Origin of the sequence: Cellvibrio sp. PSBB006 (assembly GCF_002162135.1) — a bacterium.
Taxonomy (GTDB): domain Bacteria; phylum Pseudomonadota; class Gammaproteobacteria; order Pseudomonadales; family Cellvibrionaceae; genus Cellvibrio.
Genome location: NZ_CP021382.1, coordinates 4477256 through 4707941, shown reverse-complemented (window position 1 = coordinate 4707941; position 230686 = coordinate 4477256). Strand labels below are relative to the sequence as shown.

Below are 230686 nucleotides of genomic sequence, written 5' to 3'. Positions count from 1 at the left end.
AATCTCCCGCACACATTAACAACTTTTGAGATTGTAGAAATTCTAAAAATCCTCGGTGACTGGTCAGGGTTTGAACCGCAGCACCAGGACACAGCTATCATTATCAAGCTTAACCCCCTGGCCAGGGATCAATCTCAACCACCACAGAATACGTATATTACCGCTGAGAGTGTCTTAAAACTTCAACAGCTCTCGAATGAACTGGCAGTCTATGAGGATATAAGCAGTGTTGAAGAAGAACCAGTCTACAATCATTTCGAGAATAAAAATATTACCGACGATGAGCTTAAGGTTTCCATTCTCAACAGTTTCTTTTTGCGTGATTTGGAACGCGCCCGTGATCTGGTTCAACAAGATAAGTTAGACGTATCTTCACCACTTCTTACGTATTTATCTAGTACTGATAAGCGGAACCCTGACCTTCTCAGCCCAGAGGGTGAAAAAATTATTCGCAGTAATGTTTTGTTGCCCAATACACCACTAGGACGTTGGCCATCTGATTCAGCGAACTCAATGAGTCTGATGCAGCAGTTTGCTATCAATACCATTGATCAAGACTTGAATGACCAAGGGTTATATTCGGTTAATGGGCCTCCCGGTACGGGGAAAACAACCATGCTGAGAGATCTGGTAGCAAATAATATCGTCAATCGTGCACGGATCATATCTGGCCTGGATCATCCACATTCAGCATTTCTTGGTGATATCACGGTTAAAGTTGGCGGCAATGTCCGGAGGGGCGTGAAGCGACTTATACCAGAGTTAGCTGGATACGAGATGGTGGTGGTTTCCAACAATAATTCGGCTGTTGAAAATATATCCAAAGAGTTACCTCAAAGTAGAGCCGTAGGTAAAGAGTTTGGCAATTTGAATTATCTAAAGCCCGTCGCACAAAAGCTTGCAGCCCAGCACGATGATAAAAACAACATACATCCACTGGCAGAAGATGATGATTGTTGGGGGCTGGTATCAGCAGCACTTGGGAACTCGGATAATCGCAAGGCGTTCGGAGCCAAGATTCAGTTTTCTAAAATTGAGTCGCTTAATCATATTGATGAATCATCCAAAAACTACAGCACACTGGTTCCGGCAATCAAGGCGCTGATTAAATCATGCGGTGATGTGCATATTAACTTTAAGGCTGTACAGAAAGAATTTTTACAAGCGGAGAAAAATGTCAAATACTGTATTTCTGAAATTTCCTGCCTGGAGGCAATTGTCAAGGCTGAGAAGGAAAGAGATAGGATCGCTTCTGAAATTAGCCAACTTAAAGAACGGATACTAGCCACAAAATTTTTCTTGTCAAAAATGGAAATGAAGAAAACTTCCATTGTTCGAACCAAAAAATGGTGCCGCAGAATAACATTGATTAAAGCCTTCAGGCTTAGGGTCGAACATAAGAAATTAGAAATAGAAAGGCTTGAGACAAAATGGTTTCGATTAAATGCTTCAATTCTACAAGATAAAGAAAAGAACAAAGCGCTTTACGAAAAGCACGATGGTATAACCTTCGGTTGTAACCTGGATAACCTTGAATGCAAGGAAACACAGCGGAGCACATTTGGTCATAGTAGAGCACTAAATAAAGCACGATCAGAATTAACTATTAAAGCGTTCAACCTTCACCAAGCATGGCTAGTGGCGAGTTATGAAGGCTGTTTTTCAAGCAACGTAAACATCTTTAATGATCTGGTGACAGGAAATATTAAGGATTACGAGCACGCCAAAATAGTCTGGCAAAGCTTCTTTATGGTAATTCCTGTAGTGTCTTCTGCTTTCGCCTCGGTTGCAAACCAGTTTTCCAAGTTACATGGGGGAGATATTGGCTGGCTATTTATTGATGAAGCTGGTCAAGCTACACCTCAGCAAGCCGTTGGCGCTGTAATGAGAAGTCGTCGAGTGGTTGTTGTCGGCGATCCGCTCCAGGTTGAACCTGTATTTACAACACCACCAGAATTCGTTGAGTATTTTGGGAAAAAGTTGTTAGGGGAAGATTGGGATTATTGGTCTCCAACTATCGCTTCAGTTCAAACCGTTGCCGACGAAGTTAATCCCTATGGTACTCGCCTAATCTCACAAGAATTTTGGCTGGGAAGTCCGCTCAGGGTTCATCGGCGGTGTAAAGATCCCATGTTTACCATTGCCAATGAGATCGCCTATAACAATAAGATGATTCATGGATCTGACGATGTCGTTGAGCGCGGTGAATTCATTTGGGGAAATAGTTGCTGGTTTGATGTGTATGGCGAGGTAACCGGAAAACACTACGTGGCAGAACAAGGGGTATTTGTACTTCAGCTGCTCTACCGCTACCATCAACACAATGGCCAGCTGCCAGATTGCTACATCATCTCGCCATTTAAAGATGTAACAACCCAATTGCTATCTTTCTTAAAGCGGAATTTCCATCAGCCCACTGTAGATAAGGACCAATTTAGCAACTGGTTGAGAGGGCGAGTCGGTACCGTACATACCTTTCAAGGCAAGGAAGAAAAAGTGGTCCTTCTCGTTTTAGGCGCATCATTTGAAACGAAAGGGGCAGCAACGTGGGCCTCAAGCAAACCAAATTTACTTAATGTAGCCGTCACACGTGCAAAGGACCGCATATTTCTGATAGGAAGCGAGCAGGTATGGGGTTCACTGAGCCATTTTTCATTCGCCAACTCACAGCTTCCTACGCGAACAATCAATGAGAACGCGGAAACGTTATATGCATAATGAGGCTGGCGAAAAACTAGCACGTCTTTTAAAATTGTTGAATTAGATTATGCCGGCGTAAGCTCAGCAATGGCAAAAAGCTCCTTTTTTCATCTCCTCCCTGAGATGAACACAATACTAACTACTCACCACAACCAACCGTCGTAATGTCGGCGCTGGCAACAAACTCAGCGCCGCCAACTATCGTGCCTTGCAAATCAATTGTTGTGTCACCGCAAGCAAGGCCGGTTTCGTTGATGTTAAATCTCATCACCAGATCGTGGATGCCATCTTCATTAAGGTCTATTCGAGTATATTTGAAAGGCGTGGCGCCAGCTGAGCCTAATCGAAGTGTGCTGCGGTTAACATCCCAAATAGGTTCGAATGGATTAGTAGAATCGGCACGCGACAACATGACCAAAATCATGGTGCTCGTTGAGCCGGGTTGGATACCTGTTTGATTGTCAGTTAGTAGCAGCTGAAGCCCTACCGGAGGCGTTTCAACAGTGGAGTCGACCGCACCTATATCGCAACCGGTTCTGGCATTGCCATGCTGATCAATCAGGATTGGAAAACCCTCAAAATCCGTGCAGACGTTTTCTTCGTTATCAATCGCCGGGCTGCTTGGCAGTAATGCGTAACCTGGAGTGGAGCCGCCATAGTCGCCCAAGGGGCCGATAACTTCGGTGAAGGTTGTCGCCTCAGGCACGACGATATCGGATGCCGAGGGCGCATAACAATTCGATTCTTCGGTGATGAGGTTATTTTCCACCAGGAATAATTTCGGTAAATCGTTGGGACCGAAATCATAACAGGGCACCGGGTTCGGATGTCCAACAATCAACGTGCTCTTCATGTAGATGTACGCCGAGCCCTCGTAGTCGGATGTTGCCGCGATAGCAGCCCCCCAACCTTGTGATGTATTTGAAGCAATCGTCACATTCGCCAAATTGACCGTGCCACCATAGTTATAAACACCACCCCCTATTCCATTACCTTCAACTTTTCCGCGTGCGTGATTATGGCTAATCGTCGTGTTAATAACGTTCGAGGTCGCATCTTCAGCGCTATAAATCCCACCGCCTTTAATGGCTCGATTGCGGATGATGGCGCTCTCGCGCAGGGTCATCTCGCCGCCGTTATAAATGCCACCGCCTTCCGCCGAATCGCCATCGCGTATGGTGGTGCGTTCGACTACCAAGGTGGCGTGATTATGGATTCCAGTACCATCACCATCTTCGATAACGGAGTCTGATATAAGCAAAGAAGCTCCGGTGGAAAAACCCGGCACGCCATTCGCAATAGTGGCACCGTAGCCGCCCTCACCACCGTTTTCATTAAAACGGCTTCGCGTGACCGTCATTACGCCCTCATTGAGAATAGCGGCGCCTCCGTAGTTATGTGGTCCGACCCGGTTGTCATGAAACCCTACATCATCCAGATTCGCTGTGGCACCTGGCGCGTTGTAGATAGCACCGCCACCCGATAAAAAAACATCGTTCTCAACAATGTCATTGCTTGTAAAGTTACTTCGCTCAATATGAAGAAGCCCTTCGTTATAAACAGCTGCTCCACGTTGCACCATACCTGGATTACCTCTGCGCCCATTCTGTTGCCCACCGGCAATCTGAATATCTCGCAAGGTGAGTGAGCTTCCAGCAGGGATATGAAAAAAGGCGCAGGTCCTTAACCCAAACAGGTATGTAGCAAAGCGGCCAGCACCAATGATGGTTATATCGCCCACAATAGATGGCGCACAGCCCAAAGTATGAGGCATGTCAGAGTCATGAACCCCCTTGGAAAAACGAATAATATCCGGCTCACTGGTTTGATTGGCCGCTGCCACGGCGTCATAAAGGCAATTACGCTGGCGAACCTCACACGTGAACTCCGCCGCGCCAACATGAAGAGAAATGGCAACCGTCATGCAACCCACTAAACCGCATAAACGTTTAATAAAAATTTTCATAGAAATATCCCTGCCTGTGTCCATTAATAAAGAGCGATATGTGTCAATAACATCCTCATATTGATTCGCTCCTCCGGTAAGACGCGGCGGATTTTTCCTCCGCGCCGATTCAAGCTCAGCCTTGTTAGCAAAACACAGAGCAAGCTAACATGTTGCTGATCTCACGAACCGTAACTTTTACTCATTGCGTAGCGATAAGTTCCGGTTCGTCTCGGCTGGAAATATTTTTTAAATTAAATTATGAGATTGACGACATTGTTGGCGCGGGACATTACTTGTCATTACTATGAGAAATCACGACTCGCCGTTCTTTTTTACTGTCGTCTGAAGTTCACCAACGACGGCATCAATATTTTCAAAGTCCGTAACGCGCTTCACTATTTTCCCGTCTTTTATCCAAACCAGCGTGGGGATATCCCTGACCTTAAAACTATTAAACAAGACACCGAATGTGTCGATGCTAAAGCCAATGCGCATATTATATTTTTGGGTAAACTCCTTTAATGCCTGCTCATCTGTCCATAAATGGTTGACAACCCCGTGCCAGGGCATATCGGGTAAACGCTTGTACAAAGTGTTTACATCCGATTGGACTGATTTACATTGTTGTGCCATTTCTGGCCGAGTATCAGCCAAATACCAGTCACACCAGGTTGCGGTAAAAAATATCAGATGCTCACCTTGCGCCCAGGGCTCCAGGAGTTTCTTTTTTTGCTCAAGAGTCACGGGCTCGGCAGTGACTCCACTTTCGCCGGATTTTCCTTCCGCGAGCATTGCAAGACGCACATCCAGCGCGGCATCGGATTCGTGAGTTGTATACAACACCTTGCCTTCCGGATTAATAAGAACGCTGTAAGGCGTTCCGATTAAACCAAGCGCAACACCCAAGGCTCCTTCATTGTCCAGCCAGACAGGCATGTGCAAATCAAAGCGTTTGATCACTTCTTCAATGCGCGCTGCCTCTTCATTCATGTTGATATTAACCGCGATAATATTTAATTCATCACGGTATTTTTGATAGGTTTTCTCGAAGTGCGGCATTTGCTCCATGCAGGGCTTGCACCAGCTCGCCCAGAATTTCAAGTAGGTCGGTTTCTTGTTGTCTATCGATGAAAGGGTTCGAGGCTGGAGTTCTGGAAATTGTTTGAGCTTAATGTCCTGATAAGGTTGATGTTGCGCTGCTGTTGCCATCGATAACAATATCAGTGCGCCGGCTACCCATTGACGGATGTACATAAAGTCTCCTCATGATGTAATTGATAAATTTTTTGGCTTTCTGCAATGAGCTGGCGTAAACACCACTTTGATGCACAAGCCCATTAACGTGCCATTCGCCGTTATCGCGCACTATAGCATTTCACCTGAGCGTATAGCGGCTGGAGCGCTTTACCCTACATTGGATGATAAGAAAATAAGGGGGGGATCGAGGGGGAGCCATCAGGCCCATGAAGATTCCAGGGGTCTATCGGCAGCGGTTAACGTCGATAACTCACCAGGCGGTGCAGGCTGATCAAACTTTTCAAACCACGCCAGAATACTCAGCTGCTCTTCCACCTTCGCATTGTAGAACGCGTACAAGGTGTCAAAGCTCGCCGAGCTACGGCACAAGCCTTGAATCCGGCTATTGAGCATTCGTAAATTCGACAAAACCTTTCTCTTCGCCGCCTTTACTTCGATAGCGTCCTTTCCAATTATTAACTTTGTCACGGTTCGTCCCAGAGATGATTTAAAGGGGCATATTAGAGGATAATGCTTTAAGCGCCAATGGCAAAAAGCGATGCTTTTTGTAGGAAATCTCCTACAAAAGCGTAACTCCGGTGGTAACAATCGGCCGTTGTCTCGGCTGTGGGCTGACTACTGCAAACGTTAAAGGCACCGCCAAAAGCGATCATGACAACAGAATTCCGCCAGTATTTATTGCTGAGGCCCCGCGAACTCTTCCATCAATTGGTTAATCTCTATCTGTAAGTAGTTTGAGGTAAGAGACGGGATAAGATCGGAATAATTGGTATGGACAAAACTATCTATTGCCCAACCGGTAAATCTCGCTGCCTGTTTATCAGCAAAAAACTGTCGGAGACCTATCCGATTTATAATCTGTAATGACATTTCGAATTCGCTGATTGACATTAAACTGTATGGATGCCGCGTAATGATTTCTGGATTGATGCCGAGATGAACCAATTTTTCGAGAAGGAAATTTTCAAGCTTCATCTGCATTTCAGGCATCCACATATAGCACTCCATCAACGAAACGACGATGGGTCTCAGTGTACGCTCACCGCAATCCCAATTTGTCTGCTTGTTGAGAATATCCAGTAGGTTCTTGTAACACTGAACAATAGACTTCGCTAGTACTTGAAGATCAGCATTCAACGCTGACTCTTTTCCCTGATACCTGGAGCTAAGCTTTAAACGCTTGGCCTTGCATTCTATTAACAACGCATAGGTATCATCGTAAAGGTAAAGATCAAATCCATGCTTTAGATTCTTTCCGACATAATACTCTGATTCACTAATTACCGTAAGCGATGGATCGTTAATCAGTTCATCAGTGACCCATGTTACGTACGCTTCATACGCTTTGCCGTATGCTTCCTCACTGCCTTTTCTTTTCTTGAAAATATCGAAAACCAGCCCCTCACCTATTCTGCTGTTGAAGTACGACCTTATCGGGCAAATCGCCATCCCAGAATCATGCGGATCTATAACGAGAGGTGAAGTAAGTAGCGGATTGAAAGTATATGACCAGTTTTCATTGTACTCCTGGACCGCTTTTGTCTTATCTCTCAATATTCCCAAATCGACAACAACTCTTTGGAAGAATGCATCGCGCTCCTTATCGCTAATACCAAAATCCTTGAAGCTTTGACGAATACTATATCGAGGATTGCTCATGAGGCTTCCAGAAACACTTAGCCCCAAGAAAAGGAACTTGCCGACCGTCAAACCGGTGACGTCGAAAAAAATTTTTTCCAGTGCCGGGTCCCGGAATATCTTAAAGAACCGATATAGCTTCTTTTGGTCTGTCTGAAATGGGAACTGTTGCTGACCAACCCGGTGAACTTCATGTTGGATAGTCGAATCATTTACGAACAATTTGCTTTGAGCTTCTGTGGTCTTCTTAAGGAGATTAATTATGCTTGCAAAATCTCTGTATCTCAGGAGACTGGCATCCCCTCTGTTGCCGCCATTAAGTATCACCTCTCTTGCCAGGAGTGCCAAATCCCACTCATAGACATGTTTCCGGATGGAAGCATCGGGCAGATGGTGAAAGTCGGTCGGTAGCCCGCCCTCACCTTTGATATTCTTAATCAATGCCCAAATTTGCATTAACGCCACTCTCGTTTCCAATCTTCGCATTTTATTTCTGAGCGGCTTGTACATGTCGTATAAGTTGTCTGTAATTCCCATGGCGTTAGCCTATCTCCATGTAAAGTGGTAACCCATCAAATTAATGCTCATAAAACAGCCATTAAAGAATACAATTTCCGGCTAGTGATCACTAGATTTTCTATTAAGCGAAAACGTATATGAGTGAACCCGCTGGGGAAAATAAGTTACCACTCCTGTTTCCGGATCAATAGCAGCGCAATTTCTTGAGCCACATCCAAGATAAAGCAAGCGTTTAACCTCTCCATCAATATTAACTTCAATAAAATCTGAAGACTTATATTCTCCATTTTCAAGTTTGGCAATAACTATCTTGGCATCTTTCACGCCGAGCCTTTCGATATGAACCAGCAGAATTAACGCTGCTACAAGGACTAACATACAAACACCAATAGAGTTGGTGTAGCGCTTTGCGCGTTTTTCAATGAGCGTATCTTTTCGTTTTCCCAAAATAAAGCGGCGAATCCTTATATATCGGCGCTTGGCTCTGATTCTGCCTCGTAGCGCGTCAATGATGCCGGGCAAAATCAGGTGTGAGCACAAAAAGAAAGCAACAAGAAGGATCGCGAGAACAAAAAGTGTTGGAGCAAAAGCGGTGAGAAAACCTGAATACAAAATCTGGTGGAAATTTCGGTCCAGCATGTTTACATCCAACTTGAGCGTCGATGTATAACCGCCAAACTTGGCGGTACCAGATGCGTATAAAAAGGCGGTTACTACGGCGAGCGCGATTGCACTATCAATCAATCGCTCATTGGAAGCAGACATTATGAATCTCCTTATTAATTTAACTATGAATCGGTAAAACTATAACCAGCCGCTACAAATCAAGGGATCTGTAACAGCTGGTACAGATGGGCTTCGATAGCAGGCCAAAGCGCTACATTTTTACATGCAACTCCTGCAACCAATTATCAAATTGCTGGGATTTATCTCGAAGTGCTTGAGCAAAACGCTCCAATCCATGGGCGCTCACTTTATCCATTGGCTTGCCGCTCAGGGCGTGGAGGCTTACGGATTCGCAGAAGAAGGCGCAGTAGTTGTTGAATGCTGAAAACTCGTCGCACAGGTTTACAAATTCGCTTTTTATGGAAAGCGGTTCATCGTCTGGATTTGGCGGATTATTTATATCCAACATGGCCTGCTCCCTAGCTGTTGGTGGATTTAAGGTCCATGTGAAGATTTATCGGCGGCTTTCCACTAGGGGCAAACGGTTTAAGCAAGGAACAGGAGAACAGAAGGGAAGGAAAGAAATGATTGAGCATAATGACGTCCTGTATGTTTTAAGTTTGATATCGGTCCAGTTAGTAGTTGGAAGCCGGGTGTCAACTAGAGCACATACAGTAGCTCCGGGCATATTCCCCTTTCGGGTATTGTATTACGCCTCTCCACCCGGCCATAGAAATGACGGACAGCGCCTTATCGCGGACACAAAAAAACCGCAAGGCTAACGGGTGCGGAAACCGCTGTATGCTTTCTAGTACTGCGAACCTTACTGGGTGCTTTACGCGCTGTCAATCATAGGCATGATGATGGCAGCTATTGATCAAATATGACGCAGGCGATTTGTACGACATCTCTTACAACTTATTCCGTCTTTTGCTACTAGTCGCTCTATGCAGCTTTAGGAATGATGCACTCATCTGCTCAGCGCTTCCGATCCTGGCAGGTACATCAAAGCCGAGCCTCTTAAGGATGAGAAATCGGCTTTTTCTTTGTCCTCACCTACTCCCGCAGGTTCTTTAATTCAGCCACTATCGCATCGGTTAACCGGTGAACATCGGCCATTTCTGTTTGGGCATCATTGCCGGCTCCCATTGTTGCAGCGGTTTTGAGATTGCTGAGAAATCCTTTGTTGGTTGTCAGCCCCGATTTGGTGATGCGCCCTATTTCCTCATCGTCCTCCAGAATCGCGATGCTGTAGCCCACTATCGGGTTGGTTACCGATTTAGAAGGAAATGGCGTCTCCTCACCGGCAAAGCGACGCTGGTAATTGATAACAATTGAGACCGGCACGGCATTCGCTTCATGAGCCGCCATCATGTCATCGTTTTCCAGGGCTTCTGCGATGCCTTCATAGACTAGCTGAGACAGTTCGTTCTGGATTGGATAGTCTTCGACCTGCCTTTTCTGGCTTAAATTGAATGCGAAATCCTTGACCAGGAATTTTGCGTCGGCAGCGACTTTGGGGGCGGTTACTTTTGGAGCGGATGAACAACCTATAAACATCAAAGACAAAATAAAAACCGAAATAACTTTATTGAACATATGTACCACCTTGTATAAGAATGCTAACCATAATTGAAAATAATTTCTTTTATGATTTTTAAATCATCCGAATCAATTTCAGAGCCATTTTTTCTTATCTCATGCAATATACCTTTTGCCCCGTGAAAATCTTCTCTATTAATTTCTTCTACCAATAAAACCTTATAGCTATCGTCTTGAATATATTTGTTTATCAGGTATTCAAGGCCTAAAATTAGTTTCTTATCGTTCATGATTCAATACAAAAATTAAGACATAAAAGTTTGATTTGCATACATTAAAACCTTCTCAGAGTGCAAACTATCACCCTCATTTTTAATGATTGAAACAACGTCCAATAATTGAACGCTACGTGTTTTTTGAGCAACAAAAATAACCTCTAGTTTTTGCTTTTCGGAAAGCTCTCTGAGTTGAACTATTAGAGAGTTTTTAAGATCCATTAAACCTTCACTGGACAGTCTCCCTATCCATTCCGATGCAGCCATAACACCATTTAACATAAGAGCATGCGGAGGATCAGAGCAGTCCAAATTTTCAAAGAAATTATTAAACCTTTTAATGTTCACAATAATTTACCTAGCCACTCAAAATTATCGATCATAATTTTGAAATTACCATCCAAAAATTATGATTACTAACTGTTAATTTTTCTCTTTGAGTACTTATTTAGTTTTTCAAGAAGACCTAACCATTCCTTCCAAGAAACAGATTTAACATCTAAATCTCCTAGAGCTTTCACGTTACACATACCATTTATTTCTTTTGATACAGCGTCTCTTACATTCACATCATCTGACTGAAGCCGAGGAACAGCCTCCTCCATTTGACGGGTCAAATGGCTAGGAGCTTCTTTGCGCATTATTTCTAGCACTTGATCTGCAATAGATTTTTCCATCAACTATCAGTCACAACCAATATTTATATTAATCAGCTTAACTTCAAAGAAGTTATCTTACCTGCAATCCCGCCTCCTCAAAGACGCCTTCAGAGATAATATATTTTAGATAGTACTCCTGTGAGTTTCCCTGGGGAATAACAACAAACTTAAACGAATCTTCATTACCTGCAACAAGACCACCTATGCTAAATTCGCCATGATTGCTACCGGGATTTGGAATTATAGAAATCATATTTCCTGCAATATCAACTATTTTCCCTATTTTTTCTTCGCGCCCAACCCACCCGTTAAATAGCTTCACAACAAACTTTCTAGATTTATGCAAGTAATATTCATAAGCATCTTCCTTTTCCATCATCAAAGAAGGCTCTTCTCCCTCGATAGACACGAAAGAATTCTTATCTTTGTCAAAATCAATCAATAAATATTCCATAAAAATCACTCTATTACTTTTGGCTTATCAACAGGCGTCAGGATATCAGACGTTCTTTGCCCCGGCTGCCGTAGTATTTGTATCTGATTCCCTCCTCCCTCATAGACAACTCCATCAGCACCAACTTGTCTTCCAACAACACTTTCCTGAACACGAGTACCAGGCAGAATTTCATACTCCTGCATATGGGTAATATTTTCTTTAAATTCAAATTTAACAGCCAAATCGTCTCTTACCTGCTGCACAGAGATAATATTATTTCTCGTAGTAAAAGCACCCGGATTCTGGGAATTCCCTGTAACAGGGTTTATTTGATAACTTTCATCCAGTGCCATAAACACTCGGAGTCCTTGTGGGGCTGGATAAGTTTCTATCATATGGCCTGGGTGCTCTGGTGCTAAATAATACGGATCAATTTCTCCAGTTCTAGGATTTTTTGCTGGGTTTGCCAATAATCGACCAGGATCAGTAATGATTGTCGGTGAATCCACCTGCGTAGACAGCGTGATATTCTCGACATAATTTTCCGATTTTATGATTGTTGTTTGTCGTCCTTGGGACAGCAAATCAAAAACTTCATTATTAATTGTGGCAGGCGCAGCATCATCCAAATGCCTTAACGCACCCACTCGCCCCGCAGGCACCGCACCCAACACTTCCAAGCCCAAGGATAAATCACTGGCCGTTGTTTGACGTGCGGCGTTGTAGTAGTCGCCTTGGTATTGATCCAGTATGGCATTGGTCCGGGTTTGTTGGCGCTCATCATAGATTTCGCCGACATATCCCACGGGATCAAACAACATCCGCTGTGTGCCAAGGGATATAGCTTCCGCACCTTCCAGCGGGTTTTGTAGCAAGTAGGATATACCACCCGCTAAACCTGCCCCAACGTCCATCACACCCGCCATTTCACCGCCGAATTGGTCGACATTGTCTTTAAGGGTCATTGTCTGGCGGAAGTTCTGGTCGTAGAACTGCCCTTGCAACGAGAAAGTATTATTTAGATCGTCGCCGTTCAGCGTCCGGTTTTCGTAATGATAGCTGTGACTGTTTTGGTAGTCAGTCAAATAACCTTTTATGTCTTCCGCCGTGTAGTTGGAGGGCGGCATATCTTCCGGCAGCACGGGAATGTCAGACGTATAAGGATTCGGGCGGTATTCATCGCCCAGGCCGACCAACGCTTCAGCGAGGTAATCCAGTGCAACGGCGTCTTCCTCCCTGCCCGCTTGTGTCTGGGTGCGGTTCCAACTGGCGTCCACACGCCCGGCGAGTTCTTCTGCCATGCGGCGCTCGGCTTCTTCGGGCGTAATGCCTTCACGCTCTGCCATCACCGGCGCCATATCGCGGATGGCCGTCATTTCCTGTGTCATCAACTGGCGGTGTTCAACCTGCGCGCCACCAACCGTGTTAGCTCGTTGTGTTCCCTGTTGCACTGCATTGCTGTTAAGCAAGCTGTGATTGAAATTGCTGCCGCCGGTGCTGTCGAGATTACCACCTGCCGCTTGATCAACGCGGTCAGCAAATTGATTGCCGAAGGCATTGGCTTGCGCTTCTTGCACTGCGTTGTTCTGGCCACCGTTTTGCAAGGCTTGGGTTTCAATCACTTCATGGCCCAGCGTGTTCACCATGCTGGTTTTGCTGGCGTCACTGGCATCAATAAAAATATTGCCGTATTCGTTGTGACCCTGCTGGATCACCGTGCCGCCTTTGATATCGGTCAGGATGGTGTCTTGCAGCGATGTGCTGGTGGTATTGCCGGCATCGTAAAGGCTGATATCGCTGAGGCTTAAACCGAATTTGTTTTGTGCGAGGTGGCCGAGTTCGCTCATGGCTTGCGCGTATTGATCGCCTTCGCCACTCTTTAGCCCTTCCAGGATATGGGCGTTGTCCGGGTTGCGCAGCAGATCATTTTTAAGCTGCGTGGCTTGCGCGTTGTTGTGCAGGGTTTCCCAGAAATTCAGCAAGCCCAGTGCCTGATCATTGGAGAGTGTTTCCGATGCGCGGTAGATGTCTTCGCCGAATTCGTAGCTGTCGACAAAGTTATTTTTAATTTCTTTGCGACCTTCCTCACTCAACAACCGATGATCAATCGCCAGATCCACATTGCCTTCCTGACGCTCAACGCTCCACAAGTCTTTGGTGGTGTTGGTGGTATCGCGGTTCAGTGCAGTCAGTGGGGAATCGTTTGCTTTGCCTGCATCGGTCAATTCACCGTCTTGTTCCACCTGCACACCACCCACGGTGATATTGCCCGTGCCCAAGGTCGCCAGCGCTTTGCTCGCGTCGTATTGCGAGTTGTTGCTGTAGGTAATGTTGCTGGTGTTGGGGTCGAGTTCGCGGCCCTGGCTGTCGGTGGCGAGTTGTTGGTTTTGCGAAGCCTCGGTGGCAGTGGTGCCGCCCACATTCAGGCTGGTGCTGATGCCGCCGCTGGTCTGGTTGCTTTGGTGGGTATCGCGCAGATCAGTAAAACTGAGGCTGCCGGTATTGAGGTTCAGGTTGCCCAGGTCGTTGCCGTCGGCATCAACGGTGGCGATGGTGGCGGCGGTAATTTGGGTGTTGCCCGCAACGGTAATATCCGCCGTGCCGCCAGAGGTTAATGAGCTGCGCACAGTTTCGCGGGTGGTGCTCATGCCATTGCTGGCATTCATGCCGCCGTTAACGCCGGTTACGTCGCCACCGCTTGCGCTGAAGCCACCGCTGATACCCGCCGCATTATTCTTGGTACGGCTGCGGTTTTGCAGGGATTCCACATTCAGGTCGCCGCCGATGTCGGTGACCAGGGTGGAATCCGCATGGACGTTCCCGCCGCGAATGTTGGTGTCGCCGGTGGTGGTGAGCTGGATGTTGTCCGCCGTGAGCGAGCTGTTGTTGATGGTGGTGTGGGTTTCGCTGTTTTTGCTGCGGCTGAAATCCGCGTTCACGCTCACACCACCAGCCGCCGCGCCATAAGCGGTCATCTGCGCGCTGATATGACCCTGCTCGGTGTTGCTGTCAATTTCCTGCGTGTTTTTACTCGCGGTGATATTCAGTTCGCCGGTGTTGATGGCGAGCGTATCCTTCGCTTGTAAATGGCTGCCGCCGATGTTGGTGCTGGTGCCTTCTGCGCTCTCCTTGCCCACGCCAGTGTGAATGTTGATGTTGTTGCCGCTCACCGTGGACGCCACCGCCGTGGTTTCCTTGATGCTGGTGGTGGTTTTGCTGGCATCGATATCCAGTTGCACACCCGCATTGAAACCGTAAGTGGCCGTGCTTTGTGCAGCGGCGGCGGTTTGTTGTACCAGCGCGGTGGTTTTGGATGTGAGATTAACGGCGGCGAGCGCAATACCGGCAACGTACCATTCTTTATCGCCTTTCACGTCGTCCACCAGCTCGCGCAACTCCAGCACGTCTTCATAACTGACGCCGGGGGTTTTGTTGGCGTAGTCAGCTTCCAATGCGTTGAGGGTGTTTTGCAGGTTATCGAGATCTTTTTCGTATTTTTTGTAATCTTTTTTCGCTTGCTCAAGCTGGTCTTTGGCTTCATCCACGGCGATTAATGCCTTGGCAACTTCCACGGCCTGGTGCTGCACCACCACGCTCAGTTCCGCTTTGCCGTGAATTTCCTTGGTGTCGGAATCATAGGTGTCGGTGGCTTCCTTGATGGTGACGTTATTGCCTGCCGCCAGCGTCACATCGCCCTGCCCGACGTCGTTCACGTCGGCGGCAATGTGGGAACCTTCAATTAACATGTTTTCGGTTGAAGCCAGGTCGACGTTGCCGCCGCTGGTCACGCTGGAGCCGCGATGATCCACCGTTTGTGTTTTGGTATCGACTTCGTCGTAGGTGGCGTCGGCCAGTTTAATGGTTGCACGGCCATCCTCATTTTTGACGAGTTGGTCCGGGCGTGACAGCCCTTCTGCCAGATCACCAAAGCCGATGCTCATGTCTTTTTCGTAGCTGTAGCTTTCCGTGGTGGTGCGTGCGGCCAATACCTCCAGGTCACCGATATCGGTATTAATGTCCACGCCGGTTTCGCCGTGGATATCGGAACCGATGACTTTGGCACTGCCCGCGCTGATGTTCACATTACCACCAGCCGTGACGGTGCTGGCCTGTGCACCGGTTACGGATTCACCCGCGTTGCGTTCAGTAGAGGAATAAAAATCGCCGCCGCTGAAGAAGCCGGATTTTTTGCTCCAGCTTTCGCTTTGGCTGACAACTTCGCCGGCATTAATTAATAACTGGTCAACCGCTTCCAGATTAACATCGCCATCGGCAACCACATCGGCACCGACCAGTGACAAATTATTACCGGAGATCATCGTGGCATCGCCACCTTGTGCGGCGATCATGGCGGCGGCGAGTTTGGTGTCCTCCTGCACTTGCCCCGCTTCTTTGCCGGTTAAACCACCGAAGCCGGATTTGCTTTTGCTGTAGAAATCCAGTTCGTTGTAGGTCGCGCCGGTCACATTGATATCGTCATCCGCCGCGATAACGACATCATTACCAGCACGCACCACGCCGCCGACGATGTTTACGTTGCCGCTGGTTTCAGTGATTAAAGTATCGCCGGATTTGCGCGCATTAATTAATACATCGCCGCCCGCATCAATCACGCCGCCGACCACATTTTCTTTTAAGGTTTCGGTCACGGTGGTGGTGCTACGCCCAAACGATTTTTTCTTTTTCTCGTATTCGTAGTGGTATTCCGAATCATTCACCGCGACCAGATTGGTATCGCGTTCTGCATGGAGTGACACATCACCTTGTGCGGTGAGCGTGCTGCCGATCATGTTGATGTCTTGCCCGGCATTCATGCTCGCATCACCACCGGCAGCCAACGTGGTTTGAACGTGGGTAACGGTGTTCTTGATGCTGTCGTGGCGTTTGCGGTGGAACTCGCTGTCGAAGGTATCGGCCACGGCTTCGAGGTTGATGTCGCGTTCGGCGGTGAGGCCGATGTTGCCTTGCGCGGTTACGTCTGTGCCGAGCAGGTTCACATCGCGCCCGGCGTTCATGGTCATATCGCCGCCGGCGTCCAGGCTGCTGCCGACGTGTTCAACGCGGCTGCTCTGGTTGACTTTGCCGTTGTAATCCTTACCCACAAAGTGGCTTTCGTTCGCGGCGTTTTCCACCTGGATATCGCGCGCAGCATTCAGGGTCATGTCGTTGCCGCTGCGCAGGTTGCTCGCGGTGAGCAACACATCGCGGCCGGAGTCCAGCGTCATATCGCCACCGGCATTGATGCGCGGTGCGGTGCCGACGGTGACGCGGGTGGTGTGGCCGTAGGGGTTATCGGTGGTGATGGCGGCGCGGTTGCTGATGTCGCCTTCGCGGGTAATTAAGGACAGGTCGCGACCGGATTCAATACTGCCGACTCGCTCGCCGGTTTTTTCAGTCACAACGGTGTTGATGATGTCGCGTTGTGCAATGGCGACCAGATCGCGGTTCGCGCTTAATGAGCCGCTGTTGGTGAGGCTGCCGGTGTCGGACTTCAAAAACAAATCGCCGCCGTTGATGCGGCTGTCGTTGTTGATATCGCCGCGTGAAATCAATTGCACGGTACCGGCACGGCCCGAGGCGATGTTGCCGCTGTTACCGACCTTGTCGCGAGTGTTGGTGATGCTGCCCGCTTCCAGTAACACAAAATTGTCGGCGCTGATGGTGCCGGTATTTTGCAGCGCTTGTTGGGTGCGCAGGGTTAAATCGTGCTGGCCAATCAGTCGCCCGGTGTTCGTCACGCCATTGTCCGCCGAGAGCGACACATTCTGGCCGGTCATCAGCGCGCCTTTGTTATCCAGGTCACCGGCGCGTGCGGCGCTGGCGTAATACACCGGCGCGAGCACTTTTTCACCGTTCACGTCCTGCTCAACCAGCCACACAATATCGTGGGTAAGTTGTGCCACCTGTTCCGCACTTAACGCGATGCCGACGCTGAGTTCCAGCGCTTCATTCGCGGCGATGGCGTTGTCCATTAAATACTGGAATTGTTCAGTGTCGCTGGTAAAGGCGAGGCCGGTGTTTTGATCGGTGAGGTAACGTTGGCCGAATAAATTAAACAAGCCTTCGCGCAGCAAACGGGTTTCGTAAAACGCATCGCCTAAACGGCGTTGCAATTCCGCCGGGTCGTAACCCAGGCGATCCAGTAAATAATCGGTGCCGATAAAGTTTAAGTAATCGGTGAGAATCGGATTGGTTTCCACCAAGTATTGGCTTTGCGGTGTGGTGTTCACCACGAACATGCCGTTGTTGGTGGGCAGTTGCAGATTTTGTGTCGGGTTGTAGGAAATCACGTCCGGCACGGTGGTGCCGTTGCCGTTATTGACGGGCGGTGTTATCGGGTTAACCACCGGTTGCGCATCCGGGTCGAGCGGATCGGTGCCGGGGTTTTGCGTGTCCACCGGTGTTGCGCCGTTGTTGTCGACTACTGCAACAGGCGGTGCATCGGTGTTGTTGTTTTCCAATGCAACCGGCGTGTTGTTGCTGGTGGCGTTTTCTACTGTCGTATTGCCGCCGCTGACATTGGTGCCGCCGGTTTGGCTGGTGACATTGTCAACGCCGACGCGGGTGCCGTCGATTTGTGCGGTAGTGGTATTGCTGTTGACTTGTTCTACCGTATTCAGTGAACGATCAACAGTGTTGGCTCCTGTGTTGCTGTTGATATCTCTTTCGGTGCTGGTGCCGAATTGTTGGGTTGTGGCGTTAACATTTATGGCTTCGCCGACATTGACAGTGCGTTGATCGATAGTGGTAAGGCTGCTGCCGCTGGCGTTGGTGCTGGTGTTTTGTAAGGTGTTGTTGGCGGCGTTGTTGATGTTGCTGTGGTCGGCTAATACGAACTGATTTCGTGTTTCCGACACAGCGCCGTCAATTGCACGGTGCAAGTTGACGTTCTCCAAGGTACCGGAGAAATTACCCGTCAGATTACCGCCAGCCTGGATGGTTGATGGAATAGTGTCAAAACTGTCAAGCCAGATTTCATCGGGGAAAAAGAAGCCCAAATCCACAAAATAAGGCATCAAGTTGTCGGGCGGAATCCAGGTGCTATCATTTGGGTTAGGTAGCTGATTAGGATGCTGGACCCAGTTACAAACATCGTAATATTCCCCACACTCAGATCCACCTAGAGGACCTCTTATGTAGCTGTTAAATGCTTGCTCATAGGTGGGATCACCAATCAGCGGGTCATTAAGAAGTATTTTCTCTCCCTCTTTAAATAAAAATTGATTCCCATCGTAATATAGTAAATCAAGAAAATGATCCGGTGATGAAGCAACATCAGAACGTTGATAAGAGTTGTATTCGATAATTGCATACAACATTCCTTCAAGGAACTCTCCACTAAAACTCCTCACATTACAGTAGCCAGAGTCGTAACAATAAATGTAGCTCCCACCTAATAATTCGTAATACTCTTCACGCGTTTCATTTCCATAGACATATGCAATATTTTCAAGACTTCCGCCCTCCATATCCACGTCACCATCTGCCGCAATCAAACTGATGTGATTGCGAATCAGATTAGCATTCAATGTCATATTGCCACCGGCGAGAATCGACGCCACACCCGAGTCTGTCAGCATATTGCCATTAGCATCTACCGTGTATTCCGCGCGGCGGTTTTCGAGCAGGTTGGTGTAGATACCGACATTGCCCCCATAGGATTCAATGATGCCGGATTCATTTAGCACCTGCGTGTTTCTGGCCAGTGCGGCATTGCGTGCGATGGTGATGTTGTTCAGCGCAAAAATATTGGCTTGGGTGTAGTTGTTCACTTGCCCGGTGACATACAAACTCAAATCGTTCGCGGCAAACAACAAGCTATTGTTATTCAGGTTGCCGCCGATTGTCGCGGTGAAATTATTGCCTGCTGCAATAGCCCCGCTGTTGTTATTGAGTGTTTGTGCAACAAGATTAAGATTCTGACCAGACGATAACCGCCCGGCGTTGGTCACGGTGCCGGTGAAATTTAAGTCCAGTAAATTACCAGCGCTGATGATGGCATTCGCTTGGTTGGTGAGGTTAATACCGCTTAAGCCCAGGTTGCCCAAGGTGGATAAGGTTCCCTGATTGGTGATACTGCCGTTGGTGTTCAGGGTGAGGTCGCCGTTGGTGATTAACTGGTTGCCTACACCATTCACTAAATTGCCCTGGGTGTTAATTACCAGCGAGCCGGCGGCATTCAACAATCCACCGTCTAATGTAAAGCTGGGCAGGTTCAGTGTCAGGATTTGTTGGGATTGTATGCTGCCGCCGGTGTTGGCGAGTGTGTCGGTGTCAATCGTGACATTACCTTCGCTGAACATATCACCGTTATTGTTGGTGAGGCTGTCGGCGGTAACTTCCAGGCTGTTGGTGCCGCTGGCGTAAATGGTTCCACCCGTGTTGTTGATGGTGCTGCCGTCGAGCGTGATGTGCGGTGCGTTAATATTGCCGACAACACCGTTGAACATATTGTTGAGCAGTTGGGTAAAGTTATTTACTAGCAGACGATCTTCGCCCACCAGATTGCCACCGCTGTTATCGATGGTGGTCGCACTAACGGTTAATTCGCCGTCGCCGACGTGGGCAATCGTACCGGCGCGATTGTCAATCTGATTACCCGCGCTGACAGTGCTGCTGCCGGTTAGCGCGATCTCACCAGTTTGATTGTTGATCGTGCCACTGGCATTGACGGTGGACGTGCCGCTGTTACTGATGATTTTTGCTGCATTACTGTTAACAATATTGCCCGCAGCGACATTGATATTGATTGCTTGTGTCGCGCCGATCTGGCTGGCGTTATTGGTGATGCCGGTTTGGGCATTGAGTGTCAGTGTATTTTCTGCAACCAGTGCGGCGGTGTTGCTGTTAGCGAGGCTGTTCACTTGCACATCCAGAGAACCCAGGCTGACGATTTGTCCGGCGTTATTGGTTAATCCGCCGCTGGTGTCTATGCGCAACACGCCCAGGCCCGCGTGCGTAATAGCCTTGGTATTGTTAATGCTTTGCGCGTTGATGGTCGCATTAAGCGCATTGGTTTGAATAATGCCGCTGTTGGTCAGGGTGCCGGTAGTGTCGATCGATAAACTGTCTGCAGCATTACCCAATGCAGACAAAATTCCGCGCTCGCTGCCGTTGGATTGTTGGTTGGTAATTTGTGCTAATTGCAACGCAAGCGTATTGGCTTCAATGATGCCGTCGGTATTGTCCAGGTTGCCGCCGTTAAGGGTGATAGTGTCGGCATAGATATCGCCTTGCGCGTTATTGATGACCGGGCTATCCAGCGCGATAGTCGCTACACTTTCCAGCAACCCGTTCTCGTTATTGATTTCGTCGGCGGCGTTAATAGTGAATGTGCCATTGCCTGCGTGGGTGATGCGACCGTTCTGGTTGGTTAAACTGCCCAGCGTAAACACCATATTCTGCGCATTGGTTTCAATAATGCCGTCGGTATTGTTCAGGGAGTTAATGACCGTCCAGGTCATGTTGTCGGTACCGGCGCTGACGACGTAACCATCGGCATTGGTAAAGCGGTTCGCTTGCAGATTAATGGCAGCACTGGAGTCGAGCGTACCTTGATTGTTGTTAAACGTATTTTGAGTATTGATAACGAGTGCATCAACCGCAGCGATGACACCGCTGTTAGTAACGCCGCTGGCGGTAAGATTGATTTGGCCGCTGGATTCCAGAAGGTTGCTGTTAATCACATCAGTCACGTCGAGGCGCAACACGCCAAGACCTACGTGATTAATCGCGTTGCTGTTCGTCAGTTGCCCGGCGCCGATGTAGGCGGATTCTGCGCGGGTCTGAATCACACCGGCGTTATTCAGATTACCGGCAACGTTTAGCCACAAATCATCTGCATTTGTGCCTAATGCGGTGATTAATCCCACCAAATTATTGGTAGTGCCAAGGTTATTGGTCAGGTCGCCGCTGAGTTGCATGCGCAGACGATCTGCGTCGATGGTGCCGCCGCTGTTGTCGACGGATTGGCCGGTAACCTCAATCTGTTGCGCGGCAATAGTAGCTTCGCGGTTGTCCAAGACGTTCGCGTTAATCACGAGTTCGCTATTGCTGGTGATGCTGGCGCTGTTGTTGGTGACTTCCGTGGTATTAATGTCCAACTGGCCGGTACCTGCATGTTTGATCGCGGCGGCATTGGTGTTTTGCAGTTGGTCGGCGGTAATGGAAAAGTTATTGGCATTGGTTTGAATAACGCCGCCGTTATTGTTGAGCGTGCCACTCAGGTTGATGAGGTTATCGGTTGTGCCTGCGCCGGTGATGTAGCCGGTATTGGTTAATGTGGTACCGGACAGATTAAATGCACCCGCTGCATCCAGGTCGCCGCTATTGGTCAGCGCCTGTATGAAATCAATATCCAGATTTCCGGCAGCAGTGATGATGCCGGTATTATTGATATTGCCAGCGAATAATGCTTGCGAGCCGTTGCTGTCGATGCGTTGCTGGTTAATCAAATCGTTTTGTACATCGAGACGCAGCACGCCAAAACCGGCGTGAAGCAAGCGGCCGGTGTTGGTGAAATTACCGAGGGTCAAAGTAGCGCTGTCGGCATTGGTTTGCAGGGTGCCACTGTTTTGCAGCGTGCCGTCAACATTAATGATCAAGCTATCGGCGGCGGTGCCCAAGGCGCTGATGCTGGCCGTTGCGGTATCGGAAATATTATCCAGATTGCCGCTTAACTGAATTTGCAATTGATCGGCATCAATCGTTCCATCGCGGTTATTCAAATCTGCACCGGAGATATCCACGGTAGCAGCGCTAATGTTGCCCACACGGTTAACCGTTTGTTGTGCGGCCAGAACAAGTTGATTATTGCTGACAAGGGAACCGGTGGTGTTATCAACTGAGGTTGCGGTGATATCCAGCGCGTTTGCTCCGGCATGCAAAATTTGCCCGCCGTTGTTGTTGAGTTGACCGGCAGCAATGATGAATTGATCTGCATTGGCTTGAATAATGCCGTCGGTATTTTCCAAGGTGTCGGTAATGTCGATACGGCTGTTGGCCGTTCCAGCGGCGGTAATAGTGCCGTTGCTGTTATCCAGATTCGTGGCGGTGAGATTGATGGCAGCGCCGCTGTCCAGCGTGTTGCTGTTGGTGATGGTTGTTGCGGTGACATCGAGCGTGTCGCTGGTGGCAATCAGGTTAGTGTTTGTCAGCGCGCCCGTGGTAGCGAGCAGGTTGCCGTTGCTTTCCATTACGCCGTTATTTAACCAATTTTGTTGTACATCCAACCGCAAAACACCAAAACCGGCATGAAGCACCTGACCGCTGTTGGTGAAGTTGCCTGCGTTAATGGTGGCTTGTTGGGCGTTGGTGCCGATGTAGCCGCCGTTATCCAGCAAACCGCCAACTGTTAACAGCAACGCATTATTGTCGGTGCCCAGTGCAATAAGTTGGCCGTTGTTGTTATTCAATACATCGCCGGTCACATTGATTGTCAACTGGTCGGCGTCGATAACACCGCTGCTATTATCGAGTTGGTCGCCGGTGAGTGTAATGGCTTGCGCACCCAGGTTTCCGGATTGATTATTAATGTCCGCCACGTTGACAGCCAGTGTATTGTTACTGGCGATTTGCCCGCTGTTGTTGGCCAGGTTTGTTGCGGTGATTTGTAAGGTGTTATTGCCCGCGTGCAACAGTTTTCCGTTATCGTTGTTGCGCAGCTCCTCAGCGGTAATGGAAAGATTGTTCGCATTGGTTTGCAGCGTGCCGCCGGTGTTGTCCAATATGTTAGTGACGTTGATGTTGCTATCTGTGATGCCGGTTGCGAGGACCAGTCCAGCACGGTTATCCAGATCTGCTGCGGTTATTTGAACACGCCCTTGGCTGTCCAGCGTACCGCTGCGGTTATCCAGCAATCCGGTAACGCCGATATCCAGATCACCGCTGCTGGCCAACAAATAGTGGTTGCGCACACTGTCAGCGCGCAGCACCAGATTGCCGTTACTTTCAATACGGTTTTCATTGACTAATGCTTGTTGCACATCCAGACGTAACACGCCGCTGCCTGCATGAACAACGCGACCGGTATTGGTAAGGTTTTGTGCGGTGATTTGTGCGGAAACCGCGTTGGTGCCGAGCGTACCGGCGTTGCGCAGCAGGCCGTTAATGGCTAGTGCGAGACTGTTGTTTGCTGTGCTTTGTGCAACCAGATAGGCGTTGCCATCGTTGAGTAAATTACCGGTGAGTCTAATGTCTACTGTCTCACCATCAATGACACCGTCGTCGTTGTCCAGGCTGGTACCGTCGATGGCGATGGTGTTTGCGGATAAAGTACCGGCACGATTATTGATGGTTGCATCGTTGATGGCGAGATTGGCGTTGCTGATTATCTCGCCGGTTTGGTTTGTCAGATCAGCGGCGGTAATTTGTAAAGCGTTCGCACCCGCGTGCAGGATTTTTCCGTCGGTATTATCAATATCAGTGGCGTTTATGTTGAGTGTGTTGGCATTGGTTTGAATGGTGCCGCTGTTGTTATCCAATGTGGTGGTTTGGATAGTGGTGTCATCACTACCGGAACTCAGCACAATACCTTGTTGGTTTGTTAATACCTCGGCGGTCATTTGTAAACCTGCGGCACTTTCGATACGCCCGCTGGTGTTGTTCACGGTCCCGGTGACCGTTAAGAACAAACCATTCAGACTGCTGATTAAACCGCTGTTGTTTGTAAGCTGGTCTGCCGTTACCGCCAACACACCATTACCGATAAGTTTTCCTTCGGTATTGTTAAATGCTGCGCTGAATAATTCAAAACGGCCGGTGCCGAGATGTTGAATGCGGCCCTGAGTGTTGTTCAGGTTGGCCAGCGCCAGGCTGTTATTGGTTGCAGCGGACTGAATTAAACCGCCGGTGTTATCCAGTTCGCCGGTTACCGCTAATGCGAGGCTGTTGTCCTGATTGCCCGTTGCTAATAATTGCCCTGCGTTGCCCTCGCTGCCGATGCGATTACTGAGTTCGCCTTCCACGGTTAAGGTCAGTTGATTCGCTTCCAGCGTGCCGCCGTTGTTGTTAATGTTTGTAGCATTGGCATTCAGGGTTTGGGTATAAATATCCCCGCGCTGGTTGTCGATGTGATCAGCGGTGATGTCAATGCGATTGTTGCTGATGATTTGCCCGTCTTGATTTGCCAGTGTGTCCGTGGTGGTGATGGCTAGTGTGTCATTGCCGAAGTGTGCGATAACACCTGATGCGTTATTGACAGACTCTGCGGTGAGCGTGGTGTTATTGGCATTGGATTTGATGGAGCCTTCGGTATTGTCCAGCGTTTCTGTTACGGCAATCTCGCTGTCCGCTGTTCCGGTTATGCGAATATCGCCTTGCTGGTTATCGAGTGTTTGTGCTTGCAGTTGCAGGTTCTCTGTTTGCAATAATCCGTCGCGGTTATTGAACAGACCGGTCGCTGTCACCGTCAGGTCCGCTGCAAATATTTCACCAGCATTGTTATTCAGCGTATTGCTGGTAATCGCCATAACGGCATCGCTGGAGAGCTGGCCGCGCAGGTTGGTGATGCTGTTGGTGATCGCCAGATCCAGGCGATCTTTGCCGTATAGAATACCGTCGTCATTGAACAGGTTATCGGCGGTAACAAATAAACTGCCTTCACTACCGAATTGGCCTGCACGGTTGTCGAAATCGCCGGTAATATTTAATTCAAATACACCGGTGCCGCTGTGAAATAAATAACCGTTACGGTTATCCAGGCCGCCGAGGTTTAACACCAGATCCGCATCGTCACGGATATAAGAGCCGTTCTGGTTATTGAAGATGCCTTGCAAATTGAGCGACGCATCGGATGAATTGATGCTGCCACCAGCATTGGTCAATGTGCCCTCGCCTTCAATCAACACACCGCCGCCGGCACTGATATTGCCGCTGGCGTTATTCAGTTCTTGCGCAATCGCAACATGAATATCTGCACCGGCGGAGAGCAATCCGGCGGTGTTATTGAATTGGCCAAAATCGCCGGTAAGATTTTGTGAACCGGAAAACAGCGCGCCGTTGGTGTTATCAAAATACCCCGATGCTGTCACGGTGAGATCCCCACCCGCCGCGATGATGGCGTTCTGGTTGGTGACGGTAACCGCGCGTAACAATAAATCCTTGTCCGCCTGAATTAATGCATCCGGTTTATTCAGCAAACGGTTAACCACAATATTAGCGTCGCCGGTGGATAAGACTTCACCGCTATTAATCCAACTGTTTTGCGCAATGGCGAGCAGCAAACCGTCTTTCAGGTAATTGCCGTTATTGTCGAAGCCGGTGAGCAATTGCGCATCGGTCACGATATCCAGTGCACGTAAATCAATTTCGCTGGTGCCGGCAAGGATATCGCCGCTGATGCTCAAGGTTTTGCCCGCAGTGGCATCAATGATATTGGCGTGGACATTACCTTGCAGCGTTACATCGCCGTTAAAACTGGAAATCGCAATGCGCTCTTTGGCGGTGGCTTTGTTGATGACGATATTGCCGTCGGCAGTTAGTACCATGTCGCCGGTCGCGGCGGCCATATCACCTGCAACACGCACCCCCACACCGCTTTCGGTTCCCATCATGGTGATGGCATTGACATACATACCGCCCAAGGCTGCCACATCCAGTGCAAACTCTGGTGAATCGCTACCGTCATTCTCCAACGCCGTCGGGCGGCTCGTCGCATAATCCACGCGGTTTTTACCGAGCGCCATCATCATTTTTTGCGCGTGCAATTGCGCATTGATGTGTGCAGAGCGCGCGATGATATCCAGGTGTTTTACATTAACTGCATTGAGGCCCATGCCTTGCACAATAAAATTGCCGTTATCGACATTGATGGAACGCAGCTGGCCGTTGGCCATCTCTGGCTTACCGGCGGCGAGGGTTACGCGGGGAATATTGATAAAGCCGCAGCCATCGCAGGTAATGCCGTAGGGGTTGGCGAGCACATAATCGGCGGTTTGCCCGGCAATTTCGGTATAACCCAACAATTGCGAGCGGTTCGCGCCGGTGACTTCATTTAAAATTAATCGCGCACTGGCATCGGTAAGGTTAGCGTTACCGGCAATGTGGCCACCGAGTTGAGTATTGGTGATAGTGCGGCTGTTGTTAAGGATCACGCCGTCTTTGCTGACATTAAACTCAGAAAACAAATTGTGCGAAACGCCTTTGTCGTTAGGCCGCGCGATATTGACGATGTCGACACCGTTGGCTGCCCTGTCCAGAGTCGGGCGCTGGCTTACGGAAACGGTTTTATCGACCGCGATGGTATCCGCTACGCTGATCAGTGGTTGAAAGGTCAACAAACCAGCGCAGCAATAGGCGGTTAATGTCTGCCACAATTTTTTTGTCTCACGTCCCATGTTGTCCATCTCTTTAACTGTCGTTGCCGTTTGCTTGAAAGTGCTGTGTGGTGATGGTGTTTTCTGTTTCATCGTTATCACCAACTCTTTGAAAAGGTTAACGAGAAATCGAGGATATTTTTGTCCGACACCAGGTAATCCGGGTGATCAATCGGCTCTGCGTAATTCACCTGCGCGGAGACATTGGCGCCGGACAAACGCAAGCCAATGGCCCAACCGGTCAGGGATTCATTGCGCAAGCCGTTGTCGATCACGCCGGTATCGATACCGATATAAGGTTCTGTGCGGAAACGCGGCGCGCGCGGGAAGGGATAGGCAGGTAATGAGATTTCATTGCGCCAGTAAATGCCGGTATCGCCGGACAAGCCGTCTTCTTTAAAACCGCGCACGGTGTATTGGCTGCCGATGGAAAAGGATTCGCTGGAAAATAATAAATCGTCGCTGTATTGGCCGTGCAATTCGGTTCGCCATTGCCACACGTTGCCCAAGGCTTGCACAGCGCCGAGCAGGGTTACATCGAGTAAATATTTTTCAAAATCTTCCGGTGGTGCGTCCGGCGCATCTTGTGCGGCTTCGCTGTGGAATTCGGCTTTTAATCCGCGCGCGTAACCGGCGGACATAATCAGAGTGGTATTGCCGGGCAAATACATTTCACGACTGAGGTCCAGCCCCAGCACTGTGTCGTCGCGGCTGCTGGTGAGTAGCAACACATCGTCAATATAGTTTTCGCCGGCTTGTTCTTTGATGTGTAGCGACGCGATGGTTTTGCTGGTCTGGTTGCGGTTCAGCAAGCGGTCGATGGAGATTTGTAATACGTCACTGGTGCCGCGTGTTTCAAAGGTGGTGGCACTGCCGGTAACCAGGTTCGCGTATTCAAATTGACTGGCATCTATCGCAAAGTTCCAATAACCGAACGGCAATGAATAATGCAGCGAGGTGCTTTCACTTTTTTTACCCTCGCCTTCATCGCGCGCGTTAGTGGAATGGTTCAGGTAAATAAAGTCGTTGATGCCAAGCGGGTTGTCCCAACCACCGCCAGCGCTGACTTTATAAACACCGGTGGATTCCTGGCCGCTGTTGTTGTAGCCGATATTGATACTGACTGGTTCGGATTTGCGATATTGGATAACCACTTCACTGGCGCCCAGCTCCGAGCCCGGTACAAATTGAATGGTGGCATTGGCCGAGCGCAGGCGGTTAAGTTGATCCAGCCCTTGTTCGATTTCACGCAGGTTAAGCGGTTTGCCGATCAATCCCGGAAACGCGGTGGCCAACAAACGCTTGGGTCCGCCTTCCAGGCGAATCGATTCAATGTAGCCTTCCACCACGCTGATGCGCAGATCGCCGCTGGCGAGGTTTTGTTGGGGAATATAAGCGCGGCTGGTGACGTAACCGGCGTCAATGTATTGCTGCGTAATGCGGCTGACGATGTTATTGATCTGCGCAATGCCGATGCATTGGCCGAGTTGATCTTTGTAGGTGTTGTTCAGTGTTTTGTCCGACAACAGGCTGGCGCCGTCGATAATGACCTTGTTGATGGTAAAACAGGGGCCGTCGTCCGCGCTGATGTCTTGCTGCGGGGCTTCTTCCGTTTCCAGTTGGGTGTGGGTGCGTTGGGATTCCTGTAAGCGGCGGCGCTCGTCGGCACGGCGCTGCTCTTCCAACTCAATCGCCCGCCGGATTTCGGCAAGGGCTTCCTGATTGGTTTGCGCCTGGGCGACGGTCGCCAGGCTGAGTGCGGTGATAACAAGACAAAAGAATACAACGTATTGAACAAACAAGCGTACCTGCATGGGTCGAGTCCCTGGTAGAGCGTGGTGGTGAAATTGCCCGATAAGTCCGGGCTAAATAAAGGCGCCAGTGTAATGGCGCACAAATGATCAAACAATAACCAGCCGGATGGGTTTTTGTGATGTACATCACACAAGGATTAAAGGTTATAAAGCATGACAAAATTGTGGAAATTGGTTGTTGAAGGGGCTTTACACGGGCTGACAGGTGTGGGAGAAATTTTGCGTATCGAAGGATTAAAGACGTCCAAAACGTAGGTCGGATTAGCGAAGCGTAATCCGACAAACATCCAGATCATTTACGACAATATTTGGGCCTGGTGTCGGATTACGCTGCGCTAATCCGACCTACGGGTTTAGCTTCGCCGGTTACGATAGTTTAGGGTTTCAAAAACCCGTTCACATCGAGCCAGTGCATAAACGCATCAAACCATTTGTTGCTGGTGCGATCGGGGTTGCCCAAACCGAAGCCGTGGCCGCCGTTTTGATACAGGTGAAATTCCACCGGGATCTTTGCGTCGTACCAGGATTTTATTAATCCGAATTCACCGTGAAACAGGAAGTCGTCGACGGCGATAGCGGCAAACATTGGTGGCGCATCTTTGGGAACATCAACAGCGTTCATGCCGCCATAAATCGGGGCGATAAACGCCAGGTCTACTTTTTTCGATTGCAGTGTTGTTGCCATGGTCAGTCCTGCTCCCGCAGAGAAACCCATCATACCGATTTTTTTCATATCCACATTCCATTCATCGGCGCGGCTTTTTATTAATGCGTAGGCTGCTTCCACATCGGCAAGTTGGTCACTCAAATCGCCGCCAGGTCTTCTTGGGCGCTCGGCTTTCTTATCGCTCGACATGTTTTCTGCTTCGGCAAAGCGTTGCTTCATTTGTGTTTCAAACGCGTCAAGTGTTCCGGCTGTCGGTTGAAGTCGGTACTTCAACACGAATGCATTAATGCCGCGCGCTGCGAGTGCCTCTGCAACTTCCCAACCTTCGTTGCCCATTGAAAGCCACATAAACCCGCCACCCGGTGCGACGATCACACTGGTGCCGTTTGCTTTTTTGGGGTCAGCGAGAAATGGCGTAAGCGTTGCTTTGGATATATTTCTCGCCATGGGGTCGCCCCACTGACGAAACCAGGATTCCTCTGCGGGTTGATCTTTCACACCACCAGTGCCCAGCGGTATAGCCCCTTTTTCTTCAGGCGCCTCTATGGGATACATTTTTCCGTCTTGCGCAAAACTTGCCGTGCTGTTTAGCCAAATAAAACTTAACACCAATAGTTTTAAAACAATGCTTAACTGCCGTTGCATAACCTTATCTCCTAATAATATTTAACGGTTTTGTTACCAAAACCTTGCGGGGTGTTGCTGATGGAAAAATTCAGGTGCTGGAAATTTATTTGGCTATTTATACGTCAGTCATCCTGGAAAACTGACTTAATTAATTTATGGATAATTTTCTTTTCTTATATGAAAAATTGCTTGCCAAAAAACGAGGCTTTTTAGCTTTTTATGTAAAGCGGGAAGCCGAGCAGAGAAGGTATATTATATTACAAGTATAAATCAAGACTGAAAAAGCGAAGGGGCAGCACTCATTACGCAGAAGCAGTCGGGGTGCCGGAGTGGAGGTAAACGCTTGTCGGATTACGCTGCGCTAATCCGACCTACGGATACGGGATTGAAAACGGGTCAGGACAGTTTGGATGTCGTCGAAGCTGGTGGGTTTGGTGAGGTGTTCGGCGAAGCCAGCGGCCGCCGTTTTTTCGCGATCTTCCTTGCCGCCCCAACCGGTGAGCGCGATCAAGTGAACGTCATGTAATTCGGGGATGCCTTGCAAGGTTTCCGCGAGTTGGTAACCATCCATACCCGGCAATCCGAGGTCGAGAAATGCAATGTGCGGTAAAAATTCGCGCGCTTTGTTAACCGCTTCAAGTCCTTCATGGGCTATACGGGTGTCGTGCCCGATTAATGTCAGCAGTGATGACAGTGATTCTGCCGCGTCGGTATTGTCATCCACCAACAGGATGCGCAATTGTTGCGGAACTGGCGCTGCTTTTTCATCGACAACATCCTGTGGTGCATCCAGGGAATTGGTCGGAGCCAATGGCAGGCGAATTAAAAACGTGCTGCCCAGTCCGGGGCCGGCGCTTTGAGCGGAAACCTGTCCGCCGTGCAATTCAATAATTTGCCGCACCAGGGATAACCCAATGCCCAATCCACCGTGAGATTGCGTCAGGCTGCGCCCCACTTGGGAAAACATTTCAAATACCGATGCAATAGCGTCTTCACTTAAGCCGATGCCGTTGTCTTTTACGGCGATAAATAAATCCAGACCATCGTCCCAGGATGACAAACGAATATCGCCGCCGGGCGGTGTGTATTTCGCCGCGTTGTTTAATAAATTACTGAGCACTTGTGCGAGACGTGCGGCATCCGCGTTGAGCAGAATTGCCTCGTTGTGAATTTCCAGCGTAAATTGATGATTGCATGCGTCGATTAATGGTGTGCAGGTTTCTACCGCGCTGATCACAACTGCACCCAGGCTAAGGCATTCCGTTTTCAATTCAATCTTGCCGCTGTTTATGCGGGCTATGTCGAGCAGGTCATCCACCAGGCGTACCATTTGATTAAGCTGGCGCTCCATCATGCTGCGCACTTTAGTGATGGTTTCCGGTTTGTCGTTGGATAATTTTAGTAACTGCACACCATTTTTTAATGGGGCAAGCGGGTTGCGCAATTCGTGAGCCAGGGTGGCGAGGAATTCTGATTTGCGGCGGTTCGATTCCATTAAATGATTAGCGTGATTACGCAAGGCCTCTTCAGCGAGTTTGCGCGCCGTGATATCGGAAAAAATCAATGACACACGATTGCTTTCACGACCGCCCTGTCGACTGGCGTAAACATCAAAGGTACGGCCCATGGCCTGGGAGTGCATTTGAAAACGCAGGGGCGCGCCGGTTTGCGCAACGCGGGCGTAGGTTTCAATCCAGCTGGTTTCGAGATCCGGCACCATGGCGCGCGCCGTCTTGCCGATGGGATTAACCAGGCCCGTTTGTTTCTCAAAAGCTTGATTCACCTCAATGAAACGATAGTCGTGCGCGCGATGATTCTGGTCGTACAAAATTTCCAATAAACAAAAACCTTCATCCATCAACTCAATCAACGCGCTGTAACGTTGATTGCTGAGCTCCAATTCACTTTCAGCCTGCGCCTGACTGGTAATGTCCACCACGACACCGGGGAAGGCCACGGCGAGGCCATTGCTGTCGTACTGCGCGCGACCGCGGGCAATGACCGTGCGATAGTTGCCGTCGGTCATACGCACACGATAACGCGCCTCAAATAAATGGCCCTCGGCGATGGCTTTTTTGCTGAGCGCTTTTACACGATCAATATCATCGGGATGGATAGACGCGTAATACTCCGCCAGGGTAGCGCTGTCCGCTTTTTCAGTGGGGATGGAAAACAATTGCACCAGGTTGCGGTCGGCAATGATCTGGTTGGTTTCCGCATCCCAGGTCCAGGTCGCGACCTCGGCGGCGGTTAACATGGATTCCAGGCGGGTGCGCATATCGCTGAAGGCGGCATCAAGACGACGGCGCTCGGTGATATCAATACCGACGATGGCAATAAAAATGGTGTGCCCATGATCATCGGTAACCGGGGTGATAGAGAGGTCGATAAAACGCTCGTTCTCCGGGTCCTGCGAATATTTTAATTCGCGTTTGAAACGCGTACCGGCCGCCGCTGCGAGGATTGCCTGTTTCACCACTTCCATGACCGGTGGCAAATGATCCCACAATCCCCAATCCCAAAATTTCCTGCCAATTATTTCACGATGCTCCAGCCCTGTTGCCTGCACGCTGTAGCGATTGGTTTCTATCACAGTGCCATCGAGCGTCGTCAACCAGGCGAACTGTGAACCCTGCTCAAAAAAAGCGCGAAACTTGGCGTTGGCATTAGCCGCCGTGCGCGCTTCCATCGCGCTACGCTCGGCGACGGCTTCGCGTTTAAAGGTGGTGATGTCTTTGAAACAAATGGTCAGGCCGCCGCCGTCCCTGGGGAAGCTGTTGACTTCAACCCACAGACTTTGCTGGACAAAATACGCGGAAAATTTGATAGCACTGTTGTTTTGCCCCGGCTTCGGGGTGTCCAACAAGGTACCGCGCAAATCGCGGAATACCTGCCAGAAATTATGGTTGATGACATGTTCGCGGGACATGGCCGTCAGTTTTTCAACGGCTGGATTCGCGTAAATAACGCTCCAGTCAGCGTCTGTCACCACAACGCCTTCGCTGATGTGCTCAAGGACGACGTGTAGGGTGTTGTCTACAGATTCAGGGGTAAGGCGAGAGGTCTGTGCATCCATTGGTTCGAGGCATCACGGGCAGAAAAAAGGCGCTGGCCAACCGTGGCAAGCGGTCATGGCGATAGCCTAGCAATGAATCGGGCAATTCGCCATGGCGTTGTTGGCAAAACTGCCGTGCGTTTGAGTGGGGTAAGTGAGATGTCGGATTACGCTGCGCTAATCCGACCTACGTTGGGTGTGTTGGGTTAAGGCTTGGTCCATGTCGGCGGAGAGCTCTGCTAATAATTGACTATAAGCCTGGGCCAGGGCGCGAGCACCGGAAGCGACCGGGATACGGCGAATAAAATGCCGGCGCAGCAGGCTGTTTCTTTCATTGACATCCACTAATTCCCAGGTGGCATTGATGTAGGCGTCGCTGCCGGTACGATGGAGACTGTGCAAGGCGAGGCGCAAACTGTAATCGGGTTTACTGTCGCGCCGCCAGGGAAAATTAACCATGCCACGATGAGGATCGCGCGCCGTCAGATTCAAACCGATGATGCGCGGAATGCCCTCGCGCAGCGGTTCAGCCCAGTAATCGTTGTCGGCAAGGACCAGACTGCCATCACTGGCTTCGTAAACCATGTGCAGGCGATTCAGGTATTCCGCTACCTCCACTGGACCGATACCGATCAACGTCGTGATCTCCGCTGTCTGCTCGCTTTGTTCAACCGGCGTTGCATTGAGCAAGTAAAAATTTTTGCGCGGTGAACTCTGGCACGCACCGAGCAGGCTGCAAATAAGTAACAGAATGAATGAATACCGCATAATCTATTCTTCCTCCGGCATGATGGATCGGCCGCGCAATAATGCCTCGGGTTGTTGTTCCAGTGTTTCACTCAAACTGCGAAAGGCTTGCGACGAACGGCTCATATCTTCAAGGGTTCTGGTCAGTTGATTAAGCAGGGGCGCATCTTCAGAAAACGCATGTTCAATGTTGGCCGCCGCCTGATCAAAACTTTGCATACTTTTATTCAATTCTTCCAGGCTGCCTTTAAGTGAAGCCAGCATGTCGGGCGTTTGGGTATTCAGTTCTTTAATCAACGCATTGAGTTCGGTCAGTGTCGTGTCCATCTTGTCACTCAGACGCGCCAGCTCTTTATCTGCGTTACCGGAGGTTTGTTCCAGGGAGGTCGCCAGCCGGTTAAAACTGCTGAGGGTTTCCGCCACCTGGCCATTAGCCACCATGTTGCTTACCTGTTCGGTCAGGTTATTCAGGTTGTGCACCAGCCCTTTTAAGTCCAGCTCTTGAAAGGTGCGAGAAATTTCCTCAAAGCTGGTACCGATGGTCGGTATTTCCTGATGCTCTTTCTGAATACCATAAAGCGTCAATTCACTATCGGGATAAAAATCCAGTTCGACATACAAAAGCCCGGTCAAAAAACTCTGGAAATTTAATTGCGCGCGCAGGCCGGACTGGATCGCCTCTTTCAGAAAATTTTCCTCCACATTGGCGCCGTCGGTGTTGATGCGTTTCATCACCAGGTCGGCAGTCACAGCGGTGTATACCGTTTTATTATCCCGCTCAAAATTGATACTGATATCGATAATTTCACCCAACACGACGCCTTTTAATTTAACCGGCGCACCCACCTGCAACCCTTGCACTGACCCTTCAAAGTACATCACCACGCGTTTTTTATCGGCAAAGAAGCGGCCACCGGAAAAAAATAACAGTGCGACAAATACCAACAAAATGGCACCGACAATAAACGCGCCTATGGCGAGAGAGCGGTTCTTTTTATGGCTCATGCGTTTTCCTCTGTCTGACTTTCCGCACGGTTCAGAAACTGGCGGACTTTATCCTGTTTGCTGTGTTCCGCCAGCTGTTTTGGGTCACCGCTGTCGAGCATGGTTTTGGCTTGTGCATCGAGAAAGACACAATTTGTGCCGATAGATAAAATACTGGGCAACTCATGTGAGACGATAACGACCGTGGAATCCAGAGCCTGGCATACCTGCACAATCAATTGATCGAGACGCAGGGAACTGATCGGGTCCAACCCCGCCGATGGTTCGTCAAAAAATAATAATTGCGGATCAAGGGCAATGGCACGGGCAAGTCCGGCGCGCTTGTGCATGCCACCGCTGATTTCCGCCGGATAAAAATCTTCAAAACCACCGAGCCCCACCAGCGCCAGTTTATAGGCGACGGCTTCGGCAATTTGCTTTTCCGTTAAATCCGTATAGAGCTGCATGGGCAGCGCCACATTTTCTTCCAGCGTCATACTGGAAAACAGCGCGCCGGTTTGAAATGTAATGCCCCAGTTTTTCAGTAACTCCAACTGGGTTTCCTCGTCGGAACGGTAAAAATTAACGCCTTGGTATAGCACTTCACCATGAGAGGGTTCGATCAAACCGATCATGTGTTTGAGCAGTGTCGTCTTGCCACACCCGCTGCCACCGATGATAAAAAAGATATCGTTCTTGCGCACTTCAAACTGTAAATGTTCCTGCACAACCCGGCGGCCGTAACCGATGGTGAGATCGCGCACTTCTATAAAGGCTTGCTGCGCCATGGATCAGATTCCGAGTTTGTCATACAGGATATTGAAGGCGGCATCCGCTACCACCAGATACACAATTGCCTTCACCACCGCGTTGGTGGCCGCCATGCCGACCGCATCCGAATTGCGGCCGCAATTCAAGCCCGCCTGACAGCCGGCTATCGCAATTAAAATACCGAAGACAATACTTTTGACGATGCCGGTGGAGATGTCGAGCCAATCCACCGCATCACGGGTTTGGGAAATATATTGGATGATGCTGACATCCATGCTGGTCGCAATAACTGCACCGCCGACCATACCGATAATATCGGAATAAATGCACAACAGCGGCATGACAAACACCAGCGCCAACAAACGCGGCAACACCAGAAATTCCATACTGGAAATACCCATGATGCGCAGCGCATCAATCTCTTCATTCACTTGCATGGTGCCGAGTTGTGCAGCATAGGCAGCGCCGGTACGACCAGCCATAATCACGGCGGTCATCAACGCGCCCATTTCGCGCACCATACCGATCGCCACCAAATCCGCCACATAAACCTGGGCACCCAACTGGCGCAATTGCACGGAGCCCAGGTAGGCGAGGATCATCCCCACCAGCACGCTGATAAGCGTCACAATAGCGAGGGCGCGGGGGCCGGCCTGATCAATAAAAAAGAAAATATCGACCCGGCGTGTTTTTGCCCGGCCTTGCAACCAATGCCCTAACGCGACGCAGGCATCGCCCACGAAGATGAGCGTATCGCGCAGTTCATGCCATTGTTGTTTAACCGCATTGCGCAAAATAGTAATCGCATTGCCGGATTTCTCTGCGGCTTCCGTCTGATAAACCGGCACGCCTGTCGCAAGGTTCAACAACTGTTGTAAGCCTTGAGGCACTGCGTCGGTGTTAAGCGAAATTTTCTGGCTGTCGCACCAGCGCGCCAGTTGCAAGAGTGCGATGGCAAGACTGGAATCCCAGCTTTCCAACTGCTCGGTAATCAAATCCAGATGCTGACAGTCAGGCGGGACCACGGCTTGGAGAGCGTCGCCATCCGGCGCATCCCCCAATTGCCAGCGCCCGCCAAGATATAGCGCACACTGGTCACCCTGGCTATCGGTATGGAAGCTGGCAGCTGTCATTGCAATCCTTATCAAGGGGGTCAGGCTGTTCCTGATTGAAACTCAATTTGTTCCGTGGGCGCAAGGTTTGCCGGATATTCTTTTAAGCCTTTGTCATCTGGCGCACATTTCCATAATTAGCCGCGCTTCCGCTGTCATGACTTGTAATATGCGATAGCGGACTTCTTTGAAATACTACCGACGTGATCTGATTGTTGCTTGTCAATCAACATCCTGAAAAGCGCGGTAAACATCCGGCGTCTCACAAGACATTCAGGGTTGAAACATCCATAAAAGAACAAGGATTTTTAGTATGAAATGGCAACCTGGTTTCTCCTGTTTTACACGTGGTGCGACATGTCTCGCGTCTCTGCTGTTGTTACATGCTTGCTCGCAAGAGCAACAGGAAACGCCCGCGGCAAAACTGACCTCAACACCACCGACCAGTTCATCCACACCCGGTGACACATTACCCACATTAAGCTCGGCCATTCCCCTGGAGATTACGGCCAACCCGCCGTTTAATCTGGAATCCCTGCAACACGATTTCGATGTCTTTTCCTGGCAATCGTTTGTTGCACTCAACTGGCCGGCCAATCCCGATGGAACGCCCAATAATAATCTGGTGATCGGCCAACAACCCGGCGGCCCGGTGGTGTGGCAAAGCTGGAAAGAAAGCCGCGATATTTTTCTGCCCGATGGCGCGCAACCGCCAGCCTGGAACCAACCCAACCCTGTGCCCGAGGTGTGCAAAGATATCGGCAAGATTCCTGACGGTGCTATTCATTTAACCCAGGTGGGTAAAACACCCAATGTGCTGGATGAAAGTGGCGAGCCGTTTCAAACCGGGCCACTGATCGATCAGAACGGCCAGTATACGCGCTACGAAATTCTCACCAATGAGGCCATGTTTAATTACATCCTCGACAATAATCTCTACAGCAAAGCCGGTCAGACCGCCTTCGCTAAAGATGCAGATTTTCCATCGAGCAATACCGAGAGCGCTCAGATTGGTGCCATCATGCTGAAAGCTGCCTGGGTGAAGATGGGTGGCAAATTTGATCCTACCCGTTATCACACCACCTTTGCGTTGGTGTACAACAATCCCGAAGAACAACACGGCGTAGAGCCAGCCTGTTCGCTGGAGCAAGTGGGCCTGGTTGGTTTCCACATTGCACACAAGACCGAAGATGAACCGCAGTGGATCTGGTCGACCTTCGAGCACATTGCCAACGCACCGACCAAAGGCGAAAAGCCGGATTTAAGCGCGTACAATTTCTTTGATGCGACATGTAAGGATTGTCCTGTCAATGAGCCACCACCGCGCCCCTGGAACCCCGCCAATCCGCACACACAACCTACACAGGTTGAGCGGGTAATTCCGATTACCGAGGACACGAAAAAATTAAACGCGCTCTATCACGCCGCGTTGGAAAAAGCGGTGCCCGGCTCAGTGTGGTTAAATTACGAATTGGTCAGCACCCAGTGGCCCACTAACGCCACCAGCCCTACCGACCCTACCGGTGTGCCCGCGCCTTCATTCCTGGCCAACACCACTCTCGAAACCTACATTCAAGGTGAAGTCAAACAAACCTCCAGCAGTTGCATGGCGTGTCATAACAACGCCACCGGCACCAATGGATTGTTTTCCGATTTCACTTACCTGTTACAACGCGCGCAATAAATTTGCACGCAATTAACTTAAGGAGCGAACCATGACTGATTCCACTATGGCAAGTTTTATTGGCCTGAGCGCGGTACTGACCGGCTTTTCCGCCAAGATACTTTCACCGACGTTGGACCCGGTGGATATTAAATCCGAATATCTCCCGTTTTTTACCCAGGCGGTTACCCGGGAGAGCGGCAATCCCGATCTGGTGAACAGTATTTTTCAGAAATTTGCGTCGCTCAAAGCGCAAAAATTATCTGACCAACAAATCGGCGAGGCAATGCTGGCCGACAGCAACGGCGCCGACTTTGTTATTGCCTGCCGTAAATTAATTTTTATGTGGTATGCCGGCGCCTGGCCCACTCTTATTCCAGCATCGGACACGGCGCCGGCCAATACGGTCAGCGATATGATTTCCGCCAAAAGTTACACCACCGGTTTAGCCTGGCAGGTGATGCAATCCCATCCCATGGGTGACTCGAATTTTCGCTACGGTTATTGGGCCACTGAACCCGCGCCGCTCAGCGATTTCACCGGCAACAAATAAGGAGAAAACAGCATGACTGCCAATCAGGAATATGATGTTGTCATTGTCGGCTCAGGTATTGCCGGTTCTATTGTTGCCTATCAGTTAGGATTGCAAGGTAAGAAAGTGTTGATCCTCGAAGCCGGCCAACCGGTGCCAGTGGATCGCAGCGGCTATATGGAAACCTTTTTCAAAGCCAATGCAAAAACACCCGAATCACCCTATCCACCGACGGTGCAAAATCCGTCGGCATCGACACCGGATAACCCGCTCGGCCTGCCCGACCCGGCGCAGGAAAATGTGCCGCGCTATACCGTATTGCAAATTGGTCCCTGGCGAAATCCCAAACAATGTTATTTCACGTATTCACCACAAGAACTCCATTTAACGGGTGACAGTCCGCGCGCCAATTTTGCATTTGCCAGTTCCTATGAGCGCATCGGTGGCGGTACAACCTGGCATTGGCTCGGCACCAGTTTGCGTTTATTTCCCAACGATTTCGAATTAAAAACCTTGTACGGGCAAGGTGTGGATTGGCCGGGCGGTAAAGATTTTTATCAGAAGCTGGTGCCCTACTATGAAAAAGCCACCAACGAAATTGGTGTAGCGGGTGACAAGGGCGCATTGGATCAACTTTATACACAATTCGGTGTTTCACCGACGGGAAATTATGGACCGGAATATAATTATCCGATGCCGGGTATTACCGAATCCCTGGTAGATCAAGCCTACATCAATAGCGTGACCTCAATAACCGTTGATGGCAATCCGGTTTACGTGACCCCGACACCACAAGGACGCAATTCCCTGCCGGGCGAACGACGTCAATGTGCCGGCAATACTAACTGCATTCCCATTTGCCCCATCCAGGCAAAATATGATGCGACGGTCACGCTCGCCCGCGCGCAGCAAACCGGCAATGTCGATGTATGGTATCGCCATGTGGCGAATAATATTCGCGTCGATGACAACACTGACGACATCACCGGAATTGATTACATCACTTACGATACACACGGTGGCATTCCCACCGGCTCCGGTACGGTTACCGCTAAAAAGTATGTGTTAGCGGCGCACGCTATCGAGACGCCCAAGCTGTTATTAATGTCCAATAAAAATAAAAATTTTAAGCGTGGCGTTGCTAACAGCAGTGATCAGGTCGGGCGCAACCTGATGGATCACGTGATGTATCTCGCCTGGGGTTTGGCGAAAGATCCGGTGTTTGCTTATCGCGGCCCGCTGTCAACCTCGGGGGTTGAATCGCTGCGCGATGGTGAATTCCGCAAAGAGCGTTCGGCCTATCGCATTGAGATTGGCAATGAGGGCTGGCAGTGGGCGGCGAATGACCCTTTCACTACCCTGGCGGATTTTGTGTTCGGCCAGAACAACAGCCAGCTAAATGGTGACTCGGTGAATCAGCAAGGCCAGCCACTGCGTTGGGATCAAAACCTGCCGGCTAACAGCCAATTATTCGGCACGCAATTGGTGAATACCTTAAATGCTATTTATACGCGACAAATTCGTCTGGGGTATTTGATTGAGCAATTGCCTGACCCGGAAAATCGTGTGGAATTATCCGAGACCGAAACCGATCACCTCGGCTTACCGCGCCCGAAAGTGACCTATCGCATCCAGGAAGATTACGTGCGCAATGCGTTTGTCTCCGCGAAAAAAGTCTCTACGGAAATCTTTAACGCCATCGGCGCTACCGAATACACCAAGCTGCCACCGGCACCGGTGTTATATGGAAAACCCGACAAAGTCACCGCCACCAACTTTCAATACCAGGGCGACAATTTTACCTTCTATGGCGCCGGTCATATCGTCGGCACTTATCGCATGGGGGATTGCAAAGAAGATTCCGTATTGAACGCGCGACAACAATCCTGGGACCACAGCAATTTGTTTATGGTCGGCAGCGGTGTGTTTCCGACGGTGGCCACCGGAAATCCGACCTTGACGATTGCGGCCTTAGCCTTTCAGGCGGCGGAGCATATTTTGGAGGATTTGAAAGAGGTGAGCGCGTGATGCGGCGGTGAAATGTTTGAACCTGGTGTCGGATTACGCTTACGCTAATCCGACCTACAAAAGCGATGTTTACACTAGGTCGGGTTAGCGCAGCGTAACCCGACATTGTTAACCAACGACATACAGAAAAATAAGCTATGAATTATTGCAACGGATAACAAGAAAGCACATCTGTCGAACGCGTCTTACCGGTTTTAATATCCAGTATTTTTTGCTGCGCAATCATTAATGGAAAACCCATCTCATTCCATTGTGTAACCTCAGGCGCCTGTTCTGCACAATCTGCCAATTTAGCTTCCTTTTCCGTTGCTTCGAAATACGTCACCTGGTTTTCTTCAAACAGTGGTTGATTGACATAGTAGATGCTATATTTCTTTGTGGCATCGTTGATACTGATAAGATGAATTTCTCTGCCATTAACATCAGTCCCTTCATCCAAAACCACAAAGCCATTCCACATTCCTGCAAGCTGAGCCTCCACAGGAATCACCAACATATTAGCTTTTGAAGATTCTTTGCACCCCTTCGACCGATAGATATTGAGATTTTGATCAAAATCATTGAACTCTATTTTTACCGAAGCATCAGCTATAGAAACACAATCCTGCTGACCCCTCTGACCTGCTTTTAAGCCAGTAAATAAAGGCTCGAAGTTTTCTGTGTTTTCGCCACTACACCCCAGCGGAAATAGTATCCCCACAAGTGCAAAGCCAACATACAACAATCTGCTATTCATAAAATGATCCCATTCATAATTTTTTTATGCATCCGCTCATTCAGTACCGGCATTAAGAGTTACGAATCGTACAACCTTATAATTTTTAACATTCTCCGGTGTTCGTTCACCAAAACTGTCCGCTCGCCCATACATGACAACGTGAGCAGATGTCGTCTGACCAGTTGCCGGTGTTTTATATAACTTCAATACTTTCCCGTATGCCGGGTCTACGCCAGAGTATTCACCATTCGAGTTTTTCTGTGTCAGGAGTAGCCAGTGATCACCAACCCAGGATTTTTTGTAATCGACATGCACCAAAACCAATCCACCACTACTTAAGCACTGATCAATATTTCCACGAGCACTTGCTCCTAACTTAACCCCTACTCCGGAATCCTTAGCCTGCATTCCCAATGCATTCGCACCTCCGGTGATATACAGCATGTATGAATTTGCCGTAAACACACCCGCTTTCTTTAAAATATTATTTGCATGGATTGGCGTCATCTTCTGCGGTGTAAGATTTTCAGGCCAGTGTTTGGTTCTGGAGCCCAGATAAGTAGTCGCCATTGCCAAACTGACCATAGCGCAACCGTAACTATGAATTGTTCCTGTGGAGCTATTACCCAGTTTGATACTACCCCACTTCCCATCTCCCTGGCGAAAAGGTTCTACTGTTACCTTGGATAAGCCAACGGGTTTGGGGCCGGCCACTTCAGATTTAACTTCGAGAAACTTTGCTACTTCTTTGTAAAAGGAATCAGCCAGCTTTTCAACGTTTGATGTAGCATCCGATTTAAACCAGGTTAGAAAATTATCAAGCTGGGATTTTTGCAGACTTGCTGTTGCTCTTATTTGTGTCTTGCTTGGGATATTTTCATTCAGTTTCTTCCAGGTGTTCTTATTAGGCTCTATACGCTTGTCAGGGTATTTATGACGCATCACCATCGATTGAAAGTATCCAATCGCTGTTATTGTTTTACTACCGCAGATACCATCAGGTGTAAGTTTTTCTTGCGTTTGACCGAACCTGATATAGGTTTTCATAGCCCTGTTCAATAATGTCTGCACTGTTTTGACATCTTGCGTAAGGTTGAGGCTGTTTTGTCCAACTGTTTGTGATATACCCATTTCCTAAACTCCTATTTAAGATTAGTTAATTTCCTTTATTTCCCAGATTGCATATTACACAGCATCTTTAGCACAGGAACCAGCATCAGTGTCGGATTACGCTGCGCTAACCCGACACTTGCCAGCAAAAACTAACGTCGCTGTTCAGCGTATTTTACAGCCGAATGAGGCTCCGCCTTAAGGTTGGCCACATAGGCCAGGCTGGCGATGGAGATCAGGATAAAGATGAGACGGAGGATGGTAGTGCGTACCTGCATTACGAATTCCCGGTTGTGGCGTGGCCAATATGATTTCAGCGCCAGGTGGAGGCGCTGGGAACGGTCGCCAGTCTAACGGCGGCTATCCAGCCAAACAATTGCCTGCCTTCGGGCAACCTGTGACGCGCATCACACAAAAATTAATCGTTATAAATTTTCGAAATACCCATCATTTCGGCTCTACACGTTGAATTGGCCGAGCGCTTTCGGTACCTTGCGCCCTTGGATTCCCCACCCTGCATAACGAGGTTCAGGCCCCATGGCGCAATATGTTTACAGCATGCACCGGCTCGGCAAGATCGTGCCGCCCAAGCGTGAAATTCTGAAAGATATCTCCCTCTCCTTTTTCCCCGGCGCCAAGATCGGGGTGCTCGGCCTGAATGGCTCGGGTAAATCCACGTTGTTGCGTATCATGGCCGGGGTGGATACGGATTTTAACGGCGAAGCCCGCCCTATGCCCGGCATCAAGGTCGGCTACCTGCCCCAGGAACCACAGCTCGACCCAGCTAAAGACGTGCGTGGCAATGTGGAAGATGGGGTGCGTGAGGCGGTGGATGCGCTGCAAGAACTGGATAAGATCTACGCTGCTTACGCCGAGCCGGATGCCGACTTTGACGATCTGGCCAAAAAGCAGGCCCGCTGCGAAGACATCATTCAGGCGTGGGATGCACATAATCTGGACCACACCCTGGAAGTTGCCGCCGACGCCCTGCGCTTGCCGCCCTGGGATGCAGATGTCACCAAGCTGTCTGGCGGTGAACGCCGCCGCGTGGCCTTGTGTCGTTTACTGTTGTCGCGCCCGGATATGTTGTTGCTCGACGAACCGACCAACCACCTGGATGCCGAATCGGTCTACTGGCTGGAGCAATTCCTGCAAAACTTCTCCGGCACCGTGGTAGCAATTACCCACGACCGTTACTTCCTCGACAACGCCGCCGGCTGGATTCTGGAACTGGACCGTGGCCACGGCATTCCTTATGAAGGTAATTACACCAATTGGCTGGAGCAAAAAGAAGCTCGTTTGCAGCAGGAAGCGCGCACCGAGGCTGCTCACCAGAAAGCCCTGAAAACTGAATTGGAGTGGGTGCGTCAGAATCCCAAAGGTCGTCAGGCCAAAAGCAAGGCGCGTCTGGCCCGCTTTGATGAATTGCAATCCCAGGAATTCCAATCCCGCAACGAAACGAACGAGATTTATATTCCGCCGGGCGAGCGCCTGGGTGACAAGGTCATCGAGCTGGAGAATGTCAGCAAGGGTTACGGCGACCGGCTGCTGATCGACAATCTGTCCCTGAGCATCCCCAAAGGTGCGGTCGTCGGTATTGTTGGTGGTAATGGTGCAGGTAAATCTACCCTGTTCCGCATGATCGCCGGCACCGAACAACCGGACAGCGGCAAGGTAACCTTGGGCGATACAGTGAAAGTCGCTTATGTCGAGCAGAGTCGCGAAAACCTTGACGATAAAAAAACCGTCTGGGAAGCCGTGTCCGATGGCCAGGACATCTTGCGCATCGGTACCTACGAAGTGAATTCCCGCTCTTACGTGGGCCGCTTTAACTTTAAAGGCTCGGATCAACAGAAACGTGTGGGCGAATTGTCCGGTGGTGAGCGTGGTCGTTTACATCTGGCCAATACCTTGAAGCAAGGCGCGAACGTTCTGCTGCTCGACGAACCGTCCAACGACCTGGATATTGAAACCCTGCGTGCATTGGAAGATGCGATCCTGGCCTTCCCCGGTTGCGTCCTGGTGATCTCGCACGACCGCTGGTTCCTCGACCGTATTGCAACCCACATTCTTGCGTACGAAGGCGATTCGGATATCGTGTTCTTTGAAGGGAATTACACCGAGTATCACGAGGATTTGATCAAACGCAAAGGTGGCGATGCGCAGCCCAAGCGGATGAAGTATAAGCCGTTGAAGAATTGATGAGGGTTAAGGTTGAGTGGTGTCGGATTACGGCTTTGCCTAATCCGACCTACTTCATTTCCAACTACTGCTGCAACGACAACGCCTTTTCAATATCCACGCCCACCGTTAACACACCAATCGATGTGTCAATATCCGGTGCATAAATCGGTAAACTCACATGCACCTGAAAGCGCCGTGTGGATTCATCGTAACCTACCGGCTCAAAGAACAACTCCTCCGGCGATTTATTAAAACTCAACAAAAACTTTGCTTCATCGCCCTGCCAATAATCCGACGTCATATCACTGATGGCCACATTGGCTCCCCGGGCATCCATCAGAATGATTTCCGTTATCAAACCCTGGCTACGGGTTTTGAATTGACGCAACTGTTGCGATAACGGAATACCCATCAGCGACGCCGACAGGGAAAAATTACCTGCTTTAAATTCACGTTGCCAGAGAGCATCTTTTTCAAGGATGGCTTGTTGTCTGGCGGTTTGTTGCAGGTCGGTTGGTTGACTGGAGGTGGATTGATTGTCATTTTGCGCCATAAGGGCCGTGATAACTTCCGGCAAGGCGGCCCACTGCTGCATCAACGGCATCACCAGGTTTTTAACTTTTTCCCGCTCATACTCGGACATTTGAAAGCCTTCCGGCGCGCAGGCATAAATGTGTTGATTGAAGCGGGGTAAGAATCCGGCATGCTCCGTCAAAAATGCTTTACCGAAATAAACACCGAGTGGGACATAACGAAAAAAGCGGTACTGATAGGTACTGGCATCGATTCCCAACTCGGCCGCCGCTTTTTCAAAGTGCTCTTTATCCGCCAGGATCACATCAATGCGTTTGCTGAACAGCATCTTCAACATTTGCGGCAGATTATTTGCGTTCATCGGTTCGGAATAACCCGCCTCTTCCAGCCACTCGGCCTGTTGACTGCCGAGGATCGCGCCCAATTTGTAATTATCCTGCCAGGATTCCGGCGCTTTCATATCGGCACGCCAGAACCAATACCAATTCTCCAACACCAACGGCGCCGACAGGCTTGCATAATCATCGGCGCCATCAATCGAAATCGCGGTAAAAAAACCGTCGATTTTACCCTTGCGCACTTCCTGACGGGCGCGCAACCAGGGCATGCTGGTGATCTGATAGGGTTGCTGCAAATCTTTAAAGATACATTCGATATGTTCGATGGAACCGCCGCGCACCAGTTGATTGCGTTCGGCCGTGTACGCGGAGGAAACGTTCGTACCCAAGGTGATTTCCCGCTCTGGTGTTTTAGCCATAACGGTATTAACGGCGATTAACAAAAGAAAAAAAACAGCGATGGATTTCATACAAGCTCTAACCCTGGAATTGTTCCCAAGTATAGCAGCCGATGAAATAATTCAAGGAGGTATTCGCCATCCGTGGCGCTATGCAAAAGAAAGAGAGGGGATCAGTTTAGCGGGCGCGGCGTTGCTGCGGTGTCATATGCCACTCTTCAACAACAATCTCCGGATCAGTGATGCCCAGCAGATACAATCCCATATCACGGACCCTGCCGTTGACGCCAAGACCGAAACTGCCATTGAGTAAAACAGTGCGATGGCTGCCGGGATGACAGCGATCAATATGCACAATCTTTTCGCCACTGTTATCAATGTACTTGAGCGACAACTGCACCGGATGTGCCAGGCCCGCCGGGGTACGCAACCAGATAGCGCAATCGAACATACCTTGCCAGTTACCTGCTGCCGTCCAGGCACTGTGTTCGCTGAGCACCGACACAGGAATATCTACCAGCCAACGCTCCTGCTGAAAACCGGCTCGCTGGACATTGTTTTGTTGGGGTTGCGCCGCGCGCTGGGTCGATGGTCGTTGAGCAACAGATTTCGTCAAGGTTGGAATGCTGGACATAAACACCTCTGGACATGGGTTTGGCGTCGTTTGATGGCCCAAGACTACACGGTCAGCCCCATCAAGGATGTGATATGCACAACACTTGGATAGGAAGATACGGCGAAAGGCCAACAGGATTGCAAGGAGCAGCGGCCGGTCACGCTCAAAACCCGACGGCCATCGCAAAACGGCGCGCGCCGTTTGCCTCATCGGATTGACCTTTTACCTCATCAAATTAAAAGGAGCGGGATTTATTCCTTGCCGGTCGGACAAACCTGCCGACTCGCCCGGTCCGCTATGTTAAAATCCTGCGCCTTTTGTCATCTGCCCCAGCCCCGGTTGCGGCAGCGTCCTACAACTATTAGATACGGAACGTACCATGCACCACACTGCCCGCAAATTTTCGCTGTCGGTCACAGCGATACTTGCCTCCTTACTCGTCACTCTCAGCCCTCACACCTTTGCTGCGGTCGGCAGTCTCGACCTGACCACCAGCGGCATCGGTTATTTTTCCCTGGTTCTGTTTGTTATCGCCTACTTGCTGGTAATGGGCGAAGAACTGCTGCACCTGCGCAAATCCAAACCAGTGCTGGTGGCGGCCGGTATTATCTGGATGTTACTGGGTTGGGTTTACACCCAGGAAGGGATGCCCCACGAGGCAGAGCACGCTTTCCGGCACACGCTGCTGGAGTTTGCCGAGTTGATGCTGTTCCTGTTAGTCGCGATGACTTATATCAATGCCATGGATGAGCGCAACGTTTTCGATGCCTTGCGCGCCTGGATGATTCGCAAAGGTTTTAATTACAAGACACTGTTCTGGCTTACCGGCTTTCTCGCGTTTTTTATTTCCCCCATCGCCGACAACCTCACCACCGCGTTATTAATGTGTGCCGTAATCATGAAAGTGGGCGGTGAGGATAAAAAGTTTATCAATATCTGCTGTATTAACGTGGTCGTCGCTGCTAACGCCGGCGGCGCCTTCAGTCCCTTTGGTGACATTACTACGCTGATGGTATGGCAAGCGGGCATTATCCCCTTCCAGGATTTCTTCGCGCTGTTTATTCCTTCGCTGGTTAACTTCGGCGTGCCGGCCGTTATCATGAGCTTCTTCATTGAAAACAAAAAACCCGATGCACTGGATGAAGCCGTTGAAATGAAGCGCGGTGCCATGCGTATACTCGCGTTGTTTTTATTAACGATTGTAACGGCCGTGTCCTGTCATACCTTCCTGCATCTGCCGCCGGTATTGGGCATGATGACCGGCCTGGGTTATTTACAGTTCTTCGGATTTTTCCTGCGCAAAACCCTGCCCGGTTCCCTCGCCCGCAAACGCGCCATTGCCGAAAGCCGAGGCGATCAGGCAGCCTTGCGTCGCCTGGGTGATGTGGTGCCGTTCGATGTGTTCAGCAAAATCGCCCGTTCCGAGTGGGATACCTTGTTATTCTTTTACGGCGTCGTGATGTGTGTCGGCGGCCTGGGCTTTATGGGTTACCTGGCGCTGATGTCAGAAGTGCTCTACACCGGCATGGGCGCGACCGTCACCAACATTATCCTCGGGGTGGTATCTGCCGTGATCGATAACATTCCGGTGATGTTCGCGGTGTTGACCATGCAACCGGATATGAGTACCGGTGACTGGCTGTTGATTACCCTCACTGCCGGAGTCGGCGGCAGCATGTTGTCCATCGGCTCTGCGGCGGGTGTGGCATTGATGGGTCAGGCGCGCGGCATGTATACGTTTATCGGCCATTTGAAATGGGCACCGGTCATTGCCCTGGGTTATGCCGCCAGTATTGCGGTTCATTTGTGGATCAATGCCGATTTGTTCGTGAAATAAATAGTTTGTGGGTGTCGAATTAGCCAAAGGCGTAATCCGACAAAGCTCCAGCAAAAAACAATTGATTGGCCCGAAAACAAAAAGCCTGTTGAAAAAACTTCAACAGGCTTTTTTATTGGATTCCGCGAAATCTTCGCGGGAGTTAATGTTGAATGGATTAATTAACCCGTGTGTCGGATTACGCCGCGCTCTGCGCGACTAATTCGACCTACATCGTGCACACCGCCTAGTCATTCACAATAATCGTAAATTCCGGCGAGTCGTTACGAATATTGACGCCGTTGTTGATCAGGGTGAGGTTGTTAAACTCCACCGTCCCCAACGCCGGCCCCTGCCCCGCTTCCGGCATCGGGTTAGCCCAGATACCAAAACCGGAACGGTTGGGGTATGCCGGGTTCGGCAACGCACCGGAGATGGTGACATTCGTCAGAATCGTGTCCTGGAATACATTCTGCGGCTGACCGCCCACGTAGTTGGTCTGAAACATAATGCCGTGGAAGGTCGGGTCGATAATATCCAGGTCGGTGATACGAATACCCTGAAAACTTTTCGATGCCGAGAACATCCACAGGCCGGGGAAGACCTGGTTATTCCAGAAGGTACCACCGGAACGCAGGATGGTAATACCTTCAAAATTGGTGGTCGGATTTGCCTGGAAGCCGGTAAAGGGATAACCGAAATCCAGTGAGCTGATGGTTACGCCGGAATACACCAAGGTATCTTCCACATGAATATTGCGGAAGGTATTACCCTGCCCGCCGTAAGACGCCAGACCTGCCGCACGCCAGGGCGTCATCGCGGTGAGATTTTCGTACAGATTATTCTGCACAATACCGCCGCCATTATCCGTAGCCGCAAACAAGGCAAAGCTGTCATCGCCGGTAGAGCGTGCTTCGTTATTCACCACGTGGTTACCACTGCTGCCGTTGGTAAAGTTGATACCGTCGGCAAACAAATTGCGCATGCGCGAATTTTTAATGGTGGAGTCATGCACGCTCGCGCCCCAGAACATACACACCTGATGCTCAGCCCACACGTTGTCGATGGTCATATCCGACACGCCGTTGAAATCAAACACTTTACCCGGCCCGTCGATGCGGCTGGTGTAGTTACCGAAGAAAGCAAAATGCGCAAAGGTAGAACCGTTGGCAGAATTCGACACGGCAAAGCCGGCATCGGTATTGGTTTGATTGGTCGGTGTTTCAAAACGTGTGTACCAGGGGCCGGCACCAATCACTTGCAGCGGTTTGCCATATACCTGGAATTTATTCGAGGTTTGATAAGTACCTGCCGGTAAATACACACCCTGTGCACTACCCATACGCGCTTGATCCAACGCATTTTGTACATCCTGATGCGAAAAACCATTGGGCGTTATAAACGCACCCGGATTCGGATTGGGAATCGGCGCAACCTGTTCGAGGCTGATAAAGTCGATGGCATATTGCGAGGTATTTTGCGCATCTTTTTGCAGACGAATTTTACTGCCCGCCGGAATGGTGCGATCAAACAGGATATTGGCTTCATCATAAATATGACGTGCCGGTCCTGCACCGGGGCTGTTACCCGGATTGGTTTCGGGGCCGTAAAGCCAGGCATGCTTGGATGACAGCGTAATGGTATCTTCGAGTTGACCATCTACATACATATTCAAGGTCGCGGTGATACCGCCACCGCCGGGTGCGTCAGGAATGGAGAAACGCGTCACCAAGGTATTGGTGTCAGCTTCCGTCGTAAATTCCACATAACTGCCGGTGGAATTCAGGGTAACTGCACGACGCCCGGATGCTTCGCCGGCAATATCGCCGATGGTGCGATTCGGCCCGACAATTTGCGCACCGCCACCAACATCTGCATCTTCAGCCTGATAAATGTCGTAAGGCATGTTGGCACCGCGCTGATCGCTGGGTCCGGGGTTTTGGCTTTCGTCTAACGTTGTTCCAACCACCGGATCACTTTCCGCTGACTCACCAAATTGATTGTAAGCGCGCACGCGATAGGTGTAGCTGGTGTTTTGCGTTAAACCCGTATCCTGAAATGACGTGGCGGTGACATCGGCAACCACCGTACCATCGCGCAAGACTTCATAACCTTGCGCAAGGTCAGCGCTGTCCCAGGTGAGGTACAAGGTTGCAGACGTGCCTCCGGCTACGGTGACATTTTGTGGCGTCGCTGGTGGCACCGGATCGGGATACCCATAGACTTCAAACTCAGCAATTTGCGCCGCCGGCCAACCGGTGTTGCCGGTAACATTCAAACGCACATAACGCGCGGTGGTTTCGGCAAAACTGATCGTCACCGTGTTGGCACTGTTCGGATTAAAGGTATAACCCGCACTGCTCACGATGTTATTGAAACTGGAACCGTTGGCACTGCCCTGCACAGACAAGGTTTGCGTGCGCGTTGCCCAGGCCTGGTCGTTGGGTAATTTCAAGACCACCTGGCTGATGTAATGCGTGCTGCCCAGATCAACGGTGAGCGTTTGTGGAAACGCATTGCTGTTGCTTTCCCAGTAAGTCGCTGCACTTTCATCCACGGCATTGTTCACCGACAGGAAACTTAACGTGCTGCTCGCGGTGACGGTTTTATCCGCCGCCACATTGGTGCCTTCCGGATCGGGATTATTATTGCTGTCTGTGGTGGCTGACACGCTGTTGCTGTTAGCCGAACTACCCGCCTGATTGAATGCACGCACGGTGTAAGTGTATTCAGTATTTTCCGCTAAACCAGCATCCTGATATGACGTAGAAGAGGTGCTGGTCAACAAGCTGCCGTTGCGCCAGATTTCATAACCATCGGCATCGCTGACACTATTCCAGGATAAAGATATTGATGAGCTGGTTGTGCCAGTCACCGCTAAATTTTGTGGCACTGACGGCGCTTCCGGATCGGGATCAGGATTATTGCCATCGGTATCGAATTCAATCCAGTTCAGGTTAAACAACCCACCGGTCGCCGTGCCATTAAACACCAGATATAAATCGTGTACGCCATCCACCGACACATTCGCGCTTTCGGTGACCCAACTTTGCCAGCCGCCGGTGTAGCCCACATCCACTTCACCAATCAGGGAACCGCTGACGCTGTCGAGGCGCAGTTCAATTACACCACCGGCATGGTCGCTGGCCACACGCGCATTAACACTGTTAGCGCCGCTGCCGAAGTCAACATCCTCAAACACCAACCAGTCACCGTCATCGATCCAGCCGATGTTACGACCGCCACCGGTATCGCTGGTGTCTTCGGTCTGGATGCCGCTCATGTTGTTGTAGGAGGTCGCTTTGATTTGCGCAAAGGCATCGCGCGGTTCCGGGTTGCCCGCTTCACCGTAGATTTCCACTTCCGACAATTGCGCCGCGGGCCAACCGGTATTGCCAGTGACATTCAGGCGCAGATAACGCACGTCAGCGCCGGCAAAATTAATCGTCACATTGTTGCTGTTGTTGGGATCAAACACATAGGCGTTGGAACTCACCAGCGTGGCATAACTGGAGCCGTTGGTGCTGCCGGCGACCGATAAAGTCTGCGTGCGGCTGCCCCAGTTGTTGGGCAGTTTTAACACCACGCGATTCACATTGCTGGTGCTGCCCAGATCAACCGTCAGGGATTGTGGAAAGGCACTATTTTGGCTTTCCCAATAACTGCTCTGGTTGCCATCGTTGGCGTTACCTGCAGTGTAGACATCCACCGTGCTGGTGGCGTTGATGGCTTTGCCTGAAGCCAGATTGGTTTGGGCTATGGCAGAGGTGGAGAGCAAACAGGGGATGGCCAATATCCCGAGTAAAAAACGTTTTCTTGTCAGGCAAGACAAGTGACACCTGAGAGTTTTCATTATGTATTCCTCGCTATTGTGGAGTGCTCTTGCAGATGGTGCAGTGGTTAGAAAGTTGATATTTGATACAACACTTTTATTTTTATAATTTTCAAAAATCTGCTTCATGATCAAAGCGGCGAACCATAGTAATAAGTGGTTTGCGAAGCGTCTATAGAGGGTTATTGGTCGAAATCGATTTCATTTTTTTGAAAACGATTTCGACTTATATTTTTATGAAATATGTGAAATGTGGTGAAACATGTAGAACGTAGGTCGGATTAGCGCAGCGTAATCCGACAAAGCACTCACAAATACAAACAACCTAAGATAAAAAATAAATTCAGATAAATAAAAAAGCCTGCTGATTGCTCAACAGGCTTCTTCTTTTTGGAGACATATGTCGCTGTAGGTAAAACTTTGTCGGATTACGCTGCGCTAATCCGACCTACGCGTTGTGCATCACACTCAACGCAACACTCCTTCCCTGGAATATTCATTACGGGTTAATAATTAAATTAAAACCGTTTTGAACAAAGTTCACATCCGGGTGTGCGATGTTGGTGGTAATCAGATTATTAAATGTTGCAGTGCCATTATTGGTGTAAGTGTAAATCGCTGCGCCGGGGTGCGGGCCGGAGAAGCGCGAGGTGGTCACACCATCCAGACCGGTGCCATCAATCTTGATATCGTTAAACACCACATTCTGGAAGCCGCCGCTGTAACCCATTTGAATCGCGCTGCGCTGCGTATCGTAAATATCAATATTGGAAATGGTCACGTTGCGAATCGGATCGCTTGACGCTTCCAGGTCAATCGCGCCGCGTTCACCGCCCCAGGTATCCAGGCTGGTGCCGCTTCTGATGATGGTGCTATCAGAAAACACAATGCCGGTATTGTTCTGGAAGTGATAACCGGGGAATACCGTGTTCATGCGGAAACCGGAACTGCCCACACCATCGACAATCAGGTTGAAAGTGGCTTCATGTCCGCTGCCGCCGAAGAAGGCAATACCCGCTGCACGCCAGTTAAATTCAATCGTGTTGTGCGTGAAAGTATTATTCACACCGGCCGGTGCACCGTTGACGTTACTGGTCCACACCGCAAGACCATCGTCACCGTTATTGCGAATACTGCTGTTACGCACGGTGGAATTGCTGGTGCCCTGGGCGAAGTTAATACCGTCGGCCAGGTTGTTGCGCACGCGGCTGTGTTCAATCAACAAACCGTCCGCAATAATCGCTGGCGTATGCGCGTAATCGCCCACCCAGAAACCACATTCAAAATGCTCGACCCAGATGTTGTGCACTTTGGAGTTATTACCAAAGTTATCCATAAAGGCTTTGTAGATCGCATTCTGGTTGTAGCGCGAACGCAGGTTGGAATTCATATACACATGGCTGAAATCCAGTTGGCCAGTTACACGGAACGAAATACCACCGGACGCAGAATTGCTGTTGGTGAATTGAATATTGGTATGCCAGATCCCGGCGCCCATGATGGTGATGTCATCAATCATGTTACCCACGGAACCGATCACCCACATATTATTCAGGTGGAAAGTACCCGGCGGAATATACAAGGTCTGACCATTATTGACCGCCGCTGTCACTGCCGCATTAAATGCGGTCAAGTCATCCTGTCCGTCGTTGGCAATCGCGCCGAAGTCAGTGACAGAAACCGAATTACCCGGACGTGAAATGGGTGAAGGCACATCTTCCACTTCAATAAAATCCACACCGTATTCAAGGTTGTCACCGTTGGCTTTCACGATACGAATCACATCACCGGGTTGCAGGGGCGAACTCAATGTCCAATGCACTTCATCGAAACGGAACAAGGGATTACCGCCTCCGGGTGTGTCAGAAGGATGACCACCGCCCACGGCAAAGTATTGGTAAGCAAAATAAGATGTTAAGGGTTGGGTTCTCGCCTTGGTGCCGTTCACGTAAACATCCAGCGCACCGTTCAGGCCCATACCATCGCCGGAATCCGGCATGGTGAAACGCATGGTCACACCTTCACCGCCCTCACCTTCACGAATGGTCCATTCGATGTAAGAACCATTGGATGGCAGAGCAACATAGGACTGCCGGGATGCTTCAGAAGCCGTCAGCATTTGATCAAAGGTCGGTGCAGTACGCAGCACAGCGCCGCCGCCAATGCTGGCATCTTCGGTTTCGTAACGGTCATAAGGCATGTTCGCGCCGTGATCGCCATTGGGTTCCGGATGCGTTGGATCAGTGCTGCCTTCTTCATCGGTGGTCGCATTGACCAAACTGCTTTGTGTTGAGGTGCCGTATTGGTTGTAAGCGCGCACGGTGTAGGTGTAACTGGTTTCCGGTGCAAGACCGGTGTCTTCGTAAGAGGTTGATGTCACATCGGCAACCACATTTCCGTTGCGCAATACTTCATAACCGCTGGCCAAATCCGCGCTGTCCCAGGCTAAAAACACCGAGGTGTCAGACACACCGGACACGCGCAGATTTTGCGGCGTAGTCGGCGGCACCGGATCGGGATACCCATAGACTTCAAACTCAGCAATTTGCGCCGCCGGCCAACCGGTATTGCCGGTAACATTCAAACGCACATAACGCGCGGTGGTTTCGGCAAAACTGATCGTCACCGTGTTGGCACTGTTCGGATTAAAGGTATAACCCGCACTGCCCACGATGTTGCTGAAACTGGAACCGTCCGCACTGCCTTGCACCGCCAAGTTTTGCGTGCGCGTTGCCCAGGCTTGGTCGTTGGGTAATTTCAAGACCACCTGATTGATGTAATGCGTACTGCCCAGATCAACCGTCAAGGTTTGTGGAAATGCATTGCTGTTGCTTTCCCAATAGGTCGCTGCACTTTCATCCACCGCATTGTTCACCGACAGGAAACTTAACGTGCTGCTCGCGGTAACGGTTTTATCCGCCGCGACATTGGTGCCTTCCGGATCAGGATTATTACTGCTGTCTGTGGTGGCTGACACACTGTTGCTATTGCCTGAACTACCCGCCTGATTGAATGCACGCACGGTGTAAGTGTATTCGGTATTTTCTGCTAAGCCGGCATCCTGATACGACGTAGAAGTGGTGCTGGTCAACAAGCTGCCGTTGCGCCAGATTTCATAACCATCGGCATCGCTGACACTGTTCCAAGATAAAGAGACAGTTGAAGTCGTGGTGCCAGTCACCGCTAAATTTTGTGGAACTGACGGCGCTTCCGGATCGGGATCAGGATTATTCCCATCGGTATCGAATTCAATCCAGTTCAGGTTAAACAACCCACCGGTCGCTGTACCGCTGAACACCAGATACAAATCGTGCACACCATCTACTGACACATTCGCGCTTTCGGTGACCCAGCTTTGCCAACCGCCGGTGTAGCCCACATCCACTTCACCGATCAGGGAACCGCTGACGCTGTCGAGGCGCAGTTCAATTACACCACCGGCATGGTCGCTGGCCACACGCGCATTGACACTGCTGGCACCACTGCCGAAGTCGACATCTTCAAACACCAACCAGTCGCCGTCATCGATCCAGCCGACATTGCGACCGCCACCGGTATCGCTGGTGTCTTCGGTTTGAATGCCGCTCATGTTGTTGTAGGAGGTCGCTTTGATTTGCGCAAAGGCATCGCGCGGTTCTGCGTTACCGGCTTCACCGTAGATTTCCACTTCCGATAATTGCGCGGCGGGCCAGCCGGTATTGCCGGTGACATTCAGGCGCAGATAACGCACGTCAGTGCCGGCAAAATTAATCGTCACGTTGTTGCTGTTGTTGGGATCAAACACATAAGCGCTGGAACTCACCAACGTGGCATAACTGGAGCCGTTGGTGCTGCCGGCGACCGATAAGGTTTGTGTGCGGCTGCCCCAGTTGTTGGGTAGTTTTAACACCACGCGATTCACATTACTGGTACTGCCCAGATCAACCGTCAGGGATTGTGGAAAGGCACTGTTCTGGCTTTCCCAATAACTGCTCTGGTTGCCATCGTTGGCGTTACCCGCGGTGTAGACATCCACCGTACTGGTGGCGTTGATGGCTTTGCCTGAAGCCAGATTGGTTTGGGCCATGGCGGTGGTGGAGAGCAAACAGGGGATGGCTAAAACCCCGAGCATAAGACTGCTTCTTGCAAAGCAGTAGAGTCTGTTACGACCGAATATTTTCATTATGTGATCCTCGCTATTGTTAACTATCTTTTATCACGTTGACTGTTATTTTTTGATGCCGCGTCTCACAGCAAAAATACGACACGACACACATAGCCGAAGAATATCGTGAAGCATGACCGATCCACTTGCGGCAGACGGAAAAAAATCGTGATGAATATGTCCGCTATTCCAAACGATAAAACTGATGCAGTGATGAGAAAAAAATATGCGCAGTTATTATTTTGTACGCATGGGGAATTATCTTAAGGACTATCGATTGCGCGTGTCTATAGAAAACACGCAAACAATTTAATTTGAAATCGATTTCAATTTTTGAAAACGTTTGCAGACGAGAATTTTTTCGAGGGGATCACACTTTGTCGCGTGAAAATCATCATTAACCAGCGCTACCACTCAATGCCTTTCTGGGCTTTAATACCTTGATCAAACGCATGCTTGATCGCCTTGACTTCGCTTACCGTATCCGCGATATCCACCAGATATTGTTTGGCACCACGACCGGTGATGATGACATTTTGATTAACAGGACGGTTTTTAATAGCGGTAATAATTTTTTCTTTGTCGAGATATTTGAAATTCAACATGTAAGTCAGCTCATCCAACAACACCAGATGAATCGTCGGATCGCGCAACACATGTTCACATTCGGCCCACACCTTTTCAGCGGCCTGGCGATCGAGTTCCGCATTTTGGGTTTCCCAGGTGAAGCCCGTTCCCATCACATAATATTCCAGTTGTGGCGTTGCATCGCGAAAGATACTTTCGGTTAAAAAATTCTTCTCGCCGCATTCCCAGGTGCCTTTGATGAATTGCACAATAGCCACTTTATAACCGTGGCCCAAGCAACGCAGCGCTGTACCAAAACCGGAACTGCTTTTTCCTTTACCATCGCCGGTTAACACAATGACCACACCGCGCTCCTGATCCGCCTGCGCAATTTTTGCGTCGACAATCTCTTTGCGCTGCTGCATGCGTTCTTTGTGGCGTTGGGCTTTATCAGAGGTCATAACAGCTTCGCCTTCTATTTAATTGGCCTTAACCGGTGAGGTTGAGTCGCGGACGACAATATCCAGTTCAAATCCATTTTGAATCGTTTCCGCCGCGCCGGTTGATAGCATGGAATCAATCAACAGTGCGGCGGCACATTGAGCAATTTTTAAGTTGGGTTGATGTACCGTGGTAAGCTTTGGCCATGTTTGCCGAGAGAAGGGACTGTCTTCAAAACCGGTAATGGATAAATCGCCGGGAACCGATATACCCATCATACGCGCGGAGAATAATGTGCCTGCCGCAATTTCATCATTCGCAGCCACGATAGCCGTAGGCCTGTCATCACGCGCCAATATTTGCCGGGTCAACTCAACACCCGACTCAAACGTAAAACTTCCTTCAAGAATAAAGTCATTATCGACATCGATATGATTATTTCTTAACGCAGCCTGATATCCCGCTTTACGACCTTTACTGGATTCGTGGTCCGGTTGACCACCGATAAAGGCAATCCTTTTATGTCCCAGATCAATCAGGTACTGCGTGATATCTTCGCTGGCTTTGCAGTCATTGACATACACCACAGGTGTTAAATCATCCGGCGCTTGGGCGCCCGAAAGAATGCGCACAACTTTTGCGTTAAAACCCACCAGATATTTCACCAGGTCATGATTTTCTGATAATGGGGGAGTGAGAATAATACCGCCGATCTGGCTTGAACCAATCATTGTCATAAGTTCGCTGCCAACCATATCAGAATTGGACGCGGTGGGATGAATAACCAGTTCGAAACCCTGCGCACGACATTCCGCCAGGATGCCATTTTGCATTTCAATGACATAGTGACTATTCGGATTATCGTAAACAAAGGCAATTGAAAAAGGCGCTCGACGCATTAAGCGCGCCGGCATATTGGGTTTGTAATTCAGTGATTTGATATATTTAAGAACCCGCTCCTTCACTTCATCACTGACTACGGGTTCGTTATTGATCACCCTCGAAACCGTTTTAAAGGACACGCCTGCAAGCTTGGCTACGTCCTTTATCGTAGGCTTTTTCATTAATCCTCTCACGATGATTGGAAGGTCATTTGATTCGAGTGCAGGATAGAGATTTATGGGCATAGCTGCAAGCAATAACGCTGTGCATTTGGTGAAGATGTACCATCAAAAAATACTGCGCAAGAGGAAAAATTATTAGCCGAAATTTATTCCTGCGTCTGCCCCCAAGAAAACAATACAATGGCATGTTCCCTAGGTACGAAGCCACACAGCCTATCTATACGACCTCGGAAAAAATTCAACGCCTTCTCACACGGCGACAGATCTTTTTATGCCTGATAGTGCGCCAGGCTCGCTTCTGGCTCAAATTCGCAACAACGCCCCATTTTGGTACATTATTGCAAAAAATCATAAATGACAACGTTGACAAAAACAATTGACAACGTTGACATTAGGATATTAAAGTTGTTCACAGACGAGGATTACAAGCAATCTCCTGCGCTTGTTAGCCATGTCTGGGGCGCAAGAAGGGCGAGAGAGCCCTCGGTCTTCTTGAGGGGAGTCGATGACTTCCAACGCCTCTGTGTCCCCATACTTTTTGGATGTACCTACCCCAGGGTACATCCACTTTTTTTCATGGGACGCTAACGCTTTTTTTTCAGCGAACAGGATTCGCCCGACTTACTACGGTTAAAATTAGCAATTTGTTTTTAGCTGTTATAAACAAGAATTTTAAACGCCGCGAATGAGGCTCGCCTCTCACCTCCAAAAGCATTTTTAATACAGGCCGAAGTCTATGCAAGCTCCCGCTTCTTCTACGCAAAATCAACGTTTGTTCGCACTGGATGTCTTCCGTGGATTCACAATTATCGGCATGATTATCGCCAATAGCCCTAACACGTTTGGGCAGTTATCTCATGCCTATTGGGATGGGTTGATGCTTGCCGACCTGGTTTTTCCTTTTTTTATTTTTATCGTTGGTGTTGCAATCAGCTTGGGGTTACGTCGATTTGATCCTTTAAACGATGACCGCACGCCCCTGGTAAAAAAAATTCTGTCAAGAACATGTATTTTGTTCGTGCTGGGAATGTGTATTAACCTCTTGTACACGCATTTTGAAGCGATACGTGTCCTCGGGGTGTTACAACGGATTGCGTTGGTCTATTGCGTATGTTCGTTGATGGGCCTTTACCTTACGCATAAACAACTCATTGTTACAGCGATCTCTATTCTGATTTCGTATTGGTTAATCCTCTTGTTCGTTCCTGCACCGGGTATAGAAGCTGGCGTATTGGAACGCGGAAACAACATCGTCAATTGGGTCGACTATCACTTTTTGCCGGGTATGTTGTGGCGCGGAACCTGGGACCCGGAGGGATTGCTAAGCACCTACCCGGCCATCGCTAGCGGATTGCTAGGAATGTTTGCCGGACGAATCATCGTAAAACATCATGATCTGAAGCACACAATTATGTTGATGTTCGTGTTCGGCTTTTTGATCTTTGTGGCCGGTTATTGCTGGAGCTTTTTCTTTCCACTGAATAAAGCATTATGGTCAAGCAGTTTTGTGCTGGTTACAGGCGGCCTGGCGGCGTCAGGTCTCGCCAGCTTGCTATGGTATACCGATATAGAAGGAGCCCGCCGTGGCACTTATGTGGCTCAGGTATTCGGTGCCAATGCAATTGCGGCGTATGTGTTACATATTGTATTGGCAAAGTTGTTTGACGTGGAACTCGGCGGACACTCAGTTCACAACAGTTTTCAGGCTCTATTTGCCTTCATGGGAATGAATGCGATTGCAAGTGCAACGGCCTGGATTCTTTTGTTTATCGTGTTGTGTTTTCTTCCAATCTGGTGGATGTATAAGAAAAAGATATTCATCAAAATTTAATTGTTGTCGCCTGTACTAATCACACGCAGCAGCGAAACCATCCCTGGCATCACTGGACTATAACCGGACTACGAGTTGGCAGTATTGCGCAGACTGCCCCAAGGTCCGGTGATCGCGAGGGTCATGCCGGGACGCTGAATATTAACAAATAGAATGGTGCCATCCGCTGAAAAACAGGCCCCACAAAATTCACCTTTATCAGGATGAGCGTTCATCGCCAGCGTATATATTTTTCCCTCCGGAGTGAGTCCACGCATATAGTTCACCATGGTCGGATCGGCAGAATAGCTATCCTCGCAAATAATCAAGTCCCCCCACGGCGCAACGGTGAGATTATCGCATGCCTCAAGATGCGCACGATGTCGGCTTTCATAAATCAATTCCAGCGTACCCGGAGCTTCTTTCTCGCGCACAGTACCTTCATATAGACTGGGTTGGTAACGCCAGATTTGACCCAGTTGTTCAGGCCCGCCACCCGTTGCTGCAAAAAATATTTCACGTTGCCCGTCAGGACGTAAAGCAAAAGCAACCCCTTCACAACGGGAGAAAATAGCAGCGCCAGCCAAGGCGCCGCGTTCACTTAGATCACCGTCGGGTGCGGTGACAGCGTCCAAATCAAGCCATTCGCATTCAAATTTTTTATCCAGCGGCATCAGCATACGATCAGATTTTATTTCAGTTGCCGTGTGATTACGTGTGTCAGCCGATGCCCATCCCCGAATGACCAACGCCTGCAGCGTGCCACCTTTAGCTAACTCGCCAGGCTGCCGCGGCAAGAAGCGATAAAACAGGCCGCGATCAAAATCCTCTGTTAAATAAACCACCCCGGTGGTGCTATCTACCGCTGCTGCTTCATGCAGGAAACGCCCCATGTCTTTTAGAGGTACCGGATCAACCAATCCTTTATGTGCAGCAGGTACCTCAAAGAGGTAACCGTGCTCTCGTCCAAATCCTTGCGCGGCCGTTACCAGGGTTTCTTCACAAGTCAACCAGGAGTTCCAGGGTGTAGGACCGCCAGCACAGTTACGCGCAGTCCCAATAAGACTAAGATGGGATCGCTCGACACGCCCGGACACATGATCATAAAGCAAGGTGGTTGTGCCACCGTTCACCGGCAATTTACGATGAAAATAATCGTATGCTTTCTTTCCCACATGCTTACGTGCCAAGGCTTCGCTACCCCCAAAAGCATCGACCTCTTCACCCAGAGAATCCAATTCGTGATTACGCACCAGCAAACTTTTCCCGGGCTGATTGGCAACAGGAAAAGCAGCCATACCATCCGGCGCACTCGGCGTAATCAATCCATCTGACATGGGATCGCCTGTACGCGAAATAATGTTGTAGCTGAAACCGGCTGGCAAATTCAGGATGCCAGCAGGGTCGCGATGCAGTTGACCAAACCGATCCATTCCTCGCTGAGGATCAACTGCATAAACTTGAGCTTGCGCGCCCGATTGACGCAGACCGCCAAATGCTAAAGCAGCCGCAGATGCATTTTTCATAAAGTGTCGACGAGACAGTATCATTAGAGGATTCCTTTAACAGGGCTCTGATGCCAGAAGTAAAACAAAAAAGCTGTGGCCTTGATCTTCAATCAAAACCACAGCCTACATAAAGACAACAATCCACTTTCGTAGTAGCTCGTTATTGATCCAACAAGCTCAACAGAGAAGCCATTAGTGCTAACGGATTCTCTGGTTGCGTTTTGACAAAGGGATCATCGGCAATAACCCAGGCACGCTCCCAGCTTTCAATATCAGCGCGAACCTGCTCCTCGTCAAAAGGTGTTGTTGTCGTTGCAGATTTTTTTAATGCTGAGAAGAACTGATCCCAGCGCGGCAAATAAAAATCTTTGTACATACCTTGCCAGGCCTTGGAGGCATAGTCCTTTAGTTTAGGGCCACCCCAGACTGTCACCTGCATTTTTGCATTCGTCACATAATGCAGGGACTCTTCCGGCGTCGCACCATAAGCTTTGGCATCATCAATCCAGGTGGCCAGGCTTTCCTGCTGCAAGCCCAGCAATAAATCCAGCCCCTCTGTTAGCTGTGTTACCTTGGTAAAGTTCGCATCGCCCTGCGCAATGTTACCTTGTTGATAAGCGATAATTGTCTGTTGCAAAAGTACATCAATTTCCTGGGTTAAATAATGGCGATAAAAATCCACCAGATCATAAAGAAAAAGTGGCGAATCCTTATACTCCGATGCAATTGTCAGCAATTTGTCGACAGCGGCGCGCAAGGTTTTGACATCACCAGGATGTCCGGAGAATTGAGTTAACCTCGCTTCCGGGCGCTTAAATAAAAGATAACCGCCTGCCGAACCTTCCCACCAGCGGGTGTTCCAATATTTGGTTTCAAAAACCGATGTCTCCAACAACTTCCAGGCATCAAGCAGCGACGACGACGTGTGTCCATATCGGGCATTGGTATAGCGTTTTATCCAGCCATCAAGCGAATCGGTTTTGCCCGACCAGGCCACATCGAAGAGATAGTCATACACCACCGAATTATTGTGGATACCTTCCGGAAAAACACCGAAACCGGACAAATTGCCAGTATTGTTTTTTTGCAGTAGTTTGGTGACTTGCTGGTGGTAAAACTTGAAATCACCGTAAACCGGGTTGCTGCCACCATAATTATGGATGTAACCAAAGATCCAGGGCTTTCCGTAAAACGCATTGGCATCTTCCCATACGTCATAACGATCATTGGCGATGTCATGAATCATGGCGCGGTCATTGGGAACCTTACTCAAAAACGCTTCGATTGACGGAAGATCCCAAAACTCCTTATCAGCGCCGAACATCCAGCCCTGCATTACCCAAGTTGCTCCGGATGCAGCCTGGTTAATGGATTGGAAGATTGCTTCGCCATAGGCTGCCAAATCCGCGTAACGATTTTCTTCAGATACGGGTGGTAGCATTTCATTAAAGGAATCTGACAGAAAATAACGACTTTCACCGTAGGTTGCGGTGTAAATTTCGATAAACCGTTTGGCAACTTTCGGGAATAGCGGATCGGCAGGATCAAGCCAATAGGTTTCTTCCTTGAAACCCGTCCAGGGCTCCATCTTATATATCTTGGCATCGGGGTATTTTTCGGCAAATTGTTTCGGCACATACCCACCGAATGCAGGTACAACGGGCTCCATTCCCAATTCACGCATGCGCTGAAGAATTTTTGTTTGTAGCTCATGCTTTTTATCAATCCACGTTTGCGGCAAAGGCCCCATGTGTGCTTCGATGTTGCCCATACGATGCCAAGCGGTAAAAGCGGGGCCGGAAAAATAGTTGCTCAGTTCAGCATCGGTAATAGAAAACTCTTTCCATAAGGTCTGCCACACAATCTCCTGGCCTTCCATCGCGACAGGCGTATTCACACCATGAATAGCCATCCAGTCGATCTCTTTTTCCCATCGCGCCCAGTCCCACCAGGGCATGGTATAACCATAAGCACATACATTCAGATAAACGCGCTGCCAGAAAGGCGACGTCGTTTTTTTTCCTTGGCGATTCTCATATTGATCCGGCAAGGCCACCCGGCTACCTTCCCAGCTGACGGATAACGCACCGATATCATTCAGATAGGAATATCCGCCATAAGTCAGCGCGGGAATTGACGTTGCAACAACAAAAACCTCATTATCTTTTACTGTCACCTCATACCAATCATTCGCTGACTCATCTTCAATCAACTCAAAATGAAAATTTTCCAATGGCGCGCCTGTCAATCGCTGCAATACGGCACGACTGGCCAAACTTTCCACCCCAGTAGGATCAGGGGCAGATGTCTGCGAACAGGCTACACTCAACATCAGCACCGTCACGTAGCTCATTAGTGAAAGTACGCGCTTATACGTCTTTAAAAAATTCAACATTATTCTGATTCCTCAATACACGACATATCAACGGATTTATTTCGTAAATTAAAAAGATCCCACTCGTAGAGCGGGATCTTCTGGAGATAATCAAAACCGGCGTAATTACAGCTGATACATCATGCTCAGGTAATAGCTTCTACCGATGACGCTGGTGGTTTGCCAGCGGCTTTCATTCTCCTTATAAGCTTCTTCATCATCACCCGTTATATTCAACGCACCCAGAGACAAGCTCAACTTATCGTTAACATTCCAGCCCAACACAACGTCAATTTGATTGCGTGAATCTACAGTGCGTCCTTCGCGCGCAAAAAAGCTGTCCTCATTTTCCTGAATGTAAGGACTGCGGTGATTCAATGAGGCGCGCGCACTGAAGGTGTCGTTTTCCCAATAACCGGTGAAATTCCAGGTTTCCTCGGATGAGTTGCTCAGGGTATAACCTTCACTTTCATCCACGGAAATATTGGTGTAGTTGGCTGTAATGCCAAAACCATCGAGAGGTAATAAATCATCCAGTGACTGGTTCCAACCTATCTCATAACCATCAATACCCACTGTGGAAGAATCGTTGTAGGTGCTGGTGATATTGTAGAAGTTACCCGCCGCATCCACACATTCTGTACCGGATGTGCTTAACGCTGTGCCATCGTATTCAGCTGGGCAAATCAGATCACTGACTACACCATTTTTGACGTCTTTCCAGAAGGCATTGAAGGTCAAACCTGCGCCCTCGCCGTAATACCATTCCACACCAATGTCCGCCTGATTTGCTGTCATGGCTTTCATATTTGGCTGCCCGAGATTAATGTCGTATGTACGCGTACCTTCTGAATTGTCACTGGATGTTTCTGACGCAGCCAATTGGGTTCTGGAGGTAATAATCGGGCGCACCAGCACTTTCGCCGCAGCAAAGCGAACCTGCACATCTTCAGTCACTTCCAGCACAAAGTTGAAACTTGGCAACAGATCATCGTAGTCATAAGGCGCTGTGTACTCGCCGACAACCTCTCTGATTTCCTCGTTTAGAGGATTGGTGTCGCCCGTCAGGTAAGTATTCAATTCCCGATCCGTTGTTTCGTAACGCACACCGATATTGCCCCGGAATGGCATGCTGCCAAGGTCGCCAGCAAAGTCCGTCATGACGTAAGACGCAAACACATCGCGATCAATGCTGTAGCTCGATTGGGCGGCAAAGAATACCGGTACGTCAGCACCTTCCGCGATCAACGCCTCACGATACGCTTGAATATTTGGCGCTATCCAGGAATGCGGTATAGACATGTTGCCGTCGAGAAAGCCGGTCACCAAAAAGCCGGTTTCGGCCATGGAAGGCAAATCTTCCGGCGCAGCATCACCAATGGCTGCACGATCCCTACGGTAAACTGCGCGGTCAAATGTTTCAGTGCGATATTTCGCACCAAATGACACTGAGGTAAACACACTATCCTCAAACATGCGCTTGAAATCCAATTGAAACGACGTCTCGTCGGATTCCATGTAGCGAGTGGCACCATTGGGATATTCATTGCGCGGCATAACCGCCGGGTAAAGTGCAGGATCAGCAAGATCTTCCGATATTTCAAAGATCACATTATTGCGATCACTGATGTCGAGGTAGGCCTCGGGAATAATGGTTGCAAGGATTGCCGCTTCTTCTGACTCGTTCGCTTCACCAGCGGTGTAATGCAATACGCCTTTGATTTCCCATACATCATCAGTCCATTTCGCATCAGCAGTGATCGCCTGACTGGTTAAATCACGCTCCTCCAGTTGGCGATTATTTTCCAGCGTAAAGTCGTTAATCTGGATGGTATTGTAAGTACCATTGACCGGCTCACCAATTGGTGTGATCTCATCAGCATTGAATAGAAAAACCTGCTGGTTCAAGTCCTGCGAAATATCATCGGACGCATAGACTCCGGTTAAACTTAAATCCCAGAATTCATTAGGCTGCCATTGCACAGTCCCGTTGAACATATGCCGCTCAGTTTCGCGATCAATCCGGCGGTAGCGTGGGCGGCGCGGCGTGTAAACTTCGTCAGCGGTACCCTCGCCATCAACAAACCAGCGATCCATCCAAAAGTTGTCGACGCGGTCATCCAATTCCTGATAACCCGCATTCAAAAATACGCCCAGAGTGCCATCCATAAATTGATCGATGTAGGTAATGTTGGCCTTGGGTGTGATGTCGCCCGTAGGTGACAGCTCTGACTCTTGCGCCTTGAGCGACATAACCACTTTGCGCTCATTGTGATCAAGCGGTTTCGCGGTATTGATATTGATAGTTCCCGCCAGGCCGCCACTATCGAGATCCGCCGTGGGTGACTTAATAACCTGAATACCCGAAGCAAGTTCGGTTTGAATAATGTCGAAGCGAAAACCGCTGGTGAAGTCAGCGCTTTTAAAATTTTGGCCGTTCAAGGTCGTGTTGGCGTACTGCGGCCCCAATCCACGCACACTGATGGTTGAGCCCCGACCGTTCACGTTGGAGATTTGAACCCCGGGAATCCGTTGGATTGCTTCAGCAATATTTTCACTGGGAAACTTCCCGATATCTTCTGAAGAAATCGCATCCGCTACACGGACTTCATTTCGCTTTACGTCCATGGCTGCTTGCAGGCTTTTACGAAATTGAGCTGTAACCACAATTTCTTCCAAGGGGCCCTCGTTCTCGACAGCCTCCTGCGCCAGGCTCGGCATAGATACTGCAAGAATTGCCAGCGCCAAAAGGGATCTGCCCGGCAGTGTTCTGTGTTTTGCTTCGTTCATGCTAACTATCCTCTGAAAAATCACTATTGGTCTCGTTGTTTGTACTGCAACTACTCGCTTCCACTTACCATCCGGAACCGCTATCCGAGCCTTTATTAATGTTTCCTGTGCCACCTGTCTGAGAAGCTATCATCGCTATGTCAACGTTGTCAATGACATATGACAACGTTGACATTGGTGTTTTTAAGGTTAATTTGGCGATATATTTAAATGCACCATTACCTGCACCAAAATGGGTTAAATGGAGAATCAGACGCGGCAGGGGAAATCGAAGAAGGGATAAAAGCAGATTGATCAGGCAAATCAGGAAAATAGCTGCCCGGTTACTTAACCTTCCAAAGGGGAAATCAGAAAGCCCCGCACGTATAGGCGAAAAACGGAGCGTCAAGAGACGAAACATCGGAACACGGCGCACCAGAAATGCGCACTAAAAAAGACGATAAATTATCAAAGAAATTTCAGTGAGCGCGCTAAGTCAGCCAGGCGCCGTAAGAATGAAACGCACCCGCTTAAACGGGCGCGCTTCGTTGAGCTCATCAAAAGCGATAGCTAATACTCGCCTCGTACTGACGCTCCGGCTGCGGATATTCGTAGTTGCCGCCGAAAGGTGAATAACCCACGTAATCCGAATAGGTTTCATCGGTCAGGTTTTTGACGCGTACACCCAATTCCAGATCCTGGATTGACCAGAGCAGGTTGGCATTGAATACCGTGATGGATGGCACTTCGCCCTGGGTGTTGGCATCGTCTCCGATACGATAGCGGGAACCGGTGTAGCTCGCATCCACGTATGCGCTGAGTTGCTGCGTAAAGCTGAACACGATAGCGATGTTAGCGGTATGTTCTGCTACAAACGGCACTTGTTTACCATCAAAGCTGCCGGAGGTTTGTTCGGCATCGGTAAAGGTGTAGTTGGCGCGCAGTCCGAGTTGTGCACTGAGATCAATATCCGCATCCAGCATCAGGCCGCGTCGTTCGGATTCCGGCAGATTGATATTGGCGCCGTAGGTGCCCGACATCGGGTCGTACATAATTTCATTATCAACGGTCATTTGATAAGCCGTGACGGTTGCGTTGGCTGCATTGCCTTGCCAACCCAGACCAGCTTCATAAGATTCGCTGGTTTGTGTTTCAAGGAAATTTACCTCCGGCAGCGTAAAACCATTTTCATCCGCATTGGCAAAACGGAAACCTTCCGCGTAGCGAGTGAAGATTCGCCATGCATCGTTAAGCTGATAATTCGCGCCTAACTCATAAGCACTGAGATCGTCTTTATGGGTTTCGTTGGCAGTAATATCGCGATCTTTCACTTCCGAATAACGCGTACCGGCAGTAACAGCCAATGCACGCGTCACAGGATAAATAATCTGGCCGTAAAAGCCGTTGATATCTTGTTCGACGTTAATGGAGCGAGCTGCGACAAGATAATCCGCCGCCACCTTGTCGTAACCGAGGGTAATCACCGCATCACCATTAGTGGTGGGCAAGCGACCGATCAGGCGCGGTGTAATATTTTTTACGCGTAACTCCTGCAAGCTCGGCTCGCCAAAACCGTAAAACGACAGCGCGTCTTCATCGCGATCAGCATACTCTGCCAATAGTTGCCATTGTTCGGTCAAACCGACTGCACCACCAACACGCACAATATCTGTTTCCTGATTGGCAAAATTGTTCGGGCTGTTGGTCTGGCGGCGATCCTGTTCGACTTCGGCATCGCTCAGAGGGCCTGGCAAACGCAGTTCATCATCAATACGCTGGCCTTCTACAAACACATGGCCGCGCGCAAAATCGTAACGCAGATTACCCAGAAAGTTTTCATAATCAGCCTGATTGTTATCGCGATAATTATCGGCCTGACGTTTTTGTGCAGAGACGTTGTAACTCAAGCCATTGTTGAACCCCTGGTTCACCGTGGCGGTATAGCTTTCCAGGTTATCACTGCCCGCCAACACTTGTACCGAGCCGTGAATTTCACCACGCACCGCACGCCGGGTGATGATATTAATCACACCGCCCACGGCTTGGTCACCGTACAACACACCGGCACTGCCTTGAACAATTTCAATACGCTCAACGTCTTTCAACGCGATGGTATTTAACGAGGGGCTGGCGAGGCTGGGATTATTGAGTTTGCGACCGTCTACCATCACTAAAGTATTATTGGAGGCATTGGACGCAAAACCGCGCATTGCGATCGTCACACTGCGGCCACCGCTGCCGTCGAGATCCTGCAATTGAATGCCCGCTTGCGTGCGCAACACTTCACCGATTTGCGTTGCACCGCTCAAGCGAATTTGTTCGCGATCAATCACGGTGATGGTGGTTGCCAGGGGCAATTGCGGGCTTTCGCTACGCGTGCCGCTGACATAGATTTTTTCGATTTTGGGTTCGTCTACCGCGTGCGCGGCAAGACTGGCGGAGAGTAAAACGATAGCCGCGCTTAAAGGCGCACGCGAAAAATAAACAGTGGACATATGATTCCCCAATCAGGATAAACAGGCGATTGAGGGAGGGATAAGTGGAAAAAATGTGTACAAAAACCAGCGATGGTCAACACAGGATTACCACCGATGAAGCCCTCCGCTACATCGTGCGTGTGAGTGGACATGCAAGCAGGTCCTGTGAGGCTGGTATCGGACTCACATCGCGAAGATGTTCACCGTTGCGGGGGCAGTGTCGGGATTGCGCAAAGTGCGCGCACCGGCTTCCCATTTACTCTGATCCTGGCCGGATAACGCGGCCATCAGACACCTCGGCGCGCAAGTTACGGGGTTAGGGGGAGGGAGTCAAGAGGCGTATTAATTTGCTCTTTGCCGGGGAATAATCACCACCCCATCATCACGACAATCAACGTGGGCGGTAATGCCATAAACCTCTGCAAGATTTTGCGGCGTCAGCACGGCAATCGGCGCACCGTCGGCAACCACGCGGCCGTGGTGCAACAGGATCAATCGCTTGCAGAACCGCGAAGCCAGGCTCAGGTCATGCAATGCCGCCATCACCGCGCCGCCCTTTTGTGCATGTGCTTGTAACAATTCCATGATCTGCAATTGATGATAAGGATCAAGCGCCGCAATGGGTTCGTCAGCGAGAATTAGTTGCGGCTCACCGGCAAACACTCGCGCTAACAAACAGCGTTGCAACTCACCACCGGATAATTCGGTTACCGGACGCTCGCGCAACGCCTGTAAATCTGTAAATTGCAAAGCCTGCTCAACAGCGGTTTGATCCTGCGTACTTTTATTTCCCATCGGTTTATGCCAGGGCGCACGTCCCAAACCAACGAGATGTTCAACCGTTAACGGCCAGGCCGGCTTTTCCTGTTGCGGCAAATACCCTAAAAAACGTGCACGAATTTGCGCAGGAATCCCGGCAATATTTTTTTTGTTGCCCTGCGGTAACTGCAAAGTTACCTGACCCTGCTGCGCCGTTAACAAACCACTCAACACACGCAGCAACGAACTTTTACCCGCGCCGTTAGGGCCGATCAACCCGACAAACTCACCGCTGGATAATTGCAGATCAATGCCTTGCAAGATGGGATTCGACTTGAATTGCAGGTGAAGGTTATCAGCGTGTAACTGACAAAAATTCTGGTTGGGGTTCTCTGCACTTAACATGATCTACACCCACCGACTGCGCGTTTTTAAAATCAATAACAAAAAGAATGGCCCACCCAATAGCGATGTCACCACACCTAACTTTAATTCCCGCGCGATATCCAATTGCCGCACCAGGATATCCGCCAGCAACACCAACAAAGCACCGCCCAACGCACTGGCCACCAACAAACGGCCCGGCCGATAGCCTACCAATGGACGCAGCAAATGCGGCACCACCAAACCCACAAAACCAATACTGCCACTCACCGCCACACAAGCCCCCACACACAACGCCAAACCCAACAACAAAATACCCCGCTCACGCTGCGTGTGAAAACCCAGAGAGCGCGCACTGTCTTCACCCAGACTCAAGGCATCCAGATACCGGCTGCGACTCAACAATAACAACCAACCAACAACAATAAACGGCAAGGCCACTGTTACATGATTCATATTGCGATTCGCCAACGAGCCCATCATCCAGAACACAATCTCCTGCATCGCAAACAAGCTCGGCGCAAAATTTAACGCAACCGCAATCAACGCCCCCGCCATCGCATTAATCGCCACACCCGCCAGAATCAACGCCAACAAACTACTGTGCAAACCCGCCAAGACATACACCAATAACAAGGCCACAAACGCTCCGGTGATCGACGCCACGGGCAACCAATACCACGCCCCCGCCGCCACACCAAAATACAACACCAACACCGCCCCCAACGCCGCACCGCTAGACACCCCGAGAATCCCCGGCTCTGCCAAAGGATTCCGCAACAACCCCTGCATCGCCGCCCCCGCCATCCCCAACGTCGCGCCCACCAGCAACGCCAACAACACCCGCGGCAACCGAATATCCCACACCACCACCTCCGCCAAGCTGCGCTCATCCACCCACAAATCCCACCACGCCTGCCAAACCGATATCTCCGCCATACCAACATGCAATGCAAACACACTGCTGACAAACAACAGGAAGATGAGAAAAATAATTAACACACTAAAATTTATTGAACGCACAAAAATCACCGCAAAGCCCGCAACACATCCACCACCACCGGCGCACTACACACCGACAACGCCGCCGGCAACTCAATCACCCGACTATTCCGCTTCAACGCCGGATGCTCCAGATACTCCCGCGCCACCGAAAACGCCTGCACATAACCACCTTCCACAATCAACACATCCGGCTGCGCCACCACCAACTGCTCCAGATCCATCTGCGCAAAACTCACAATCCCCTGCTCCGCCGCCAGGTTGTGAAAACCGGTGCGCATCAACAACTCATGCTCCAGCGTATCGCTGCCCGCCACCACCCCATTGGGCGAATACCAGATCGCTGTAGTCTTGTTCATCAACCTAGGCTGCGCATCCAACGCCGCCAGTTGCGCCCGCAATTCATCCACCATCTGCGCGGCTTGTTTCTGAGCACCCACCAAATTACCGACAGCTTCCAGATGCGTAATGATGTCATTCAAGGTGCGCGGCAACGCGATACGCTCCACGGGATAACCGAAACGCTCCAACAAGGTCACCGCATCGCCCGCACCGAATTCGCCGGCAATAATTAAATCCGGCTGCAAGGGAATCAGTTCTTCTGCCAAACCATGATTGATATGCAAGCCATCGAGCTGATCGGCCACCGTCGACAATTGCGGATTCGCCGACAAATAGGTGACGGAAGCAATACGCTGCTTCGGCACCCAGGCCAGCAACAATTGATCGAGACATAAATTTAATGACGCAATGCGTTGCGGCGTGGCATGGCTCACCAAGGGCATGCACAACACAACACTGAGGAAAAAACGTAAACGTATCACAAGGGATTTAACCAGGCTGCGCCGCGCACACCGCTGGAGTCGCCATGCACCGCTTGCACAATCGGCGTGTCGCACTCACCACCGAATACATAACGCGGCAGCAAGGTCGGCACGGTTGAATAAATCTGCGCGATATTGGATGCACCGCCGCCGAGGACAATCACATCCGGGTCCAGTACATTGATGACTGCTGCCAGGCCGCGCGCTAATGCGTCGAAGTAATCGTCCAGGGTCTTGATGGCCGCGCTGTTGCCGTCAGCAGCTCGCGCTACAATCTCATGGCCGGTAAGTTTTTCGCCGGTCAAGCGCTGATAGGTCAGGCACAGGCCGGTGCCGGATAAAAAGGTCTCCTGGCATCCGGTCTTACCACAGTAACAGGGGCGCGCCTGCAACTCAGTAGGCGAAGTCCAGGGCAAAGGATTATGACCCCACTCGCCGGCCACACCGTTTGGCCCCACAAGCGGTTGGCCACGCCAGGCCAGGCCCGCACCACAGCCGGTCCCCAGGATACCGGCAAACACCAGGTCATAGCCCTTGCCGGCGCCATCAGTGGCTTCGGAGACTGCCAGACAGTTGGCATCGTTGGTGACTTTCACGTCGCGCTGCAGGTGGTGCGACAAATCCTGCTGGAGCGGTTTGCCGTTAATCCAGGTGGAATTGGCATTTTTGACCAGCCCGCTCTTGCGCGAAACGGTACCCGGAATGCCCACGCCCACCGGCAAATTACCGATACCGGCAGCGGCTTCAGCGTCGGCTACCAGCCCGGCAATCGCGGCTATCGTGGCTGCATAGTCATCACGCACTGTTGGGATACGCGTGCGAAACAGTTCGCCATTTGCGCCACTGAGCAGGATGACCTCGGTTTTGGTGCCGCCCAGATCAATACCAATGCGCAGTTGTGCCGCTGTTTCCACCATAATCGAACCTTTTGTTGTCTATACCAAATCCGGGGAGCCCCTGAGGATGCGCGATTATAGGTTTGCCATCGTTGCGCACGCAAACCGGCCTGTGGCCAATATCCATAAAAGGTCTACACTAAAGACAGCCTGCCCCACGTGCAGGATTGAGGGTGCAACGTTAGAGGTATTAACAGGTTATGACAGAACACCGCGAAAGACGTCGTTTCAGCCGCGTGAATTTTTCAACGCCCATCACACTGTTGCAGGGCGATCAGCAATGGTATGGCAAATTATTGGATATTTCACTCAAGGGTGTCCTTGTCGAGATGCCGGCAGCCGCCGATTACGACATGCACTTAACCCTGACCGCCAACATTCCCCTTTCGGATCAGGCCAATATCGATATGATCCTTCAGCCCGCTCACCAGGAAAATGAACTGCTCGGGCTGGAGTGTGTATCGATCGATATGGAAAGCATCGGTCACCTGCGCCGATTGATTGAATTAAATCTTGATGATCCCTCTGCCACAGAGCGCGAACTGACGGAATTGATTGCCACCATTTGAGACACCACCATGACCGATAATAACAATCCCGCCGACCGTCGCAATCATCCACGCTTTCCTATGCGTGCTTATGCACAGCTAGCTTACTCCACCAAACAATGGGAAGTTCATATCCTCGATATGTCTATGACCGGCGCGCGGATTGCATTATTGGGCGAACATTTATTACGCGCGGGCGACCAGATCAAACTCTTCATCGACAGTGAAGAAATTGGCTTGCACGAAGCGGAGAAAAAAAACCTCAACATGCACGGAGAAATTGTGCATATCCGCGACCACGTCCTCGGTATTGAACACCGACCTGCCACTGAGATGGATAAACAATTACTTGTACTGCTGCTCGCACATACTGACGAGTAATCCGGCGTAAATTTTTATTTCTATTCTGTCAAGGCCACAATTCGGCATTGTGCGCCATATAAAATAATTTTTCGTTTAATGTTTGCGGAAGATGCTGCTATTTCCGAATATGTAATATCGTGAAATATCTACACCAAGGTTTAGCGTCTACAGTGTTTATGTGTTTTTAATTTCCACATAAATCTGTACTAAAGGAGTTAGCCGTGAACCGTGTATCCTCTCTGTCCAGTCCCGGTATCATTATTTTATCTCTGGCACTATGGTGTAGCGCGCCAGCCGCTCTTGCCGATTGCCAATCCGATCCCAGTTGGTTTCCCCATTCGCAAACACCTGAACCCGGCACCACGGGGTTTAACAGCAACTGTAAATTTCACCAATGGTCCTGGCAGGCATTTTTGTGGTTGACCAAAGAGGTGAATGGCAAGCCGTTGTTCCTGTCCTTCTCTTCACCCAATTCACTGATTGATGATGTGCCTTATCGCGGCATGATACCGCGCATGCAAAAGAGTAATACGCCGGAGTCTTTCAATGAATTTTTGCAAGCCGGAACAGATGGCATCATGGTGGACCAACAGGGTCGCGCCATTTATTACTCGCAACACATCGACAGCAATTTTGTGAAATTTATTTTGCGTAACAAATTAACTGATCCTGCGGTGGTGCGGCAGTTTAATCCAACCACTAATTTCCCGGACGGCACTATGGAGCTCAAAGTTTCGTGGAAAATTGTGCAGCCCGGCGATGATGTCTCCGATATGTTCACCATGGATGGCGAAATCAACAAACTGGTGAATAAAGACGGCAAGATCGTTGTCGACCCGAACCAGCGCGATAAAGTTAAACTCGCTCTGGTGGGCTTTCATATCGCTGGTGTTGTTGAAAATCATCCCGAGATGATCTGGGCCACGTTTGAACATAAACGCAATGCGCCAGTGGTTCCTGCCAATGTCACACCGACAACGGTTGTGTCCGATCAGGATTGGACCTTTTATAAAGCCAATACCCAATACAAGGACTGTAATGTTAATTACGCCAACACCAATAAATTAACGCTCGATGAAGCCACACAATTGTTACGTCCGTCAACCCAGGCGTGCCGCCAATTTGAATTCGGCAATGATCCCAACAGCGAGAATTCTAACGTCCAGCAAAATGATGCCAACATTGCCAGTTTGAATGCCGATGCATTGAAGCACCTCGACGAGGACGACGTCTGGCGCAATTATTTTGAAGTGGGGGCTATCTGGTTTGGACCGAATGCTAGCGAACTTCGACCTAATATGTCCCTCGCGACCGATGGCGACCTCACCGGTTCTCTGAAATTATCCAACGCAACAATTGAAACCTATACCCAAACCCAAAGCACCATGAACAATTGTTTCCGTTGCCATAACACCATGCAGGCTTTTCCGGGCAACCCCGACCTTGCGCCGCTGCCCGCGCTGAATATCAATATCAGCCACGCATTCCAGAATATTTATTTCTGGTCACAAGACACCACGGACGCACAATAATCGAGATTGAGGAGCTGAATCATGTCGAATACCTATTTCAGAGTTCACCCGAGTATTAATTTTTCCCGCGTTGGCGTCAGTGAAGATTATTATCTTGCCCCCGAAACCGCGGCCGGAAAATTAGTGGATAAGCAAAATGGAATCTTCGGTGGATTACCGATTAAAACCGGCACCGAGAACACACCTATTGAAGCGAGCGATTTGCGCGATAGCCAGCAAAACCCCAAACGCCAGGCCGCACGCTTTCGTATTTATGCTTACGACACGCCGCAGAGTGTTTATCCTTCCGCTGATCCAGGCCGCGAAGTAAAGATCGGTGATGTAGTCAACGGAAAAACCATTAAGGACATTGTCTGGCAGGTTCACCTCGCCAATAAAAAAGCGAACAACTACACCATTACCAGCGCGAACAAGGAAGAGGAAGGTATTTTTGCTTATGAAGACGGCAAGACACCGCCAGTGCGCAATGAAACATTAATACCTGGCAATCCGTCTAACCCGGAGCGATTAACCAAGCTGGTGATTGATGCCGGGCCACGCGCGTTGTCCGCCTCAACCAACGGCGCGGCCACACTGCACTTTAATGCCACGACACCAGCCACCTATACGGATAATACTGGCAATATCTGCCATGTCACTCATTACCCTTTCAGTTTTCCCAGTGATCATTTCGGCACTTTTAATCCACGGGGGCTGATTGACACACTGGGCGAGATGACCATCGAAGCCAACACCGGGCGTTTGATTGTGCTTGGTGGATATGGTCGCGCCAGCGGCATTGTGGAAGACGGCAAACCACCCGCGCTCAACGATGCCATTGATAACGATAAATGGTTTGACGACACCTCCGATGGTCCAGTCACCGCCACCATTGTTTTTAATGATGGATCAACGGCATCAGTAGTTCACGGTTGGGTGGTATGTACCGACCCCGGTTTTGCACCGCAAACCCGCAATGTGGTGTCCACCTGGGACGATGCCTTTTCCACCTGGGTTGAGCAATTAAATTTAATTCCGGCAATGCATGCCAACGGCAGTTACAACACCAACTACACAGCCTCGTTTGACGAACATGTGATGCCGGTTTTCCACGGCGCCTTACTGCAACGTTGGAATACCAACTTGCCAAGCGCCGGTGTAAACGGTCACAACTTTGTGGCTTCTATAAAACCCAGTGACAACCCGAAAGAAAAAATCCCCAATTTAAAAAGCTTGATTCGCGATCCTAATAATCCCCAGGAGAATTCAGAAGGTGTAAAAATGCCTTTGGCACTGGGCGACGCAATGAAAAGTTTTTTAAGCCTGACACCGACACAATATTTTTTATTGATGCAATGGTACGACGGCAAATCCGTGGCAGCGGCGCCGGTAATCGGTTTCGGTGAACAGCTGGATCAGGTGGTGCTGGAAAATTGCCTCGGAGGGCGCTATTCCCCTGGGATCGACCTTACGTTTATCGTGCGCGATGTAAATTTGTACGTGCAGCAATGGCAAGGTGAAACCGGCCCCTTCCGCATCAATATGCAACCACTGGACTACAGCAACGTCACAAGCGGCCAACCATTTTTACAGGAAGGCTATGTGCCGCTACGCACAGTGGCAGTCGAGCCCGGTGATTTGTGCAAATTTATGTCCTTGCCCTGGCATACGGATTACAACAGTTGTGCCACACACACACCGGACCCAAATCCTTCCGGCAACAATACGCTCTACTGGTCCTGGCCAGCGCAGCGTCCGGTGAATGTGTATCCGGCGGATCAATGTACTTACAGTAACGGCAAATGGAATCTTGGCGGACAGGTATTCAGCGTGCGCGGCAACGAAGGACAAGGCACCCACAGCGATTACCCGCAACAGGAAGGCCGTTACCAGTGCTATTTTGACTTTGTGCAAAATTGGCAGAAAGTGGGCTTTGTGATTCAGGGGACACAAATTCCCGACGGCAAGGGCGGCAATTACGGGAAGGATAAATTCCTTGAAGTCGCCAGCCTGTTTACCACAGACGGGCAGACAGTAGAGCCGTGGCCAACGTCGGAAATACCTGGCTATGTTCCGCCTGACAATTGTGGGCCGGCATAATTGTTTATGGCTGCAAAAAAAACTATTGCAATCATCGGTGGCGGGCCTGGGGGCTCCGCCACGGCGATTGCATTACTCAATGCGTTGAAAGAGTATTGCAGTGCGGTGGATGTATGCCTGTTTAACCGGCCCAAGGCAAAAGGCTGGCACGTCGGCGAAACCATTCCGCCAGCAGCGACATCTATTTTGTATGAGTTGGGCATTGCCGATATTCTGGACAACGACCTACACAGCGAGTGTACCGGCAGTTTGTCGTTGTGGGGTGGCGATCAAGCCGTGGCGAATGATTTTATGCTGGACCTCAGCGGTACCGGTTTTCATTTAAATCGCACTGCTTTTGATGCAAGCCTCTTGCAGGCTGCATGCGCACGCGGTGCGCGATTATATGAGGGCTACAATCTGCGCTCAGCCAGCGAAGGTTTTATTCTGGATTTTATTGTGCAAGGAAAAATCCAAAGCATTCACGCCGATTTTGTCGTGGATGCCAGCGGCCAAAGTGCCGGCTTTGCGCGTCGTCTGGGGATTGCGCGCAACGTAATTGACGAAGTTATCTCCATTTATGCACGCATTCCTTTGCGTTCTGAAAATTTACCCAGTCATACGTTAGTGGAAGCTACCGAACAAGGTTGGTGGTACCTGTCAAAAACTCCCGGTGATCAATGCATTGTGTCTTTCACCACCGATAAGCACCACATCAGCGAAGGTAATCTGCTGCACGATAACAACTGGTCAAAAACCTATGCAACAACCCGCTGGATAAAGCAATTTCTTTCTGTGGATTATCTGCATAATTGTGAATTACATACCGCATCAGCCTGTTCAGCCATTTTGTCGGCCTGTGTCGGTGAGCGATGGTTGGCGGTAGGCGATGCGGCCAGCAGTTACGACTCGATTACCTCCGCTGGCATCACCAAATCGTTATTACAAGGCCAGTTAGCCGGATCTGCAATTGCGGATTTCCTACTGGAAAATACCACCGACAGCCTTGCACAATACCAGCATCAGGTTTTTGAGCAATTTAATCACTACCTCGGATTACGTCACCACCTCTATCATCGGGAACAGCGTTTTGCTGATCAGGCTTTTTGGCAAAGGCGCTTAGCAGTTTAATTAAAAACTGTCTCCGAATAGAAACCTTATACGCCACAACAGAAACCACGCCGATTCAAATCACCCGCACTTTGTTCAGTCAATGGAACAAACATCCTCGCCTGCTTTCCTAAAAATTCGAAGCCTGTAATTTTCTTTGGCTGTTATGTTAGCCACACAACATAACAGCGCAACGATTTTCTGTTCAGAGGGAATGACATTATGAGTCAGTCAACGCAAAAGCCGATGATCATCATCACCGGCGCGGCCGGCAATTTGGGGCAAGCGCTGGTTGCCGCACTTAAACAGGATTATCGCGTTATTGGCCTCGACAGAAAATCGGCCGATGGCGTTGCAAAAAGTTTTTCTATCGACCTCACTTCAGCCAGGTCTGTAAAAGAGGCTTTTCAACAATTGCTTGAAGAAGAAGGCGATGAGGTTGCCGCCGTGATCCATCTGGCGGCCTATTTTGATTTTACCGGCGAAGCGTCGCCGCTGTATGAAAAGGTAAATGTTCAGGGCACGCAACTGATTCTGGAAGCCTTACAGGCGTTCACCGTTAATCGTTTTATTTATGCCAGCACCATGCTGGTTCATGCCCCTGGCTCGCCCGGTCAAAAAATTGATGAAACCAGTCCTATTGACCCGCGCTGGGCGTATCCCAAATCCAAAGCAGAAACCGAAGCGGTTATTCAACAACATGCACAAAAAATTCCCTACACCTTATTACGCCTGGCCGGTATTTACGATGAACATACCGCCGTGCCTACACTCTCGCATCAAATTGCGCGCATTTATGAGCGGCGGGTAAAAGGCAAATTGTATTCCGGCGATACGGCGGCGGGGCAAGCATTCCTGCATAAAGACGATATGGTTCAGGCATTTTTGCGCACCATCGAACACCGACATGAACTTCCCAAAGAACATACTTTGTTGATCGGTGAGCCCATTTGTCTGAGTTATGACACACTGCAAAACCGTATTGGCGAATTACTGCATGGTGAATCGGAATGGCACACTTACACCGTGCCCGAACCTATTGCGAAAGTGGGCGCGTGGCTTGAGGAAAAAACTGAACCGGTGGTGCCGGATGATTTTGATAAAGGTGAGAAACCCTTTATCCGCGCCTTTATGATTGATATGGCATCGGACCATTATGAAGTGGATATTCGCCGCGCACGTGACGAATTGGCGTGGGAGCCACAGCATGCACTTAATGATGTGTTGCCAGCGATGATTGAAAACATGAAAAAAGCTCCGCTGGACTGGTATGCTGCTAATAAAATTACCCCGCCGGATTGGGCTACTGAAGCCAGGGAACACGGACGCAATCCCAACGACATATTAAACACCTATCAAACGCAATACCGCCGGCAGCATCATCGCAATATCTGGGCTTCGTTTATGAACATGGGACTCGGTGCCTGGCTCATTACCTCTGCACCGGCCATGAATTATGTTGCCACACCCATGGCCTATAGCGATGCAATCAGCGGTGGATTATTAATTGTTCTTGCATGTATGTCGCTCTCCTGGCGAATGGGTTGGGCGCGCTGGGGTTGCGCCGTCATCGGTATCTGGTTGTTGTTCGCACCACTCGCATTCTGGACACCCAGCGCCGCAGCTTATCTCAACAACACACTGGTCGGCATGCTTGCCATAGGTTTTGCCATATTGACGAAACCCACACCAAACCTTTCACCGGTGGCCGCCTTGACCGGGCCAGATATTCCACCCGGTTGGAATCGCAATCCATCCAGTTGGTTTCAACGAGCACCGATTATTATTTTAGCGTTTATCGGTTTTTTTATTTCCCGTTATATGACCGCTTACCAACTGGGGCATATCGACGGTGTATGGGACCCGTTTTTTTCCGGCGTCGATAGCCCGAAAAATGGTACAGAATTTATTATTACTTCGCCTTTGTCTGAAGCCTGGCCAGTACCGGATGCCGGTTTGGGTGCAATGACGTATGCGTTGGAAATTCTGGTCGGACTTATCGGCTCGCAAAAACGCTGGCGCACCATGCCTTGGCTGGTTACGTTGTTTGGCATCATGATCGTGCCGCTGGGTATTGTGTCGATTACGTTTATTATCATCCAGCCGATTTTGTTAGGCACCTGGTGTACGGTGTGTTTAATTGCCGCAGCAGCGATGTTAATTCAAATTCCCTATTCTCTGGATGAATTGCTCGCTACCGGCCAATTTTTAAAACGGCGGCATGACGCAGGAAAACCGGTATTAAAAATATTTTTTACCGGCGATACCGATGAGGGCAAACCGCAATCGACGGATGATAATTTTGAGCAAAAGCCCGGCGATATTCTGCGCGAATTTTTCAGGGGCGGCGTCGACCTCCCCTGGAACCTTGCTTTATGTATTTTGCTGGGTATTTCATTGATGTTTACCCGCGTTACACTCGGGCATGAAGGCAGTATGGCAAACTGGGACCACTTGATCGGCGCACTGATTGTCACCGTCGGGGTCTGTGCGCTTGCCGAGATGGCGCGGCCAGTGCGTTTTTTAATTATTCCTTTGGCCAGTGCCTTGCTGATAACACCGTTTGTGTTTGATGTGAGCGGATTATCTGTGGCGCTGACATTAATCGTGGCCGTTGTATTGATTATCCTGAGTATTCCGCGCGGCCAGATTCTCAGCCAATTCGGACATTGGAATCGTTATCTGGTGTAGCTTTTATGCCATAACGCGTAAAAGCTACAACGCGTCCAGAGCTTCCTGTAAATTTTTAACGGCAATGACTTCAATGCCGGGATTTTTTTCGCGCGGGGCGTTGGCGTAAGGCACAATGGCTTTTTTAAAACCGTGCTTTGCCGCCTCGCGCAGACGCTCCTGACCACTCGGCACCGGACGAATTTCACCAGAGAGACCGACCTCACCAAACACCATCAGGTCTTCCGGCAAGGCGCGGTCGCGAAAGCTGGAAACAATCGCCACCAACACGGCGAGGTCCGCACTGGTTTCCATCACCCGCACACCGCCGACCACATTCACAAATACATCCTGATCGCCAACCATAATGCCGCCGTGGCGATGCAAAACGGCTAGCAACATGGACAACCGATTTTGATCCATCCCCACCGCCACACGGCGCGGATTACCAAGATGACTGTCATCCACCAACGCCTGGATTTCTATTAGCAGCGGGCGAGTACCTTCCCACATCACCATCACTACCGAACCGGATGACACATCCTCCGCGCGCTGCAAAAAAATCGCCGAGGGATTATTCACTTCGCGCATGCCCTGTTCGGTCATGGCAAATACACCCAGTTCATTCACGGCACCAAAACGATTTTTATTACCGCGTAAAGTCCTGAAGCGCGAATCGTTGTCGCCCTCTAGCAATATCGAACAGTCGATCATGTGCTCCAATACTTTCGGACCGGCCAGCGAACCATCTTTGGTTACGTGCCCCACGAGAATCAACACAGTGCCGGTTTGTTTCGCAAAGCGTGTGAGATAAGCCGCGCTCTCGCGCACTTGCGACACCGAGCCAGGTGCGGAAGTAATATCTTCCATATGCATTACCTGGATCGAATCGATCACCATCACCTTGGGCGCGACTTTTTGCGCAGTCGCGCAAATGGTTTCCACACTGGTTTCGCTGAGCATTTGTAATTTGTCAGTGGGCAAACCGAGACGCTGGGCGCGCATGGCTACTTGTTGAAGCGATTCTTCGCCAGTGATGTAAAGTGCGGACATAGTCCGCGCGAGGCTGCACAGTGTTTGCAGCAATAAAGTCGACTTGCCAGCACCAGGATTCCCACCGATTAACACCACCGATCCAGGTACAAAACCGCCACCCAATACGCGATCAAATTCACCAGTACCACTGCTGAAACGTGGCAGATCAGTCAAACTGATTTCCGCCAACGTCTGCACATTGCCACCAGCCGCTGCGCCGGCGTAACCCTGGAACTTGGCAGAACGATTACTCGGAGTTGGTCCCAACCGCACTTCCGATAGACTATTCCACACACCGCATTCCGTACACTGGCCCTGCCATTTGCTGTATTCAGCACCGCAATCGTTACACACAAATGCACTTTTGGTTTTCGTTGCCACGGGTGAGTCCTCGTAAGCAGAAATTTATTCAGATTCTGAAGTTCGCACGATGGGAGTTTGGCGTTAGGCTATTGGTTTCGAAACCCTCAATTCAGGGATGAATTGAGGGAGCTACAGGGAAGATACATTCGCCACATCCTTGTGGCTCCCCCTAAGGGCAGCTTTGCTGTGCAAATTGGCTGTCCTGCCAATTTGTTATGCGTTTTCGAAACCAATAGTCTAATGACAAACGGATTGCAAAGTACCTTCTACATACACGCAATCAGGCTTTATCGTTAGTTAATTTCAAATAAACACCCAAACCAACCAGCAACGCCACTGCCGCCATCAGCATCCAAACCGCACTATTCAAATGAGTAGCGTCACCTAGCAAAGATTTGAACATCAACAACAAAGACTCAATCGACACCGCAATGACAATGGCCGACATAAACCGACTGATAGTACGGCGGCTGGAGCCCTGGTGGTGGATGTCTTTGTGCAAGAGCACTTCTTCTTCAAGAATCGTTTTGCCAAGATCAAAAATCGCCAGCCCCAGCGTAATTAAAATCACCGTGCTGAACGCTTGCGTCGCGGTGTTGGTGTGCTTGTAGATCACTTCAAACAGGGAGCTGCCCGCCGAGTACAACAGTAAGCCGGACACCAACACCAGCAGCACACCGATGATGCCGTAGACTACCTGGAATATCGGATGAATCCGGCGGCGCAGTTCGTCGCCATTGAGAAAGCTGATCAATTTTTCGAGATTAAAATTTATCACCAGATAACTCACTTTCCCATCGGCAGCGGTAAACCGTTGCACCGCCGACAAAGCGAGTTGGTGAGTCGCACTCGACAGATAAGGTGACGTGACCGTAATCGCCCGGTGATTATCCCGCGCTGCCGAGTAATACACACGATTACTCCGATCCGATCCCAAACCGGCTTCGCGCCGCTTGGAATCCGCAATTCCCGGTGCCGCTGCCGAATCAGTTGTCTGCAAACCTTGCTCATCAAGGCAGTACAACAATTCCACAAAGGGATAAGACTTATACAACTTATCCACCACTTGCCCCAGCTCTTCCGGCGAGCTGGCAATCTTGTTTGGCGCCAGCGTGGTGACAATAGACTCCAATAGCCGATCAATCTGCGGCTGGTATTCGTCGTATTTTTTTAACAGATATAAATAATTGCGTGGGGTCATGATGGGTGGGGGTTACCTTAATCTTGATGTAAAAATAGAAATCAATATGTTCATATTGTGCCTGATCATCACATCGGTGACATCAAACAACCGTCGATCAAATTTCATTAAGCATTATCTGGGTTAACAGTGCTTCAAGCTGTTCCATCGTATGGATTCCCTCATCTAGCGCACAGTGGTAGAGCCGCTCAAATAATTGATATGTGTATACCGAACCTTCTTGTTCACAAAATTCCCGAAACGCCGCAATATTGAGTGCGTGTTTCAACACAATCGCCAGCGCCTGGATTAGAGATTGCTTATCTTGCCAATGCATAAAAGCCGCCAGCCTATCTTTTATTACATCTTTTGCGTAGAGAATAGGAATGCTGCCGTGTGATACATGAGCGACAGTGGTATCTTTGATCAGATTGTGCCCTACTGCCAACGGGCCGGGCGGAAACTCAATGGTAATATCGGTGGTTTCATTAATATAAACACGTCCCTGTTTACGAAAGCCAAGCTCAGCCATTGATTGACTCAATAGCCTCGGCTTTTGATAATTAGTATTTACCAGATCAATGTCTTTGGTGAGATAAAGGTTTTCTGTGTAGATTTCTACTGCTAATCCACCCACTAATACCACCTCGATGTTTTGCTGTTTTAAATGCTCTGCAACAATAACTGCCATCGCAGTAATAGATGTGTTGCCAAAATCTTTCATTGCCCTGCACTTTTACTTTTGTCTGCACGACTCCGAGCCTCAACCAAAGGCTTACCAGCGTGACGCGGGCGTGTGCGCTGAACGGTTAACTGGTTTATCACATCGGAAGGATAGACTGGTATAGCGGCTTTAAGCAGCCCTTTCAATGGCTCCAAAAAAGTGTAGCGAGGATTTAACTCATAATTTCTTACTTTTCCTACCAATTGGCTGACGACAACGCCATCCAACTCCAAACGCGCCAGCTGTTTTTGAATCGGATTAATTGGCACACCGTAAAATTCTGCAATGCTCTTTCCATACCCCGCCCCTCGAAGCAAAAGGTAAATCAGCACCTTTTCCTGGCTTTCCGCCCGAAGTACGCCTCGTAGAACAAACATACATACACCTCCTGATATACCAACAACTGGTTAAAGTATACCAACAGTTGGTATATATCAAGCCTGCTCATCGGAAGAAAACCACGTGAGTATCGCCTGATGAGGGTATCTAATAATTATGACCCGATAAGTAGGCTCAGCTTGAATCGCTATTCTTCGCTACTACACCGCAATCTCCGCCAAATTCCCCTTCTCCTCCAACCAATTCTTACGATCACCCGCACGCTTTTTCGCGAGCATCATGTCCATCATCTGATGCGTCTCGTCGCCATCCTCGATGGTGAGTTGCACCAGGCGGCGGGTATCAACGGCCATGGTGGTTTCGCGTAGTTGCAGCGGGTTCATTTCGCCGAGGCCTTTGAAGCGTTGTACGTTGACCTTGCCTTTTTTGTTTTCGGCGGCGAGGCGGTCGAGCACGCCTTTTTTCTCGCTTTCATCCAGCGCGTAATACACATCTTTGCCGATGTCGATGCGATAGAGCGGCGGCATGGCGACGAAGACGTGGCCGTTTTTCACGAGGGCAGGAAAATGTTTGACGAACAGCGCGCATAACAAGGTGGCGATGTGTAAGCCGTCGGAGTCAGCATCGGCGAGGATGCAGATTTTGTGATAACGCAGCTCGGTTAAATCTTCTGCACCGGGATCGAGGCCGATAGCGACGGAAATATCGTGCACTTCCTGACTGGAGAGGATTTCTTCGGAGTTCACTTCCCAGGTGTTCAGGATTTTTCCGCGCAGCGGCATGATGGCCTGGAATTCGCGGTCGCGCGCTTGTTTGGCGGAGCCACCGGCTGAGTCACCTTCCACCAGGAATAATTCGCTGCGCGAAGGATCGCCACTGGAACAATCCGCCAGCTTGCCGGGCAAAGCCGGGCCTTGGGTCACTTTTTTACGCGCGATTTTTTTGCTGGAGCGCACACGTTTTTGCGCATTGTTGATGCAGAGGTCGGCGAGTTTATCGCCTTCCTCGGTGTGCTGGTTTAACCAGAGTGCAAATGCATCCTTAGCAATGCCGGAGACAAACGCAGCGGCTTCGCGCGAGGTTAAACGCTCTTTGGTTTGGCCGGAAAATTGTGGGTCGGCCAGTTTAAACGAAAGCACATAACAACAGTTGTTCCAGATATCTTCCGGTGCGAGTTTCACACCGCGAGGAATAAGGTTGCGGAATTCGCAGTACTCACGCATAGCATCAAGTAAACCGGTACGCAAACCATTAACGTGGGTTCCGCCTTGCGCTGTCGGAATCAGGTTGACGTAACTTTCCTGAATTAATTCGCCACCTTCCGGCAACCATTGCACGGCCCAGTTAACCGCTTCGGTTTTGCCGCTGAAGTCACCCACGAAGGGTAACTCGGGTAAGGTTTCCCAACCTTGGGTAGCGCCGGCGAGGTAATCTTTTAAGCCGTCTTCATAGAACCATTCATCTTTTTCGCCGCTTTGTTCATCGAGAAAGGTGACCTTCAAACCGGGACATAACACGGCTTTTGCGCGCAGTACATGGCGCATACGACTGACGGAAAATTTCGGTGAATCGAAGTAAATCGGGTTGGGTAAAAAGCGCACGGCTGTGCCGGTCTGGCGTTTCGGGCAGGTGTCGATGATTTCGAGATCCGTGGCTTTATCGCCGTTCGCAAAGCCCATGCGATAGACATTGCCATCGCGCTTAATGGTGACTTCCAGCTTTTGCGACAGCGCATTAACCACCGACACACCGACGCCGTGCAAACCGCCGGAAAATTGGTAATTTTTGTTGGAGAATTTGCCGCCCGCATGAAGCGTACAAAGAATAACTTCGACACCGGGCTTGCCTTGTTCCGGGTGGATGTCCACCGGCATACCGCGTCCATCGTCGATAACTGTGACGGATTGGTCTTTATGCAGGACAACCTCAATGGATCTGGCGTGGCCGGCGAGGGCTTCGTCCACGCTGTTGTCGATAATTTCCTGGGCGAGGTGATTGGGACGTGTGGTTTCAGTGTACATGCCCGGACGTTTTTTTACCGGGTCGAGCCCCGTGAGTACTTCAATATCTTCTGCGGAGTAATTAGCCATAGCGTCTTCAGTATCAAGTTGATGTAGGTCGGGTTAGCCGCGCAGCGGTGTAACCCGACGGGTCAGTGGTTGTATTTATCGGAAGCGTTCTGGTTACGGCAACCTTAGTTGTCGGATTACGCCGCTGCGCGGCTAATCCGACCTACGGGAATAAAAATGTTATTCCGTCGTTTAAAAATCGCTCGAAGCCCTGGAAGCCATGATCGCCGCCTGCTTCTACGGTTTGTTTGCAACCTTCATAGAGGGCGACGGCTTGTGTGTAGTCGAGGGTTTCGTCGCCGGTTTGCGCGAGCAGCCAGTAATTGGCATGACGTCGAACAGGAAGATCGCAGGCTTTGATTTCGTCGATGTGCCCGGCGTTCAAGCGGTAGCTATCATCCGTGTGATAAGACGGCAGGTCAACCTCCAGATAATCCGGCATAAATTCCCAGGGCCGCACCGCCGGGTTCACCAGCAACGCGCGCAGATCATACTTTTCCACCAGCCAGGTTGCCCAAAAACCACCGAGCGAACTGCCGATCAAACCAACCGGTGACGGCAGCAGGGATTCTACCAAGGCCTCCAGCACCTGCTGGGTGGCGCGCGGGTATGGCGATAAATGCGGGCAGTGATAACGGATGTCGGAGCGTTGCTCTGCCAGCCACTGTGCGGTCTGGCGAGCCTTAAATGACAAGGGGGAACTGAGGAAGCCGTGGATATAAATCAGGTCAGGCATCAATAACCGGCAGACTTGTAATCGATGATGTAATGCTTGCCGCTCACGCGCGAGACGCCGGTTTCAATACGACCATCGGGGTGGAGGTCAAACCAGCGATAACCGGGCATGGCGGTATCCACAGCAAAATCGTCGCTATTAGGTTTGAACTGCACACAAGTGGATGGTGTAGCAAAGAGCTTCATGTGCTTGCGACGCCGGCTGAAATCCTGATGCACATGACCCCAGACCACGGTCTTGACCTGCGGGCTGCGGTCCACAATAGCCAGGAAGGCATCTGCATTGCGCAGCACGTATTGATCAATCCAGGCGCTGCCCACCGGCAGGGGTTGATGGTGCAACATCACCATCACATGCTTATCGGCGTGTTCCGCCAGCGCCTGCTCAAGGAAGTCCAGCTCGCTTTTCTCCAGATTACCGTAAACCTGCCCCGGTACCGCCGAATCCAGCAACACAATAACCCAGGGCCCCAGGTCCACCAGCCGGCGCTCCGGCGGGTTGGGCACGGCGAGTTGGCTCATGATAGCGGCGGAGTCGTGATTACCGGGAATCCAGGCAAAGGGCACTGGGAAATAACGTTGGATCATGTCGATAAAGCGACGGTAGCATACCTCGTGCCCTGCACTGGCAATATCGCCGGTACAGACAAGGTAATCGAAGGCGGGTTGCTCGGCAGTGATCAATTGCAGGACATCTTCCAGACTTTCGTCCGTATTCAAGCCGAGCAGAGATTCACTGGTGAGCGGTCCCAGATGAGTATCGGTGATCTGTATCAGACGCACGGGTTGTTCGTTCACAGTGATTGCTGACATATCATGCAAATCCATCTCGCGCTGGCTCTTCCTTTTGATATTAGTGTTAGGAGAATAAGTGCGAATACTAGCGCCAACGATATACGCTAATTCACATTTCCGCCACCTGCTATAGCTTATAAGGAACAAGATTTACAGCAAAGAAGGGTAAAAAAAATCAGAAGTGTGAAGAAGTTAAGGGTTAAGCGCCAATTCCGATGATCGTGCACCACCAATAGGCTTATTGTTTGTGCGGGTTTAAACAAACACCCTAGTGCATGGCCAACAGGTCGGCCGGTGTACGATCGAACAAGGCGCGCAGGTCGATGACCGGATAACGTTGCGCCTGGTCCTCGAACGCGGCATGAGCCAAAAGTTGCCAACTGGTTTCCAGCTCGGCAATCGCGACAGATTGTTCTGGCTTCACTGGCAATAGCCGGGGGATACCACGCAGAAAAATCGCGCCCATATCCATTTCGCCCGCGCTGTTCTCGTAGGCGATGATGGCCGCCATTCGCTCTTCGTCCACCACCCGCGAGCGGCGATGAGAAACCAGTTCGTGAATATCCAGTGCCGGGATAAACCGATTGCGCCACAAAAAACCCTGCTCGCAGTAAGACGGCAAACCCGGCAGACGGACGCTGGCTTTAATGTATTCAATGTACTTAAGTTCGTAGCGGCCAATGGCAACAGCGGTCGTTTGATCAATGGGTAACAACCAGGCACCCAATTCCTGTGTCTGCGACATCAGCCAGCCCCTTGTAATGCACCGCGTGAGTTTTGCGCACGAATCTGTACGCCGCGCACTTGCAACAATTCGAGCAGGTCCGCCGCCGAGCTAAGCCCCAAAGCGGCATCATCGATCAAGGCAAAGCTGTTAAACGGTTGTTTGCGACTGCTCATACTACGCGGCACCGGATACACCGGATATTCCCGCGTATCGAGTTTATTAAGCGAACTGCACGCGAGCGCAAAAAATTGTTGCTGATGACGCAACAACACCAGCACCCGATGATGTGTTTCCAAACGGCTTTGCAGTTGTAACGCTTTGTTGAGACAAAACACCGGATAACGCTGCTGATCAAACTCCAGGTAACCACAAGTTTGTGCCGCCAAAGGCGATGCCGTTTCCGCCGGCGCGATCAGCGTCTGGCTGGATAATAGTGTCACCACATCCGCCGCCGGCAATAGCAAGCCGAACTCACCGCCATCGAAATGCACCCGCTCCGGAATTGCCATCGTGGGTGGTGCGAGGCTGGGCGAATCAACTCCTGCATAATCTTTTATGGTGGTGGACATGGTTCCATCCTAAGCATGAATGGAAGATTCGAGGCAGTGCAGCAACTCATCTTCCGAAAAAGGTTTATTTAAGTAGGTATCCACACCGGCGGCCTTCGCAAGGCTGCGATGCTTTTCAGTGTTGCGTGATGTAATCATGATGACGGGGATATGTTTGGTGGCATCGTTGGCACGCAGATGCGCCGTTAATTCCAGTCCATTCATGCGCGGCATTTCCATATCCACCAGAATGACGCTGGGCAACTGGCCCTGCAAAATATCCACGGCTTCAAAACCGTCTTTTGCGGTGCACACATCCATGCCGATATCGCTAACAAATTGCGCCAGGGAGCGCCGGGTACTGAGCGAATCATCCACCACCAGCGCCATAGGACGTTGCGTTGCCGGTTGGTGACGCAGCGCTTCCTGAGCGACTCGCCAGATAGAATTTTCCGTGCCCGACTGCAAAAGGTCCAACACCAGTTGTTGCACATCAATCACCGGCGCCACGTCACCATCACCCAGAATCGTTGCACCAATAACACCGGGCACTACCGGTGTCAGAGCCGTCAGCGGTTTAATAACCATCTCGCGACTGGCGCTGACGCTTTCAATCAGTACACCGACATGTTGACCGGGAAAACTTTCGACGACCAACAAGGCGTGCGCGTCGGTGGTATCGATTGCGACGTTACTCGGCAGGTTCGCTAATTGAGCGATGTGATAAACATCGATAAGTGTATCGTTGAATTGGTATTGCAAACCCTCGCCATTGGAGACCAGCGTTGCCGCCTCCAGAAACAGCAATTGCTCAACCCCACGCGACGCCACTACCAGGCGGTGCGTACCGCTTTTAATTAACAAGCCGTGCTCCGCAATCACCGTCATGGGCAGGCGAATGGTAAATTCACAGGCTTCACCCGGCAGGCTTTCTACCGTGATGCGACCTTTTAGCGACGCAATCCGATCCGCCACCATGTCCAGGCCAATACCGCGCCCGGAGGTTTGGCTGACAGCATCACTGGTTGAAAAACCCGGCGCAAAGATTAATTGATTCAGCCAGCGTTCGAGCATTTCCGGATGTTGTTCATCCTGAGCGGCGGCGGGAATGGCGATATTTAATGCCTCCGCTTTTGCCGCAATGCGCGTGTGATTCAAGCCGGCGCCATCGTCACGTACTTGCACCAGCACTGACTGGCCTTGCGAACGAAATTGCAGACTGATGAGTCCCTCTTCCGGCTTACCCATCAGCTGGCGTTGCATGGTGGTTTCAATACCGTGATCCACAGCGTTGCGCAATAAATGCATTAAGGGATCGACCAGATCATGCAGCACCCGGCTGTCAATCATGGTATCGCCGCCGAGCAATTGCAGGCGTGCTTTTTTCCCGGTCAAACGACAGGCTTGCCGCACACACCGCTGGAAGCGCGCCTCCATGGTGTGCGCCGGTACCATCCGCATTTCCAGCAACAGGTTTTGTGATTCACGATTGGTGACCTGTTGCTCGTAAGTTTGCTCTTCCAGGCCGCGCAATTGCCCCTGGGTTTGATAAATCGCGTCGCGCGCGTCGGTAATAAATTCCTGCAACTGGTGAAAGAAACTGTGCAGTTCGTTGTAGCGATCCAGCTCCAGTGGATCGAGGCCGTCATCCTGATTGTTTTTAAATCGGCGGCTGAATAATTCGCGTACTTCAATCAACTGGCCCAGCTCTTCAGTGAGCGATGTCAGCTTATGATGTAACTGGCCAATATGCGTTAACTGCTGCTTGATACCGTGCACTTGTGTTTGCAAACGGTTGGTACCGATAGCGCTGCTACCGGCGAGGCGCAATAAATCCTGCGCGATATCTTCACGAATGCGCAGTTGTGACGCCAGGGCTTCCTGAAGATGTTGCCCACCCGCGCTCTGTGGCACAGGCTCGCTGACCAGATGAAGCTCAGCGGCTGGTTCAGTTGTCACTATGTCAGTATTTGCTTCATCAAGTGCTGTGTTCACAAGCGTTTCGATAGTCGCACTCGTTCCACCAAAACCGGCAACATCCTGCTGATAAATAAAATGGTACGCATCGAGGACTTGCTGCATCACGCGTAATTCCAATTCGCTAACACTGCCACCTTCCACCAGGCTATCGAGCATAGTGGCCAGCGTATCGGACATATCAACCAGCAGTTGCTTGAGGGCTTCACTGGGCTCACTTGATTGACGGGAAATTTCTTCAAGCAAGTCCTCACTGAAATGCATGAAATTCGCCAACCCTTTTACGCCTACCACATTGCCGGAACCCTTGATGGTATGCGCAATGCGTTGCGCGCTGGCCAACGCCTGCTTATCCAGAGTTTCAACAAAGCGGCTGATCTGCTCGGCAAAGCTGTTGACCTGGCCGGGCAATTCCAGCATCAAACCCTCATATAATTCCTGGTTGATGTCGTCGCTCAGATGCAGCGACAACATGTCCATGGTGGCGATGGTGGGTAATTTGCGTGAGGGATCTTCGGTATGCAGCATATCCGCCTGAACCAGCTTGGCACCCAGCTTGTGCTGTTGTGCCTCGTTCAAGGGTTGCGGCCAGGCGGCGTTGGCGAGAAACTCCAGCACACTTAGCACAGTGGCAGAAGGTATATCGCCTTCACCCAGGTGCTGCAGATAATCGAGAAAATAAACCGCCCAGGAATCAATCAACAAACTTTGTTCTGCATCAACACCAGTCGGTTGTTGCATCAGCGCCTGGAAATTTTTTTCCATAACGCGACAGGCTTCGGCCAATCCTTGCAAGCCAATCAACTCCGCCGCTTCGGCAAAGTGGGTGACCGATGCGCATTGGTCGGATAACATCTGCTGATCCACACCGATCTGGGTGGTCTGTTCGAGAGAATAATCCAATTGTGCATGTAACTCTTGCGTCAGCAGCTCGACAAAATCCTGCTGATCACGCGTCAAGGGATTATTATTCATCGCATTCCATCCACATGGTTTACCACAAACTTGCTGACCATCTCGCGTTAGCCATCAGGCATTAGCTATATTTTTTTCCATCTGCTCTTCATTGACAGCCGGCTGGCGAATCGACACCAGTGTGTTGTGCGCTTCCGCGCGGAACTCCGGCAGGGTAAATACATTAACCCGCTCAAGCAGCGAGCGTGCGTGTACTTTCAATTCATCGGTCTGCAAACGCTGCTGCTCCAATTCGCTGTAGGTTTTTTGCGTGGACTCGGTAATTTGTGTCGCGCGGTCACGCACCCTGCTGGCCATGTTGGCCTGGTTTACCGAATTGACAGCGATTGATTTCACGTGGTTTACCAACTGACGTGTGGCCGCTTCGGTTTCGTGCATCCGCTGACCGGAATCTTCCGCCAGCTTGGTACCCTCTGCCACCTGCGTAATCAATTTGTTCATGATATTTACCGTGTCTGATGTTTCCACGCGGATGTTATTCACCATCGCCGAAATTTCGGACGTTGCACCACGGGCGTTTTCCGCCAGCCGCTGAACCTCTTCCGCTACCACCGCAAAACCTTTACCGGCCTCACCGGCAGAAGCGGCGTGCATGCTCGCATTCAACGCCAGAATATGTGTCCGTTCAGCAATGGTGTTAATCAGGTTAACGATACTGGTAATTTCCTGTGAACGATCGCCGAGGCGCTTGATCCGTTTTTCCGTTTCAGAAATTGTGCTACGAATAGTTTGAATACCTTCAACCGTTTCCGTTACGGAAGATTGTGCTTTCACTGTACTGTCGATCGCCGTGGACGCAATGCTGTTGGCAACACGTGCCTCCTTGGCAATATCACTCATGGTTTTCGCTGATTGTTCCAGCGCTGCCACTGTTTCGGCTACCTGGGTACGCTCATCTTCCGCGACCACCATGACCGCGCCGGATTGCGCCTGCAGCTGATCGGAGATGGCGTTAATTTTTTCTGACGCGGCCCTTACCTGATGCAGCGTCCGTGCGGTTTCCGATGTCAGCAGGTTCACCGCATCAGAGACAGTACCGGTAACGTCTGCCGATACCGGCACTTTGATGGACAGGTCTTTTCGAGCAATCAAACCCAGTGCGCGAATCAGGCCGATAATAGAGTTGTTGAGGGTTTCGTTTTCCTGGAATTTTTCCGCCAGTACTTGAATACGTTCATCCAGCAGGCGGTTAAACGCGCGACCCAAATTACCCAATTCATCGTTCGCCGTAATGTTTACCCGCGCTTTGTCATTACCGCGGTTTTGCTGCGCGATAATCGATTGCATATGCCACAGCGGCAACACGATGCTGCGATAAATCAGAAACAACCCAAGCGTTGTGCCGATCGCTGTCATAAACAGGACGATGGCGAACATCCACTGCGCTACCGTGCGTTCACCCTCCGCCGCATCGATCCGGCGTTGCAAATTTTCGCCCATGCTGGTGCGATAGGTTTCCAGCGCGCCGATGACACCGAGACTGGCATCTTCGACCATTTGTTCACGCTCGGCAGCCGTTGCGCGGCGCTCGATCATGGCCTCAAAACCCGTCGCGTAGTTGTCAGTCAGGTTAAGCGCGCGTTGCGCGGCGGTGGCGGACATATCCAGTTGCCCTATGGTGTCCCGCAGATCCGCCACGGCGGCCTGAAAGGCAGCGGCATAACGCCCATCGCGCGTCCGCAGAAACTCCGAATAATGCAACTCGGTTTGCAACACTATATTCATGGCTGACGGATGGTTTTGCAGGAGATTGCGCAACTGACCGGCCACTTCAGGCAAGGGCATATTCACATCTGACTCAGCGGCTTCCGTTTGCACCAGCGCGGGAATGGTCTGCTCAACCGTTTCCGCAAACACTTGATTGGCGGTTTCAATTCTTTCCTGCGCGGCGGATGAGTAGAACTGGAAATTTATCTTACCCAACGCTTCCTGAGCGTGTTGCACACGCTCTGCCGCAGTAAGCAAATCCTGCGACCCCTGCACCTCACCGCTTTGCATCATCGTCAGCAGTTGGGTTTTGAGTGTGGTGTGCGCTTGACGGGCAAGATCCAGGGATTGTTCCGCCTGTTGGAATTGCTGGCGGGTTCGCTCCTGCTTGATATCCACACTGATCTGCGCGTAGTAGGCCACCCCCATCAACACGAAGCCAACGATCAACCCGATCATCAGGCTGCTGATTTTGTGGGAAATTTTAATTCCCGATACGTTTTTCATTGTGAGACTCCAGGATCGATTTTCAAAGCAAGAATGTCTGTGTGGCAATTACATCAAACAGATTTTTCTACACGGAATACGCATTGTCGGCAAAACGATGCATGCCCATATGGTGGTTTTCCCGACGGTGGTGATTTGCCAATGCCAGGAGTTGTTCACCAACCGCTTCGCCCGCTATGCGATAGTGCTGAACACCGCGCGCAAGAAAAGTATTTTCAACCAGCGCAGACAGGACCGGATCTTGTTCCAGCGTATTGTCCTCCACACAATCCTGCTCGGCCAATTCGATGGAAACCGGTAAATTGTCAACCAACACGGCCACCGCTTTTTCACCTTTACCGATGCAAAATACATAAGGCTTTTGCGGCAGGGTAAGAGCCCATTCGTGATGCAGCTGGTACACCGGAACCAAAACGCCGCGCACGTTACACAAGCCGGCTAACACCGAAGGTGCATTGGGTATCGGAGCAACCGGCAAGCCGGAAAATACTTCGCAAAAGCAGCTGGCTTTAACCACAAAATGTTTCGTGCCAATGGCAAAACCAAAATACTGCTCGCGTGCAAGTTCAGCGCCGAAGCGTTCCTGATCCGTAAGCAGTGCCTTGTCGACATCGGTATGCTGCAAGCGGGACAACGCATCGATCAGCGTCTGCTCAAGATTGTTGGTAGCCATCTACAGATATCTCGCCGGTTTAAAACAGTGCGTCAAAGCGATGCAATCGTGTCGATAATCTGCGCCTGTGTGTAGGGTTTGGTAATCATGCCTTTGCCACCTTGCAACTCACCCCACACGCGATCCGCGCGTTGGTTTTTGCTGGTAACGAACACCACGGGAATACTGGCAAGATCTTTATCAGAGGTAATGTTGCGACAAGCCTGGAATCCATCTACACCTTCCATCACCACGTCCATCAGGATAACGTCCGGGCGATAGGCTTTTGCTTTGTCGTATGCGTCCTGGCCGTCGGTTGCAGTGATAACCTGGTAACCGGCGTCCGCAATAATTTGTTTCAGGTGCTGCAAGTCTACTGGCGAATCGTCCACGATCATGACTTTGCTGGGCTTCATGTTACTTCTCCATGCTTTTAACGAGATGTTTTTGGGTTATTTCTTTAAATTCATTGTGATTGATTGGCTTGGTTAAATAGGTATCGCATCCGGCCAGGATGCCTTTTAGCTTGTCGAATTTTGATGAACGGCTGGTCAGCATAATGACTGGCGTGGTTTTGTTCAGCGCAGAACGACGAATGTTTTTGCAGACGCTGTAACCATCCAGACCCGGCATGACCACATCGAGAAAAATGACATCGTATTTTTCCTGCTCGGTGGCTTTTACTGCCGCGTCGCCATCCGCCACTGAGTCCAGGTGCGCATCCATACTGTCGAATTCAATTGTTAGTTGTCGACGCACGGCAAGGCTGTCATCTGCTACCAATACACGAATAGCTTTTTGTCGCGCCTCTTGCTTGATCTGCGTGGTGGTACCTATGGCTTTGATGTTATGGACCACCGCTGAAGATGGCTCCACCTCCGAACCTATCTCGAATTCGGGATAGTAATGAAGGTGGCGGATCGTAAAGTTATCCAGGGTTTGCAGCAATTTCGCCGGGTTAATCGGCCAGGGAATAACAAATTCAGACACATTGCTTTCATCTGTCGCTTTTTGTCCCAAGCGCAACACCGGCTTGCGCTTTTCACGGCTCACGGTCGCAGCAAAGCGTTGCCAGCACACAATTGCCTTGGGGTTGGTGACATTAAGAACATGGATATCGGCGTCAACAGCGCGCGTCAATTCACTGGTGGAAGACACATCATTGATGACGACCAGCTTATAGCAACGTTGACGATAACGGGTAATGCCAAAAACGCGTTCGAGTATCTCGATATCTCGTTCACTTGCTCCGACCACCGCAACAGAAAAAATCCTGCCAGGTGACTTCATTACAGATGCTTGAGCGGTCATTTGTTGATAATCCTTGCGCGAACGCAGCGGTAAAAAATAAAAATGTGCTAACGCAGTTTTCACTGCACTGGTAATGAGCAATTTTAGATGAGCGTTGCGACGCAGCAATAAATTTTTGCGTCACGAAAAATAATGGCGCAAAAAATATCAAACCCAGTGATCCAGTTTTTTCGTTAACTAATGCGTCAACTTAATGAAACTGACGAAAAAACTAACACAATAGTCAGAAAAAAATCCCATCTAATTCATAAGGTTATAAACCTGGCAAAAACCAGTTCACAATTTATAAAAGATCACTTACATCAAATTTTTTAATTTCAAAAAATTTATTTTTTCAAAAAAACATGAATATTTAATCTATGGGAAGCGCATTGGAATAACTAGAATCCATAAAGAAATCTCAGCTGGCTGGTGTAACACGAGCGCTGATTGTCGTTGTATTTTTATTATTTTATGAGGATATCTGTATGGAGATGGAAGCAAGCTATAACTGGTTTTTGGTCATTCTCTCATTTCTTGTTTCGGTCTTCGGTTCATTTACCGGCTTGCAAATTACCAACGGAATGAAGTCTTCGAAATCCGGCCCCTCAACGGTGTGGATTATTGCCGCTGCGGTTTCCCTCGGCGGCGGCGCTATCTGGACCATGCACTTTATCGGCATGCTCGCTTACCAGGTGCCTATGGATGTGGGCTATACACCCGGCCTGACTTTCCTTTCCTTATTAATTGCAGTTGTCGCTGTGGGCATCGGGATTTATATCGCCGTCAGTGGTCAGCTGTCGATCGTGCGCCTGTTAGGTGCCGGCTTGTTTACCGGTCTCGCCGTAGCCTCCATGCATTACATCGGTATGGAAGCGATGGTGATGCACGGCAGCATGGTGTACGACAAAACTCTCGTCGGCGTTTCGTTGGCTATTGCAATCGTTGCTGCCACGGTGGCGCTGTGGCTCGCGGTAAACCTGAAAGGCACCATGCTGATGCTCGGCAGCGCGGTGGTCATGGCTATCGCTGTTTGCGGCATGCACTACACCGGTATGGCGGCCATGTCCATGGTGCATGACCACACCGCAGAACAAGTCATCATCGAAAATTCCATGAGCCCCATGACCATGGGCTTGTTTATCTTCTGTGCCAGTATGTTCTTACTGGTCATCTGTTTGATTATGTCCTTGAACCAACTCAGCAGTCGCATGGAAGAAGAATTGGGAGAAGAACCGGGAGACGCACAAGACGCTTACGCCAAGACGTAACGCTTTCGTTGTAAATCAAGCGCGCAAACATCTACTTTCGACCCATCTGGGAGGGATCTGCCTTGAACATTTTATTGTTTGCTTCAGCTTATAACGGGATGTGTCAACGTGTTCATCGAGAATTGGAGGCGGAAAACCACCGCGTTTCCATTGAGCTTTCCGCCAGCGAAGAGGTAATGCAGGAAGCGGTGGCACAATTCCAGCCGGACCTGATTATTTGTCCTTTTCTTAAGCATCGCGTACCGGAGGCGATCTGGCGGGAACATTTGTGTTTAATCGTCCATCCCGGTATTGAAGGTGATCGCGGACCTTCATCGCTCGACTGGGCCATTGACATGGAACGCAACCAATGGGGTGTAACCCTGTTGCAGGCGGACGAAGAAATGGATGCCGGTGATATCTGGGCCACCCAAAATTTCCCCCTGCGCGGAGCACCGAAGGCGAGTCTTTATCGGCGTGAAGTTATCGCCACTGCCGTTGCAGAAATCAAAAATATTTTGCTTGATGCCATTCAAAAACCGGACTTCCGCCCGCGCCCTCTGGATTATTCCAACCCCAACGTCAAGGGAAAATGTTTGCCCTTAATGCGGCAGGATTGGCGCAAGATCGACTGGCTGAATGACAACACCGAAACCATTGTTAAAAAAATTCATGCGGCCGACAGCTTTCCGGGTGTACTGGATGATATTGCGGGTAATACTGTTTATTTATTCGGCGCACGCGCGGAATATCGCAAAACCAACGCCAAACCCGGTGAATTAATCGGTTACCGCGACGGTGCCGTGTGTCGTGCCACGCGCGATGGTGCTGTGTGGATTCGCCAGATGAAGATGGCCCAGCATGGTGAAAAAACGTTTTTCAAACTACCGGCGTTGCAAGTGGTCACCCAACAATTTCACAATCCGGAATATTTTGAGCATCTGGGCGTATTGGATTCACAGGTTCAGCAAGATATCAACACCGAGATTAAAAACGGCGTTGCCTATCTCAGCTTCGATTTTTACAACGGCGCCATGAATACCGAGCAATGCATCGCCTTACTTGCAAAACTGCGCGAGCTACGAGCCCACGCTGATGTTCGTGTGATTGCCTTGCTCGGCGGTGAAGATTTCTGGAGCAACGGTATTCACCTGAATTGCATTGAATCCTCTGTTGACCCGGCACATGAATCCTGGCGCAACATCAATGCCATTGACGATGTCGTCCAGGAAATCATCAATATGGACAATAAAATCACCGTCGCCGCCTTACGCAACAACGCCGGCGCTGGCGGCGCCATGATGCCGCTCGCCTGCGATTCAGTATGGGCACGGGAAGGTGTTGTCCTGAACCCTCATTATCAAACCATGGGACTGTATGGTTCAGAGTATTGGACGTATCTGCTACCCAAACGCGTCGGCCAACACCTTGCTCATGAACTGACAACACAATGCATGCCGATCCTGGCGAAAGCCGCCAAAGCTATTGGCATGGTGGATCAAGTGCTACCGGAAGATTGGGAGTTATATCACCAGACGCTGCAAAAAGCCTGTGAGGAATTGACGAAGGATGAACTGTTTTTTTCAACTCTGGAGCAAAAGCAACAGCGGCGAGTGGCGGATGAATGCGTGCAGCCGTTGGAAACTTATCGCGCTGCTGAGTTACGACAAATGAAAGCGATCTTTGATAACCCGGACAGTGATTATCATAAGTTGCGTTACAACTTTGTTCACAAGATCAGTTGCGGGAAAACGCCATCAAGACTTATTAATCACACGACGAAGGAAAAGGTGTTGCAAATTGCTTGATAGTAGTAGATCGAACAATACGAACAGTGTGACTCTTCGAATACGTTTTCCATGAAGGTGTGTGTTTCAAAAACGCGGTAAATACGTCCCTGTAGCTCCCTCACGTCATCCCTGACGCGAGGGTTTTGAAACACACACCTTCACGCAAAACTCACCCCACCTAAAGCTGCAAGCTTCTCGCAAAAAAACTAAAGAAAAATGAAAACGGCGAGGTTTATTCTGTCGGCACCACACTATCCACACTGCGCCCTTTATTGAGACACAAGGATAGACACTCGCCCAGGAACTGGTTGATCTGCAACTTCTCGTCGCTTTGGTACATCGAGCGATTGGGATATTCGTAACGCGGACGCAAACGTTTATGCCCCTCCCACGCCAAGACCTCGGCCACTTTTGCATCGTGGTACATCCGCACCGTTAAACATGGCATTTGCAACCAGCGAGTGATGGGGGCAACCGGTGATTGGCGGAACTGGAAGGTGGTGGTGTAGGGCGAGCGTTCGACCACCCGCAGGATCTGTAACCATTCCTGCTGGCCGCGCGTTACCATAAAGCGGTACTCATCATGGGTCAGGCCATTGACGAGTTTTTGCAGACGCAAGTAATTGGCTTCGCACTCCGCCATCTGCAAAGGAAAATCCACCTTGTAAGGTTCCTTGTAAGTGGCGTATTCAGGTGTTTGCCTGTTGAGGCGAAGTGTAAACATAGATAAGTTTTCAATAAGTAAGACGATAACCACACCCGCGATCTGGGCGGGCTGTCATAAAACTATTCATCTTGAATCAAGTGTTAGCCAGACGCGGAATTAAGTCAATCCACCGCGCTGAGATTTTCCGCTTGCAAACGGGGCCGGTTAAGTTGTAGCCATTGTAAGCAAATCAATGCTGCAGCATTGTTAAAAGCGCCATTAAAGAGTTCGGCAAAGACATCGTCGGCGGCAAAGACGTGCATGCGAATATCCTCACCCTCTTCCGGTAAACCATAAATACCGCCGGCCTGACTCAGATCACACAAGCCGCAATAGAGATGCAACTTTTCATCGCTGCCGCCCGGGCTGGATAGATAATTGCAGATATATTCCATGGTATATGGCGTAACATCGGCTTCTTCGATGAGTTCGCGGCGGGCTACGTCTTCAGGGGTTTCGCCTTCTTCCAACATGCCGGCGACAACTTCATAACACCAGGGACCATGGGGCTCATCCATGGCGCCGACCCGGAATTGTTCAACCAGCCCGATCAGATCGTGGGCCGGATCATAGAGCACAACGCCGACCGCTTCACCACGTAAAAACAATTCGCGCCCGATTTCGTTTCCCCAACCGCCGTTAAATAGCTTGTGGCGAAGGAAGACTTTTTCAACACGGAAGAAGCGTTTGTAGAGTTCTTCACGGCGCAGGATTTCTACATCATCGCGGGTGAATTGGGGTTTTTCGATCATTGTTGAATGGAGTCCTGTATAAAAAATTGTCGGATTACGGCGCTTTGCGCCTAATCCGACCTACGGGTTAGCGTGAAGCCAGTTACACTTTTTGATAGATCTCGGCGCCCTGCTGTAAAAATTCCTGGGCTTTTTGTTTCATTTCGGCTTCAACGTCGATCATCTTCACAACTTGGTCTTCTTCGATGGCGGAGATGTCTGTGCCATGTTGTGCCGCATAGTCGCGCACTTCCTGGGTGATCTTCATGGAGCAAAATTTTGGGCCGCACATGGAGCAGAAGTGCGCAACCTTGGCCGATTCTTTGGGTAAGGTTTCGTCGTGATAAGAGCGCGCGGTATCCGGATCGAGGCCGAGGTTAAATTGATCTTCCCAGCGGAATTCAAAACGCGCTTTGGACAAGGCGTTATCGCGCAGTTGCGCACCGGGGTGCCCCTTCGCCAGGTCTGCCGCATGAGCCGCAATTTTGTAGGTGATGATGCCTTCTTTCACATCGTCTTTATTGGGCAAACCCAGGTGTTCTTTCGGTGTGACGTAACACAGCATCGCGCAGCCGTACCAGCCAATCATCGCGGCACCAATGCCCGATGTAATGTGATCGTAACCCGGCGCGATGTCGGTGGTCAGTGGTCCAAGGGTATAGAAAGGTGCTTCGTCGCAAACTTCCAATTGCTTTTCCATATTTTCCTTGATCATGTGCATAGGCACGTGACCCGGCCCTTCGATCATCACCTGCACGTCGTGTTTCCAGGCGATCTTGGTTAATTCACCCAAGGTTTCCAGCTCACCGAATTGCGCTTCGTCATTCGCATCCGCGATGGAACCAGGACGCAAGCCATCACCCAGAGAAAAGCTGACGTCGTAGGCTTTCATGATCTCGCAGATCTGGTCGAAGTGGGTGTACAGGAAATTTTCCTTGTGATGCGCAAGACACCATTTCGCCATGATCGAACCACCGCGCGACACAATACCCGTGACACGTTTTGCCGTCAGCGGAACGTAACGCAACAGCACACCGGCGTGAATCGTAAAATAATCCACACCCTGCTCTGCCTGCTCAATCAGGGTATCGCGGAAAATTTCCCAGGTCAGGTTCTCGGCAACGCCATCCACTTTTTCCAGCGCCTGGTAAATCGGTACAGTACCGATGGGCACATGGGAATTGCGAATAATCCATTCGCGGGTTTCGTGAATATTTTTGCCCGTGGATAAATCCATTACCGTGTCCGCACCCCAGCGCGCACCCCAGGTCAGCTTCTCCACTTCTTCTTCGATGGAAGAACCGAGTGCGGAATTACCAATATTGCCATTGATCTTCACCAGAAAATTGCGCCCGATAATCATCGGCTCCAACTCCGGATGGTTGATATTGGCTGGAATAATCGCGCGGCCGCGCGCTACTTCATCGCGTACAAATTCGGGGGTAATCTCATCGGGAATGCTTGCACCAAAACTCATGCCTTGATGCTGCTGATTCAATACACCGAGTTCGCGCGCCTGAGCCAGCGCCATATTTTCACGGATCGCGATGTATTCCATCTCCGGCGTAATGATGCCTTTTTTGGCGTAGTGCATCTGCGACACATTCATGCCCGCTTTGGCACGACGCGGCTGACGGGTCAGGTTAAAACGCAGGTGTGCCAGTTTGGGATCGTTCAAGCGCTCTTTGGTAAATGTGGATGAGGTATCTGACTGAAATTCTGTGTCATTGCGCTCTTCAATCCACACCGAACGTACATCCGGCAAGCCGTGGCGTAAATCAATCTTTACCTCAGGGTCGGTGTATGGGCCCGAGGTATCGTAAACACGCACCGGCGGATTTTTTTCACCGCCGAATGCCGTCGGCGTATCCGCCAGGGAAATCTCCCGCATCGGCACCCGCAAATCAGGCCGCGAGCCTTGCACATAGATTTTTTGTGAGCCGGTAAACGGCTGGATAGACGCGGCATCCACCTGAGCGCTTTCGCTCAGGATTTTTTCGGCGAGATTCTGGTTGCTGTTCATGGGATTCCCTCGTTGGCCAGTAAATATCTGGCTTTGCTATTAATAAAATGAATGAAAGTGATGGACAGGGCCTGCACCCTGCCCGATGTGTAATTCATCAGCGCGGGCCAGCGCCTGGTGAAGATAGCTTTTGGCCTGGGCAACAGCCTCAGGCAAGGCTAAGTGCCGAGCCATGCCGGCGGCAATGGCAGACGCCAGCGTGCAGCCGGTACCGTGGGTATTGCGCGTTGTGAGGCGCGGCGCCGAAAAGGTTTGCGTACCGTCATCCGTCAATAAAAGATCCTCCGCATGGGCACCTTCGCCATGACCGCCTTTAATCAGCACCGCCTTCGCGCCCAGTGCACGCAACTGCTTTGCCTGACGCAGCCGGTCGGCATGGGTATGCGCCAGCCCATCGTTTAACAGTGCGGCAGCTTCATAAAGGTTGGGAGTAATCAGGTTTGCACGCGGCAATAAGCGGGTGATCAGCGCCTGGATGGCATCCTCCGCCAACAAGCGATCACCGCTGGTCGCCACCATCACCGGATCAACGATCAACGGGATAGAGGTGTAATCCACCAGACTGTCCGCAACGGCGTGGATAATGTCCGCCGTGGCCAGCATGCCGGTTTTGATGGCAGCTACCGGAATGTCCGTCAGCACGGAATGAATTTGCGCGCGAACAAAATCCGGCGGCACCGGCCAGACACCTTGTACGCCCAGGGTATTCTGCGCCGTCAATGAGGTAATGGCGCTGCATCCGAACACGCCCAAGGCGGCAAAGGTTTTGAGATCGGCCTGAATACCCGCACCGCCGCCGCTGTCGCTACCCGCGATAGTCAGGGCAATAGGCGTTGTTGGTTCAGTTATCGGTGAAGTCATGGCATTTCCGCAGGTAACGGTAAAGGGCGCGGAAACAGCAGGAGGGCAAGGTGGCGCACAGGCGCCGGGGATACTTGAATCTCGTTGCTCTCGTTTCCTACGCCGGTACTAACCGGATCAGGTCGACGGGTATCTCTCAGCCTTATAATCAGCACCCCGACAAGAATGGTTGGCAGTCTAGAGAACTCAGGGAGGCATGTAAAGCGAGGCGTTTGGGCGCTTATCGCGTGCGGACTACTGACAGAATCTGACATTAACAGGCGCCATACTCGCCACCCGTGTCGAATGACAAAAACGAGCGGGCAACGACATGACCACGGATAATCTCCACACCGTATTGCTGATTTTATTTTTCCCGACAGGTGAATCCAAATTCGCTGTTAATGGAGTCTTAATATCCGTCTCGTAGCCTTGCTCACGATGAGCCAAGATGCCGCGATTTGCGTAAACTGCGCAGGGATTATGGTTACACTTAATGACATTCGTCATGTTTACTCTTTTTAACTTGCTGGGTTAAAGTGCTCGCTCGACCACCCCAGCGCAACTCGCTACACTCACCGCTGCTACACGTTTGCTTATTGGACGATTTTTACCTTGGACACCTCTATGAAGAAAACAAAACTTTATCTGTTGGTTGGATTAATTTCCTTCGGCCCTCTCACGGCAAGCGCCAACAGTTTGCTGGACATCTATGAGCTTGCACTCAAGAACGATGCACAACTAAAAGCAGACACAGCTGCATACGAGGCAGCTCAGGAATTGCGCAATTTGAATCGCGCTGGATTATTACCCCAAATTAACGCCAGCGCCACTTACTCAGAAAGCGATAGCGACATTACCAACAACGCCACTACCCCGGTCATTCCGGACCCTACCGATCCGACTGATACTGGCGGGGTAGGAAATATCAACTCAACCCGCACCGGTTGGGAAATTTCCCTGCAACAACCGCTGTTCAACATGGCTTCCTGGTACACCTACAAACAGGGTGTAAGGTTGAGCGAGCAGGCGGAAGCACAATTCGGTGCTGACCAGCAAAGCCTGATCGTTCGTGTGGCCGAAGCTTACTTTAATGTGCTGCGTGCCGTGGATACGCTTGAAGCGACCATTGCTGAAGAAAATGCGTTATCCCACCAGTTGGAGCAAACCCAACAACGGTTTGAAGTAGGCCTGACCGCCATCACCGAAGTTCATGAAGCCCAGGCCGCTTTCGACAGCGCCACCGCTGCTACCCTGGAAGCACGCGGCAACCTGAACATCAGCTTCGAAGCGCTGGAAGTATTAACCGGCCAAAGTCACGAACAGATAGCGCCGCTGGCGCCACAATTTCCGGTTGTTGAGCCAGTGCCCGCAGACCGCCATGAGTGGGTTGAATTTTCTTTGAAGAATAATTATTCACTCAAAGCAGCTCGACTGGGCGCAGAGGCGGCGCGGCAAGTTGCCAAAAGTGCCCGTTCCGACCACCTTCCTACCGTAACCGCCTCTTTGGGTTACAGCGATTATGATGATGATGGCGAAAGATACGGCGTGCCACAGGATTACAACACAGAGGGTACGTCGGTCGGCGTTACCTTGAATGTGCCTATATTCAGCGGTGGCAGAGTGTCGGCGGCACGTCGCCAGACTTTTGCCCAAGCGACCCAGTCACAAGAAATCTTTAACAGCACCCAGCGCAGCATCATCCAATCCACCCGCGCCCTGCATCTGTCGGTGGAGACCGGTGTAGCGCGAGTACAGGCACGCAAGCAAGCCATCGTATCCAGCCAAAGCGCGTTGGAAGCAACCCAATCCGGTTATGAGGTGGGAACGCGTAACCTGGTGGAAGTGTTGCAATCCCAGCGTCAGCTGTACCAGGCACGCCGCGATTATGCGACCGCACTGTATGACTACATCATCAATACCATCCAGTTGCGTGAAGCGGCCGGGATGTTGACGCCGGCCGATGTGCAGGAAGTCGATAAATGGTTGCAGGACAATTCGCCGGTGAACCGCAGCCAATATCAGCTGTAATACCCAGTTGAAAAACGAATCCCCCTTGTCCCAGGCAAGGGGGATTTTTTTATTTCATACATTCCGCTGGCTCTGCCACTGCCCTGACGTGCCGCCTATGGATATCGAACTGCTTAAAACCTTTATAGAAGTCACCCAGGTTCGGCATTTCGGCCGTGCCGCGGACAACCTGTTTCTGACGCCGGCAGCAGTCAGCGCACGGATTCGCCAGCTTGAGCAAATGCTGGGAGTCACGCTGTTGCACCGCATTCGCGGCAATATCCAGATGACCGCAGAGGGGGAGCGCCTACTGCCCCATGCTCAAAAGTTACTGCATGCCTGGTCGGAGACGCTGGAAGACCTGTCCATCAAGCTGGAACCGGAGAACCACCTGACGCTAGGTACCACGGCGTCTGTCTGGCAGTGTGAATTATCGGATCTGATTCAGGAGTTGCTAACGCTGTCGGCTGGCCGGGGGTTATCCATTGAGTCCTTGTCACATCTGGAACTCATCACCCAGATCCTCGCTCAACGGCTGGATCTGGCACTGGTACTGGACTTGCCGCAACACCCTGAACTCCACGCCATCAAAATTGCTGAACAGGAGTTAACCCTGTGCAGTTCCGCCGAATCACCCTTGTCCACCACACCCTACCTGCTAATTGAGTGGAGTGCGGCCTTTACTGCCTTTCATCACAAGCGTGTAGCCGGTGTTGAACCGCGCTTACGTACCACAGAAGCCGCCCTCGCCGTTAAATTTATGCAGCAGGTGCCGGCATCCGCCTATTTACCCGCCGCTAACCATGGTTTTTATCCAGTGAGTGATGCACCGCGTTTTGTACAGCCGGTGTATCTGGTCTATAAAGCAGGAAGAGAATTCGAGGCTGCTCTCGCGCCCGTGCTGGCGTTATTCAAATAGGGAACTGCAACAGAATGTTGATGGGAAGGTATGGAGGCTAACTGGCTGGCAGCGGGCTCGGGCAAACCAGTTAACCGAAATAAGGAAGGCGGGGTTAATTAAAAATCCAGTTCGGACAAGTCATCAAAACCGAGTTGGTCTTTAAGACGGCGACGCTCCAATCTGTCTTCAATCTTGCGACGCATTTCGAGCATATGCTGGCTCGCCTCTTTGCCGGTGAGCTTGGGCTGCTCGTCATCGTCGATATCAACCACATCATTCAATAAATCAGCATCAGCAGGGCTATGTTCATCGACAGACATAAAACTACTCCAGAATCGACAGATATAGGGAAGTTAACGCAACTACAAAAAATGACAGCTAAACAACAGCTGCAACCGGGACTATGTCAGCCACGAGGATGGGCTGCCGATTGACACCCGCCGTCACACCTTTTTTCGGTTCCGGCAGTTTGTCCCGCGCTATTTATCATAGCTATGACGCCAAACAAAGCAAAAAAAATTTGTCGAGACGAATAATATTTTTCATTTTACCGGCCGTCTCCGGCCAAGTAAAAACCGCATCCAGCACGGCGACGCTGACACTGCACTACCAATGAGGATAAACCGTGGCCACAACTGAACAACAGCTGATCGGCTGGCGAGAGTGGGTTACGTTGACCGACTTTGCCGCCACACGAATCAAGGCCAAAGTGGATACCGGGGCCAAAACCAGCGCCCTGCATACCTACTACGTGACGCCTTTTGATCGCGACGGCGAAGCCTGGGTCAAGTTCGGTTTGCATCCCTTGCAGGGGTGCGGCGCCAGCAGTATTGAGTGCGAGGCACCGATCAAGGATCGGCGGCAGGTTACCGATTCCGGTGGGCATCGGGAGTGGCGGTTTGTCATTGAAACAACCATTACGCTCAAGGAGCGACAGTTCACTATCGAGATTACCCTGACGGATCGGGAAAACATGCGCTTTCGCATGTTGCTGGGGCGTAGCGCCTTGCGGCAGGGCTACGTCGTGGATAGCGCCAAATCTTTTGTCCTGGGCGGCAGCAAGAGTGAACCACCCGTGTAAATCACGGCCTCAGTGCTTACGCCCAGCGTAACTTTCCTTTTACAACTCCCTAATTTATTTACCTCGGTCATTTTATGAAAATTGCCATACTGTCTCGCAATCGTCGTTTGTACTCTACCCGCCGCCTGGTGGAAGCCGGGGTGAAGCGCGGCCATGAGATGCATGTCATCGACATCCTGAAGTGTTACATGGACATCACCTCGTCCAGCCCGGCGATCTGGTATATGGGCAACAAGCTGGAAGATTTTGATGCGGTTATTCCGCGCATCGGCGCCTCCGTTACCCACTACGGCCTGGCGGTAATTCGCCAGTTCGAGATGATGGGGGTTTATTGCCTGACAGAATCCGTGGCACTGGGTCGCTCACGTGACAAACTGCGCGCACTGCAATTGCTCTCGCGCAAAGGTTTGGGATTGCCCAAGACCAGCTTCGCTTACAACGTTCACGACACCAAGGAACTGATCAAGCTGGTGGGCGGCACGCCGCTGGTGCTCAAACTCTGTGAAGGTACCCAGGGTCGCGGCATCGTGTTGGCCGAAACTCCCAAGGCGGCAGAGAGTGTGATCGAAGCCTTCCGCGAATTGCGCGCTGAATTCCTGGTGCAGGAATTTATCAAGGAAGCCGGCGGCAGTGATGTGCGTTGTTTTGTGATCGGCAATAAAGTAGTGGCAGCCATGCAACGCACGGCGCAGGAGGGTGAGTTCCGCTCCAACCTTCACCGTGGCGGCACCGCGCGGATTACCAAACTCACCCCCACCGAACGGCGCACGGCGATCAAAGCGGCTACTACCATGGGTTTACATGTCGCCGGTGTGGATTTGCTGCGCTCCAGCCGGGGACCGTTAGTGATGGAGGTGAATTCCTCGCCGGGGCTGGAAGGTATTGAAGCCGCCACCAAGAAAGATATTGCTGACGCCATCATTGCCTTCACCGAAGAAAACGCCCGCCCCCACGCCAACCGCACACGCGGCCAAGGCTAACGGGCGCCCCTGATACCCCCGTAGATACCATCTCTCCGATACCACCACAAGCAACCCATCAGGCCGCTTGTGGTGAGTATGCTGTTTGATGCTTGAGCACACCGAAACACAGGTGCACCAACTTACGCATCGCCGCCCCCAGCGCCTGCATCCTTGTTTTGCCGTTGCGGATCAGGCGGTCCTGTTGCGCTTTGATCGTGGGGTTATATTGACCCGCTACAATGGCCGCCATATACAATTTCGCCCGCACCTTCGGCGAGCCTTTCTTGCTCAGAAAGCTGCGCCCACGCAAGATGCCCGATTCACGCAGAGCGGGAATAACCCCGACAAACGCCGCGCATTCACTCGCCGCCTTGAAGTCCCGGCTGCGGATGACCGACAGCATCAGACGCGATACCACCCGGCCTACACCGGGAATACTTTTTAGTAACGCCACGTCATTTTTCAAATCCGGGTGACGGTCAATGTGGTCGTCTATCTCCTGATCCACCCGATCCCGCTCCCGTTGTAATTCCACAATCATCTTGCCCAATGATTCCAGAACAATCGTTGAGGCCTGGCTGATCTGCGCCTTTTCCTGACGATTTAATTCCCGCTGCAAATCCGTCTCCAGCGCCTCTAACCGGGCCAGCAGGGCCTTTAATTCCCGAATACTTTGCGGTTCCGGCTGCCATAAACCCGGACAAGCTCGCACACCGTATAACGCCAGAACGACACTGTCTTTCTTGTCCGTCTTGTGAACACTGCCCAGGCTCCGGGCAAAGTCGCGCACATAGGCCGGATTCACCACACTCACCTTCAACCCTTGCTCAAATAGCCAATAGGCCAGCGCTTCGTGATAAACCCCGGTGGCTTCCATCACCACCTGGATATCTTCCCGTGGTTGGGCAATATGTTTATCAAGCCAGGCGACCAGGGCCATATGGCCAGCCCGATCATTGGGGAAGACTTTCGATTTAACCTTGCCGCTCTCACGGTCTTTGAGCCACAACACATCCATCTTAGCTTTACTGACATCAATACCAACGATACTCGTCATCTCTGAAATTACCCTTGTCTATGCAGCGTCACTGATACATCAGGCGCTCGGATACCATTCAATTTTTCATCGAAGAACAAGCCGGGGATGCTATCTACAGCACAGGGTGTTTCCCTCAGGTCGAATACGCATTCACCCGGCTCGGGTGTTGAAGTTGGTAGCTAATCAACTTCTTCAGAGAGATACAAGGTCGGATTAGCGCAGCGTAATCCGACAATATAAAAAAATCACGTCGGATTACGCTGCGCTAATCCGACCTACGAGATGGTCAGGCACCTACCTTTAAGGCATCCAGCTTCACGACGTTGCCGTCAAACGCAAACTTGCCGCCGTGGAAGTGACTTTCGAATTGTTTGGGTGATAAGGGTTTGGCATAGAGAAATCCTTGTGCCTGGTCACAACCCTGCTGGCGCAGCCACTCGGCCTGGTATTCCGTCTCTACACCTTCCGCCACCACTTTCAATTGCATGCCGTGCGCCAGGCCAATGATGGTTTTTGCAATGGCAGCGTCGTTGTGATCGTCGTGGATGTCGTGCACGAAACTGCTGTCAATCTTGAGTTTTTGAATCGGAAACCGCTGCAAGTAAGCCAAGGATGAATAGCCGGTGCCGAAGTCGTCGATGGCGAGAAACAAACCCATCTCATTTAATTGTTTGAGGTGATTGATGGTTTCGCCAGCATGCTCCATCGCGCAGCTTTCGGTGATTTCCAGTTCCAGGTATTCGGCATCAAGTTGAGTATCACGCAGAATCGCTTCCACCTTGCCGGGAAAATTTTTCTGGCGGAATTGACGCGGCGACAGATTCACCGCCATCTTGCCCACGTGTTTACCGCTGTTGAGCCAGGCCTTTTGTTGGCGACAGGCTTCGCGCAACACCCACTCACCGATAGGCACAATCAGGCCGGTTTCTTCGGCCAGCGGAATAAAATGCGCGGGCGAAACCAGGCCACGTTCCGGGTGTTGCCAACGCACCAAGGCTTCAACCCCCATCAATTCGCCGGATTGCAAATCAATCTGGGGTTGGTAATGCAACGTCAATTGCTCCTGCTCTACGGCACGTCGCAAATCATTCTCCAGCAGCAGATAATTGACTGCTGTTGCATTCATCCCTTTCGCATAAAACTGACAATTATTTTTACCCGCCTCTTTGGCTTTATACATAGCGATGTCCGCATTCTTGAGCAGCTCATCCGCATCCGATCCGTCATCAGGAAAGATACTCACACCGATGCTGACCGTGGTGGTAATTTCATGGCCACTGATTTCCAGCGGGCGCGCGAGGGTGACCAATAATTTATTAGCGACGAAGATAACATCGTCAATGTCATGCACGCCTTCCAGCACTACCACGAACTCATCACCACCGAGTCGCGCGACGGTATCCATATCGCGCACGCCTTCGTTAAGGCGCATGGCAATCGCCTTTAATAATAAATCGCCGGAGTCGTGCCCGAGGCTGTCGTTGATAATCTTGAAGCGATCAATGTCCAGCAGCATCAACGCCACTTTGCTGTTACTGCGTCGCGCACGGGCAAGGCCGTGGAAGATGCGATCGTAAAATAACGAACGGTTGGGCAAGGACGTCAGCGAGTCGTGGAAGGCCATGTAGTTGAGGCGCGATTGCTGTTCACGCAATGCATTTTCAGCCAACTTGCGCTCGGAAATATCTGTCCCGATAGTACATACACCGAAGACTTCCGACTCTTTATTACGCAACGGAAACTTCACCACCAGATAAGTGTGCAGGGTGCCGTCCTTGTGTAATAAATCCAACTCTGTTTCAAAGGTTTGTTGTTTGTTGCGTGCGGCTACATCAATGTCCCACATGGACTGGGCAATGTCCGCCGGATAGACATCAAAGACATTTTTCCCCACAAAACCTTTCTCATCGATATTCGCCATCAGTTTGAAATGCTCGCTGGCGAGTACCACATTGCCGTCCAGGTCTTTTACCGAAATGAGTGCAGGCGAATAACGCAGTATCGCGTTGAGATAGGTTTCGCTGGCCCAGAGCGCCTGCTCGGCCAAACGAAAACGTTCGGCTTGCTCTTCGTGCCGCCACATCTCGATAACCTGGCGAATGAGTAACGAACTGAACGTCCATACGGTATCCAGTTCCACCACCGCTTGCTGCAGTTGCGGCAGGTCGCGTTCGGTTTCGATGTAATACACCGCGATGGTTTTGTCTTTTTCCAGAATGGGATGCAAATAGCAGGCGCGACAACCTTTCTGGGTGTCTTTTTCACCGAGGGTATTGATGTGATCGCCATCCAGCGCCTGGGCCTGGCCGAGCAAAAACGTTTCGCGAATTTTTTGTTGCGGCAGATAATTTAAACGCGAGAGCGCGGTCGCCACACCACTGACCAAAGGTTCCGGTGCGCGTTGGCATGCGATGGCTTCAACGTATAGGTGGTTATCGCGCTCAACGATCAGCACCACCCGACTGACGACGGGTTTAACCACCACCAGCTTGACCAGGCGTTCGGCAATCTGTTTGTGATTCAGGTCAGTGAATAGTTGCTGAAACTTCTTGATGAGTTCAACGGCTGTATTTTTATTCTGCATATTCGCCCAAGTCGATGCCCAATTCAGTTGACCACCCGGCCCCTTCCGGTGAACCCATATCGATCACTAGTTAGATTCTTTTCGCATCACAAACCGACGGGCCAAGGGCAATGGTGATAAAAAATTCAGGTAATGCCGGTAAGTTATTGATTGATCAGTACTAGTTGTGCCGCCAACCTTACCTGATTTTTTCATCGCAGCAAAGGATTTATGCGCCACATCACAGAAGTCTGGTTATACTTGGCAGGCATCGTATATATATTGTTCAACTCGAACCGAAGCAGTTCGTTTCGGGTGTCCAATAACCATAACGGAACAACAAAAACCCGCTTTTTAGGCTCGCTCCGGAGGCAGCCATGCGACCACCGGTTCCTTTTATCGGCGAAGAACTGATCTTTAGAGATGATGAGAACCCGGGCGATAGTAAACGCCATGGGCAGATTATTGATGAGGTGTTAAGTACCGCCACGGATACCAGCAGCTGGGAAGACAGTGTTCCTGTTTCTTCTCCTGGCTCGCCGCCCGCCGCCGCACCAGCTAAACGTCGCACTGCGACTACTGCCACAATACCGGCAGGAACAACCACCGTTCATAACCCGTCATCCCTTAGCGATATTGGTCCGCGAATGGAGTGGATACCGATCAATAATGGGCACGGTTTGCGGATTAATATCAGCGGCACTATTGACCAGGCATTGCGCCGGGAATGGTTGCGGTTGTTGCGCGAAACGGCCAGTAAGGAAATTGATCAGTTTGAATTTAACCTGACCCGGACGCCGGCACTTAGTTTGACAAGTCTGTCGATGCTGTTGCTGTTCAGGGAGCAAAAGCGTTCACAGCGGCAGAATATTACGCTGTGTCATTGCAATCGCCAGGTGTGGGAGTTGTTGCAGTGGACGGGGATGGATCGCTATTTTGTGATTCAGGGGGCGACGTTGGAGGAGAAAGTGAAGTCTTGAGACTCGGAGAAAAAATGAGAGCACTTCGAAATCCGTTTGGCGTTAGGCTAGTGGTTTCGAAAACGTATAACAAATTGGCAGGACAGCCAATTTGCACAGCGAAGCTGCCCGAAGGGTGAGCCACAAGGATGTGGCGAATGAATCGTCCCTGTAGCTCCCTCAAGTCGTCCGTGACTTGAGGGTTTCGAAACCCTGGCCCTAACGCCAAACTCACATTGTGCTAACGTCAGCTTTACCCGTGTTGGGCAATGCTCTAAATCTCTCTATACGTTCCTGTTCACTTATACCAACGTTTTTAATACGGTAATCAACCGCTCCATTTCCTCATCCGTACCAATCGTAATACGCAAAAACTTATCGATACGCGGTGCGTTGAAGTAGCGCACCAGGATTTTGTGTTCGCGTAATTTGGCTGCCAGGGCCGCGGCATTGCCCTGAGGTTGTGCCAACACAAAATTGGCCTGGGATGGCAGTACGGTGAAGCCAAGTTCCTGTAATTGTCGGGTTGTCCATTCGCGGGTGGCGATCACTTTATCGCAGCTGGAGCGGAAGTAGGCTTCATCTTCAAACGCGACTACGGCGGCGGCTTCGGCGAGGCGATCGAGGGGGTAGGAGTTGAAGGAGTTTTTGACGCGATCCAGGCCTTCGATTAGTTGTTTGTCGCCGATGGCGAAGCCTACGCGCATGCCGGCGAGGGCGCGGGATTTGGAGAGGGTTTGTACCACCAGCAGATTGGGGTAGCGGCTCACCAGTGACGCGGCGGTTTCGCCGCCGAAGTCGATGTAGGCTTCATCCACCAGGACTACAGATTGCGTGTTGCGTTGCAATAGCGTTTCTATTTCGGCGAGCGGTTTTCCGATGGCGGTGGGCGCGTTCGGATTGGGGAAGATGATGCCGCCGTTGTCGGTCGGGTAGTCGGCGAAGTCGATGGTGAAGTCGTCGCGCAACGGGATTTTGTTGGCCGCGATGCCGAATAACTGGCAATACACTTTATAGAAGCTATAGGTGATGTCGGGAAACAGCAGGGGTTTGGGCTGCTGGAAAAATGCCATAAAAGACAGAGCCAACACTTCGTCCGAGCCATTGCCGACAAACACCTGGTCCGCTTGAACGCCGTAATAATCGGCCAGGGTTTGTTTCAGTTGGCGGGAGTTGGGGTCAGGGTATAAACGCAAGCGTGCGATGGCCGTGTCATTCAACACATGCTGCACCCGGGGCGATGGCGGATAGGGACTTTCGTTGGTGTTGAGTTTGATCAGGCCATCAATCTGCGGTTGCTCGCCGGGAACATAAGGCTCCAGTTGGCGCACCACCTCACTCCAGAACTGCGACATAGTCAGACAAAGCTCCTGCATAGGAATAAAACGAGCCGCAGAGTATACCTGATCGCTCTCCCGTCGTCTGAGTCGGCTCTTTATGAAGGGCGTCCCACTGTTTCACCTCTGATAGAAAAGTATCTGACCTCCGTAGAAAAGTGTCTGGGCGGGCCAGTTCACTCAGGCACACTTAACCGCAGCGTCAAGATAGACGCGGGCTATCCATTCACTGATATCGAAAATTACCTGCCGCTTTTACCTGCTGCCGGAGCTTTGTTCAACCGGCTGCATAACGTCCGCACAACATTGAGGGTCATACGATGCATCCTGATTTTTCTCCATCGACTGTGATTAAAAAATTCACGCGCAGCGCCTGTGGTTTGTTGGGCGCGCTGTCACTAAGTGCCCAGGCCGTGGTTTTCCAGGCAGAAAGTTATAACTATTTCTACGACACAACGCCGGGCAATACCGGTGGCGCTTATCGCAGCGATGATGTCGATATTGAAAATGCGCAGGACACGAACGGTGGTTACAACGTCGGCTGGATTGAAACCGGCGAGTGGCTGGCTTTTACCAACCTCACGATTCCCACAAACGGTAGCTACGTCATCAAGATGCGCGTGGCCAGCCCATCCGGTGCGACCGCATCGGTGGATTTGAACGCGGGCGCCATACAACTGGGAACCTTCCAGATCGGCGCCACCGGCGGCTGGCAAAACTGGACGACAGTGACCAAGACAGTAAACATCAATGCCGGTACCTATAACCTCGGCGTGTTTGCGCAAACTGCCGGCTGGAACTTCAACTGGATTGAGATTGTTCCGGCAGGCGGCACCAATAATCCCGACTGCGGCAGCACCTGGTACCGGGCAAACCTCACCCATTACGAGTCTTATCCCGATCCCGGCAGTGATGAGTGCGTGCTTTACAACGGCTGCACCTGGGCCGGGCAGTTCTACGGCCTGAATGGTGTGCAACCGGAATCCTGGGTGATGGCGAATAATATTGCGGCGGTGCACTTGAAGGATTGGAATTGGATGGGTATGAAGACGATTAACCTGCGCCAGGGTAGCCGCAGTATTACCGCGAAGGTTTACGATGGTTGTTCGGATTCTGACTGTAATGGTTGTTGTACGGCCAACCTTGCTGGGGATGGTTATTTGATTGACCTGGAGAAATACACGATGCAACGTTTTGGTTCGGGTAGTGGGATTGTGGAGTTCCAGGTGTGTAATTGATTCTTCGCTCAAGCGGAGCTGAACAGCACAGTACTCCGTAGTTCGTTTGTCATTAGGGGATTCGTTTCGAAAACGCATGAATACATCCTTGTAGCTCCCTCAAGTCATCCCTGACTTGAGGGTTTCGAAACGAATCCCCTAACGCCAAACTTGTATCGTGCAATCATGCATGACCCATTCCCTGGTTAATATGTCTCCTCCTGAATGACCTCCCAAACTGAATTAGCTTTTTCGCTACAGCGACCTTGAGCACCTGCTAAACCGAAAACCTGAGCGTATAATCAGCCCACTTTTTCATACGCCCATAACGTTTCGGAGTCATCATGTTTGAATCCCTGCCCCTGCTCCCCGCCGATCCTATCCTCGGTCTCAGTGCCGCGTTTCAGCAAGACACCAATCCGAATAAAGTCGATCTGGGTGTGGGGGTGTATAAGAATGATGCGGGTGTGACGCCAATTATGGCGGCTGTGGCGGCGGCGGAGCGGTTGCGCCTGAATCTGGAAAATACCAAGGCCTACACCAACCCGGCTGGCTATCCCGGCGCTAATAACGCCGTGGCTGGATTGATTTACGGGACCGGCCACACAGTGGTGTCGGATAATCGGGTGCGCACGATTCAAACGCCGGGTGGCTGCGGCGCGTTGCGGGTGGCGGCGGAATTTATTCAGCGCGCTAAACCGGGCGCCACTATTTGGGTGAGCACGCCGACCTGGGCCAACCATATTCCGCTGCTCGGCAGCGCAGGGTTGAAGCTGCGTGAATATCCCTATTACAACTACGACACTCACAGCATCGACTTCGATGCCATGGTCGCTGTGCTCAATGAAGTTCCCAAGGGCGATCTGGTGCTGCTGCATGCTTGTTGCCACAACCCCAGCGGTGCGGATTTGTCGCGCGAGCAGTGGCAGGAGGTGGCGCGTCTCGCTCAGGCGCGCGGTTTCGTGCCGTTTGTGGATATGGCTTATCAAGGATTTGGTGAAGGATTGGATGAGGATGCCTATGGCATTCGACTGTTGGCCGAGTCGGTACCCGAGCTGATCATTGCTGCATCATTTTCAAAAAACTTTGGCCTCTACCGTGAACGCGCGGGAACCTTGAGTTTGGTATTCGCGAATGAAACCCAGGCCAATGCGGGCATGAGCCAATTGCTCAGTGTGACGCGCGGCCTGTATTCCATGCCACCGGCTCACGGTAGCGCCATCGTGGATATCATCCTGCACAACAGTGAACTGACTCGCCAATGGCAGGAAGAGCTGGGGCAGATGCGCCAACGTATTCAAAATCTGCGCGCGGCGTTGGTGACGGCATTGAATCAGTTACAGGATGAGCGGGATTTCAGTTTTATTGCCCACGAACGCGGCATGTTTTCATTTCTGGGATTGAGCGTCGAACAGGTACATCGACTGAAAAACGAATTCAGTATCTATATGACGGATACCAGCCGCATCAGCGTCGCGGGTTTGACCGTGGAAAAAATGGATTACGTCAGCCAGGCGATCGTAAAAGTACTGCGCCCCTAAGCGGGACGCAATCAATGTTCTTCAATCACCGCTGGCGGTAGAGGATGCTCTACTTTTAATACCGCCTTTTGCAGAATCAGCGTGTTGGGATAGGTCACGATATTGCCGTCTTCACGGCGGAGAATGACATGAAACATGCTGATCTCTTCGATGATGCCACTCATATCATCGTCTTTGTCGAGAATCTTGATACGGTCACCCACGCGGTAAGGAAAACCAAAAAAGATAATCATGCTGGCGGTAATGTTGCTCAGAATCGACCACTGGGCAAACAAAGCCACACCCACTACAGCGAAGATCGACGAAAGAAAAACCGACACTTCGCTGTAACCCAAACCGAGAATCAAACACACCACGACGATGCAACAAAATACCAAACCGATATTCATCAACCGCGTGACGTAGCGCACACGTAAATCGCCGAGCATCTTCTTGATGCTCCGCTCGCGGATAACCTTATCCAGGATCAACGAAGCCAGATAAAACGCGAAGAAACAGCCAACTACCAGAAGTAATTTAGTCATCGAATTGCCACTCATCTTACGGGATCACTCTCGGAGGGTTTACTGCTAACATAGGACCAATTTTGCAACAACCAGTTGATGGTTGCGCAGTATAACGTTAGTTAACCTGAAGGAAGCTGGAATGGCGTCACTTTTTTGTATTGCTCATCGCGGCGGCCCGATTCACCACCACCACACCAGCCCCGAGAACAGCCTGGAAGCCATCCGTCGCAGTCTCGCACTGGGCGTGGATGCGATTGAAATCGACATCTGGCAAATCGGCGGCGAACTGATCGTCACCCACGACCGCCGGCTCGGACGACAATTAAAAGGCAAGGGGTTGCTGATTGAAAAATCCCTGGCAGAAGTTCGCCAACTCACTCTTGAGAACGGCGAACCTGTGCCTACACTTCGCCAGGTACTGGAGCTTGTCGGTGACCGCGCGCTGCTCAATATTGAAATCAAAGGCCCGAACTGCGTGCCCGTATTGGTTGAACAATTAACCGAGTTTACACAAGATCATCAACTGTCATTGGAACACTACCTCGTATCCAGCTTTGATCACCATCAGTTGTTCCAGATGCTGCAAAGCGCACCGCACATAAAACGCGGCGTGCTGGTAGAAGGCATTCCCTACAGCTACGCGCAATGTTGCGATGAATTAAAAGCCTATTCTTTCAATACCCATTTGGGATTTTTAAATCAGGACATGATCAACGACGCTCGCCGTCGCGGTTTAAAAAATTGGGTTTATACCGTTAATCATGAAGAGGATTGGCAGTGGATGCTGGATTTGGGGGTGGATGGGGTATTTACGGATAGGCCGGAGGCTTTGTTGGAGTTTAATCGTCGACAGCCTAGCTGACACCATTACTGCATTTCGGTTATGCAGTAATGGCATTAGCGTAGAGTTGATTTCTAATCGGTAAGCGTGAAAGTGAATTTATTCTTGACGTCCTTTGTGTCAATAGCAACGCCGTTAGACATCTGAGGAATATAAATAAATTTCTGTAATGCTTCTCTACCCGCTGCTTCAAAATAACCTTCAGGCTCTTCCGACTCAACGGCAATGTTAGCGACAGAGCCATCGGCCATGACATCAAATTGAAAGACAATGTTTCCTTCAACCTTCTTTTGCAACGCCGCCAATGGATAATGAGGGGCTTGTCGTACCAAAGGCAACATCTCTGAACCAGCTACAGTATCGACAGACCAAACCTCCGTCCATGGTTGTGACGCTTGATAAACTGACAATCTTCTTTTAGCGATTGCTTTATTTTTATCATCAACTAGCGCGACCGCTCGCTGCTGCTCAACTATTGCACGCGCAAATTCTCCATTCGCTGCATATACTGCGGCAAGAACTTCTCGGGCTCTGGCACCCCCATCTTTTTCCAACAGCTCTGTTGCTATCTCCTCCGCACGTTCCAATGCGCCTGAGCCGTGGCTCATTATCGCCAGATGCCATGCCAAATCAGCGCCAGACGACATATTCCCTTGACGATACGCCAGCTCATAAAAATAAATAGCACGATGAATGTTTTGCTGAACCATAAGCCCACGACTGTAAAGCTCCGCCAACAATCTCTGAGATGCTTGATCATTTTTAATCAATGCTTTATGGATTATCTGTTCAATACCGTGCTTTATTGCTTTAAGCTCCAACTTCATCACGGTAGCATCTTCGGAGAATGCCAATTCTTTTTCATGAAGTAGTCGTGCATCACCCCAGCGCTTTCTCAGCTCTTTTTCAAATTCCTCATCACCACTTTCTTCAGTCGTCAGATAAAGTAGAAAATCACTGCCATCCTCGCGATATACGGTAAGTATAGAGTTGACACCATAACTCCCTTTTGAGAATTCTATTTTTTGCATTTCAAAGAACTTGGCTGTTTCTCGATATAACTCACCATCATCACCTTCCCAGTATGAAAACACCCCTTGCTCCGTCAAACCGTTACCGTCGCTGCGAATACTAAAACTGTCATCGCTGTAAAAATAAATAAGCTTATCATTTGCGGCAATAATATTATTACGCTGCATGAATTTGAGGTCGCGTTGCAGCAGATAATCGCCCGCAACCACTTTGTCGGCAGGCAAAAGACGCAGCTCCTGACCAAATGCCAAGAGAAAAAGCGGAGAAAAAGCTATCAGCAGTAAAAAGTGTCGCAACTTCCAGCGTGAATGGTGAGAATAAATTTCCGCAGAAGATTGCTGATAAGCGTTGACCTGACGAACCAAAATAACAAGCAGTGCGCTACCTAGCGCCAAGCCGATGAGTATAAATTTATCCATGAGTAAAGCACTGATAAAGTACAGAACCGCAAATACGCCTAAAATCCATGCGGAACGAGGCATATTTTGCTGCTTCGGTTCGTCACTATTGGCAATTCTATAGGCAATAGGATAAAACCAAAATGATTCAAAAACAGCACGCCAAAATGGAGAAATATTACGCTGATCCTTTCGCTTGATATATGACCAATTACGGTAAAACCAATAGCAACTATATGTTCCAAGGGTAAAAAACAATAACGTAATGACTTTAACCACAGAAATCGGATAAAAGACCGCCACATCGTAAAAGAGCTTTCGGTCACTGTCTCTATACCAATTAATTAAGACGAAAATCACGAGGAGCGCGTATAGCACAGCAATCAGATAAAAATAAATATCAGAATCAACTACAGGCTCCTCAGAGAATTCATATATTTCGTAACTGGTATTATCTGCTGCCCGTTTTTGAGCTTTTATATAAGTATCTATTTTCTCTGCGGGGACATGGTTACTCAACGACCTATATTCATAAACCAGTCGTAGCAGGTTGTCCGAGTCATCAAACTTTACTGAGCTGCGAAAGTAGAAGAAATCATTTTTCTCAACAAAACTATCCTCTTCAAAAGTCCAGTTTTTATCACGTAGCTTAATTTCTATTTCCTGAACAACATGATGGGGATATGCAAGCTCAAAGGGGGAGTTACGACGAGTCTCGTCTACTTTCTTTAAGCTACTGTCAACACTATTGGCATAAAAACTGGCTACAAAATCCCCATCTTTATCCTTTTCCCAGATATTGCTTATTTCATACGTTTCTGTAACAGAAAGAAAATCCGCATCATCTGAGTCAACCACCTTAAGAGGTTCTTTAATAGCGATGCCGTCATAGTACTTTTTATAGAAATTAAGATACTGCTCAGCGACTTCAGTATTGCTTGAGTCAGCCAGCGAGTAGCGCTGGTGATCGCCCTGCTCACCATAATACTTACTGGTTACCACATAACCCGCGCGCTCGGACATACCCTGATCAAGATCAAACGCGTCAACAACAACTTGCTTGGACTTCCTGGCAGCCGTCATAGGTACAAGCTCATTCACTCCTTCTTTTATGAGCAAGGCATACCCGTAATCCGGCTGAAAGATATTCGTCAGATTTCCTTTCTGATGCTGCCTGGTGGGATCAATCCACCAGTTTTTCCCCTGATATTCCAAGTGAACAATCACATGATCAAAGACCGTTCCTGCTGGAGGATAATTTGCTATTTCCCGGTAAGCTGATGTATTCACTAAAGCAGGTGTCGCAGAAACTCCCAGCGATTTTAACAAGCTGATAAGCAGTACTGTTTTGTCTTTACAATCACCATAACGGCGAGCAAGCGTTTCATTTGCCGCAGAAGGCTTGTGGGAATTCTCACCCATCTCAAGCCCCAGATAACGAATTTCGGCTTGCACGAAAACAAGTGCAGCATGAATTTGCGCATCCACCGTTTTATGCTCTGAGCGAATACGCTCTGCAATCTCAGAAATTTCCTTGGCCGGGTCAGAAGCGGGAAGATAAAGAGGTAACGCCCAGCTAACAATATCTTTCCATTCCGGAGTATCAGTTAAAAAGACCTGCCCATAAGGATCGTACCAATCCGGCGTCTGGGAATTTACCAGCAGAGCACTGCGATCACGATTCTCAAAAATGTATTCAACACCATCACCATAGATATTGGATTGTTGCTCCGATGCACGATTGAGTTGTTTGATAATTAGAGGGGTTGATTTCTCCCACAGAACGCGGACATGTTGGTAATCGAACGGCACCGACCACTGTGTGTAAAAACTATAGGAGAAGATACCTTTATAAACCGGATTTACACCAGTGATGGAGTAACTGTAATCAATAATATCGCCAACTCGAACATCATCCAGAATCACATTGGCACTGAGTCGTCCGTCATAAATTAATTTTTCCAAATCTTCCTCACGTTGTAGCAGTGAGTATTTCGCCGTTTTGGATTTATCGAGAAACTTCCCATCACGCCATATACCAATTCTGTGGAATGACAATGATTGATAAGCCGGATCAAAGGAAACATCAAGCTGTGAACTACTTTCAAGCCCCAACTGATTGACAATGTAATTCGCATAATGGTGGAAAACGACTTGGCCATCAGCATCATTCACCTTTAGCTGACGGTCAATCAACAAATAATGAATACCACCTCTGATATCATCCTCAGGAATTTTCAGTGGCGTCTTTACAGGGATTTCCACCACCCATGCGGGAGAGGGAACAACATTAACGGTTTCACCATGAGCACCAACACAGACCAGTAATAAAATTACCCAGCGGAACCATGAAACGGCAGGAGATTTCTTCATATGATGTGAACTTTATATTATTGACAGCCAGCCTATCCCAGGCAAATTATTGTAGTGCCAGTATGTGCTGAGTCATTGGTATCAAGCCATCATCAGCTCTAACAATAATCTATTAAACCCAAAACTCGATCAGGAAGGAAATAAGGGGGAAAGCGTTGTCAGTTAAGGAGTAGGCGCATAATAATACACATTTCCATGCCGCACCACAGGTCCAAATATCACCTAAGACGATGGTCAGCCTCCAACACTAATGAAGCTCTAACCGCATAATATTCACCACCCTACCCCCCAACCGCGTCCGACGGGAAATTTGCCAGCCGCGCTTTTGATAGAACTCCGTATACTCGGCTGCCGACAGCCACAATTCCTGCATCGCCATTGCTCGCATATAATTAACCGCGTGATCAATTAATACATTACCAACGCCCTGTTTGCGATGCTGTTCCTGCACAAACAAATTACTCAGCCATACCGGCGAAAGATTCTTCCCGTTCGTTTTTTGTTGGGCGCTGCTGTGGTAATTCACCAAACTGACACAACCGATAATTTCCCCATGTAAAACGGCAACCAATGTTTGCGGAATGGTTTCTCCCTGAATGTGCAATTGCAAACGTTGCTGGCGTAACGCCAATGAACTTTTTAGTCCTTGTCGCTCGCATTCCTGATGATGCCATGCGGCTACCTGCGCAAAAAATGCCGGCGTATGAGCGAGGGGCTGGACAGTAATTTCAGCTAAAGATATTGGCATAGGTGCAGGTTAAGAAGTGAAGGGAATGATGTACAGACAGGAAAGTGATGGTGAGGTTCGCGGGCGGTGCTGGTGTTATTTATTAAAGTTGCCAATTGTGGATTGCTTCATTGCTCGACGAGAGTCGGATTACGACGCTGTGCGCCTAATCCGACCTACTTCTCGCAAATTACGCTTTGGCGGCTTCAAACCATTTGATGTCTTCACCGTGAGCTTGCTTGTCGGCGTGATAACTGGAACGCACCAGCGGACCACAGGCGGCGTGCTTGAAACCCATCTCGTTCGCGAGTCGGGTGTATTCTTCAAACTCATCTGGATGCACGTAACGTGCTACCGGTAAATGGTCGCGTGAAGGTTGCAGGTATTGGCCAATGGTGAGCATGTCGATATCGTGATCGCGCATGTGCTGCATGACTTCGATAATTTCTCCTTTCGTTTCACCCAGGCCGACCATCAAGCCGGATTTGGTCAACACATCCGGGCGACGCGCTTTATATTCTTTCAGCAGTTGCAGCGACCACTCATAGTTAGCACCGGGGCGGGCCTGGCGATACAAACGCGGCACGGTTTCCATATTGTGGTTAAAAACATCCGGCGCTTCTTTTTCAAGGATATCCAACGCAATCTCCATGCGCCCCCGGAAGTCCGGCACCAACACTTCCACTTGCAAATTCGGACTGAACGCACGGGCTTCACGAATACAATCTGCAAAATGTTGCGCACCACCATCGCGCAGATCATCGCGGTCCACTGACGTAATGACCACATACTTCAAACGCATCTCGGCAATCGCTTCAGCCAGCTGACGCGGCTCGTTGATGTCGAGCGGATTAGGTTTACCGTGGCCCACATCGCAAAAGGGGCAGCGACGGGTACAGATATCACCCATGATCATAAAGGTCGCTGTACCGCCGCTAAAACACTCACCCAGATTAGGGCAATTTGCTTCTTCACACACCGACGACAACTTATTCTTGCGCAGAATAGCCTTGATGCGATCCACCTCCGGCGACGCCGGGATACGCACACGAATCCAATCCGGCTTGCGCAGCATCTCATCACGATCGCTCGCAATCACCTTCACCGGAATACGCTCAACCTTATCAGCATCGCGCAACTTCTCACCCTGCTTGTAACGCTCAGTACGCTTGACAGGTTGCAGCTCAGGAACAAGGGTAGATACAGGAGGCAAATCAGACATAAAAATCTCTTTGTTTCATAAAATTTCCACGATACCGCAGAGGGGATCGGGTACAGGCTTGAGAGACTGTCGTCGGCAAGGATGCCGACGCCAAGCCTCCAGGGAAGGATTCACGGCGTGTCTCACAAGCCTGTACCCGATCCCCGTCAACCTAAATTGGCCGCCATTGTACAACTTTCATAACCCAATTTCCGTGCAAATTGCATAACCAATTGGTCTTGAACCTCGGCCAACACAGGGGGCTCAGGTAATAAATCACGCATCTGCGTCATCGCCAACCCCTCATAACCACAAGGGTTGATACGCTGAAAAGGCTCCAGATCCATATCCACATTCAACGCCAGACCATGAAAACTGCACCCGCGCCGCACGCGCAACCCCAGGGAAGCGATCTTGTCACCAGCCACATACACACCCGGCGCATCCGGCTTGGGATAGGCCTCAATCCCATAAACCGCCAGGGTTGCCACAATGGTTTGCTCAATCGCCGACACCAGATCGCGCACCCCCATCTTCAACCGGCGCAGATCCAGCAAGGGGTAAGCCACCAATTGACCCGGCCCGTGATACGTCACCTGCCCGCCGCGATCCGTCTGGATTACCGGAATCTCACCCGGCAACAATAGATGCTCCGGCTTGCCTGCCTGCCCTTGGGTAAATACCGGGGGGTGTTCCACCAACCATAATTCGTCTGGCGTTTCCGGCGTACGCTGATTGGTGAAGTCGGTCATCGACTGCCACACCGGGCGATAGTCTTGCAGCCCCAATTGGCGCACAACTACATTATCGAGCGTTGGCACCAACTTACATCACCATCTTGGTAATGGGTTTTGTGCGCAGATCCGTGTGGATCGCATGCAATTGCGCTTCACCGGTGGCGGTAATCCATACCGTAATCGACTGAAAGCGACCTTTGCTGCTCTCATTGATGGTGATACGCGTTTGATCAAAACCGGGCGCGTGGCGCTCCATGACTTCAATCACCAGGCTATGCAACTCATCACCGGCGTCACCCAGCACTTTGATGGGATAGTCAGGACAGGGAAATTCAATCTTGGGGGGTTGTTGGTCAGCCATAGCAATCAAACCGAAAAATACAAAAGTGCGGCGATTATACCAGAGCCACCTACCAGCAGCGGAGTGTGAGGCATTGGCTACCCAGAGTCGGGACAATGGGGTATTCTGCAATGCGCCAGTTTTCGCGACAGAACGCAGAAACAAAGCACCGAAACACATAAGACTATCGAGACAATGGAAGCCCAGGTTTGATACTCGACACCCGCCTTTCGCTTGAAACCCCTGAAGGAGCCACCCTTCCGCTCGCCCCCGCCGGTATGGGCGTGCGCATCATGGCGTTTATGATCGACATGTTGATCAAAACCGTCGCCAATATCGTGGTCTTTACCGTATTGGCTCTCCTCGGCGGCATGGGTATGGGCATTGCGCTGATCCTGGCCTTTTTGCTGGAGTGGTTTTACCCGGTGTACTTCGAGGTCTGGCACCAGGGGCGCACACCGGGAAAGAAAAACCTCCATATCCGCGTGGTTAATGACGATGGCACCCCGGTCACCTTCGGCCCTTCGCTGCTGCGCAATCTGTTACGGGTGGTGGATTTTCTGCCCTTGATGTACCTCACTGGCATTATCACCAGCCTGTTCAACCCCCAATTCAAACGCCTCGGCGATCTGGTGGCCGGCACTCTGGTGGTGTACGACGCTGATCCCATTCCCGGTCCCAATTTTGATGTGAAAGGCCGTCAACCCGTGCCAGCAGATTTCACGACCGATGAACAACGGGCATTGCTGGCTTTTGCCGAACGGAGTAAGCGTTTATCACCGGAGCGCCAGAGTGAATTGGCCGCGATCCTGCTGCCCGTCCTTAAGACGGATGAGCCCGTCATTGCCATCAAGCAAATGGCCAACAGCATGGTGGGCCGCCAATGAAGCAGGGACAGTTTGAAGCACTTTACCAACCCGCCTGGCAGGCGCTGGAAAAGCTGATCGAGCAACTGGAAGCCCGCAAGGGCTCACTGACCGCCGAGCAACTGGCGGATTTTGCGCCACTCTACCGCAAGCTGTGCCACTTCCATGCCTTGGCCAAAGAGCGCCAGTACAGCAGCTATCTGGTGGACAAGCTGGGCGATCTGGTGATTCGTGGTCATCAGCAGCTGTACCGTCGCAAACAGCCTTTAGCCCAGCAATTTCTGCGTTTTATCGTTACTGACTTTCCACGCCTGGTGCGTCAGGAGCAAGGTTATTTCTGGACCGCTACCGCGCTGCTGTACTTCCCCGGCTTGTTGCTGTTCCTCGCCGTCCTGTGGCAGCCGGACCTGGTGTATACGCTCATGGCACCGGAGCAGGTGGACAACTTCGAGGAGATGTACAACCCCGCCAACCGCACCCTTGGCAGCGCCCGCGAATCTGACACCAATTGGCAGATGTTCGGCTTTTATATCAGCAATAACATCGGTGTTTCGTTTCGCACCTTTGCGTCGGGCTTGTTGTATGGAGTGGGCTCGATTTTCTTTTTGGTCTTTAACGGTTTGCTGTTCGGTGCCGTGGCCGGCCACCTGACCAATGCGGAATACACCGAGACCTTCTTTACCTTTGTGGTGGGCCACGGCAGCTTTGAGTTAACGGCTATTGTGATCTCCGGCGCGGCAGGTTTGAAGCTGGGTTATCACCTGCTCAATCCGGGTAACCGCACCCGTCTGGAGGCGCTCAAGCAGGCTGGCCACGTCGCCATCCGCCTGGTTTATGGGGTGATCATCATGCTGGTGATTGCGGCATTTATCGAGGCTTTCTGGTCATCCAACAATATTCTGGTTGCCTGGCAAAAATACCTTGTTGGTGCGGCACTTTGGTTGGTAGTAATTGCTTACTTAGCCCTTAGTGGCCGCAGGTCGGGGGGCAGATGAATCTCGATCAGGTAACCATCGAAATTCGGCCGCGTCGCGCCTGGGAGGCAGTCGATCTGGGACTGCTGATGGCACGCCGCTGGTGGTGGTCCATGACCAAGGTCTGGCTGCTGTTAACCCTGCCGTTATTCCTGCTGCTTAATCTGGTGCCCCAGGATTGGATATGGCTCAGCACCGTGATCATCTGGTGGCTCAAGCCCCTGTTCGAGCGACCGTTACTGCATATCCTCAGCCAGGCGGTGTTTGGTTATCTGCCCGATACCCGCAGCACGTTAAAAGCCTTTCCCGCTCAAGCTTCACGTCAATGGTTTCTGAGCCTCACCTGGCGGCGCTTCAGTTTCACTCGTTCGCTTGACCTTCCGGTTATCCAATTGGAAGGCTTGAGCAGCGAGCGGCGTAAGCAACGTCTGGGGATTCTTCACCGCGAAGACTCCAACCCCGCCACCTGGCTGACCATCATCGGCGTCCACGTTGAGAGCTTTTTAAGTCTGGGCATGTTGATCTTGCTCTATGCCTTTGTGCCCAGCGAGGTCGAGATTGACTGGATGTCCCTGTTTACCAGCCAGGAAGCGGTCTGGTTTGCCTATCTCACCAATACCTGTGGTTATCTGGCGATCTCGCTGGTGGCGCCGTTTTACGTGGCCTGTGGTTTTTCGCTTTACCTGAACCGCCGTATCAAACTGGAAGCCTGGGACATCGACATTGCGTTCCAACGCATCGTCAACAAACGCCGTGCCCAGCCTCAAGGCCAAACTGTTATTGCCCTGGTGTTTGCCTTCTTCATAGGTTTGATGCCCTGGTCGGAATCCCAAGCTCAGGAGGACGTGGCAGCAGAGCCGGTAGCACTGGAGACTGCGCATAAACCTCTGGATCGCCAATCGGCAAAAGCTGGTATCGACGCCGTGTTGGCGGGCGAGGATTTTCATCAGAAAGAGATTTTCCGCTATCCCAGCTTTCTGGATCAGGATGATGAAGAAAAAGAGAACGACCAGGAAGGCGAATGGGATTGGCTGATGGATATTCTGCGCGGCTTCACCGATGCCTTACGGCTGGCCAGTTGGCTTGAGTTGCTGCTCTGGGCCGGGGTGATTGGCTTGATTGTCTGGGTGGTGTTTCGCTATCGCCACTGGCTCGCCGCCTACCTGCCGCAACAGGTACCGGAAACAGCCCAGCGCGTTCGCCCGGTGACCCTTTTCGGGCTGGATTTGAGTCGTGAATCCTTACCGGCTGATGTCAGTGCCACGGCACTGGAGCTTTGGCATCGGGCGGAGCATCGAGCATCTTTGGCCCTGCTTTACCGCGCCTGCCTGATCCGCTTGCTCGACGCCGGACTGGATATTGAAGACGGCCACACCGAAGGTGAATGCCTGCAACTTGCCCGCGATTACGCGCAAGATAAACCGGCCGCCAACGCGGCCATTGCCTATTTCGACCAATTGACCCAAGCCTGGCAGCGCCTGGCCTATGGGCATATAGCAGTCGACAGCGAAATAGCTGAGCAACTGTGTCGCCAGTGGAATCCCTTGTGGCGCCCCGCCCCAGCAAGCGAGGGTGGTGCCAATGGCTAGACGGTTGTCCACCAACAAATTGCTTCTTCTGGCTATCGCGGCGGTAATCATTGGCCTGCTTTATTGGGCCAGCCGCTATATCACCTGGAAGGAAGAAGAAATCGACCTGGGTTATTCACGTGAAGCCCTGAAAGATGACTTTCTCGCCGTTAAACAATTCCTGGCCCACCAAGGCGTGGACAGCCAAAGCCTGCGCAGTTTCGGCATGCTCGACAATATGGCCTGGCAGGGCGAGCACGTGGGTCCGCAGGATACCCTCGTATTGCTTAACGCCCATAAGATGTTGCGCGGCCAGCGCCTGGACAACCTGCTCGCTTGGGTTGAGCAGGGCGGCACCGTTATCACCACCACCTACAACCCGTTTATCGGCGCTGGTGGCGGTACCGATCCTTTGCTTGATCACTTCAGCATCCTGGTCGGGGACTACGAAGATACGGATACGGAAGAAGATAACGACCCAACTTCCGATGATGCTGATGAGGAGATCACCGAGCCGGATGATCAGGCGGAAGACGTTCTGGACGACGAGGACTCCACGACCGACCCGGACAACGATGACGAAGAATCCGACGAAGAGAAATTGCCCGACAACCACTTCCGTTGTTCACTTTACCTGGAGCCCCAAGCGGTTGATTTCTTCGATGAATCCGAGCCCCTGTTGATTGATTACAGCGGCGGCGTGGCGTTTGATTATTACGGTGACGAGCCTGAGGGATGGTCAGGCGATGACCGGGGCCTGCACCTGGCGCAGTTCGAATGGGGTCAGGGTCTGGTGATCATCAACAGCGACAACGAGATCTGGACCAATCAGCGCGTCGATTGTCACGACCATGCCTATGCGCTGTGGAAATTAATCGATCACGACGGCAAGGTGTGGTTTTTGATCAATCAGGAAGCCCCGTCATTGTGGAGCCTGCTCTGGCAATCGGTCCCTTACGGCATGCTCGCCGCGCTACTGGCTTTGGGATTGTGGTTATGGGCCAAGGCTATCCGCTTCGGACCCATCCTGACCCGTAAAACCGAGGGGCGCCGCAGTCTGGCAGAACATATCTACGCCAGCGCCATGTTGCTGTGGCGGCGTCAGCAGCATCCCTATCTGGTTGAGCGCCTGCGTGAAGAAGTCAGGCAGCTGTTGCACCAACATTATCCCCAGTTCAATCAATGGTCCGAGCAGGAACAGATCAGCCACCTGCAGCAGCTTACCTCCCTGAATGCGACCGAATTGCACCGGGCGCTGTTCAGCAACACCTTGCAACATCCCCAAGATTTCACCTTGGCAGTCGCCTGCCTGCAAACCATAAGGAAAAGTATATGAGTGACGACATTTCCCGCGAGTCCCGCCTGGAGCAAGCCAGTGCCCTGGCCAACAACCTGTTGCAGGAAATCAGGAAAGCCTTGATCGGCCAGGACCTTATCATTGAGCAGGTGTTGGTCGCCTTGATTGCGCGCGGCCATGTGTTGATTGAAGGCGTACCCGGTCTCGGCAAGACACTTCTGGTGCGCAGCCTGGCGAAATGTTTCGGCGGCCAGTTTTCCCGGGTGCAGTTCACCCCGGATCTGATGCCCAGCGATGTCACAGGCCACGCCATGTTCAACATGGCCAAACAGGAATTCGAGATTCGCCGGGGCCCGGTGTTTACCAACTTATTGCTTGCGGACGAAATCAACCGTGCACCAGCCAAAACCCAGGCAGCGCTGCTGGAAGTCATGCAGGAAGGCCAAATCACCATCGAAGGCGAATCCTTCAAGACCGGCGAACCGTTTATGGTACTCGCCACCCAGAACCCGGTGGAGCAAGAAGGTACTTATCCGCTGCCGGAAGCAGAGCTGGACCGGTTTATGCTGAAAGTAATGATCGATTACCCCAGCGAAAGCGATGAGCAAGTCATGCTGCGGCATGTCAGCGGCCAGGCGCAAGGCGGCTTTGGTCTGGAGGATATCCGCACCCTGCTAAAACCGTCCCACGTCCTGAGCCTGCAAAAGGTCGCCGAGCAGATCACCGTGGATGACCAGATCCTGCATTACGTGGTCAAGCTGGTGCGCACCACCCGCGAGTGGAACGGCATTGCCCGCGGCGCCGGCCCGCGCGCCTGTATCGCACTGCTCGCCGCCGCCCGCGCCTATGCCTTGATCAAAGGCAATACCTTTGTCACCCCGGACGATGTCAAAACCATGTACCTGCCCGCCCTGCGCCACCGCATTCTGCTATCGCCGGAACTGGCCATCGAAGGCGTGGATGCCGACCGGGTGCTGCACTCAGTCATGCAACACGTCGAGGCGCCTCGACATTAGTAGGTCGGATTAGCCAAAGGCGTAATCCGACACCCTGTATCAAGGAAACCACCAAACACCGCTTAGCGACCGAGACCACCCATGAAACCACACCACTGGAGCCGCCGCCGCTGGATACCGAGCAAACGTCTTTACGGCGGGTTGCTCTTGCTGGCCATCGTCGCCTTCATACTGGCCTTCGTGAACAGCTATTTCGCTCTGGGTAACAGTCTGGAATCCGGCGGAGCGGTGCTGTTGGCCGGTCTGATTGTGGTGGGGGTGGATTACATGATGTCGCGCCAGTTACCCGGGATCGACATTGAGCGAGAAGTCGCAGGCAATCTGGCGGTCGATAAATGGGCCAGTGTCACCCTGCATTTACGCCACCAATTTAACCGGGCTGTGCGGGTGCAGGTATTTGACGGCGTGCCCGCCAACGCCGAACTGCAAAACCTGCCCCTATTCCTCGAACTCCTGCCCGGTCGCACCAGTCAGGTCAGTTACAACCTGCGGCCGCTGGAGCGCGGGCCTTTGGCTATCGAGCCAGCTTATCTGCAAATTCCCAGCCCCCTGGGTTTCTGGCAAGTCCAGTACCGCAGCGGCACCGCCAGTAACGTGAAGGTCTATCCGGATTTTATGGCCATTGCGGCTTACACCATCCTGGCCACAGACAACCACACCAGCCAGATCGGCATCAAACGCAAACCCCGTCGCGGCACGGGTCTGGAGTTCCAGCAACTGCGTGAATATCGCCTCGGCGACAGCTTGCGGCAACTCGATTGGAAAGCCACGTCCCGCCGTCAGAAACTCATCTCCCGCGAATACCAGGACGAACGGGATCAGCAGATTGTATTGCTGGTGGACAGCGGCCGCCGTATGCGCGCCAAGGATGACGAGCTCAGCCATTTCGATCACTCACTGAACGCGATGCTGCTGGTGAGCTACATCGCCTTGCGCCAGGGTGACAGCGTCAGTGTGATGAGTTTTGGCGAGGTCAACCGTTGGATTCCAGCGCAAAAAGGTGTGGAGCGAATCAAGAATCTGCTTAACGGCATGTACGATCTGCAAGCCGGGCAATGCGCACCGGATTACACCGCAGCTGCCGAAAAACTCGCCCTGTTGCAACAAAAACGCTCGCTGGTGATTCTGGTCACCAACTCCCGCGATGAAGATGTGAATGAATTGTTATTGGCGGTAAACCTGTTGAAGAAACGCCATCTGGTGATGATCGCCAATATTCGCGAAGAAATTCTCGATCAACTGGAACAACGCCCGGTAACCAACCTCGACGAAGCCATCAGCTATGCCGGGGTACAGCAGTATCTGAGCAGTCGCCGTGAAGTGCAGAAAAAATTGACCGCTTCCGGGGTGTATACCCTGGACTGCACGGCAAAAGAATTGGCGGTGCGGGTGGCGAACAGTTATCTGGAGATTAAAGGCGCGGGCGTTTTATAAAGGTATTGCGATGAAAACCGCCCTCATCGAAGGCGGCTTTCACTTGAAGCAGGTTATTCTTCGTCAGCGTAATCTGAATAGTCTGATGTATCCTCGTCACCAGCCTCATCCTGGTATTGAAGCTCATCACCATATTGAGTTTGTGCATCCTCAGCCGCCTGCTCCGCTCGCTCGACATAATCCTGATATGCGGGAATCGCCACGGCAGCCATAATGCCGACCATCGCAATCGCAAAGAACACAGGACCAATCAAACCTACAATCCAGTGCCAGGTCTTATTGGGTGGCGGTGCTAATCCATAGTTATTAGCCCCTTCGGTACCGCGCGCAAAAATCAGGTAGAAGGCGAAAAAGAGATTTACCAAAGGCACGATAGCAAGAAGGCTCAACCAACCGCTTTTATTCAAATCATGCAGGCGTTGGATCATAAAAATAAAAAAGCCAGCCATTAATAGCAGATAAAGAATCATGGAGACAATGACGATAACGCCTGCAACAGGCCCGCCTTCCATACCAACCGCAGCCAGTACTGCGCTCATGATCACAACAACCACCAAGATTGCTACATAGGCAACCAAGCCGAATAAAAAGCCATGGGCGAGATAACGTAACCGACCGATCCGGCAAGCGGGTGAGAAAAAATCAATTTCACCGTAACCTTGGCCATCGACAGTCAATTGACCTTCCGGTGTTTGATAGGGATTTTGAGTAGCTTCCATGAGCATCTCCTTGATAATAAGAATGGGTTTGCTCCGTCACAGAATGTTGTAACGGATGCCAGAAATTCTAGACGTAAATCGGCGGGTTTGCGCGACGAAAAATATGATCACGTCGACTAATTCAAAAAAAAGCACGCGAGGACGGTTTCTACGAGGGAGTGGGTAAAGCGCCCGTTTTGGCGGGCGCTGAATAAGCGGGGTTAGCTAAACAAATTGCGGAAGAACAGCTTGATGCTGTCCCATATACGAGCAAAGAAGCCTGCTTGCTCAACCGGCTGCAAGGCAATCAGATCCGCCTCCGCCTGTACTTCACCATCCAGTTCAATCGTGACCTTGCCCAATGCCTGACCCGCCTCAATAGGCGCCTTGATAACGTCATTGATGTGCATATTGGCTTGCAGATCCTGCTGGCGACCGCGCGGCAGGGTTAGCTTGATATCTTCCGCAATGCCCAGCCCCACTTCATCACTTTTGCCGCCCCAAATGCGGGTTTTACTGAGCTCAGTGCCGGCATTATAGAGCGAGAGCGTTTCGTAATAGCGGAACCCATAGGCCAGCAGTTTTTGCGATTCCGCCGCGCGGGCATTCTCGCTGGTGGTACCCATGACCACCGAGATTAAACGCATACCATCCCGCTTCGCCGACGCCACCAGGCAATAGCCCGCTTCCTCGGTGTGACCGGTTTTCAAACCGTCCACCGTTTCGTCGCGAAATAACAAGAGGTTGCGATTCGGCTGGCGAATATCATTCCAGACAAAATATTTTTCTTTATACAGTGCGTAATGGGCCGGGTGATCATTAATGATCGCGCGCGCCAGAATGCCCAAATCACGAGCAGTGGTCAGATGGCCTTCAGCGGGCCAGCCGGTGGAGTTTTCGAAATGGGTGCTGTTCATACCCATCAACGCGGCTTTCTGGTTCATGACATCCACAAAGGCATCTTCACTGCCAGAGACATATTCAGCCAACGCCACCGTTGCATCGTTGCCGGATTGCACAATCACACCGAGTAATAAATCCTCGACCGATACCTGGGTGCCTTCGCGGATAAACATCTTGGAGCCGCCCATGCGCCAGGCTTTGACGCTGATATTAACCATATCTTTTTCGCCGATACGGCCATTTTCAATTTCTTCCGAAACGATGTAACTCGACATCATCTTGGTGAGACTCGCCGGGGGTAAGCGTTCATCGGCATTATGCTCAACGATCACTGTGCCGGTATCGGCGTCCATCAATAAGTAGCCGGTCGCAGCGAGTTGCGGTGGAGAGGGAATAATGACTTGCTGGCTGGGTGCATTCGGTGTGGGCGCGGATTGAGCCAGCAGCGTATCGCTAGCCAGCAATAACAATGCACTGGTAAATAACGTTTTTAACATGGGAACAAAATCACTCGCTGTTATGGGTTCAAAAAAACTGGCGAATTGTACCAGTTAGCGACCGGATTTTTCGTCTGCCGCCGCACAAGTTTTGTTTCAGCTAATACAAAATGTTGCACAACAAAAAGCGTAACGGCAGCGGCGTCATTCGTAGACAACGTGTGCTTCAGGAATATTCAATTTTTTTATGTCGAGACGCACTTGCTGTAAATCCCGCGCATCGGTAATGGGGCCTACTCGCACGCGAAAAATTGGTTTGCCCGTTTGATTGCGGCTGATGATCACCGGATAAGTCAAATGACCGGACACTTGCGCGGCAAATTGTTTTGCACTGGCCTCAGAGCTAAAGGCACCGATTTGCAGATGCGTATTGGCAGGCAGTTTACTGCCTGCTATCACATTATTCGTGGCGTTGGCTTTCAAAGGTGCAGGCGGTGCATCATCCGGCAGGACAATCTCTACATCAACCATCCCGGTGCCGGCGTTGAGAATACCGAGGCGCTGCGCGGCGGCGTAACTCAGGTCAATAATGCGGTCACTGTGGAACGGACCCCGATCATTCACCCGCACCACAGTACTCCTGCCATTCTGGATATTGGTCACGCGCACATAAGATGGGATGGGCAGGGTTTTGTGAGCTGCCGTCATGGCATACATATCGTAGATTTCGCCATTCGATGTGCGTCTGCCGTGAAATTTTTTACCGTACCAGGAGGCTCTGCCACGCTCTTTGTAGGAGCTTTCATCCTCCAGCAAGTAGTAAGTTTTACCCAACACCGTGTATGGATTTTTATTGCCTGCCATGGTGCGCGCTTCATGGCGCGGGACTGCATCGGGCACATGGGAAGTATCAATCTCGCGTTCCGGACCACTGTCCTTGATATCGTCGAAATCCGGTTGTTTGGGAGTAGATGATGGATAAGGTTTGATGGGCGTACAGGCAAATAACAGCAGACCAACCAAACCCAGAATCAACAAACGCATGGCAGAACTCATTGGCCGGACTCCATTTTTTCTTTAATCAGTTGACTCAATTGATGTACGGCCATGGAATACAAATGACTGCGGTTATAACGGGTAATGACATAGAAATTTTGTAGACCGAGCCAATATTCTTCACCATGTTGTCCGTCGAGTTTCAGGATCAGGGCCTTGGCATCCACCGGTAAAGCGCTGATAGGTTGATAACCGCGCTTTTGCCATTCGCCTACCGTTACCGTCGGCGGATTGATGTCATTGAAGCTGTCTTTGCTGGTATCACTCTCCGGCCGCACGCGACTGACCACCGGCTTACCGCCTTGCCAACCGTGTTGTTTGAAGTAATTGGCCACGCTGCCGATGGCATCTGTGGTGTTGTTCCAGATATCCGTAAAACCGTCACCGTCAAAATCCACCGCATAGGCGCGATAGCTGGACGGCATAAATTGGCCATAGCCCATGGCACCGGCGTACGAACCGGTGAACGCCATGGGGTCCTGTTTCTGTTCGCGGGTCAGGAGAAAGTAGTTCTGGAGTTCCTTGCGAAAAAAAGGTGCGCGGGGCGGATAGTCAAACGCCAGTGTGGTGAGAGCATCGATAACACGATGACTGCCGGTGTTTTTACCGTAGTTGGTCTCCACCCCGATGATGGCCACAATATATTCCGCCGGCACACCGAACTCACGTTCAGCCCGCGTCAGGGCAGCACGGTTATCCCGCCAGAATTTCACACCGTTTTCAATGCGTGCGGGGACAATGAAGATCGGACGGTATTCTTTCCAGGTTTTGGTTTTTTCGGCCGGACGGGAGATTGCATCGAGAATGTTCTGTTTTTTCTCCGCCTGCCCCAACCATTGACGCAAGGGTTCAGGCTCAAAGCCATGATCGCGGACCATCTCATCGATAAAGCCCTGGGTTTCGGCATGATCGCTGTAATCCGCCGAGCCCGTCGTCGCACACCCCAATACCACACAACCGATTAACAGGCTGATGGCTTTGCCTAGGGTGGGATAACCGGGTCTACCCAAATGCCTGACTGCAAAACCCTCTACCGCTTTGACTCGCGTCATTATTAAACCTCTTTCGCGCTGATACTCATGCTGTGGCTGGTCACTTACAGCAACCGATGATTGTCGGCCTATTTATTTTTCTGCGGTGTCATAACCCGCTTGCGTTCGGTAGCAATGGCCATGAGGATGCCGAAGCCTGCCATCAAGGTCACGATAGCCGTTCCGCCCTGGCTGATCAGCGGCAAGGGCACCCCCACCACCGGCAACAGGCCGGACACCATACCCATATTCACAAACACGTACACAAAAAATGTTGTCGTAATACTCGCTGCCAACAGTCGGCCAAAACTGTCCTGGGCATTGAGCGCGATCATCATGCCGCGCATGATGATCAGGATATAAACCCCCAACAACATCAACACGCCCAGCAAACCGAATTCTTCAGCCATGACGGCAATAATGAAGTCGGTGTGCCCTTCCGGCAGGAAATCCAGTCGCGACTGCGTCCCTTCAAGCCAGCCCTTACCTGACAATCCACCCGACCCGATAGCGGTCTTGGACTGGATGATATTCCAGCCAGCGCCGAGGCGATCCGCCTCGGGATTCAGCAAGGTTAACACCCGCTGGCGCTGATAATCATGCATCATGAAATGCCAGATTGGCCATAAACTGGCGGCAAAGATTATGCCGGCCAGGATGATATAACCCCAGCGCAACCCGGCAAAAAACAACACCACAATGCCCGAGACGGCGACCAGAATGGAGGTACCTAAATCCGGCTGATCGATAATCAGGGCCGTCGGGATAGCAATTAATAGCAAGGCCAGAAAGACATGCTTGATACCGGGCGGCAGAAAGCGTTTGCTGAGATAGGCTGCAATCATCACCGGCATGGCCAGCTTCATGATTTCCGACGGCTGAAAGCGGAAACCACCAAGACTCAACCAGCGTTGTGCACCTTTGGCGCCGACGCCGACCACGAGCACAAGAATCAACAGAATGACGCCGGCGGCATATGCCCAGGGCGCCATGCGCCGCATAAAACCAACGGGTATCTGAGCCACCGTGAACATTGCCGCGTAGGCAATCAGGAAAAATGTCCCCTGACGGCGCAGGGTAACCATACTTTCACCGCTGGCACTGTAGAGCACAGACATGCCTACTGCGGTAAGCGCCAGGAGTAGGAACAACAGCAGGAAATCAATATGCAAGCGTTGCTGGATGGCTTCACGGCGACCAAGGCTGAAGCCGGTTCTGGGTAAACGACGGAGAAAATCCTGACCGCTCATAGCTCGTTAACTCCGCCTGCGTTAATTGAACGCCGTGCCAACGGCTGAGACGTAGCGTGGCTACGCACTGAGGCGGATGCTTCCACCGACTCTTCAGGTTGTTCCGGCACCAGATATTTGCCGCGTAAAAACGCATCCATCATCTTGCGCGCCACCGGCCCGGCCTGGCTGGAACCGCCCTCCGCATTTTCAACAATCACCGCCACTGCAATTTGCGGGTCTTCCAACGGCGCAAAAGCGACAAACAAGGCGTGGTCACGATGGCGCTCCTTGAGTGCTTCACTGTCATACTTCTCACCTTGCGCAATACCGACAACCTGCGCGGTACCCGATTTACCCGCCATACGATAGTCCGCATCCGCGCCCGCCGCACGCGCGGTGCCGCGCAAACCGTGCATTACCTCCGCCATACCATCAAAGACGGCATCCCAGTGGGATTCAGCAACATCAAAGCGATCCTCAATGATGGGAGCCAAAAACTCACCATTGGCGCGCTCCACCATCTGCGGGCGGATGCGTACACCGCGATGAGCCAGGGTCGCTGTCATAACTGCCAGCTGCATGGGCGATGTCAGCACATAGCCTTGGCCAATGGCCATATTGATGGTGTCACCCGGATACCAGGCCTGACCTTTGGCTCCGCGTTTCCACTCGCGCGACGGCCAGACGCCGCGACGCTCATTAGGGATATCGATCTGCGTCAACTCCCCCAATCCGAAATGGCTACCAAATTCGGACAGGCGATCAATACCCATGCGATTCCCCAAGTCCCAGAAATAGGTATCACAGGATTCAGAGATCGCCTGTTTCAGGTTAACGCGACTGCCGTGTCCACCCCGCTTCCAGTCACGCCAGATCCATTCGGTGTTAGGCAGACGAAAGAAGCCCGGGTCACTGATGGTGCGACTCACATCGGTGAAGCCGGTATCCAGACCCGCCAGGCCAATCATGGGCTTGATGGTTGACCCCGGCGGATAAACGCCCTGGATAAAGCGGTTATAAAGCGGCATATCGAGGGATTCGTTGAGACTGCGGTAATCCGCAAAGCTGATACCGGTCACGAATAAATTAGGGTCGTAACTGGGAATACTCACCGCGGCCAGTACACCACCGCTTTTGACCTCGATCGCCACTACCGCTCCACGACGACCGGCCAGGGCGGCAACCGCTGTTTGCTGCATGCGCACATCAAGGTATAAGTGAAGATCGCCGCCGGGCTTGGGATCTACCCGCTCAAGGACCCGCTGTACGCGGCCGCGAGCGTTGGTTTCAACGTTCTGGTTACCCACTTCGCCTAATAAAATATCTTCGTAATGCCGCTCCAATCCGGTCTTGCCGATTGAGTGGGTACCGCTGTAACGGCGGTATTGCTCTTCATCGAAATTGCCCAGCTCCGCTTCACTGATGCGTCCGACATAACCGACTGTGTGTGCAAACAGTTCACCCTGGGGATAGTGGCGAACCAATTGCGCATCAATCTCCACCCCTTCCAGGCGGAATTCATTCACCGCAAGACTGGCCAGTTCCTCCTCGCTGAGGTTGTAGCGCAGGGGCACCGGCTCGAAGGGTCGACGGCGTTGGTGCATCAGCTTGTAGAATTTTTCCAGGTCAGTCGCGCGGATATCGACGAGGGTTTGCAGGTAGGTGAGTGTTTCTTCCAGGTCGCCCGCTCGCTCACGCACAACCGATAAGGTGTAGCTCGGGCGGTTCTCCGCCAGCAGAATACCGTTGCGGTCATAGATCAAACCGCGGGTTGGTGGGATGGGCTGGATATGGACGCGGTTGCGATCAGACTGGGTGGCATAGTCCAGATACTGCACAATCTGCAAGTGGTGGTAGCGATAAACCAGCACGCCGATCAGCACCAACATCACCGAAGACATTACCGCCAAGCGTGCCCAGAAGATACGCGTTTCGCGGTGATAATCTTTAAAGTGTTGCGCTTCGGACATTGTGCCTCTGGTTGAACTGGCGAAAGATTATTACTGGCGCTATCGAGCCATCATTATTTGTGATACGGGTGATTCTGCAAGATGCTGCAGGCGCGGTACAACTGCTCGATCACCACAATGCGCACCAGCGGATGCGGCAAGGTCAACGCGGACAGCGACCAGCGCACATGAGCCTGGGCGAGGCATTGGGGAGCCAGACCATCCGGGCCGCCAATCAGCAAACAGTAGTTGTTGCCGCTCATCCGCCAGTTCGCCATGTGCTCTGCCAGTTGCTCCGTACTCCAGGGTTTGCCTTTGACATCCAGCGCAATAACCTGCTCGCCCTTGCCAATAGCAGCCAGCATCTCCTCGCCTTCCTTTTCCATGGCACGCGCAATATCGGTATTTTTGCCACGCTGTGCCAAAGGCAATTCCACCAGCTCAACCACACAATCGCGCGGCATACGTTTGGCGTATTCCGCGTAGCCTGTTTCAACCCAGGCGGGCATCTTGGTACCAACAGCGATGATGCGAATTCTCATGGCGAGAAATCCCGGCAACGATCAAGCGCGATTACTGGGGGTAATCGACCAGAGTTTTTCCAGCTCATAAAAATTGCGGGTTTCTTCCTGCATCACATGCACAACGATATCCCCGAAATCCACCAGCACCCAATCACCGGCATCAATGCCTTCCACACCGAGCGGCATGTAACCGAGTTTTTTGGAGTCTTCCACCACGTTATTGGCGATGGATTTCACATGGCGATTAGAGGTGCCGCTGGCGATGATCAGGGTATCCGTCACATCGGTCATCTCGCGCACATCCAACTGCACAATATTTTTAGCTTTCAGATCTTCGAGCGCATTGATCACGATCTGGCTTAACTCTTCTAACATTCTTTACCTGCTTACTTATAAAAAAATACTCCACCCGTCATTGAGTGAAGTCATGAAAATGATGCTTAATCCTGTCGATAAAGTCCTTCGGCCAGGATGTATCGTCGCACCGACTCGGGTAATAAAAACTGTGCTGACTCACCAGCCGCCAACTGCGCGCGGATGCCGGTGGCCGAAATATCCAGAAGACGCAATGAAGGCAAGACAATTGCGCCGCCCGGCAGTTCATCCAGCGCTGTCGCCGATGCGCGATGGTGTTGTAATAACGCCGCTACCGGTCCTGCGTTCGGCAGGGAAAAACCGGGGCGCTCAATCACCACCAGATGTGTGTAATCGAGCAGTTCCTGCCAACGGTTCCAGGAATCCAGCGCTGCAAAGGCATCAGTGCCCATGGCCCAGATCAAACTCACTTCTGCACCCAACTCGGCTCGCAGGCTGCGCAAGGTATCAAAGGTATACGACGGCTCATCGCGGCGTAATTCGCGCTCATCCAGAGTCAGCTCAGGGCAATCCATCACCGCCAGGCGAATCATCTCGGCCCGCTGTGCGCTGCTGACCTGCGGCTGACCGCGATGCACCGGGCGATGACAAGGCATCAGACGCATCTGGGCCAATCCCAAAGATTGCTTCAACTCCAAGGCAAGTCGCAAATGACCGTGATGAATCGGATCAAAGGTGCCGCCCAGGATGCCGATCTTGTTACGCATGAATGGCGTCGCCTTCAGCGGCTTTATTGGCGAATGTGCCCATCACCCAGCACGACCCATTTTTGCGAGGTTAATCCCTCCAGCCCTACCGGCCCACGCGCGTGAATCTTGTCAGTAGAGATACCGATCTCCGCTCCCAGACCATATTCAAAACCATCAGCAAAACGGGTCGAGGCATTGACCATCACCGAACTGGAATCCACCTCGGTGATAAACCGGCGCGCGCGGGTGAAGTCTTCGGTCACGATAGCGTCGGTATGTTGTGAGCTGTAACGGGTAATGTGGTCAATGGCTTCATCCAGACCGGCCACCACCTTGATCGACAACACCGGAGCGAGGTACTCGGTAGCCCAATCCTCTTCGGTGGCGATATTGACATTGATCAGGTCGCGGGTTTTTTCACAACCGCGCAGCTCCACATCCTTTTTGCCAAAGGCTACCGCCAAACGCGGCAGGATGTTGGCCGCAACACTCTCGGCCACCAGCAGGGTTTCCATCGCATTGCATACGCCGTAGCGATGGGTCTTGGCATTGAGGGCAATGGCGAAGGCTTTTTCAAGATCTGCTTTATCGTCGATATACACGTGGCAGATGCCATCAAGGTGTTTAATTACCGGGACGCGCGCGTCATTGCTGATCCGCTCGATCAGCCCCTTGCCGCCGCGCGGGACAATGACGTCCACATATTCGGGCATGGTGATTAATTCGCCCACAGCAGCGCGATCGGTGGTTTCCACAATTTGCACGACCGTGTCGGGCAAACCGGCAGCTTTCAGCCCTTGTTGCAGGCAAACGGCAATAGCGCGATTGGAATGAATGGCTTCACTGCCACCGCGCAGGATCGCCGCGTTACCGGATTTGAGACACAAGCTGGCCGCATCAATCGTCACATTGGGCCGGGATTCATAGATGATGCCCACCACACCCAGTGGAACGCGCATCTTGCCCACCTGAATGCCGGACGGGCGATAGCTCAAACCAGTGATTTCACCACAAGGGTCCGGCAGTGCGGCTACCTGGCGCAGCCCTTCGATCATGCCGTCAATTGTGCTCGGCTTGAGGGCGAGACGATCCAACATGGCGGAATCCAGACCATTGGCCGCGCCAGCTTCCAGGTCTTTCTGGTTTTCAGTAGTCAGCGTGGCACGGGCGTTATCAAGGGCATCAGCAATCGCTAGCAATGCCTGGTTTTTTACGCCGGTTGACGTGGATGCAATCACGCGTGACGCCTGACGGGCATTGCGGCCCAACTCGGCCATATAGGCTTTTACATCAAGAGAATCGGTCATCAGTGGTAAAAATCCGTGAACTGGGTGATGTGAAGACAAGAGTGCGGCGATTATACCCTGATTGCCGCACCCTTTTGGCGAATTTAGCGGGACATAAAGCGGGATTTACTTCAGTTCCGGTTCAGTTTGATGGCGGTAATCTGCTGCCAAGGGTGAAGAGTCCCTTGATCCCCAGATTACTCAGTGGAGAACAACCATGAAAAAGTCCCTCTTGATCAGCACCATCACCGGCGTCACCTTGAGCTTGTTGCTGGCCAATGGCGCTTTGGCGGGCCACAAACATCACCACAAGCACCAGCATCGTCACACTGGCTACGATCACAGAGGCCACGGGGACTATGCCCGCGTGGTCGAGGCTCGCCCGATTTACCAGCGGATTGAAGCACAGGTGCCGCAGCAATCCTGCCACTATGAAACCGTTGCTTATCGTGAACCCGGCAGAAGTAATTCCTATACCGGTGCCGTGGTGGGCGGATTAATCGGTGCGGCTGTCGGCCATGAATTGGGGCATAGCAAACGCAACAAAGATGTCGGTGCCGTGGCTGGCGGTTTGCTCGGCGCAACTATCGGTCATGACATCAGCCGCAACCGGTCCGGCGGCGGGACTACCCACTACCGCGACGAGCAGGTTTGCCACACCCGCTACCAAACCGAGTATTCGCAGCGCGTGATAGGTTACGACGTAACCTATCAGTACCACGGACAGTATTACCAAACCCGCACCAGCCAGCATCCCGGTGACCGTATTCCTGTCGATGTTCATGTGCGCCCGGGTCGCGGCTATTAATGGCTCCGCTTTTGCCGGGGTGCCAAATCACCCCGGATTCTTTTTTCCTGTGAAGGCACACACGCGGTAGTTGCAAACACCTTGTATACTTACTCCCAACTTGATGATTTTGCAGGAAGTCTTGCCATGTCGCTGTTGCGTCACTCCAATTCCCCCTGTCGCTGGCTGATTATTGTGCTGCTGGCAATGACGCTGGGCTCACTCCATTCCACCGCCTCCGCCGAACCCCGGCGGGACAAGGGCAGCCAGGAAGAACGGCCGCGCGCGCGCATCTCTGCGTCCCAGGCGGCGGCCATAGTCCAACAACGCTACGGCGGTAAAGTGATGAATGTCAGCACCCGTCAGTCTGGCAATGGCGTCGTCTATGGCGTAAAAATTTTGCAGAACTCCGGTCATATGCGCACCGTCAATGTGGACGGGCAGACCGGCGCCATCCTCAATTAAATTTCTGAAGCGGACCCCAGCATGCGTATCCTGATTGTGGAAGACGAGCCCAGCCTGCGCGAGCAGATCAGCAGTCAGTTAAACGCTGAAAAATTTGCCTGCGATACCGCCGGCGATGGGCGCGAGGGACTGTTCCTCGGCGAAGAATACGATTACGACCTGGCCATCATTGATCTCGGCTTGCCGTTGCTGGACGGCACCGAATTAATTCGCCAACTGCGCGCCAAACAGCGCAACTTCCCCATTTTGATCCTCACCGCACGCGGCGCCTGGCAGGACAAGGTAGAAGGGCTGGAGGCCGGTGCGGACGATTACCTCACCAAACCTTTTCATCCGGAAGAACTTCGGGCACGCATCAACGCCCTGCTGCGTCGCGCCAGCGGACATGCGGCACCGGTGTTGGACTACGGCCCGCTCACCATCGACACTAACGCCCGTCGGGTTCACCTGCGCGGCCAGGAGGTAGAGCTGACCAGTTTCGAATACAACACGCTCACCTACCTGGCGTTGCATGCAGGCAAGAATGTCTCCAAGACCGAGCTGACCGAACACTTGTATGCACAGGACTATGATCGCGATAGCAATGTGATTGAAGTCTTTGTCGGCCGCCTGCGCAAAAAACTCGACCCGGATGGCAGCCTGAATTTAATTACCACTCAACGTGGTCTGGGTTATCGCTTTAATCTCGACACCGACAAATAACTCCGTCCGCTTTATTCACCAGCGCAGATTCGATAACGAAAGATGGCCGTCAAACTTACTTCGATCTCCGCCCGCTTGCTGGTCGCGTCTGCCCTGCTGCTGCCGCTGTTTTTGGGACTTACCGGTTTTTTCCTCGACAACGCTTTTCAACGCAGCCTGATGGCCGCCGAGGATGCACGCCTGCGCACCCACTTGTATTTGTTATTCAGTGTCGCGGAGCTGCCCAATATCCGTACCCGCAAAGTCAATCTGGAGATGCCCACGGTCTTGATGGAGCCGGATTTCGAGCGTCTGAATTCCGGCCTCTATGCCTACATTTACAACGAAGAAAAAGAATTAATCTGGCGTTCCAATTCCGCCGCGCTGATGGACGCACCGACCAATGACAGATTTGCCGAACAGTCCACCGTAGGGCAACTGATTGTGCAGGAAGAAACACATGATGAAAGCCTGCGTTTCAGTGCGCATTACGATGTCATTTGGGAGGATGCCCGTGGCAAGGGCCACCCGTTTCGCTTTGCGGTGACCCATGATGGCGATGCATTTTTGGCTGAGCTGAAAGCCTATCGCAATCAGCTTTGGCGCTGGTTAGGGGCAGCAGGATTATTGTTACTGTTGGCCCAGACAGTGATCCTGCGCTGGGGTTTACGTCCGCTCAGCAAATTGGCGCGTGCCCTTAAAGCCATGCAAAGTGGTGATACCCGCAACATCGCCGGGGAACATCCACGGGAGCTGCAACGCATTGTCGACAACTTGAACCTGGTACTTGCACGGGAAGAAGCGCTGCGCCAACGCTACCGCAATAGCCTGAGCGACCTGGCCCACAGCTTGAAAACCCCGTTGGCGGTTTTGCAGGGCAAGGTGAACCAGGGTTCCAGCGATGGCGATTTGCAACAGACACTCGCCGAACAGGTCACGCGCATGAACCAGGTTGTGACCTATCAGTTACAGCGTGCAGTATCCAGCCAACAGCAAGGGTTGAATCAACGCATTGATGTAGAACAGGTGGTTCAGCGATTAGTGGCGGCACTGCAAAAGGTCTATCGAGACAAACAGGTAGACTGCCAGACCAGCGTCAACAACAGCCTGTTTGTGGGTGACGAACAGGATTTGCTGGAATTGCTCGGCAACTTGCTGGAGAACGCTTTCAAATATTGTCACCGCCAGGTTCGGCTGGAAGCCCGTACAGAACAGCAGCAATTGGTCATCAGTATCAGTGATGACGGTGCCGGCATCCCGATCGATCAACAGGAGCGTATTCTGCAGCGAGGCCAGCGCCTCGATACCACCCAACCGGGCCAAGGAATCGGCTTGGCCGTCAGCGCCGACATTATCGCCAGCTACGGCGGCCAATTGCACATTGACCGCTCTTCTTTGGGCGGCGCGGCATTCATTCTTACTCTCCCCATCGCCAGTTAGCCGCTGCGGCTGGCAAACCCTTCTCTTTTTCTGCCCTTATGTGCGCCATGTCGCACAACACGCTGTGAATCTCCCGCACAGCACGCAGTGTGTTTGGCTGCTGTCGGTAACGCCATCTCCAGTCAATAATGTCACCATCGACATGACACTCACTGATCGACAACAAACAGCCAACAACAAGTAAAAACAACGGAGCACACAATCATGGCAGCGAGAACCTGTATAGCGGTGGACTCCACCTGCGATCTGCCGGCCAAGTTTATCCAGCAACACAATATCGAGGTTCTACCGATTTACATCAATTACGACGGTGGCCAGCATCTCGACTACCGCGATCCGCAAACCATGTTGCAGTTCTACAAAAATCATTCAAAGAAAAAATTCGGGCTCGCACAATCCGACCCACTGTCAGTGGATGACATGACCAAGATCCTCAAGCATCGCCTGCTGCCCAAGTATGATCTGGTGCAAGTCGTCACCATCAACAGCAAAAAAAGCGATGTCTTCAAGCGCGTTTCCGAAGCCGCCCTGATCAACGAACCTAAGTTCCGCGAACTGGAAAAGGTCGACCCTAACCGTATTCCCTTTCGTATTCGTTTGTACGACAGCATGTCAATGTTTACCGGTCATGCGCTGCTGGTATACGAACTGGTGAAAAAAATTCACCAGGAAAAAATTCCGCTCAGTAAAGCCATTCGCGAAATCGACGACATGCGTGAAAACGTGTATGGCTACATTATTCCCAATGATCTCTCATACATGCGTGATCGCCGCCATTTGCGCAAGGGGGACAATAATATTTCCTGGATCAACTTCAAGTTGGCCAGCATGCTCAACATTCGTCCGATTGTGCAGTTATATCGCGGCGAAACCGAAAAAATGGATACCGGTAAAGGATTTATCGGCGCAGTAGGGAAGCTGTTGGATCATGTGCGTAAGCAAATTAAACAGGGATTAACCAGTGACGTAGTCGCCATGAGTTACGGTGGTTTACTGGAAGAGATCAAGGATGAAGCCGTGATGGTTGAGTTTCGCGAATTCTGCAAACAACACGGCGTCAAAACCATGTTGTCGATGATGAGCATGACCGGCGCCATCAACGTAGGACCCAAGTCGTTTGCATTGTCCTTTGCAACTGACAGGGAATTGGTCTGAATCATAGCGGCACAAAAAAGCCGGTCTTGGCTGGGCAAGACCGGCTTTTCTTTTTTGCGTTATCCCTGCGTAATAAACCCCTTACCCTTGGGTAATAAACCCCTACCCTTGGGTAAAAAACATAGTCACTACATAGACCAGATAGACCAGTAACAACACCGCACCTTTCAAACGCGACAAACTTAATCCGAAGAATAAGAATAACAACAGCAATATCGATACACCCAATAGCGCCCACTGATCAACTGCCAGTAAACGCCCGCCAAACGGCAGCGGTTGCAATATAGATGCAACCCCCAGAATCGATAATAAGTTGAAGATGTTACTGCCGAGCACATTGCCGATAGCCACATCCGCATGACGCCGAATCGCTGCGATAATCGATACCGCAAGCTCCGGTAATGACGTGCCTACCGCGACGACCGTCAAACCGATGATAGCTTCCGGCACACCGAACATTTGCCCTAACCCAACCGCTCCCACCAGGAAGCGATCAGCCCCAAGCAACAGCAAAGCTAAACCACCAATCAAAAACAATAACGTCAGGGGAACAGACAACGGCAGGTTTTCATATTCATTAGCTTCAGCCTGATGAAGCTCCGCCACAGGGTCATCCAGGTGTTCGCGCTCGCTGCGATAAGCCCAGATAAGGTAGGCAATCAATACACCAAACAAGATAAACCCGTCGAGGCGACTTAAACCATACAAGTTGGCTAAAGCCATAAACAGCAAGGTGGCGGCCAACATGGATAATCCATCGCGCCGCAGGGATTTGATATGGATGGTCAGAGGCATAATCAGTGCACTTACCCCCAATATCAGCAGCATGTTGGCGATGTTACTGCCCACAACGTTACCCAGCACGATATCCGGTTGCTGATCGAAAGCCGCTTTCACCGAAACCACCAGCTCCGGCGCCGAGGTACCAAAGCCGACAATCACCAGACCAGCCAGAAGTGGCGAAACACCCAGGCGGCGAGCAGCTGCCAGCGCACCGCGCACAACACCTTCCCCTCCAACCGTCAGCAACCCAACACCCAACAACAACCACAACACATTCGTCATAAACGCCCCATCTACCCGTTATCTGTACACTATTTTCATCATTCGTAACCGTTCGGATTCTGCTGTTGCCAACGCCAGGCATCCTGCATCATACGCGGCAAATCGAGATGTGCTTCCCAGCCCAACTCTTTCTTCGCCTTATCCGCATTGGCATAGCAACTGGCGATATCCCCCGGACGGCGCGGCGCAACCCGGTAAGGCACTTTGCGCCCACTCGCCGCCTCAAAAGCCTTCACCATCTGTAAGACCGAATAACCGCTCCCGGTTCCGAGGTTGTAAGCACGGCAACCGGCGCCAACATTATCCAGCCCTTTCAATGCCGCTACATGGCCTTGGGCCAGGTCGACCACGTGGATGTAATCGCGGACACCGGTACCGTCCACCGTGTTGTAGTCATCACCGAAGACACTGAGTTCTTTCAATTTTCCGATGGCGACCTGTGCCACATAAGGCAGCAGGTTATTAGGAATACCCGCAGGATCTTCGCCGATCATGCCGCTTTCATGGGCACCGACCGGGTTGAAATAGCGCAGCAGGGAGATGTTCCAGTCACTGTCCGGCGCATTGGCGATATCGCGCAGGATCTCTTCCACTATCAATTTGCTGCGCCCGTAAGGATTGGTCGCCGAGGTGGCAAAACTTTCGTCAATAGGCACACTGACCGGATCGCCGTACACCGTAGCGGAGGAGCTGAAAATCAGCTTCCACACCCCGAATTCCTCCATGACTTCCGTCAACGAAAGCGTACCGGCTACGTTGTACCGATAATATTTCATTGGAATCTGGCTGGATTCGCCCACGGCTTTCAGACCGGCAAAATGCATCACCGCCGCAATAGAATGTGCGGCGAATACCTCACGCATCCGTGCCTTGTCATTGATATCCACTTCATAAAACACCGGCTCCACGCCGGTAATAGCCGCCACTCGCTTAAGCGCTTCGGGCTTGCTGTTGCAAAGGTTGTCAACCACCACAGGCAAATAACCATTGGCGATCAATTCAACACAGACATGGCTGCCGATAAAACCGGCACCACCGGTGACGAGGATATGAGGGCGATCAGCCCGCTGCTGGGATGAAGTCATCTTGATTCCTGTGTCCCTTGAATAATAAATGTCAGGTAGATAAGCCTTGGAAGGTGCTCATCATACTGATTTAACAAAGGATGTTCACAGGAAAAATAAAGAGAAGAAAAGTTATTCGCGCGGCAGAAATAAGAAAGGCAAGCTTGCGCTTGCCTTAATGCTCTATACAAATAAGGTAAAACTTATTCAATCGGCAGAGAGAGGGTTACAACAAAATTGGTTTCGTCCGGAGCACCACCATCGTTGTCATCAACGATTTGACCCAAAGTGAAACTCAATTTGTCGTTGAATTTGTAAGTAGCATCGATGTGAGACACGCCATCAATACTGCCTGAACCAGCATCGTCGAGCATATGCTGACCGTACTTCAGACCAAACTTCTCGAAATTCAATTCAGCAGTCACATAGCTGTAATCTTCAGAGAATGAATCATGATCTGCATTGATCGCGTCATAGTAAGTTACTTTGAAGGGACCGAAACCAATGAACGGAACAACTTCAACGTAATCGCCAGGGCTTACTGGTTCAGCAACATCACCTGATTGGGGATTGGGATAAATGTAAGAAACAAAACTTACACCGTAACTAAAATCACCGGCACTACCTGAATATCCAGCGTAGATGTCATATTCACTGCCCAATACTTCATCACCCGATGATGCCCACACCCCTGCGAAGAAACCATTGGAGCTGACATTAACATCACCAATGATCGCAGCACTACCGCCCAGGTCATAACCACGCCAGTAGTACATGTTAGAAGCACCTACCGATGCAGACACCTCAACTGCATTGGCAGCCGGGATTACAGCGGTGGAAGCCAGAGCTGAAAGAGCGATAGCGCCGGCCAAAAATTTTTGTTTCATCTTCATGAGTTCTTCCTCTAGGTTTTAGGTATTGGTAAAGCCGTTTCTTTGTTGAGGCAGCTGTCGATATGATTCCGAACTAGCTTGCCCCGAATATTGCAGTTACCAAGCCAACTTTGTTTTTTACATATAAATCAAAAAGATAGAAGATGAATACAAGATGGCATACCGATATAAAAACACCTCAGCGCACAATAATGATGCAGAAAATCGGTTGCACCGCAGGCACAAAGCACCAAAACCGAGCAAAAAGATGACTTCGATAAAAAGGCTGGAGAAAAAGCTATAAAAACTGACAGAAATGACGTTTAACAGGCTAAAACACCGGCATAGCGCACAAAATCGAAAGATTCGGGGGAAGCTGCCCGACCTAAGTCGGGCATTAATCTCACGGCAGCTGCGCGGGCGGTTGGCGAGTAAGAATCTCGCCTCGCAATCGACGTATCGCATTGGAGCATGTTTCGTATAGCCGGACCAATCCTATGTCGATGTACAACAGCAATGCCAAAATCACCATACCCACGCCAAGCAATAACTGAAAAGTGAAACGCTCATCGGCGATCCAGACTCCCAGCAACATCGCCAGCAACGGCGTCATCAAGGTGACCAGCGATACCACACTGGCGGACAAGCGCTTCAGGATAAAGAAAAACAGCGTATAACCTAACAGGGAACCAAAGATCGCCAGATAGACCACCCCACCCAGGGTTTTATCCGACAGGTTTGTCGGTAACTGGCCATCCAGCCACCACCAGGTGAATACCAACCCCGGCAATGAAAATAATAACGAGCCCGTCATTTGCGCGAAGGCTTCTGTGCTTTCATTAAGGCGTTTCATCAAAACACTGCTGAAACTGAACAGCACACAGGACAACAGAATGCCGGCGATGCCATAAAGCCCCTGATGATCAATACGCAACTGGCCGTAAAAAATAACCGACAAACCTGCCAGCGCCATGATCAAAGCCAAAACTCGCCGCACCGTGAAAGGATTTTCACGCAGGATCAACAACGACAGCACGCCGGTAACGAAGGGGGACATAGCGAAAATCACCGCCACCAATCCCGACGGAATAAATTGGGCCGACCAGTACACAATCGGCATATTGGGAAAAATGCCAATAGATCCTGCCAGATAAACTTTCCAGGCGCCGGGCGGAAACAACCGCCGACGCAAGGCAAACAGGATCGGCAACGCAAATGCCACAGCTATCATCATGCGCGACAAGGCCGCCGCAATAAAACTGATACTGTCGCTACTCCATTGAATAGCCAAGGGGGTTGTTGCCCAGATGAGCACCACCAAAACATACGCCAAAAAAACTGCCACGATAAAGCTCCTTATCATTGATGCAGCGACGCGATTAGCTGGCCCCGGGAATTTTCTATCAACAATAAAAAAGGCCGCAGGGAGATCTCGCTGCGGCCTTTGTTGAAAAAGTGTTAAGACTATTCATCAAACTCCGCAAACGATAACGCGCGTGCCACCCAAAGGACGACATGCGGTGCGCGAATTCGTAGAGCGGATTTAATGACAGACATATTCAATAAATAATAAATGAAATGAACATCGACTTTAAAGGAAAGCAGTCAGGATAACAACTATGATTTCCCGGATACTTACAGTAGAGTGACGCAATCAGTAGAGAGTCTCAACCCGTAGAGAGACCCAACCAGTAGAGAGTCTCAACCTGTAGAAAGACCCGACGATACAACACCTTTATAAAAAGAGCCTGCATCGGGCTCCCATACGTTTAGCTTGAATCCCTATGAAAACTTTTTTGGTCGGCGGCGCCGTCCGTGACAAATTACTTGGCTACCCGTCCAGCGAAAAAGATTGGGTTATAGTCGGTGCCAACCCGAAGACCATGGAAGAGCAAGGGTTCATCCCCGTTGGCAAAGACTTCCCTGTCTTCCTGCATCCACAAACCCGCGAAGAATATGCGCTGGCGCGCACAGAACGTAAGACCGGTCACGGTTACGCTGGCTTTACCTTTTATTGCGCGGAAGACATTACGCTGGAAGAGGATCTGCGCCGCCGGGATCTCACCATCAATGCCATCGCTGAAGACGAGCAAGGCAATATCATTGATCCCTACAACGGCCGGCGGGACCTGGAACAAAAAATCCTCCGTCATGTTTCCCCCGCCTTTGCGGAAGACCCGGTACGCATTCTGCGTATCGCCCGTTTTGCCGCCCGTTATCATCACCTGGGCTTTCGGGTTGCACAAGAAACCCTGGCGTTGATGCATGCAATGGTTGTCAGCGGTGAAGCAAATCATCTGGTGGCGGAGCGAGTCTGGAAGGAGACGCAACGCGCACTGGGAGAAAGGTCGCCGGATATTTTTATTCACGTTCTGCGCGACTGCGGGGCGCTTGCGTGTGTCCTGCCTGAACTGGATCGGCTGTTTTCTGTTCCTATCCATCAAGATATGAATAATGCTTCACAGAAAGATAACAATGCCGGTTCGCATGCATTGGTGAGTTTGCAACAGGCAAGCCGACTCAGTCCTGAAGCCATTGCTCGCTTTGCCACCTTGCTGCATCCGTTGAATGAGCACAGCGGAGCAGCAGATGACAGTTTGCATAAGTCCTCTGCAATACACCATCTTTGCGAACGTATTGCAGCACCGAAAGATTATCGAGAATTAGCTTTAATCGTGGCAGAGTTTCACGCCCGCAGCCACAACGCACGCGAACTGGAACCGGACGTTTTATTAAACTTACTCGTGCGCACCGATGCCTTTCGACGTCCGCAACGTTTCGACAATTTTCTGCTGTGTTGCGAAGCGATCGCCCGCAGCGACAACACCACCTTGGCAGATTATCCACAAGCGAATTATGTACGCGAAATTCTACGGGCTTGCCAGTCGATTGATCTCAAAGCCATTACAGCAAAAGGGTTAACAGGTAAAGCCTTTGGTGACGAACTGGATCAGCAGCGGTTAGCCAAAATTCATGACATGCGCAGCCAGATAAAAGACTAAAGAATTATGCAAGATCATTCATCTATTCAATCAAATTCTTCTTCACGGCCCGTCGCGCTGATCACCGGTGGTGCGCGACGCATTGGTGCCGCAATTGCGGAAACCTTGCATAACGCTGGGTACAACATCGTGCTGCATTATCGCCACTCGGCTGCTGATGCCAGGTCACTCGCGAATAAGCTGAATGAACAACACCCGAATTCAGTGATTGCGCTCGCGGCAGATTTAAACCATCTTGCAGAGATTCAGCAACTGGCCCATAAGGTTTTACAGCAATGGCAGCGCCTCGATGTGCTCGTGAATAATGCATCCAGTTTTTTTCCAACGCCGTTAGCGGATGCCAGCGAATCGCAGTGGAACGATTTGATGAACAGCAATCTGAAAGCACCGTTTTTTCTTGCCCAGGCGTTTGCGCCGGAATTGCAGCAGCGCGGAGGTTGCATCATTAACATTGCCGATATTCATGCTGACCGTCCACTCAAACAGCATCCGATTTACTGTGCAGCCAAAGCGGGCAATGTGATGCTCACCAAATCCCTCGCGCGGGAACTCGCTCCCCGGGTGCGGGTCAACGGCATTGCACCGGGCGCCATACTGTGGCCAGAACAGGAAAATGCTCCGGATGAATCAAAGCAACAGGACATACTGCAAAAAGTTCCGCTGGCGCGCAGCGGCGGTCCTGATGATATCGCCCGAACTGTTAAGTTCCTGGTTCAGGACGCGCCCTACATCACCGGTCAAATCATTACTGTGGATGGCGGTCGCAGTCTCAGTCATTAACTTACGCAACTTACGCAACACCAAAGAATGTGAACGCCAATACAGAATAAAACTGATTGAGACACTGGCAGCCACGCTAAAAGCCGCTAAGCTAAACAGCATAGATTTTTAATGGAGAGGTTAAATTCTCAATGTCGCGTCTGTTAATTGTGGTTGAATCTGAACAGGACTGGGCGCCCTATTTTCCCAGCGAGCATGTCATCACTTTCGACAATTATCTGCAACTCAGCACCACCAAAACCAACCGTACCCGCGTCATCAACCTGTGTCGTAAATTCGGCTACCTGAGCAAAGGCTATTATTGTTCACTACTAGCTGAGGCACGCGGGCATTCGGTTATTCCTTCGGTCAAGACACTCAACGATCTGCGCAACCAGCACTCCTTCGCAATTATTCAGGAACACTTACACAGCCAATCTGAAAAATTCCTGAAAAAACTGGCGTCGCGCGAAGAACCGAAACTGGCTTTTTGGATATTCTTTGGCGAAAGCAGTGTACCGGAGCTGCAAAAACTGGCGCGCGAACTTTTTGAGCAGCAACCCTGCCCCATTATGCGCGCGGAACTGGAATGGGATGGCAGTTGGCGAGTAAGCAGCTTAAAGGTGACCGCCCTACACAGCTTGAAACAGGACGCGGAACAGGAAGCCTTTGCCAACGCGCTCGATCACTTCAGTGCGCAACTGTGGCGCAAGCAAAAGGCGCAGAAGATCAGCCGCTACGACATGGCCATCCTGGTTAGTCCTGACGATCCCTTGCCGCCCAGCGATGACAAAGCATTAAAGAAGTTTGTCAAGATCGGCAGCAAACTCGGAATACAGGTGGACTTTATCGGGCGCAAGGATATTCGCAAGTTGCCGGAATACGACATGTTGTTTATCCGCGAAACAACCAACATCAATCATCACACATTTCAATTTGCCTGCCGTGCCGAAGCGGAAGGGCTGGCAGTGATGGATGATCCACAATCCATCATTCGTTGCACCAACAAAGTTTATCTGGCCGATCTGTTTGCTACGCGCGGGATTCCAACACCCAAGACGCGCTTGATCTCCAATCAGTCGCCAGTGATTCTCGATAAAATCGCGGATGAACTGGGCTTTCCCCTGATTCTGAAAATTCCTGATGGTTCATTTTCGCGCGGCATGGTTAAAGCCGCTGATCGCGCCGCGCTGGATCAAGGTGTGGCCGAATTACTGAAACACTCTGCCTTGCTGCTTGCACAGGAATTTGTTTATACCGATTTCGATTGGCGCGTCGGCGTACTGAATGGCAAGCCCTTGTATGCGTGCAAGTATTTTATGGCACGCGATCACTGGCAAATCTACGATCACAATAACAAAACTGACCCGTCCGGTGGCTTTGTCACCATGCCGACCTATGAAGTACCCAAGGCGGTAATCAGCACAGCCATTAAAGCAGCCAGCATGATCGGCAACGGGCTTTACGGTGTTGACCTGAAGCAATTGAAAGATCGGGTGGTGGTTATCGAGATCAACGACAACCCCAGTATTGATGCAGGGGTAGAAGATGAATTTATCGGTGATGAGCTTTACCATATGATCCTGCAAGAATTTATTCACCGTGTACAGAAGATTCGCCACCTGAAAGAAGAGTTGTCGATTTAACGCTATAAGGAAAACACGATGATTAAAACTCAACTGCTGACGGCAGAAGGAACGCTAACGCAGGGAGGCGCGGAACAAATCCCTCTCTGGCAGGCCGACGCCGGCGCTTATATCTGGATTGATCTGGAAGGCGAATCACTGGAAGACGAGCGCAGGATGCTTGAGTCACTCGACTGCCACCCGCTGGCGATTGAAGATGTACAACGTTTTCGTCACCCGCCCAAAACAGAAGCGTTCGAAGACCATACATTAATTTTATATCGCGGCATTACCCAATTTAACGAAGATCTGACGATTGAGCAGATGACGATTGCCCTGTTTGTCGGCGAGCGTTCCGTCATCAGTTGTCATCCGCGGCCATCCACCGGCGTGCGTCATGGGTGGGAGATGGCCGCCAAAGATAATTTACTCCGGAGTCCTGCACTGATTGCCATCAGCGCGATGCACTATTCCGTGGGGCGCTACCTGGAAGCCATCCTTGCTTTTGAGCCCAACCTGAATGAGCTGGAAGATTGCATGCAGGAACGGCCCAACGACGAAACCATGCGCGAACTGATCGCCTACAAATCCCGTTTGCGCAAACTAAAACGTATCTTCAGTTATCACGAACGCCTCGCCACGAACTTACTGAAAAACATTCCCCAGGCATGGATTGATGAGGATGGCGACATCGAGCACGCGCTACAGGATTTATTCGAACGTTGCGAACGCTTACATGGCTTGTGCACGATGTACTATGAAATCTGCGGCGACCTGATTGAAGGTTATCTTTCCATTTCTTCACACATGCTAAACAACACCATGAAGGTGTTGACCGTTATTACGGCAATCTTTGTCCCCCTCACCTTTATTGCCGGCATCTACGGCATGAACTTCGAAAACATGCCTGAACTGCGGATGCAATACGGCTATTTTTATGCATGGGGAACCATGTTACTGGTCGCAGCCGGTTTTGGTTGGTTTGCTTATAAAAAGTGGCTTTGAAAACCCCTAAAAGCACTAAAGCATTAAAAGCCTTTGTGACTTGGCGCGGCTTTCTAAATTTACGATGGAAGCGATCATTAAAAATGATTGTCCGCACCCAAAAAGCAATCATTCATTGTTCTAAATCAAATACCCATCTGACAATGCGCTCATAATCCACCCATCCCCAGATCCCGGCTAATTAGCCATCACATCGGAGGTTGTTTATGAGTCTTATACCGCGCAACTCACTTTTTGACGTAGACCAATTACTCGAAAACTTTTGGACGCCGCTAAGAAGCGGTGCAGGAGTATCCTTTTCACCTCGCGTGGATATTAATGAAAAAAAGGATCGTTTTGAAATTACAGCCGAATTACCCGGCGTAGACAAAAAAGATATCCAATTGACCCTGGAAAATGGAATGCTTTCAATAGCCGCCGAGACACGGCAAGAAAGCAAGGACGAGAGAGACGGAAAAGTTATTCGCCAGGAAAGACGCTATGGCAAGTTTATACGCAGTTTTGATTTAGGCTCGGCAGTCAAGGAAAGCGACATTGATGCCAAATTCAAGGATGGGGTTTTGACATTACTGGTTCCTAAAGTGGAGTCATCATTGCCATCGAGCCATCGGATTGAAATTCATTAATTGCGTTGACTTATGCTGCAGCCTCTCCAAGCAAAGGAAGGAGAGGCTTTCTAACTTATCTGGCGTGAGAAATTTTTTGCCCTTTCCAATAAAAATCTACCGGCCATAATGATTGCGAGGCTTTATCATAAGCCTGCCATAAAGCTGAGTATGTCTTCTGCAGTTCAGGATGAAACTCTTCGGCAGCGATATCTGCCAACGGCAGCAACACAAAGGCATTTTGAATAACCTCAGCGCGTGGCAACGCGATGCCATTCTCAACCCCGACAAAATTACCGTAAGAGAGAATATCGATATCCAAAGTCCGAGGGCTGAACTTTGGACCTTGCCGGCAGCGGCCGTTGTCATCTTCGATTTTTTTTAGCACCTTTGACAGCTCCGGAATCGACAGCGCTGTCTGAACGCCCACCACCAGATTGAAAAAATTACTGCCGTTAAAGCCGACCGATTTACTTTCGTAAACGGTGGAGATGTTTAATTCACCAAAGGTGTCATGCAAGGCATCCAGTGCTGCCGCGATATGTTGATGGCGATGAATGTTGCTGCCCAAGCCGAGGTAGACCTTAATCATTGCGGTTTCGCCCCACGCTCGATAACCAAACCGACATCGCGCGCGCCGCGAATAGCGCCGGGTTTACTCAAGCGCAAGCGCAACCAGGGCACATTAAATTCATCGCGCACAATCTGCGCCACTTCTTCTGCCAGCGACTCCACCAATAACGCGTTGCGGTTTTCGACATAGGCTATAACGCGTTTGGACACGGCTTTGTAGTTCAATGCATATTGAATATCATCGGTTGCGGCGGCCTGGCGAATGTCCGTGGCCATCTCCAAATCAATACTCACCGTTTGGCGCACCTGGCGCTCCCAATCGTAGATGCCGATGATGGTGTCGATGTGTAAATCTCTGATGTAAACAATATCCATGAATCAATCCGTAGCGAGAGGCGATAGCGTGTTGAGTGGCCAGCGAGCACGCACATTGACCGCGAGCGATTCCGATTGTCCCGCCAGTAACCGCTGGCAACCGGCGTAAGCAATCATGGCGCCGTTGTCGGTGCAAAATTCGTGGCGTGCGTAGAAGACCTTGGCTTGAATTTTCGCCAAGGCAATTTCCAGCTCCTGACGTAGTTTTTTATTCGCGGAGACGCCGCCGGCAATCACCAGGGTTTTCATACCGGTTTGTTCCAGCGCCCGGCGACATTTAATCACCAGCGTGCTCACTACGGCATCCTGAAACGCGCAGGCAATGTCCGCGCAGGTTTGATCGTCGGGTAAACCGTCCGCCTGTGCATGAGCGGCCACAGTATTCAAGGTATAGGTTTTCAAACCGCTGAAGCTGAAGTCCAGCCCCGGCCGATCAACCATGGGCCGAGGAAATTCGAAACGCCCGGAAACACCCCGCTCAGCCAAACGCGCTACGTGCGGGCCACCGGGATAATCCAGGTCGAGCATCTTGGCCGCTTTATCAAACGCTTCGCCGGCCGCATCATCCAGCGATTCGCCGAGCAATTCGTAACAGCCGATGGCATCGACCTTGACCAGTTGGGTATGCCCGCCGGAAACCAACAGCGCCACAAACGGAAACGCAGGGGGATTTTCTTCCAGCATCGGCGCAAGCAAATGCCCTTCCATATGATGCACACCGATAGCGGGGACATCCCAGGCATAAGCGAGCGCCCGGCCAACCGAAGCCCCCACCATCAAAGCACCGATCAGGCCGGGACCGGAGGTGTAGGCAATACCCTGGATATCCCGGGGTAGGGTTTGGCTCTCAGCCATCACTTGATCAATCAGCGGCAGAATCTTGCGTACGTGATCGCGCGAGGCCAGTTCCGGCACCACGCCGCCGTATTCGGCGTGCAGGTCAATCTGGCTATAGAGCGCATGGCCCAGCAAGCCGCGCTCGCTGTCGTAAACAGCAATTCCGGTTTCATCGCAGGAGGTTTCAATCCCAAGTACGCGCATCGCTCTACCATCTATATATACAGGGGTGGCGTATGATAAAGGCGCTCTGACTCAGGCGCCAGTAAGTATTTAACATAGGTCCAGAGCGACGGTTGCGCCGGTAATAAGAAGTGTATAGAATCTGCGCCCCTCAGGTTCCCTGGTTTGCGACCCTGCACCAGAGGATGAATTAAGACATCAAAGGTAACAACATGCCTTCAGTAAAACTTAAAGAAAACGAACCTTTCGACGTTGCTCTGCGCCGCTTCAAGCGCGCTTGTGAAAAAGCTGGCATCCTGGCTGACGTACGCGCTCGCGAGTGCTACGAGAAGCCCACGACAGTACGCAAGCGTAACGCTGCTGCTGCGGTTAAGCGCCACGCTAAGAAAGTGCAACGCGAATCCAAGAAGTTTACCCGCCTGTATTAATTCCCGGGCCTTGGTTTCAATCCGGTACTGAACCGGATTCCGTGTCGTTCTGCTACAGGTTATCCCATGGCAAACACAGCACTGAGAGACAGCATCAATGATGCCTTGAAGAACGCCATGCGCGCGAAAGAGAAAGAGCGCGTGGCGGTGTTGCGTTTAGTTATGTCCGAATTCAAGCGCATCGAAGTTGACGAGCGTATTGAAGTAGAAGACGCGCGTGCACTGGCGGTGCTGGACAAGATGATCAAGCAGCGCCGCGACTCAGAGCAGCAATACCGAGCCGCCGGGCGTGAAGAGCTTGCCGCCCAGGAAGCCTACGAAGTCTCCCAAATCCAGGAATTCATGCCCGCTGCTCTCAGCAATGAGGAGTTGTCGGCGATTGTTACCCAAGCCGTTCGCGATGCCGGCGTGACTGACATGCGCGATATGGGCAAAGCCATGGCGCTGATCAAACCGCAAGTGCAAGGCCGCGCCGACATGGGTGCAGTCAGTAAATTACTGAAAGAACAACTGAGCCGCTAACAACCGAGCGTCAGTTGCTTATACTAGCAACTCATCACTCAACCCCCGCGACTCTTTATGGCCGGACTAATCCCCCAAAGCTTTATCGACACATTGCTCGACCGCGTCGATATCGTCGAGGTAGTTGACCATCGCGTTAAGCTTAAAAAAACCGGCAAAAACTACAGCGCCTGCTGCCCCTTCCACGAAGAAAAAACCCCATCCTTTACCGTCAGCCCGGAAAAGCAGTTCTACTATTGCTTCGGCTGTGGCGCCAGCGGCAACGCCCTTGGCTTTATCATGGATTTTGAGCGGCTCAGCTTCCCGGAATCTGTGGAGCAACTGGCACGACTGGTCGGCGTTGAAGTACCGCGCGAAGTGCAGAGCGAAGCCCAGGCACAGCGCGAGCAGGAGAAACGTAGCATCTATAGCTTGTTGGAGAAATCCAGCAGCTTTTATCAAAACCAACTGCGCCAGCACCCCAGCAAGCAAATGGCTGTTAACTACCTGAAAGGTCGCGGCCTCGACGGCAAGATCGCCAAAGAATACGGCGTAGGTTTTGCGCCACCCGGGTGGGACAATCTGCTTAAATCCCTGGCCGAGACTGACGAGGACAAACACCTGCTGATTGAAGGCGGGATGCTGATCCATAATCAGGACGAGAAGCGCGTTTACGACCGCTTCCGCCACCGCATTATGTTTCCCATCCGCGATACGCGTGGCCGGGTGATTGGCTTTGGCGGTCGGGTGTTGGGCAACGACAAGCCCAAATACCTCAACTCACCGGAAACACCGATATTTCATAAAGGCCAGGAGCTGTACGGGCTTTATGAAGCACGCCTCGCTTACCGCGAGCTGCCACGCCTGCTGGTGGTTGAAGGTTATATGGACGTGGTCAGCCTGGCACAATTTGGCATCCGTTATGCCGTCGCCACCCTGGGCACCGCCTGCGGCGAAGATCATCTGGACCGCGCCTTCCGCCACACCAATGAAGTCGTGTTCTGCTTTGATGGTGACAACGCCGGCCGTACCGCCGCACATCGCGCGCTGGAAAATTCACTCTCATCCATGAAAGACGGCCGCCAGGTTAAATTCCTGTTCCTCCCCGAGGGCGAAGACCCGGATACACTGGTGCGCCAAATCGGACCGGAAAAGTTTGAGCGGCTGGTAGAGCTTGCCGTACCACTGGAAGATTATTTATTTGATGCGGTGGCCGAAGGCTTGAATATCCGCACGATGGAGGGCCGCGCCAGCTTCAGTAAACGTGCTGCCCCACTGCTGGATCGCTTACCGAAAGGCGTATTCCGCGAGTTGATGTTTGAAAACCTGGCGACACGCACCGGGCTTAGCCGCAATGTATTGCGGGATTTAATCAGCCAGGCAGAGCCGGAACCCCTGCCCACGCCAGCCCCAATCAAAGCGGAAGCCAAACCGGCTGCAAATCCGAACCATCCAGCTCAACCACCGATTGAGCCGGATTACCCTGAATACGAGGATGATTATTTTGCCCAACAAACGCCGCCGCCAGATTACGACGGTTATTACGTCGACCGGCAGCCGCGTCGTATCGGGAAGCAGGATTATCAGCCGGAGTTGCAAGCCCATACACCGAGCAAATACCTGATGCCGCCTGCGCGGAAGGCCATCGCCCTGCTGCTCACCCACCCGGAACTCGCCACCAGCGAAGCGGATCACGATGGCTGGCTGGGCTGCGACGACAGCGACATCCAGATATTGGGTCGTCTATTGAAACTCCTGCACGAACGCAGCCACTACAACCTGTCGCATATCCTCGGTTATTGGCTAGGTGCTTACGGTACAGAAAACACTGAAAAGCTGGCCGCCATTGCTGGCCATGATTTGCTGCAAGCCACGAGTGCTATTACCCAGGTCCGACAGGACAAGCCGCCCAAGGCGGATTACGACACAACCACCGCGTTTTGCGACTGCATGGAAAAATTGCGCAAACAGGAAAGTGCAAAAAAAACCGCTCAACTGATGGAAAAACTGCGCAATGGCGACTTAACTCAAGAGGAGCGCAAGCACCTCGCCACGGAGGTCTTAGCGCACAAGATCATAAAGTGACCAACCGAAAAGAATTATGACGCCTATACCGCCAGCCGCTTGATTTCCTAGAATCCAATGCCACATATGGGCTATAATCCCGCGCTTTGCGTTTCTCCCACTCACGTTTTTGACAGGGTTCCGAATGTCTGACGACGCTCAACAGCAACAGTCTCGAATCAAAGAGCTGATCGCCCGAGGTAAAGAACAGGGCTACCTCACATACGCCGAGGTAAACGACCACTTGCCGGAAGATATCTCAGACCCGGATCAGGTCGAAGATATCATTCAGATGATCAACGATATGGGTATCCGCGTGTACGAAACCGCGCCGGATGCCGATACCTTGTTGATGACCGATGGCGACTCCTCTGCCGACGAAATCGCCGCCGCTGAAGCTGCTGCCGCACTGGCTGCCGTGGAAACCGAAGCAGGTCGCACCACCGATCCCGTGCGGATGTACATGCGCGAGATGGGCACCGTCGAGCTGCTGACTCGCGAAGGCGAAATCGTTATCGCCAAACGTATTGAAGAAGGTGTGCGCGAGCTGATGCACGCGGTTTCTTATTGGCCGGGCGCTGTCCAACATGTGCTGGACGAATACGCGTTGGTTGCCAAAGAAGAACGCCGTTTGGGCGACGTTATCATCGGCTGGCTCGACCCGGCAGAAGATATCCCTGCGGCCACCACTGACGAAGACTTGCCCATTGCTGCCGCCGCACCCAAAGCGGCTGCGAATGACGATGACGAAGAAGACGATTCGTCCAGCGATGATGATGAAGAAGGCGTGTCCGGTGTTGATCCGGAAGAAGCGCGCATTCGTTTCGACGACCTGAAAAAGCAAAACGAAAAAGCCGATAAAGCCGTCGCCAAACACGGGCGCAACAGCAAGCAAGCTGAAAAAGAACTGACCGCCCAGGGCGACCTGTTCAAATTCTTTAAGCTTCCGCCGCGCCAATTCGACCCCATTTATGTTCAAATCCGTGGCGTGCTGGACACCGTGCGTCGCGAAGAGCGCACCATCATGGAATTGTGTGTGCGTAAAGCGCACATGCCGCGCAAGACATTCATCAAAGAATTCCCCGGCAACGAAGTCAATGAGTCGTGGATTCCGGACATCATCAAGAAAAAGCGCGATTACTCCGATGCCTTGAAATTGGTTGAAGAAGATATCCTGCGCGCACAACGCCGCCTGATTCAGATTGAGCAGGAAAATAATCTGTCACTGGCCAACATCAAAGACATCAACCGTCGCATGTCGATTGGTGAAGCGCGTGCGCGTCGCGCCAAGAAAGAAATGGTGGAAGCCAACCTCCGTCTGGTTATTTCCATCGCGAAAAAATACACCAACCGTGGTTTGCAATTCCTCGACCTGATTCAGGAAGGCAATATCGGCTTGATGAAAGCGGTAGATAAATTTGAATACCGTCGCGGTTACAAATTTTCTACTTACGCGACCTGGTGGATTCGTCAGGCCATTACCCGCTCCATCGCCGACCAGGCGCGCACCATCCGCATTCCGGTACACATGATAGAGACCATCAACAAACTCAATCGTGTATCGCGTCAGATGCTGCAGGAAATGGGTCGTGAGCCGACGCCGGAAGAACTGGGTATCCGTATGGATATGCCGGAAGATAAAGTGCGTAAGGTGCTCAAGATCGCCAAAGAGCCAATCTCCATGGAAACCCCGATCGGTGACGATGAAGATTCACATCTGGGCGATTTTATCGAAGACACCACCATTATTTCACCGGTGGAGTCTGCGACCATCGAAGGTTTGACCGAAGCTACCCGCGAAGTCCTCGCTGGCCTGACCGCGCGCGAAGCCAAGGTACTGCGTATGCGTTTCGGTATCGATATGAACACCGACCACACCCTGGAAGAAGTGGGCAAACAGTTCGACGTAACCCGCGAACGTATCCGCCAGATCGAAGCCAAGGCGTTGCGCAAATTGCGTCATCCTTCACGCTCAGATCACTTGCGTAGCTTCCTGGATGAGTAAGGTTCAGCTAGCGTCATGATTCGAATAAAAACCCGCCCCGTGCGGGTTTTTATTTTTCCGCTCTTCTTTTTTTGCACTTCAGCGACAAGATGTCTGCAGAAAATTGCCATTCATCAAACTGTCACTTATCCGCAGTCATAATTCTGTCATTAAAATTTTGAAAAGATGCGCTGTGAATAAAAATCTTAGCTGGGTACTGCTCCACTCTATTCTGATCGTCACCACTGTCGTCAGCCTTTTATCAGGGCTTCGCATAGCAACGCTTTCCCACCCCGAGCTGCTGTGGTTCTCTGCGCTATTGCCGCAAGGATTAATGCATTCATGGCATTTGGTCAGCGCTGCGGTGTCTACCAGTATTGCGTTCTTCTATCTTCTTTATCTCATCCTATTAAATCCTCGCCGCATCAAACCGACTTCTGCTTCTTTTAACCGACATTATCACCGCCTGATTACCTGGATTGGCTATACCGCTCTCTCTTTGTTATTGATCACAGGGTTGGGTCTCTATTTTCACCTTATCGATCCATCAATAGCCAAGACCTTACATTTTTATGCGGCGTTGCTGCTGGTAATTTATCTGTTTCTTCACGCGGCGGTGTACATTATTCAATATGGAATAAGAATTTTCGTAACAATTTTTAGTTTCTCACGCGAAAACCTGCCGAAGCATCTCGCATTTTGTTTAGCCATGTTTTGTGTCATTGGCAGCTCGTATTATTTTTTTACCGCTCGAAACTTTCACCCGTTAGAGGTCGCGCATATAGCGATTGATGAATTCATTGAGATTAACGGAACAGCAAACGAAGTCGCCTGGGAAAAAGCCGAAACCATCCTGATTCCCACCTTCGGTGGAGCCAATTTTATTAACGGCGCTACACCGATCAAGGTTAAAGCTGTTGAGAACGGTGAGGAGATGTTTTTTCACATCAGCTGGTACGACCCCAGCCAAAGCTTGCAGCATCTGCCTCTCGTTAAAACCGAGCAAGGCTGGAAAGTTACCCAGGATGGCTTTCATCATTTTAATGAGCGAACTCATTACGAAGACAAACTCGCCGTCATTCTTTCCAACACGTGTGCATTCGGCGCGGCAGGCACTGCGCATCTCGGCCACAAGCCACTGAAAGACAAACCGGCCCACTGGGCGGGAAAAGGCTACCACTACACACAGCCGGGCAAGCTGGTGGATTTGTGGCATTGGAAAGCCGTACGTACCAACGATATGTTTTTGGCGGACGATAATTTTATTGGTCCACCGGAAATCGAGAGGCCAGCATCCCGACGTTACACCGGCGGCTATATGCCAGATGGAAAAGACAGCGGTTCCTACGTGATGAATTGGAAATGGTACAAGCAGGACATTGTTATTCCCAAACGCCTGCCGAAATATCCGAATGCGTTAAATGATTATCAAGACAGCACGAAGCATGCGTCGTTAAGTTGGGTTATCCCCTGGTTCAGCTATGAACCTTACGCCGCTGAAAATGATCGCTTTCCGGTGGGAACCATCATGCCTTCTGTTATGTACACCTCCAATCGCTTTGAAGGTGATCGTGCGGATGTAAGAGCAAGAGCACAATGGTCTGATAACGTTTGGTCACTGGAGCTGGTACGCAAAATCAACACGCAGTCGCCCAAGGATATTTCCTTACACGATGGTGTTTGCCTGTGGATTGCCGCCTTTGACCACGCGCAGATCGAACACACCCGCCACGTGCGCCCGGTTAAATTAGTGCTGGAACAATAGCAATGTGGAAGCGCCTGTTTGTCTTTACGTTGTTAATCGTGGGCGCGCTCTTCTACGCCAGGTTTAATCAGCCTCAGCTTCCAGCGCAGCACGAGTCATCGTTTATCAAGGTGAGTGCGCAAGGTGAACCTATGGACATCTGGTCTGGGCCTTGGAGTTGCGTTTACGATAAAAATAGCGGTTTATTGTGGGAGATTAAAACAGACGCCGAAGATATTCATCATACCTCCTGGACCTTTTCCTGGTTTAACGAAGGCATCGGTGTGGATAATAGCGGTGACTGTTATTTTGAAGCAGCGCGTTGCGACGCGGAGGATCTGCTACGCCGTGTCAACCAGAAAAAATTATGCGGTGTTGACGGCTGGCGTTTACCCACCGCCGATGAATTAGTCTCATTGGTCAGTGTTACCGCTCCGCCAGGCGATGCCCTTATTGATTCCGATTTCTTTCCTTATACGCAACGCGGTGATTACTGGACAAAAGATCGCGACAAAGACCTTGCATCCGTTTATGAGCACCTCGGCAATGGCGCGCTTGCCGTCAGTTTTGTTGATGGCACAATCACCGCACTACCCTATCGCAATGCAGCGTTTGTCATGCTGGTAAATGACTCAGCCACTTTGCTGCAAAAAAATAGCGCGACGAATCACTAAATTTTCGAAAGCTTGCGCATTAATCTGCTTTCAGCATTTCTGCAACAAAACTGTCAATAGATATTCACATCTGCTCGTTAGCCTCTCAGGCGCCTTACTGCAACCGTAAAACGACCTATAACGACCGGAGGCTCCATGACCAGAGCAGGGATTTGTGCAGCGCTGTTTTCTGCCATTATTTTTTCAGCATTTCTTTCAACAACAACCCACGCAGCCACCACACATCACCGCCTGATCTGGGATAGCGACCCCGCCCATAACGCTGTGGTCGGATTTTCCCCCAACGGGACGAGCACTGCACCTTACGTTAAATACGGCTTCTCTACCGATGAAGCACAGTGGGTCAGCCAGCAACCGACGTCATCGCAACAGTTCAACAGCGGGTTGCTCAGTTATTTTGTTCGCCTGACCAACCTTCCTGAAGATTCCGCCATCTATTACCGCGTGTGTGATAACAGCGGCTGTGGCGAACGCTTCTGGTTTAAAACGGCCCCGACCGACACCCAACCTTTTGTGGCGGTCGCCGGAGGTGATTCACGCACAGGCTGGACAACTCGCCGCGCCGGCAACAGCCTGATCGCCAAAATCAGACCGCTGTTCATCATGCATGGCGGCGACTTTACCAACGCAAACAATATTGCGGAAATAACCGAATTTCTGAGCGACTGGACGCTGACATTTTCAAGCGACACTATCAATAACATCGCTTACAAACGTATTTATCCGCTGATCCCCACCCACGGCAACCATGAAGACAATAATTTCCGTACCTTGTGTCAGGTGTTTGGTGTCGACTACAACGGCGATGGCCAATGCACCACCGCCGACACCTACGGCGCGTTCAATATTTCCCCGCTGCTGCGCGTTTATACACTGAATACGCAATACGCCAACAGCGGCTGGAGTTCCTATGCAAACGCGATGAATACCTGGCTGGCGGATGACCTCTACGCGAACGGCACCGATACGACCTGGCGCTTTGCGCAATACCACAAGCCAATGTTTCCGCATTACACCGGCAAGCCAGACAACCCACATTTATTTTCCTGGTGGGCAAATCATTTTTATAACTACGGGATGAACCTCGTGGTGGAATCCGATACGCACATCAACAAACTCACCAAAGCGATTCGCCCCAGCGGCAGTACATTTGTGGAAATCACAACCGGCGGTACGGTGTATGTCGGTGAAGGTAGTTGGGGCGCGCCCGCACGCTCGGCTAATAATCCGCGCCCCTGGACGATTGATCTGGCGAGTATCCAGCAATTCAAAGTGATTACGGTAACGGAAGACAATATTGAAGTTCGCACAGCGCAATTCGATGACACCGCAAGCACACTGACGCGAACGCAACGAGAGAATGATCCAACCGTGTTACCTGCGAACGTCAATTGGTGGTCAGCCAATAGCATTGGTGAAACGCTGACACTGGTGCAAAACGCCGCCGGTCAATCGATCATTGACAACGGCGTTGCCAGCGGAGACACCATCGAATTGTCAGCCACTGACGACACCTTCGTTTCCACCTCACAAGCCACACAGAACTTTAACGGCAGTAGCGAAGGCTTGCTCGCAGACGGGCTCGACACCACCTACGGCGCGATGGAAGCGTTAATCAAATGGGACGTGAGCAGCCTACCCGAATGCGCCGACATCAGCGCCGCGAGTGTGCAAATCGATGTATTTAATCCGTCGTCCGGCAGTTATCAAATTTTTGCCGGCACCAACAGCTGGAGCGAATCATCGGCCACCTGGAACGCCATCGGCGGCAGCGCTCATCGCGGCGTTTTGATGGGATCGTTTAACCCCTCCTCCACCGGCGTAAAAACCATTACCTTATCCAGCGCCGGGATCACGGCAATCAAAGGCTGGCTGCAAGGCGGCAACAACGGCATCGTCATCGCCGCCAATGGCAGCACCGACGGCATCGACTTCCGCTCAAAGGAAACCGGTTTTACGCCAAAACTTATCCTGACCTATTCAGACACCGGAAGCTGCGGAACCACGACGACCACCGAACTCACCGCCGCTCACGACACATTCGTTTCCAGCACTCAGAACAATCAGAACCTCAACAACAGCAGTGACGGATTACTCGCGGACGGCAGCGACTCCACCTACGGTGTCATGAACACGTTAGTTAAATGGAACCTGAGCAGCATTCCCGCCTGCGCGATCATCACCAGCGCGAGCGTGAAGCTCAACATCACCAACCCCTCACCCGGCAGCTATCTGGTGCGCAGCGGCGTGAACACCTGGAGCGAACAAACCGCTACCTGGAACAGCGTCGGCGGCACCGCCCACCAGGGCACCCAGTTCGCCTCGTTTACCGCCTCCAGCACCGGGATCAAAACGGTTCCACTGACAAGCTCCGGCATCACGGCGGTACAAGGCTGGCTCCAAGGCACCAACAACGGCATCGTCATCGCCTCCGGCGGCGGCACTGACGGCATCGACATTTACTCGAAGGAGCAAGGCGCCGGACCGGTATTGGTGCTCGAATACCAGCAAAACAGCGGCTGTAGCACCGGCATCACCAGCTTCAGTAAAACCACCCAGGCCGAGCATTACTCATCCCAGTTTGGCATTCAGCTGGAAAACACCGCCGACACCAATGGCGGGCAGAATGTGGGCTGGATAGATGCTGGCGATTGGATGGCCTACAGCGGCATCCATATTCCAGCAACCGGTACCTATACCGTGGAATATCGCGTCGCCAGCCCCAACAACGGCGGCCGCCTCCGCCTGGATCTGAATGGCGGCACAACGGTCCTGGGCACGGTCGACATTACCAACACTGGCGGCTGGCAAAATTGGACTACCCTCAGCCATTCGGTAGATCTGGTCGCCGGCACCCATGATTTCGGTATCCAGGCGGCAAGCAGCGGCTGGAATATCAACTGGTGGCGGATCAGCCGTTAGGCAGTGGATACGACCGACGCAAGGGAGTGCGTCACCGCAAAGCCGAAACAAGTCTAGCCAGCATCGCCTCATCCCTTTATAATGCGCGCCTTTCCGAGGCACTCCCTCGTCCTCAAGGGCCTATAGCTCAGTTGGTTAGAGCATCCGACTCATAATCGGCAGGTCGCTGGTTCAAGTCCAGCTGGGCCCACCATCTCAAAGCTCAGAAATCAGATAGTTAAAAGTGTATTCTCGATTTCTAATATCGTTTCATGGTTATAAAAAAACGTAACCCCAATCAATATCAAAAATATTTTTCTGCCCGGTAACGCTGGGCTTACATTTTTAATTTCCCGTCTCCATTATGGATTCAGCCGGAAGCCAACTTAGATTGAGTGCGGTTTTCGGCAGTTGTCAACTCCAGCACCCGCCTATTCAAGGTTACACCAACCACCAACAAAGATACTGCTTATTTTTCACGAAACATGGAAAATTAGTCACTTAACTTCACCCTTATTAACCAATACTTATGTAGACTTAAACATTCAAAGTGACTAAAATAAAAAAATATAACTAAATTAGTCACCTTATGAGGCGAAAACATAAATGCAGTCAGATGAGATGCTAGAAGTCGCAAGACTCGCACTAGAAGGCAAACCTTCTGATGTGAGGCTCTATATCGCAAAATTGGTAAGGAAAGCGCGCAAAGAGAATCCTGAGTACGCATTGAAACTAGAAGAACTACTAAAGACTGACCCTGCCAGGTCAAATGGTGTTTTGCGCAAAACCTTACCGACTGAAGAGGATAGCCTGCAAAGGGAAGAATTATCCCTACTCAGGACAACTCAAAACACGGCAGAATCGGATCCGCTACTTGATAACAGTTTGAAGGTACAACTAAATCAAATTTTGGAGGAACGACAACATACGGAAGAACTAGAAAGCAAAGGACTGAAGCCAGCGAGTTCTATGATTTTTCAAGGGCCACCTGGGGTGGGAAAATCCATGACTGCAAGCTGGCTAGCTCGCCAATTGGGCCTCCCCTTTTACGTCTTAGACCTTACCGCCGTTATGAGTAGCCTACTAGGAAAAACTGGCAGCAATCTCAGGGCTGTACTTGATTTTGCTAAAAGCCATACTTGCGTCCTATTCCTTGACGAGATTGATGCAATTGCAAAAAAAAGAAGTGATGAGTCGGATGTTGGTGAACTCAAGCGCTTGGTAAATATTTTACTTCAGGAAATAGAAAACTGGCCAAACCAAGGACTACTAATAGCAGCAACAAATCATCCAGAGCTTGTTGATCCAGCACTATGGCGAAGATTTGATCTTGATGTCACTTTTTGTTTGCCCAATGAAGAAAATGTAAGAGCGGCAATTGCTGAGTTTTTGGGTCCCGATCTTAACGAGTTCTCCCATTTGATGGAGCTTCTAGTCGACAGCCAAAAAGGGGAGTCCTACAGCAATATTAAGAGAACCATAAACAGACTTAGGAAACTAAGACTGATTAACCCTGAAGAATTTGAGAACTCTTGTTTTAAGCACTTAATTCCCAACGCAGAAGACTTGTCTCGACAAGAAAGAATATCTTTCGCAGTTAAATTGGTGTCCGAATTTTCAGTTCCCAAGCAAAAAGCAGCAAAGCTATTAGGGGTCAGTAGAGACACTATTCGAAAAAAAATAGGCGAAATACAATCATAAGGACTTATTATGGCCAGAAAAACAAACTATCTGATTGGAAAGGCTGAGGAGCTAACGAAACTTACTCCGCCACCTAAAATGGATCCTAAAAGCAGGGATTTGTACACAATCGAAGAGGTTGTAGGAAGGCTGAGACCACAGCTCAAGAAAATAACTGAGGAGTTTTTACACCTTGACGAAAGCTTATGCCCTAGAGGATATGCCGTTGCCAAAATGACTCTGCATCCGTCTTTTATTGCAAAAGGACATTTCCCAAAACAACTTCTTCGAGACATGGGCGTAAGATCAATTGGAAGTAAAGCAACTGAAGTCAAACCAGACAAATGGATGAGAAAGGGAAAACCGGAAAAATCACCATCAACAAGCCTTTTTATTACTGGAAAAATTGAGAATTTTGCGGACTTCGAAAAAAAATTGCTGAGTTTTAAGAGAGACTCTTATGCCGCACAAGATTTAATGAAGATTTGGAGTTTTGAAAACGTAACGCCTTCTTCAAAATTAAAAGAAAATCAATCATCGAAGCCAGGATATTTCGAAGTTGGAATTCAGTTTATTCCCGGAGGCACATCCGAATTTATCAAGCAATCCTTTATTTCGTATGCACAGAGTCTTGATTTCGATATAAAAGATGAACTCTCCTTAGAGGTCTCAAACTTGTGGTTTATTCCAGTCATCGGACCCCCAGACAAAGCCATTGAACTTGCTCGACATAGTTTTGTTAGAGTCATAAGACCCATGGCTCCTCTTCGATCATTTAGGCCACTCGTTAGATCATTGCCCGGTTCGACCAAAGCAAAACTGCCATCAGCTCCCCCACTGGCTTCAGATGTTAGAGTCGCAATTTTGGATGGTGGCCTTCCTACCAATCATGCGATAGGGCCTTGGTTAAATGAATATCGTTTGTCGGATTCATCTTCGCATGATTATCTCGGAGGCCCCGACCATGGACTAGGTGTAACATCAGCTTTCTTATTCGGGCCGTTACCTCACAATAGTGAAGCGCCCCGTCCATATTCGTTCGTTGATCATCACAGAATACTAGATAGTGATATTAATGGGGAAGATCCACTTGAGCTATACAGAACACTGACACATATTGAAGATATTTTAATATCTCGACAATATGAATTTATCAATATAAGTCTTGGTCCAGACTTACCTATAGATGACGATGAGATTCACCCATGGACCTCACTTTTGGATTCTTATCTTGCGGACGGGGAAACATTTTTAACAATTGCCGCTGGAAATAATGGAGAAGGTGACGAATCGTTACGACTCCACAGAATTCAAGTCCCATCAGATAGCGTAAACGCTGTAGCTGTTGGCGCCTCGGATAGAAATGACAGAAATTGGCAAAAAGCTACTTATAGCGCAAGCGGACCAGGAAGAGCCCCTGGCCGAGTCAAACCAGATTTGCTGGCATTTGGTGGTTCACATCATCAGTATTTTCACGTCCTGAATGCCGCCCCCTATCCTGAACTTGTCCCTCAGCAAGGCACCAGTTTTTCTGCTCCGTATCTTCTTCGTAAAGCAGTAGGTATTCGCGCCCTATTGGGCCACAGCATTACACCACTAGCGATAAAAGCACTTCTAATTAATTCAGCTCAGCGCAACGATCAAGAGCAATGCCACGTAGGCTGGGGAAAAGTAATCGACGAAGTAGATACTCTGGTTCGATCTCCAGAAGGAGTGGCAAAAATTCTTTATCAAGGTGAACTATTACCGGGTAAATACTTGAGAGTACCACTACCTCTTCCCAAGACCGGCATAAACGGGATGGTCAAAATTAAAGCCACCTGCTGTTTTTCGACGCATGTTGACCCACAAGATACCTCAATGTATACAAAAGCTGGAGTTGAAATCTCTTGGAAGCCCAAAAAGGGCGAGAAACCAGATGGGTTCTTCCAACAGGTAAAAAAAGCCACTGAGGCTGAACTCAGACGAGACGCAGCAAAATGGGAACCGGTTTTGCATGCAGAAAAGCGAAAAAATGGAAATTTATTAAATGAGCCAGCTTTCGAAATACATTATATGGCGAGAAACTCTGGAGCCGACATCAGTGCAACTAGTGCTGAAATAATCAAATATGCGTTTGTAATCACGCTGGAAGCACCAAAACATAAAGAAATTTTTTCAGACATCCTCGAAGCGTATTCTGAAATCCTATCTGAAATTGAGCCAAGGATAACAACTGATATCGAGATTAATGTTTAAATTTACTTTGACAAGGCGCCACGGCGCCTTAATCATATAACCTAGTCATGATAAAAACTCCATCAGCGAAGCGCAGTACAACCAGCTCTTCTTGATTAGGAAGACTCAAGTTCTTTGGAAGGGAAAGCGCTTTCCATTAACCACATAATTGTATTTCCCCCTTTCACTCGGAGAGGCAGCATTATAGACTTCCTGTGTTATCCAAAAACGAGGCATATACATGACCCCTCTGGTGACACTGGTAATATGTACAACATTAGAGCTGATCATGCTTTGTAAAAGGCAATTTTGAATTTTTCAGCATATGCCTTTAGAGTTTCTACAGTCAAAATAATATATTCGACTGTCACATCATTTCGCACTGTAGAGTGATTCATCAAGCGCTTGAGCTATGCTAGCTTAGTCCCTCTAATCCAATACCGCCAACGCCTTATCAATAACCGCCTCTAAAAATGCCTGATCCGCTGGCTTAAATCCCCGATGCATAAGAACCACCCGACCGCCGGGCGCGACGAGCAAGGCGGTTGGGAGTACGGCGATATGCAGTTGTCTTGCATAATTTCCGTTTAGGTCATAAACGACCGGATAGTCGACCGGGTGTTGCTGCAAAAATTTTTTCGCGTCCGCAGGTTCTTTGTCCATATTGATCGCAATGACTTCAAAGCCGCGATGTTGTTCGCGGTTGCGCAGCTCATTTAGAAACGGCATGGACTGTAAACAAGGCGTACACCAGGATGCCCAGAAGTCCAGGTAAACGACTTTATCCTGATAGTCGGCAAGAGATACTTTTTTCGCTGGTGAGCCTGCCGATGTGGTTAGCATCGGCAATGTAAAGCTGATGTCATGTTCTTCAATCGGTGCCGCATAAACAGGCGGCACCATCAACAACCACAAGACCAACGCATGCATTTTATTCAAGCGGAATTGCCTCTATTAATAAGTGCTTTTTGAACGCAACGTTCAGTTGGGCAGTCGGGCCTGTGACGGTGGCAATTGGCTGGTTGTTTTCATAATCGTGAATGCGGTATTGGCGCTTCTCCAAACCACGCAGTTCGACTTTGCCGGACCAGTCGTCCGCGTAGAAGGCAAAGTTCATCACCTCACCTTTTTGGATGGCGTGTGCTTCCGGTCGATCAAAACCAATGTCATAAAGCTCGCCGCGATAGACGCCTTGCGACAACATTTTTGCTTTATAGATTTCAACCCATTTACGAAATGCTGCTTCTTTTTCCGGGGTGAGTAAGTAGTCTGTGTGCGCGTGATGATCGCTGGGCCAGGTGAATTTGGTACCGACAATCGCACCAATACCGACAGACGATGCAAAGTCACTGCCGCCATCACTCAACTCTACATGGTCACCAAAGTAAGGCGCGGATTCACCCATCAGCGCTTTTAATGTTTTTCCTTTGGTGCGAATTTGCCAGGAACTCAAAGGGTCTGAGCTAACCGTTTGATTGGTGTAGGGAATATTGTGGAAAGCGTATGCCGTACCGCAGGGGCAGAACTCAACAACCGAATCGCGATTAATGTCCTGGGCGGTGTCGAACACGAGCTTCCAGAAAGATTGCAAAGCTTCTACGGATTCTTCCGGGTGGCTGTGATTGTGCGCGGGGTTGTAACAGGGCGGCACGCCGTTCAGGTGATGGCCGTCGAGCTTGAGCCCTTCATAGCCCCAGGTGTCCATCATTGTCTTGACCAGTTGCTTGCTGTATTCGCGGGTTTTTTCGTAAGCGGGGCAGAGGTAGTAGCTGTCCCACCAGGTGATATCAACCGGCTTGCCCTCTTTATCGAGAATAAGCATATCTTCGTGCTCCTCAATCAAGTCGGTACCGGGATCGACGGCCAAAGGTGCCCACCAGACTTTAGCCTTCATGCCCGCCGCGTGAATTTTTTTTACCAATTCGCGCATGTCCTTATCACCGCCGGGAAATTTGGCGTGGTCCAGGTGCCAGTCACCTTCGGATGTTTGCCAGCCATCATCCAACACGGCCCATGTAAATCCCATGTCTTTTACTTTAGGCAGCGTGGCTAACACTTGCTCAAGGGTAAAGTTACGCTCATAGCCCCAGGCACACCAGATGGGTTCATAACTGGCTTCCGGGTAGTGCGGGCTTTTCAATCCTTGGGCTGCCATCAGCTGGCGATAGGTTTTTAAGGTGTTGTAGTAATCACCTGTGTGGGCGTGGAGAAATGTGCGGAAGGTGGTGACGGATTCACCGCTGGCGAGTGTCGTGGGGCGATCATATTCAATATGCAGGTTCGCGCCTTGTTGTGCCGGTGTATAGCTCACTGGCAGGGACACCAGCTTGGGGGTTGTTTCGATATGCCCTACGGCGAGGCCGACTTCTGAGCCCCAGACATCAGCCACGGGCGTGCCGCCGCCATAATCAGATGCATTCATTCCCATGTAATTTTGCTGTTCAAATCCCGGCGTTACCGGCGCTATCCAATCGCGACGATCCGAATAGGATGCGCCTTGATAAGACCAATAGGTTTCGCCCGATTGTTGTTGCGCCAGCTCATAGCGATGATTAACCCAGCGAGCAATACGCAACGGCGTTTGGCTGTCATTGGTATAGGTCACCGACAGAAAAATACTGGCCGGGTAATTGTCATATACCGAATAGATTAATTTTTTCTGTAAACCGTTTGGTGCAACGCCGATAATCGTGTGACGTTCGCCACGACCCAAGGCATCCTTCACGGGTTCGTGGCTGTGGCTTAGAAATGTGAAGTCAGCGATCACCTGCCCGTCTACCTCCACATATTCGCTTGCCTGGAAATGCCGTTGCAGCGCAAAGGGTTGGGCAAGATGGGAAGTCAATCGGCTGTGCAGTTTATTATCCAGTTCAAGAGTTAACAATTGATTGTCGATTTTTGCCACAACTGCCGAGCTGTTTGCTCCATCGCGCTGCACGAGGTTGCAGGCATGCAATGCGGTAGCCGTAATAAGAATGACGATGATGTTTATTAAATAACGCATGGATCTACCTCAATTATGCTGTGCGGTTTTATTATTGCTGAACGCTTTATTAAAAAAGCGCCGGGCATTGTTGTGGTACAGATCATCGATTACCGCGGCGGGTAATTTTAATCCCTTGAAAGGACCATTGAGATTTGACGAGCGCATCTCGTCATCGGACGTAAAATATTGCCAATCGGCCAGCCAGACATTGCGCGCTTCGGCCAGAAACTCTTCATCGCTACCGGTGGGGGGCTGGGTCAGATCGGTGGCATAAAGAATGCGATCACGATAGCGGATGAAAAAATTCCGCACCTTTTCATAGTCGTGCATGGATTGATATTGCAGCTGGCCGATGCGTGCGGCCATGTCGACAACGGCATGAGGATAGCGATCCAGAAATTTTGCCAGCTCGTCCACACTCCACTCCAGGCTCGCCATGTGCGCTCCCATAAAGCGGAGTGATGAATGCTGCTCCAGCATCTGATCCCGTCGCTCCATATGTTCTTCATAACCGGGAAATTCCGGGTGGTTATGCATGTGGTACTGCGGATGCTCGGCGAAATATTGCCGATCATTATTCACCGTCATCTCTTCAATAGGCAGCCAGCAATTTTTCGGTTCGGCCTGGTGCCCGATCAGTGGAAATTGCTCCTGCTCAAGGAAATCGAACACCGGCATCAGGTTTTTATTGTCGATCATCACCAGGCGCCCATCGGCTCCGCGAACATCCATGCCGACGTTTTTCCAGACCTTGACGGCGATAGCGCCCCGCTCCCGGGTAACGCGAATTTGCTCCAGGGTGTTACCTAACCAATCGGGTTCACCCCAGCCATCCATCGAAAAGGTGCTCGCGAAAGCAAATTCGCGGGGATAGCGCTGATATAAATCCTCGGTAATCGCCTGCTGAGTCGCAATGGGCGGAAAGTCAGGGTAATCGACATTAATGCTGATCAGGCGGAAGCCAAGCGCCCGGGCGCCACGGACAAACGCATCGTTAGCGCGGTTGATGTGAACATGCGCATCAATTTTCTCCACCCGAGAGAAGTCTTCGAGCGTGTAAAAGTCCGTTGGCGCCTGGCTTTTACAGGCAATCAGCAAGACACCGCACAAGAGGCTCGCCATCGTCCAGACAATTTTCTTAAGTTTCATTTTATATACCTTTGGTGGCTCATCAGACCCAATAATAGCCGTACAAAAAATATAATGAAACAAAAAATCATCATTAAATCGAAACAATTGCGTTAAATTGCTTTACTTCTGTTCAAAAACCTCATTATTATTCGTCAAAAGTCACACACCCTGGCTCTACAAACAACAAAAAATAACAATTTATCCATCAATCGAAACAAATTGCCGTCTGAAACATCATGTTTCTTTTTGTTTCGTTTCGATATTGCCCGCGCAAAAATATCAATAAGTCATTACGTGGTAATCATTGGAGGTTTGCATGAACATAGATCTACAATACCTGAGGCGTTCCGCCTTATCCCTGGCCATTGCCTTGGTTAGCAGCCCGCTTCTGGCCCAGGAAAACCCGGAGCAGGACGACGACATTGAAGTTCTCATCGTGACAGGAAAGCAGCAAAGTCTGGTGGACTCGCTCGCCGCCAAACGCAATGCAGATTCGGTGCGCGATGGTATTTCGTCTGAAGAGTTGGGGTTGTTTCCCGACGCCAATGTCGCCGATTCACTGGCTCATATTACCGGCGTGTCGGTGGAGCGCAGCCGGGGTGGTGAAGGCCAGGGCGTTAACATTCGCGGGCTGGGTGCTGAATTCAGTATCGTTACCATGAACAATCGTTTGATGGCGACAGACTCCGAAGGGCGCGAATTTGCGTTCGATGTGTTGCCGTCAGAAGTGATCTCGGAAGCCTGGGTGTATAAGTCTGTAACGGCCGCCACCCTGGAAGGAAGCATCGGCGGCGCGATCAATCTGGTCACCGCTCGCCCCTTCGATTACGACGGCAAGCAGGGATCATTTTCTATAGAAGGAAGTTACAACGACAAGGCGCGGGACACGGGTTATAAATTAACGGCGGTTGCCAGTAATACCTACGCTGATGACACTATCGGTGTTTTGTTTTCGGCGTTATACAGCGACTTGTCCATGCGCACCGATGAACTCAGCGATCTTCATTATGGTGAGAACTGGGATTGGGATCACGACGGCGACAAGGGTTATGTCGACTGGCAGGATTCGTCTTATATGCTGAAGATTCCCAGCACCTATGCGACCACGGCGCATATTGAAGACCGCGAACGCATTGCTTTTTCCAGTGCATTGCAATTTCGCCCCAATGACAAAGTCGACATCGTGCTGGATGGTCTGTACACCCGCCTCGACTCGCCCGCTTACGGTTATACGCAATCCTATTACATGATCGGCCGCTCATCGACCTGGTCGAATCCCATATTTGAAGGCGCGCCGACGGAGATGAATCCCGAGGGCACCATCCTCACCGGCATGACCATGGAGAACCTGATTCCTGAATTGGTTTCCATTACCGATCACCGCGTGGTTGATACGTATCAGGTGGGCTTGAACGGATCATTCCAGGCAACGGATACATTGAAATTTATCGGCGATATTTATGTATCCAACGCCAGTCGCAAGGCGGGCGGTAAAGATAAATTTGTGGTCGCACACGGCGTCGGCGGTTTGCCCAATACCGCAACCTTTAGCCTGACTCCTAACGGCTTGCCGAATATTGTTTTTGATTTCGATGAAAACAGTGAAGTGCAATCCATCGCTGATCTGGTTGATGACAGTCAGTTCGGGCCCCACTACTCGCAAACCAACGGCGTCGATATTGAAGATGAAGTGCAAGGCGCATCAATTATCGGCAACTGGGCACCGGAATCTATCGGCGGCTCTTTTTCTTTTATTGACGTGGAGCTGGCGTCTATTGATTTTGGTGTGACGTTCAACGAGCGCACCAAGGATCGCATGAAGTATGACAACCAGCACGCGCGCGGATTGTTTGATTCGGCACCCTTTACCTTTGATCAGACTGGCGTCAATGTTGTGCGCCCCTTTCCGGTAAAAGATTTTTTATCGGATATCTCGGGTGATTTCCCCCGCCAGTTTGTCGGCTTCGACATTGATGCGTATCAACAGGCGCTTGAAGCGGCTGACGGCAATCCCGCCATCATCAACCCGGATACCGGTGAACCTTATCCGGAAAATTATTCGGATAATGACGTACCGCTGTTTAATGCCAATGAATCTTTCAGCGTGACCGAGGAAACCCTGGCGGCTTATGTTCAGGCGAATCTTCAAAGTGATCGCTGGCGGGCCAACCTGGGCTTGCGTCATGTCACCACGGATACCACATCGAACGGCTGGCTGTGGGAGATTGAACGTATTGATGCACTGTCGGAATGGGATTATGTGGTTATCCATCGTGATCCGGAACCGATTGCAGAAACTAACAGTTATTCCAAACTATTGCCTTCGGTAAATATTGCTTACGACCTCAGCGATACACTGCAATTGCGCCTGGCTTATGCGCAGGTGATGGCAAGGGCTTCGTTGAATCAGTTATCGACACAAGTGGATGACGCGTCCGCCAGCTGGGGAGAATGGACGATCAATCGCGTAGGAAATCCACAATTATCACCAGTGGAAGCCGAGCAAGCTGATATTTCTTTGGAGTGGTATTTTACCGAGGGTTCAGCGATTACCGGGGCGATATTCAAGAAAAACATCAACGGTTTTATTCAGGACTGGCGAGAAAAATATCCCGGCGACCCTGATTCATTGCCGGTTTACCCGCGCCAGGTTTTTGGGACGGATGAATACATTCAACAACCTTTTAATGTTTTTGAGCCGCAGAACCTGGATAAAGCAAAAGTCCTGGGTTATGAATTTGCTTTCCAACATTTTTTCGATAGCGGTTTCGGTATTACGGCGAACTACACTTACATTGATACCGAGTCTTATATCAGCGGCGTCAAGGAAGGTGTTTTGGCTGGCGTGCCGGATACGACTTATTCTGCAACCTTACTTTATGGTGCAGATAACTGGAGCGCGCAGATTTCAGCTGACCATACCGAGAGTTACATTACCAGCCATTGGAGTCCGCTGAACGCTACCGGCGAGACAACCTATAAATCCACAGCGGACTCCATGACCTGGGTATCGGCATCGATCAGCTACAACCTGTTGGAGGATGCCGTCATTTACGCCGAAGTCAGCAACCTGATGAACGACAACTGGCATGCATACCAAGGGCGCAAAGACATCCCCGGCTCCTACTCTGAATGGGGCAGGAAGATGAATGTGGGATTACGTTATAAGTTTTAAATAAATACAGCGTAATAAAAAAGCCCGCAACTTGAGTTAGCGGGCTTTTTTATTTACCGGCATTCACACACATCAGTGCGCGTCAACAATAATCACTTCAACGCCCAGGCGGGCCAGACGATCACGGTAATCGGCTGGAATTTTATTGTCAGTGATCACTTTTGAAACCATATTCGGTTCCAGAATTTTATGCAGACAAATACTGCCGAACTTGGACGAGTCAGCCACCACAATCACTTCACTGGCGGCCTTGCACATCAAACGGTTTAACAAAGCTTCCGCTTCAAAATGCGTGGTAATGCCACGATCCATATGAAAGCCATCGACACCCAAAAATAATTTATCCACATGCAAATCAGCCAACGCCTGCTCCGCCTGGCTACCGAAGAACGACATATTCTTCATCCTCAGCGTGCCGCCCAACATCAGCAGGTTCAGGTGTTCGTGATGCGCAAGTTCGTTCATCACATTAAGGCCGTTTGTCACTACCGTCACGCCTTCCTTATCCGCCAGGTGGGTGGCAATTTGTAATGTGGTCGTACCGGAATCCAGGATGATCGAATCACCAGCCTCAACCAATTGGGCAGCCATCTTGCCGATGCTGCTCTTCTCTACCGCATGCAAACTTTGTTTTTGCTCTATGGCTTTTTCAGCAACGGTTAAATTCGCGTCGTTAAGAATGGCGCCGCCATAGGCGCGCATCGCAATGCCCTGCTTGTCGAGGAATTTCAAATCCTTGCGAATGGTGACGGTAGACACATCAAACATTTCAGCCAGCTCAGGCACCTGTACGCTGCCTTTGTCCTTGAGCATGCTTACAATTCGTTCACGTCTTCTGCTGGTATCCCGCATGGTAGTCATAAATAGTTCGAGCTCGATGTGCTGGCAAGGTGGAGTTTCAGAGTGATGAATGATAACGCCAATACCAACCGAAATGAAACATCTTTACTGCTTTGCTTTCATATCGGTCGGCTGGGTTCGTTATCAGCTAGGTTTGTTATCACAAGGAAAGGGGATGAATGAGTCTTATGCGATTGGCCAAGGTCGTTGACGAGCAATGCTAGGAAGTGAAACCCTCAGCAGCGACGATTTGTGCTTTCAGATCGGCCAGCGTCGCTTCATTGAAACTCACACCATCACACTTCGCTGCATATAAGGCTGCCCCAATCAGCGGCTCGTATAGCGGCGCCATCAGCCGGTAGCGCCGTACGGTGGCGTTAAGCATGGCTTCCATCGGTTCGAGAATAAGCGCACCGGCATTGAAAACGCCGCCGGAATAGGACACCGGAACGTCCTCATCAATCCCAAAGGCCAATTGCGCGCTGGTCGCTTCAATAATATCGACCAACTCCTGCGCGGCGAGCCGGAAAATCTCTCGCGCCTGGAGATCGCCCGCTTGCGCAGCCTGACTCACCAACACGGAAACCTTGGCAATCTTGCTGCGGTCACTGTGCCACTCGTTCAATGCCAAACCGCTTAAATCCAGATCGCTGTCCAGCGCGAGTGCAGAGCGGAAAATGTCGTAGAGTGGACCGCGTTCGCTGCGACCATCGCTCATGCGTGAAAATAATGTCAGGCCACACCGACCAATCCAGTGCGCCGATCCTTCATCGCCGAACAGTTCGCCCCATCCGCCACAGCGTGCCTGACGGCCAGCATTTTCGCCGTAGCTGATGGAGCCCGTTCCGGCCACGATGTTGATGCCGTCCTGGCAGCCGAGCGAACCAGCCCAACCGCAGACCATATCATTGCCACACCGGTATTTTCCCGGCGCTAGAAAACGTGCCGGAATCGCATTCAACGCGGCGACGGCGCGGCTGTCTTCACCGTAAGCCGGGAGACCAAAAAACGCATAACGAATATCATCCGCATGGCAACCGGCTTGTTGCAAAAGCGCAGCAACACCGCGCTGTAATACTTGTTCGACACCGTCGATGCCGATATCCACGTGATAAGTTCCACGCTCCTGGTGAGCAGCTAACAATTGGCCTTGTGCACTGATCAGCGCAAATGCTGTTTTGGTACCACCACCGTCAACACCCAAATACATACCACTACCTCGCCGGCCTTAACCATATAAACATCGCCGTAAATACGTGAGTTAAAACAGCGCTCGTTTTAATTGCCTGAGATGCCCGGACACTCATGGATAATGACGCCTTGCACCACGCGATTAACCGTGCCTGATGCGCTGGGCGTATCCGGCGTGTTATGCAATCGCAACGCATGATGAAACGCATACAGTTGTGCAAACACCACATAGGGAAACAATAGCGCATCGTCAGGTGAATCGGCCATGCCATCGACCAGCAAATAATCCCCATCGCATACGTCACCATCAGCGCGTGCAGCGACCGCTATCACCTGCCCGGCTTCTGCATCTTTGCGCAATTCGCGCAGCAGATCCAGGTCGTATTTGCGCATGTAGTCATCATTGGAAATATACACAACCACCAGGGTATCGCTATTCACAATGGATTTCGGACCATGACGAAAACCCAGCGGAGAATCGAACGCTGTTACTGTTTTTCCGGCCGTTAATTCCAACAACTTTAATGAAGATTCCTGGGCAATAGCTTTGAATCCGCTACTGCCGAGATAGACAACGCGACCAAAATTTTTATTGGCAATGTCCTGAATGCGCGCGGATTCATTGGCAATCAGCTGACTGACAGAACCAGCAATCACATCGACATGTTTGGCAAAACGTGTGATTCCGGAAAAAATCGATATCGCCGACAACAACATGCTGCTGAAGCTGGACGTCATGGCAAAACTTTGGTCGTTGGTTTGCTTCGGCATCAACAGTGCCAAGCACCTTTCGTTTTGCGCGCAATGCCGGTAAAGCTCGCCTTCCGCATTGCAGGTGAGCACCAATTGATAACAGTCCTCTACACATCTTTCGGCCAGCGACACAGCGGCAACACTCTCCGGACTATTGCCGGAGCGGGCAAATGATACCAACAAGGTCGGGACTGTTTTTTGCAGGTATTGCAGCGGGTTTGATACCAGTTCAGTCGTCGCAATGGACTCTATGCGCAGAGATAATTTTTGCTGCAAACTCGGCGCAATACTCGCACCGGCAAACGCCGAGGTGCCGGCGCCGGTAAAGATAATGCGCAAGCCAGGTTTGCGCAGCAGGGGACGCAAAAACTGTTCAATAACATCGGCATTACTTTCCAGAAAACCTTGGGCAGACAACCAGGCATCCGGTTGCTGTTCAATTTCTCTCGCTGTCCAGTATGCGCCTTTTTCTTTCAAGGCTTCTTCGGTGTATCCCAGGTATGAGCTACTTACATCATTCATCATATTCTCCAACCTATTACTGGCACGCACTGGAATACTGACCCAGGATCTCTTCAATTTTATGCATCAATATTTCTCGTGGAGAATTGTTGATTACACCGTTTCGTATCGCCAGGTATTGCGATGGCAGGTACTGACTGAGCAAGGTCAACGGCGGCTGCTTGGCCGAAAGATTATTGAGCAGTGCTTCCATGGCTTTTTCCACCGCCGGGAAGGGCCAGTAATAACGAATGCGATCACTTAAACTGTATTGCAAATCAATCGTCAGTTGCCGGTCGGTTGAGTGATAGTACTTGTTCCAGTATTTCGGATTCTCTTGCATGACCGTGGCAACAATATGTTTTATCCGCGAGGAGGTTTTTTCATCCAGCCACTCCTCTTCTATACACGCCAGCGCCCAAACCGCTTCGCGCAACGCGAAGGTTACACCCGGCCCCACTTTCAGGATCGCAAAATGGTCTTTCACCAATTGGCTCAAATTAGCGGGCGTTTGATAATCGGTGGAGTGTGCTTCGTACACCATGGTCGGCTGGCTCTCAATCATCTTGCTAAGGCTGACCGCTTTGGTCGGCTGATAATCAATAACCTTGTGGTGATCAAACTCAACACCCGGCTGGACTACCAGCCCAACAACGCGCGGCCACACTGTGTCCAAACCAGCTTGCGCGAACGCTTGCTGGTGCGCCTCGATTGTAGCCAACGCCGCTTCCGGTGAGGTCGCTTGTAATTCATGCAGATCTTCTTGCGCACCACCGGGCACCGGCACCTCGGTACCCACGATATAAACCGGTGGCTCTCCACCGGCTTCGTGCCATGCCGCTTCGGCCACGGCGCAGAGACGCGCTGCGCGCTTTGCCACGATGGCATCGTTTAGCGGGACCGGATCACCACTACAGGACATGGAGCAATCCAGGTGAATCTTGCGAAAGCCCGCCAGCACATATTGCCGAATAAGCTCATCAGACCTATTCATTGCTTCTTCTGAAGGCAGATCCTGCCAACAGTTGGGCCCCAGGTGATCGCCACCCAGCACCAGGTTTTCGCGCGGGAAATCAACCTCGCCTGCAATGCGGTATACCAACTCACGAAAATCTACCGGCAGCATACCGGTATAGCCACCAAACTGGTTGACCTGGTTCGATGTGGACTCAATCAGTGCTATGCCGCCCGATTTTTTGGCGTGGCGCAAGGTCGCCTCTATCACCAGCGGCTGCGCTGAGCAGACCGAATAAATACCGACGGGTCGTCCCATCTTATGCTGCTTGATCAAATCCAGTATTAATTTCATTTGATTTCAACTACTCCCATGCCTGACAAAAACTTACGATAAGCACTGTATAAATCGCTGAGCAGGACTGATTTTCTTTCTTTACGTTCTAAAATAATTCACGAACAGCGTTTTAAGCCTCATTATGAAACACAAAACAACCAATGTAAATAACTTAAGTTTCATTAAGTTATTTTTTGCATTTTAAGCAAGATCTTTAGGTTGCGAGGAGGAATTTCTAGCGCAGGCCGGTAGTAGCCGGTACGACAATAGGGCAAAGGGGCGTAACGCGGAAAAAAGGAAAACGAAAGATCACCTGTACCTTTCGTTTTCCAAGCGGATGTCTATGCAGCGAAGACAGTGTTAATAGTCTTCACACCCAACGCGCCAGGCGTTCAGTGATAACTTTTTCTTCAACCAGAATAATTGCATGGCATTGGCTTGCAGGCAGAAGTTGGCCGCCGAGCCTTGATACTCAACACCAAATACCGCTTTACCGGCATTGGTAAATATTGAGTAGTTGTTGCACTCGTTATATTGGAAGCACTGTTCGTTCAACGCCCAATCAAAATAATCGACCAGATCGGCGAGTTGATCGACATCATTTTTTAAACCAACGGAGAGTCCGCGCGCGTGAGCTTCCTGGGCGATCCAGCGGTTGTAGTTAATTTGGTCCTGATAAGTCAGCGGGACATCAACTTCGCTAAGATTTGTATAGGCATCCATGTTATCCGGCTCTACAGCGTCGCAGCCTTTTGTTACCGCCAGATCCAGACGACTACGCATGATCGGGCCCAACAAATCTATACGGCGAATATCCAGCCAACGCTCGTCCCACTCCGCCATGTTGCCGGCGAAGGGTGGTTCGCTGCCGCTATAACTTTCACCAGTGATGAAGGGGAAAAACTCCTGCCAGTCCGGGCGCCAGCCTTCGTAGGTTCCCGCACTGAAATAACAAACCACGATGCGACCAGCCGATTGCAAACTTTGAATTTGTGCTGCTGACGTATCGAATAAATCAACATCATACATATCGACATCCAGGCTGGTATCCAGGGTGCCGCTAATTTGCCATTGCCAGGTCAGGTTATCTGTCGGGCTCGGCTTCCACCAATCACCGTCATCACCGCCGCCACCCGTGGATTCTTCCGTGGTAACCTCAACCGCCAGGAAGTCCACATTGCTTACATCATACGCATTATTGGAGCGATAGCGTATACGGATTTCGCCATTGGCATTGATGTAATGTTGCGGATTGGCCGTGATGGAAAATGCCTGCTGAAACCACACCCAGGCATTCGCATTGGTGTTATCGCCCAGCAATTCCCAGGTACCGGCATTGTTATTGCGGATTTGAAAAAACCAGCGCTGATTGCTGATCCCTTCACCGAGCGTATTCGCTTTCACCACAAGTTGCTCTAACACCTCACTGCTACTGACAGGCGTGTAGGTAAATTTGAATTCGCCGATAAAGCGCTGATTGTCCGGTGCCGCTTCAATATAGGTTGCCCAGTCGTCGGCAGTGCCACTTTGTTGCGCGACATTCAGGACACTCAGACTTTGCGAACTGATAGAACCTTGGGTGATAGTGGTGCTATCAACATATAGCGTGCTGGTACCCGCGCTGACACGCATCGCTATCAGCCAGAAAAAAATCAATGTTGTTACAAAAGCCATCTTTCTGATTTGCATTGTGATTCCTCATTCCGTAGTGGTTAAACATTATTGACTTGCAATGATCAGCATAAACAACATCAAACGCTTATTATTGTTATCTACTTTCCAGGTCACACCGATGAGGATCTTAGCCAGCAATCCCCAAAAAAAATCAAAAGCTCGCCGTGCAACGTAAAGCACGCTGCTGTCAGAATCGTTTGGAAAACTGAGTACTTAGTCGAAAGACATGTGATGTAAGGTTATGATTTTATCTCCCGCTCTTCCGGCTCAATGGCCAATAAGATCGCTGCGATAAATGCCAGCACGATGCCAACAATTTTTGTTGTATGGGGAACAGATCCCAAAAGGATCAAAGCAATGATTGATGTCATTAAGGGCGCGCCCGCATTGGTTAATGGCGAGACCACCATCGCCTTGCCATAGCGGAAAGCATAAACAAGACACAAGGCACCGATCGCGTTCAGGATTTGGATGGCCGCTGCCAGCCAGGGACCGTCAATCCCCCAATTAATCTCCTGCGAAAAATCCGTCATCAATAACGCCACCGGAATAAGCAACAAGGCGGTTACCGTCATATAAAAGAAGATACTCTCTGCATTCATTGATTCATTGGAAAGCTTCATAAAAAACGCCTGCAATCCCCAGGCGGCAAATACGCACAATGCCAAAATAAACCACACGACGCCGTAACCTGAGTCATCCGCTGTGCGGGAATAGTCGAACAATGGCAGAGCAATTAACGCGAGCACAATGCCAAGCGCACCCAGTTTTCCGGTGCGTTCTTTCAGCAGCAGAAATGACAAGGCGATGGTTAATACCGGCGATAAGGAAATAATGGGAAATATTAAATAAGATGGCCCCACGGTAATGGCATGAAACAGGAGCATCTGACCACCGGCGCCGAGAAAGCCGATAATGCATCCGTAGGTAATGGACTTTGCATCATATTGCAGTGACCAGTTAATCATCTTTAATGCCACTACTGCGGGCAGAATCATCGTCAAGGCCCAGACACAATAAATCAGGGTTTCAGGAAAACCGTTCGCCGCCGGCAGTCCTGCAAAGGCGCCCCAGAAGCCCCAGAACAGGGTGGTAACTAATGCATAAACTAACCAAGGTTTCGCTTTCATAAATAGATTCAACCGAATGTAAGGGTGCCTGATTGCGCTCGCCAATGACTCGTTGTGATTGGTTAGCTGACGGAAATGAGCATTCGCGTCAGCCTCATGTTATTACTGCCGATACAAACGAAGAACTTTTGCCTCATGGCCGATCACTTCGACCTGATAGGCTTGCTCGAAGATACCTTTGTCCTGGTGCTGCCATAAGTCCCGGATTTTTGCCTTGCTCCAGGAAAGCCCTAAAGCCTTACGCCAGTCAAATGCGTAATCAATCGTCGGGCTGCCGCGATTTAACAGCGCGACTGCCCAGCTTCCATCCGACAGGGGCTTGGCAAATACCTGCATCTCGCCATCGACCGCGACGCGGGCAGCCTGGATACCCAAAGCATCCTGGTTAAGCGCAATAACTTCTTTATTGGTTAGGGTTTGTAGGGTGTATTGATCCAGATCGCGCAGATCGGTGCCGGTTAATAGAGGAGACGAGAGAATTGACCACATACTGAAGTGGGTCCGGTATTCGATATTGGATGCGCCCGCGCCGACCAATTCCTTACTCTGGCCATTCAAACCAACAATCAGCATGTCGTAATCATTCCAATGACCAGGGCCGGTGTATTTTTCCAAACCGACACCGCGATCAATCATATCCAGTACGTCAAAGTAATAGCCTTCGCGGTTATCCGGATAATCAAAATCGTCGGAAATATCTTGCCCGATACGCCAATGATTAGCGCCGACCTCCTTACCCCACTGCCAGATATCCGCCCAGCCGCAATGGCACGCATGCAAGGCGACGGGTTGTTTTTGAGAAAGCAGTGCAGACGACATGTTGTAAAATATTTTTTGCATAACCGCGATGCTGGCATCCTTGTGGGAGCAGCAGCTATCGTATTTGAGATAGTCCACCCCCCAGTCAGCAAACATCTTCGCATCATCTTCCTCGTGCCCTAAGCTGCCGGTATAGCCAGCACAGGTTGTCTCACCCGGCCCGGAATAAATACCAAGTTTCATACCGTTTTTATGTGCATAGTCCGCGAGATATTTTATGCCGCGCGGAAATTTTTGCGGATCGTACTCCAGCGGGTGTTCAGATCGCTTGCCTTTATAACGCTGCCAGCCATCATCCAGATTAACGTAAATGTACCCGGCATCGCGCATACCATTCTTCACCATAGCATCAATGGTCTGAATAATAAGCGCCTCATTAATTTCTACACCAAAATTGTTCCAGCTACTCCAGCCCATCGGCGGTGTCATCAGCAGGTCGTTAGACAGTGGCGGGCGGCCATCCATCAGTGGGGCGGAAGCCTTTTGCAAAGGCGCGGGTTTAGTGCTATCTGCCATGCCAGTATGTACAAAAAATACCAGAGCAGATAAAAGCATGCCGATACTGAATTTATAACTGTTCATTTAATTAACCCCACCATTTATCCGCCGCATTATTCTGGTTAGTCTTTTTTAGCAAACATTGTATAAACATTGAAAAAATGCGCGGCTATCGACAGAGCCGTTATAAACCGGGTGTCGATAGCACACGCTACTTCACGCTACCTAAAATGAGTAGTTAATACCCGCATAGTAACTGCGTCCGTAAACCTCGTAGCTCATGGGCACATCTTTTCTGCCGGCGTAAGCTTTGTAGCTTTCGCTAAGCAGGTTATTTCCTTCAATATAAATGCCCAGCGAATCTGTCAGGTCATAATGTATCGACGCCGACAGCCAGGTCATGGGTTCGGATTTGGCAGCCACGCCCGGACCACCGATTACGGTTTCATTGGCAACGGTGACCTTACCACTGTAATCCGCAGAGACCTGCGCACTTAACTTGTTTTTCTCGTAAATCACCGACAAAGAATATGAGTCGCGAGCGATGCCTTCCAGGTCACCTACATCTTCGCCTTCTACGATGGATTCCGTATCCGTGTAGGTGTAGTTGGCCACGATACCGATACCGTTGCTGAAGAAGTGCTGCATCCCCAACTCCAGGCCCAATACTTTCGCTTTATCACCATTGAGCACCGTTTCTGTTACAAAGCCATCGGGAATTAATTCGGGATCGAACTCACCCGTCACGATAGATTCAGCGGGCACATCAGTTTCCAGCTTGGTGGTAATAAAGCCGTCGATATCTTTCCAGAACACCACGCCGGTTAAGGCTGACTCATCCGAGTAATACCATTCCAGACCAATGTCGGCCTGATCAGCTTCAATCGGGTCGAGATAAGGGCTGCCCTGATGACCGATGTAGAAATAGCCATCACGCGGGCCCGCGTCATCCACAATAAACGAGAGCTGATCAAGCGAGGGGCGCGCCATCACTTGTGCGGCTGATACGCGCAACAAAAGATCGTCGGTAATTTCATAACCCAGGTTCATGGACGGCAGCACTTTCGTGTAGTCACTGGAGGCTGACATCGGGCGCGGATCAGAATAGGTTACGGACATATCAGAGATGGCTGCTTCACCATCGCCGTATTCGGCAACAGAAACAATATCGCGCACCGCACCGGTTGAAGATACATCGGTGGTCACCACGCGTAAGCCGAGGTTTCCGAACCAGTTATCGCCACGGAAATTCGCTTGCAGGTAAGCGGCCAGCGTTTCCTCTTGCACGTTATAAGACTGCACCGCATTGGGTTTAACCTCTAACAGCGATGAATCGTAAGGCACGCCGTTAAGCGGGTTTTCACCGGTGCCGTCTACCGCCTTCAATGCCTCGATATAAGCCGGGATATCAAATACCGCAAAGCTGCGAGGGAAATCGCCGCTCACACCATCAAAGAAATTATCAATCGGGAACGGACGAACTACATTGGCACCGACCGAGCCAAAAGTGAAGGGGTAATTACAGTACAAACACAGACTGGTTTCGTTATCAATTTTGATACGGTCTTTTTGGCGATCTGTGTATTGCACACCAAAATCCAGCGATTCAATAACACCGCCGTTATCAATAACAAAGGCACCATCGAAGGAAGCGCCCAACACTTCATCAACAATATCGGTGCCGCCGTATTCAATGTAGTGCACACCATAATCGTCGTTATTGGCTTCTTCAAACGTGCGACCATCAGCGGCACTGTCAAGGATGATATCGATATCAGGCAGGCCATTGCCATTCAATGTGAAGCGACCGAAATTACCGCTGCCGTTTTCCTGATCACCTTTAATACCGGCCACCACGAAATTATCCTTACCGCCCGCATCGCGTTCTGATTTCGACCAATACACATCGGCATTTAACGTCAGGTTATCCGTCGCTTTGAATTCGGTATTCCAACCTAATTGATAGGTATCTACCACCCGCTCTTCCGTTTGGGTCACCACTTCCGGTACAAAATTATCGTAAGCCACGCTGGTAATTAAATTGGCTTCTTCGTCGTAGACAATATCGCTACCACGGGTATCGATATCGCCCAGATAAAATGATTGGGTATAACCTTGGGCAGGAGAGTCCAACCGTGTTGCAATCGCGTCAAAGGTCATCTCCAGGCGATCGTTCGGGCGATACTGGAATGAACCGGTAAGACCCGTTCGCTCACGCTGCTCCAGGTAAACAGCATTCGCAAAAAATTCGACAAACTTGACGCCCTCTCGCTGTACACCGTCAATCTCCATATCCAGCCAATCGCCGATGGAAACTTCGGTAACCGAATCTGTGCGCATATCTTCAGAGGAGCGCGTTATACCGAGCAAATAGCCCATGGTTTCGTCGGCAAAGGTATTACTGATCACACCGGAAAACTTGTAACCATTTTCTTCCGATAGATCGTTATAGCTGCCCTGCACACTGGCAGAGCCATGGAAACCCGGATTATCGAATGGTCGCGCGGAACGCAAATTAACAGAGCCACCAATACTACCTTCCGGATTTTTGGCAACCGGCGATTTAAGTACATCGGCACCGCCAATCATTTCCGAGGGCAACACATCAAAAGCAAAATCCCGCCCGTCATCATCTGTGGCAAGGATGCGATTATTCAAGGTGACAATACTGAAGTCCGGACCCAGGCCGCGAATATTGACATACTGGCCTTCCCCACCGCGGGTACGTTGCACGGTGACACCGGCGATATGTGATAGCGAGTCCGCCACGTTTGCATCGGGAAATTTACCCAACTCTTCCGCCGAAATAGAATCAATGACAGCGTTAGCGTTGCGCTTTCTATCCAGCGATTTAATCAAACTGCTGCGCTTACCCATGACGACGACTTCTTCTATAGCCCCATCCATGTCATTGCTATCTGCACCCAATTGCGCCTGGGCAAGCGGCGCAAACTGAACAGCCGCCAATACTGCCAAGGAAAGCGCGGACCGCTTAAATGCCGGACTGTATTTTCTAGACATGAACCTCATCCTCTTTTCATAAATGCTAAATATGTTTTTCTATTCATGGAGCCAGCCGTTTGGATGGAACCCGCAAACCGCAGACCATCGGAAGCTACGCTGTCGTGATGAAAACAGAGAATGAAGCACTTTGAAACATGTGTCAACCATAAAATCGCAACATAACGAAACAAAAGAAAACTAAAACCTGTATTAACCTTGAAATAGCACCTATAGAAACTTCCATCTCCCGCGTAAGGGATTATTTTTCAATAACTTAAAGCGAAAATGATGCCAAAGAGTCGTGTTTGGCGGAACGATTAAATTGAGAAAACCTGGCAGGTGTACGCCCTTGGAAAACGAAACTTATCATCTAGAAAGTTTCGTTTTACTATCGAGCGTGCGCTGGGAGGAAAAAGAGCGGTAAGCGAGTTAGTCGCTGCAAACAATTATTGCGCTCTGCGGGAGTAGACCCTGGATGTATATATAACGGACGTATGTTTAAAAAATTGCAGGAGGAGCAATTAAATTATTGATGAAAGCATTTTCAAAAAATAGACAAAATCAATCCAACTTTGCACTGTTGATATTTGCAAATTCCGCCTGAGGTAAAGAAGTTAAATTAAAAAAACAACCGACAATTACCGCTTTCAAGCAACATATCTTCATATCCAAAACCCACATATAGTTTATTTGACAATATACATATGGTTTTATTGACAATAAATCTCCAGCCCTTATAAATAGCGCTCTTCAGGACGCGGCAAGGCCTTAACAATAATCGTGGCGCCTGAAATAACAGCACCTGTTTGCAATGAGCAGGATGAGCTACCAACAACCTCTTCTCCTCTATGGGCGGCATTGGTTGAGAGGGCAACAGCATGGAGATCAATAATGAAATTACTCACCGGCAAAAAACTGGCGACGGCATTCGCATGTGCCCTCGCCTTTGGCATCACCACCACCAATGCACAAACCTTAACGTCAAACCAGACAGGCACCCACAACGGTTTTTATTATTCCTTCTGGAAAGATTCCGGCGATGCGTCGTTCGGGTTGCTCGCAGGCGGCCGTTACACCTCCCAGTGGTCCAACAGCACCAACAACTGGGTCGGCGGTAAGGGCTGGAATCCCGGCGGACCGAAAGTGGTGAATTATTCCGGCAGCTATAACGTCGATAATTCCCAAAATTCCTATCTCGCTTTATACGGCTGGACGCGCAATCCGTTGATTGAGTATTACGTGATTGAAAGCTACGGTTCCTATAATCCAGCGAACTGTTCTGGTGGACAAAACTATGGCAGTTTTCAGAGCGATGGGGCGACTTACAATGTGCGTCGCTGCCAGCGGGTTAACCAGCCATCCATCGAAGGCAACAGCAGCACCTTCTATCAATACTTCAGCGTAAGAACACCCAAGAAAGGTTTCGGTAATATCTCGGGCACTATCACCGTGGCGAACCATTTTAATTACTGGGCCAGTCAGGGCTTGAACCTGGGCAATCACGATTACATGGTGTTGGCGACAGAAGGCTACCAAAGCCGTGGCAGTTCCGACATCACGGTCAGCGAAGGCACTGGCGGTGGTAACAACGGTGGTGGCAATAGCAGTAGCAGCTCCGGCAACAGCAGCAGTGCCGGTAATGGCGGTGGCACTAGCGGCGGTATTACGGTGCGTGCACGCGGCACCAACGGCGATGAACGTATCAGCTTGCGTGTCGGTGGTTCAGCGGTGGCCAGTTGGACCTTGACCACCAGCAATCAGAATTACACCTACACTGGCGGTGCATCTGGAGATATCCAGGTGGAATTTACCAACGATGGTACTAACCGTGATGTGATCCTGGATTACATTCAGGTGAATGGCGAAACCCGCCAAGCGGAAGATATGGAGTACAACACCGCGACCTACGGTAATAACCAATGTGGTGGTGGTTCCTATTCGCAAACCATGCATTGCAGCGGTGTAATTGGTTTTGGTTTCACCTACGATTGTTTCAGCGGTAATTGCAGTGGTGGTAATACCGGTGGCAATAGCAGCAGTTCCACCAGCTCATCCGGGGGTAATAATGGCGGCAACAATGGCGGCAACACCAACTGCAGCGGTTATGTCGGCATCACGTTTGATGATGGTCCCAATTCCAATACGTCAACACTGATCAATTTGTTGAATCAAAATAGTCTCACACCGGTTACCTGGTTCAGTCAGGGTAATTATGTTGCAAGCAATTCATCGTTGGTTACACAAATGCGTGCTGTCGGTGAAGTGCAAAACCACAGCTATACCCATCCGCAAATGGGCAGCTACAGCTATCAGCAGGTTTACGATGAACTGAATCGTACCAACCAGGCCATTCAAAACGCCGGCGCCCCCAAGCCCACCCTGTTCCGTCCGCCTTACGGCACGGTGAACCCTACAATCCAACAAGCGGCCCAGGCACTTGGTTTGCGCGTTATTACGTGGGATGTGGATTCACAGGATTGGAATGGTGCAAGCGCCAGTGCAATTGCAAATGCTGCGAATCAATTACAGAACGGCCAGGTTATTTTGATGCACGATGCCAACTACGCCAACACCAATGCAGCCATTCCACAAATTGCCGCTAATTTGCGCGCTAAAGGTTTGTGTCCCGGTCGCATTGATCCCAATACCGGTCGTGCAGTAGCGCCTTCGGGTTCAGGCGGCGGTAATAATGGTGGCGGAAATAGCAGCAGTAGCAGTAGTAGCACCGGTGGCAATAACGGCGGCACTAACTGTCAATGTAATTGGTATGGCACGCTGTATCCCACCTGTCAGATTCAGACCAGCGGCTGGGGTTGGGAAAATTCCCGTAGTTGTATCAGCACCAGTACTTGTAACAGCCAAAACGGTGCAGGAGGCGTAGTTTGTAATTAAGTATTGTTGCATTAATGCTATGCGAAATGGTAAAGCGCAGATTATCCATGCGCTTTACCATTATCCCCTCCTAAAAATTTCCAACAACATTTCCCTCCGACTAATAGATCTTGCAACTGAACTTATTATTAACGATTAGCAAAAAAATAGTGGCGCAATTAGTTGCAGAATTACAATCCCATCTATTTTAATGAGCATGTTAAAAATTAATGCTTAATAAAACTTCCCAATCCATCGTCTCCCTTGCACACCGCCTCGAAGATTAATGTGCCATCCCATCAACAATAAATACCTGCAAACAAAATCAATCTATCATTTCAATATTTTTTAGAATTTATTATTAATTAACTTCACACGTTTGTAATAGTTTTTATGAGAAGGTACGCATCCGCAGACGGACAGTAAGAAAATTTTAAATCAGTTAAAAGCTTAAGGAAAATCATGCCAATAGATTTGTGTTCTGTAGAAATTATAGATACGCAGGAAAAAATTGAACTCCCTATCAATACCAATCTAACTGCGCTTGAAGAAATGGGCATTGATGCAATTCCCTTTAGCTGTCGTGCCGGTTGCTGTGGATCTTGCGCAATTGAAATAACACAAGGTATTGAAAATCTAGACCCACCGAACCCTGAGGAAAAAGATTTCCTTGCCTGCCTTGGCTACCAAAGCGATGAATACAGGCTCGCTTGCCAGTGCAACCTGTTCGGATCTATTTCATTAAAAAAAGCCGTTTAAAATCAACAATCCATACATAAGGAGATAAACCATGAGCAACAGATGCATTAACACCGGGCTTGGCCGAGACAAGCCATTTCTAAATCCGACTCAATCCGCGGTATTACGCGAAGAGATTAACAACATTATTGATAAACAGATAAAAGAATGGCAGGCCACAGTTCCCGGCACTGATCAGCATAAACGCAAGGATGATTTCAATTTAGAATATTACCAACGCGGTTTGGCAGAAACTGCTTTGCGCATTAGATTACTGCGCGTGGTAGAGTCCAAAGCGATTGCTGAAATTGCAAAAATTAGTCCTGAAGCGGCACAGATATGGGCCGACTACGAACGGGACGAGATGCTGCATGATGAAATGTTCATTCAAGACCTGATCAAATCTGGATTTACCCGCGAACAATTTCTAGAAGTCGAACCGACACTTTCTACTAAAATGCTGGTGGGTTTCTTCTCCTACTTACTGGATCATGAAGGGCCGTTGGGGGTAGTTGCCTACTCTTATCTTGTTGAGTATTGCAACGTAAAACTGGAACCGGAAAAGCTCGCAGGACTAAAAGAGATTCTGGGGGAGGATATGATCGCGGGTCAAATCGCTCATGCCCATACAGATGTCAACCACGATCATCCCGCTATGGTGTGGTCATGTTTGCGTTATCTGATTCGTAGCGAAAGCGATGTTGTCAACTTGAAGGTCTATCTAAAGGAGTTCCAGAAAATACTTGCTATGTTTTTTGTGGAGATGAACAAAGAGTTCTCCGTTGAATTAAATACAAGTAAAGCCGCATAAGGAAATATCATGAAAAAAGATGGCGTTCTCATTCTCAGTCATTGTGGTTATTCATTTGTAGACCAGATTGTTCCATTGGTAAGAGATGAAAATCTAAGTGCGTACGTACTATCCTCGCACCCCGATTTTGGCCATGAACATCGAGTACAGGCATTAAAGGACCTTGCCGATTGGGCGAGCATTATCGACACCCATGAACTCGAATGGCACGACATTGAGAGCGCCATAGATTCCCTGCAACAACAAGGAATTAAAATAAATGCCTGTATCACAGTGTGGGAAGGTTACCGACCCTTGATGGCCATGGCCAATCAGGCACTGGGTATACGAGACCTACTCCCCGGGAAGGTAGAAGAGCTTACAGATAAGCTATTTTTAAGGCAGCAACTTTGTGCAAATGGCCTAAGCAAAGCTATTGCTGAACCATTATCCAGGCAGCTGTTGATGCAATATCAGCATGAGAATGCCCAGAAGTTCATTAAACCTCGCAAGGGAATTGCATCCGTTGGAACCTTTCGTCTTACCAAAAATACCAACTGGGAAGACATCAAGCTAATAGAAAAGGAATGCCAGATGGATACCGTATACCGTTCTATCTTTGATAAAGAAGACAACTTCATTATCGAAGATTTGATTAATGGTATTGAAGCAAGTTTTGAAATCCTCGTTGTCGACGGATTAGTGTACACCATCGCAGTTCATGAGAAAGTAGAAACCTCGTCCAAAGAAATGACAACACTTGAAAATGCTTGTGTATGCCCACCAATAAATATCTCTGAGAACGTTGTACAACAAGGAATCGCATGGCTAAAGGAGGTATTTTCCAACTTGAAAATAAATTATGGCTGTTTCCATGTTGAGGCAAAGTATAACGAATGCTGGGAACTGATTGAGATTAATCCGCGCGTAGGTGGATCGCTTATTTCTTCCAGTGTAGAGCATTTCACTGGTGGTGACTCAATGCTGAAGTTGTGGCTGCAAACGCTGTTAATTACATCAGCCAATAGTGAAATGCTTATCGACCATCTAAAACGCCTCGACATCGCTGATCAAGGCACCTCCCCCTCTAATCGATCAACTTTCTTTAGGGTCTACTTTGGCGAAGCGGGTATTGTTGCAGATGTTAAACAAGCAGCCATAACTCCGGCCCCGTTGATATGTCAAATCCTCATTAAGCCCGGCACAAAATTTATTTCGGAGACGAAAGAAAATTTTGTTGGTCAAGCTCTGTGGGGTGACTCACTGGAACATATGACTCGGAATTACAAGCCGTTATTAACCAATTCAAGAGATCTTCTAAACATAACTTATACGCTAGCCAACCAAGGCGCAGCCTGACTTGTATATTATGCCAGGGAATAGATATGAGAAATCAAATGCACGCATTGTTAATCATCGATTATAACTTATCCAGAATTGAGGATGTGAAAGCCATCAGGCAATATGTCAGTGATCAATATGAAATGGCCTTGATATTAATAAGACCAAAACCTGATAAGGCAGATTTTATCGTTGCTGATCAAGTAATTGACCTGAATCCACTTCATCGGAATTTCGTGACCGATGCATTAAGCCAACTCAAGAATCTTCCTTACACTATTTGTGCTGGTCTGGTGTTCTCCGATAACGCCGTACACAATGGTGCAGCTCTACTGGAGGCACTTGATCTTTATACTGACTCAGCCACCCTCGCACATAACGCGTTTTGCAAATTCGAATACCGTGAGCAGGAACAGAAAATAAGGTCTTTACTGGAGGCACAAAAGCTTTTTGTTCCTAACTACCAGGAAATAAACGATGCCATAACACTTCAGGGGTTCATTGATAAAAATCCACAAGGTATCGTAATAAAGCCAAAACAAGAGGGTAACAATCGCGGTGTTATTGTGTTGCAAAATCCTGATGAAATTGAACGCAATAAAGCATTGGCAGAGGTAGACATATATATGAGTGCTGGCGTTATAGCTGAGCAGCTCATTCCCTACAGCTGTGAGTACTCGTTTGACGGTATTGGTGGACATCACTTTATCACTGAAAAATTTTCTATTCGTGGTCGTTATCCGGTAGAAATAGGACAACTGGTTCCTGCAGCAATAACGCCCTCTCGTGCATCCGCCATTATTAATGCTGGTCGCCTTGCAAATTTGATTGTCGGACAATCTAAAGGCGCATTTCACAATGAAATTCTGGTAAGCGACAACAACGAGTATGCTGCAGTAGTTGAAGCAAACCGCCGCCCCGCAGGCATGAAAATATGGACATTAGCCAGCCTTGTTTTCCAGCAAAATCTCTATGCAAGATGGGTTGATTCCGTTATTGCTCCTGACATACAGCCACCACCACTTATTCCCTGCGGAAGTGCAATGACGATCATGCTTCCGCCCGTAACGCCCATGCTCGCTGGATTCATTTTAAATAACCTTGAATTCTTGATTGAAGATTTAAAGGTAGATTTCAAGTCGCACTATCCCGATGTGTTCACAACAATTGAATGGGTCCATTGCGATGCTATAGCCTCCGAAAGTAAGTTTCTACATTTTCCACCCAGAGATAACAGCGATTTCATCGCCGCCTTGGTTATTTACTCCTCGTTGGCAGCTGCTGAGATAAAGCCTTACTTTGAAATAATTCGCTCGCTCTGGTGTCAGGTATTGGACCGCTTCCTGCAGCAATCCGAACAGCGTTTAGCCTAGGAGGGTAATCATGAATATCCTTATTCTGCATCGCATACCTTATCAAAAGATCAATTATCACCGCGGTATTGATCACACTCGTCACCAGGTGTATTACTTGGGCACTGAAAAATCATTATCAACTATCCCCGAGGATCTTCCCTGCATCCAGTGGCCCAGACCAGGGAAGTTGGCCACCTATCTGGAAGCTATTTTTGCTATTGATGAATACAAAATTCGTTTTGATCTGGTAATTTCATTGTCCGAATATGAGTTGTTAGACGCTGCGAGAATTCGCGAAACTTACAAGATACCTGGTGCTTCGGTCGCTGATGTTACCAAGGTGCGCGACAAGCTGATTATGAAAAAATGTGTCGCAGATGCTGGGCTGGCAGTACCCAAAAATATGTCCTTAGCGGCGTTTTTAGAACAGCCGCAGCTTTTGTCTGGAACCATAGTACTAAAACCAGTAGATGGTGCTTCCAGCGAAAACGTGCAAGTTTATAATTCACCTTCACATCTCGTAGCCGCCTGTGAAGCCTGTACCACGGGGATTCCTGTGGTGGATAACAAGACCTATACAGGTTTTCAAGTAGAAGAGTTTATTACTGGCGACATACTGCATTTTGACGGACTCGTCATTGATGGACAGCTAAAACTTGTATTGGCAAGCCGTTACCTGGGGACCTGCCTCGCTTATGCTATCGGAAACCCACTTGGCTCATATCAACTTGAAACTACCAATGATCACAAAGCCTGGGTTGCGCAAGTTTTAAAAGCCACCAGCCTGTTCAATGGCAGTTTTCATGTTGAAGCTATTCAAAACCGAAACGAATTGGTATTTCTGGAACTTGCCAATCGCGTGGGCGGAGCCGATGTGGTCGATGCAGTAGAACATGCTACTGGTATCCATATGCCCTCTGTTGAGCTGCAGATTTATTTAGGCAACAGGCCGGACCTGGTTATCAAAGAAAACAACACCAAATTTGGTTGGTTTGTTTTTCCCGGCCATCATCTTCCCGATGACTTTTGTCAAATCAAGGGAGAGGATGTATTTCGACACCATTCGCAGGTCGTGCGCTGGAATCAGTTACCCCCTAACACACCATTAACTAAACATATTACTTACCAGGCCAATGAAGTTCCTATAGCAGGGCTCATAAAAGGCGAGAGCAGCAATGAAGTTAGAGAATTTATGCAATCTCTATTCTCAGACATCAAGGTTGACGGTATCACTCCACTAACCCTAATTAATTAATTATACCTGGAACCAATGTGAACAACCTTACTATTCAACGCTTATTTGTTGCCAGGTTCCTAGCCGCGTTAGCGGATCAAATCATGTTATTTGCAGTGCCCGTTATTGTTTATTCACAAACAAAATCTGTCGCGCTATCGGGATTAGCTTTTTTTATTGAGTGGCTGCCAAGAGTAATTTCCTTACCACTAGCGGGCTCGTTAAGCGATCGACTAGGCTCCCGTCGCATCTATCTGGGAGCGGACGCTATTCGCGCCTTTTCCTGCCTGATAGCGTTCGGCCTGATCTATCTCTTTCACACTGGCTACTTTGTAACGCTGACTATTTTTATGGCCATAAGCGCTTTCTTCTACGCGCAGTCCTATATTTCTTTGGAATCACTTATTCCTAAAATAGTGAGTGCGCAGGAACTACCCAAAGCTCAAAGCAAATTACAAGCCATGGAACAAAGTGCAATGATTTTTGGCCCGGCATTGGGAGCAACGATGCTAGCGATATACGAGCCTCTATACGTTTTATTACTTGTTGGGTCACTCTATAGCTTGGCTTTTAGTGGAGTTCTATTATTGAAAATCCCAAATTCTGCTTTGGCTAAAAGAGAGCGTGGAAAGCTGATAACCCAACTTTCTTCAGACATGATAAAGGCCTGGCGCATTATTAGAATCCGTCCAAACCTCATATTACTCACGCTGCTCAGCATTAGCATTAATCTTATTTTTGGGGTGGCATTAGCAACTGCTGCTGCAATAACAACAGGCTATTTTGAACGCTCTACTACTGAATTCGGTATGCTGCAGACAATCACAGGTATTTTTACAATCACATGCCTGCTTGCCGTCCCTATACTTTTAAGGCGGACCACACCTTTTCATCTCGGTATATTCGCGTATATAGCGGTTGTTCTATGCGGCTTGATTATCAGTGGATCAAATAACTATTGGCTCTATCTGATTTGCTATATGGCGATCCTCGGTATTGGTGGCTGGTTCAATATTTTTATTCGGACCGAACGTATATTATGGATTCCAAAACGCCACCTCGGGAAAACCATTGGACTTATCGTTTTTTTCAATCAATTAACCTTACCCTTATCAGGCCTGATGGTTAGTTTTACAGCCAGCGAAGCTGAGGCAAAAGTATTATTTGGCGTACTTGCGTTATCCGCCCTAGCCGTACTCGCAGTCACCTTTCATAAACTGAAGTCATCTTCACGCATATTAAACTATGCATAAGGCAACAACGCATGAACATAGTCATTATCGGCGCAGGTATAGCTGCATTTTCTGTTGTTCAGTCATTGAGACGACTTAATGCAAACTACAAGATCTCTGTTATAACCGCCTGCAATGCTGATCAATATTACAAGCCCAATTTGTCGCAAGCGTTGAGTTGCAAAATTCCATTGGAAAAATTAACTACCGCCAAAGCGGAAGAATGGACCAAAAAGTATGACGTTACGCTTTTCTCGAAGCAAAACGTCAGTGCTATTGACGTAGGCAGCCAAATCGTTTACTTCGCAGACTCCAAAGTGGCTTATGATAAGCTTGTACTAGCAACAGGCGCTGGGCCTGTGGATATTCCGGGCTGTGTTAGCAATGAAATATTTCATTTAAATTCCTTGCAATCCTACAAACAACTACATGCAGCTTTGGCGCAAAACCAAAAGGCAACTATCATCGGGGCAGGTCTAGTTGGTTGCGAGTTAGCGAGTGATCTGGCGAGATCCGAATACCAAGCGCATTTACTTTACCCGCAAGATGAACCGTTAATGAAATTATTTCCTGAAGCGCTTTGCAGATATGTCAAATGCGCACTCGAAGCAGCGGGCGTTATATGCAGTTCAAACCGAAAGGTAATAAGAATAGATATCTCAAACTCGCAAAAAACTCTGCAATTTTCGGATGGAAGCTCTTTAAACTCTTCTGTTGTGGTCAATTGCGCCGGATTGAGGCCTGGCACACAACTGGCAAAAAGTGCCGGACTGGCTGTCAATAACGGCATTGTTACTGATTCTTACTTGCAAACCAGTCACCGTAATATTTTTGCAATTGGTGACTGCGCAGAGATCAATGGTGCATTACATCAATACATAGCACCTATAATACAATCGGCACGAGCCTTGGCATCCACACTATGTGGAGTACCTGTTGATGTTTCCTTGGGTAATTATCCAGTGGCGGTAAAAATCCAACAAATGCCGTTGCTATTTACTATGAAAGATAAGGCCGTTGAATGGGTAACGGAAGAAATTGACCAAGGCATGATAGCCAAAGGGCTGAATTCCCAGGGGCAATTGGCAGCTTACGCACTAGCTGGTAAAGCACAACAATATCGCAGCCAGCTATCTGCTGAAATTGTCAATCAGAGCTGTTAAACGAAATTAACCAAGTATCCTATGCATCCCAAAGATCTCTTACTGGCAGTACTTGTTACGGCAATCTGGGGCATTAATTTCTCCTTGATTAAATTAGGTTTGGTGTCACTTGATCCATTTACGCTGGCCGCCTTTCGATTCCTGTTATGCGCAATTCCTCTGGTTTTTTTCGTGGAAAAGCCAGATGTGAGTTTGATGTATATTGCCACTTACGGTTTCATATTCGGTGTCGGCTTGTGGGGAATCGTTTCACTGGGTATCTATTTTGGTATATCAGCAGGCGTTGCGTCCCTGGTGCTGCAATTCAGTGCTTTCTTGACAGTATTGCTGGGATTTCTGTTGCTCAACGAAAAAATCTCCCGATTTAAAAAGTGGGGAAGTGCGCTTGCACTCGCTGGCCTGGTATTAATTATTACTATTACCGATGGTTCCGTTACCTATATAGGATTGGCTCTTGTTCTGTTCGGCGCACTCAGCTGGAGCCTAGCCAATATTATCGTTAAGAAATCCGGAACAAAGAAAATGTTCGCCTTTTTAGTCTGGTCGAGCGTTTTTTCACCGATACCGTTATTTTTATTGGGTTCCATGACTCAAGATGAAAACTATTTTTCCAACCTGTTGCTGCAACTGGATCGAAATGCGATCTATTCCATTCTGTTTCAGGTTTACCCCACAACTCTATTTGGATACTGGGTATGGAATTCACTTTTAAAGAAATATCCGGCCTCTACAGTTGCACCACTTTCGTTATTGGTGCCTATATTTGGTTTGATTGGCTCGTCCGTGCTATTGGATGAAGCTATGGGAACAAAAAAAATCCTCGCTAGCATACTCATTATCAGCGGCCTGACAATCAGCGTTCTTGGTGAACGGCTGTATCAATCATATCGATCAGTAAACTCCAGACCTGCAAGATAATCAGCAATTGAGCAAATCTGCTGCCACGTTACATCTATATTCCCGTCACAATATCGTCATTCTGCGTAAATATTTGCTCCGTATCATCAGCTTTCCTTATCTCCTAACACTTACAAAAGGAACGCACCGTGTCATATATACACAAGATATTGGCAATGTTATTGATGTTTATTACCGCTCACGCAAGCGCAGATTTTTATGCCGACCTGGCTTTTCATCATGCCCCCATTCATTATCAGGATACTGACAGTACAAACTATCCGGCGGAATATATTACCGCCATTGATTATGACTCGGATTGGGTTTCGAATAACAACTGGGACAATCTCGGTGACGGCTTGTGGCCAGCCACCGTTTATTATTCGGTGGTAGAAAGCTGTTCGCATTATTTTATTACCTATGCTTTTTTTCATCCGCGCGATTGGGTGGATACGCCGTTTGATGGTGAGCATGAAAATGACCTGGAAGGCGCGCTGTTTGTGGTGCGCAAGAACGGCAGTACCTACGGTGCCATGGAAGGAATGATCACGGTATTCCATAGCGACTTTTATTCCTTTGTGCCTAACGGCAGTCCGTTAACCAACGGCCATGAAAATATTGATGGCAGCGTTACCTTTACGTTTTATGAGGGCTCAAATCGTGCGCGCACGGCGCAGGAGGCAAAAGGTCACGGATTAAAAGCCTGGCCTTATATCAACAACTTCACCGGTGCGAGCAACCAGGACGGCGTAATTTATTACCCAAGCCGCGGTACTGGTGAGACACCTTCATCGGGTAATGATCGGTCGGTGAAATATCAACTGGTAAATATCTTTACGCCCAATGGTTTCTGGCAACAGGCCCTGCATGAAGCAAGCATGAGCAGTGCCATGTCGAGCACCTTTCATGCGTGGGGAACCTTTAAAGGAAATAACAGCGGTGGTTGCGGTGGTGGTGCGATCTTCGCATCGTGCAACAGTAATTCGGCGAATGCGCCCTGGGGTTGGAACGATGGTAATGACGGTGCCAGTTATCGTGGTGAGTTTGCGTTGCATCCGACTAACCTGGTTGATCATTATTTCAATGGCGTGGGTAATTTCAGCCATCAATACATCAATAACCGCTATGCACAGGATTTGCAAAATGCGGGCTTCAACTCTTCCTACAAGCCACAAGGCTGGAGTGATAGCCTGGATCTAAATTCACTCTATAACCGTCTGACGCATTCCTGTCAGTAGGCGATCCATGCTTCAAGGGTGCATCGACTATTCGATGTACCCCTGCTATTTCCACGAGCACCTATACCGGAACTGCTCGTGCCTGCAAAAATGTTTTTGCGTTGGTTGGCTGCACAAGCCGCGTAATACGTTCGCGATCCTGCTTTAACACCTCTTTCACATGCGTGCCAAACCATTCCAATGAGGCTTCCATGTCTATGTCTGTAGCCAGATGGGTCAGGAAGGTCGAATAATCAAACTCACCGTCAAATAATGACACCATGCCGTCCCTAACTCCTGCGGGTGAATAGACATTGGCGGGTGAGAATATCGGCAACAAATGTCGCTCGCGAATATTCTTTAAATGAAAATGTTTAATGAAGGGTTTGAATTCCTGATAAACCGTCAGCGGATCGTCGCCCGCTTCCCACAGGTGTAATACATCAAAATTCAGTTTTAGCGAGGGGTGATCAACTTCCTGCAACAATTGTCGCGTAGAGGCTGCAGTATCAGCGAGCGTATTGGGATGGGTTTCTATCAACAATTCACAACCGTAATCGGCCAGTTGATCACAGAGCTGCTGTAAACGCCGGACCATCGCCTTACGTTGCTCAGGGCTCACCGCATTACTGGCCAGTTGTCCGGCAAAGCTGCGAATCTTGCGCGTCCCCCAATGGCTGGCACACTCGCACAATATGCCGGCTTTCGCCTTGGCTTGGTGCGGGTCGCCGTCCAACGGCAGATAATCACTGATCATTGCCGTATACAACCCGAACGATGCCAGCCATTGCTCATCGTACTCCGGTTGTTGCGCAAGATTGCGCGCGTGGATGCCCCAGAGTTCAAGGCCGTGAAATTGTTGCGCGCGCGCCCAGTCAGCCACTTGTTCGATGGAAATTAACTGGTGGCGAAATGAGATCGTACAGAGCGATAAATTAATCATCATGCCTCCGCTGGCGATAAACTGACATTACCGATTGAGGTTTTTTCCCATGTGGCACACCAGGTTTGAAAAACAGCATACAAGTGCTGTTTGATTTTGAATTCGCGTTGATCCTGCTCATCCAACAACTGAAAAATATCGCGCGCCAGATCTTCATCCGCCGTCACGGCCAGCTTCATGGCGCGGTATTGAATAATCTTGTAGGTCTCTACCAGCTTGCCGATAACGTCACACCAACGTTCAAATTCGTCATCATCCAGATCCATGGCTCGCCAAAAAAACGCAAACCCGTGTTCATAGGCGTATTTACGAATCGATAACACCGGTAATTCTTTCAGGGCTTCGGCGAGTTGGGATAATTGCAAACCCTGATGCCCATCGACATGGTGGCGAATGATTGTCCGCACGGCGTCGGTCATGGGATTGGTATCGAGTTTTATACACGTTGTGAAATACGCTTTGATCGCCGTGTGAGTTGAAGGCACGATATCCGAACTGTCAAAGTAATAGCCGCCGACGGCATGGGGCGAGCGAATGGCCTCAAGTATTCTGGCTTTGGGCAATTCACCTTCCCAGCGATAATCCGGGTCCAGCATCAGCCAGGTTTCCGGTTCTTCGGTCGTTTCCAGCATCACGTAATGTGGAAAGGGGTTTGCATTGAATTTATTCTCCCGCTCCGGCAACAGGTACATATCAAGCATGACCATGATGTTTCGCTCCGGCATTTTATTGTCCAGCAAGGACAGCAAACGGCGGACATTGGCCTCTTTGGATAAGGCGCTGTCATACCAGCGATGAATGGTGACGCCATAAATTCGCTTGTACCAATCAATAAAGAAGTCATGATTGATCGTGGCTGAGTGATAGGAAATCCGGCTGTCATCTGTCACAACTATATCGGCATCCCACACACCGAAATAAAAGGGTCGATGATCCACAAGCTCAGATTTCTTGATGATTTCGCACACACAACTGACGAAACAATGAACCTTGATATCATCAAACTCTACCGACGTTTCGATAGCGGTAGTCGTGTTTTCCAAACGGGCCAGAAGGTTAGCCAAGGTATCAACCGTTTCAAAATCTTCCTTGGCCAGGGCTTCATCGGGAATCACAAAACCGTGGTCCAGTTCCAGGTGCAGAAGTAGTTGCAACACCATTACCGAATCGAGATATAAATCTTCGTTCAAGCGGGCGTAAGGGCTGAAGGCAGATACATAGGGAGCGGCCATCTTCTCAGCCAGCACGTGATGTATCAGGTTAACAATATCTGTTTTGGTCATGCACAAACCTTTTGATCCAGAAAATTACGCTGGCGACACCGCAACAGCATTAGCCAGGGATTTACGATTGATCTTGCCGTTGGGCAAACGGGGAATCTCATCCACCTGTTCGAATTCGTGAGGCACTTGATGCGGCGCCAGATGCCTGGCACACCAGGCACGCAGATGATTGAAGTCCACTGATTCGCGGGCAACATATTTCAAACAGGCGCGTTCACCGGCGTAAGCGTCTTGCCTTTTATACACAACAGCGTCGGTGATGGGGCCGTACTCCAGCAGTACATCTTCCACTTCCTGGGGATACACATTGAGCCCAGCGACGATGATGGTGTCGTCCTGTCGGGCAACAAAGAAGAGTTCCCCTTGGGCATCCAGATATCCGAGATCCTGGGTAAAAATATTGACACCCTGTTTGGTTATCACAATTTCTGCGGGAGCATCACTGTTCGCTCCGGCAATGAGGTCAACATGAGGCAAGGGTTTACCCATAGCGTTGGCGGCACTCAGCGATTGGCCCAGCGCGACACAACCTGCTTCGGAGCAACCATACTGCTGAAACAAAAATTCAGTTTTCTGTTGCAGCGCTATAAACCAGGGCTTGGGCATCACCGAGCCGGATGTCATCACGGCATGGAAACGGGCATCGGCAGGTAGAAGCTGACACAAGGTATTAAGCAAAGTCGGCGAGGCATACAACAGGTGTTGCGGTTGCGTGCGTAATTTTTTTAGTAAATATTTCGGATTGATTTGGGTGATGACAATTGGCTGCACGCCGCGTTGCAATGCGACCAGAACGCCACAAATCAAACCGTAGGAATGCGTGACCGGGCATGCCACCACCGGCGTCATAGTTGCAGCCAAGGAGAAGCTTGAAATATAACTGGCAATTTCTTCATCTATCGATTCCCAGGTTCGCGCGATGGTTTTTGGCTCACCGGTGGTGCCGGAACTCATCTGCACCAACATGCCGGCGGCATCGGAACCGCGTTCACTCATAGCGATAGGATTGTCGAGTGAATGAAATAATAATTGATGGCAATCAGCGCGGTGCGCTGCACGACGTGCCGCCTCAAGTGGTGTCGCCGCATGGATGGGAAACACAGAGCCTTTTTTCTGTTTAATGAATAAACACAAGGCTATCCATTCAGCGGTATCGGTCAGGCACACGGCCAGACGTTGTCCTGCGCAATCGCGCAAGACAGGCAGCGTGTCATAGTAGTTAAAGCGCGCAGTGAAAAAATCGCGGCTGTAGTGATCGTCATTCACATAGATCATATTCGGGCAAGCTCTTAACCGGCTGGTGGGAATAAAAAGGGTTGCTGACCAGGTGATGGAATTCGGCAAAGGCTTTGCCGAATAATTTTCGTGTCAGCAAGGATTCAGTGTTGATACTGGCTGCATCAAAATGCAGTTGCGCCTGGCGACTGGCAAGCGCGGGATTATCATCCAGATAAGTCTGTAGCTGTTGGTTTACCCATTGCCAGAAACGCGCTTCGGCAAAACCATAGTAGCCATCCAGCAGGTGCGACACTTCACTGAGGTTGAATACAAACAAGGTATCCATCACCAGTTCGCGCAACGCTTCAATGCTGGTCATCCAGTAATAGCGATTGGGTTCGGCATTGGTATAGGCCGGATTTAATGCGCTGAAATCGGGTAGGTAATCGCGCGCGGATAAATAGTCATCCACATATTCCACACTCTCGTGAAAATCACGCAGAATAATTTTTTGTGGCCAACCGTCGCGATGCACCAACACCATATTCTGGGCGTGTGCCTCCAGGGCGATGCCGTGTTTTACCAGCAGGTGCCACACGGGCAACACAGCGACCTGAATCAAACGATTTAACCAGGGCTCCATGCCATAGCGGTCCAGCCATTCATCAATAAAGGGCCGACCATCTGCTTCCGTCAATGCCAAGGCAGTAAACGGCACGGCTTGTTCGTCGGGCATTAAATAATGCTCAATACTCTCGCGCCAGATGGCCGCCACCTGGCCATCAAGCTGCGCTGCTTGTGCAGTATCCGGCAAATAAAGTGTGCCCGCATATTCATCCAGCAATGCCAGGGGATAACGTTTTTCAAACAGTGGGTCCGTGCGCACTACAGCTTGCAGCCATTGCGAAATAGCGGGGGCAGAACATACGCCGTGCGATTCCAGCGTACGCAGCGACGAGGTATTCACCAGGTTCATCGGCAACTTGACGGTAGCGCGCAACGGATTGCTGACATTCAGCACACTGCGCACAGATTGTGTGGCTTGATAATAATCACCAGCCGCCCCCAGGTGAATTATTTCGCGATTGGTTAACGCCGAAGCCAGTGCGGAGTTTTTCAGATTTTCCCATTGCCAGGGGTGCATCGGCATTAACGTATAATCACTGACATCCCCGCCTTGCTGTCGCAACCGATGGGAAAGCAATAACACCACCGCTTTATCAAGTTCCCGCTGCCAGAAATTTTCTTCCGCTACCGGCAACGCGCTGCGCACGCGGTTGCGCGCAACAGCAAGCCAGACCAACTGAAAACTCTGGCCAGCTTCAGGCCCGAACTGCTGATGATCCTCCAGCGAAAAACCGGTGCGCGCTTTAAAACAGGGGTGATAGGGATGACCTTCATGAATAGCCGACTCCAACGCTGCGTAGCCCAGATTACGCCGCAGGATTTCAGCAATCGGCAAATGCTGCTCGTTCCAGTGACACAAGCGGATGGTTTGTTCAAGCTCTATCAGCAGTTGTTCCCGACGGGCATCACTCACCGGCAGGCTCATCACAATCGTCGATAATTCTGCGTTAGCCTGTGAGCCGTCTTTACGCAAACGGCAGATGCTGTCAGCCACTAAACGGATACGATCAAATACACCGACCTGGCCGCGACAGCGATAGTCTTGCTGTTCCAGCGTAAACTGAAAGATCACGTCCTGCGATTGCGTAATGGGAAGGGTGTTGTAAGCAATTAATTTTTCATACAACAAGGCTTCAATAAGTTGGCGCAGCACACGCTGTTCGGGGCTTTTATCACGACAGGTATCATGCCACTTCATAATCCACCTCCGTATTTGCCACATCTTCTAGGTTCGCCAAGGGATTATTGATGTGCGTGTAAACGGCCAGCTCCAGGTCTGCGGTCAGCTCATCAATATCGTGCAACCGCGTTAGCAGATTGGCTTTACAGGGAATCGCGTCTTTTTGTAAAAGGCCTTGTACAAATTGTTTTCCGGTGCCTTGCAATTGCTTTTCCAGAATGCGCAAGCGGCGACGCACGCACGCCAGCAATGTGGATTCATTGATAAAGCGATCTGCACCCAGGCGATGAATCACCGAATACAGTTGGTTGATGATCAGATAGTAAGAAAAGCGATCGCAGATCATGTCGTCATCGTAAAAAAGCTCCGGTGTTTCTCGAACACTTGGCTCGATAGCTACGAGAGACTCCCGATGGTTCGGCGACAAATAAAACCCTTGATTATCGCGATAGAAATAGGTTGTCGGATAGCCGTTCTTTACATCCAGCAGACTATTTTGCTGGTGCGCCTCCAGGGCAATACCCTGCTCTTCGTACAGCAAAATTAACGGCACTATCGCGCATTCCAGATACCGCTCAAACCAGTCACGCGCGACCTGCGATGGATTACGTTTTTCTTTAGTGGCCAAGGTGTCAATCAGGATGGCCAAACGCGATTGGAAACCGGGCAACGGGTCTTGCACCAGCGCGGCAATGGAATGCACACCGGTGTCCTGGTGCTCAAGGAAAGGATTGGAGCGAATAATTAATTCAAAACCGGTTTCCATTTGCCCAGGCAGTTGCACAGTCAGATAAGCCGGGTCATCAATGATTTGACATTGCGGATATTTTTTTGAAAACCCACAGCGGCGTAACAAATTTGCCATCACCTTACCCGCGACCAGTTCCGGGTAGTGGTTCAAGCGGAGCGAATTGGTGATTTTTACCGGGATGGAAAATTTCAGCATCCACGGCCAGTGTTCAGAATATACAGTGCGCACCGAAGACGTGGCGGTAAAATGCAAACCCAGTCGCCCCAGATCACATATTGATCCTGCGGCTATGGCTTGCTGAATATAATCCTGATGCAACATCCACTGTGCCTGCAAGGGATGCGCCGGCACAAGAATATAATCATCGGATACTATCGGTGCCTCGCTGCCCAATGCACTGCGCAAAATACACTCTGCACTCTGCTCAGCAATGGAATCCTGTTTGATATAACAACGTTTTACGGCGAAATAATGCAATTGAAATTTGCCACCCATTTCAGGCGAGTAGCAACCTTGCAACCAATCCGCCATCCCCTGTCGACTCTTGGGTGTGGGGTGCAGCCAGTGCCCATAGAGCAGCGATTGTTCGGATTCAATAAACCGGTCACCCAGCAAACGACTGTCTGCCTGCCGCGTTTGCAGATAGCGTGTCATCAATTGCAAACTGGAAGTCACACGCAAGATCAATTCAATATGTTTTTCTTTTAATGCCGGCGAGGATTTTCCCGCATTGGTGTAGATCTCGTTAATTAAAAATAATAAAGCAGGGAAAAAATCGATTGGCTGCCAGGGCTCATTCGCTTGCTGTATCACCACAGCACCAATGCGATGACGCCCCACTAACGAGGAATAATCCACCGCCAGGGCAAGGTGGATTTTCTGGTGCGTTAATGCCAATTCAATAATGTGTTCGGCGGGCGCGTGAGTCAGGTCGGAATGCCGCGAGTACCATTGTCGCGCGTTATGCCAGACACCCCCATCAACCTCACGCAAATAACCATTGATAAATGCCTGAAAGGATGCGTGTTCTGCAATCTCACTGCACGACTGACTCATAGCTCACCATTGCTGCATGGATTTCCGTTGCCGGTCCGCGATCTTGTCGAGGAAGAGCCACGAAGTTAATGAGAATGGATCTCAGCTTCAATCAGTTTTACAACTGTTACGTTTACGAAGATCAGCGCGCCATGATCAGCAGCGCGAAGTAATCAATTCCTCAGCAGTAAATAACGCAGCGGGCTTAAAGCGAAAAAACAGCAGAAGCGCCACCAGGAATGTCAGCCACTCCGCCAGCGGCAAGGCAATCAACAATGAATAATCAGGCAGCCACCAGGACAGCAACATCAACAAACTGATCGGCAAAATCAGGCTGCGCAATAAGGCGATAGTGGCAGAGGATGCCGGCCGATGGATGGCCGTGAGATATGACGATAAAAGTACATTCAGGCCATTAACCAAAAAAATCGGCCAGATAACCAGAATAAAATCGGCGGCCAAGGCTATCACCGCCGTTTCGTGAGCACTGACAAACCAGCCAACCCAATGCGCCCGCCCTCCCAATAACAACGCAATTAATACGCCGCCCAGCGTCAATATCGCCAAAACAGACGTGAACATAAACTGACGAATACGTTGCACCTGACGCGCACCGAAATTTTGTGCCACCAATAATTGCATGGCGTCGGCAATGCCATAAAAAATCATCAGGCTGGCAAACAAACAATAATTAATTACCGTAAAGGCAGATACGCCATCCACACCGATACGTGTCACCAGCAACCAGTTCACCACCAGGATCACCAGCCCGCCGGACATTTCATTAACAAATTCCGAGATCCCATTAAACGCGGCTTGCCTCACTTCGGCCCACTGCGTTTGACGAAATTGAAAATGCAACCGGCGCGAAGGCTGCCAGAAATAGCAACATAAAATACTTAATTGTAACAACTGCGACAAACCGGTAGCCCAAGCCGCACCAGCAATGCCCCACTGAAAATAACCGATAAATAAAGCATCCAACACCATATTGCCTAGCGCACCGCTGGTCAGCGCGACAGTGGCCATCACCGGCTTACCGTCCGCGCGGATAAAGTAATACAACACCACCGATAACAATTGCGCGGGCAGAAAACAGGCGATGATATGAAAGTAGTCGCGCATCAGCGGATGGAGTGATTCAGGTGCACCCAGCGCCGAAAAAATCCAGCGGCTGAACAACAGGTTGATACTTGCCATCACCAAGGAAAAAACGACCACGGTGATAACACATTTGCTGAAGATAGCCGATGCGGCTTGCGAGTTTTTTTCTCCCAGAAATTTACCGGCGCGCACCGAACCGCCGATGGCCAGCATCAGCGCCAGACCAAAGACCAGTGCAAGATAGGGAATCAAAAAATTAATCGCCGCCAGTGCATCTGCACCGACAAAATTACCGATGAATAAACCGTCCACCAGATTGGCAGTCGTCAACGCCAGCAAGGCGGCTATGGAGGGAATGACAAAATAAAAAAATGTCGGGATAACAGCACCGCTGAGGATGCGGTCGGACGAAGCGTGTGTCAAAAAATAATCCTTGTGTTAGTGCGACCAGACCAGCTCGCAGGCTTCTTTGTGCGCAAAGCGATCAAAATGGCGTTTGATGACATCCATAACTTCATGCAAATTATCAGCATCTTCCGCTTCGCAATAAACCAGCAATGTCTCTGTTTCAGCGTGCAGTCGACATTGGCCGATACCGAAATCCAGATTGCCAAACTGTTCATCCCACTGCGCTGCAATTTTATGGCTGAAATGTTTACACATTTGGTAGAGATAGTGCTGCGCTCTGGCGGTCGTTATCTGTGCCTGACGTTCAAACATAACGCGTTTCTCCACATGATGCGTTTACTCAAGAGTGACAGCCGCCGATTCTATTTTTCAATTCAACCGACTGTGAAGTGTTGTTACAACTGTTACAGACCAACTATGCGCCGGGTCGGTCTCGGCAAGAGGATAACCATCTGCAATCCGCCCTGCGGTAAATTCTGCGCAAGGATGCAACCGTTCGCGGCTTCTATCTGACGTCGTGCCAGGGCCAGACCAATACCAAAGCCCTGGTGTTCGCAGTCTTCGTGTGCCACGCGAAAGAACGGTTTAAAGATATTATCCAGATGCTCCTGCGGCACACCTGGCCCCTGGTCATCAATCAACAAACACCAGTTATCGTTTTGCACCTGTAGACTGATGTGCACTACGCCATCGACCGGCGTGTGGCTGGCCGCGTTGCGGATAATATTTTCAATCGCTTGCCCCAATGAGCGAGAACAGGTTATCAGGGGCGCTTCCAACGGCAGTTGCGCCGTAATGCGCTGTGCGGGAAATTCAAAGCGTGCGTCGTCAATAATACTGTCCAGTAAATCCACCAGATCCAGATGCTCTTTCACCAGCACAGGTTTTTCATTTTCCAGCCACGCCAGGGTCAGAGTATCCTCCACCAGTTCGCGCATGATGCGCGACTCGCGCGCAATGCGTTGAAAGGTTTTTCCCGGCTTGACCAGTTCGCGCTCGGCACATTGCAGCGCGATATCAACACGCGTTAATGGCGTGCGTAACTCATGGGAAAGATCGGCAATCAATTGTCGTTGGGTGAGGATTAAATTGCCCGTGCGATCAGCCATGCGATCAAAGGTTTCTGCCAGCGCAGCTAACTCATCATTGCGCGAGCCGAGGCAATTGCGCACTCGCACATCGAACTTGCCCTCACTGAATTGTCGCGTCGCGTTTTCCAGCTGTCGCAAGGGCTGCATCAGGTGGCGGTATAACACCAGGCTGACGCTGATCAGCACCGCCAGCGGTAAGGCAATCTGTAATAACAGCTGTGCGTAATTCCAATATTGTCCGGGCCGCATGCGTTGCGGCAAGGTCATGACAAAAAATGTTTTCCCGTCGGCGAAGGGAATATCCATCACAGGATTTTCTTTAAAATACAGATGGATTTTCCAACTGACATCGCGGCCGAGACGAAAACGTTCAGAAAAAGCTGGCGCCAGCACGCTGCCGGCCAAGGGTTGAATATCTGCCGCAATCACCGCCGCCCAGGTCTGCTCGCGCGTTTGCAATTGCTGTAGCCAATCGCGTAACGCGCGGATGTCGCCTGCGCGGTACAAACGCTCCGCTTCAGCGCCGTAGTCCAACAAGGTTTGTTGATGCTGCGGATCAATAAAGCTCATCTGCGTTTCAGTATTGCGCGTCAGGTAATTAATGATCCCGTAAAGCACCACCGTGCCCGCCGCAATGGTGAGACACAGGGTCCACAGCAAACGCTTGTTCATACAAAGGCATAGCCTTTGCCGTGGATAGTTTGCAGTCGATCCGGTGCCAGGCCAGCTTCGGTTAATTTGCGGCGCACGCGGCTCAGGTGCATATCGAGACTGCGGTCATAGCAACTGAATTCCCGCTCCAACACCAGTTGATACAAATAAGGTTTGGTAAGGGTGTCGTTCTGGTGACTGACCAGCATCCACAATAATTTGAACTGGATGGGTGTAATCACCACCGGCGTGTCATTAACAAAAACACTTTGCGCCTGGCGATTAAGGCGCAGCGGACCCACGCAGAGTTCGGCAATGTTAGCGCGCGAATCGGTGAGCCCCATGGAACGGCGCAGGAGTGCATCAATGCGCAACAACAGCTCGGTAAAGTTAAACGGCTTGGGCACGAAATCATCGGCACCCTTACTGAAACCGGTGATGCGCTCCTCTTCTGCCCCGCAGGCGGTAAGCATCATCACCGGCGTCTGGCGGGTTTTGCGCAACTTGTTGAGGACAGCAAAGCCATCCATACGCGGTAGAAGCACATCCAGCAAGATCAGGTCAAAGCGACGACTGATGGCGGCCATCAAACCGCCCGGCCCATCGAAACACTGTTCCGTGCTGTGGCCGTGCTGCCGAAGCAATTCGGCTACCTGGGTATTGAGCGCGGGATCATCCTCCACAATCAGGATATGCGCCTTGCGATTCACTGCGGTCAACATGAGTTCCTACCCGAAAGTTCTTACCTGAAAGTTCTTACCTGAAAGTTCTTACCTGAAAGTTCTTACCTGAGAGCTGCTATCCAAACGTTCTTGCCCGAATAAATCCTGTGCATCGGCATGAGGTACCGATGGCGAAATTGTACATAGCCACCAAATTAACGCAAATGGTAATTATTATTATTTAGATTAATGCACGAAGATTTCAATCATCTTTCAATAACTTCGCAATAACGGTGACGAAGGGATGCCAGGCACGGTCGAACGTGGGAGAATTCACCACCCCAACGGACGGATTGCACCGAAACGCCCAGGACTTATATCCATGCTCACCATCGATTCACAAACAGCTCATATCTGGATTCTGGATCTTGCCCGTATTAGCGCCCAACCCTCCCTGCTGGAAAACTACCATCCGCTCTTGAGCGAGGAAGAAGCCGCTCGTCTGCAGCGCTTTGCATTTCCCAAGTTGCAACACCATTACCTGGCAACCCGGGCTATGGTTCGCACCTGCCTCTCCCGCTATGCCGACGTGGCCCCGCAAGACTGGCGTTTCGCCCAGCAGCAAAATGGCAAGCCTTACCTCATCAACAGCCCCCTCTCCTTCAACCTGAGCCACGCGGGCGATCGGGCGGTATTAGCTGTAACGCGGGACAATTTGATTGGTATTGATATCGAACAGTTATCGCGCAAACGGGATTGGCTGGGGATTGCCGAACATTATTTTCATGGGAGCGAAGTCGATGCGCTGAATGCCCTGCCGGAAGCGCAACAGCATGTGCATTTCTTTCGCTTGTGGACCTTGAAAGAAGCGTATTTAAAAGCGCGTGGTACCGGCATCTCAACCGGTTTGGATAAGGCGGCATTTCATCTGGAGCACGGCCGTGTCAACGCACAATTTGCCCCCGAACTGGCGGTGGAACCCAGCGAGTGGCATTTTTTCAACTACCAATTGGGCGACGAATACAGCTTATCGCTCGCTGCTCATTCAGCGACATCGCGCACGCCACCACAACTACAGTTTTATCAAAGCTGGCCATTGGCTACAGATCAACACAATGAAGCGCCGATTGACACCTTGATTAACTTGTTGAATGAGCCGGTAACCGAAGGGCAACTTGCTTGACAGGCCCGCACCCCCTGCCTAGGATGCTCGGCGTTAGCGGGGAAGCCCGCCTTTCCATTCGTATAAGAAGACCAGCCTATGTTGCCATTTCATGATGCTGTCAAAGAGGATTTTGCAGCGGTCAATCAACTGATCATCGACCGACTCCATTCCGATGTCGACCTGGTAGAAAATATCGGTCATTACCTGGTGGAAGCCGGTGGCAAGCGCTTGCGTCCTTTAATGGTGCTATTAACGGCCAGAGCCTTGAATTACGACGGCAAGCAACATCTTGATCTGGCAGCCATCATCGAATTTATCCATACCGCAACTTTATTACACGACGATGTCGTGGACATGTCGCAGTTGCGACGCGGCCGCCCTACCGCCAACGCCAATTGGGGTAATGCACCCAGCGTCCTGGTCGGCGACTTCCTCTACTCCCGCGCCTTTCAAATGATGGTAGCCATCGGCAGCATGGACGTAATGGCCATTCTGTCCGATGCAACCAACGTGATCTCCGAGGGTGAAGTCCAGCAGCTGGTCAATGCTAAAAAACCCGATGTCAGCGAAGCGGATTATTTAACCGTTATCGACAAGAAAACGGCCGTGCTTTTTGCTGCTGCCTGTGAAGTTGCCGCTGTATTGGGCGGCGCTTCCGCCGAAGTGCGCGCTGCCCTCAAGGCTTATGGCCATCATGTGGGTATGGCCTTCCAACTGGTGGATGATGCACTGGATTACACCGGCGATGCCGCTACCCTGGGCAAAAACGTGGGTGATGATCTGGCCGAAGGCAAGCCCACCCTGCCCTTGATCCATGCCATGCGCGCCGGCTCCGCCACTCAGTCAGCGGTGATTGCGGAGGCCATTCGTCAAGGTGACGCAACCAAGCTGCCCGATATCCTCGCTATCGTCCAGCAAACCGGTGCCATGACCTACACCCTTGAGTGCGCCAAACAACAGGTAAATGAAGCGCTGACACAGCTTCGCCTGCTGCCGGATAACCGCTACACCCAAGCGATGGCGCAGGTTGCGCAGTTTGCACTGGGACGCAACTATTAAAATCCGGCCCACCAGCCCGCCCCGTTCAACTGGACAAGTGCCGCACACAGGGTAGAATGCGCCCTTCGCGGCGGCTATACCTCTCGTCTGGGCGCCACTGAATAACACAACCGAGTCCATTACATGATCCCTTTTGAACCTAAAAGCTCATACAGTCGTGAAGACCTGATCGAGTGCGGCAACGGTCGCCTGTTTGGTCCGGGCAACGCGCAATTGCCTATTCCAAATATGTTGATGCTGGACCGTATCGTGCACATCAGCCAAACCGGTGGTGAATACGGCAAGGGCGAGATTGTTGCCGAACTGGATATATCCCCTGACTTATGGTTCTTCGATTGCCATTTCCCCGGTGATCCTGTCATGCCCGGCTGCCTCGGCCTTGACGCCATGTGGCAGCTAGTCGGTTTCTTCCTCGCCTGGCGCGGCAACCCCGGCCGCGGTCGCGCACTGGGTTGTGGTGAGGTGAAGTTCACCGGTCAGATCCTGCCTACCGCTAAAAAACTCAGCTATCACATCAATCTCAAGCGTGTTATCGAACGCAAGCTGATCATGGGCATTGCCGATGGTCGCGTATCCGTAGATGGAAAAGACATTTACTTCGCTTACGATCTACGCGTCGGCTTGTTCCAGAACACCGACAACTTCTAATTAGCGCAACTCGCATGGGCACTTTCCGCCAAATGACGGTCAAAGTGCCCACTTTGCATAAGTGACCCGGGATGCATTCAGATGATAGTTGTATGTCATAATTGCGCCCACTCAACCGGGTTGACCGAGAGACAAGCGTTAGTCTTGTACAAAAAGAGAAGGCTCTGTAAATACATAAGAGGTAGCCTATGAGACGCGTTGTAGTTACCGGTATGGGCATTGTGTCCTGTCTGGGTAATGACCAAACTGCCGTGTTGGACGCCCTGCGCGCTGGCCGCTCCGGCATCAAATTTCAGGAGACCTATAAGGAAATGGGGTTTCGCAGCCATGTGGCTGGTTCTGTCGATATCAATCTTGCTGAACTGATTGACCGCAAGATATTGCGCTTTATGGGCGATGCAGCCGCATTCGCTTATATTTCCATGCAACAAGCCATTGCTGACGCTGGGCTGAGTGACGACCTGGTATCCAACGAACGCACCGGGATCATCATGGGCTCTGGCGGCGCCTCCTCCATGAACCTGGTTGAAGCCGCTGACATCCTGCGTGAAAAAGGCCTCAAGCGCGTCGGCCCTTACCGTGTCACCCAGACCATGGGCAGCACCACCTCCGCTTGCCTCGCTACACCTTTCAAGATCAAAGGCGTGAACTATTCGATTTCCTCTGCTTGTGCCACCAGCGCCCACTGTATCGGTAACGCGATGGAGCAAATTCAGTTAGGCAAACAGGACATCGTATTTGCCGGTGGCGGCGAAGAAGAACACTGGACATTGACCTGCCTGTTCGATGCCATGGGTGCGCTTTCCACCAAGTACAACGAAACCCCTGAAAAAGCATCGCGCGCCTATGATGCGGAACGCGATGGCTTTGTGATTGCCGGCGGTGGCGGCTGCCTAGTGCTGGAAGAACTGGAACACGCCAAGGCCCGCGGTGCGAAGATTTATGCGGAGTTGGTAGGTTACGGCGCAAACTCTGACGGTTACGACATGGTCGCACCATCCGGCGAAGGCGCCATCCGCTGCATGAATCAGGCGCTGGCCACAACGGAAGGGAAGATTGATTACATCAACTCCCACGGCACCAGCACGCCTGTTGGCGACCTGGCGGAATTGAAGGCCATCAAAGCCACCTTCGGCGATGCCATCCCGCCAATTAGCTCAACCAAATCCCTGACCGGCCACTCTCTAGGTGCTACCGGCGTGCAGGAAGCGATTTATGCACTGCTGATGATGCAGCATAACTTCATCTGCGCCTCGGCCAATATTGAGCAGTTGGACGCGGAAGCTGAAGGTATGCCGATTGTGTTGCAACGCCAGGACAATGTGCGCCTTGAGCGTGTGATGTCCAACAGCTTCGGTTTCGGTGGTACCAACGCCTGTCTGGTTTTCCAGCGTTGCGAATAAACCTCGCGTAATAAACGTAACAATCAATAAAAAAGCCCGGCTCGCCGGGCTTTTTTATGTGCGTTATGCATCAACGTGGGAGTGCAGCCATTGCTTGATCATGGGTATCAAACTCGGCCGCCAGGTACGCGCCTGGATACCAAAGTAATCCCGCACCCGTCGCGCACTCAAAACCGCACTGACCGGCTCATTCTCCGGTAACTGATCCACAACGTTCAGCTCTGCACTCTCCGGCAACACCTGTTGCTGCTTCAGCACCTGTAATACCTGTTCCGCAAATTCTGCTTCGCTACAGGCATCGCTGGTGCAGTAATGCATCACGCCCCAGTTTTCAGCGCCGCAGGTGATCTGCTTGGCCATGGCCACGGCAACTCGCCCAGCATCGGACAGTGCCGTCGGTGCACCGCGCAAACGACTGCTGACAGTCATGTGTTGCTTCTCAACCAACTCGCGCAACAGGCGGCTCAGGTGATTTTCCCCATAACTGCCCACCACCCAGCTCAAGCGCAGGGCGATCCACTTGGTCAACTGCTGTTCGATCGCCTGCTCCGCAGTTAGAAACGCCAGTCCGGCGTCACTGTTGGGCTCCGGCACATCTTTTTCACTGTGGATACTTTTGTTATCACCGCCAAAGACTTTGTAACTGGAGAGGTGAATCAACGGAATATTATTTGGCGCACAGGCCGCCGCAATCTGTTGGGCAACCAGGGTCAATTGAGCTTGCTGGATAGCGCTGGGAATATCTTCCCAACCGGCACAATTGATGACGACATCGGGACGAAGCAGGCGAACATATTGTGTTACCGACGCAGGCTTGTGCCAATCCACCTCACCGGGTTTGGGCACAAACAGATTAAATGCCTCGCGTTCCAGCTCATGCTCAATGGCACTGCCGATTGCGTTACTGGCATCGGTTAACAATAGCTTTAACGACATAACACCTCGTCCAATTCCGATAGAAATCTATCTATTTTTAGCAGCACATCGATCCGACAGTTCACGTTTGCGGAAGCCCCTCAAGGTTTTCAAGCAAAACAATTACTTGTCAGCGGAATGTCATCCATATTAGCAGCTTCATCGGCAACAGATGTACTGTGTATGCGTAACAGACGTGTGCGGCAGCGCAAAAATGAAAAGGCCGATTGGGTTTCCAATCGGCCTTTTGTCGCAGACAGATTTTATTATCAATCAGATGTGTTCAACCGTTTCAATCTCATATTCAGCATCGCCACCTGGTGCGCGAACCACCACCACATCACCTTCCTCTTTGCCGACGAGTGCACGGGCAATCGGTGAATTTACCGAGATTTTGTTGGCTTTTACATCCGCCTCATCGTCACCGACGATCTGGTAAGTCATCGACTGGTCATTCTCCAGATTGGTGATGGTTACCGTGGTGCCGAAGATCACTTTCCCGGTATGGGGAATTGCCGTCACGTCGATAATCTGCGCGTTACTCAGCTTGGCCTCGATTTCCTGAATACGACCCTCGCAAAAACTTTGCTGCTCGCGCGCCGCTGAATACTCTGCATTTTCTTTCAGGTCGCCATGTTCACGCGCTTCGGCAATCGCCTGCACAATACGCGGACGCTGGACTTTTTTAAGGTCTTCCAATTCAAGACGCAGCTTTTCAGCGCCCTGATTAGTCATCGGAAATTTTGTACTCATGCACCTATCCTCTTGTGCAAATCCTGTAAACGACGGACTTGAATCTGCGAATCGCCCTTCAGCGCCATACACACCGCCTCACCGGCGGCGAGGGTGGTGGTGTAATACACGCGATGATTTTCGGCATTGCGGCGAATTGATGAAGAATCCCGCGTAGCCTGACGCCCTTCTACGGTGTTGATGATCATATCGATCTCGTCGTTCTTGATCATATCCACAATATGCGGACGCCCTTCCTGAACCTTGTTAACAATCTGCACCTCCAGCCCCGCCTGCTGCAAGACGGCTGCGGTACCGCGCGTTGCCACAATCTTGAAGCCGAGCTGCGACAGATCCTTACCAACCTGCACGATGCCGGTCTTGTCCATATCGCGCACGCTGACAAACACGGTTCCACCGGCAGCGATGCGGTTGTTCGCTCCCAATTGCGATTTGCCGTAGGCTTCGCCGAAGGTATCACCGACACCCATCACCTCGCCAGTGGATTTCATCTCCGGGCCGAGGATAGGGTCAACCGCCGGGAATTTATTGAAGGGGAATACCGCTTCTTTTACGCTGAAATAATCCGGAATAATTTCTTTGGTAAAACCCTGCTCCGCCAGCGACGTACCCGCCTGGCAACGCGCCGCGACCTTGGCCAGCGATACGCCGATACATTTGGACACAAACGGCACGGTACGGGAAGCGCGCGGATTCACCTCGATCACGTAGATCTTGCCGTCCTGATACGCCAGTTGAGTATTCATGAGGCCGATAACGCCCAACTCAATGGCCATCTTTTTAACTGTTTCGCGCATCTCGTCCTGTACATCGGCAGGCAGTGAATAGGGCGGCAGAGAACAGGCAGAGTCGCCTGAGTGGACGCCACATTGTTCGATGTGCTGCATGATGCCGCCGATAACCACTTGCTTGCTGTCGGACACGGAATCGATATCCACTTCAATCGCCGCATTGAGGAAGTGGTCGAGCAAGACCGGCGCGTCTTCAGATACCTGCACGGCGGTACGCATGTAGGTGCGCAATTCGTCTTCTTTGTAGACAATCTCCATCGCGCGGCCACCCAGAACATAGGAGGGGCGAACCACCAGCGGGTAACCAACTTTATCGGCCGCGAGCAACGCTTCTTCCAATGACCGCACAATGGCATTAGGCGGCTGACGCAGACCAAGCTTTTCGATCATCTGCTGGAAGCGCTCGCGGTCTTCGGCCTTGTCGATGGCATCCGGGCTGGTGCCAATGATGGGCACCCCTTCCGCTTCCAACGCGCGAGCCAGTTTCAGCGGCGTTTGGCCACCGAATTGCACAATCACACCCACCGGTTTTTCTTTGTGGACAATTTCAAGCACGTCTTCCAATGTCACCGGCTCAAAGAACAGACGATCAGACGTGTCGTAATCCGTTGATACAGTTTCCGGGTTACAGTTGACCATAATGGTCTCGTAGCCGTCTTCGCGCATCGCCAGGGCCGCATGCACGCAACAGTAGTCAAACTCGATACCCTGGCCAATACGGTTGGGCCCGCCGCCAATCACCAGGATTTTTTTCTTGTCGCTGGGGTTGGCTTCGCACTCTTCTTCATAAGTGGAATACATATACGCCGTAGAGGTCGCAAACTCAGCCGCGCAGGTGTCCACGCGTTTGTAAACCGGGCGAATATCGAGTTGCTGGCGATAGTGACGCACTGCCTTTTCGTTGCTGCCGAGCAGCAGGGCGAGGCGCTTGTCCGAGAAGCCTTTGCGCTTCAGGCGGAACAGGCTATCGGCATCCAGATCCTTGAGCGACTTGCCGCGCAGGGATTGCTCGATATCCATCAGCTCTTTGATTTGTACCAGGAACCAGGGATCAATAGCGGAGGTTTTAAATACCTCATCAACGGACATGCCCATACGGAAAGCATCGCCCACGTACCAGATACGCTCGGCACCCGGAGTCGCCAATTCGCGACGTACGCGCGCGGCACCTTCTTCGCTGGCAAAATCCACCTTGGATTCAAAACCGGCGGAACCGACTTCCAAACCGCGCAAGGCTTTTTGCAACGACTCCTGGAATGTGCGACCGATGGCCATGACTTCGCCCACGGATTTCATCTGGGTCGTCAGGCGCGCGTCCGCATCGCCGAATTTTTCGAAGGTGAAACGCGGCACTTTGGTAACCACGTAATCAATGGAAGGCTCGAACGATGCTGGTGTGGCGCCGCCAGTAATTTCGTTTTGCAACTCATCCAGGGTGTAACCGACCGCCAATTTGGCCGCAACCTTGGCGATGGGGAAGCCCGTGGCCTTGGAAGCCAGGGCTGATGAACGGGATACACGGGGGTTCATCTCGATCACCACCATGCGGCCATCCACCGGGTTAACCGCAAACTGCACGTTGGAACCGCCCGTCTCTACACCGATCTCACGCAACACCGCGATCGATGCGTTACGCATGATCTGGTATTCCTTGTCGGTCAGGGTCTGGGCCGGTGCGACGGTGATAGAGTCGCCGGTATGCACGCCCATGGGGTCAAAGTTTTCGATGGAACAGACGATGATGCAGTTGTCGTTTTTGTCCCGTACCACTTCCATCTCGTACTCTTTCCAGCCGAGCAGGGATTCGTCGATCAACAATTCGTTGGTGGGCGACAGGTCAAGGCCGCGCGTACAGATCTCTTCAAATTCTTCCCAGTTGTAGGCGATACCGCCACCGGAACCGCCCATGGTGAAGGAGGGGCGAATGATACAGGGGAAACCAAATTCTTTGGGGACTTCCTTGGCCTCTTCCATGGTATGCACGATCCTGGCGCGGGCACATTCCAGACCAATACGCTTCATCGCCTGGTCGAACAAATGGCGGTCTTCCGCCATGTTGATGGCTTCTTCTTTCGCGCCGATCAGTTCAACGTTGTACTTTTCCAGCACACCGTGTTTGGCCAAAGCCAGCGCACAGTTCAGCGCGGTTTGTCCGCCCATGGTGGGCAGGATGACATCGGGGCGCTCTTTTTCGATGATCTTGGCAACGGTTTGCCATTCGATGGGTTCAATGTAGGTCGCATCGGCCATAGCCGGGTCGGTCATGATCGTCGCCGGGTTTGAATTTACCAGGATGACGCGGTAACCCTCTTCGCGTAAGGCTTTACAGGCTTGGGCGCCCGAGTAGTCAAACTCGCAGGCCTGGCCGATCACAATCGGGCCGGCACCCAGAATCAGCACACTGTTGATGTCTGTACGTTTTGGCATGTCTGCTCCAGTTTAATGTCGGTCCGGGGGACCGTAGGTCGGATTAGCCGAAGGCGTAATCCGACACTGCAATAACAAATTCAGGTGTGGTGTCGGATTACGCCTTCGGCTAATCCGACCTACATTCAGCGCTTGGCCGCTTGCATCAATTCGATGAAGTGATCGAACAGAGCATCGGCATCATGGGGCCCGGGGCTGGCTTCAGGGTGGCCCTGGAAGCTGAATGCCGGCTTGTCGGTGCGATGAATGCCTTGCAAGGAACCATCAAACAACGACTTGTGTGTCGCCCGGAGATTTGCAGGCAGGCTGCCTTCCTCCACCGCAAAACCGTGGTTCTGGGCGGTGATCATCACGCGACCGCTATCCAGATCCTGCACTGGATGGTTGCCGCCGTGGTGGCCGAACTTCATCTTGATGGTCTTCGCACCCGAGGCCAGTGCCAACAATTGGTGGCCCAGGCAAATGCCGAATACCGGAATGTTGGTGTCGACAATGGTTTTGATCGCTTCAATAGCGTAAGTGCAGGGCTCCGGATCACCGGGGCCATTAGCGAGAAACACACCGTCCGGATTCATGGCCAGCACATCTTTCGCTGACGTCTGGGCGGGAACAATGGTCAGGTCACAACCGCGATCCACCAGCATCCGCAGGATGTTGCGCTTCACGCCGTAGTCATAAGCCACCACGTTGAATCTTTTGGCCGCTGTTGGTTTGGCATGGCCTTGGCCCAACGCCCAGGTACCCTCCTCCCAGCGGTAACTTTCCTTCACGCTCACCACTTTGGCGAGGTCCATGCCTTTCAGGCCGGGGAAACCTTTGGCGGCGGCCAAGGCTTTGGCTTCATCCACATCGTCACCGGCCATAATGCAACCGTTTTGCGCGCCTTTGTCACGCAGGATGCGCGTCAGGCGGCGAGTATCGATGTCGGCAATACCGATCACATTTTTGGCAATCAGGTGCTCGGAGAGGCTTTGTTCGTTGCGGAAATTGCTCGCCAGCAGCGGCAGGTCGCGAATCACCAGGCCAGTGGCCCAGATGGTGTCGCACTCGGCATCTTCGGTATTGGTACCGGTGTTGCCGATATGGGGGTATGTCAGGGTGACAATTTGCTGCGCGTAAGATGGATCGGTCAGGATCTCCTGGTATCCGGTGATGGAGGTATTAAATACCACCTCGCCGACCGACAGACCTTCAGCACCAATTGCAGTGCCACGAAAAACGCTGCCGTCTTCAAGAACCAGTAGCGCGGGCTTTTTTGAAGCCAAGTGGGATTCCCCGGTAATCAAGTCAACCTCCTCAGGTATGGTTGGCAGCGCACACTTTTCACACACCGGCTTTTTACAGGCCGAGAGAAGCAATCGCACGGCAAAAGGTGCGAAATCAGCGTGTATAAACAGGGCAAGAGTGAGTGAAAAGCCCGATCGTGGTTGTAAAAAAGCGAGATGAAACGCGCGGCTTCATCTCGCTTTTATTACTTATTTCCGTGCGACCATGGGCGCGGCTAGGGCCAAATACAATCTGACCGCGAATTCTACGGGAGCGAGTTGGATGTGTCCAATAGATATTGCCCCAATTTGGGTATTTGGCTTGTGAATAAACCGTTTAGCGGAGGTTGAGGACGTCCTGCATGTCGTAAAGGCCGGGCTTTTGTTGCACGAGCCATTGGGCAGCGCGTACGGCACCGCGGGCGAAGGACAGACGGCTGGAGGCTTTGTGGGTGATCTCGACGCGTTCACCGTCGGCCATAAACATGACAGTGTGGTCGCCCACTACGTCGCCGCCGCGCACGGTGGCGAAGCCGATGGTGTCGCGTTCGCGCGGGCCGATCTGGCCTTCGCGGCCATAGACGGCAACCTTGTCCAGATCGCGGCCCAGGGCATCGGCCAGCACTTCGCCCATGCGCAGTGCGGTGCCTGAGGGAGAGTCGACCTTGTGGCGATGGTGGGCTTCGTAAACTTCCACATCCACCTCGTTACCCAACACACGTGCAGCGATATCCAATAATTTGAAGCACAGATTTACGCCGGTGCTGAAGTTGGCGGCCAAACACAAACCGATGTTGTTTTGATAAGCCAACAGCTCGGCTTTTTCGTCGGCGCTAAAGCCGGTGGTGCCGATCACCATGCCTTTGCCTTTGGCTGCGCATAGTTTGGCATTGGCCAGGGTTGCGGCGGGGGTGCTGAAGTCGATCAATACATCGAACTGGTCAATCACCTGGTTTAGGCCACCTACCAAGGAAACGCCTTTTTTTCCAACACCGGCCAGCTCTCCGGCATCAGCACCGAGCAAGGAGCTTTCCGGACGAACAATGGCGGCGGCCAATTGGGCGTTGCTGGCACAAACTGCTTCGATCAGGGCTTTACCCATGCGGCCGGATGCACCGGCAATTGCAATGCGAATAGTCATAAACAGAATCCAGTGTTTCTAATTTTGATGGGGGTTTTCGTCGGGAGCATCGTCCATATCGACGTCGAATAAATGCCCGAGCTTGCCCTGTTTGGTCTCCAGGTATTTGGCATTATGCGGATTGCGACCGGTTTGATGCGGCAGGCGTTCGACCACATTGATGCCCATATCTTGCAGCGCTTTTACCTTGCGCGGGTTGTTGGTCAGCAACCGCAAAGCATTAATTTGCAGGTGATCGATCATGGGTTTGAGGATGCTGTAATCCCGCATGTCGGCACCAAAGCCCAAACGCTCGTTAGCCTCTACGGTATCCGCACCGCAATCCTGCAACTTGTAGGCTTTGATCTTGTTGAGCAAACCGATACCGCGTCCTTCCTGACGCAGATAGAACACCGCACCGCGCCCGGCAATGGCGATCTTGTGCAATGCCGACTGCAATTGCGGACCACAGTCGCAACGCAGGCTGAATAATGCATCACCGGTCAGGCATTCGGAGTGTACCCGGGCCAGCACAGGTTCATCCCCGCGAATATCACCCATGGTTAACACCAGATGCTCTTTATCTGTCGAGTCGTCGGCAAAGCCGTGCATCACAAACATGCCCCAGGGCGTGGGGAGCTTGGAGGATTCAATAAAACGAATGGTCACGCATGAACCTCAAGTAAACACTGCGTAGATTGCAGCGGGAATAACTCAATGGCGGGACTGTAACAACAAAATCCCGTTATCGACTTGCATATCAACCTTACCGAGATAGCTGTTACCCAGAAGAATAACCTGTGGGAATTCCGTGCTGCTGACGGCGGCCCTGATTTGTCGCTGCTCAAGGTCACCGATGGCTACCGAGTTGAGAATGACCTCGAATGCCTGAGCAACACCGTTAGCCGTGTTCACCATGATGGGGCGACCGGCGCGATAATCAATACCCAAGCTCTCTGCCACCACATAATTCATGGCGATCATGGTGGCACCCGTATCAATCATGAATTCGACCGGCATGCCGTTGATCCGGCCCGGTGTTACATAGTGGCCGCCGTGGGTACTGGCAATGCGCACCACGGTTTTTTCTGCCGTCGTGAAGTTGGTAGCAATACGTTTGGTGAGGGTTAACGCCTGACGCTTGCCATCCACCTCAATCACGGCTTTTTTGCCATCACTGGAAACCAACAGGACGCCCTCCGGGCTGGTGTTACCGTCGCGCAGCATGCGCTGTTTTCCGTCGATCTCCAAGAGCGCACTGCCGCGTGCCAGCATGCGCACCTGAATATCCATCGCCGATACCGCCTGGGTAAAAAACAACAATAAAACCATCAGGCATCGACGTAATTGAAAGCATCGTGTCATCTGAAAACATCCTTTCCTCAGTTATAGAAACCAGGCCAACGCCTGTAAGCTAATCCAGGCATACACCCCGGCAAGCACATCATCAATCATGATGCCGAATCCGCCGTGCACACGCCGATCCACGGCGCCAATTGGCCAGGGTTTGAGTATGTCGAAGAAACGAAACAGGATAAATCCGAGCAGCATCCACTGCCAACCGGCCGGTGCAAAAAACATGGTCAGCCAATAACCCACCATCTCATCCCAAACGATACCCCCGTGATCGTGAACGCCGAGCGCGCGGGAACTGCGACCACACCAGACCACCCCCAGCAAGAAGGTTACGAGCAACCAACTGACATACAAAGGCCAGGACAAATCCTGGATCACCCAAAAGATGGGAATCGCCACCAACGTGCCAGCCGTGCCAGGAGCCTTGGGCGCCAGGCCGCTACCAAAACCAA

At 50.6% G+C, this 230686-nt stretch carries 173 protein-coding genes, 1 tRNA gene and 2 riboswitches (2 of these 176 cut by a window edge); of the genes, 64 read left to right on the top strand and 110 right to left on the bottom strand.

Annotation, left to right across the window (positions count from 1 at the left end; all coding sequences use genetic code 11):
• Positions 1-2718: the 3' portion of a DEAD/DEAH box helicase gene (locus CBR65_RS19540; protein ID WP_087468410.1), read on the top strand. It extends 540 nt beyond the left edge of the window; 2718 of the gene's 3258 nt are visible here — the last part of the coding sequence; the start codon falls outside the window, past its left edge; the stop codon is at positions 2716-2718.
• A gap of 121 nt (positions 2719-2839) precedes the next feature.
• On the opposite strand, the gene CBR65_RS19535 is transcribed toward CBR65_RS19540, so the two are convergent.
• From CBR65_RS19535 to CBR65_RS19440, 19 genes are all read right to left on the bottom strand, one after another.
• Entirely contained in the window at positions 2840-4666 is a 1827-nt protein-coding gene (locus CBR65_RS19535; protein WP_087468409.1) for a choice-of-anchor Q domain-containing protein, read from the bottom strand.
• 294 nt (positions 4667-4960) lie between these two features.
• Positions 4961-5902: a redoxin family protein gene (locus tag CBR65_RS19530; RefSeq protein WP_087468408.1), complete on the bottom strand. Its 942-nt coding sequence runs from the start codon at positions 5900-5902 to the stop codon at positions 4961-4963.
• A gap of 201 nt (positions 5903-6103) precedes the next feature.
• Positions 6104-6313 carry a hypothetical protein gene (locus CBR65_RS19525; RefSeq protein ID WP_157672162.1) on the bottom strand — a complete coding sequence of 70 codons (210 nt, stop codon included), beginning with the start codon at positions 6311-6313 and terminating at the stop codon, positions 6104-6106.
• A gap of 267 nt (positions 6314-6580) precedes the next feature.
• The gene (locus tag CBR65_RS19520; protein WP_087468406.1) at positions 6581-8080 is read right to left on the bottom strand and encodes a hypothetical protein; all 1500 of its coding nucleotides are present in this window, start codon (positions 8078-8080) and stop codon (positions 6581-6583) included.
• Positions 8081-8161: 81 nt separating this feature from the next.
• Entirely contained in the window at positions 8162-8827 is a 666-nt protein-coding gene (locus CBR65_RS19515; RefSeq protein WP_087468405.1) for a hypothetical protein, read from the bottom strand.
• Positions 8828-8939: 112 nt separating this feature from the next.
• The gene (locus tag CBR65_RS19510) at positions 8940-9197 is read right to left on the bottom strand and encodes a hypothetical protein (RefSeq protein ID WP_087468404.1); all 258 of its coding nucleotides are present in this window, start codon (positions 9195-9197) and stop codon (positions 8940-8942) included.
• Between the two features lie 587 nt (positions 9198-9784).
• Positions 9785-10327, bottom strand: coding sequence for a hypothetical protein (locus tag CBR65_RS19500; protein WP_087468402.1), 543 nt, complete (start codon positions 10325-10327; stop codon positions 9785-9787).
• A 23-nt stretch (positions 10328-10350) separates the two neighbouring features.
• Entirely contained in the window at positions 10351-10560 is a 210-nt protein-coding gene (locus tag CBR65_RS19495) for a hypothetical protein (protein ID WP_087468401.1), read from the bottom strand.
• 15 nt (positions 10561-10575) lie between these two features.
• A complete protein-coding gene (locus tag CBR65_RS19490; protein WP_087468400.1) occupies positions 10576-10893 on the bottom strand; it encodes a hypothetical protein in 318 nt (105 codons plus the stop codon).
• Between the two features lie 68 nt (positions 10894-10961).
• Positions 10962-11222, bottom strand: a complete 261-nt coding sequence (locus CBR65_RS19485; protein WP_087468399.1) for a hypothetical protein — start codon at positions 11220-11222, stop codon at positions 10962-10964.
• 52 nt (positions 11223-11274) lie between these two features.
• Positions 11275-11658 (bottom strand): hypothetical protein, encoded by a 384-nt coding sequence (locus CBR65_RS19480; RefSeq protein ID WP_087468398.1) that lies wholly within the window; start codon positions 11656-11658, stop codon positions 11275-11277.
• 5 nt (positions 11659-11663) lie between these two features.
• The gene (locus tag CBR65_RS19475; RefSeq protein WP_087468397.1) at positions 11664-27047 is read right to left on the bottom strand and encodes a hemagglutinin repeat-containing protein; all 15384 of its coding nucleotides are present in this window, start codon (positions 27045-27047) and stop codon (positions 11664-11666) included.
• A gap of 5 nt (positions 27048-27052) precedes the next feature.
• A complete protein-coding gene (locus CBR65_RS19470; protein WP_087468396.1) occupies positions 27053-28768 on the bottom strand; it encodes a ShlB/FhaC/HecB family hemolysin secretion/activation protein in 1716 nt (571 codons plus the stop codon).
• Positions 28769-29144: 376 nt separating this feature from the next.
• Complete coding sequence (locus tag CBR65_RS19465) at positions 29145-30080, bottom strand: alpha/beta hydrolase (protein WP_087468395.1); 936 nt, start codon at positions 30078-30080, stop codon at positions 29145-29147.
• A gap of 343 nt (positions 30081-30423) precedes the next feature.
• Positions 30424-33138, bottom strand: a complete 2715-nt coding sequence (locus tag CBR65_RS19460) for a PAS domain S-box protein (protein ID WP_087468394.1) — start codon at positions 33136-33138, stop codon at positions 30424-30426.
• A gap of 156 nt (positions 33139-33294) precedes the next feature.
• Entirely contained in the window at positions 33295-33885 is a 591-nt protein-coding gene (locus tag CBR65_RS19455; RefSeq protein ID WP_087468393.1) for a membrane integrity-associated transporter subunit PqiC, read from the bottom strand.
• Between the two features lie 3 nt (positions 33886-33888).
• Entirely contained in the window at positions 33889-34869 is a 981-nt protein-coding gene (locus CBR65_RS19450) for an MlaD family protein (protein ID WP_087468392.1), read from the bottom strand.
• The gene (locus tag CBR65_RS19445) at positions 34866-35636 is read right to left on the bottom strand and encodes an ABC transporter ATP-binding protein (RefSeq protein WP_087468391.1); all 771 of its coding nucleotides are present in this window, start codon (positions 35634-35636) and stop codon (positions 34866-34868) included. Before CBR65_RS19445 ends, CBR65_RS19450 begins: the two co-directional genes overlap by 4 nt.
• 3 nt (positions 35637-35639) lie before the next feature.
• Entirely contained in the window at positions 35640-36752 is a 1113-nt protein-coding gene (locus tag CBR65_RS19440; RefSeq protein ID WP_087468390.1) for an ABC transporter permease, read from the bottom strand.
• A gap of 292 nt (positions 36753-37044) precedes the next feature.
• Here CBR65_RS19440 and CBR65_RS19435 point away from each other — a divergent pair, with 292 nt between their 5' ends.
• The 3 genes from CBR65_RS19435 to CBR65_RS19425 are packed head-to-tail and all read left to right on the top strand — an operon-like array spanning position 37045 to position 40954.
• Positions 37045-38415: a hypothetical protein gene (locus CBR65_RS19435; RefSeq protein ID WP_198300816.1), complete on the top strand. Its 1371-nt coding sequence runs from the start codon at positions 37045-37047 to the stop codon at positions 38413-38415.
• A gap of 31 nt (positions 38416-38446) precedes the next feature.
• Positions 38447-38947, top strand: a complete 501-nt coding sequence (locus CBR65_RS19430; protein ID WP_087468389.1) for a hypothetical protein — start codon at positions 38447-38449, stop codon at positions 38945-38947.
• A gap of 12 nt (positions 38948-38959) precedes the next feature.
• A complete protein-coding gene (locus CBR65_RS19425) occupies positions 38960-40954 on the top strand; it encodes a GMC family oxidoreductase (protein WP_087468388.1) in 1995 nt (664 codons plus the stop codon).
• Between the two features lie 142 nt (positions 40955-41096).
• Here CBR65_RS19425 and CBR65_RS19420 read toward each other — a convergent pair whose 3' ends face one another.
• The 3 genes from CBR65_RS19420 to CBR65_RS22600 all read right to left on the bottom strand — a co-directional run bounded on the left by CBR65_RS19420 (position 41097) and on the right by CBR65_RS22600 (position 43060).
• Positions 41097-41690 (bottom strand): hypothetical protein, encoded by a 594-nt coding sequence (locus CBR65_RS19420; RefSeq protein WP_087468387.1) that lies wholly within the window; start codon positions 41688-41690, stop codon positions 41097-41099.
• A gap of 36 nt (positions 41691-41726) precedes the next feature.
• Positions 41727-42803: a hypothetical protein gene (locus CBR65_RS19415; RefSeq protein WP_087468386.1), complete on the bottom strand. Its 1077-nt coding sequence runs from the start codon at positions 42801-42803 to the stop codon at positions 41727-41729.
• A gap of 131 nt (positions 42804-42934) precedes the next feature.
• Entirely contained in the window at positions 42935-43060 is a 126-nt protein-coding gene (locus CBR65_RS22600) for a hypothetical protein (RefSeq protein WP_255377166.1), read from the bottom strand.
• A gap of 259 nt (positions 43061-43319) precedes the next feature.
• Between CBR65_RS22600 and ettA the strand changes: the two genes are divergently transcribed.
• A complete protein-coding gene (gene ettA / locus CBR65_RS19410) occupies positions 43320-44984 on the top strand; it encodes an energy-dependent translational throttle protein EttA (RefSeq protein ID WP_087468385.1) in 1665 nt (554 codons plus the stop codon).
• A gap of 64 nt (positions 44985-45048) precedes the next feature.
• Here the strand turns inward: ettA and CBR65_RS19405 are convergent, their stop codons facing one another.
• Complete coding sequence (locus CBR65_RS19405; protein WP_087468384.1) at positions 45049-46308, bottom strand: ABC transporter substrate-binding protein; 1260 nt, start codon at positions 46306-46308, stop codon at positions 45049-45051.
• 106 nt (positions 46309-46414) lie between these two features.
• Positions 46415-46870 (bottom strand): hypothetical protein, encoded by a 456-nt coding sequence (locus tag CBR65_RS19400; RefSeq protein WP_087468383.1) that lies wholly within the window; start codon positions 46868-46870, stop codon positions 46415-46417.
• 361 nt (positions 46871-47231) lie between these two features.
• Here CBR65_RS19400 and nhaD point away from each other — a divergent pair, with 361 nt between their 5' ends.
• Complete coding sequence (gene nhaD / locus CBR65_RS19395) at positions 47232-48689, top strand: sodium:proton antiporter NhaD (RefSeq protein WP_087468382.1); 1458 nt, start codon at positions 47232-47234, stop codon at positions 48687-48689.
• Between the two features lie 226 nt (positions 48690-48915).
• On the opposite strand, the gene CBR65_RS19385 is transcribed toward nhaD, so the two are convergent.
• From CBR65_RS19385 to CBR65_RS19370, 4 genes are all read right to left on the bottom strand, one after another.
• Positions 48916-52521, bottom strand: a complete 3606-nt coding sequence (locus CBR65_RS19385; protein ID WP_198300815.1) for a discoidin domain-containing protein — start codon at positions 52519-52521, stop codon at positions 48916-48918.
• 478 nt (positions 52522-52999) lie between these two features.
• Positions 53000-56611, bottom strand: a complete 3612-nt coding sequence (locus CBR65_RS19380) for a discoidin domain-containing protein (RefSeq protein WP_157672161.1) — start codon at positions 56609-56611, stop codon at positions 53000-53002.
• Between the two features lie 440 nt (positions 56612-57051).
• Positions 57052-57672 (bottom strand): cob(I)yrinic acid a,c-diamide adenosyltransferase, encoded by a 621-nt coding sequence (gene cobO / locus CBR65_RS19375; protein WP_087468378.1) that lies wholly within the window; start codon positions 57670-57672, stop codon positions 57052-57054.
• Positions 57673-57690: 18 nt separating this feature from the next.
• Positions 57691-58716, bottom strand: coding sequence for a LacI family DNA-binding transcriptional regulator (locus CBR65_RS19370; protein WP_198300814.1), 1026 nt, complete (start codon positions 58714-58716; stop codon positions 57691-57693).
• A gap of 736 nt (positions 58717-59452) precedes the next feature.
• On the opposite strand from CBR65_RS19370, the gene CBR65_RS19365 reads away from it, so the two are divergent.
• Complete coding sequence (locus CBR65_RS19365; protein WP_087468376.1) at positions 59453-60547, top strand: acyltransferase family protein; 1095 nt, start codon at positions 59453-59455, stop codon at positions 60545-60547.
• Positions 60548-60615: 68 nt separating this feature from the next.
• Here CBR65_RS19365 and CBR65_RS19360 read toward each other — a convergent pair whose 3' ends face one another.
• The 9 genes from CBR65_RS19360 to CBR65_RS19325 all read right to left on the bottom strand — a co-directional run bounded on the left by CBR65_RS19360 (position 60616) and on the right by CBR65_RS19325 (position 73540).
• The gene (locus CBR65_RS19360) at positions 60616-62052 is read right to left on the bottom strand and encodes an alkaline phosphatase PhoX (protein WP_198300813.1); all 1437 of its coding nucleotides are present in this window, start codon (positions 62050-62052) and stop codon (positions 60616-60618) included.
• Positions 62053-62194: 142 nt separating this feature from the next.
• Entirely contained in the window at positions 62195-64429 is a 2235-nt protein-coding gene (locus CBR65_RS19355; RefSeq protein ID WP_198300812.1) for an alpha-N-acetylglucosaminidase, read from the bottom strand.
• 105 nt (positions 64430-64534) lie between these two features.
• Positions 64535-67198 (bottom strand): TonB-dependent receptor, encoded by a 2664-nt coding sequence (locus tag CBR65_RS19350; protein ID WP_087468374.1) that lies wholly within the window; start codon positions 67196-67198, stop codon positions 64535-64537.
• A 64-nt stretch (positions 67199-67262) separates the two neighbouring features.
• Positions 67263-67598, bottom strand: a complete 336-nt coding sequence (locus CBR65_RS22190) for a hypothetical protein (RefSeq protein WP_157672160.1) — start codon at positions 67596-67598, stop codon at positions 67263-67265.
• Positions 67599-67734: 136 nt separating this feature from the next.
• Positions 67735-69672, bottom strand: a complete 1938-nt coding sequence (locus CBR65_RS19345; protein ID WP_087468373.1) for a TonB-dependent receptor — start codon at positions 69670-69672, stop codon at positions 67735-67737.
• A 133-nt stretch (positions 69673-69805) separates the two neighbouring features.
• Positions 69806-69968, bottom strand: a riboswitch (cobalamin riboswitch).
• A gap of 28 nt (positions 69969-69996) precedes the next feature.
• Complete coding sequence (locus tag CBR65_RS19340; protein WP_087468372.1) at positions 69997-70818, bottom strand: ABC transporter ATP-binding protein; 822 nt, start codon at positions 70816-70818, stop codon at positions 69997-69999.
• Between the two features lie 3 nt (positions 70819-70821).
• Positions 70822-71820: an iron ABC transporter permease gene (locus CBR65_RS19335; RefSeq protein ID WP_232461255.1), complete on the bottom strand. Its 999-nt coding sequence runs from the start codon at positions 71818-71820 to the stop codon at positions 70822-70824.
• A gap of 5 nt (positions 71821-71825) precedes the next feature.
• Positions 71826-72623 (bottom strand): ABC transporter substrate-binding protein, encoded by a 798-nt coding sequence (locus tag CBR65_RS19330; protein ID WP_157672159.1) that lies wholly within the window; start codon positions 72621-72623, stop codon positions 71826-71828.
• Positions 72620-73540, bottom strand: a complete 921-nt coding sequence (locus tag CBR65_RS19325; protein ID WP_198300811.1) for an ROK family protein — start codon at positions 73538-73540, stop codon at positions 72620-72622. Before CBR65_RS19325 ends, CBR65_RS19330 begins: the two co-directional genes overlap by 4 nt.
• A 179-nt stretch (positions 73541-73719) precedes the next feature.
• On the opposite strand from CBR65_RS19325, the gene CBR65_RS19320 reads away from it, so the two are divergent.
• The 6 genes from CBR65_RS19320 (at position 73720) to CBR65_RS19295 (ending at position 81821) form a co-directional block, all read left to right on the top strand.
• Positions 73720-74088, top strand: coding sequence for a PilZ domain-containing protein (locus tag CBR65_RS19320; RefSeq protein ID WP_087468370.1), 369 nt, complete (start codon positions 73720-73722; stop codon positions 74086-74088).
• A 9-nt stretch (positions 74089-74097) separates the two neighbouring features.
• Positions 74098-74448, top strand: coding sequence for a PilZ domain-containing protein (locus CBR65_RS19315; RefSeq protein WP_087468369.1), 351 nt, complete (start codon positions 74098-74100; stop codon positions 74446-74448).
• Between the two features lie 203 nt (positions 74449-74651).
• Positions 74652-75962 (top strand): hypothetical protein, encoded by a 1311-nt coding sequence (locus tag CBR65_RS19310; protein WP_087468368.1) that lies wholly within the window; start codon positions 74652-74654, stop codon positions 75960-75962.
• Between the two features lie 21 nt (positions 75963-75983).
• The gene (locus CBR65_RS19305) at positions 75984-78041 is read left to right on the top strand and encodes a LodA/GoxA family CTQ-dependent oxidase (protein WP_087468367.1); all 2058 of its coding nucleotides are present in this window, start codon (positions 75984-75986) and stop codon (positions 78039-78041) included.
• A gap of 6 nt (positions 78042-78047) precedes the next feature.
• Positions 78048-79151, top strand: a complete 1104-nt coding sequence (locus tag CBR65_RS19300; RefSeq protein WP_087468366.1) for an NAD(P)/FAD-dependent oxidoreductase — start codon at positions 78048-78050, stop codon at positions 79149-79151.
• A gap of 201 nt (positions 79152-79352) precedes the next feature.
• The gene (locus CBR65_RS19295; protein ID WP_087468365.1) at positions 79353-81821 is read left to right on the top strand and encodes an NAD-dependent epimerase/dehydratase family protein; all 2469 of its coding nucleotides are present in this window, start codon (positions 79353-79355) and stop codon (positions 81819-81821) included.
• Positions 81822-81845: 24 nt separating this feature from the next.
• On the opposite strand, the gene radA is transcribed toward CBR65_RS19295, so the two are convergent.
• The 14 genes from radA to CBR65_RS19225 form a co-directional block, all read right to left on the bottom strand.
• Complete coding sequence (gene radA, locus CBR65_RS19290; protein WP_087468364.1) at positions 81846-83216, bottom strand: DNA repair protein RadA; 1371 nt, start codon at positions 83214-83216, stop codon at positions 81846-81848.
• 262 nt (positions 83217-83478) lie between these two features.
• Complete coding sequence (locus CBR65_RS19285; RefSeq protein WP_087468363.1) at positions 83479-84399, bottom strand: hypothetical protein; 921 nt, start codon at positions 84397-84399, stop codon at positions 83479-83481.
• Between the two features lie 97 nt (positions 84400-84496).
• Complete coding sequence (locus tag CBR65_RS19280; RefSeq protein WP_087468362.1) at positions 84497-85102, bottom strand: hypothetical protein; 606 nt, start codon at positions 85100-85102, stop codon at positions 84497-84499.
• A complete protein-coding gene (locus CBR65_RS19275) occupies positions 85099-85479 on the bottom strand; it encodes a hypothetical protein (RefSeq protein ID WP_087468361.1) in 381 nt (126 codons plus the stop codon). Before CBR65_RS19275 ends, CBR65_RS19280 begins: the two co-directional genes overlap by 4 nt.
• Before the next feature lie 162 nt (positions 85480-85641).
• Positions 85642-87531 (bottom strand): DNA topoisomerase IV subunit B, encoded by a 1890-nt coding sequence (parE, locus tag CBR65_RS19270; protein ID WP_087468360.1) that lies wholly within the window; start codon positions 87529-87531, stop codon positions 85642-85644.
• Between the two features lie 142 nt (positions 87532-87673).
• Positions 87674-88246 carry a YqiA/YcfP family alpha/beta fold hydrolase gene (locus tag CBR65_RS19265; protein ID WP_087468359.1) on the bottom strand — a complete coding sequence of 191 codons (573 nt, stop codon included), beginning with the start codon at positions 88244-88246 and terminating at the stop codon, positions 87674-87676.
• Complete coding sequence (cpdA, locus tag CBR65_RS19260) at positions 88246-89058, bottom strand: 3',5'-cyclic-AMP phosphodiesterase (RefSeq protein WP_087469175.1); 813 nt, start codon at positions 89056-89058, stop codon at positions 88246-88248. The genes CBR65_RS19265 and cpdA overlap by 1 nt, the downstream gene beginning before the upstream one ends.
• A 250-nt stretch (positions 89059-89308) precedes the next feature.
• Positions 89309-89785, bottom strand: a complete 477-nt coding sequence (locus CBR65_RS19255; RefSeq protein WP_087468358.1) for a hypothetical protein — start codon at positions 89783-89785, stop codon at positions 89309-89311.
• Positions 89785-90336 carry a chemotaxis protein CheW gene (locus CBR65_RS19250; protein WP_087468357.1) on the bottom strand — a complete coding sequence of 184 codons (552 nt, stop codon included), beginning with the start codon at positions 90334-90336 and terminating at the stop codon, positions 89785-89787. Before CBR65_RS19250 ends, CBR65_RS19255 begins: the two co-directional genes overlap by 1 nt.
• 9 nt (positions 90337-90345) lie before the next feature.
• Positions 90346-93267 carry a response regulator gene (locus CBR65_RS19245; RefSeq protein WP_087468356.1) on the bottom strand — a complete coding sequence of 974 codons (2922 nt, stop codon included), beginning with the start codon at positions 93265-93267 and terminating at the stop codon, positions 90346-90348.
• 54 nt (positions 93268-93321) lie between these two features.
• On the bottom strand, positions 93322-95481 hold the full coding sequence (locus CBR65_RS19240) for a methyl-accepting chemotaxis protein (protein ID WP_087468355.1): 2160 nt from the start codon (positions 95479-95481) through the stop codon (positions 93322-93324).
• 67 nt (positions 95482-95548) lie between these two features.
• Positions 95549-96154, bottom strand: a complete 606-nt coding sequence (locus CBR65_RS19235; RefSeq protein WP_087468354.1) for a chemotaxis protein CheW — start codon at positions 96152-96154, stop codon at positions 95549-95551.
• Positions 96155-96186: 32 nt separating this feature from the next.
• Positions 96187-96549: a PleD family two-component system response regulator gene (locus tag CBR65_RS19230; RefSeq protein ID WP_087468353.1), complete on the bottom strand. Its 363-nt coding sequence runs from the start codon at positions 96547-96549 to the stop codon at positions 96187-96189.
• 1 nt (position 96550) lies between these two features.
• Complete coding sequence (locus CBR65_RS19225; protein ID WP_157672158.1) at positions 96551-97444, bottom strand: response regulator; 894 nt, start codon at positions 97442-97444, stop codon at positions 96551-96553.
• Positions 97445-97911: 467 nt separating this feature from the next.
• Here CBR65_RS19225 and CBR65_RS19220 point away from each other — a divergent pair, with 467 nt between their 5' ends.
• The gene (locus CBR65_RS19220; protein ID WP_087468351.1) at positions 97912-98694 is read left to right on the top strand and encodes an MHYT domain-containing protein; all 783 of its coding nucleotides are present in this window, start codon (positions 97912-97914) and stop codon (positions 98692-98694) included.
• Between the two features lie 62 nt (positions 98695-98756).
• Entirely contained in the window at positions 98757-100481 is a 1725-nt protein-coding gene (locus CBR65_RS19215) for a hydrogenase maturation protein (RefSeq protein ID WP_087468350.1), read from the top strand.
• Positions 100482-100695: 214 nt separating this feature from the next.
• On the opposite strand, the gene CBR65_RS19210 is transcribed toward CBR65_RS19215, so the two are convergent.
• From CBR65_RS19210 to thiD, 4 genes are all read right to left on the bottom strand, one after another.
• Positions 100696-101187, bottom strand: coding sequence for a DUF1249 domain-containing protein (locus CBR65_RS19210; RefSeq protein WP_087468349.1), 492 nt, complete (start codon positions 101185-101187; stop codon positions 100696-100698).
• Positions 101188-101291: 104 nt separating this feature from the next.
• Complete coding sequence (locus CBR65_RS19205) at positions 101292-101921, bottom strand: NUDIX domain-containing protein (RefSeq protein ID WP_087468348.1); 630 nt, start codon at positions 101919-101921, stop codon at positions 101292-101294.
• An 82-nt stretch (positions 101922-102003) separates the two neighbouring features.
• On the bottom strand, positions 102004-103923 hold the full coding sequence (gene thiC / locus CBR65_RS19200; RefSeq protein ID WP_087468347.1) for a phosphomethylpyrimidine synthase ThiC: 1920 nt from the start codon (positions 103921-103923) through the stop codon (positions 102004-102006).
• A gap of 39 nt (positions 103924-103962) precedes the next feature.
• Positions 103963-104784, bottom strand: coding sequence for a bifunctional hydroxymethylpyrimidine kinase/phosphomethylpyrimidine kinase (thiD, locus tag CBR65_RS19195; RefSeq protein ID WP_087468346.1), 822 nt, complete (start codon positions 104782-104784; stop codon positions 103963-103965).
• A 77-nt stretch (positions 104785-104861) separates the two neighbouring features.
• Positions 104862-104953: riboswitch (TPP riboswitch) on the bottom strand.
• 437 nt (positions 104954-105390) lie between these two features.
• On the opposite strand from thiD, the gene CBR65_RS19190 reads away from it, so the two are divergent.
• Both CBR65_RS19190 and CBR65_RS19185 read left to right on the top strand, forming a co-directional pair.
• Positions 105391-106794 carry a TolC family outer membrane protein gene (locus tag CBR65_RS19190; protein WP_087468345.1) on the top strand — a complete coding sequence of 468 codons (1404 nt, stop codon included), beginning with the start codon at positions 105391-105393 and terminating at the stop codon, positions 106792-106794.
• A gap of 97 nt (positions 106795-106891) precedes the next feature.
• Positions 106892-107692 carry a LysR family transcriptional regulator gene (locus CBR65_RS19185; RefSeq protein WP_087468344.1) on the top strand — a complete coding sequence of 267 codons (801 nt, stop codon included), beginning with the start codon at positions 106892-106894 and terminating at the stop codon, positions 107690-107692.
• 98 nt (positions 107693-107790) lie between these two features.
• Here the strand turns inward: CBR65_RS19185 and CBR65_RS19180 are convergent, their stop codons facing one another.
• On the bottom strand, positions 107791-107994 hold the full coding sequence (locus CBR65_RS19180) for a PA3496 family putative envelope integrity protein (RefSeq protein ID WP_087468343.1): 204 nt from the start codon (positions 107992-107994) through the stop codon (positions 107791-107793).
• A 305-nt stretch (positions 107995-108299) separates the two neighbouring features.
• On the opposite strand from CBR65_RS19180, the gene CBR65_RS19175 reads away from it, so the two are divergent.
• Together CBR65_RS19175 and rimK are read left to right on the top strand one after the other, a co-directional pair.
• A complete protein-coding gene (locus CBR65_RS19175) occupies positions 108300-108755 on the top strand; it encodes an ATP-dependent zinc protease (RefSeq protein WP_087468342.1) in 456 nt (151 codons plus the stop codon).
• A gap of 74 nt (positions 108756-108829) precedes the next feature.
• Positions 108830-109735: a 30S ribosomal protein S6--L-glutamate ligase gene (gene rimK / locus CBR65_RS19170; protein ID WP_087468341.1), complete on the top strand. Its 906-nt coding sequence runs from the start codon at positions 108830-108832 to the stop codon at positions 109733-109735.
• Positions 109736-109793: 58 nt separating this feature from the next.
• Here rimK and CBR65_RS19165 read toward each other — a convergent pair whose 3' ends face one another.
• Positions 109794-110774: an IS110 family transposase gene (locus CBR65_RS19165; protein WP_087465561.1), complete on the bottom strand. Its 981-nt coding sequence runs from the start codon at positions 110772-110774 to the stop codon at positions 109794-109796.
• Between the two features lie 268 nt (positions 110775-111042).
• Positions 111043-113340, bottom strand: a complete 2298-nt coding sequence (locus CBR65_RS19160) for a bifunctional diguanylate cyclase/phosphodiesterase (RefSeq protein WP_087468340.1) — start codon at positions 113338-113340, stop codon at positions 111043-111045.
• A gap of 356 nt (positions 113341-113696) precedes the next feature.
• Between CBR65_RS19160 and CBR65_RS19155 the strand changes: the two genes are divergently transcribed.
• Positions 113697-114299, top strand: a complete 603-nt coding sequence (locus CBR65_RS19155; RefSeq protein WP_087468339.1) for an STAS domain-containing protein — start codon at positions 113697-113699, stop codon at positions 114297-114299.
• Between the two features lie 281 nt (positions 114300-114580).
• Here CBR65_RS19155 and hisC read toward each other — a convergent pair whose 3' ends face one another.
• Positions 114581-115633, bottom strand: a complete 1053-nt coding sequence (gene hisC / locus CBR65_RS19150; RefSeq protein ID WP_087468338.1) for a histidinol-phosphate transaminase — start codon at positions 115631-115633, stop codon at positions 114581-114583.
• A 302-nt stretch (positions 115634-115935) separates the two neighbouring features.
• Here hisC and CBR65_RS19145 point away from each other — a divergent pair, with 302 nt between their 5' ends.
• Both CBR65_RS19145 and CBR65_RS19140 read left to right on the top strand, forming a co-directional pair.
• Positions 115936-116853, top strand: coding sequence for a carbohydrate-binding protein (locus tag CBR65_RS19145; protein ID WP_087468337.1), 918 nt, complete (start codon positions 115936-115938; stop codon positions 116851-116853).
• Between the two features lie 323 nt (positions 116854-117176).
• The gene (locus CBR65_RS19140; RefSeq protein WP_087468336.1) at positions 117177-118373 is read left to right on the top strand and encodes an amino acid aminotransferase; all 1197 of its coding nucleotides are present in this window, start codon (positions 117177-117179) and stop codon (positions 118371-118373) included.
• Between the two features lie 11 nt (positions 118374-118384).
• Here the strand turns inward: CBR65_RS19140 and CBR65_RS19135 are convergent, their stop codons facing one another.
• Positions 118385-118897 (bottom strand): mechanosensitive ion channel domain-containing protein, encoded by a 513-nt coding sequence (locus CBR65_RS19135; RefSeq protein WP_087468335.1) that lies wholly within the window; start codon positions 118895-118897, stop codon positions 118385-118387.
• A 121-nt stretch (positions 118898-119018) separates the two neighbouring features.
• Between CBR65_RS19135 and CBR65_RS19130 the strand changes: the two genes are divergently transcribed.
• The gene (locus CBR65_RS19130; RefSeq protein WP_087468334.1) at positions 119019-119741 is read left to right on the top strand and encodes a glycerophosphodiester phosphodiesterase; all 723 of its coding nucleotides are present in this window, start codon (positions 119019-119021) and stop codon (positions 119739-119741) included.
• 53 nt (positions 119742-119794) lie between these two features.
• Here the strand turns inward: CBR65_RS19130 and CBR65_RS19125 are convergent, their stop codons facing one another.
• From CBR65_RS19125 to CBR65_RS19105, 5 genes are all read right to left on the bottom strand, one after another.
• Positions 119795-123523 (bottom strand): TonB family protein, encoded by a 3729-nt coding sequence (locus tag CBR65_RS19125; protein ID WP_087468333.1) that lies wholly within the window; start codon positions 123521-123523, stop codon positions 119795-119797.
• A 247-nt stretch (positions 123524-123770) separates the two neighbouring features.
• Positions 123771-124271 (bottom strand): GNAT family N-acetyltransferase, encoded by a 501-nt coding sequence (locus CBR65_RS19120; protein WP_087468332.1) that lies wholly within the window; start codon positions 124269-124271, stop codon positions 123771-123773.
• A 169-nt stretch (positions 124272-124440) separates the two neighbouring features.
• Positions 124441-125472: a lipoyl synthase gene (gene lipA, locus CBR65_RS19115; RefSeq protein WP_087468331.1), complete on the bottom strand. Its 1032-nt coding sequence runs from the start codon at positions 125470-125472 to the stop codon at positions 124441-124443.
• A gap of 146 nt (positions 125473-125618) precedes the next feature.
• A complete protein-coding gene (lipB, locus tag CBR65_RS19110; protein ID WP_232461453.1) occupies positions 125619-126203 on the bottom strand; it encodes a lipoyl(octanoyl) transferase LipB in 585 nt (194 codons plus the stop codon).
• Between the two features lie 73 nt (positions 126204-126276).
• The gene (locus CBR65_RS19105) at positions 126277-126549 is read right to left on the bottom strand and encodes a YbeD family protein (protein WP_087469173.1); all 273 of its coding nucleotides are present in this window, start codon (positions 126547-126549) and stop codon (positions 126277-126279) included.
• A gap of 188 nt (positions 126550-126737) precedes the next feature.
• On the opposite strand from CBR65_RS19105, the gene CBR65_RS19100 reads away from it, so the two are divergent.
• The 6 genes from CBR65_RS19100 to CBR65_RS19075 all read left to right on the top strand — a co-directional run bounded on the left by CBR65_RS19100 (position 126738) and on the right by CBR65_RS19075 (position 133683).
• Positions 126738-127415, top strand: coding sequence for an RDD family protein (locus CBR65_RS19100; RefSeq protein ID WP_232461254.1), 678 nt, complete (start codon positions 126738-126740; stop codon positions 127413-127415).
• Positions 127412-128389: a stage II sporulation protein M gene (locus tag CBR65_RS19095; RefSeq protein ID WP_087468329.1), complete on the top strand. Its 978-nt coding sequence runs from the start codon at positions 127412-127414 to the stop codon at positions 128387-128389. Before CBR65_RS19100 ends, CBR65_RS19095 begins: the two co-directional genes overlap by 4 nt.
• On the top strand, positions 128386-129957 hold the full coding sequence (locus tag CBR65_RS19090) for a DUF4129 domain-containing protein (RefSeq protein ID WP_087468328.1): 1572 nt from the start codon (positions 128386-128388) through the stop codon (positions 129955-129957). The genes CBR65_RS19095 and CBR65_RS19090 overlap by 4 nt, the downstream gene beginning before the upstream one ends.
• A complete protein-coding gene (locus CBR65_RS19085; RefSeq protein ID WP_087468327.1) occupies positions 129950-131272 on the top strand; it encodes a DUF4350 domain-containing protein in 1323 nt (440 codons plus the stop codon). The genes CBR65_RS19090 and CBR65_RS19085 overlap by 8 nt, the downstream gene beginning before the upstream one ends.
• Positions 131269-132249: a MoxR family ATPase gene (locus CBR65_RS19080; protein ID WP_087468326.1), complete on the top strand. Its 981-nt coding sequence runs from the start codon at positions 131269-131271 to the stop codon at positions 132247-132249. The genes CBR65_RS19085 and CBR65_RS19080 overlap by 4 nt, the downstream gene beginning before the upstream one ends.
• Positions 132250-132330: 81 nt before the next feature.
• Positions 132331-133683, top strand: a complete 1353-nt coding sequence (locus tag CBR65_RS19075) for a DUF58 domain-containing protein (protein WP_087468325.1) — start codon at positions 132331-132333, stop codon at positions 133681-133683.
• 53 nt (positions 133684-133736) lie between these two features.
• Here CBR65_RS19075 and CBR65_RS19070 read toward each other — a convergent pair whose 3' ends face one another.
• From CBR65_RS19070 to CBR65_RS19025, 10 genes are all read right to left on the bottom strand, one after another.
• Positions 133737-134402 carry a DUF805 domain-containing protein gene (locus CBR65_RS19070; RefSeq protein ID WP_157672157.1) on the bottom strand — a complete coding sequence of 222 codons (666 nt, stop codon included), beginning with the start codon at positions 134400-134402 and terminating at the stop codon, positions 133737-133739.
• Between the two features lie 200 nt (positions 134403-134602).
• Positions 134603-135781 (bottom strand): D-alanyl-D-alanine carboxypeptidase family protein, encoded by a 1179-nt coding sequence (locus CBR65_RS19065; protein ID WP_087468323.1) that lies wholly within the window; start codon positions 135779-135781, stop codon positions 134603-134605.
• Positions 135782-135925: 144 nt separating this feature from the next.
• Positions 135926-136777, bottom strand: coding sequence for a septal ring lytic transglycosylase RlpA family protein (locus CBR65_RS19060; RefSeq protein WP_087468322.1), 852 nt, complete (start codon positions 136775-136777; stop codon positions 135926-135928).
• Entirely contained in the window at positions 136774-137829 is a 1056-nt protein-coding gene (gene mltB, locus CBR65_RS19055) for a lytic murein transglycosylase B (RefSeq protein WP_087468321.1), read from the bottom strand. The genes CBR65_RS19060 and mltB overlap by 4 nt, the downstream gene beginning before the upstream one ends.
• A 68-nt stretch (positions 137830-137897) precedes the next feature.
• The gene (rodA, locus tag CBR65_RS19050) at positions 137898-139058 is read right to left on the bottom strand and encodes a rod shape-determining protein RodA (protein ID WP_087468320.1); all 1161 of its coding nucleotides are present in this window, start codon (positions 139056-139058) and stop codon (positions 137898-137900) included.
• On the bottom strand, positions 139055-141010 hold the full coding sequence (mrdA, locus tag CBR65_RS19045) for a penicillin-binding protein 2 (RefSeq protein WP_087468319.1): 1956 nt from the start codon (positions 141008-141010) through the stop codon (positions 139055-139057). Before mrdA ends, rodA begins: the two co-directional genes overlap by 4 nt.
• Before the next feature lie 53 nt (positions 141011-141063).
• A complete protein-coding gene (gene rlmH / locus CBR65_RS19040) occupies positions 141064-141531 on the bottom strand; it encodes a 23S rRNA (pseudouridine(1915)-N(3))-methyltransferase RlmH (RefSeq protein ID WP_087468318.1) in 468 nt (155 codons plus the stop codon).
• 21 nt (positions 141532-141552) lie between these two features.
• A complete protein-coding gene (gene rsfS / locus CBR65_RS19035; protein ID WP_087468317.1) occupies positions 141553-141888 on the bottom strand; it encodes a ribosome silencing factor in 336 nt (111 codons plus the stop codon).
• A gap of 65 nt (positions 141889-141953) precedes the next feature.
• Entirely contained in the window at positions 141954-142595 is a 642-nt protein-coding gene (gene nadD / locus CBR65_RS19030) for a nicotinate-nucleotide adenylyltransferase (RefSeq protein ID WP_087468316.1), read from the bottom strand.
• Between the two features lie 23 nt (positions 142596-142618).
• The gene (locus CBR65_RS19025) at positions 142619-143884 is read right to left on the bottom strand and encodes a glutamate-5-semialdehyde dehydrogenase (protein ID WP_087468315.1); all 1266 of its coding nucleotides are present in this window, start codon (positions 143882-143884) and stop codon (positions 142619-142621) included.
• A 196-nt stretch (positions 143885-144080) separates the two neighbouring features.
• Between CBR65_RS19025 and CBR65_RS19020 the strand changes: the two genes are divergently transcribed.
• The 5 genes from CBR65_RS19020 to CBR65_RS19000 all read left to right on the top strand — a co-directional run bounded on the left by CBR65_RS19020 (position 144081) and on the right by CBR65_RS19000 (position 148391).
• Positions 144081-144671, top strand: a complete 591-nt coding sequence (locus CBR65_RS19020; protein WP_087468314.1) for a glycine zipper 2TM domain-containing protein — start codon at positions 144081-144083, stop codon at positions 144669-144671.
• Between the two features lie 81 nt (positions 144672-144752).
• A complete protein-coding gene (locus CBR65_RS19015) occupies positions 144753-145115 on the top strand; it encodes a PepSY domain-containing protein (RefSeq protein ID WP_157672156.1) in 363 nt (120 codons plus the stop codon).
• Positions 145116-145136: 21 nt separating this feature from the next.
• Entirely contained in the window at positions 145137-145817 is a 681-nt protein-coding gene (locus tag CBR65_RS19010; protein WP_087468312.1) for a response regulator transcription factor, read from the top strand.
• A 42-nt stretch (positions 145818-145859) separates the two neighbouring features.
• Positions 145860-147236 carry an ATP-binding protein gene (locus CBR65_RS19005; protein WP_087468311.1) on the top strand — a complete coding sequence of 459 codons (1377 nt, stop codon included), beginning with the start codon at positions 145860-145862 and terminating at the stop codon, positions 147234-147236.
• A 204-nt stretch (positions 147237-147440) separates the two neighbouring features.
• The gene (locus CBR65_RS19000; protein WP_087468310.1) at positions 147441-148391 is read left to right on the top strand and encodes a DegV family protein; all 951 of its coding nucleotides are present in this window, start codon (positions 147441-147443) and stop codon (positions 148389-148391) included.
• A gap of 102 nt (positions 148392-148493) precedes the next feature.
• Here the strand turns inward: CBR65_RS19000 and CBR65_RS18995 are convergent, their stop codons facing one another.
• From CBR65_RS18995 to CBR65_RS18980, 4 genes are all read right to left on the bottom strand, one after another.
• Positions 148494-149456: a calcium/sodium antiporter gene (locus CBR65_RS18995; RefSeq protein ID WP_087468309.1), complete on the bottom strand. Its 963-nt coding sequence runs from the start codon at positions 149454-149456 to the stop codon at positions 148494-148496.
• A gap of 38 nt (positions 149457-149494) precedes the next feature.
• The gene (galE, locus tag CBR65_RS18990) at positions 149495-150541 is read right to left on the bottom strand and encodes a UDP-glucose 4-epimerase GalE (protein ID WP_087468308.1); all 1047 of its coding nucleotides are present in this window, start codon (positions 150539-150541) and stop codon (positions 149495-149497) included.
• Between the two features lie 182 nt (positions 150542-150723).
• On the bottom strand, positions 150724-151413 hold the full coding sequence (locus CBR65_RS18985; RefSeq protein WP_087468307.1) for a TorF family putative porin: 690 nt from the start codon (positions 151411-151413) through the stop codon (positions 150724-150726).
• Positions 151414-151795: 382 nt separating this feature from the next.
• Complete coding sequence (locus CBR65_RS18980; RefSeq protein WP_087468306.1) at positions 151796-152737, bottom strand: DMT family transporter; 942 nt, start codon at positions 152735-152737, stop codon at positions 151796-151798.
• A gap of 439 nt (positions 152738-153176) precedes the next feature.
• Between CBR65_RS18980 and CBR65_RS18975 the strand changes: the two genes are divergently transcribed.
• The 5 genes from CBR65_RS18975 (at position 153177) to CBR65_RS18955 (ending at position 158409) form a co-directional block, all read left to right on the top strand.
• Positions 153177-154394, top strand: coding sequence for a multifunctional CCA addition/repair protein (locus tag CBR65_RS18975; RefSeq protein WP_087468305.1), 1218 nt, complete (start codon positions 153177-153179; stop codon positions 154392-154394).
• A 6-nt stretch (positions 154395-154400) separates the two neighbouring features.
• Positions 154401-155174, top strand: a complete 774-nt coding sequence (locus tag CBR65_RS18970; protein ID WP_087468304.1) for a pteridine reductase — start codon at positions 154401-154403, stop codon at positions 155172-155174.
• Between the two features lie 131 nt (positions 155175-155305).
• Complete coding sequence (locus tag CBR65_RS18965; RefSeq protein WP_087468303.1) at positions 155306-156799, top strand: RimK family protein; 1494 nt, start codon at positions 155306-155308, stop codon at positions 156797-156799.
• An 18-nt stretch (positions 156800-156817) separates the two neighbouring features.
• The gene (locus CBR65_RS18960; RefSeq protein WP_087468302.1) at positions 156818-157783 is read left to right on the top strand and encodes a magnesium transporter CorA family protein; all 966 of its coding nucleotides are present in this window, start codon (positions 156818-156820) and stop codon (positions 157781-157783) included.
• 206 nt (positions 157784-157989) lie between these two features.
• Positions 157990-158409, top strand: a complete 420-nt coding sequence (locus CBR65_RS18955; RefSeq protein ID WP_087468301.1) for an Hsp20/alpha crystallin family protein — start codon at positions 157990-157992, stop codon at positions 158407-158409.
• Between the two features lie 55 nt (positions 158410-158464).
• Here the strand turns inward: CBR65_RS18955 and folK are convergent, their stop codons facing one another.
• The 3 genes from folK to tsaD are packed head-to-tail and all read right to left on the bottom strand — an operon-like array spanning position 158465 to position 160377.
• Positions 158465-158980: a 2-amino-4-hydroxy-6-hydroxymethyldihydropteridine diphosphokinase gene (gene folK, locus CBR65_RS18950; RefSeq protein WP_087468300.1), complete on the bottom strand. Its 516-nt coding sequence runs from the start codon at positions 158978-158980 to the stop codon at positions 158465-158467.
• Positions 158977-159336 carry a dihydroneopterin aldolase gene (folB, locus tag CBR65_RS18945; RefSeq protein WP_087468299.1) on the bottom strand — a complete coding sequence of 120 codons (360 nt, stop codon included), beginning with the start codon at positions 159334-159336 and terminating at the stop codon, positions 158977-158979. The genes folK and folB overlap by 4 nt, the downstream gene beginning before the upstream one ends.
• A 3-nt stretch (positions 159337-159339) precedes the next feature.
• Positions 159340-160377 (bottom strand): tRNA (adenosine(37)-N6)-threonylcarbamoyltransferase complex transferase subunit TsaD, encoded by a 1038-nt coding sequence (gene tsaD / locus CBR65_RS18940; RefSeq protein ID WP_087468298.1) that lies wholly within the window; start codon positions 160375-160377, stop codon positions 159340-159342.
• A 191-nt stretch (positions 160378-160568) separates the two neighbouring features.
• On the opposite strand from tsaD, the gene rpsU reads away from it, so the two are divergent.
• From rpsU to CBR65_RS18890, 10 genes are all read left to right on the top strand, one after another.
• On the top strand, positions 160569-160784 hold the full coding sequence (rpsU, locus tag CBR65_RS18935; protein WP_087468297.1) for a 30S ribosomal protein S21: 216 nt from the start codon (positions 160569-160571) through the stop codon (positions 160782-160784).
• 66 nt (positions 160785-160850) lie between these two features.
• Positions 160851-161306, top strand: coding sequence for a GatB/YqeY domain-containing protein (locus CBR65_RS18930; protein WP_087468296.1), 456 nt, complete (start codon positions 160851-160853; stop codon positions 161304-161306).
• A gap of 57 nt (positions 161307-161363) precedes the next feature.
• Entirely contained in the window at positions 161364-163370 is a 2007-nt protein-coding gene (gene dnaG / locus CBR65_RS18925; protein WP_087468295.1) for a DNA primase, read from the top strand.
• Positions 163371-163494: 124 nt separating this feature from the next.
• Positions 163495-165354 (top strand): RNA polymerase sigma factor RpoD, encoded by a 1860-nt coding sequence (rpoD, locus tag CBR65_RS18920; RefSeq protein WP_087468294.1) that lies wholly within the window; start codon positions 163495-163497, stop codon positions 165352-165354.
• Positions 165355-165526: 172 nt separating this feature from the next.
• Positions 165527-167098, top strand: coding sequence for an ethylbenzene dehydrogenase-related protein (locus CBR65_RS18915; RefSeq protein ID WP_198300810.1), 1572 nt, complete (start codon positions 165527-165529; stop codon positions 167096-167098).
• 2 nt (positions 167099-167100) lie between these two features.
• Positions 167101-167751: a DUF1566 domain-containing protein gene (locus CBR65_RS18910; RefSeq protein WP_087468293.1), complete on the top strand. Its 651-nt coding sequence runs from the start codon at positions 167101-167103 to the stop codon at positions 167749-167751.
• Between the two features lie 135 nt (positions 167752-167886).
• Complete coding sequence (locus CBR65_RS22185) at positions 167887-170673, top strand: DNRLRE domain-containing protein (RefSeq protein WP_157672155.1); 2787 nt, start codon at positions 167887-167889, stop codon at positions 170671-170673.
• Positions 170674-170789: 116 nt separating this feature from the next.
• Positions 170790-170866 (top strand) — tRNA-Ile (locus tag CBR65_RS18900).
• Positions 170867-171258: 392 nt separating this feature from the next.
• On the top strand, positions 171259-172353 hold the full coding sequence (locus tag CBR65_RS18895) for an ATP-binding protein (RefSeq protein WP_087468292.1): 1095 nt from the start codon (positions 171259-171261) through the stop codon (positions 172351-172353).
• 9 nt (positions 172354-172362) lie between these two features.
• A complete protein-coding gene (locus CBR65_RS18890; protein WP_087468291.1) occupies positions 172363-174570 on the top strand; it encodes a S8 family peptidase in 2208 nt (735 codons plus the stop codon).
• Positions 174571-174978: 408 nt separating this feature from the next.
• Here the strand turns inward: CBR65_RS18890 and CBR65_RS18885 are convergent, their stop codons facing one another.
• The 3 genes from CBR65_RS18885 to CBR65_RS18875 are packed head-to-tail and all read right to left on the bottom strand — an operon-like array spanning position 174979 to position 178684.
• Complete coding sequence (locus tag CBR65_RS18885) at positions 174979-175479, bottom strand: TlpA disulfide reductase family protein (protein ID WP_087468290.1); 501 nt, start codon at positions 175477-175479, stop codon at positions 174979-174981.
• 1 nt (position 175480) lies between these two features.
• On the bottom strand, positions 175481-177553 hold the full coding sequence (locus CBR65_RS18880; protein WP_087468289.1) for a glycoside hydrolase family 36 protein: 2073 nt from the start codon (positions 177551-177553) through the stop codon (positions 175481-175483).
• A gap of 9 nt (positions 177554-177562) precedes the next feature.
• Positions 177563-178684, bottom strand: a complete 1122-nt coding sequence (locus tag CBR65_RS18875; RefSeq protein ID WP_087468288.1) for an amidohydrolase family protein — start codon at positions 178682-178684, stop codon at positions 177563-177565.
• Between the two features lie 298 nt (positions 178685-178982).
• Here CBR65_RS18875 and CBR65_RS18870 point away from each other — a divergent pair, with 298 nt between their 5' ends.
• On the top strand, positions 178983-181841 hold the full coding sequence (locus tag CBR65_RS18870) for a TonB-dependent receptor (protein WP_087468287.1): 2859 nt from the start codon (positions 178983-178985) through the stop codon (positions 181839-181841).
• 72 nt (positions 181842-181913) lie between these two features.
• On the opposite strand, the gene agaR is transcribed toward CBR65_RS18870, so the two are convergent.
• The 8 genes from agaR to CBR65_RS18830 form a co-directional block, all read right to left on the bottom strand.
• On the bottom strand, positions 181914-182702 hold the full coding sequence (agaR, locus tag CBR65_RS18865) for a transcriptional repressor AgaR (protein ID WP_198300809.1): 789 nt from the start codon (positions 182700-182702) through the stop codon (positions 181914-181916).
• A 199-nt stretch (positions 182703-182901) separates the two neighbouring features.
• Complete coding sequence (locus tag CBR65_RS18860; protein WP_087468286.1) at positions 182902-183891, bottom strand: BadF/BadG/BcrA/BcrD ATPase family protein; 990 nt, start codon at positions 183889-183891, stop codon at positions 182902-182904.
• Between the two features lie 68 nt (positions 183892-183959).
• Positions 183960-185150: an SIS domain-containing protein gene (locus CBR65_RS18855; protein WP_198300808.1), complete on the bottom strand. Its 1191-nt coding sequence runs from the start codon at positions 185148-185150 to the stop codon at positions 183960-183962.
• A gap of 13 nt (positions 185151-185163) precedes the next feature.
• Positions 185164-186435 carry a D-tagatose-bisphosphate aldolase, class II, non-catalytic subunit gene (locus CBR65_RS18850; RefSeq protein ID WP_087468284.1) on the bottom strand — a complete coding sequence of 424 codons (1272 nt, stop codon included), beginning with the start codon at positions 186433-186435 and terminating at the stop codon, positions 185164-185166.
• Positions 186436-186777: 342 nt separating this feature from the next.
• Entirely contained in the window at positions 186778-188106 is a 1329-nt protein-coding gene (locus CBR65_RS18845; protein WP_087468283.1) for an endo alpha-1,4 polygalactosaminidase, read from the bottom strand.
• 224 nt (positions 188107-188330) lie between these two features.
• The gene (locus CBR65_RS18840; RefSeq protein ID WP_087468282.1) at positions 188331-189221 is read right to left on the bottom strand and encodes a DMT family transporter; all 891 of its coding nucleotides are present in this window, start codon (positions 189219-189221) and stop codon (positions 188331-188333) included.
• Positions 189222-189323: 102 nt separating this feature from the next.
• On the bottom strand, positions 189324-190622 hold the full coding sequence (locus tag CBR65_RS18835; protein ID WP_087468281.1) for a glycoside hydrolase family 27 protein: 1299 nt from the start codon (positions 190620-190622) through the stop codon (positions 189324-189326).
• A gap of 141 nt (positions 190623-190763) precedes the next feature.
• Positions 190764-193559 carry a TonB-dependent receptor gene (locus tag CBR65_RS18830; RefSeq protein ID WP_157672153.1) on the bottom strand — a complete coding sequence of 932 codons (2796 nt, stop codon included), beginning with the start codon at positions 193557-193559 and terminating at the stop codon, positions 190764-190766.
• 873 nt (positions 193560-194432) lie between these two features.
• On the opposite strand from CBR65_RS18830, the gene CBR65_RS18825 reads away from it, so the two are divergent.
• From CBR65_RS18825 to CBR65_RS18780, 10 genes are all read left to right on the top strand, one after another.
• On the top strand, positions 194433-196433 hold the full coding sequence (locus CBR65_RS18825; RefSeq protein ID WP_087468279.1) for a glycoside hydrolase family 11 protein: 2001 nt from the start codon (positions 194433-194435) through the stop codon (positions 196431-196433).
• 441 nt (positions 196434-196874) lie between these two features.
• Positions 196875-197171 carry a 2Fe-2S iron-sulfur cluster-binding protein gene (locus CBR65_RS18820; protein WP_087468278.1) on the top strand — a complete coding sequence of 99 codons (297 nt, stop codon included), beginning with the start codon at positions 196875-196877 and terminating at the stop codon, positions 197169-197171.
• A 31-nt stretch (positions 197172-197202) separates the two neighbouring features.
• On the top strand, positions 197203-197961 hold the full coding sequence (locus tag CBR65_RS18815) for a hypothetical protein (protein WP_087468277.1): 759 nt from the start codon (positions 197203-197205) through the stop codon (positions 197959-197961).
• A 9-nt stretch (positions 197962-197970) separates the two neighbouring features.
• On the top strand, positions 197971-199299 hold the full coding sequence (locus tag CBR65_RS18810) for an acetyl-CoA carboxylase biotin carboxylase subunit family protein (RefSeq protein ID WP_087468276.1): 1329 nt from the start codon (positions 197971-197973) through the stop codon (positions 199297-199299).
• Positions 199300-199325: 26 nt separating this feature from the next.
• The gene (locus tag CBR65_RS18805) at positions 199326-200654 is read left to right on the top strand and encodes an acetyl-CoA carboxylase biotin carboxylase subunit family protein (RefSeq protein WP_087468275.1); all 1329 of its coding nucleotides are present in this window, start codon (positions 199326-199328) and stop codon (positions 200652-200654) included.
• 10 nt (positions 200655-200664) lie between these two features.
• Entirely contained in the window at positions 200665-201891 is a 1227-nt protein-coding gene (locus tag CBR65_RS18800; RefSeq protein ID WP_087468274.1) for an acetyl-CoA carboxylase biotin carboxylase subunit family protein, read from the top strand.
• 17 nt (positions 201892-201908) lie between these two features.
• Positions 201909-203123, top strand: a complete 1215-nt coding sequence (locus CBR65_RS18795; protein WP_087468273.1) for an MFS transporter — start codon at positions 201909-201911, stop codon at positions 203121-203123.
• Positions 203124-203134: 11 nt separating this feature from the next.
• On the top strand, positions 203135-204265 hold the full coding sequence (locus CBR65_RS18790) for an FAD-dependent oxidoreductase (protein ID WP_087468272.1): 1131 nt from the start codon (positions 203135-203137) through the stop codon (positions 204263-204265).
• A 21-nt stretch (positions 204266-204286) separates the two neighbouring features.
• A complete protein-coding gene (locus CBR65_RS18785) occupies positions 204287-205183 on the top strand; it encodes an EamA family transporter (protein WP_087468271.1) in 897 nt (298 codons plus the stop codon).
• A 128-nt stretch (positions 205184-205311) separates the two neighbouring features.
• Positions 205312-206400 (top strand): hypothetical protein, encoded by a 1089-nt coding sequence (locus CBR65_RS18780; protein WP_157672152.1) that lies wholly within the window; start codon positions 205312-205314, stop codon positions 206398-206400.
• Positions 206401-206461: 61 nt separating this feature from the next.
• On the opposite strand, the gene CBR65_RS18775 is transcribed toward CBR65_RS18780, so the two are convergent.
• The 9 genes from CBR65_RS18775 to CBR65_RS18735 all read right to left on the bottom strand — a co-directional run bounded on the left by CBR65_RS18775 (position 206462) and on the right by CBR65_RS18735 (position 217392).
• The gene (locus CBR65_RS18775) at positions 206462-207322 is read right to left on the bottom strand and encodes a sugar phosphate isomerase/epimerase (RefSeq protein ID WP_198300807.1); all 861 of its coding nucleotides are present in this window, start codon (positions 207320-207322) and stop codon (positions 206462-206464) included.
• The gene (locus CBR65_RS18770; RefSeq protein ID WP_087468269.1) at positions 207322-208605 is read right to left on the bottom strand and encodes a DUF6005 family protein; all 1284 of its coding nucleotides are present in this window, start codon (positions 208603-208605) and stop codon (positions 207322-207324) included. The genes CBR65_RS18775 and CBR65_RS18770 overlap by 1 nt, the downstream gene beginning before the upstream one ends.
• Positions 208606-208629: 24 nt before the next feature.
• Complete coding sequence (locus tag CBR65_RS18765; RefSeq protein WP_087468268.1) at positions 208630-209880, bottom strand: AMP-binding protein; 1251 nt, start codon at positions 209878-209880, stop codon at positions 208630-208632.
• Entirely contained in the window at positions 209864-211648 is a 1785-nt protein-coding gene (locus CBR65_RS18760; protein WP_087468267.1) for an IucA/IucC family siderophore biosynthesis protein, read from the bottom strand. Before CBR65_RS18760 ends, CBR65_RS18765 begins: the two co-directional genes overlap by 17 nt.
• Positions 211635-213437, bottom strand: coding sequence for an IucA/IucC family siderophore biosynthesis protein (locus CBR65_RS18755; RefSeq protein ID WP_087468266.1), 1803 nt, complete (start codon positions 213435-213437; stop codon positions 211635-211637). Before CBR65_RS18755 ends, CBR65_RS18760 begins: the two co-directional genes overlap by 14 nt.
• Before the next feature lie 135 nt (positions 213438-213572).
• Entirely contained in the window at positions 213573-214943 is a 1371-nt protein-coding gene (locus tag CBR65_RS18750) for an MATE family efflux transporter (protein WP_087468265.1), read from the bottom strand.
• Between the two features lie 15 nt (positions 214944-214958).
• Positions 214959-215240: a DUF2218 domain-containing protein gene (locus CBR65_RS18745; RefSeq protein WP_087468264.1), complete on the bottom strand. Its 282-nt coding sequence runs from the start codon at positions 215238-215240 to the stop codon at positions 214959-214961.
• 92 nt (positions 215241-215332) lie between these two features.
• The gene (locus CBR65_RS18740; RefSeq protein ID WP_087468263.1) at positions 215333-216691 is read right to left on the bottom strand and encodes a sensor histidine kinase; all 1359 of its coding nucleotides are present in this window, start codon (positions 216689-216691) and stop codon (positions 215333-215335) included.
• Positions 216688-217392 (bottom strand): response regulator transcription factor, encoded by a 705-nt coding sequence (locus CBR65_RS18735; RefSeq protein ID WP_087468262.1) that lies wholly within the window; start codon positions 217390-217392, stop codon positions 216688-216690. Before CBR65_RS18735 ends, CBR65_RS18740 begins: the two co-directional genes overlap by 4 nt.
• Positions 217393-217714: 322 nt before the next feature.
• Here CBR65_RS18735 and CBR65_RS18730 point away from each other — a divergent pair, with 322 nt between their 5' ends.
• The 4 genes from CBR65_RS18730 to fabB all read left to right on the top strand — a co-directional run bounded on the left by CBR65_RS18730 (position 217715) and on the right by fabB (position 221607).
• Complete coding sequence (locus CBR65_RS18730) at positions 217715-218515, top strand: 4'-phosphopantetheinyl transferase superfamily protein (protein ID WP_157672151.1); 801 nt, start codon at positions 217715-217717, stop codon at positions 218513-218515.
• Between the two features lie 78 nt (positions 218516-218593).
• On the top strand, positions 218594-219556 hold the full coding sequence (locus tag CBR65_RS18725) for a polyprenyl synthetase family protein (protein ID WP_087468260.1): 963 nt from the start codon (positions 218594-218596) through the stop codon (positions 219554-219556).
• Between the two features lie 123 nt (positions 219557-219679).
• A complete protein-coding gene (fabA, locus tag CBR65_RS18720; protein WP_087468259.1) occupies positions 219680-220204 on the top strand; it encodes a 3-hydroxyacyl-[acyl-carrier-protein] dehydratase FabA in 525 nt (174 codons plus the stop codon).
• Between the two features lie 188 nt (positions 220205-220392).
• Complete coding sequence (gene fabB, locus CBR65_RS18715; protein ID WP_087468258.1) at positions 220393-221607, top strand: beta-ketoacyl-ACP synthase I; 1215 nt, start codon at positions 220393-220395, stop codon at positions 221605-221607.
• A 63-nt stretch (positions 221608-221670) separates the two neighbouring features.
• On the opposite strand, the gene CBR65_RS18710 is transcribed toward fabB, so the two are convergent.
• The 8 genes from CBR65_RS18710 to CBR65_RS18675 all read right to left on the bottom strand — a co-directional run.
• Complete coding sequence (locus tag CBR65_RS18710; RefSeq protein ID WP_087468257.1) at positions 221671-222543, bottom strand: sugar nucleotide-binding protein; 873 nt, start codon at positions 222541-222543, stop codon at positions 221671-221673.
• A 252-nt stretch (positions 222544-222795) separates the two neighbouring features.
• Positions 222796-223275: a transcription elongation factor GreA gene (greA, locus tag CBR65_RS18705; protein ID WP_087468256.1), complete on the bottom strand. Its 480-nt coding sequence runs from the start codon at positions 223273-223275 to the stop codon at positions 222796-222798.
• Entirely contained in the window at positions 223272-226493 is a 3222-nt protein-coding gene (gene carB, locus CBR65_RS18700) for a carbamoyl-phosphate synthase large subunit (RefSeq protein ID WP_087468255.1), read from the bottom strand. Before carB ends, greA begins: the two co-directional genes overlap by 4 nt.
• Before the next feature lie 125 nt (positions 226494-226618).
• Positions 226619-227758 (bottom strand): glutamine-hydrolyzing carbamoyl-phosphate synthase small subunit, encoded by a 1140-nt coding sequence (carA, locus tag CBR65_RS18695; RefSeq protein WP_087469168.1) that lies wholly within the window; start codon positions 227756-227758, stop codon positions 226619-226621.
• A gap of 337 nt (positions 227759-228095) precedes the next feature.
• On the bottom strand, positions 228096-228899 hold the full coding sequence (gene dapB, locus CBR65_RS18690) for a 4-hydroxy-tetrahydrodipicolinate reductase (protein WP_087468254.1): 804 nt from the start codon (positions 228897-228899) through the stop codon (positions 228096-228098).
• An 18-nt stretch (positions 228900-228917) separates the two neighbouring features.
• Positions 228918-229547, bottom strand: a complete 630-nt coding sequence (ribA, locus tag CBR65_RS18685) for a GTP cyclohydrolase II (RefSeq protein WP_087468253.1) — start codon at positions 229545-229547, stop codon at positions 228918-228920.
• A gap of 45 nt (positions 229548-229592) precedes the next feature.
• Positions 229593-230243, bottom strand: a complete 651-nt coding sequence (locus CBR65_RS18680) for a TIGR02281 family clan AA aspartic protease (protein WP_232461252.1) — start codon at positions 230241-230243, stop codon at positions 229593-229595.
• Positions 230244-230264: 21 nt separating this feature from the next.
• Positions 230265-230686, bottom strand: partial view of a phosphatidylglycerophosphatase A gene (locus tag CBR65_RS18675; protein ID WP_087468252.1) — the 3' portion only. The gene runs 55 nt beyond the window's last position; the window shows 422 of its 477 coding nt (coding positions 56-477); the start codon falls outside the window, past its right edge; it ends in the stop codon at positions 230265-230267.

What these genes read in the sequence shown, in the direction of transcription:
- CBR65_RS19535 (WP_087468409.1), bottom strand. Translation starts at nt 4,666, where the DNA reads ATGAAAATTTTTATTAAACGTTTATGCGGTTTAGTGGGTTGCATGACG.
- CBR65_RS19530 (WP_087468408.1), bottom strand. Translation starts at nt 5,902, where the DNA reads ATGTACATCCGTCAATGGGTAGCCGGCGCACTGATATTGTTATCGATG.
- CBR65_RS19520 (WP_087468406.1), bottom strand. Translation starts at nt 8,080, where the DNA reads ATGGGAATTACAGACAACTTATACGACATGTACAAGCCGCTCAGAAAT.
- CBR65_RS19515 (WP_087468405.1), bottom strand. Translation starts at nt 8,827, where the DNA reads ATGTCTGCTTCCAATGAGCGATTGATTGATAGTGCAATCGCGCTCGCC.
- CBR65_RS19510 (WP_087468404.1), bottom strand. Translation starts at nt 9,197, where the DNA reads ATGTTGGATATAAATAATCCGCCAAATCCAGACGATGAACCGCTTTCC.
- CBR65_RS19500 (WP_087468402.1), bottom strand. Translation starts at nt 10,327, where the DNA reads ATGTTCAATAAAGTTATTTCGGTTTTTATTTTGTCTTTGATGTTTATA.
- CBR65_RS19495 (WP_087468401.1), bottom strand. Translation starts at nt 10,560, where the DNA reads ATGAACGATAAGAAACTAATTTTAGGCCTTGAATACCTGATAAACAAA.
- CBR65_RS19485 (WP_087468399.1), bottom strand. Translation starts at nt 11,222, where the DNA reads ATGGAAAAATCTATTGCAGATCAAGTGCTAGAAATAATGCGCAAAGAA.
- CBR65_RS19480 (WP_087468398.1), bottom strand. Translation starts at nt 11,658, where the DNA reads ATGGAATATTTATTGATTGATTTTGACAAAGATAAGAATTCTTTCGTG.
- CBR65_RS19475 (WP_087468397.1), bottom strand. Translation starts at nt 27,047, where the DNA reads ATGAAACAGAAAACACCATCACCACACAGCACTTTCAAGCAAACGGCA.
- CBR65_RS19470 (WP_087468396.1), bottom strand. Translation starts at nt 28,768, where the DNA reads ATGCAGGTACGCTTGTTTGTTCAATACGTTGTATTCTTTTGTCTTGTT.
- CBR65_RS19465 (WP_087468395.1), bottom strand. Translation starts at nt 30,080, where the DNA reads ATGCAACGGCAGTTAAGCATTGTTTTAAAACTATTGGTGTTAAGTTTT.
- CBR65_RS19460 (WP_087468394.1), bottom strand. Translation starts at nt 33,138, where the DNA reads ATGGATGCACAGACCTCTCGCCTTACCCCTGAATCTGTAGACAACACC.
- CBR65_RS19455 (WP_087468393.1), bottom strand. Translation starts at nt 33,885, where the DNA reads ATGCGGTATTCATTCATTCTGTTACTTATTTGCAGCCTGCTCGGTGCG.
- CBR65_RS19450 (WP_087468392.1), bottom strand. Translation starts at nt 34,869, where the DNA reads ATGAGCCATAAAAAGAACCGCTCTCTCGCCATAGGCGCGTTTATTGTC.
- CBR65_RS19445 (WP_087468391.1), bottom strand. Translation starts at nt 35,636, where the DNA reads ATGGCGCAGCAAGCCTTTATAGAAGTGCGCGATCTCACCATCGGTTAC.
- CBR65_RS19440 (WP_087468390.1), bottom strand. Translation starts at nt 36,752, where the DNA reads ATGACAGCTGCCAGCTTCCATACCGATAGCCAGGGTGACCAGTGTGCG.
- CBR65_RS19435 (WP_198300816.1), top strand. Translation starts at nt 37,045, where the DNA reads ATGAAATGGCAACCTGGTTTCTCCTGTTTTACACGTGGTGCGACATGT.
- CBR65_RS19430 (WP_087468389.1), top strand. Translation starts at nt 38,447, where the DNA reads ATGACTGATTCCACTATGGCAAGTTTTATTGGCCTGAGCGCGGTACTG.
- CBR65_RS19425 (WP_087468388.1), top strand. Translation starts at nt 38,960, where the DNA reads ATGACTGCCAATCAGGAATATGATGTTGTCATTGTCGGCTCAGGTATT.
- CBR65_RS19420 (WP_087468387.1), bottom strand. Translation starts at nt 41,690, where the DNA reads ATGAATAGCAGATTGTTGTATGTTGGCTTTGCACTTGTGGGGATACTA.
- CBR65_RS19415 (WP_087468386.1), bottom strand. Translation starts at nt 42,803, where the DNA reads ATGGGTATATCACAAACAGTTGGACAAAACAGCCTCAACCTTACGCAA.
- CBR65_RS22600 (WP_255377166.1), bottom strand. Translation starts at nt 43,060, where the DNA reads ATGCAGGTACGCACTACCATCCTCCGTCTCATCTTTATCCTGATCTCC.
- ettA (WP_087468385.1), top strand. Translation starts at nt 43,320, where the DNA reads ATGGCGCAATATGTTTACAGCATGCACCGGCTCGGCAAGATCGTGCCG.
- CBR65_RS19405 (WP_087468384.1), bottom strand. Translation starts at nt 46,308, where the DNA reads ATGAAATCCATCGCTGTTTTTTTTCTTTTGTTAATCGCCGTTAATACC.
- CBR65_RS19400 (WP_087468383.1), bottom strand. Translation starts at nt 46,870, where the DNA reads ATGTCCAGCATTCCAACCTTGACGAAATCTGTTGCTCAACGACCATCG.
- nhaD (WP_087468382.1), top strand. Translation starts at nt 47,232, where the DNA reads ATGCACCACACTGCCCGCAAATTTTCGCTGTCGGTCACAGCGATACTT.
- CBR65_RS19385 (WP_198300815.1), bottom strand. Translation starts at nt 52,521, where the DNA reads ATGAAAACTCTCAGGTGTCACTTGTCTTGCCTGACAAGAAAACGTTTT.
- CBR65_RS19380 (WP_157672161.1), bottom strand. Translation starts at nt 56,611, where the DNA reads ATGCTCGGGGTTTTAGCCATCCCCTGTTTGCTCTCCACCACCGCCATG.
- cobO (WP_087468378.1), bottom strand. Translation starts at nt 57,672, where the DNA reads ATGACCTCTGATAAAGCCCAACGCCACAAAGAACGCATGCAGCAGCGC.
- CBR65_RS19370 (WP_198300814.1), bottom strand. Translation starts at nt 58,716, where the DNA reads ATGAAAAAGCCTACGATAAAGGACGTAGCCAAGCTTGCAGGCGTGTCC.
- CBR65_RS19365 (WP_087468376.1), top strand. Translation starts at nt 59,453, where the DNA reads ATGCAAGCTCCCGCTTCTTCTACGCAAAATCAACGTTTGTTCGCACTG.
- CBR65_RS19360 (WP_198300813.1), bottom strand. Translation starts at nt 62,052, where the DNA reads ATGAAAAATGCATCTGCGGCTGCTTTAGCATTTGGCGGTCTGCGTCAA.
- CBR65_RS19355 (WP_198300812.1), bottom strand. Translation starts at nt 64,429, where the DNA reads ATGTTGAATTTTTTAAAGACGTATAAGCGCGTACTTTCACTAATGAGC.
- CBR65_RS19350 (WP_087468374.1), bottom strand. Translation starts at nt 67,198, where the DNA reads ATGAACGAAGCAAAACACAGAACACTGCCGGGCAGATCCCTTTTGGCG.
- CBR65_RS22190 (WP_157672160.1), bottom strand. Translation starts at nt 67,598, where the DNA reads ATGTTTCGTCTCTTGACGCTCCGTTTTTCGCCTATACGTGCGGGGCTT.
- CBR65_RS19345 (WP_087468373.1), bottom strand. Translation starts at nt 69,672, where the DNA reads ATGTCCACTGTTTATTTTTCGCGTGCGCCTTTAAGCGCGGCTATCGTT.
- CBR65_RS19340 (WP_087468372.1), bottom strand. Translation starts at nt 70,818, where the DNA reads ATGTTAAGTGCAGAGAACCCCAACCAGAATTTTTGTCAGTTACACGCT.
- CBR65_RS19325 (WP_198300811.1), bottom strand. Translation starts at nt 73,540, where the DNA reads ATGGTGGAAACAGCGGCACAACTGCGCATTGGTATTGATCTGGGCGGC.
- CBR65_RS19320 (WP_087468370.1), top strand. Translation starts at nt 73,720, where the DNA reads ATGACAGAACACCGCGAAAGACGTCGTTTCAGCCGCGTGAATTTTTCA.
- CBR65_RS19315 (WP_087468369.1), top strand. Translation starts at nt 74,098, where the DNA reads ATGACCGATAATAACAATCCCGCCGACCGTCGCAATCATCCACGCTTT.
- CBR65_RS19305 (WP_087468367.1), top strand. Translation starts at nt 75,984, where the DNA reads ATGTCGAATACCTATTTCAGAGTTCACCCGAGTATTAATTTTTCCCGC.
- CBR65_RS19300 (WP_087468366.1), top strand. Translation starts at nt 78,048, where the DNA reads ATGGCTGCAAAAAAAACTATTGCAATCATCGGTGGCGGGCCTGGGGGC.
- CBR65_RS19295 (WP_087468365.1), top strand. Translation starts at nt 79,353, where the DNA reads ATGAGTCAGTCAACGCAAAAGCCGATGATCATCATCACCGGCGCGGCC.
- CBR65_RS19285 (WP_087468363.1), bottom strand. Translation starts at nt 84,399, where the DNA reads ATGACCCCACGCAATTATTTATATCTGTTAAAAAAATACGACGAATAC.
- CBR65_RS19280 (WP_087468362.1), bottom strand. Translation starts at nt 85,102, where the DNA reads ATGAAAGATTTTGGCAACACATCTATTACTGCGATGGCAGTTATTGTT.
- CBR65_RS19275 (WP_087468361.1), bottom strand. Translation starts at nt 85,479, where the DNA reads ATGTTTGTTCTACGAGGCGTACTTCGGGCGGAAAGCCAGGAAAAGGTG.
- parE (WP_087468360.1), bottom strand. Translation starts at nt 87,531, where the DNA reads ATGGCTAATTACTCCGCAGAAGATATTGAAGTACTCACGGGGCTCGAC.
- CBR65_RS19265 (WP_087468359.1), bottom strand. Translation starts at nt 88,246, where the DNA reads ATGCCTGACCTGATTTATATCCACGGCTTCCTCAGTTCCCCCTTGTCA.
- cpdA (WP_087469175.1), bottom strand. Translation starts at nt 89,058, where the DNA reads ATGTCAGCAATCACTGTGAACGAACAACCCGTGCGTCTGATACAGATC.
- CBR65_RS19255 (WP_087468358.1), bottom strand. Translation starts at nt 89,785, where the DNA reads ATGTCGCAGACACAGGAATTGGGTGCCTGGTTGTTACCCATTGATCAA.
- CBR65_RS19250 (WP_087468357.1), bottom strand. Translation starts at nt 90,336, where the DNA reads ATGTCCACCACCATAAAAGATTATGCAGGAGTTGATTCGCCCAGCCTC.
- CBR65_RS19245 (WP_087468356.1), bottom strand. Translation starts at nt 93,267, where the DNA reads ATGAATAATAATCCCTTGACGCGTGATCAGCAGGATTTTGTCGAGCTG.
- CBR65_RS19240 (WP_087468355.1), bottom strand. Translation starts at nt 95,481, where the DNA reads ATGAAAAACGTATCGGGAATTAAAATTTCCCACAAAATCAGCAGCCTG.
- CBR65_RS19235 (WP_087468354.1), bottom strand. Translation starts at nt 96,154, where the DNA reads ATGGCTACCAACAATCTTGAGCAGACGCTGATCGATGCGTTGTCCCGC.
- CBR65_RS19230 (WP_087468353.1), bottom strand. Translation starts at nt 96,549, where the DNA reads ATGAAGCCCAGCAAAGTCATGATCGTGGACGATTCGCCAGTAGACTTG.
- CBR65_RS19225 (WP_157672158.1), bottom strand. Translation starts at nt 97,444, where the DNA reads ATGACCGCTCAAGCATCTGTAATGAAGTCACCTGGCAGGATTTTTTCT.
- CBR65_RS19220 (WP_087468351.1), top strand. Translation starts at nt 97,912, where the DNA reads ATGGAGATGGAAGCAAGCTATAACTGGTTTTTGGTCATTCTCTCATTT.
- CBR65_RS19210 (WP_087468349.1), bottom strand. Translation starts at nt 101,187, where the DNA reads ATGTTTACACTTCGCCTCAACAGGCAAACACCTGAATACGCCACTTAC.
- CBR65_RS19205 (WP_087468348.1), bottom strand. Translation starts at nt 101,921, where the DNA reads ATGATCGAAAAACCCCAATTCACCCGCGATGATGTAGAAATCCTGCGC.
- thiC (WP_087468347.1), bottom strand. Translation starts at nt 103,923, where the DNA reads ATGAACAGCAACCAGAATCTCGCCGAAAAAATCCTGAGCGAAAGCGCT.
- thiD (WP_087468346.1), bottom strand. Translation starts at nt 104,784, where the DNA reads ATGACTTCACCGATAACTGAACCAACAACGCCTATTGCCCTGACTATC.
- CBR65_RS19190 (WP_087468345.1), top strand. Translation starts at nt 105,391, where the DNA reads ATGAAGAAAACAAAACTTTATCTGTTGGTTGGATTAATTTCCTTCGGC.
- CBR65_RS19185 (WP_087468344.1), top strand. Translation starts at nt 106,892, where the DNA reads ATGGATATCGAACTGCTTAAAACCTTTATAGAAGTCACCCAGGTTCGG.
- CBR65_RS19180 (WP_087468343.1), bottom strand. Translation starts at nt 107,994, where the DNA reads ATGTCTGTCGATGAACATAGCCCTGCTGATGCTGATTTATTGAATGAT.
- rimK (WP_087468341.1), top strand. Translation starts at nt 108,830, where the DNA reads ATGAAAATTGCCATACTGTCTCGCAATCGTCGTTTGTACTCTACCCGC.
- CBR65_RS19165 (WP_087465561.1), bottom strand. Translation starts at nt 110,774, where the DNA reads ATGACGAGTATCGTTGGTATTGATGTCAGTAAAGCTAAGATGGATGTG.
- CBR65_RS19160 (WP_087468340.1), bottom strand. Translation starts at nt 113,340, where the DNA reads ATGCAGAATAAAAATACAGCCGTTGAACTCATCAAGAAGTTTCAGCAA.
- CBR65_RS19155 (WP_087468339.1), top strand. Translation starts at nt 113,697, where the DNA reads ATGCGACCACCGGTTCCTTTTATCGGCGAAGAACTGATCTTTAGAGAT.
- hisC (WP_087468338.1), bottom strand. Translation starts at nt 115,633, where the DNA reads ATGTCGCAGTTCTGGAGTGAGGTGGTGCGCCAACTGGAGCCTTATGTT.
- CBR65_RS19145 (WP_087468337.1), top strand. Translation starts at nt 115,936, where the DNA reads ATGCATCCTGATTTTTCTCCATCGACTGTGATTAAAAAATTCACGCGC.
- CBR65_RS19140 (WP_087468336.1), top strand. Translation starts at nt 117,177, where the DNA reads ATGTTTGAATCCCTGCCCCTGCTCCCCGCCGATCCTATCCTCGGTCTC.
- CBR65_RS19135 (WP_087468335.1), bottom strand. Translation starts at nt 118,897, where the DNA reads ATGACTAAATTACTTCTGGTAGTTGGCTGTTTCTTCGCGTTTTATCTG.
- CBR65_RS19130 (WP_087468334.1), top strand. Translation starts at nt 119,019, where the DNA reads ATGGCGTCACTTTTTTGTATTGCTCATCGCGGCGGCCCGATTCACCAC.
- CBR65_RS19125 (WP_087468333.1), bottom strand. Translation starts at nt 123,523, where the DNA reads ATGAAGAAATCTCCTGCCGTTTCATGGTTCCGCTGGGTAATTTTATTA.
- CBR65_RS19120 (WP_087468332.1), bottom strand. Translation starts at nt 124,271, where the DNA reads ATGCCAATATCTTTAGCTGAAATTACTGTCCAGCCCCTCGCTCATACG.
- lipA (WP_087468331.1), bottom strand. Translation starts at nt 125,472, where the DNA reads ATGTCTGATTTGCCTCCTGTATCTACCCTTGTTCCTGAGCTGCAACCT.
- lipB (WP_232461453.1), bottom strand. Translation starts at nt 126,203, where the DNA reads ATGACCGACTTCACCAATCAGCGTACGCCGGAAACGCCAGACGAATTA.
- CBR65_RS19105 (WP_087469173.1), bottom strand. Translation starts at nt 126,549, where the DNA reads ATGGCTGACCAACAACCCCCCAAGATTGAATTTCCCTGTCCTGACTAT.
- CBR65_RS19095 (WP_087468329.1), top strand. Translation starts at nt 127,412, where the DNA reads ATGAAGCAGGGACAGTTTGAAGCACTTTACCAACCCGCCTGGCAGGCG.
- CBR65_RS19090 (WP_087468328.1), top strand. Translation starts at nt 128,386, where the DNA reads ATGAATCTCGATCAGGTAACCATCGAAATTCGGCCGCGTCGCGCCTGG.
- CBR65_RS19085 (WP_087468327.1), top strand. Translation starts at nt 129,950, where the DNA reads ATGGCTAGACGGTTGTCCACCAACAAATTGCTTCTTCTGGCTATCGCG.
- CBR65_RS19080 (WP_087468326.1), top strand. Translation starts at nt 131,269, where the DNA reads ATGAGTGACGACATTTCCCGCGAGTCCCGCCTGGAGCAAGCCAGTGCC.
- CBR65_RS19075 (WP_087468325.1), top strand. Translation starts at nt 132,331, where the DNA reads ATGAAACCACACCACTGGAGCCGCCGCCGCTGGATACCGAGCAAACGT.
- CBR65_RS19070 (WP_157672157.1), bottom strand. Translation starts at nt 134,402, where the DNA reads ATGGAAGCTACTCAAAATCCCTATCAAACACCGGAAGGTCAATTGACT.
- CBR65_RS19065 (WP_087468323.1), bottom strand. Translation starts at nt 135,781, where the DNA reads ATGTTAAAAACGTTATTTACCAGTGCATTGTTATTGCTGGCTAGCGAT.
- CBR65_RS19060 (WP_087468322.1), bottom strand. Translation starts at nt 136,777, where the DNA reads ATGAGTTCTGCCATGCGTTTGTTGATTCTGGGTTTGGTTGGTCTGCTG.
- mltB (WP_087468321.1), bottom strand. Translation starts at nt 137,829, where the DNA reads ATGACGCGAGTCAAAGCGGTAGAGGGTTTTGCAGTCAGGCATTTGGGT.
- rodA (WP_087468320.1), bottom strand. Translation starts at nt 139,058, where the DNA reads ATGAGCGGTCAGGATTTTCTCCGTCGTTTACCCAGAACCGGCTTCAGC.
- mrdA (WP_087468319.1), bottom strand. Translation starts at nt 141,010, where the DNA reads ATGTCCGAAGCGCAACACTTTAAAGATTATCACCGCGAAACGCGTATC.
- rlmH (WP_087468318.1), bottom strand. Translation starts at nt 141,531, where the DNA reads ATGAGAATTCGCATCATCGCTGTTGGTACCAAGATGCCCGCCTGGGTT.
- rsfS (WP_087468317.1), bottom strand. Translation starts at nt 141,888, where the DNA reads ATGTTAGAAGAGTTAAGCCAGATCGTGATCAATGCGCTCGAAGATCTG.
- nadD (WP_087468316.1), bottom strand. Translation starts at nt 142,595, where the DNA reads ATGCGTAACAAGATCGGCATCCTGGGCGGCACCTTTGATCCGATTCAT.
- CBR65_RS19025 (WP_087468315.1), bottom strand. Translation starts at nt 143,884, where the DNA reads ATGACCGATTCTCTTGATGTAAAAGCCTATATGGCCGAGTTGGGCCGC.
- CBR65_RS19020 (WP_087468314.1), top strand. Translation starts at nt 144,081, where the DNA reads ATGAAAAAGTCCCTCTTGATCAGCACCATCACCGGCGTCACCTTGAGC.
- CBR65_RS19010 (WP_087468312.1), top strand. Translation starts at nt 145,137, where the DNA reads ATGCGTATCCTGATTGTGGAAGACGAGCCCAGCCTGCGCGAGCAGATC.
- CBR65_RS19005 (WP_087468311.1), top strand. Translation starts at nt 145,860, where the DNA reads ATGGCCGTCAAACTTACTTCGATCTCCGCCCGCTTGCTGGTCGCGTCT.
- CBR65_RS19000 (WP_087468310.1), top strand. Translation starts at nt 147,441, where the DNA reads ATGGCAGCGAGAACCTGTATAGCGGTGGACTCCACCTGCGATCTGCCG.
- CBR65_RS18995 (WP_087468309.1), bottom strand. Translation starts at nt 149,456, where the DNA reads ATGACGAATGTGTTGTGGTTGTTGTTGGGTGTTGGGTTGCTGACGGTT.
- galE (WP_087468308.1), bottom strand. Translation starts at nt 150,541, where the DNA reads ATGACTTCATCCCAGCAGCGGGCTGATCGCCCTCATATCCTCGTCACC.
- CBR65_RS18985 (WP_087468307.1), bottom strand. Translation starts at nt 151,413, where the DNA reads ATGAAGATGAAACAAAAATTTTTGGCCGGCGCTATCGCTCTTTCAGCT.
- CBR65_RS18975 (WP_087468305.1), top strand. Translation starts at nt 153,177, where the DNA reads ATGAAAACTTTTTTGGTCGGCGGCGCCGTCCGTGACAAATTACTTGGC.
- CBR65_RS18970 (WP_087468304.1), top strand. Translation starts at nt 154,401, where the DNA reads ATGCAAGATCATTCATCTATTCAATCAAATTCTTCTTCACGGCCCGTC.
- CBR65_RS18965 (WP_087468303.1), top strand. Translation starts at nt 155,306, where the DNA reads ATGTCGCGTCTGTTAATTGTGGTTGAATCTGAACAGGACTGGGCGCCC.
- CBR65_RS18960 (WP_087468302.1), top strand. Translation starts at nt 156,818, where the DNA reads ATGATTAAAACTCAACTGCTGACGGCAGAAGGAACGCTAACGCAGGGA.
- CBR65_RS18955 (WP_087468301.1), top strand. Translation starts at nt 157,990, where the DNA reads ATGAGTCTTATACCGCGCAACTCACTTTTTGACGTAGACCAATTACTC.
- folK (WP_087468300.1), bottom strand. Translation starts at nt 158,980, where the DNA reads ATGATTAAGGTCTACCTCGGCTTGGGCAGCAACATTCATCGCCATCAA.
- folB (WP_087468299.1), bottom strand. Translation starts at nt 159,336, where the DNA reads ATGGATATTGTTTACATCAGAGATTTACACATCGACACCATCATCGGC.
- tsaD (WP_087468298.1), bottom strand. Translation starts at nt 160,377, where the DNA reads ATGCGCGTACTTGGGATTGAAACCTCCTGCGATGAAACCGGAATTGCT.
- rpsU (WP_087468297.1), top strand. Translation starts at nt 160,569, where the DNA reads ATGCCTTCAGTAAAACTTAAAGAAAACGAACCTTTCGACGTTGCTCTG.
- CBR65_RS18930 (WP_087468296.1), top strand. Translation starts at nt 160,851, where the DNA reads ATGGCAAACACAGCACTGAGAGACAGCATCAATGATGCCTTGAAGAAC.
- dnaG (WP_087468295.1), top strand. Translation starts at nt 161,364, where the DNA reads ATGGCCGGACTAATCCCCCAAAGCTTTATCGACACATTGCTCGACCGC.
- rpoD (WP_087468294.1), top strand. Translation starts at nt 163,495, where the DNA reads ATGTCTGACGACGCTCAACAGCAACAGTCTCGAATCAAAGAGCTGATC.
- CBR65_RS18910 (WP_087468293.1), top strand. Translation starts at nt 167,101, where the DNA reads ATGTGGAAGCGCCTGTTTGTCTTTACGTTGTTAATCGTGGGCGCGCTC.
- CBR65_RS22185 (WP_157672155.1), top strand. Translation starts at nt 167,887, where the DNA reads ATGACCAGAGCAGGGATTTGTGCAGCGCTGTTTTCTGCCATTATTTTT.
- CBR65_RS18895 (WP_087468292.1), top strand. Translation starts at nt 171,259, where the DNA reads ATGCAGTCAGATGAGATGCTAGAAGTCGCAAGACTCGCACTAGAAGGC.
- CBR65_RS18890 (WP_087468291.1), top strand. Translation starts at nt 172,363, where the DNA reads ATGGCCAGAAAAACAAACTATCTGATTGGAAAGGCTGAGGAGCTAACG.
- CBR65_RS18885 (WP_087468290.1), bottom strand. Translation starts at nt 175,479, where the DNA reads ATGCATGCGTTGGTCTTGTGGTTGTTGATGGTGCCGCCTGTTTATGCG.
- CBR65_RS18880 (WP_087468289.1), bottom strand. Translation starts at nt 177,553, where the DNA reads ATGCGTTATTTAATAAACATCATCGTCATTCTTATTACGGCTACCGCA.
- CBR65_RS18875 (WP_087468288.1), bottom strand. Translation starts at nt 178,684, where the DNA reads ATGAAACTTAAGAAAATTGTCTGGACGATGGCGAGCCTCTTGTGCGGT.
- CBR65_RS18870 (WP_087468287.1), top strand. Translation starts at nt 178,983, where the DNA reads ATGAACATAGATCTACAATACCTGAGGCGTTCCGCCTTATCCCTGGCC.
- agaR (WP_198300809.1), bottom strand. Translation starts at nt 182,702, where the DNA reads ATGACTACCATGCGGGATACCAGCAGAAGACGTGAACGAATTGTAAGC.
- CBR65_RS18860 (WP_087468286.1), bottom strand. Translation starts at nt 183,891, where the DNA reads ATGTATTTGGGTGTTGACGGTGGTGGTACCAAAACAGCATTTGCGCTG.
- CBR65_RS18855 (WP_198300808.1), bottom strand. Translation starts at nt 185,150, where the DNA reads ATGATGAATGATGTAAGTAGCTCATACCTGGGATACACCGAAGAAGCC.
- CBR65_RS18850 (WP_087468284.1), bottom strand. Translation starts at nt 186,435, where the DNA reads ATGAAATTAATACTGGATTTGATCAAGCAGCATAAGATGGGACGACCC.
- CBR65_RS18845 (WP_087468283.1), bottom strand. Translation starts at nt 188,106, where the DNA reads ATGCAAATCAGAAAGATGGCTTTTGTAACAACATTGATTTTTTTCTGG.
- CBR65_RS18840 (WP_087468282.1), bottom strand. Translation starts at nt 189,221, where the DNA reads ATGAAAGCGAAACCTTGGTTAGTTTATGCATTAGTTACCACCCTGTTC.
- CBR65_RS18835 (WP_087468281.1), bottom strand. Translation starts at nt 190,622, where the DNA reads ATGAACAGTTATAAATTCAGTATCGGCATGCTTTTATCTGCTCTGGTA.
- CBR65_RS18830 (WP_157672153.1), bottom strand. Translation starts at nt 193,559, where the DNA reads ATGTCTAGAAAATACAGTCCGGCATTTAAGCGGTCCGCGCTTTCCTTG.
- CBR65_RS18825 (WP_087468279.1), top strand. Translation starts at nt 194,433, where the DNA reads ATGAAATTACTCACCGGCAAAAAACTGGCGACGGCATTCGCATGTGCC.
- CBR65_RS18820 (WP_087468278.1), top strand. Translation starts at nt 196,875, where the DNA reads ATGCCAATAGATTTGTGTTCTGTAGAAATTATAGATACGCAGGAAAAA.
- CBR65_RS18815 (WP_087468277.1), top strand. Translation starts at nt 197,203, where the DNA reads ATGAGCAACAGATGCATTAACACCGGGCTTGGCCGAGACAAGCCATTT.
- CBR65_RS18810 (WP_087468276.1), top strand. Translation starts at nt 197,971, where the DNA reads ATGAAAAAAGATGGCGTTCTCATTCTCAGTCATTGTGGTTATTCATTT.
- CBR65_RS18805 (WP_087468275.1), top strand. Translation starts at nt 199,326, where the DNA reads ATGAGAAATCAAATGCACGCATTGTTAATCATCGATTATAACTTATCC.
- CBR65_RS18800 (WP_087468274.1), top strand. Translation starts at nt 200,665, where the DNA reads ATGAATATCCTTATTCTGCATCGCATACCTTATCAAAAGATCAATTAT.
- CBR65_RS18790 (WP_087468272.1), top strand. Translation starts at nt 203,135, where the DNA reads ATGAACATAGTCATTATCGGCGCAGGTATAGCTGCATTTTCTGTTGTT.
- CBR65_RS18785 (WP_087468271.1), top strand. Translation starts at nt 204,287, where the DNA reads ATGCATCCCAAAGATCTCTTACTGGCAGTACTTGTTACGGCAATCTGG.
- CBR65_RS18775 (WP_198300807.1), bottom strand. Translation starts at nt 207,322, where the DNA reads ATGATTAATTTATCGCTCTGTACGATCTCATTTCGCCACCAGTTAATT.
- CBR65_RS18770 (WP_087468269.1), bottom strand. Translation starts at nt 208,605, where the DNA reads ATGACCAAAACAGATATTGTTAACCTGATACATCACGTGCTGGCTGAG.
- CBR65_RS18765 (WP_087468268.1), bottom strand. Translation starts at nt 209,880, where the DNA reads ATGATCTATGTGAATGACGATCACTACAGCCGCGATTTTTTCACTGCG.
- CBR65_RS18760 (WP_087468267.1), bottom strand. Translation starts at nt 211,648, where the DNA reads ATGAAGTGGCATGATACCTGTCGTGATAAAAGCCCCGAACAGCGTGTG.
- CBR65_RS18755 (WP_087468266.1), bottom strand. Translation starts at nt 213,437, where the DNA reads ATGAGTCAGTCGTGCAGTGAGATTGCAGAACACGCATCCTTTCAGGCA.
- CBR65_RS18745 (WP_087468264.1), bottom strand. Translation starts at nt 215,240, where the DNA reads ATGTTTGAACGTCAGGCACAGATAACGACCGCCAGAGCGCAGCACTAT.
- CBR65_RS18740 (WP_087468263.1), bottom strand. Translation starts at nt 216,691, where the DNA reads ATGAACAAGCGTTTGCTGTGGACCCTGTGTCTCACCATTGCGGCGGGC.
- CBR65_RS18735 (WP_087468262.1), bottom strand. Translation starts at nt 217,392, where the DNA reads ATGTTGACCGCAGTGAATCGCAAGGCGCATATCCTGATTGTGGAGGAT.
- CBR65_RS18730 (WP_157672151.1), top strand. Translation starts at nt 217,715, where the DNA reads ATGCTCACCATCGATTCACAAACAGCTCATATCTGGATTCTGGATCTT.
- CBR65_RS18725 (WP_087468260.1), top strand. Translation starts at nt 218,594, where the DNA reads ATGTTGCCATTTCATGATGCTGTCAAAGAGGATTTTGCAGCGGTCAAT.
- fabA (WP_087468259.1), top strand. Translation starts at nt 219,680, where the DNA reads ATGATCCCTTTTGAACCTAAAAGCTCATACAGTCGTGAAGACCTGATC.
- fabB (WP_087468258.1), top strand. Translation starts at nt 220,393, where the DNA reads ATGAGACGCGTTGTAGTTACCGGTATGGGCATTGTGTCCTGTCTGGGT.
- CBR65_RS18710 (WP_087468257.1), bottom strand. Translation starts at nt 222,543, where the DNA reads ATGTCGTTAAAGCTATTGTTAACCGATGCCAGTAACGCAATCGGCAGT.
- greA (WP_087468256.1), bottom strand. Translation starts at nt 223,275, where the DNA reads ATGAGTACAAAATTTCCGATGACTAATCAGGGCGCTGAAAAGCTGCGT.
- carB (WP_087468255.1), bottom strand. Translation starts at nt 226,493, where the DNA reads ATGCCAAAACGTACAGACATCAACAGTGTGCTGATTCTGGGTGCCGGC.
- dapB (WP_087468254.1), bottom strand. Translation starts at nt 228,899, where the DNA reads ATGACTATTCGCATTGCAATTGCCGGTGCATCCGGCCGCATGGGTAAA.
- CBR65_RS18680 (WP_232461252.1), bottom strand. Translation starts at nt 230,243, where the DNA reads ATGACACGATGCTTTCAATTACGTCGATGCCTGATGGTTTTATTGTTG.